The organism is Peribacillus simplex (assembly GCF_001578185.1).
In the GTDB taxonomy this organism is placed as follows: Bacteria; Bacillota; Bacilli; order Bacillales; family DSM-1321; genus Peribacillus; species Peribacillus simplex_A.
Genome location: NZ_CP011008.1, coordinates 1875215 through 2105900 on the forward strand (window position 1 = coordinate 1875215; position 230686 = coordinate 2105900).

Consider the following 230686-nt stretch of genomic DNA (forward strand, 5'->3'; position numbering starts at 1 on the left):
CGAGTTAAAATCACTTCGTAATTCTCGTTTGTTACTGGACTGCACCTCCAAGTGTTAGGTAAAATCTTACACTTGGAGGTGCTATTTTTTAGCATCAACCTCCCCAAAAAGAGGTTTTCTTAGCAAAGTAAGTAAAATATCATTTTTGCTAATTGGAAGAAATAACCTCGTTGTTAAGTTATGGTTAATACTTTATAATTTTCTAGAAATATAGAAACGTTATGAATAGGAGAAAAGTATGAAAAAACTGTTGACCATTTTACTTTCAATTACGATGTTAATTAGCTTGTTCCCGCAATTAGCATCGGCAGCTCCAAGCAATAATTTTGAGCAGGAACTTACAAAGTATTTAAAAAAGGTAAGCGATGTAAGGGGATTTGAAGTAACGAAGGATGATATTGAAAGTTCTCTTGCTACATATGATGAAAATATTAAAGACTTTCAATCTATTGATGATCTTAAAGAAACTTTAGGTGAAGTTATTAAAGCAGATTCAAGTAATTTAGATACCATTTATGAAGATTATAACCTAACTAATGAAGGCCTAATTAAACTATTACACGAAAATGGCGAAGAACTCGACGATTATATCTTTATCTGGGATCTGGATGAAGCTGTTTATTTCTATACAGAAGAGGGCGATTTTGAACAGGATCCAAATTTTGACCAAGATTTAGTCAAATATTTAACCAAGGTCAGCAAGGAAAGAGGCTTCGCAGTAACAAAGGAAGATATCGAAGTATCATTAGGCACCTATGATTTAAGTACTGAAGACTTTGAATCTGTCGAAGAGCTTAGCGAATTCTTAGGAGACGTCATAAAGGCAGACCTAAGCAACTTAGATTATTTTAATGAGAATTATGGACTGGATAAACAACCACTGCTTCAATTGCTAAAGGAAAATGGTAAAGATTTTAACGATTATATATACATAGATAATCTTGAAGAAACTGTTTGGACCATTACTGGCGGGGATTTGGAAGGAGAAGTTGCCGATGATCTTCTGCCTATTTTCGAGGGGGATCTCGGTCTAACGGAAGAGGAACTACAGCGACTTGAAGACCATTTAATAACTTTGGAAGATCATCTTTCAGATCCGGAAACAGTCAAGCGACTTGAAGAATTGGGCAACCGCATGATGGCTTTCGAGGATTTTGATGTAGCAACCGAGCTTACTGCTGGACAGATAGCTGAAATGGCATCTATCTATGAAGAACTACTTTCCATCTTTAAGCTAAAAGCATCCTATTCCCTTGTGAAAAGCGGCTCGGAATCACCTGTATCCCTTTTGGATTTAATGAAATTGGAAGAATTGAAGGGTGCTAACTTGAAAATAGCCATATACACTACTGACGGGAAGTTCTTGGCTGATCTTTTGATTACGGGTGAAATGGTCGATTCTAACACTCTTACTAATGCGGGCCAACAATTAAAGGATTCTGCTAAAGAAGTGACAAGGACCATTGAAAAGGCACCAGTTGCTAAACCAGTAAAACAAAAAATCAGCAATATTAAGAAATCGGAACATCATACGGTAAAAGGAGCTAAACTTCCAAAGACCGCTTCCGATTATATCCCTAATGCCCTTTTAGGACTATTCATTGTCTTGTTCGGGAGCTTGATGTATCGAAAAATAAGGAAAGCTTAATATGAAACAATTTAAGAAAAAGCGGTTACTTCTGCTTTCTTGTACAATTGCTATCATTTTATTTGGGGTTTGGTTTACCACATCCAATATGTATAAGTTTGCAAAAGGCTACTTTCTTTACAAGACTCATGCTCCAAGTAGCCAAGTAAAAGAAACTGTACAGAAACCACCAAGAAATGAAACAACAAAGAAAGAGCTATATCCTGTCCGCCCTAAAACGGGTGAAGAAATCGGGGAACTGTATATACCCAAACTAAAAGCAAAACTCCCCATTTTCCATGGAACAAACGAGGATGAATTGGAGAAAGGCGTTGGTCACTTTGCTGAAAGTGTGCTGCCAGGTGAAAATGACAATTCCGTTCTTTCCGGTCATAGAGATACGGTATTCCGTAAACTAGGGCAAGTAGGTGAAGGAGATTTGTTGATTGTAAAAACCTCGGCAGGAGAGTTCACATACAAAATCAACAAAGTTCGAATTGTAGATGAGGATGATCGTACCGTAATCGTACCAAAGCCACGAGCAACGCTTACCGTCAGTACCTGTTATCCTTTTGATTATATCGGGTCAGCACCTGAACGTTATATACTTGTCGCGTATTTGACTTCAAAAACAGTAAGTTAATCATCTAGAGCCCCAATAAGGAAATCCTATTGGGGCTCTAATAATATTATTTCCACAAATTCTATTTAAAAAGCAAATCAAAGTTGAAAGGATATTTCACTATATTGTTTAGCTATTCTTATTGCTCAAAGTACACGATGTAGCGGATTTTATTATTTTATGATGGTAAATATAAGAGCCGGCTATCAAAATATATCCGATAATGAAAAGCAGCCATCCACTGGCGGGGTCGCCCACTGATATGCTTGAATACATAGCACCCGTCAAGTCAAATACAAAACCGGCATAAGCCCATTCCTTGATTCTTGGAAAGCCAGGAATAAGTATTGCTACGACACCTAATAATTTTGCAATTCCAATAAAGGGTAGGAGGTAGGTAGGATAACCTAAATCATTAAATAAAGCGACTGCATCGGGAGCAGACATTATATCCGGAATAGAACCCAAAACCATTAATGCCACCAAAAGCCCTGTAAAGATCCAATATATAATTTTTGTTTTTTTCATTTATTCTCATTCCCTCCCTTAGATTGACATTTTAATCATATTCCACATTCCTTTTTTTAATGCAATCTATAAAAAATTATTGAACTTTAACAGTCGTGGCCCGATTCTTGAAGAATCGCTTAACTGTAGACAGATTCGAAGAAAACTCCTGTTTGCCTACAGTTTTTTCTTGAGAAATATTCTGTTGATTTCAGAAATCCGCTCCAACGAGTCCACAGCCGAAATCATGGGTGCAGCACGAATCCACGAGTAAATATGCCAAACTCACGAGTAAATGGCCAAAATTCACGAGTAAATGGCCAAAATTCACGAGTAAACGGCGCGAAATCACGAGTAAACGTGCGAAATCATGGGTGCAGCACGAATTCATGAGTAAATATGCTGAATTCACGAGTAAATGTGCGAAATCATGGGTGCAGCACGAAATCACGAGTAAATATGCCGAAATCACGAGTAAATAGCCAAAATTCACGAGTAAACGGCGCGAAATCACGAGTAAATGTGCGAAATCATGGGTACAGCACGAAATCACGAGTAAATATGCTGAATTCACGAGTAAATGTGCGAAATCATGGGTGCAGCACGAATTCATGAGTAAATATGCTGAATTCACGAGTAAATGTGCGAAATCATGGGTGCAGCACGAAATCACGAGTAAATATGCCGAAATCACGAGTAAATAGCCAAAATTCACGAGTAAACGGCGCGAAATCACGAGTAAACGTGCGAAATCATGGGTACAGCACGAAATCACGAGTAAATATGCCAAACTCACGAGTAAACGGCGCGAAATCACGAATAACGTGCGAAATCATGGGTGCAGCACGAATTCACGAGTAAATATGCCAAACTCACGAGTAAATGGCCAAAATTCACGAGTAAAACAGCTAAAATCACGAGTAAATAGCTCAAACTCACGAGTAAAACAGCCAATCCCACGAGTAAACGGCGCGAAATCACGAGTATACGTGCGAAATCATAGGTACAGCACGAATTCACGAGTAAATATGCCAAATTCACGAGTAAATGGCCAAAATTCACGAGTAAAACAGCCAAACTCACGAGTAAACGGCGCGAACTCACGAGTAAATGTGCGAAATCATGGGTACAGCACGAAATCACGAGTAAATATGCTGAATTCACGAGTAAACATGCCGAAATCACGAGTAAATAGCCAAAACTGACGAGTAAAACAGCCAATCCTACGAGTAAACGGCGCGAACTCACGAGTAAACGTGCGACTGTCTGCCAAGCCTTCCCGCTGCAAGCTACTCCTGGGTCTCAGCTTGCCAGTTATTCGGCAGGAGTGTCGCAAATTTCTTCAGTCTAGTGAGGGTTGCATAAAACAGTAACCCTAATTTATCGAAAAAGCGATTCTTTATTAAGAATCGCTTTTTCTAAAGCTGTAAGAGCAGCTTACCTAGAGCGTGAATCAAAAAAATCAAGAAGTATAAAAAGGAAAGGCTGAAAGAATCTCCATTATGTAATGTATAACTACAGCGTGTTTTTTATGGAGCGGAAATTTCATTACATTCCGGGCAAAATGTATATCGAAAGGGGGGATATACTTGATTATGGTTTGCCCAATTTCGGGTTTTTCTGTGCCGGTATATATTATTCATCTCTTTGGCAACCAATTATTATTGGTCTTGTACTAGCGATTGTCGGGGGTGGTATGGAATATTTCATATTAAAAAGTGGAACTTTATGGATGGGTGTTGGAGCGGATTTTGTAGCTACCGTTTTGATTGGGCATTTTCTTTCAATCTATTATGGAATGCTTCAATCACTTTCATAGGAGCAATTATTGTAGGAATATTACTTGGTGTAATAGAATACTTTACTCACAGATTTTTAATTTCATAAGGGAAAGTCCAAAAGTCCACCGCTTAAGGTAATTTTGGAGTTACATTATTGTAAAAGGCAGTGCCTACTTTAGCACTGCCTTATTGAGGTAATTTTAAGGTTGAATAGCTTTGCCTTTCTGAAAGTGTTGCAGATATGAATAGTGTAAAATTGCGAACACTGTAATTGACCCTGTTGCAGCAATTTTAGGTAGGGCTTTATCTTATAAAAAAGTTTATTGACTTAAAAGAATTGATTAAAATGACGCATAACCCGATACAGGAAATCGTGATGATGGAATACATTAACTTTAAGTCTTTCAATATAATAATTCCCGCAATTACTATTAGTGAATCAATAATAAAAATAACAATTCCTGGATTAGTTGCTGTGCTTTTTGAGATTAATAGTGCTAGCAAATCCACTCCACCAGGGCTAATATGTTGTCTCAGCATAAAACCAACACCAATCCCAATCGTCATTCCACCGATAATGGCACTCGTTATGATCGGTAGATGAACCAAACCGTTTAGTGGTGTTAGCCAATCAATAATGGTTGAAGTAAACGCTAACCCAAGGATGGCTTTAAAGAAATAAGTCTTATCGTATAGAAGAGATAGAAGGTATATGGGAATGTTGATCATGATCATAGTATGTCCAACCTGGATTCCCCAAACATATTTGATTAATAAACTTATGCCAAATATCCCGCCATTTATTAGATGAATGGGGATAATAAATAAGTTAAGACCTACTCCAATGCAAAAACTTGAAAAAAGCAATGTAACAAACTTTTTCATAAAAAAATTCCCCTTGTCCAAATCATTATCTTAAAATATATGAGAGGAATCTAAATATATACTTAGCTGATTGGGAATTACGATTGCTATTTGTTCTTCATAAGATATTTTTAATTCACATGGGAGTACGCTAATCAAAATAAAGGCATTCTCGTTGAGGCCATGATGTAATTAGGGCAAAAAAAAGAGACACTAAAAGGAGGGCACTGAAAAAGTCCCTTCGGGCCAATAGAGGTAGATTTTCTCAGTTTATTCTGAGGAAATCTACCTTTTTTTGTTTTATAATCAAAGGTAATAAATTTATGTGGGTGATTACGATGATTCAAAAACAAACGTCTATGGTTTTTAGTCCATATATGGCCATTTATGATGTAGTGGTTCCAAAGGATAACATGTTACGCAAGATCAATGAACTTATTGACTTTTCTTTTGTGTTGGAAGAATTGAGGGACAACTACTGTCTTCATAACGGTAGGAATGCTGTCGATCCAATACGTATGTTTAAATATTTGCTGCTCAAGACCATTCATGACCTATCAGATGTGGATATAGTTGAGCGTTCCAGGTATGACATGTCCTTTAAATATTTCCTCGGCATTGCTCCAGAAGATCCAGTTATTGACCCTAGCTCCTTAACGAAATTTCGAAAGCTCCGTTTAAAAGACATAAACCTTTTGGATATGCTCATTCATAAAACCGTTGAGATTGCGATTGAAAAGGAAATCATTAAAAACAAAACGATTATTGTGGATGCCACCCACACGAAAGCCAGATACAATCATAAGACTCCAAAAGAAATATTGATGGACCAATCTAAAGGATTAAGAAAAGTAATCTATTCGATAGATGAAGAGATGAAAAATAAATTCCCATCCAAAACCACTACTGATGTATTGCAGGATGAAATTACTTATTGCCAGAAGCTCATCGAGGTAGTGGAAACAGAAGAGCGTATCACCCAATATCCAAAGGTAAAAGAGCAGTTAAATCTATTAAAGGAAACGGTATCCGATGATATCGAACAGTTAAGGATCTCCAAAGACCAAGATGCCAAGATTGGCCACAAGAGTGCTGACTCTTCTTTCTTTGGATACAAAACACATATTGCGATGAGTGAGGAACGAATCATTACAGCTGCGACTATCACTACAGGTGAAAAAACGGACGGTAAAGAATTAAAGGCATTAATTGAAAAGAGCACGGCTGCCGGTATGGTGATTGAGACCGTGATTGGCGATACAGCTTACTCAGAGAAGGGAAATATTGAATACAGTGAAGAAAATAACATTAAACTAGTCGCAAAATTGAATCCTTCTGTTACACAGGGATTCCGGAAGAAGGAAGAGGAATTTCAATTTAATAAGGATGCAGGAATGTACGTTTGTAAGGCTGGGCATTTGGCTATCAGGAAAGCTCGCCAGGGCAAAAAAGATGTAGCGACGAATCAAACAGATACCTATTACTTCGATATAGAAAAGTGTAAGATTTGTCCCTTAAAAGAGGGCTGTTATAAAGAAGGAGCGAAAAGCAAGACCTATTCTGTCAGTATTAAATCCAATGAACATACAGAACAGGCTACATTCCAGGAAAGTGAGTATTTTAAAGAAAAATCAAAAGAACGTTATAAAATAGAAGCGAAAAACAGTGAATTGAAACACAGACACGGGTATGATGTTGCAAAATCCTCGGGTCTACTTGGCATGGAATTACAAGGAGCAATGGCTATTTTCACCGTTAACTTGAAAAGAATATTGAAATTAATGGCCTAAAAAAGTGACACACAGAAGCAAAAAAAGACGATTTCCATTCAAGTGTCGAATGAGAATTGTCTTTTTTTTAGTTTGATTTACCGTACTAGTTAGAAAAACGTGAGTTTTTCAGCAGCCTCACTAAAAGAGTCTCTTTTTTTGCCTTGTTTTCTTGGGGCAAGTCAGTTTAATAATAAAAGAATTTTTTATACCTTGGAAAATAGGTTGGATTTAGCCTTTTTAATTCAAGATGTTTTTTTTGATAGGCGATTTGTAATGGTATCTTCTTGTGGTGAAGTTTGCCGTATATAAAAGGCCAGTATGAATGCAATTATGGTCAAACCTGTTGCTATCATGAATGCATCATCCACTCCCATTACGCTGCCTTGTTTAATGGCCGTCGCCATTTGTGATGTATTATCCGGTGATATGTTCCTTTGAGATAAGATTTCCTGAACATGTTTCGTTCCTTGGTTTGTCATGATGGACACAAAGAATGCCATGCCAACAGCACCTGCCACCATTCTCAATGTATTGACCATTGCTGTGCCGTATTTATTTAGGCTAAGCGCCAATTCATTTAATCCGGCTGTGAAGATAGGCATCATCAGTATCGACATTCCGAACATTCTAATGGTATATACCCACACCACATAAGAATAGGACGTATCTGTTTGAAGCCGCGTTAAAAGATAGGTTGTAATGATAGTGATGGCAAGTCCGCTCACCGCAAGCCATCTCGCACCAAATCGATCAAACAGCTTACCTGTGATAGGGGACATGATCCCCATTAAAATCCCGCCAGGCAATAGCATTAAACCGGATTCCATCGGAGTGAACCCACGAATGTTCTGCATATAGATTGGCATGATAATCATGCCAGAGAACATACCCATGGTTGCGATGATGTTGATGATTGTCGTTAAAGTGAACATCCGATACCGAAAAATTCTAAATTCCAAAATTGGATGCTTTACAGTAAATTGCCTCCAGACAAATAAAACTAAACTGATTCCTCCAACAAGGAACATAGTCAGGACTTCGAAACTGTCCCACCCCTTGGTACCGCCTGTAGCAAATCCGTATAGAACTCCGCCGAATCCGATAGTGGATAGAATAACACCCATTTTATCGAGTTCGGGTCGGCTGGTTTTACCTACATTTTTAATGATGAAAATTGCAAAAATAAAGTTAAGCAGGGCAAATGGGAAAATGATAAAAAACAGTACTCGCCAAGAATAATTTTGGATAATCCATCCTGATAACGTCGGTCCTACGGCTGGGGCAAAATTCATCGCGATACCAAAGATGCCCATTGCAAATCCACGTCTGTTAGGAGGGAATAAAGTGAAAATTACATTTGTAATCAAAGGGAATAGAATCCCTGCACCTGCAGCTTGAACGACACGTCCGATCAATAAGACGGAGAAGCTGGGGGCAATTCCACATAAAAAAGTTCCTAAGGCGAAGAGTCCCATCGAAGCTAGATATAATTGTCTTGTATTAAATCGTTCCATTAAGAAAGCGGTAATCGGGATGACAATCCCATTAACCAATAAAAAGATAGTTGTAAGCCAATTAGCTGTTGCAGCTGATATGTCAAAATGATTCATTAATTGAGGCAATGCGATATTGATTAAAGTCTGATTTAAGAAAGCGATTAGAGCACCAGCCAGTATCACCGCAAACATGGGACCTGTACGTACTTTAGTGATGGCTGTTTTGTCGTGATTCATTATTATGACACGTCCTTTCCGCTAGGATAGTACAAATTGTACTGCCTGCTATTTTTAAAAGTTTAGAAACTAATTCGTCTCACGAAGTATTAGTGTAAACCCACAATATATTTTCCGGTAAAATACAGCATTTAAGGAGATTCACCTCAATTACGGCTTTTTTGAGGTGTTTATTCTTTATTAACCACTCACTTACAATATTTCAGGATACATTATCTCTTGGAAATCCCCCAGGTTAACATCCATTCTACAGGTATATCATATTTCAAACAATAATCACTAATATAATACTTAAAATGTACCAGAGAAATTTGTTCACTAGGTATAGTACTTTAACATTCTACCATTCGTATTCACTAAAAAATAGTTAATTAATGTTGAACAATAAAATCACGACTTTTCCGTATTTTGTGAATGATTATATTTTTAATATTCAAAATAATCATTGCAATCAATGTACTGGTTGATTATAATACAGAGCATAACAAATAAAAGTTATTATGAGGGGGTGAAATAATTGAATATTGCGGGGATGAATATAACTTTTAGGCATTTCCCTTTTCATTATTTTTTGGATTGCATGGACAACCTTGGGATTAATAGCATTGAGTTATGGGGTGGGGAGCCGCATTTGTATGTTTATCGAAACATATTAGGAAATATAAGGAGTTTGAGAAGGGAACTTAAGTCTAGAAATATGAAAATCATTTGCTATACCCCCGAACAATGTATCTATCCTTATAACATTGCATCCTCGGATGCTCATTGGCGAAAAAAAAGCATGGAATATTTTATGGAAAATCTTTATGCCGCGCTGGAGTTAGACACAAACATGATGCTTATCACTTCTGGAATAGGGGACTTTTCTGTCTCACAAGAGGAATCATGGAAATATGCAAGTGACTCAATCTTTCAATTAACCAAAGTAGCTGAGATGGAAGGTTTGATTCTTGTTTTAGAGCCATTGACAAAGTATGAATCCAATCTGGTAATCGACTCAAAAGGGCTGAAGAAAATGTTAGAGGAAATCCAATCTACTTCATTAAAAGGAATGATAGATACGGTTTCCATGCATCTGGCGGGTGAAACACCTGATGAGTACTATTCCTTCCTTCCCGAATTAGGCCATTTTCACCTAATTGACGGGGATGGTCAATCAGATGCACATTTGGCACTGGATGATGGGGTTTTAAATTGGAGGGAATATTTAACAAGCCTTCAAAGCCATCGTTACAAAGGAAGTTGTACTTTAGAGATTATGGGATCAAATTATTATCAAAATCCAATAGATGCAATCAAAAAGTCAATTGAAAAAGTTAGGGAATTGGGAATTTAATCATCTAATTTGGAGGAACTCTTTATGAGTAATGGCACACTTACACGAAAACTGGGTTTTTGGTCTGCTCTGGCTATTGCTGTTGGAACTACAATAGGGTCGGGTATTTTTGTCTCATCCGGTGATGTTGCAAAGGCTGCGGGTACTCCTTCAATTTCCATTCTAGCCTGGATAATAGGCGGGGTGATTGCCATTCCGCAAGTAATGGTGCTGGCGGAGTTATCGACAGCATACCCCCAAAATGGAAGCGGTTACGTTTATTTAAATAAAGCTGGGTGGAGGCCTCTGGCATTTTTATATGGATGGGCCACTTTCTGGGCGTTGGACCCTCCATCCATATCGATTATGGCCTTAGCCATCGTTTCTTATTTAGCAACCTTTTTCCCATTTTTCTCTGGGGTCGCCGGGAAATTATTGGGTATTGCGATCATCCTGCTCATCACATCGATTCATTATCGAAGTGTGAAGGAGGGAGGTCTTTTCCAAGTCATTATCACGGCTATCAAAATCATTCCTTTCCTGATTGTCATTGTCTTGGGAATTATGTATATGAATCCTGATAACTTTGCTTATACACCAGGACCTGGTGCCCAAAAGTCAAGTTTAATAGGTGGTGTATCCGCAACCACATGGGCATATACGGGAATGGCTGCGATTTGTTTCATGGCTGGGGAGTTCAAAAATCCAGGGAAAATACTTCCACGAGCTCTTATTAGTTCGGTATTCATCGTGTTGGCTTTATATACGCTGTTAGCCGTTTGTGTCATCGGTTTGATGCCGTTTGATGAATTAATCAACTCCAATGCGGCTGTTTCTGAAGCTGTAAAATATATTCCGGGATTATCTGATATTGCATCATCATTCGTGGCCATTACGGCGATTATTGTTATCTTGGGTTCGCTGAGTTCTTGCATAATGTTTCAGCCCCGCCTTGAGTACGCAATGGCAAAGGACGGACTATTCTTTCAACGTTTTGCAAGAGTTCATCCTAAATATGAAACTCCAAGTTTCTCTATCATCGTTCAGGTTACGTATGCATGTATACTTGTGTGCTTCAGTAATTTAACAGTATTACTTGGCTATTTCACACTGATTCAATTGGTAATTAACATCATGGACTTTGCCGCTGTTTATAAATGCCGTAAAAGGGATGATTATAATCCAATCTATCGTATGCCAATGTGGAGGTTAACGACGTTTTTAGCTATTCTTGGAGCATCATGGCTGGCCTGGGGAACATTTACTTGGGCGCCTATTCAAGGAGTGATTGCAGCGCTGATCGTTATCGTAACAGGTCTGCCGGTATACTATTATTGGGAAAGGAAATATGGATCAAACAAAAATAACGACAGTGATATCGTGGCTTAGCAGAATTTTAAGGGAAGTTAGGACTTCTTTTGACAAACACACTAAAATTTAAAATAAAACAATTGTACAAATTATTATGTTTGGATATAATACAAGACATAACAAATAAACAGAGGTAGGGGAGGAAGCTGTTAATGCTAAAGTTTGATGAGGAGTTATTTCTAAATCTTGTAGAAAAAGAGGGCCTTGCTTTTAGAGGCCAGATTGAAGAAATCGTAGATGGAATCACAAAAAGGGGCTACAGCAATATTTTCCTTATCGGTGCTGGTGGCACCATAGCCATGATGTATCCATATGAATACATTTTAAAATCAAATTCTACCATCGATGTCCATGCAGAAATTGCTGCTGAGTTCATGGTGATGAATCATAAGCATTTCAGCAAAGATTCAGTCTGTATTTTTACATCTGTATCCGGGACTACTCAAGAAACAGTTGCAGCGGCTGAATATTGTAAAGAAAAAGGCGCAACTACAATCGCTTTAGTTGCAGAGCCAAATACTCCGTTAACACAAATTGCGGATTACTGTATAACGACTGGTTCTGAAACGCACTCTTTTGATACTTTCTTTATGCTTTTGTACATGATCGTCTTCCGTTTCATGCATAACAACAATGAATTCCCGCAATATGAACAATTCACGAAGGAGGTTTCTCTACTTCCGCATGCAATTCTAGATGCCGTAAAATCTTTTGACAAAAAAGCAGAGGAATTTGCCATTACACATAAAGACACGGATTACCACATGATGGTCGGTTCTGGTAACCTATGGGGAAACACTTATTCATATGCCATGTGCATTTTAGAGGAAATGCAATGGATCCAGGCGAAATCCATCCACGCTGCAGAGTTTTTCCATGGTACGCTTGAACTTGTTGTTGAAGATACAAGTGTTATTTTACTAAAAGGGGAAGATGAAACTAGACCGCTGATGGACCGTGTAGAGAGATTTGTAGAAAATATCTCAAAAAATATTACGGTTATTGATACCAAAAGCTTTGAAATGGAAGGCATCAGCGAAGAATTCAGAAAGCATTTTTCTGTTAGCATCAACTGGTCAGTATTAAGTCGAATCAGCGTATACCTTGAGCGTGAAAGAAATCATCCATTATCACTTAGAAGATACTATCGCCAAATGGAATATTAAGATAAGTGGAGCACTACTTAGTAGTGCTCTTAAGTTTCAAGAAAGCGGGGGAAAATGATGAGAACGGTTACAGTCGGAGATAACTGTATGGATGTTTATCAAAAGAGCGGGGAGGTCTATCCTGGGGGTAATCCTTTAAATGTGGCTGTCTATTTAAGAGGGTTAGGTGCTGACTCTGCTTATATCGGCTGGGTGGGCTCCGATCGATACAGTGAAAAAATGGTTAAAGCGATTCAGGAAAAAGGTGTTGATATTTCTCATCTTTCGCGGAAAGAAGGAAAAACAGCTGTTACTTTTGTTGAAATGGTAGGAAATGACCGCAAGTTTGGAGAATACGATGAAGGTGTCATGAAACATTTCCGCTTAACGACAGAAGAACTCCATTACATTCAAACATACCAGCTCATACATTCAGGGATTTGGGGACATGCGGATAAGTACTATTCCTTATTTAAAGAAAATGGAATGCTCACGTCTTTTGATTTCTCAGATCAGCTAGATCATGATCTAGTGAAGACTTTACCGAAGTTTGTTGATTATCCTTTTTTCTCTTATACGAAGGATGATGCTTTTATCCGCCAATTTTTAAATGATGTAAAAAATCAAGGATCTAAAATTGCGGTCGCCACTTTAGGAGAAAATGGTTCACTTGCCTATGACGGCATTCAATTTTATCAATGCGGTGCCGTTGAAGCGAATGTGGTGGATACAATGGGTGCGGGGGATTCCTTCATTTCCGGTTTTATTTATGGATTATTGAAAGGCCAATCTATCGAAAATTGCTTAGAATTGGGTACAGAGTCTGCTGCGAATACCATTAGCTATTTCGGTGCGTGGTGACTGGGACTGTAAATCATGTATAATAGGTAGTAAATAATAAATTTTGACGGATAAGGATGAATCTAATATGAATTTAAATCCTTCAGCCCCCCAGCCACTATATATGCAAATAAGGCAAATGTTGAAGAATGATATTCAGAACGGTAAATACAAACCAGATGAACAAATCCCAACCGAAGCAGAGCTTTGTGAAACTTATAACGTTAGCCGCATCACCATTCGAAAAGCAATCGAGGAATTGGTAAAGGAAGGAACACTGACACGTATTCCGCGCAGGGGTACCTTTGTTGCATCTAATAAGTTTCATAATGAGTTGTTATCCATAAGTGGATTCTCAGAGTTTAGTCATCAGCTTGGGAAGATACCGAATTCCCGGATTTTAAGAAGTGAGATCATAGCCGCACCAAAAGATGTTGCAGGTCATCTCCTCATTGAAGAAGGAAGCCCCGTTCTCGAACTGGAGCGACTCATGTATGTAGATGAGCGTCCGCTTTTCTACGATACCGCTCATTATTCGTTACTTCGTTTTCCGGATTTGGAAAAGAAGATCGCAAGGGATGAATCAACTTATAAGATCCTATTGGAAGATTACTATACCGAAATAGTAAGTAACGATAAAATTATAGACGTGATTGGTGCTACAAAAATCTATGCTAAATATTTAGAATGCGATATTGGCGCAAATTTATTTAGAATAGTGAAGATTGCTTTCGATGCAAACGACCAGCCTGTGCACCTCTCAACGTTCATGTGTGAAACCAACAAGGTCAATCTGACTGTTCATCGGGCAAAATAGGTCATGCCATAAATTTGGCATGACCTATTTAAACATCTAGTTTTGATTTTCCTCCTCCAAACTTTCTTCTTTGATCATCGCATTTAAAATATCCTTACAATTAAAACACAAGATTTTCTTGTTATCTAACAGAATACCGTTCAGAAAACCAGCCGTACAATATACATCTTGTGCACAGCGAACACAAGAGCCAACTAGTTCATCCATCGATACATCCCCCTATTCAGGAAATGGTATATAGTTTGGTGTTCTATTTTGAATAAAGGTAAAGGCCAAAATCTTGCATAACGGAAGTGTGCCCCATTTGTCGCAACATGGTAGCTATATTGCCACGATGATATGATCCGTGAGTGACAACATGAAATACCGATTCGGAAATGGAAGTTTCAAGCAACCCAGCATATGGGTTATCCACGACAATTACCTTTTCCATATCCTCCACACTTTCCAGAAGGGCTTTGTTTCTTTCGGATAAGTCTATAAATGTTTTTTTCATTTCCTCAATACTTTTCTTTTCCACCACTTCTCTTAATAGATTAAAAGACTTCATTGCTTCATCCATACTATTACCTGAGATAATGTCAAACCAAGTGTAATCTGTGAGATAAATGTGAGATAACACTTTAGATACCGAAGAAAAACCACTCTGAATATCCTTATGATAAATGTGCTGTGGAAGTTCAGTTAAACGATCAATGATAACTCCATTTGCCCACACGTGGTAGTTGTACATATTTAATACTTGTTCGGGGTGGTTCATATAAAAAACCTCCATTTTGGGTCGTATTGAACAATTTATGCCCTAAATGACAAAAAAATTCAGTTGAATTCAAGAAAGTATATTTATTAATATGTTTATATATAAATAACAACACTTCTTTTGACAGGTAGGAGGAGTATGAAGTTATTGCATACTTCCTCCACTGCTTTATCCATGCACCTTTCATTGCAAATTTACTAATGTTAAAACAAAATGCGACTTTTCTGATTATAAAACTGCTAGATATTGGCGTATCCATATAAGGATGCTAATTCTTGCAGGAAATTAGCTCCCTATATCGAACTGATAGTAAAGGAGATGGTAATATGAATCTGAGAATTAAATATAGGCTTTATATCCATGTTGACGGAAAACTTATTCCAGAGAAGTATGATCGATATGAGATACTAAACGTCAGAGAAGGTATAGATCCTAATGATACTAAGGATTACCAAGAGCTTATTAAAAAATTGGGAAAGTCAATTAATCGGCCTGTAAATGAATTTGAAATTAAAAATTATGAGTCCATGTAAGGGCATCCTCTCGAGGATGCTTTTTATTTTGGAGAATGAGAGGTGAATCCGGTAATTTTGAACTTTCACCGTTAATTAAACAAGAAAACGCCATTGATTTAGAGGGGATACCTTTTATTGCAGATTATCATTTAGTTTTTTATTAGATAATTCATCTATTGATTTTGCGGTTGTATCAAAGGAGGGTGTTCTGCCATGTCATTTAATACTTTTTCACGTTCTATTTATGCTTCTAGAATGGCCCTCCCTTAATTGAAAGTGGCCCAATCGTTAATTATTTATTTGTCTTCTTGAACTTTCGTTTCCGTTACTCCAAGAAGACATGCGACCATTATTATTAAATGGTTCCGTGTGTTGAATTAAAGTATGAAATTATAATGTTTCATCCTGCCTTGAATTTTTTTGTAAAAGGTCACGAATTTCCTTTAAATATTGCTCGGTTGCCGGTACCACTACAATTACCTCTTCCTCGTCCGTTTGCTTTTTTCTAATAAGAGAATTCGCTATCTTCATAAACATGAAAATCGCAAACGAAATAATCAAGAAATCAATCACAGCTTGAACAAATGCACCGTATTGAACATGCACGCCATTAACTGGAAGGGCTAACGAAGAAACATTGACCCCTCCTAGTAAAATTCCAACTAGAGGTGTAATAATATTTTCGACTAGCGATGAAATGATTTTCCCAAATGCAGCACCCATCACTACAGCTATAGCAAGATCGAGAACGTTTCCTTTAGTTATAAACTCTCTGAATTCCTTTATCATCGTAACTACACCCTTCTTTTTTTATAGATAAAAGCATACCAGAAACATGGAGAAAATTGAATAGAGTAAGTGGCCTCTATTATTTCCAAAAATAGGGATAAGCATCCGTTTAATCTTTTGAAATCCATTAATAAGTAGAATGAAAGCAGCCAATCAAAGGGGGTAGCTTTCACAAAACATTAAAAAGTCGTTATAAAGCACATCTTATTGCGGGGGGGGATTTAACGTTCCTAGAACCAAGCCTTATTAAAGCTTTACAAATAGTACTTAAAAAGCAATTCAATAGTTATGGAAGGCAGATGGGGAATATCAAAGGGGCAATCGTCACTGAAGGCAGGTAAAGAAGCTTTCACTAAATTGTTACTGAATATAAGGGAGGGGGGATATAAATGTTTTTGATTGGCGATAATTATATTATTGTACTACCCCCTAAGTGGTACTCCTCCATTGTTAAATGGCCTTCTCAAAATCGAGAGGGCTTTTTTTGTGGGCATTGGTTAATTATTTGTTGATCTTCGATAAAAGTTTAAAGACTAAATGGGTCGTTTTTCCAGAAGTTGTATTTGTGACTGAAAGCCGTAAAACAGTTTTCTTATTTATTGAGAATAAAGCAAAGGGTGGTATCGATTAGGGGTTTTGTCCTTTTTGTGGATAAAGGAGGAAATTACGTTTCGTTTGAAGAATGTTTTGAAGATGGGGGTGGAATAATTGCGACAAAATATTGAACACGACTTATGTAAAGAGGATATTTTTAGAATGATTGTTAAACACCTTGATGTATTCCCGTTGACTTGTCTAGACGCTATCAGAGAAGTTATTAGAAGTTCATTAAAACAACGGGGCTTAATAGGAGGAGTAACTAAACAAACAGGAGCAGCTGCTATAACCTATAACCGGAAAATATCAGAAAAAGATATACAGTTAATAAATGATTGTATTTATGACCTTTTATATAGCCGAGTTATCCAACCTGGCATTAATAATGATAATCGAGATTTACCATGGATTCATGTTTCTGATAAAGAGAAACTAAAAAAATATCTAAACTGAAAAGTATAGTCCGATAAATCAGAGAATTTTTCCATCCGGGGAGAGATTTCCCCCTGAATGTTGAAGGCGCAAGAATACTGCATTAGGTGTAAAGATAATTATTGGAGGAAAGATATATGTAGCGAATGGGGATTAATGCGTAAACCGATTTTATAAATCCGAGGAATTTGAGATTCTCAAAAATGCAATAGTTGGATGTCCTAGAAAAGTGGGCATATTAGAAAGCAGCCAAATTATTAGATCATGAGCGGTAAGAGTGCCATTTAAAATCGAGCTAGTGCTTGAATATCCTTTATAGTTAAGCTAGGTAAGAGTCCATAAAGGATGGGCTTAGGGGGAATGGATAAAATTTTGTGAACTCACTTTATTAACAGCAAAAACATAGGAAAAGCCCTTCTCTAAATCGAGAGGGGCCTATTTTAGGTTATAATCTCTTTATCCGATAATTGCAATTTTCTATATAATTCACACTCAATTAATTGTATGTTTCACCTGTAAGATGGGATTCAAACATATCGATAATTTCAAGGAAACGATTGGCCTCACGGAAAACGTGATCAGCCAATAGAGGATGGATAATGCTCTTGATTTTGCATTCTTCGATTAAATCTCTGGCGGTTTTCTTAAAGTCTCGAAGTGATACGACGGAAACACGGTTCTGATCTAGAAATTGATCCAAAAGAGGGGCAGTTTGAGATTGCGGCTTCATGGACTCTAAGTCTACAGCTTGAAAGACTAATTGATCAAAATCATTGCTAAAGTTTCGCGCCATATCTACAAGCTTTCTTTCCGATGGATCAAGGAGATGTCCAATAAATTTTGCATGATCCGCCATGATCCTTAAAAAGAAAACATTCTCTTTGATGATAGCATCAGCAAGTGGTTTCAATTTACCTTCATTTAATTCTTTTAATCGTTTTCTAAAATAATTAGCTTCCCTACTTATATGGTCAACTAAAAGTGGGAAATTGTTTGCACCAGGCAATTTACAGGTAAGTATTAACCCCAACACTTTCCTTTTAAAGAAAAATATGTTCGTGGCAGCTTGTTGCACTTCCGCATTAAATATTCTAATCTGTTCTGGATCAGTTTGATTTGTAAAGGAATGAGATTGCTGTTCTATCCGTTCAAATACATGAAAAAACTGATTAGCTTCGTCAATTAGCTGTGTATCTTCACATCTGAAACCCAATCTTAGAAATAACGAGTGTTCCTTCATTATTCGTGACCAAAAACGGATTTCATCTAAAGAACGTTCAACAAACATGCTAGAGTTATTTCTCATATTGGCTTCCTGTCTGTTTTCACTCAATACTATATCCCCCTTTATCCTTACCATCTTTAAAATCATATTAAAAAGGGGGCAATTGTATACCACTCAGTTACATATAAAGTCACAAATAAATCAAATATGTCTTTTCAATCGTAGCCTAATAAATGAGGAAAAGAAACAATCACTTTCAAGAACGGATCTTTCTATTTCACTAGTGTCGAGTCTTTGCAATTAGAAGGTATGGAAGTTTCCGAGAGTGGAGATCAAGCGTATAGATGATTCCAGGGAAAATGATTAAGGGAAAGGAAGGAATTATGGACCATGTTAATGGAGCAAAATGAATAAATAGAAATGGTTAGCAGAATATCCTAAGGAGTGCTCCTTGCCTCTACCAGGAATTAGTTGTGAACTCAATTAATACAGATCGAGCGGTGATGGATGTAACGGAATCTGGTTAATGCTAGCAAAAAGGGTATACCATTGAAGAGATTCAATCTATTACTGTACACAGGTTGAACTTTAATCATCCGTGAACATGTTAAACTCGAAACTTATTGGCAGACAATAAGAGTAACCTATTCAATTAAAGAAAATAGACTGTATTGGAGAACTTGCTTAGTTTAACTTTCAAGATTTAGATGATGATAATGTATAACTTATTCTTAATTGCTAGTGAGAAACAGGGCAAGCAATCTTTTTTACTTGCTCTTTTTTCTGTTACGAAGATTGTGACAACTCTGCATGGTTCTTAAAGTACTAGATAATTGGTACATATAGAATGTATTGTAATAAATCGTCTATTGAATATTGACTCAAAACTAAATAATAATGTCTTTACCCGTAGAAAGAAGTAAAGCCTTTCGAACTTTATTAAGAATGAAAATTTGTAAAATAGTATAATGATGATATTTATGAATTTGGATTATAGGATATATAGAATGAAATAGGTTTTAGAAAAGAAACAAAGAAAATCATGAATTAGAAAAAGAGTGGGGTATATAAAATGACTGTTTTGTTTGGTACGGTCGAATACTTTGTACAAGAAATGCTAAGTCACTTAGAAATTTATCGAATGGGAAAATGGACAAAAGAGGATGAAATCTCATTAATATATTCAAAATTGGAAAATGAAATTTTATACGACTTTGTATGTGACGATAAAGTTCGAATAGAATGTTTGAAAAACCTTGCCTATGCAGCTAAAAGAATAAGGACAAAAGAATATTAATCTATAAAAAAGAGGATGTCCCAAGATGTATGGCTTTTTGGGGCATCCCTTTTCTTATGTTTAAGTGCCTCAAAAGATTATCCAATAGGGGGGGCTTAAAGTTTTAATTGACAATGATTATCATTATCTTTATGTTATTGATTATCATTCAAAATTAATTACTATTGGAAAGCAGGCATTTTTATGAAAACACGTAGAATCATTGCAAAAATTCATTTATGGCTTAGTATGCTAGCTGGGGTATTTAGGACTGATTGGCTTCACAGGAAGTTTGCTTGTCTTTGAACCTGAACTAAGCAGTATACTGCATCCTAATTTATATAAGTTACAGAAGGGAAAAAAGTTACGTATCAGAAAGCCGTGCAGGTTATATTAGAATCACATCCAAACGGACAAATTGAACGTATATACACTCCAAGTGAACCTAATGCTCGTGGAGTTTCCCTATTCCGCCTAAAGGAAGGAGAGGAACAACTAAACATATTTGTCAATCCAGGAACAGGATACATAAATGGAACATTAGGAGATAAAGTTTTATTTAATCAGATAAAAGAGTTTCACGAACAGCTGTAGTTAAAAGACTTCAATGGTGAGAAAATCATCGGTACGATTGGATTTATTTTCTTTTTTATAACTTTATCAGGACTATATTTATGGTGGCCGGGGATTAAAAAATTGGCACGTGGGTTTATAATGAGACGTAATGCCAACCCATATGTAAGGTAGTTTTATTTACATAAAGTCATTGGTGGCCTTACTCCATCCATTCTGATGTTTACTGGTGTCTATAAGTGGAGTTATAAGAACAAGAACAAGAAAAAAAGGAAACAGAAAAACGATTCAATAGCAGCAGCATAAACACTTGATTTGAAATCCATTGCATTCTACATCGGTTAAAGCAAGTGCTGTATATAGAATTGAAGATGAAAAATCTCAGAGTATTGGATTCAAAATGATTAGTCAGGAAGTCAAAAACAATTAGATAATAATAAACATATTTAATATTTACCTTTTCGAAAAGAGCTAGTAAAGTAATAAGGTATTATGACAAGAGCTGAATTTGCTCTTGATCAACTATAGTTTGCCTTACTTCAATTACAGGGTTGCTACGGCAGCCTTTTTATTATGGAACTATTTTCATTATAACTCTACAATTTATAGGGAATCGGCAGAATAATCCACTTCGTATGATTTGAAATATGCGATTTCAAATTTTTAAAAAACGATTAGTAATATCGGCTGGCCCCCCCCTTCTAATATTAATAAAATCAGAATAGCCATACAATAAACGTTGAAAACTAAAGCACTTTACTTTCAGTCTGATTTTTAACGACTTTAAATGCTTTCACTGAAAAAAATTTTAAATGATACCAAATGAATGGTATTTATGACGGCAATAATATCCACACAATTATAGTTTGGACAATAGGACTGTATGTTTCCACCATGAGGTATTTATATAAACGAATAAAATCAAAATATTTGAAAAAGGATTATAATCATGCAACATAGAGGTGGTTTCCTTTTGAAAAAAGAGGAGGATATTAATATGGAAAATGTAAAGGGAATCGATGTTTCACATTGGCAAGGTGCTATTAATTGGGATGAAGTTGCTAAGGCCGGCATGAAGTTTGTATTCATTAAAGCAACCGAGGGAACGAATTATCCTAAGGTCTCGTATTTTAAAGAAAATGCTCCTCAAGCTTTGGCAGCGGGGTTGAAAGTCGGGGCCTATCACTATGCTAAGTTTGCTACTGTTGCTGGGGCAAAGGCAGAGGCTGCTTATTTTTTAGATTCTATCAGCTCTTTTACTTTAAATTACCCTGTTGTTCTTGATCTTGAAGAAAATAAAAAAGGTGCAAATAAAAAAAAGTTAACCGATGCAGCAATAGCTTTTTTAGACTCTATCGAAGAAGCAGGATACACCGCTATGCTTTATACTGGTAAATACTTTCTCGAAAATACTTTAGATGAATCAAGATTGACGAAGTACGCTTTGTGGATTGCCCGATACAACAGCTCGTTGGGACGAAGCACAGATATTTGGCAGCATTCCGATTCTGGTAAGATAAGTGGTATCAGCACAAAGGTGGATTTGAATATAGCTTATAGGGATTTTACAAATACAGTAAACTCTTTTAGGACGCCCAACTCCCGTGCATTGAAAACTGAATCAACCACAACATATACTGTAACAAAAGGCGACACACTAAGCTTGATTGCAAAAAACAAAAAAACAACCGTAAAATCTCTTGTTAGTCTTAACAGCATTAAAAACCCGGACAAAATTTATATCGGTCAAAAGCTAAGGTTGAAATAAGAAAAGGCTCTTCTCTATATGAACTGTGCCCTTCAAAATGGACAGTCTTAAAAAAAGACCTATAAATTAAGCAGCTAATAGTTGACTCCCGTATTGTGCGGGAGTCATTCTATTTAGGCTCCATTGGTAACGATTTGTATTGTAATCTTCCATATATTCTTCAATTAATTGGTGTAACTCATCAAAAGTTTGACACTCCAAATAATCCACTTCATCTTTAAAATGGCCAAAGAATGATTCCATAGGGGCATTGTCCCAACAGTTTCCCTTTCGGGACATGGATTGTTTCAGCCCTAGTTCTTTCACTCGGCGCTGGAACTCAGGGTGTGTATAATGAACGCCTTGGTCTGAATGAATGATCGCTTCAGGATGAATCAGATCATTTAGGGAATCAGAGAGCTTCTCCAATGTGTGATAGACAATCCCCATCTTGAGACTTCTAGATAAGTGAAAAGCGATGATTTCTCGTGTAACAGCATCTTTGACACAAGAAAGATAAGCTGGTTGTCCAGAACCATAATAAACGTAAGTAATATCTGTAAGGAGAATTTTCCTCGGTTCTCCTTGGTTAAAATTCCTGTTTAAGTGGTTTGGAACGGCCTTATGCTCATGAGTGGCTTTCGCTAATTTCTTATAAGGTTTCGCTTGACGAATTATGGCTTTAAGATTGAATTTATGCATAAGCCTTCGAATCTTTTTATGGTTCATCGTGACAAAATACTTATTCTCTAAAATCATTTTGATGGTGAGGGCACCTGCTTTTTTCTTCTTGGCCTCAAATACTTCCTTAATAAGTTCATAATCCTGCGAATCTTTCTTCTCGTGAGTCAATCGAATCCTTTCAGCATGTATCCAAGCATAATATCCACTACGACTGACTTCGGCCATTTCACAAAAATAACGGACCATATTGGTAAGATTATATTGGCGAATGATTTGTTCAATTAACGTGAATTTTTCACTCGTTGTCATTTTCTCTTCTTCGAAGCCTGCCTTTCGAGTTCGTCTAACTTTTTTAGAAATTCAAGTTCAGCCTCTAAATATTTAATACGAGCTTCAGCCTTTTTTAACTGATCTTCCTGCGAATACTCCTTGGATTTTGGTCTTCCTGGACTTCCTTTCCCACGTCGCTCTGTATAGAAGCCATCCTCGCCATATTGTTCAAACGTTTTTCTCCAACGTTTTAAGCAGCCTTTTGGTTTATCCGATCCAATCATCTCTAACTCAAAGCCATGTTCAATAAAGATTTGGGTAGGTGATTTACCAGCTTGATTCTCTTTAATAGCCTTTACCTTAAAGTCTGGATGATAAGCAATCGAACGATCTGAAACCTGTTTCACATGTGGATTATTCTCTAATTCCTTTATTTGAAATTCATTAAAATAAATCTTACTCATTTTGATTTCCTCCGCCCTATATCTGAAATGATTATAAACGGGGTTCTAGAAAAAGGACATAGAAAACCCCGAATAAGGGACTTTTTTTACTGTGTCCATAATTCGGGGTATAGTTCAATAAGAGAGGAGCTTATTTTTATTGAAATTCATTATATTTCTTTAAGTTCATCAATGCCCACTTCTGATTTTTCCTCTAATGGTCCTCTGAGATGTACTGTAGCAGTTCTGCCGTCTTCATTTAAATTATCAATCCATACTGAAGTGCCATTATATCTCACCTCAATGTCAGATGATGAAGAAAGAATCTGTTTTACACGTTTAACATCCACATAAATCCCTCCCTGCTTATTAGTCTACTTATTATTTGGGGAAAGACTGAATTTTATTCGTTTTTTAAAGGTACTAAAAAATAAGCCTTAATTTCATGGGATTAATATATAACAAAAAGCCGCAATAATGTTGCACCTTTCCCTGTTATATGAGGGCGAGAGCTCAATTAATCTTATTGATAAGATGGAAATCCTAAAACTTAAAAAATATTAGGTTGTCTGCTGAAATGGATAGGATTGTAAAAAGTGTTGAGTTGATAAAATACGAAATTTTAAGGATACTGTATGTTTAAATCCGGACTGGCGGTATATTATCCGACATGGGATTGTCCCCCACTTAAAGATTTTAAAATTGGAAGATTATTATTCTACATTATTTCACGAAATGATTCACGTATATAAAAACATTTAGAAAAAAATATAATACTCTCTTTAAAAACATATAAACACGTTGAGGTATATGGTTTTTTATGCTTAAACATCTAAGTTGAAATTACTGAAATATTTACTTTTTTGATATTCATTATTTGTTCTGTGGATTCAAAAAGTGGAGGAAGTGTACGAAAATTGAATATTTTTATCTTGAATTATTATATTTATGTAACTATAATTACATTAAAAGTACGCGAATTGAATAAATGCACGCGAATTGAATACTTTCTTTTGAAAAACTTATTGTAAAAAATAGATAGGGGAGCCATTATCATTGAAAAAATTAATGTTGTTTACGACTGGCGGAACAGTAGCCTCAATTGAAGGAGAAAACGGACTTGCACCTGAACTGCATGCCGATGATCTATTAAGTTACATACCTGAATTAAATGTACGTTGCCATATTGATACGAAGGAGTTAATGAACATTGATAGCACCAACATGCAACCAGAATTTTGGATAGATATGGCGAATGTTATTTACGAACATTACGATCAGTATGATGGATTTATTATTACGCATGGCACCGATACAATGGGTTACACATCAGCTGCACTTTCTTATATGTTACAGGATGCATCAAAACCGATTGTTATTACAGGTTCGCAAATTCCTATTTCGTATAGTAAAACAGATGCAAAACGAAACATTTCAGATGCCATCCGTTTAGCTTGTGAAGAAATAGGTGGGGTATATATTGTATTTGACGGCAAAGTCATTCAAGGGACAAGAGGGATTAAACTTAGGACGAAAAGCTATGATGCCTTTGAAAGTATTAATTATCCGTATGTTGCATCGATACATGATGACATAATTGAATATAATAAATCCATTCATATCCAAAAAAATAAACACATTCAATTAGATACATCACTTTGTACAGATGTGGCGGTTGTTAAATTACATCCTGGGATAAAACCAGAATTTTTTGACTGCCTAAAAGGTTTGTATAAAGGAGTGGTTGTGGAGAGCTATGGAAGTGGTGGTATTCCTTTTCAAGTGCGCAACATTTTAGCGAAATTGATTGAATTAACCGAGCACGGTGTATCTGTTGTCATTACGACTCAATGTCTAGAAGAAGGAGAAGACATGGATATATATGAAGTTGGTCGGAAAATTGACCATAATCGTGTAGTGCGCTCTAAAAATATGAACACAGAAGCAATTGTGCCGAAATTGATGTGGGTGCTAGGAAAAACAACAGATCCCAAAAAGGTAAAAGAAATGATGGAAACAACGATTGCAGCAGATATTACGTTATCTTTTTGAGATACTGCCATTAAGTCATTAAATCCAATTTTCAGGAACTATAAACCCCTGTCTTTGGACAGACATCATCAGTTGATGAAGTTGATCCTTTTTAAAATTGAAAAAAACAAGTATCTTCTAAGCTAACTAAATTTTAATAAGAGGTGTTTAAATGCAACAGTTATTACATCATGTGATTGGCGTAACAAATGATTTCCTTTGGTCAAAATTATTAATTATTATGCTTGTTTCTTGTGGGATTTATTTCACAATTAAATTGAAATTTGTACAGGTTAGAATGTTAAAGGAAATGGTCCGTGTTTTATTGGAAGGAAGAAAGGGTTCTGAAGACAGCGTTTCCCCCTTTCAAGCGTTCTGTATTGGTATGGCCGCCCGCGTTGGGACAGGTAATATTACAGGAATTGCGATTGCGATTGCATTAGGCGGTCCTGGAGCGATATTCTGGATGTGGATTATTGCAATTATTAGCTCGGCAACCAGCTTTATAGAAAGTACGTTAGCGCAAGTATATAAAGTAAAGGATAAAACTGGTTTCCGAGGCGGTCCATCCTATTATATGGAAAAAGGATTAAACAAACGTTGGATGGGAGTATTATTCTCCATTTTAATTACGCTTTCTTTCGGTCTTGTATTCAATTCTGTACAATCAAATACCGTTACAATTGCTTTTAAGAACTCATTTGGTGCAGATCGTTTAACTGTAGGGATTATCATGACACTTGCGTTCGCTGCGATTATCTTTGGCGGTGTGAAGCGTATTGGAAAAATTGCTGAATACAAGGTGATGATTCTAGGTGTGTTATACCTTGGAATGGCATTATTTGTCATAGTGATGAACATAACCAAAATGCCGGAAATTCTTTCTCTTATTATTCATAACGCGTTTGGCTTTGAACAACTGGCAGGCGGTTCAATCGGCGCTGCGTTCATGAATGGCGTTAAACGTGGTTTATTCTCGAATGAAGCTGGTATGGGAAGTGCGCCAAACGTTGCCGCAACGGCAAAAACAAGTCATCCGGTGAAACAAGGACTTATTCAGGCATTTGGCGTATTAACGGATACACTGATCATCTGTACAAGCACAGCATTTATTATTTTACTTTCGGATGCTTATAAACAACCAGGGCTAACTGGTATTGCACTTACACAAACTTCATTAACTGAACACATCGGTTCCTGGGCATCAGGTTGTCTTGCGATCTTTGTTTTCCTATTTGCATTCGGTTCGTTAATTGGTAACTATTATTATGGGGAAACAAATATTCGATTTTTACACAACGGTAAAGTATGGTTGATTCTATATCGAATAGGCGCGTTCGCCATGATTGTATTCGGAGCGGTAGCAAAAGTCGAGCTTGTATGGGATTTAGCAGATTTATTTATGGGCTTGATGGTTATCGTAAACTTAATTGCCGTTCTCTTATTATCAAAAGTAGCTTTTGCAGCATTAAGTGATTATATGAAACAGAAAAAAGCTGGTCAAGATCCTGTTTTTTATAAAGACAGCATTAAAGGTCTTGAAAATGTTGAATGTTGGGAACACTCTCAAGATGCTTCCACTTTAAAAAAGAAAAACGCCATGTAATAAAAAAGATGTGCAGACATATGAACAAATCCACCGCATATGTTTCCGTCTGACTTATTGTTTTAAAAGTAGTGTAAGTGCTTCAACTGCATTGCTTGCTCATTATTCAACATTTCGATGAAATCGTATAAAGCCGTTTTCGTACTTCATCGAATAAAACAATCTACCACCAGGGCTTCACTTACTGAGCCCATTGTTGAGCTATGGTTATTATGGAGTTGGAATCATCGTTTGCGATTATGTGAGACCCGAATTATATATTATCTAAGTAAGTATACCTTACTTATCAAAGGAGTTAATTCATTATGCAAGTGCTACAAAAAACGCAAAAAATAGTCCGCTATCAGAATCAACAGGGCAAAATACATTACGGTATTGTTGAGGATGAGATGATATTACAACTGTCTAGCAGTTTTGCTGAACTTGTCAACAAGGAAATAAAGTATGACGGGGTAGAGCTGAAATATAGTGACGTAAAAATTTTGGAACCTGTAAAACCTTCGAAAGTGGTTAATTTCGGCTGGACATATGCAGGTCATGCAAAGGAAACAGGGGGAGAGGCAAACCTTGTAGAACCATTTCTATTTTTAAAGCCATTATCTTCGCTTATTGCAGACAAGGAGAAAATCATCCTTCCCCCAAACGATCTATCCAACCAAGTGGAACTTGAAGGGGAGGTGGCCCTTGTCATTGGAAAGCGCGGAAAAAACATTAAAGAAGAAGATGCGCTTGATTATGTGTTCGGTTGCACGATATTTAATGACGTCACAGCAAGAGACCTTACCAAAAAAGATCCACAGTTTACGCGGGGCAAAGGATTTGATACGTTCGGACCTTTGGGGCCGTGCATCGTTACCGGGATAGATCCTACAAATTTGAGGATTGTGACCACATTAAACGGCCGCGTTGTCCAAGACGGGAATACCAATCAAATGTCTCTAAGCATTCCGTTTCTAATCAGCTGGCTTTCGCAGGTGATGACACTGGAGCCAGGTGACATTTTGGCCACGGGTTCACCATCTGGCAGCTGCTCGATTAATTCGGGGGATGTGGTCGTTGTGGAAGTCGAGAACATCGGTCAGTTATGTAATCATGTCGAGTAGAATGTACAAGCATTCTTAAAGACCAAAAATGAAAATATTCCAATATGGATGAGCCGACTTTTTAAAATGTTCCAGGGGACATCTCCTACTATCTTTCGTAGTAATTATGATGCTACTCTCATGGGCAAAGAGATGGTTTTTTTGAAGGGAATAAGGTCGGGATGCTATTTTTGGCATATTAAGGTGAAAAGGCTTCATAAGGCAGGTATTGTAGAGGGAATACGAATATAAAATCAACCCTGGTTTTTCTGCTCATCGTAAGATAATATTGGCTGTTCCGTTTTTTACTAGAGAATTGGTATCCGACTTTTAAACCTATCACAAGAATTATCAATGAGAACAAAAAGGCTATATTAAAAGGGATCAAGATTCATGGAGTAGTAAAAGTTAATTTGGTCTTTACCGAAGGCCGGTTTAATTACATTGTAAAAATATAAAGCTGAAGATATGCAGCAAATACATGCTAGGCTTTCTGAATCAAAAGGATTATTCTAAAAAAGAGGGAGAACAAGTCTTCCTGATGACTTGTTCTCCCCTTTGATCATACGTTTGAATTGCAAGGTATGAGAGTATCTTTTATTAAATCTCGGCCTTTTTTCATATCTTCAATCTTTAACCATTTTCGAATCAATTTTTTAAAGGGGGACCACTCAAATGGGGTCCAAAATTCAGCAAAAACTTCTCTAAATATGACGACTTTCTTCTATTATATATACTCACCAAAAACATCTTATTACCACAAATGAATCGCATGGCGTTCTTTTTCAAAAACCCTCTCCAAATAAATTTCTGTAGTGGATAGCTGCTTATGGCCGAGGCTCTTCATAATCTGATGGACATCAACTTCATTTAAGTGAGAAATGATGGCAAAAGCTTACCTAAATGTATGAGGACGAATGGAAGAAGAACGAAACTTTAAAAAGGCAATCCACTCTCTTTAATGGCTTTTGTTTAGTATTGAGACAAATAAGCGGGAGAGTATGCGCGGACGGTATGGGTCTTTAAGAGCGGGTCGACTCCTTGTGCTGCATCAATATCCTCGATTCCTCTAGCTGAACGGAACATTCGAATACTATTCATTCCTTTTTCTTTCAATGGTATTTGCCTTCTTTTATTTCCTTTACCTAGGAACTCTAAAAAATACATGCTGGTAATGGAATCGTAATGCAGATCCTTGATTCGGAGTCTTGTAAACTCTTCATTAGACATGCCGTATCGTTAGTGAGGAATAATCGAAAAAACGATGGGGTGGTTGATTTTCCTGAAATAATCAGGTAGCTGAATGACTTCCTTTGGTCCCAAATCACAGTTGGGCCGATCATCTTTTCGAATGCTTTCTTAAATAAAACTTCATGAATTGGTTCAGTGATATAGCCTGCTTCGAACAGGAATTTCAAGAAACTCTTAGATGGTTGTCTTTCTGGATAATGTTGCAACAGAATAAGCTCCTTTTGTTACGACATAGGGGCTTATCTGATAACCTTCCTGATACATTCGAATGTGCCGGGGGATTTAAGGAGGGAGCCCACCAAAACTTTTTCCACATCTACATGGATTTCTGCCTAATAAGTGAGTAATTGATCAATAAATTAAATAAGTTCTCGCTCATAGGCTTGTATGGTGCTGGCGGACTTTTCATGTAGCTGTTTTAAATGCTCTCGCCGGTGAAGAAACCACTGGAGCATTTCTGCATCGCTAAAATCTGAAAAAGGATCATGTCCATTCTTTTCGATAGCATCTAATTGTTCTTGTAACGTGTGAATATAAATGTCTGCAAGGCTTTTTTTCCATGCACTGCCACTGAAGCTCTTTCGCTTTTTCTATCAGTTCATGCATACCTGTATCCCTCCCTTTTTATAAACCATCTATCAATAAAGTATTTATTAAATCCTTTTACTTCTTAATACAGTATTACGAATATATCTGGTACATCAGCAGAAGCTAGGTCCATTACAAGGACATTTTATGGGATTATCATTTAATGGAAATGCGGGGGATTAATTCCTGATTCGGCAATTAAACAAAGTTGATGCTTGCCGAACAAAACCCCAATTTTCCTCAATGGGAACTAAGTTTAAGCATAAAGGAATATATTATAGAGCCAAACTTCAAGAAGGGAGTTGCTTCGGCAGCTCTTTTTCTTATGGAGTATATGGGACGGAAGGGTTGAATAAGGAAGTGGATACAATGGGACAATAATGGAGGAGAAAGTGTTGGAGGGTTTATAATTCCGGTTAGATGTATAAAGACGATATTGAAGTCATTTACACATACTTATACATGGTTATAGGGAGGTATTATGGAACTATCTTTATTATTGGAGTATGGCTGGGTTTTAATTATTTTAATTTTTTTAGAAGGTTTATTATCTGCTGATAATGCATTGGTTTTAGCCATTATGTCTAAGCATTTACCAAAAGAACAGCAAAAAAAAGCAATAAATATTGGATTACTTTTAGCTTTTATATTCAGGATTGGTGCAATTTTCACCATTTCCTACCTTTTCCACGTTTGGCAGGTCCAGGCGATTGGTGCTGCGTATTTGATTTTCATCTCTTTAAAACATTTACTAAAAAAGGACCACGGGGAAAAAGAAAAAAAAGTCAAAAGCTACCGTATGACCGTTGCACAAATTGCATTAGCTGATATTGCCTTTGCCATTGATTCCATTTTAGCTGCAGTCGCTCTAGTCATTGCCTTGCCAGATACCCCCATGGGCGATATTGGAGGTATGGATGGGGCTAAATTCATTGTTATATTAATAGGAGCAATTGCAGGCTTAATCGTCATTCGGTTTGCTGCAGGTTACTTCGTTAAGATATTGACAGATCGACCTAGCCTCGAAACAGCAGCAATGTTAATCGTAGGTTGGGTAGGGGTTAAGTTATTAATGCATACTCTTGCTCATCCTTCCGTGCACATTATTCCTCATGATTTTGTTGAAGGGCCCATTTGGAATATAATCTTTTGGACAGTCATGCTTCTTATTGCTTTGGGTGGATGGTTTTTATCTGGAAAGACAGAAAAAAACGATGAAGCAAAGTGAGTAACGTTGTCTGAATATATATTCATTTAATTCCCTTATTTTCAAAAAAAGGAGTTTCTTAAGGTTAAATTTTGTTAACTGTTATAAGGATTAAAGACCGACTTCAAAATTTCGGTCTGTTTTTTCTTTGTTAAAAAGACTGTAAAACTAAATGACTTGTAACAAAAAATGCCTCTGAACTACTTGATATCGCAAAGCCAATGATAAATGCAGTTGATTCAGCTGAGATAATTAACGGGAGGTGACGAATAATATGCTCGCTTAATCGCAATAGTTTGGCTATTTTTTACTATTATATCACTCCGCCAGCAAATGGATTCAAGCTCCGTCAATTGTAGGTCGATATCAAAATCTTCCTAAAATAAAGGTTCTTTTATATTGAGGGATGACTGAGATTTCCTTTTCTTTTCTGCCACATTTGTCTGTTTATAAAATCATTAAAAGAAAATTTCTTCGGCTTTTTTTACACTGGCAAACCATTCGGCATGTATGTTGTTATGGTGATTGATTATTTGAGAAGCGTTTAAAATGTTAGAATCACATGTACTATGACCATCCTCTGCGAGAATAACTTCATAACCTTGGCTAAATGCTCGACGACAAGTAGCATCTACACATATTTCCGATTGAATTCCCGTAATGATAATTCGACTTATTTTTCTGGTTACTAATTGTTGCTGTAAATCCGTTTGTTGAAATGAATCAGGATAATCCTTTTCAATTATAACGTCTTCTTTTAAAAGAGGGATCGACGGATGAATTTCCCATCCAGGATTTCCTTTGTAATTAAGGGTTCCTGCTTTACCATTGTGTTTCGTGAAAAAAATAGGGGCCTGCTCAATTCGGGCCTTTGAAATGAGGAATTGAATATTTTTTAATAATTCATCATCTTTATATATGAGTTTATCCAAAAATGATCCTATTTGAAGGTCAATTATAAGTAATGCAGTATTTTTCCCGTTCAAACTCATCCCCCGTTCATTCTTGATTTCCACTTAAGTAAGGTTTTCTAGAATTGCCATCTGGTGGTTTTATGATATTTTATGTAAGGAACATCTTCAATTTAGTATTCCCTTTAAAAAGTATTTTTTGCGAAAAAGATATGAATGGATTGTTCAAGCTTCTAATGATTAGGGTCCTAGCACCATTTCACGTAAAACATACTCCAATTGACGGGTGCTTTACCGCAGATTTCTTAACTTGTACATATTCGGCATTTAACACTACCCAAATAGGGGGAGTTTTCACTTGAATTTGAATGTATGATTATGTAAAATTTCATACATTAATAACAGAATCTTGAGGCTGGAGCATGCTCAATTTGTATTAAATACGTTTGAAAACGATAAAGTGGAGGAACTTTCAAATAAAAAGTTTCCTCCAGTTTCTCGGAAAGCTAGTAAGAAAATGGCATGTTCCCCTTGCGTTAGCATCTACTGGAGTCGTTTTTCCTCATGGATATTTGGCGATCATTAGAGGATTTAAATGGGACTTTACGCATATCACGGGAATTCTCGCTATTTTTCTTTGATTTTCCTCCTATTTATGGGGCTTAGACGATTCAAAAAAAAAGATAAAAAATGGCACTTTAAACTGGCTATTGGGTTTCTTATTTTATTTATGATTCATGCGTCTTTTTAATTGGATGATAAGCATTACTAAAAGGAGCAGCGTCAGAAAAATGCGGATTTACAACGTTAAGAAAATTCAAATATGGCAACGGGTCTATTGATGTTTCACCTGTTCGCAGAGTTTGCGGAATTTGTTCGTAATTTGATTGAGGAACGCTCGGCTGCAGGACGTTCTGCTGCTAGAGCGCGTGGACGTCTTGAAAAATTTGGAGCTGAGGATATTGACATGATGAAATCGTTCATTGAAAGTGACACACCGATTTATAGCTATTTAGAAAAAAAGTAAATCGGAAAAGTGTGGCTTTGAAACAAAGTTTGATCAAGTTAATACAAGAAACCTTGATAAATGAATAAATAGAAAGGGGATGTTTTGAAAAAAAATTGATCTTTTTCGTACCTTAATGAACTAGCGCATCTGTTAGTTTAATAGAAACATTCACAATATCCCTATCTGAACATAAAACAAAAAAAGACACTAAATATTTTTCTCACTATTTCTTCGGACTGTGTCATGACTTCTTTCATTTTTGCATTAAATACTTAAATAAATGACAAATAATACCCTCAAAAGGTTTAACTAGTAAACGTAATGTTTATTATATTTAATTTGAGAAGTGAAAAAAAGGAAGGCGAATTGTTTTGGCTATAATTAATATTGACCAATTGCTATTAGATACTGAAGAAATTGCCGAGGAGTCAATTCCATTCCATCTCGATACATTTGACATTGATCAATTATTAGATAAAACGGATAATTGGTAAAGAAAAGCATGCCAAAGTGAAGTGAACAAGTTAGATGCACTAAACCCCAAAATAGTATTTAAACGAAAGTGAAAATCATTTTGTGATTTTCATTTTCGTTTTTGTATTTTTAGTTCTTAAAATCCGAGTACTTCAATAATAAATATAGGGTTCAAACTCGACAAGCCATTTCCGAATAATCCCAATGGGAAAGGTCGTAACTAATACGGTCTCTATTCCATTAGGATTATATGGAAAAACTTCATTTTTTGTTATTGATAGGCTTTATATTGCCCAATCTATGTTTTAATCTTAGGCAGCAAGTCCCATTATCTTGTGAATTTTAAAGGAAGGCTTTTCACTCCAAAAACAAATGGACTTGGAATCGCCTCCAGCTTAGTCCCTTTTACATCTTCCAATTTGGAAAATGTACTTAATAGAGTCACGAGAGCTACTTCAGCTTCCAGACGTGCAAGTGGGGCCCCTAAACAAAAATGAATACCAAACCCGAAACTCAAATGAGGATTTAACTTTCTTTCTAACGTAAACCGGTTAGGCTCTGCAAATTTTTGTTCATCCCGGTTTGCCGAAGCTACCCAGCAAATCACTTGTTCCCCTTTTTGGATTGTTTTGCCTCCAACTTTGACATGTTCCTTTGCAATACGGCCAATTGCCTGTATTGGAGGATAAAAGCGTAATGTTTCTTCTACCAATTTTGGTATTAAAGGCAGATTTGTCCTAGCTTGTTCTTGTATTTTTTTATCTTCTGTCATATAGCGTACAGCATTTGTAATTAAATTGGTTGTTGTTTCATTCCCCGCAACTAATAATAAAACACAGAAAGATAGTAACTCTTCTTCTGTTAATTTCTCCCCATCAATTTTTGCCTCTATTAATAGCGAAATTAAATCTTCTTCAGGATTATTTGTTCTCTCTTTAATTATTTTTTTGAAATATTCTTTAAGAAACTCGTTTCCTTCCTTGCGTTTTTGTGTCATTCTTTGGAAGGCTTCACTTGAATTGTCTTTAGCCCCTTCCACGAGAACATCGGAATAAGTTTTAAAAAGATCCCGATCCTTAGTAGGGATCCCCAATAATTCGGCAATTATTATGACAGGCAACGGACCAGCAACATCATGAACGAGATCCATAGTTCCCTTCTCTTTAACTTGATCGAGAAGATAAAGTGTCACTTCTTCGATTTTATTTGTTAAATCCTTTACTGCTTTAGGAGTGAAGGCCTTGTTCACTAAGTTTCTCATTTTCGTATGTCTAGGAGGATCCATTGTCAAAATGCTTCCTTGCAAAGTTCCAGAACCTCGTTCCGATGAAAACATTTTTGGATTTTTTAGAATAAAATGAACGTCTTCATATCGAAACACATCCCAGCAACTTCGAGACTCGTCGTACCTTACAGGACTTTTTTGCCGTAAATCATTAAAGATTGGAAATGGAAATAATTGATCTGCGTTCGAATCAATTTCTCTCATGGGGATAAGGTTAGCATACTGCTCCACTGCACTCGTTGACTTCTGTTCTTGTGTCATGGTTTCATCTCTCCTTATATTGTCTAATATTTATACAGAAAATAGTCATGAACCGGTTCATTCTTCTAAGATAACAAACTTGTAATTCGGTTTCAATTGACATAAATTGAAATATTTTTCAATAAGAAGAAAGTAATAATTCGGGAAACCTGATGTTTGATCCACAGCCTAAAGAAAATCCTCTTTTAAGTTGCTTAGCTCATCGTTTAAGGTCATGCCAGACCCAAAGTCTCGAAAAACTCCAAGGATATGCCCCAAATTCCTGCATATAATTTTATATTGAAATTAATTGAGACAGATGGGAGGAAGATGGTTACGGATGATATCAGAAAAAAGATTCATTACTATTTCACAAAAACGCAAGAAACGAATCACCCTTATTATTGGTACTGTTTGGCTGAGACTCAAGTAAGAGCCGGATTAACGAACGAAGCACTGCAAACGATTGATAACGCGTTGTCGTTTCCAAATCCTTATCCTTCAAAGCAGGAACTGCTAGAAATGCAATTGAGCCTCCAATCTGTTCTTTTAAGAGAATTTAACATGAACAGAACAATCATAGTGACTGAAAAGCGAGGCGATATTGATGGAGACGGGATAATGGACAATGTTTTTCTTACCGCAAACAAAACCCCTGAAAGCCCATTTTGGAGGAATTTAACTTTGGTTATCCAAAATGGGAGGACTAACCAAAATGAACAAATCCCCATAAAAAATAACTCTGGATACAATCCGACCCTTATACTTGGTGATTTCACGGCTAACAAGGGGGATGACATATTAGTGGTCATTGATACAGGAGGGAGCGGTGGTACTATTTATGCGTATGTATTTTCTTATTTTAATGGTCAACTTATGAATATTTTTAATTCTGATTCATTCAATGAAACATATAAGTACGATGTGACTTATGAAAATCAATACAAAGTAATGGTGAACAGTTATTACCTGAAGGAAAAGTATATTCTTGACCTTACGAATAAGGATAAGGGATATTTATCTGAAATTTATAATAAGAATGGTGTTTTGAAGGCACCGATAGAAGGATGGGTCAATCCTTTATCTGGTTTATATCCGGTTGATTTTAATAGGGACGGCATATATGAGTTAGAAGCGTATCAGAGGATAGCCGGGATGTATAATGCCGACTCACTCGGATTTGTACAGACTGTATTGAAATGGAACGGGCGAGAGTTTGGTCCTGACCGTCAGAATGTGGCTATCTTTGGAGGGGAAATATAGCAGCATTGAGGAAAAGAAAGTTGCGTCTGCTTTTTTCCCATTTCGCTTTTTATTTAAGCTTAATCTTCTTTTATAGTGTTGCTTTCTATTTAAATACACCATGATTTACTTTTTAATCCTCAATAGACCTTTGTATTGGACACACACACGCAGAACCTCCTAGTTGCTTCTGGTAAAAACTTCAGCAAAAGACAAAAAAACAATAGTGAAAAAAGCTGCGCAAATTATAGGGTATAATGATTTGTTAGTTGATAACTCCCGTTACCGTTTCTGCATGAAACATGTGAAAACGCCTAGAAAGTTATCTCAGATTTATAAAGTACCTATATAAAAAAGAATCATTGGATTTCTCCAATAATTCTTTTTTATTATTATTATGATTATTGTCTCAGTTATTGTTGCAATAGTCCTCTTTAATCATTATGGTCATCGTTTTTATCATCGTCATCTCGTTCACTATCTTTATCATCAAGAGAAGGTAGACCAGATAAATAACCTGCATTCCCTGGATTTTGAGAACCGACCATTAGATATGTGAACCCATTTAAATTATCAAGTGCCTGTATACCTGTCACTTCTCCGCCGTCAGGGGCTGAGATAATGCGAGAAAGTTTCTTTGTATCCACATTATAAGCCCAGCCATAGTTATTGTGATGTTTCCCGCCATCCTCGGCAATAAATAATGTTCTCATTCTTTCAGAAAATACGATATTATCAGGGTTTGAGATTTTTTCGGAATCTGCCGTATTCCCTGCGGCATCCTTAGAAGAAAGATCTTTTCCTGTGATTAAACCAGCCATCTCATTGGCTACGTATCTACTTTTAATCGTATTTCCATTCTGGTCTTTTTGTCCCTCGGCAAGCGAAAGTTCATATATCCCGCCAGAACTAATTTTAGGAACCTGAATGTCATCCACTTGATCAGATGGATTAGCCTCCATCCCGCCAGCTATGGTAGACATAGTCATATAGATCTTGTTATCTGCCTTGTTTAATTCAACGGTTTCCATTTTGTTGAACTCTGAAGTCGCACCGAGCAATGCACCATAACGACGAGATTCCAAGAAAGCTGCGGCCTTTTCCATGCCAGGCTTCAACTTTAGCCATTCATCTCTTCCACCCGCTTTTACTCGTTTAAATCCATTCGCTTTTGCAAATTCTATATCATTTGTAGCTTCAAACATATCGCTGAATTTCAGCTTGTGAGCAAGTTTTTTAATTTCTGAATCAGTTCCATGACCTAATTTAAGCCATTTTAAATCAGCGGAACCACCATTTTCTTGTCCAGTTTGAATCCATTTTGCTGCGTACAGCGTTCCAGCAGACAGGTCTTTTTCTTTATCTGCTATATACATGAAAGCCATAGTGTAAGCACCATCATCACCGAAGTAAACGGTACGGTTATCTGGAGCCACTTTAACGTTTTCAGATGAAAGTCGTCCCATGCTGAAGTGTTTCACAGCCGTGGATTTTCCTCCAGGATGAACGGTTACCTCAGGGGTATGACCGTATAGATAGGGATTACCTATGACTGTTTTATCGTTATAATAGTTACGGGCAAATTGAGTCACTACAGAATTTTCAGGATTTGCTTCATGTGACCTAGCATCGGGCTCATATTCTTCGCTGCCTAGATGGGTGTTCCAAGGAGATAGAGAACCTGCACAAGGGGTCCAGATTCCACCGTCTGCTGAAAAATCAATCGGCTTTGTATCTGTTACAGTCAGTTCTCCAGTCTTCTTATTCTGCTTTAGAGTATTTAACATCATCGATTTTGGCATATTACCAGTCTCATTTGAAGGCATTGCCTCATAATGGTTCACCATATACAATTTACCTTTTATACTTATGACCGTATTGCTGTCAGGTGCAGTAGAAATATAGGGGGTGCCTTCAGGACTCTTAATCATATTGCCTTTTGCATCATAGGCAGCACCGGCAATGCCATTTTTAAATTCATCCCCAGGTTGGAACAGTGATTTGTATTCAAGAGGTAGCATCTTTTGGGAACCATTAGTGTAGGTCACCTTAACTGATGCTTCACTGTACATCTTTGAGCGCTGGTCTTGCGTATCAGGCGCATTCATCCCAATAAACTCGACTTTATGTACTGAAACTTGTTTATCTGGTTTAGCCAATACATTTGTAGTGGATGGCAATAAAACAGCTAAGCTCAAGAGTGGTGCGACTATTTTTCCTTTTTTCATGTCAGTAACCTCCGTGTTTAGTTCAAATTGATAACCTTGTCTCCCATAGTAAACTACGCATGTAAAGTGAATGTATAGGAAATGTAAAGTAACCCCCCTAAAACTATTAAAAGTTTTTTTGACTAACAATATTACCCTTTAGGCATTTTCTGAAATGGACTTGGTTCCCTGTGCAAAAGGAAAACAAATAGGAGATTTCTTTTAAATCAAAATTACTTGTGTTTCAGCAATACAGTCATTTTAAACCCAAAAACCCCGTAGTATCAGTCCCATTTTTTATCGTTACTAGTTCAAGATGTTGTAGGTATTACTGTCGGACAATATTTTGTTTATTTTAAACTAAACCTCGTTAGAATACATATTGTATTGGGCATCCCAAAATAGCTATATACTTACTATTCGTAATTAGCAGGATTTATTGTTTAGATTTACATTTATTAACCTGAAACGGTTTGGACGAAATAAAGATCTTCACGAATGGAATGTCATCACGAAAAACATTCAAGCAGACATCGGTGTGATGTTTGCCTTTGTTGGACACGACTCAATTTAAGGATAGCCTTGATACATTCATTACTGTTTTGATTTTGCCAGATTCTTAAAAGGATGACGGAAGAAGACGGGATAGAATTCAAAGATGTCAGCGTGAAGGAATGGATGTGGGTTTAGTCTAAGATATATGGAAAGCAGGAAAGAATGACAGCAAATGAAAATCCCTTAATTTACTATGCCACTTCACAGCGAGATAGAAATTTTATTGAAGTTCTCACGTATCCATGATACCTTCAGTTTATAGGGAATGGTTGGGAGGAATAGGTTTTGAACACAAAGGCATTTTTATTGGCATTTATTACAGTTATTATTTGGGGATCTACATTCGCTGCTATTCGTGCAGGCTTGCATGGCGGGTATTCAGCTGGCCATTTGGTGCTTGTTCGTTATCTAATAGCATCAGGGGTTTTTGTCCTTTATGCTCTATGGCCTGGGGTGAAATTCCGACTCCCGAAAAAAGGGGATATGTTAAGGATATCGATTCTCTCATTAATTGGTATTAGTATTTACCACATCGGGGTGACATTCGGGGAACTAACCGTTTCGGCGGGAACCGCTGGAATGCTGATTGGTTCAGCACCTGTTTTCATCGCGATCATTGCTGCAATCGTTTTAAAAGAACGCCTTGGTTTATTGGGATGGATTGGTTTAGGCATTGGATTCATAGGAATCACCTTAATAACATTAGGTACTGCAGGCCCATCACTAAATATATCTGAAGGAGCCTTTTTAGTGCTGATGTCTGCTGTTGCTTCTGCGGTGTTTTTTGTTTTCCAAAAGCCGCTGTTTAGCCGCTATAATCCGATTGAATTGACAGCTTATTTCACATGGATTGGTACAATACCCTTTTTCATATTCTTTCCTGGGCTCTTTCAAGAAATTCAACAAGCTACAATGGAAGGTCACTTATCAGCGATTTTTGTTGGTATTTTCCCTGCGGCCATCGGTTATGTTACATGGGCAATTGCACTTTCACTAGGAAAAGCCAGTTCCATTTCTAGTCTGTTATACATTGAACCTGTTATTGCCATTTTCGTCGCCTGGGTTTGGCTGCAAGAGGTGCCGAGTACTCTTTCAGTCATTGGCGGCGTGATTGCAATTTTCGGAGTCCTTGTTGTCAATTTGTTCGGAAAGTATCAATCAGTGATGAAAAAAGCTGCATGAAAATTCATGGTTTATTCTAACTCAGAATACCCCAGCCCTTATTTGTTTTATTTTGACATCCTGGGGCAAGTTCTTAATTACATTGGGATTTATTGTATCTGGGAAACTAGGTTATCTACTGACTACTTTTTACATTTGAGGGCGACTTTGATTAAGTCCGCGTAACCATGTAGTGAATTATAACTTTCTTTTACAATCATTCAAATAAACTAAAACAAAGAACAATGTCGCTCGAGTCCCTGATAATGTGCGGACTAATAGAAGAGAAAAGTAAAAAGATATTTCATCAATAAGATTAAAAGGGGATAGGAATGATCTATATTGCAAGAACTCAAAGAGTGCTATTAGGATTCTTAATGTCAAGTATAATCCTTCCTCACATCATTATAAAAGATTTCTCCATGGGATTCATAAATTACATTCAATTTGCAATATTGGTTTTTCTTCTCGCAGCATTCTTCATTCATTATGAATTTATTATGGAGAATGATTTTTTATCATACCAAATAAAATTTTGGACAATGCCAATTTATAAAAAAGTAATCTACCCTGAACAAATCATCCAGTTGAAATTCACAACTGGCGGATGGGCAACCAAAGGCGTTATTATCTGTTTGAAAAAAGGACTAAATATTCGGATTTTTGGTTTTAATCCAGATGAGGTCTTAAAGGATATACTGAATTACGGTAAAGAAAAAAATATATCAATTACTAAATCAAAAGATTATATGATTTTGGAAAAAAATACTAATTGGGCATGTCGCTTAAAATTCAGTAGAAAAATATGCCCCAAATAAAGGAATCCCCCTAGGTTGATGATATAGCTTAGTTACACCTAGGGTAGTGGATTTTTTCTCATCTTAGTTAAATTAATTAAAGTTAAATCTATTTTTAAAGTCCCAATTCAATTTAAATGAATTATTTTCGCTAGTTAAAAATTTATAATCGATATAAGATTTTTCTTTTTTAGACATTTCATCGACAAATGGGGAAAAGGTACGGAATATCAGTTCTTTTTTCTTTTCATCAAATTCTACAAGTCGTAGCCAGCCATTCCCCCCTCGATAATTCGTTTGGTAATTGACTAGCATTTGAATGACATCATTTCCTGCTGAGTTTTGTTTGACCTGATGTGCTATTCCAAAATAATGTCCATTTACCGTCATGAACACTTGATCGTGGTCCTTAACAAGTTCCCTCCAAATCAGTCGGCCATTGGAAGACTCGGCGGCAATGGTTTTATCATCTTTAACTTTAGGGTAAATAATATCATGTGAGACGAGGATCGTCGGTTTATCTTTATGTTGATCTAGAACCTGTTTTGACCATTCCAAGTCCTTATGCAGACTTTTCATATCCACTATTAAGATTAAGTATTCATAACTTCCTGCTTTAGCCATTGCATAAGAGCTATAACCAGACGGAGAAGACCCCTTATAGTATTTTTTATTAACAAAACGCTTCGGCCCATAATGTGTTAAGAAAGGATCTCCTTTAGCATAGTCATGATTTCCGGCCGCTATCATATATGGAACTTCATTTTTATCCATATTGGAAATGGCTCCAAGGGAATTCTGCCATTGTTCTTCTAAATCATTATCGACTATGTCTCCAACAAATGTATTCATAATGATATTGTTCTTTTTAGTGTTTTTGGAAATCCAGTTCATTTGGCTATTGAAAATCTCGGGATTTTGGCTTGAATATTTCTGGACATCTGGAACAAAAAGAAAATTATAATTCTTTCTATTCGTTAGAAAAGGTAACGCTTTGTTTGATCCTTCGAATGGTTTATCATCGCGAGCATCCTGCACAATCCATTCTTTTTCAGTCAAAGCCTTATCAGCAATACGTATTTCTTGGATATTCCCCCTGAATAGTCCACCCAGCTTATTTCCCCATTCAGATGCTCCGATGTTCCAGCCTTTACCTTTTAATGCTGCAATTCCGATGACCTTTTCTGATTTTCCGTAATCACTTACGCCATTCAAAGTTAAAGTAGTCGTGTAACTATCATTAACGACCGCTAAATGGTACCACTCATCAGGATTTAAAGCTCGGGACCAATTGCTTACATTATAATTTAAATTAGATGGATGGCTTGTCCAGTGTATTTTTTGATCATTGGATATAGTTAATGCCGAAAGGATTTTCTTCTCGCCTTCCAATTTATTAAGATCGGCAGCCTGTCCTTGTCTGGAAAAGAGACCCATGCCGCTCTTGGATTCCCTTGGCAACTTAAAAACCGCTTCAATGGTAAAACCCTTATCGAATTTCTCAGAATTTATTGGTGCATCCTTTTTGGTTTTGAAATATCTTCCTGAAGGCGCGTTCTCGTAATTTGCGAATTTCATGCTTCCCCCTTCTTGTTGATCATAATAATCTTCTTCAGACCATTGAATCATATTTTTCAATTCAGGCGAGGCAGGATCACCTATCGTCACTAACTTTAAATCATTTCCTTGTTTGCTTGTATCTTCTAAAATTAAATTACCTTTATCGATTGAACCGCTTTTTACATGTTGTTTTGTGAATTTCCAATTTGCCACGATACCGCTGCGATCATTTTTAGAAGCGGGATTAAAAAAATCGGCCGACTTAGCTATACCAGGAACAATCATAAATAAGAGTGAGAGACCTATAAAAGCTTTTTTCATTCTCATAAAACATTCACCCCATTAAATATTGATTAAGCGATTTTAAGAATAACCGTTATTCATTTATTCTTTATTTACTACCTGGATAATTTGTCGAAAACTAAGCCTAGGCAGGGAGATTCTTATAAGCTGCAATATGGATATAGTTTGCTTATCTTCTTGATAACTTATTAAGGATGAGGAAAAAAGACTTATTCCTGCAAAACACATTAGGAGGTAAGGCCTGATGCGTTTGATTTACCTTGTTGAAGGAACGCTTTAAACATAAAATTACATGTTATGGTTTGATTGAATCTGAACCTCTGATGGGAAGGTAAATAAGCAAGCATTTGAAAGTATAAGGACAATGATTCATCAAGAAAAATGAGGTGAATGAAATGGTAAGAAGGAGAAGATAGCCTACTGAAATTGACGTAGTATTAGGAGGCTATCTTGATTTATAGGAGATGTATGAAAAGTGAAACAAAACAAAAATGATGATGCAATTTTTTTTGCGTATGAGACGACTTTGGCATCCAACCTTCACTTCTCGCAAAGAGCAAACTTGGTATGTAGATGAACAAGAAAATCATCTGTTTTGGCCAGTTGAAACCATCGATCTGAAGGTGTGCGTGAAAAAAACCTCTTAACTGAAAATTCCAACATATATAAATGACTTGGTGCAGGTTTCAGCATAAGAGCAGTAAAGGGACCGATGCCCTGATGAAATGATAAGAAGTGTTCTTGAAATGAAAGATAAAAATCGGAGGCCAATGTTCTAAATGATTGCAGCAGTAACAGAAATTTATTTATAAATGATTGAATCAATTAAATGGTATAAAAAGCGATACTAGAAAAAGTAGAACGCCTTTTTATTATTAACATCAACGAGGATTCAATAATTCTTACAGCGATAAAAAGTTGATTATCGGCATTAATTAGGTAATGATTGAAATAGTAAGGAATGGAAAAAGGGACTTGGGGGGAGGGGATTTGGATGGAAAAAGAATTTCCGCTTATTGAAACACGCCGATTGATTTTAAGGAAAGTTACAATAGAGGATGCTGGAGATATGTTTACATACCTATCTGATACAGATGTCGTGAAGCCAATGGGGTTATATCCATGCCAATCAGAAAATGAAGTATGGGATGAAATTAAGTGGTACGAATCTATATTCAAAGAAGGTACAGGAATTAGATGGGGAATTACATTAAAAGAATCCGGTAAGGTTATAGGCAGTTGCGGTTTCCTGAATATGGTCACCAAACATCATCGAGCTGAAATTGGATATGAATTAAATAAAGATCATTGGGGAAAAGGCATTGCAAGTGAAGCATTGGAAGCTGTTGTAAAGTATGGTTATCGTCACTTTCACCTGGAAAGGATAGAAGCTTTAATTGAACCTGCTAATAGCCCATCCTATAAACTAGTGGAAAAACAAGGATTTAGAAGAGAAGGATTGCTGAGGCATTATGAATATACTTGTGGCAAATTCGATGATTTATATATGTACTCACTCATAAAAGAAGATCTTAATGACATTTTCTTATAACAGTGTGAAGACCGCTAAAAAGCGGTCTCAGTTTGTAGACAAAAGGGGTTCGGAATTAAAAAATTTCGAACCCCTTTTGAAATTCCCTTTGAATTTCCGCCTATAGTTAAGAGATTGGAGCTACGAGCCCACTATGTTAGGCCATTTTTGGACCTTTCCATGTCCAATTGGCCATCTTCTTTAAATTAATGGCAGCAAAAGTAAGCATCGCCTGCATCGACAATTTTTTAAGTCCCCTTAGAGTAGTCCAACGCATACCATGCTTTTCTTTTGCATCTGAGAATACACGCTCAATCGTTTCTTTACGTTTCGCATATATAGGTTTTACAACTTGATGATGACGCAGATGATCTGCTTCTTCCACATGTGTTTGCCAGATATGCCGTGTCACCACTTTTTGACAGTCTTTGCTTTCTATACACCGTGATAAATATGAGCATGTTGCACAAACTCGCGATAGCCCTCTTTATTGGTTGTTGAGTACTTTAAAGTTTCGCCCGAAGGGCAAAGGTAACAATCAAAATGTTCATCGTATACATAGTCCTGTTTGAGGAAGAATCCTTCCTTTGTGCGAGGACGTGTATAAGGTAAAGCCGGTATGATTTTCTTTGTTAAATAGGTAGCTTGTAATCGCTGTGTTTTATAAGCTGCATCTGCGGCAACGGCTTCCGGTTTTCCAACTTTCTCAATCACTTGTTCAACTAGTGGCTTTAAGATTTGACTGTCATGTGTATTTCCAGGTGTAACAATCGTTCCCAATACAAAACCGTTGCGGTCTGCGGCGGCGTGGAATGAATAGGCAAACTGTTTTGTTCGTTCATCTTTCACATAGTAGCCACTCTCAGAATCCGTTGTACTTTCTTTAATCTCTTCTTCTTGAAGACGCCCTTGATACGCTCGTGTTTCTTTACGAACGATTTTCTTTTCAAATTTCCGTTTATTCGCACTTGCTTTCACATGTGTGGAATCCACGAAAACGTGTTCAGCACTTATTAACTTTTTATTAGCAGCTGTCATTAAAATGCGATAGAAAATCTGTTCAAACAGGTCTGTATCTTTAAAGCGTCGCTCCTAATTTTTCTCGAACGTGGAGTAGGAGGTACTTTATCATGGAAACCATAGCCTAAGAACCAACGGTAAGCCATATTGGTTTCAACTTCTTCAATCGTTTTACGCATGGAACGAATACCGAAGGTATATTGAATGAATGTCAGTTTAACTAAAATAACTGGATCAATACTTGGGCGTCCTACCTGAATACATCTCTTTCACCTAGTCATAAATGAAAGTGAAGTCAATGGCAGCCTCCATTTTACGAATCAAATGGTTCGGTGGCACCAGTTGATCTAACGTAATCATTTCAAGTTGATCTCGCTGAATAGAATCATGTTTAGAAAGCATCCTCATCACCTCAAGTTTTAATACTTCCATTTTAAAACAAAAATGACTCCAGGCAAAAGTGTTTATCTAAAAGGTAAGACAAAGTTGATTGGAGCGGGTGTTCGAGACTCCTGCTTAGAAAAGCGCGTCTAGGGGAGACCCCGCAGGCGAAAGCCGAGGAGGCTCCCCGACCGCCCGCGGAAAGCGAGTGCCCTACGTTCCAATCAACGGCCAAATTGTACAACTCATAAAAAATAGACAAACTCGATTTTCATCGAGTTTGTCTACAGTCTGAGACCGCTGAAAAGCGGTCTTTTTCGTGCGCCCGGCATGGGTGCAATCTATAGGGTGAAAGTCCCGAATCATGAAGGCAGTAGTAGTGGTTAGCTTAATGCAAGGGTGTCCACGGTGACGTGGAATCTGAAGGAAGCAAGCGGCAAACCTCCGGTCTGAGGAACACGAACTTCATATAAGGCTAGGTATCATTGGATGAGTTTGCAAAACAAAACAAAGTCCTTACTGCCGAAGGTGGTACAGAGTAAATGAAGCAGATAGATGGAGGGAAAGATTGCACTCTTACCCGGGGAGGTCTGATGACAGCCAAGTACACTTGGTAACCTTTCCAGTGATGGACAGCTGAATCATCAGAAGTCAGCAGAGGTCATAGTACTTGTCTACTCGAGAAGATAAGGAAGGACCGAACAGATTAAGGCGGATGAATACTAGGCGTTCGTTATCTGTGAAGAAGCAAACAATTCCTAACGGAACTTATTTGAAGGAAGAAGTGGTGAATACACGGGGAACTTCAAAAGGGTGGAGCAGATAAAGGCACAAATAGACCATTTATTCACGTAGAAAGGATATCAACGATGTTAATGGAACAGATACTAGAGAGGGAAAACTTAATACAGGCATTGAAGCGTGTAGAAAGAAATAAGGGAAGCCATGGTGTAGATGGAATGCGGGTCCAAAACCTGAGACCGCACCTCGTAACCGAATGGTACAACATGAAAACTGCCCTTTTACAGGGTACCTATCAACCGAAGCCCGTCCGTCGTATCGAAATCCCGAAACCAAACGGCGGAGTTCGGCTTTTGGGTATTCCAACCGTTCTAGACCGTTTCATTCAACAAGCCATTGCCCAAATATTGACCAAGATATATGACTCAACCTTTTCGGAGAATAGCTATGGATTTCGCCCTAACAAACAAGGGCACCAGGCGGTTCGAAAGGCAAAGTCCTATATAACCGAAGGTTATACATGGGTAGTGGATATGGATTTGGAGAAGTTCTTCGATAAAGTGAATCATGACAAGCTCATGGGAATGTTAGAGCGGAAAATTGAAGATAAACGAGTTCTTAAACTGATTCGTAAATTCCTTCAAGCAGGCATTATGATAGGCGGACTTTTTCATAAAAGTGAGGAGGTCCGTTAAGTCCTTTATTATCTAATATCATGTTAGACGATTTAGATAAAGAACTAGAGAAACGCAATCTTCGATTCGTAAGGTATGCGGATGACAGTACTATCTTTGTGAAGACACGAAAAGCCGCCAAACGTGCAATGGGAAATATCTCAAGCTTCATTGAAAATAAACTGAAGCTAAAGGTCAACTACGAGAAGTCGAAGTATGATCGCCCTTGGAACAGAACGTTTCTCGGTTTTAGTTTCACGAAGTCAAAGAAGAACCCGAAGGTTCTACTGGCTAAACAAACGGTGAAGAGGGTAAAGAAACGAATCAGGGAAATGACCTCGAGAAAATTACCGATACCCATGGAACTCCGAATAAATAAGTTAAAGCAATACCTTAGAGGTTGGATGGGGTATTTCGCCCTCATTGATACTCCGAACGTATTGAAGAATTTAGATTCATGGATTCGAAGAAGACTCAGAATGTGCCTATGGAAGCAATGGAAATTACCAAGAACGAGGGTGAGGAAACTCAAAGGATTAGGCGTCCCATTTGGAAAAGCATATGAATGGGGAAATAGCAGAAAGGGTTATTGGCGCATAGCGCATAGTCCTATTCTAGACAAAACCCTTAATAATGTTTATTGGCTCCATCATGGGTTAGTAAATCTATATGAACGATATACAAAACTACGTCAGACTTAAACTGAACCGCCGTATACCGAACGGTACGTACGGTGGTGTGAGAGGTCGGAGGCTAGGCGCCTCCTTCTACTCGATTATAGCTGAAAATTCATAAACACAACATCTATGTACATGAAGTCTTAGTTTGCTTACTTGATTGTATAATCTCTTTCAACCTTGCAAATTCGGGTTGTGTATGACGAGTACCAATCTTTCATTCCTTTTTCTTGTGCTTTTTTGTGGGCAGCATTTTCTTTCCAAAGCTTAATGGCATCTAGGGATTTCCAATAGGATACGGTAATTCCTACTCCGTTTTGATCTCTTACGCTTTCGACTCCTAAATAGCCATCTTGTTGGGCGGCAAGTTCGTCCATGAAATCAGCGGTTGAATTGTAGCTTGTAGCATCTCTATCGTTTCTTTGAGAAGTGAAAATACAAGCGTAATAGGGTGGTTCAGGTGTATTTGCAAGAAACATGGAATGGCGCCTCCTTCTATCTTAGTATTCAAAATAATATCACATAGGGAAGAACGTGGATAGGGGCTATTCCCTGATAAAGAAAGCTGATTGTAAAATTAAAAACCATTCCAGGTAAGAAAAATATTTACAGACAGCCTGTGCAAGGTGAAGTGGGGCCTTGATCTCAAGCCAAGAAATTAATAAAAGCCTAAAAAGTTTTCGGAAGCTGTTAATTTCCTTAATAAGCCTGTTCTGCGGAAGGTTTTTTCTCCTAATGCACGAATATATTACATTTAAGGTTTTTACAAAAAAAGGAGATGGTTTCTTTGTGCGGGATTTGTCAGTAAACATAAAGAAAGAGATGTATTTTTACCGAAACAACGCGATATTCATTTGAAAAAGGCATTAAAGGATCTATCAGCAGATCCTGATGTTTTAGCTATTTACCTAGCCGGTTCATTAGCAAAAGGAAACTATGATCATTACTCTGATATAGATTTGCACACCATTGTTATTTCAGAACGGAAAGCAGATTTTTTAAAGGGAAAAAGGGATATAGCCAATAACTGGGGAATGTTTCATTTCACGAAGACTACAATCCTTCTTCACCGTATGTCGTAACTCATTATGATCCCTTTGTGAAAGTGGATAGCTGGTATCACTCACCAGATGAAGTTGAACATTGGAGAGGAAAGCTGCTTGCTTTTGTCCATGAAACCTATAGAGCCGTTATGAGGGGAGAAATGTTATATGCACTATCCAATCTTGATAGGATACGGTGGCTGATTGTGTCTGGGTGGTATATGGAAATGGAAGAACATATAGATGGGCCCTATGGAGTTTGGTCGAAAATCGAGGGCAAAAGAAGTAAATTAGATGAAAAACAATTATCCCTTTAGAAAGTTGGAGTTGTGGACGTAATTCAAATGAAATTATTAAAACGTTGAGAGGTATGATCCCAGAATTCCTTAGACTAAATAAATGTCTTTGTACTCAAGTGGGTGTCGAAACAAATGAAGATCATATCAAAAGAATAATGGATATGGTTATCTGATACCTTTTACAAAAGGTTATGGGACACTCGTTGTTAATGTAAAATGTGTAATCACTTTTGGAGGGATGAATAAGTGGCAGAATTGGTGTATCATGTAGCGGTTTCACTGGACAATTTCATTGCCGATCAAGCAATGTTGGATGGGAATATCAATCAATCTTTTTTCTTATTTGAAGGAGATCATGTCCCAGACTTTTTATCCGATATCCAGAAATATGAAGCAGTGTTGATGGGAAGTAAAACATATGAATTTGGATTTCAATTCGGAGCTAAACCGGGTGAACCAGGCTATAAGGGTTTGAAACATTATATATTCTCGAACTCCCTTCAGTTTGAATCGAACGAGGAAGTAGAACTTATAAAAGGAAACGCCGTAGCTTTTATTGAAGACCTCAAGCAGAAAAGTGACGGTAAGTTATGGCTTTGCGGGGGCGGCGAACTGGCTGGAACGTTGTTGAAACATAAACTCATAGATCAATTGGTGCTGAAAGTGAATCCAATCATCATCGGTGAAGGTATCCCTCTTTTTGGCAGTGTTAAGCCAGGTCTGAAATTAGATTTAGTTGAAATGAAGCAATATCAAAACGGAGTGATTAAATCCACGTATAATATTATTTATACATAGGAATTAGGGACGGGTAGCTAAATAAAAACTTCATTCCCTAATTAGGGATGCTTTATTTCATGGTGGGGGTTGCGTTGGAGCAGCCCTTTTCTTTTGTAATAATTAAAGTTTACTAGTGAAGTGACTTTTTAATTCCCTGATTATTGAAGATGAATTCTCCTCAAAATGAACAAATGGTGGCTTATCTTAAGTGAAAAGCGAAAATATTCAATGAAAATTAATGAGAAATTTATTTTTAAATCATATCCTTTCAATATAACTTGAAAGGAGAATACTATGAAAAGATTATTTAAAGTATTAAATAATATATTTTTTATATTCATTGCCGTTATGGCTCCAAAGGTTATTTGATAACATTTTCCAAAATGCGTTAAAGCACTCGAAGGCTGACAAACTTGAGATAACGATTGAAAAAAATGTGGTGATTATCAGGGATAATGGGAGTGGTTTTGTTATCGATAGTAAAAGTAGGGGGCTTGGTTTAAAAATAATTGAGGACATAGCAAGGATCCTGCAAATAAAATATAATTTACAATCAAATGAAAGAGGAACTTTATTTTGTTTTACAGTCGAAAATACGATTTAAATCTCACTTAGCTCGTTATTTTGCGGCGTGATGCAGGATTATTTCATGCTGGGCTTTTTGTCAAGTTTCCAGTAAATATTATTCTTTTCAGATAGTTTACCGAATGCAACATAGTTATCTAGCACTTACTTATATAAAACGATACAAAAAGGTTGCTATAGACCCACCCATTTTTAAGTTGATATTATATTCATGTACTTAATTGTGGGGGGAAGTTGAATGGAAGAACAAAAATATAATGACCTCAAATTAGGCGAACGTGGTGCAATCATTAGTATCATTGCTTATATTTGTCTATCAATCATGAAATTGGCTATAGGATACATAAGTGACTCAGCTGCATTAAAGGCGGATGGTTTGAACAACACCACTGATATTATCGCCTCGATTGCTGTACTGATCGGATTAAGGCTCGCTCAAAGACCCCCCGATAAAGATCATGGTTATGGCCATTGGAAAAGTGAAACGATTGCTTCGATGGTAGCTTCATTTATTATGTTTGCTGTTGGTGTACAAGTTTTAATAGATGCAGTTGCTTCCATGCTTAAAGGTGGAAAAGAATCACCTGACATTATTGCCGGGTATGTAGGCGTTTTATCAGCAATAGCTATGTATTTTGTATATCGGTATAATAAGAAGCTTGCTATTAAGATTAACAGTAAAGCCGTTCTGGCAGCTTCAAAAGATAATATTTCCGATGCTTGGGTAAGTATCGGAACAGCTATAGGGATTTTTGGCTCCCAATTAAAAATGCCTTGGCTGGATTCCCTAACTGCCATCATTGTTGGACTATTAATATGCAAAACAGCCTGGGATATATTCATTCAAGCCTCCCATGAACTTTCTGACGGATTTGATGAAAATAAAATTCAACTTTATAAGGATGTAATTACAAATCTGAATGGAGTCAAGGGGATAAAAGAAATTAAAGGGAGGAATTACGGGAATAATGAAGTGATTGATGTTGTGATCCTTGTCAATTCTACGTTGGATATTAAAGAAGCTCATGATATTGCGACCCATGTAGAAAAAGTGATGATGAGAAATCATGGAGTATACGATGTTCATGTCCATGTAGAACCAAATTAATGAACTCTTTTTTTTTTGATCATTAACAAAAACGGGTATATATTAGCTTTACAAACATATAATAATGTGCAATCATTAATTTATTATATTGGAAGGAAAAGGTACCTTATACAATGAAGCAGTAATCTTATCTAATAAACAGTAAATCTAAATCTATTTCAATGGGTGTAAACGGTTAGGTATGTTCAATGCAAGTGTGCGTCACTTTGTTTGCTTACCGATTTTATTGGTGAGTTCTAAGTGAGCGTCAATTTTTCATTTGAACAAGAATCTTTTTAGATACCCATGTGAGATTTTTAATGATTATGTTTAGAGATGGGATTCGTCTGTTCGTTTATAGGTACTAATTCATATACAAATACTTTTTCTGGTATCGAAATCAGGAGAGGTATATTTGGTTTATGTATATTAATTTAGTAACAGGCGATCTCTCTCTAGAAAAAATAGAGGGGGATTTTTCATGTTATTTTTAAAGGCGAATGATTTAAAGAAAAGCTACGGGAACCGTGAAGTTATTTCCGTTGATTCACTTCATCTATACAGTTATGACCGTGTTGGTTTAGTTGGTAGAAATGGAGAAGGCAAAACGACTCTGCTTTCTATATTAGCAGGCGTTAATGAACCAGATTCCGGTCATATAGAAAGCTATGGAACAGTCAGCTATATCCCACAGATAGAGGGAAATGAACAAGAAATAAGCGGAGTATTAACGAGTATATGGAAACTGCCAGATGAGGATCAAGAAATGATAAGCGGCGGCGAACGGACTCGAAGAAAAATCGCCGCTGCGCTGACCTCCAATGCGGATGTATTGATTGCGGATGAACCTACTAGCCATTTGGATGTATTCGGAATTGAACAATTGGAAAAGGATTTAAAGTCTTTTAATGGCGCTATATTGCTTACTTCACATGATAAGGCATTCTTAAATCATCTTTGTACAACAATATGGGAAGTTGAGCAAGGCAAGGTTACTGTATATGAAGGGAATTACGAAGCGTATACAAAGCAGAAGCAAGCAAAAACAGAAAAAGAAAAGAAGGAATTTGAAGAGTATACTCGCGAAAAGAATAGATTGAAACAGGCTGCACAAAACCTGCAAGGCAAATCTGATTCAATTAGGAAAGCCCCTAAACGAATGGGCAATTCAGAAGCAAGGCTGCATAAACGCAGCGCTGGGAAACAAAAAGCGAAACTGAACCGTTCTGCTGAAGCGATTGAAACTCGGATCGAAAAATTAGCAAAAAAAGAAAAACCGCGGGAAGATCCTCCTATCATTTTTGATATTTCGGAATTTCCATCACTGCACAGCAAAAGGGTCATTCGATTTAATGGCTGTTCCCTGAAGGTCGGTTCTAGAATGCTGAAACAACATATTTACGGAGATGTTCCCCTGGCATGCAGACTCGCCATCAATGGTCAAAATGGTTCAGGAAAAACCACATTGATGAAAAAGATAGTGAAACGTCACACAGATATATATGTCGCGAAGCCGGCAAAGATAGGATTTTTTGCACAACAACAAGAAAATTTGAATGAAAGTAAAACGGTACTTGAAAATATTTTGGAGGATAGTCCCTACAATCAAGCCTTCATTCGTACATTATTATCAAGATTGGCTTTTAAAGAAAATGACGTTCACAAACAAGTATCACTCTTAAGCGGTGGGGAAAGAGTCAGGGCCTCGCTGGCAAAAGTTTTTTTGGGAAACTATAATGTATTGGTTTTGGATGAACCTACAAATTACCTGGATATAAATACGAAAGAGGCTTTAATCGAAGTGTTAAAAGCATATCCAGGAACAATCGTTTTTGTGAGTCATGATCGTTCATTGATCCAATCACTTGCAACGCATGTACTTTCATTCGAGGATGAACCTCCGAGAGTAAGAACTGTCAACCAGGAATCAACAAAATTGGATAAGGGCATGGATGGCCATCAAGTTAAACAGGATGAACTTCTTATGATTGAAGTACAAATCATTGATACACTTGGGAAACTGTCCAGGGTTATGAATGAAGAGGAAAAAGAGGAATTGGATAAGGAATTCCTACAGCTTTTAAGTAAGAAAAAGCAGCTTGAAGGTTAAGTGTTAAGTGCAATCATAAAAGGCTCTTCTCCATCGAGAGGGGCCTTTTAATGGATAAAAGCATGTTTATAGCAAAGAATTAGTTTCTCAGAACATCGTATGTACATATTCCCTCTATTATCAAGTTAACTTATATGCTTAAAATAGAATTCTATAAAAATGAATTAGTAGTCATTAATGATAAAGTAGATGATAAATGTTAAAATTAACCAGGTACATTAAAGAGGGACTTATTTTGATTGGAATTCAAATTGAAAAAATAAATGAAAATTTGATCATTAAATGGCAGTTTTCCAAAGTGACAATCCCAATCTCGGACATCATGGCAATAACTAACGATGATACCTATGGGGGAGAAGGGAAAAGTGCGATTAGAATATTTTAGCTTCTCTTTTAATAAACTTTTTAATTAACTTTAAAGAGCCTTTGTTACGGTAAGTACAAAGGCTCTTACTTTTTAGCATTAAAAATTAAAAACACTTTATTACCGAGATGCATTAATCGAACTATTCAAAATATATTGCTTCTGAAGTATACCCTCTTCTCCACTGCTATGGGTGGATTTAGTAACCTATTTCTTCTTTTTTATGCAAGGTAAACCAAGAATTAAAGCCAATTGTTCCAATTATATCTTTGGCATCTTTTCTTTCAATCCCTCAGCGAATGCGTCTATTTTTCATTATAGTTTTTTTGAAAGAAAATCTATCAATCTCTCTGCTTGTCTATATTCTGTAATGTTTCTTGCTCATAAAAACGTGTTACATCTTCGTTAGAAATGCAAGTAAAATACCTTCTGTATCCTCTTTTGTCATTTCTCTTAGTAATAGTCTTTCTGTGCTAATTTTGGAAACATTTTATCTTATTTCCCTCTTTTTGATAATTAACCATTCTTCTTTAACGGATGAAATATAATCCACATCCTTTTTAGATTAGTGGTATCAGTATGTCAACGTTTCATAGATTTCTTGCACCAGAACCTCTACTCCTATTTTTTTGTCTAAACCACACACATAAACATTTGTCCTGCGCAAATAGGTCAGACCTTTTGAACGGGAACTTGAATTTCAAAGGTAACCTCGTTTGGTTTATCTGTGATCGTAATATCAACATGCATAATTTGCAGCGCATCGCCGGTAATTTGATAACCACCTTCATCAAGATAATCCATTATTTTACTCAAGCTTTCACTTCGGTTCCATAATAATTCCCCATTATAACGGATACACGCAAACAACCCAGCCTGAATGATTCTTTGGTGCTGCTTTGGTATTTTTTCTTTATTTTTTGCCACAACAAAAATGACTGATGGTTCTTCAAAACGTTTAGATTTAAGATCTGCTTCCTGGATGAGAATTCCTAGTCTGTTACTGGCCAGAATTGGTGACTTCTCAGCAAGCATATTTTCTAGCCTTATAACTCCATAACAGAGCTCTAAATTATTATTGATTTTTTCATTCAATGTAATTAATTTCCTGGGTCCTATTTTGTGGAACATGACTGTTTGTAGTTCCTTTTCTCTTGATATTTGATCTAAATATTCAATTTTTTTCTGGACATTTTCTTCCAAGTCAGTTAATTCATTAAGCTTTGAAACAAGATCTGCGTGTTTGACTTTAAGAATGTCTAAAGACTTACTGAAATTACGTTCATTGAAATAATCCTTTATTTCGTCCGTACTCATTCCAAGTTGCCGTAATTCTTTAATGGTTCCTAAAACCTCGTACTGGAAAATTGAATAGTAGCGATATCCCGAATGTGAATCGATATATTGCGGCTTGAATAAGTTAATCCGATCATAATGGCGCAAGGTCTCCGTAGTCATCCCTCGTAACTTTGCCATCTCACCAATAGTTAATTTTTCTTTCAGTTTAATCGCCCCCTTAAAAAATATAATACAGGTGTTGACCTTTGTGTTACAACAACCTTTATAATCAAAATACACAATAATTCAAATCTTCTGAGTATTCTTTATAAATGTGGGGGAGCTGATTATGAAACGGAAAAAACTTGCTAGAACACTTACTTTGTCACAGGTTGTTTTTTTAGGGATTGCTTGGAATAACCCCATGGTATTTTTTAATACCTATGGAATAGCTACCGTAACCTCACATGGTGTAATTACGGGTGCGTATAGTATTGCATTTCTAGCAATATTTTTTACAGCGCTCAGCTATGGAAAAATGGCAAAAGCATACCCTATCTCAGGTTCAGCTTATACATTTACTCAAAAATCTATTAATCCTAAAGTTGGGTTTATTGTTGGTTGGACAATTATGCTTGATTATATGTTAACACCTATGGTGACGTGTTTGATGTCCACTGTCTTTTTAAGTGCAGTGTTTCCAGGGATTCCACATTATGTGTGGATTATTCTTTTAACTTCTATCATAGTTGTACCGAGCATTCTAGGGGTAAAGACATCAGCATCTGCAAGTAAAATTTTCGTTATTGCTCAAATCATTTTCGTTAGTCTTTTCTGGATATTAACCGTCAAAAATTTATTAGATGGAGTAGGGACAGGCACTCTTTTCTCGAGTAAACCATTATTCAATTCAGAGGTTCCCTTGTCAGTAATCTTAGCAGGATCCTCAATTCTTTGTTTTAGTTTTCTTGGTTTTGACTCACTTACTACCTTGTCAGAGGAAACAATCAATCCTGAAAAAACCATCCCAAGAGCTATTATCATAATGTTGCTGTTAATAGGGGTTTTGTATATTGGCTCTTCTTACTTAGCACAATTGGTCTTTCCGGGTTTTTCATTTGAAAACACTGATTCAGCAGCCATGGAAATCGCTATACTTGTAGGAGGAAACCTATTCAAATCATTATTTATAACTGCGGTAATTATTGGTAACTTTTCTTCAGGAGTTGCTTCAATTACAAGCGCATCACGTGTGTTATATGCAATGGGCCGGGATTCAGTATTGCCTGAAAATCTATTTGGTTATATTCATCCCAAATTTAAAACACCGTCACACGGTATTATCGTGATAGGAATAATTTCTTTACTAGGCGTCGTGTTAACTTTGGAGCAAGTTATCAAGTTTATCAATTTTGGAGGGCTCATTGCTTTTGCATCTGTTAATCTATCTGTCATCGCCCATTATTTTATAAAAAATCAGAAACGATCTTTTAACGATTGCATAAGGTATTTATTTTTACCGTTCATGGGCGCAGTATTTACTATGTGGTTATGGTCACATTTAGAAATAGAGGCATTGATTCTTGGAGGAATTTGGGTGATATGTGGCTTAGCATATCTTCTTTATATGACAAATTTTTTTCGCAAACCTCTTCCTGAGTTTCATTTTGATGAAGAGATCATTCCTCAAGAGGTAGAAGCTGTGAATGAAAAAATTCTTTCCCAAAAGGTAGAAGACTTTTAATCCGTTTCTTACACTGAAGTAAGTTAATGTATCTAAAGGAGGTGGAATATTTTGAAAATAAAGAAAAATGAAAGCGCTGCCTATTTTTAAAGCGAGATCGTTTAAGTAAGAATAACGAACTGGAGGTTTTTCAAATTGCATAAGTTGAAAATGTTTATAAACGGTGAGTGGATGGATTCTTTGAGTAAAGAAAAGAGTAATGTTGTTAACCCCGCAAACGGTAAGATCATTGCGAAGTCTCCCAACGGAAATGCAGAAGATGCCCGGATGGCCATTGATGCGGCACGAACCGCATTTGATTCCGGCATTTGGTCAGACCTTCCGGCTTCGGAGCGAGCTTCCTATTTATTTAAAATAGCAAAGAAAATTGAAGAACATGCATCTGAGCTTAGCCAATTTGAAACAGCCAATACCGGAAAACCTCTTAAAGAAGCAGAGTTTGACATTGCTGACGCAGCGGATTGTTTTCGTTATTATGCCGGTTTAGTCACTAAACCGGACGGCCAAACGTATCCTGTTTCCGGTCCTGTACAGGCCATGGTTGTTCGAGAGCCGGTAGGGGTATGTGGACTGATCGCTCCGTGGAATTTTCCTTTACTGACTGGAGCTTGGAAAATAGCCCCTGCCCTTGCTGCAGGAAATACGATTGTATTTAAAACATCCGAGGTCACTCCGATTTCGACTACTAAATTATTTGAGATTATCGAAGAAGTTGGCATACCAGATGGCGTTGCCAATCTAGTTATGGGTGGTGGTGCAACAGTAGGAAATGAACTAGCGGAAAGCGATAAAGTTGATATGGTTTCGTTTACTGGCAGTACCTCAACGGGAAGAAGCATCATGAAAGCAGCAGCTGGAAATATTAAAAACATTGCACTCGAATTAGGCGGAAAGTCACCTAACATCGTTTTTGCCGACGCAGACTTTGAGACAGCCGTAGATTATGCTTTATATGGCATTTTTGTCAACGCTGGCCAAATTTGTAATGCAGGGTCGCGTTTGCTGCTGGAAGAGAGCATTCACGACAAGTTTATCGATAGACTGTCAGAGAAAGCGAAAAAGATCCGGGTCGGCCCAGGTGATCAACCGTCTACACAAATGGGTGCCCTTGTCAGTGAAGCACATATGAATAGGGTACTCCAATATATTCAACTTGGCATAGAAGAAGGGGCGACATTAGCCTGCGGAGGCAAGCGTATAACAAGCAATGGACTTGAAATGGGCTATTTTGTTGAGCCGACGATATTTGTTGATACCAAACCGGACATGAGAATTGTTCAGGAAGAAATATTCGGGCCAGTACTTACCGTGCAAAAATTTAAAGATGAAGGTGAAGCCATCCAGCTTGCCAATGATACTCCATACGGCCTCGCAGCAGGTGTATTTTCACAAGACGGTGCGAAGGCTTTAAGAGTGACTAAGAAAATAAGAGCCGGAATTACGTGGATTAATGCTTATAACCTAGCCTACAATGAAGCACCGTGGGGAGGCTATAAACAGAGCGGAATTGGCCGTGGATTAGGAACTTTTGGTTTAGATGAGTTTAGTGAGGTAAAACAAATCAACATTAATTTAGAAGTGGAGCCAACAAAGTGGTTTGATCATTAAAAATGGAGAAGTAGATATAAAAGAGTAAAAGAGAGTGAGTCACTTACTATTACACTGTTTGAAAAATTGAAAGGGGATATTAATGATGATCTGGGATTTTAATTTCAATCTACCTACATCTATAGAGTTCGGGAACGGAAAAGTTAAAAATATTGGGAAAAGAGCAAAAGAGCTAGGAGGAAAAAAGGCACTTCTTATTACCGATAAAGGACTGGCGCAAACTGGAATTTTACAAAAGGTTACCGATTCGTTAGACCAAGAAAGTGTCAATTATATTGTTTTTGATGAAATTACTCCTAATCCAAAAGATGTAGATTGCCATAGAGCCTATCAACAATTTAAAGACGAGGAAATAGATCTTTTGATAGGTCTTGGCGGCGGAAGTTCGATGGATACAGCAAAAGCAATTGGTACACTTTTAACCCATGGAGGAGAGCTTAGGGACCGTTACGGTTTAAATTTACTAGAGCGAGAAATAACTCCCCTTATTTGTATCCCTACAACTTCAGGTACCGGAAGTGAGGTTACAACAGGTTCTGTCATTACAGATACAGTTACAAAACAGAAAGAGGCTATACTTGACATTAAATTGGCTCCAAAACTAGCAATTTTGGACCCTGAATTAACTCTAACTCTGCCTAAATCTATTACTGCTGCTACCGGAATGGATGCACTTACACATGCTATCGAAGCTTATACCAGCAATATTGCTGAACCCATTTCCGATGCTCTCAGCCTTTATGCAATTGAATTAATTGCTAAGTACCTTCCGTTAGCTGTAGAAAATGGGACCGACTTAGAGGCAAGGAAAAATATGCTTGTAGCCAGTTTAATTGCAGGTATGGCATTTGATAACGCGGATCTTGGTGCTGTACATGCTATGGCTGAACCACTCGGCGGTCTTTATGATACTCCACATGGGGTAGCGAATTCTATCTTTCTTCCTCATGTTTTTGAATTTAATATTCCTTCAAACCTGGAAAAGCATGCAATTGTAGCTGAAAAACTTGGAGCAAATAAAGAAGGGAAAACAATAGAAGAAACTGCCTATGATGGTGTTGTTTTGTTAAAAGAGCTTGCACGTAAAATTGGTATTCCTGATTTTCGAGATTTAAGTAATGTCAATCCCCAAGATTTCCTATTCCTCGCTGAAGGGGCATCCGTTCATTTGTGTACACAGGCTAATTCACGAAAAGTGACACCTGCAGATTATTTGGAATTATTTCAAAAGACTTATGAGGCGAAAAACACAACATTAATTTAAAAGTTTAACTAGATTAATGTTGATCTAGAATTTTTGAATCGGCGGCCGGCTTGATGGGAGTTTTAATTGGGCGGCCGCCATGGTTTACAGAAAACATGCGTATGCCCACTTGCTGCGGGTACATAATTAGCTATTTATGGATATGAGATTGCTATAAAGTAAGAATAACGAACTGGAGGTTTTTCAAATTGCATAAGTTGAAAATGTTTATAAACGGTGAGTGGATGGATTCTTCAAGTAAACAGAAGAAAAATATTGTAAATCCGGCAAATGGCAAGATCATTGCAGAGGCTCCCAACGGAAATGCAGAAGATGCCAAGATGGCTATTGATGCGGCACGACTAGCATTTGATTCTGGGATTTGGTCGGACTTACCGGCTTCGGAACGGGCTTCCTATTTATATAAAATAGCGGAGAAGATTGAAGAAAATGTATCTGAGCTTAGCCAACTTGAAACAGCCAATACCGGAAAACCTCTTAAAGAGTCAGAGTTTGACATTGCTGACGCAGTGGATTGTTTTCGCTATTATGCCGGTTTAGTCACAAAACCGGATGGCCAAACGTATCCTGTTTCCGGTCCTGTACAGGCTATGGTTGTTCGAGAGCCGGTAGGGGTATGTGGACTGATCGCTCCGTGGAATTTTCCTTTACTGACGGGAGCTTGGAAAATAGCCCCTGCACTTGCTGCAGGAAATGCGGTCGTGTTTAAACCAGCCGGGATAACTCCGGTTACCACTACCAAATTGTTCGAGATTATCAAGGAAGTTGGCATTCCAGATGGCGTTGCCAATCTCGTGATGGGCGGTGGGGGAACCGTAGGAAATGAACTAGCGGAAAGCGGTAAAGTCGATATGGTTTCATTCACTGGCAGCACCTCAACGGGGAGAAGCATCATGAAAACAGCTGCTGGAAATATTAAGAACATTGCCCTCGAACTAGGCGGCAAGTCGCCTAACATCGTTTTCGCCGACGCAGACTTTGAGACAGCAGTGGATTATGCTTTATATGGGATTTTTATAAATGCAGGTCAAGTTTGTAATGCAGGATCGCGTTTGCTGCTTGAAGAGAGCATTCACGACAAGTTTATCGATAGACTGATAGAGAAAGCGAAAAAGATCCAAGTCGGTCCTGGTGATCATCCTTCTACAGAAATGGGTGCCCTTGTCAGTGAAGCACATATGAATGAGGTACTCCAATATATTCAACATGGCATAGAAGAAGGGGCGATATTAGCCTGCGGCGGCAAGCGTATAACAAGCAATGGGCTTGAAAAGGGCTATTTTGTTGAGCCGACAATATTTGTTGATACCAAACCGGACATGAGAATTGTTCAGGAAGAAATATTTGGGCCAGTACTGACTGTACAAAAGTTTAAAGATGAAGCGGAAGCCATCCAGCTTGCTAATGATACCCCATATGGCCTCGCAGCAGGTGTATTTTCCCAAGACGGTGCAAAGGCTTTAAGAGTGATTAAGAAAATAAGAGCCGGAATTACATGGATTAATGCCTATAATTTAGCCTACAATGAAGCCCCGTGGGGAGGCTATAAGCAGAGCGGAATTGGCCGCGGATTAGGAACTTTTGGTTTAGATGAGTTTAGTGAGGTAAAACAAATCAACATTAATTTAGAAGTGGAGCCAACCAAGTGGTTTGATCATTAAAAATGGAGAAGTAAAGATAATTGAGTAAAAGAGAGTGCTTACATCGAGAAATATTTGACTTTTTTTAATAGAGGAAGCATTTTTTTGAATTACCATTATTTTGAATATTATATCTAAAGATGGCCTGGAACAGAAAGAAATCTGTGTCGGTTCCTGGTAGTCATTATTGACAAAACAATTCCGTTTTGTCTAGTTTTATAGGTTGGCATGAAGCTTGCATATATATTAGGAGAACATTAGGAGAACGTAATACAAGTGGGAGGCAAAGTTCATGTCGAATAATAAAAAACAACATCTTAATTTACCTTTTACCGGAATCTGTACTTTCGGGAAATATCCCGTATGTCCTGATCTAGACCAGTTAGATGCAGATGTAGCTGTCATTGGAGTTCCAAATGATATGGGAACACAATGGAAGTCAGGAGCAAGAATGGGTCCAAGAGGAATTCGTGAAGGCTCTACATTATATAGTTTCGGGTTAGATGGCGCCTATGATATTGAAAATGATATCATGTATCTTGGCCCGAAATGGAAAGTAGTTGATTGCGGCGATGTAGACATGGTACATGGGGATATGATGCAATCCCATGATAATACGGAAGAAGCCATTCGAAAAATCGTTTCAAAAGGTGCAATGCCGGTTGTTTTAGGTGGAGATCATTCCATTACAATACCAGTAGGAAGGGGCTTGGGAGAACTCGGGCCATTTCATGTGATCCAGATTGATGCGCATTTAGACTGGGCAGATCACCGTTCAGGAATGCGGGTTGGACATGGAAGCTGCATCCGCCGCTTATCTGAAATGAATCATGTTCAAAAGATTTTCCAATTGGGCATACGTGGAATCAGCAGCAGTAAAAAAGAAGATGTCGATGCTTCCAGAGAATACGGAAGTGTCATCTTGTCTCCACGTCAAATGAGAAAGATGGGATTTGAACAGGTGCTGGAACTTATTCCAGCAGGTGAAAAATATTATATTACCATGGACATTGATGGCCTCGATCCATCGATCGCCCCTGCGACAGGCACGCCTTCCCCTGGAGGCCTGCTTTATGATGAAGTCAACGAAATACTCCATGGAATTGCAAAAAGAGGAGAAGTAATCGGTTTTGATATGGTAGAAGTAGCTCCTCCTTACGATCATGCGGGAATAACTGGCCAAGTGGCAGCACGTCTCTCATTAGACTTGCTTAGTTATGTTTTAAAAGAAAAAGAGAAAAACCAGGATACAATCAGCGATCAGCAAGAGCTGAACTTCATAAAAAAGCATTAGTCTATTAAATTTGAAGGCGTTTTGATATAAAGTGATTTTCCTTCGTTTTATCATTTCTTAGTTTTCTGAATATGTATAAATAAAGAGTGATACCATAAAAACCACTTATGAAATAATTTGCAGCAACAAATATTTACAGTGTTTCAAAAAAATATAGCGGATGACGATTGTGTGAGAGTGCAATGCACAGCCACCGAAGGATCAAGTTCCAAAAAAAAACTTGGAACAAATCTCTCAGGTAAAAGGACAGAGAAGGGAATGTTGCCATTACCCTTTTCTGTCCTTTTTTTGCGAACAAAAAAGAGGGTGTTCATATGACGAAAACGAAAGAGGATCTATCTGAATTAACATTTCAATTAATTCTCCATAGCGGAAATGACCGCAGTTGTGCAATGGAAGCCATCGTATTGTAAAAATAAGGTAAATCAAGCGATGCCCAGGATAAATTAAAGAAAGCGGAACATGTGTTTGTTGCGGCACATAAAATCCAAACCGCATTGATTCAACAAGAAGTGAGTGGTGAGGTATTCGAAATTCCAATGCTCTTAATCTATGCTCAAGATCACTTGATGACTTCCATGACAACAAAAGATTTAGCGATAGAAATCGTTGAATTATACAAGAAAACTTCAAAGAACTAACTAAGCATTTTTGATATTTCATGCTAGCTAGATGGAAATGAATTCTTGATTATTCGATTAGGAGGTTACTACGGCAGCCTTTTTCTTATGAATCTAACGGGGGATTCTGCAACCACAAGGGGGCGATATATAACTTATCTAAAGTTCATGAACCTAACTTTCTAAAAATGTGGCATGTGAGGGTCACTCAAGATTAGGATTCTTCGAAATTTTAAATTATACTAAGATTCATTGCAGTAGCCAAGGATACTAGCACAGAATTAACCAATATGTTATGAAGGATAATAAGGAAAGAAACCGCAACATAGGTAAGCCATGACAAACACCTAATTAGCAAGCCAAATCATGATGTAAAAGGGGAGAAACAACATGCAAAGAGTCAATCTAACTGAAGATCTAAGTCTTTCACGCATTGTTCACGGTATGTGGAGATTGGCAGATTGGAAATTTTCCACCGAAGAAATCCTATCTCTTATTGAACATGGAATGGATCGGGGGGTCACTACATATGATCACGCTGATATATATGGTAGCTACACATGTGAGGAGATTTTTGGGAACGCCCTTTCATTAAAGCCATCTTTACGCGAAAAAATGGAGATCGTTACGAAATGTGGCATAGTCATACAATCAGAAAACCGCCCTTCTCATAAAAGTCACCATTATAACACTAATAAAACTCACATTATAAAGTCTGTTGAACAATCCCTTATGAATCTTAAAACGGATTATATTGATTTATTACTTATCCATCGTCCTGATCCCCTGATGGACCCGTCGGAAACGGCTGAGGCGTTTAATCAATTAAAAGAATCAGGAAAGGTCCGTAACTTTGGGGTATCGAACTTCAAAAAACCGCAATGGGATATGCTTCAAGCGTACCTTGAATATCCTCTAGTAACAAATCAACTGGAACTTTCTGCATACAATCTTGAAAACTTCGAAGACGGAACCATTAACTTATGTCAGGAAATGGGCGTGGCTCCTATGGCATGGTCACCACTCGCAGGAGGTAGCATCTTTGCGGAATCAAACGAAAAGGCTGTCCGCTTAAGAAAAACGTTAGAAATCGTAAAAGAAGAAATCGGTGCTAATGGAATAGATGAGGTTATGTATGCATGGCTGTTGAGACATCCTGCAAAAATCATTCCGATCGTTGGTTCCGGTAAGAAAGAACGACTGGATAGCGCCATTGATTCACTAAATCTAAGCATGAAAAAAGAACAATGGTTTAACATTTTAACTAACTCGATGGGGCATGATATCCCGTAATGCATTGTGCTCTTGAACAAGAATCCTTCCCAGAAGCAATGGGACACCCGGATGGGGGTCCCATTCTTAAATTGCAAAAATAATAACTGGAATCATCTCTCCATTTAAATTGGGAATCGTTTATACCAATCTTCTAATGACATCTCTCCAAAACTTCCCTCAAAGTCCAACCTTAATGGAGCAATCAATTCAAGTACATTTCCGTCTGGATCATCAAAATAAATGGCCGCATGGGCTTGCGGGTTATTATCGAGAACCAAAGGCTGCTGTCCTTCAGTAAAATTAAAGAAAGGCCGAATGTCAATTCCTCTATTTTTCAGCCAATCTTTCGCCGATGGCATGTCACCTATATCAATTTGTAATGCCACATGACGGATGGAAGGATGATAGGGAATTTCCACTTGGTTCGTTTTCCAAAGACCAAGCCAACTTTTCCCTTTCTCAAGCCAGAAGAAAACGACCCTCTCGCTTTGATAGGCAAGTTCTAAATCAAGTTTGCGGTAAAAATCAATCGACCTTTGCATATCTGATACTGGTAAATGCGCTTCATAGAGACCTTTGATCATCTTGAACTCCTCTCAGAAAAAACGTTTTGTCAGTGATTTAGTAACTTTAAATGTGAAACTAAAAGCTGGTAATTAGAAATTAAAACCGGATAAATTCCATGGGAACGTAATACAACATGATTCTCCATTCCCTATTAATAAGATACTATAAATAACAAATATGGGCGATATTGGTTTGTCGTAAGGTGACATTTCCGAAATTTGATGATGAAACAGGCTTAAACTTAGATGCAGGATTTTGGTGAATATTTGTAGTTACTAATACGATTCTACCGTTATAATAAAAATAAAATTTCATTTTCGAGGTGAAGCAACATGAAAATCGGTGTAATAGGCTCAAAGTATTTTTTGGAATCCTTATCTGTCCACTTTCCTTTGTTTCCTGAGGTACAATTCATTTCCTTTCAATATGATCTGCCGGAAGAAACCAGTCTATTAATAGAAGATGCCGGTAAACAAACCGATCTAGTATTGTTTTCGGGTTCCATCCCTTTTTATTATGGATACGAACAAGTTAAAAGAAATTTAATAGAAGCTATATATGTCCCTTTTGATGAATTGACAGTTGCGCTTTCGTTGTTATCTATTTCTCATACGGAAAAGGTTACCATAAATGAAATCTCAATCGATTTACCGGATAAAAACCGGTTAATGAAGGTATTGGAAGAATCGGAAGTCGTAGTAAAATCCCTTTATGTGAAGGATTACCCGTGGGTTTACAAAAGGGAAGAAGGCACCCAGAAACTAAATATTGCCGATTTCGTTCAATTCCATAGCAACAGGCATAAAGAAGGAAAAACCCATTTCGCACTAACGAGCATTCATGCTGTTTATCAGGAACTTCAAAGGCTATCCATTCCTTCCAGATTTATGGTTCAGCCCAAACATACCTTAATAGAAAGTCTTACAGGAGCTATATCTTTGTTGAAACTGAGGAAAACGGAAGAATCACAGATTGCTGTCATTTCCATTCAAGATTATCAACAAAAGCTTAATGAAAGTGGTCTATTTTTAAATTTTTTACAGAAATTGAGTAAGAGATTACAGGCTCGTGTTTCTCTTGAATATTTTAATCCACATTTGATTTATACTACACGCGGAGCATTACAGGCATTTGAATCAGATATTTATGATGAAATCATCGGACAAATGGAACAAGAATTTAAAACCCTCTTCCAAATTGGCATTGGATATGGATATACGATTCAAGAGGCGGAAAAACATTCGGCACAAGCATTATTTTTTACCGATAAATTCCTAAAAAGAAAAACGGTAGCATGCTTGGTGGATGAAGATCAAAAACTTCAGGGACCATTATTTGAAGGGAATCACCAAGTGGAATTGAAAAATGAAGATGAAACCATTCAAATACTGGCCAGGGAACTAAAAATGAGTGCGAAAAATATAAAATTGATTCATCGGTTTATTTCGATAAATCATTTTCGGGCTTTTTCAGCAGCAGAGCTAGAGGAATACATGAGTTGTACCAGACGATCGGCAGAAAGATTCGTTAAAAGACTTACTGAATGCGGCTGTCTCAGCAAAATTGGAGAGGAACATCCATATGGGCAAGGAAGACCTCGGAACTTATATGTACCAGCGGAGAAATTCAAGAAACTTACCGAAAATTAAATTTTCAGACTTTACAGGAAAAGGAGATTGGTATATATTGTTTTTATTAACGACATATAGCGACAGTGAAGAGGGAGGTTTGTTTTGCTTATTGAACGTTGTGAAATTCATGCCACACATTTGCCATTAAAAGAGCCATTTGTCATTTCCTATGAAAACATACAAGCGTATGCCCTCTGTTATCGTAAAATTAATAGCCGATAACGGGCTGGTGGGATATGGGGAGGCAGTGCCTGATGAACATGTAACTGGGGAAGCGTTTTATTCGACCATCAGCGGAAATCCCTCGGCAAAAGCGGCCATTGATATAGCTTGCTATGACCTGATGGGGAAGTACACCAAATTGCCGATTTATGATTTATTAGTGGGAAGTTCCATGAATCCCTCTCTTTCGCTAAGGTTTTAAGTATAGACGAACCGGGCATGATGGCTGAAAAAGCACAGGAAGCTGTCGACCAAGGTTATAGTTTTTTCAAGCTTAAGGTTGGCTGGGATATTAAATCAGATGTAGAGCGGATTGCTGCGGTTCGACAAAAAGTCGGGAAGAAGGTTCCGATTCGGGTTGATGCGAATCAAGGATGGGGCACTTATGCCAATGCACTTCAGGCAGTGAAGGCTCTGGAACCATTTAACCTTTCATGGTTGGAACAGCCGATTAGAATGGGGGATATTGACGGTCTTGCTGAGCTTAAGGAAAAAACGACGATACCACTAATGGCAGATGAAAGCATCCATAACGGAACCCATCTGCAGGAAATCATTAAAAAGAAAGCTGTAGATAATATCAATATTAAACTAATGAAATGCGGCGGAATCTATCAGGCTATCCAATTGGCAAAGACAGCAGAGGTCGCAGGAATCAGCTGCCAAATCGGATCAATGGTAGAATCCTCGATCGGGTCTGCAGCAGGGTACCATACAGCCATTTCACGAAAAAACATTACCAGCACTGAATTGACTGGTCCGCTGCTATTCAGTCTCGATATTGGGAATCTTGTTATGAAATCCCGTATGTCCATCTTACAAGGGAACCTGGGCTTGGAATCGTAATTAACGAGGAAGTTCTTGAGCAATTAACCATAAAAAAAGAGCTGGTTTAATTATAAGATTTACAGGATGAGGTGAATGGATGGAAACCGAAAAAAATATTGTGCCGGTCAAGAAAAAAGCTTGGTTAAAAGTACCGCATACATACACACTTATCTTCATCATAATCATCTTGGCAGGACTTGCTTCATATGTGATTCCAGCCGGTGAATTCGACCGGGTTGAGGATGAAGAATCGGGGAGAATGCTTGTAGTTGATGGAAGCTATCATGCTATTGAACAAGACCCTGTTAGCTTTTTTGACCTTTTCACCTCCATTCCATTGGGATTGGAAAAGGGAGCCCAAATTATTTTTTATATTTTTCTTGTAAGTGGTGTATTCGGAATCATACGAAATACCGGGGCCATTGAAGCAGGGGTATACAAAGGGGTCCGATCTCTTGCGGGGAGGGAAAAGCTTTTAATTCCTTTAAGTATGCTGCTTTTTTCCATTGGCGGTTTTAGCATGGGGATGGCAGAAGAGACCATTATCTTTGTACCGATCGGTATCTCTATAGCAAGGGCAATGGGCTTTGATGCAGTTACTGGAACGGCCATGATTACACTTGGTGCAGCCAGTGGGTTTTTCGGGGGCATGCTCAATCCATTTACGGTAGGGGTGGCGCAATCACTGGCTGAAGTACCTTTATTCTCTGGAATCGGTTTTCGATTCGTTATTTATATTTTTGTACTGTCATTTGCCATTTGGTATGTTAGCCGGTATGCGAATAAGGTTAAGCGAAATCCTGAAAATAGTGTAATCTATGATATTGAACTAAAAGAAAAACAAACGTCTGGTTTGGTCGATTTCCCCGAATTGACGGGCCGACACAAGCTGGTCTTCATAGCGATGACCTTTGGGCTGGCTTTTAACATTTATGGTGTGTTCAAATGGGATTGGTTTTTAACCGAGCTTACCGCTTCTTTTTTGATTATGGGTATCGTTAGCGGGCTAGTAGGGGGTCTTCAGCTTGGGAAAATTTTCGATTCATTTATCGGTGGGGCCAAAGCAGTAACATTTGGGGCTTTGATCGTCGGTTTTGCAAGGGCTATAACAGTAGTGCTGGAAGAAGGGAAAATCATAGATTCATTGGTCTTCATGGCGGCGTCCGGGATAAGCCACTTACCGCAAACGTTGAATGTGGTAGGCATGTTCTTCACTCAAGCAATCCTGAATTTATTCATTTCTTCGGGTAGCGGACAGGCTGCAACAACAATGCCGATCATGGTTCCCATTACGGATATATTGGGTTTGGAAAGACAGCTTGCCGTTCTTGCCTTCCAATATGGGGATTCGGTTACGAATTCCATCATTCCAACGTCATCAGCGTTGATGGGATATTTGGCCATCGCTGGGATTCCCTATGAGCGATGGGTAAAATTCATTTGGAAATTAGTTCTCGGGTGGACTTTGATTGCTTGCATTGCACTCATGGTTGCAGTGGCCCTTGGTATTTCCTGAGAGAATAAGGAGTGGTTTGATGAAGGAATTATTGAATGAAATAAAACCTCAAGTTTTGGAGATTTTCCACCATCTTCATGAGAATCCTGAAGTGAGCTGGAATGAATATGAGACTACATCTTATATTTCAAGGGTCCTTAAACAAAACGATCTTAAAGTGACCAGTTTTGTGGATATACCTGGAATCGTGGGGACATGGTATCCAGAGGAAGGGCGAAATAAGTTAACGATCGGATTGAGGGCTGATATGGATGCTCTCCTTCAGGAGGTTGATGGGACAATACGTGCCAACCACTCATGTGGGCATGATGCTCACATGACGATTGTATTGGGTGTGTTGTTGTTATTAAGAAAAATGAAGGCAATTCTTCCAGGTACGTTAAAGTTTATTTTTCAGCCTGCCGAAGAAGTTGGTGAGGGTGCTTTAAAGATGATTGAAAAACAGGTATTGGATGATGTTGACTTTCTCTTTGGTCTTCATTTGCGCCCCATTCATGAGATTAAGCATGGACAAGCTGCTTCAGGCATCATTCACGGGTCAGCCGATACAGTGTTTGGTGAGATTCACGGATTTGATGGTCATGGTGCCAGGCCTCATTTGACTTTAAACGCCATTGAAGTGATCAGTTCCATCGTTGAACAGCTTAAAGGAATACGGCTAAACCCGCAATTATCTTATTCAGTCAAAATGACACAGGTTTCCGCAGGAGGGGAAAATGCAAATATTATACCTGGGTCCTCCAAGTTCAGTCTTGACTTACGCGCCCAAACGAATGAAGCGATGGACGAATTGATCGAGAAGGTGGACGATGTTTTGAAGAAAATGTCCATCTTCCATCAATGTCAAATTACCTTCAAGCACAAAGAAAGAGTTTATGCCGCATCCATTGATCAAGAAGCGGAACGATTGATGGGGAAGGCAATAGAAAAAACTTTGGGGGCTAAAGGGCTCGTTAAGCCCATCATCACTCCCGGCGGTGAGGATTTTCATTTTTATACAAAGGAAAGACCTGCAATTAAAGCCACGATGCTGGGTGTTGGCTGCAATTTAGAGCCAGGGTTGCACCATCCCAACATGGTATTCAATCAGGAAGCCATTTTCACTGGTATTGAGATATTAACCAGAGCAGTCATTGAAACTTTTTATAAGTATAACAAATAAAAAGGTACCACTTAATTTTTAGCCGGCTAAATTCTCCGAAAATGATTGCTAGGAATTAGACTTATTTTGTCTTTAATTATTCAAGTTAATGGTAAACAAGCGAGGCCACTAATTGATTAGTGGCCTTTGCTTGTTAAAGATTGGTCTTGGCAGAGAATTTTTTGTTATTTCCCCCAAAAAATCTTCCATTCCAACGATGAACCTGGAGTCGAACAGCGGGACATATGTCCTTTCCGGAATCTTATATCTGTTATTAAATAATGGAAAGAAGGGGGGAGAAACAGTGAAAGGGATTTTCTTTTCATTTTTAGGCGGAGCTTTTCTAACGTTGCAGGGTGTAGCCAATTCCCAGATTAGCCGGGACCTTAGCACGTGGCAAGTCGCAACAATCACACAATTCACTGGTTTCATCATCGCCGGGTTAATTTTAATAACGATGCGTAAAGGGGATTCTCTTGAATTAAAAAAAGTTAAACCTTTGTATTTGTCGGGTGGAACCTTTGCAGCGGTGATTATTTTCAGTAATATTTCGGCTTATAAACAGATCGGAGTGACGTTTTCGGTGTCAGCTCTATTGCTGGCTCAGCTAAGTCTTAGCTTTTTCATAGATAGCAAGGGATGGTTTGGGGTAACGAAACAGAAGATGCAACTGCCACAGTTCATTGGGCTTGGCTTGATGATGGCAGGAATCATTTTATTAGCGGTATAATTGTAAGGATAATAAGTAATAGGCAGGAAGTGAAACTTTATCAGATGAAAGAAATAATGGATTCGGAAAAACTCAATCACTATTTGAAGACACATCAGTTGGAAAACATTTTTAATGGAGCCTTGATGCCCTATTTATCTCTATACCGGGTTAATCCTGGTGAATGCATTTGCTCCCAAGGCGATTGCGTGAATTATTTGTACGTGCTGGTTAAGGGGAAAGTTAAAGTGTCTACGACATCAGTTGAAGGCAAGAATCTGATTTTGTCATTCAAGACCCCTCTTGAAGTAATTGGAGATATTGAATACATACAGGGAATCGATATCATTAATACTGTTGAAGCGGTATCGGATGTCTATGTTATCGGCATACAGCACCAATGGTTAAAAAAGTATGCCGAAGATCAACCGGCCTTCCTGCAATTTTTACTAAGGGTCATCACCCAGAAGTTTTATGTAAAGTCCAAGTCACTTAGTTTCAATTTAATGCATCCAGTTGAAGTAAGGCTTGCAAGTTACCTCCTATCTGTTTCGTTCGATGAAACAAGTGCCCAAATCAATGGAAGGCTGAATACAGAGAGCTTGAAGGATACTGCAAACTTTATTGGGACAAGTTACAGGCACTTGAATCGAGTCATCCTACAGCTTTGTAGGGACGGTTTGATTGATCGATCCGATGGGTTCATCCAAGTTAAGGACTGGGAAGGGTTAAAGGCACTGTCCAGCCATAATATCTATGAGTAGATAGTTTATATGATTTGAAGGAGGCGTTACGATGTTGCTCGGATTAAGTTGGGCAATACTCGCGGGTTCAATGGTCAGTTTACAAAACGTTTTCAATAGTAAAGTAAATGAACATGTCAATCCATGGTCAACGACGACACTTGTATTAGGTTTGGGCTTTCTTGCTTCGTTTTTATGCGGGTTCGCATTTGAGGGAATGGAACTTTTTCAACTGCATAATATGAAGCCCTGGTATTGGTTCAGCGGGTTGGTTGGCATAGGTGTGGTCATTTGTGTGACACAGGGAGTTAAGCTGCTGGGACCTACCTTCGCCATTTCAATCGTGATGGCGGCACAGCTTGTATTTGCTCTGGCTTGGGATTCTACAGGTTTGTTGGGGCTGGAGAAGGTTCCCTTCACATTCAAGCAGTTGGCGGGTATCCTGATTATCATTGCCGGGATGATAATATTCAAAATAGGCGGGAAAAGGAAAACGGCCTCTTGAAATGACCTAGAAAGACTATGTTATGATCAGGAGTTAATCAAAGTTGGATGGAAACATTGAATGGGGCGATACATATGAACAGGTACAAAGCTTTATTTTTTGATATAGATGATACACTTTTAGATTTTAGGATGGCTGAAAGTGATGCACTGCGCTTACTTCTCATGGAGCAACAAATGTTGTATACACAGCAAGCGGAGGCGCACTATAAAATGATCAACCAAAACCTGTGGAAGTCATTTGAAAAGGGGGAAATATCGCGGAATGAGGTAATCAATACGCGATTTTCAACTTTTTTTAAAGAATATGGCCGGGTGGTTGACGGGGTTGCACTGGAGAAAACCTATCGTAGTTATTTGGAACAAGGGCACCAGGAAGTTAATGGGGCACATGAATTGGTTGCGATTTTAGAACTGCACCACGATTTATATATTGTGTCAAATGGGGTTTCCAGGACCCAGGATAAACGCTTGCGAGATTCAGGCTTGGATGTTTATTTTAAACAAGTTTTCATTTCAGAGGATACTGGATATCAAAAGCCTATGAAAGAATTCTTCGATTACGTATTTGCCTGTATTCCTGATTTTAAACCGGAACAAGGATTGATAATCGGGGACTCATTAAGTGCAGACATAAGAGGCGGCCAACTTGCCGGCATGGATACCTGCTGGTTTAATCCTGAACGGAAGCAAAATGAAACGGGAATTGAGCCAACCTACGAAATCCAGCAGCTTAGTGATTTATATTCCATAATCAACAAAGCCCGTTACTTGGGTAATAAAAGCTAGTTGCTATATCATTGTATTTTGCGATCAGTACATATACGATAAAGGAATGGCTTACAAAAGCAAAATATATACCTGAAGAAAAGAAGTGAAATAAATGGCTGAGCCCTTAAAGGATATATATAATGAAACTTTTATTCGTGAATTCGGTGAAAAAGTAAAGGGTGTCCATCCGTCTTTCTCTACTGAATTGTTTGTAGAGGAAGTGATTGATGAGGATTGGGACGAGAGGAAGTTAAAAGAACGAATTAGACATATTTCGATTACCCTTGGAAAGCATCTTTCTAGTGATTATGAAAAGGCATTGGATATATTGTATCGACTTGATAAGGATTGTGAAGGTTTTCGATATTTATTTTTCCCGGATTTTGTAGAGGTGCATGGATTGAATAAGAAAGATTGGCCGTTATCGCTTGATGCCTTGGAGCGGTTTACTTCAAAATCATCATCCGAATTTGCAGTACGTGCCTTTATCTTGTTTGATTCCGTTCAAATGATGGCGAAGATGAAGGAATGGACAAAACATGAGGATGAGCATGTCCGCAGGCTGGCAAGTGAAGGATGCAGGCCTAGGTTACCTTGGGGGCAATCTTTACCGATGTTCAAATCAGATCCGACACCAGTCTTGGAATTACTTGAGAACCTGAAAGACGATTCATCCCTCTATGTTCGCAAAAGTGTGGCCAATAACTTGAATGATATTGCCAAAGATCATCCTAAAACCGTAATAGAAACTGCAAAGCGCTGGTATGAAAGCGGAGACCCCAACACGATTTGGATTGTCCGACGGGGATGCAGGACCCTAGTTCGCCAAGCGGATCCAGAAGTCCTTTCATTATTTGGATACGCGGATGTATTGAATAATCCTAATATTATTTCAAGCGCTTTTATTAGAAATGAACCAGACTCGATTTTTATTGGCGAAACCAGTGAACTTCATTTCGGCTTTCTAGTGCAAGAAAAGAATCCAGTGAAACTTCGCATTGAGTACGCCATCGATTTTGTAAAAGCCAATCAGAAAAATTCTCGTAAAATTTTCCTTTTGGCAGATAGGGATTTCTCAGGTAGTGAAGGAGTTGAAAGAGTGAGGGTTCACAATTGGAAGGATTTAACTACGCGTCGTCATTACTCGGGAATCCATCGAATCTCCCTTCTCGTAAACGGAGTAGAAGTTGCAGAAACGCGTGTAAAACTAAACGCTGAAAATTAATTGTTTATTGATAATTTCGAATGAACAGAACTGTTGTTAACGATAGGGTTTTAATACTTCTATTTTAAAATATTAAAGACTGTAGGCAAAAGGAGTTCTATCTAACTGTTAAAACAAAATTGATTGAAACGGGTGTGCGAGTCTCCTGCGGAAAGCGAGTGCCTTACGTTCCACGCAACGGTCAAATTTTAAAAACTTAAAAAAACTGGTCTACAGTCTGAGAGGAGCACACTAGCTCCTCTTTTTGTTATTTAGATATAAGTGCAGATTATTCATTTTTCTCCGATTTTGAATACACTTCGTTAAATCGTTATCGCATTAAAAGGCTTATATTTCTATTTACATCATATCCAAAAAGTTGGATAGCTCCGATTGCTGCGCAAATTATTAATTAACAATGCCAGGAAAACGATTATCACAGCACCAGTTAAAACAGGCGTAAATAAATAACTCCAGCTATACTTGCCAAGCATAATTACAAGCGGATCTGCACCAGCTGGTGGGTGCGTCGTTTTTGTCAGCATCATCACCGCAATGGCTAATCCGACAGCCAAGCCGATCGCCCAAGGCTCGTCGCCAAAAAAATGATAAGAAGCTAAACCTACGAATGTTGAAACAAAATGGCCGCCAATAATATTCCGTGGCTGTGATAACGGCACGTTCCACAGACCGAACGCCAGTACACAGCTGGCACCAAAAGGAGCCATTAACCACACTGCTGATGTTATTTTTGTTAAAAGAATTAAAGCGAATATCGTTAAAAATCCCCCAATCAGTCCGGTTATTGCGTCCTTTACATTTATCTGTAAAGGGCTTCTTCCTTTTCCCTTCATCTTCGATAAATAACGAATATGAAAAAAGCGTTTTTCTTTATGCCTTGCTATTGATATACGGTCCAATATTACCCCTCCTTTTTTATATATTAGACTTTACATGAATTAAACTAACCTGTCAAAATCATTTTTAGGGGTTATTTTAATGATTCATAAAAAAACCAACTTATATAATAAGTTGGAAAGACTGTAGCCAAAGGGGTTTTATCTAAAAGTTAAAACAAAGTTGATTGGATCGGGTGTGCGAGACTTCTGCGGGAAAAGCGCGTCCAGGGGAGACCCCGCAGGCGCAAAGGCGCCGAGGGCGGATCGCCCGCGGAAAGCGAGTGCCTGGAGAGGTAATCAACGTTCAAAATGTACAAACCCTAAAAAATGTAGACAAACTTATATAATAAGTTAGCTCTTCATTGATCATCAGATTTCCGGTGTTGAAATCGGGCTACCTTTTTTCTATTCCCGCATATTTTCATTGAACACCACTTGCGTCTTCCGCTTTCGTCGATAAATAACAGGACGCAATCATCATTCGAGCATCGCTTTAGTGATGACAGCTTATTTTCTTCGATTAATGTTAATGTGTCGAAAGCAATATAAGATAGCAGGATATCTTCCGCTTCTCCAACAGGTATGGGAACCAGTTTTTGATCCATTAATTTATAAGTGAAAGGTGATTTTTCGATTTTATATTCTAAAAAGGCGATAAACTCATCAGGAACCATATTCCCATCTGCTATTGACTCAAATTGTTTTCTTAAAATCGTACGCATTTCTAGAACGCCTACAAATACTTGTTGAATTCTCCCTTTAATGTTTAATGATAGCGGATTATCCCAATATGAGTTTTTCCCTTTTATTACAGTAAGCCAGTCCAGCACATCCCGTTCTGAAAGTAATAAGTCTTGCCGTTGACCACGACTGACTAGTTCTGTGTTCACTAAATCCAGAGAAAGATTACCTGTTATAAGTGGAAATTTATTAGTTTCGGACATAAGTTCATCTCCCTGTTAAAATCTAACCATTAGAATGTTAATTGAGAGGTTATATCATCATTATACCCTATTTATGATTTTTTCAGCTAGTTATCCATGTTAGGAATCCTTGGTTTCTTGAGAGATTGTTGATAGATACGGCGATAACATGAATCGTGTTATCAAACATCCATATTAGCAATAACAGAATAGTAATGAAAGTGCATGAAAATCAATCCTTTTAAAGTGAGGAAAAAGTTCTTGACAGAACCTGTACGTACAGGATAATATGAAAGCGTATACAAAACCTATACGTACAGGTTGTGGAATAAACTATATTTTGCTTTCTAGGGAAAGGAAGTAGTGAAATGGGTAAATACACAGAACCAGCAATGGATTTGCTTCAACATGTCGGAGGGAAAGAAAATATTGCGACAGTTACGCATTGTGCGACAAGAATGCGTTTTGCTTTGAAAAATCCCGCCAAGGCGGACGTAACGAATATTGAATCGATTAAACTTGTGAAGGGAACCTTTACACAAGCTGGCCAGTTCCAGGTCATAATCGGGAATGAAGTATCATCCTTTTATAATGAATTCGTTTCCATAGCTGGACTGCAGGAAGCGTCAAAAGAAGATGTGAAAACGGCAGCTAAACAGAATATGAGCTGGCTGCAGCGGATGATTTCCCATCTTGCGGATATTTTCACCCCGCTGATTCCTGCCATTGTCGTTGGCGGCCTCATTCTTGGATTCCGCAATATCATCGGGGATATAAAAATGTTCGATGATAGCACAAAGACACTTGTGGATATTTCACAATTTTGGTCAGGGGTCCACGCCTTCCTTTGGCTTATAGGTGAAGCTATTTTTCATTTCCTTCCTGTTGGGATTACATGGTCCATCTCGAAGAAAATGGGCACAACTCAAATTCTCGGCATCGTCCTTGGTCTGACCTTGGTTTCCCCACAACTACTTAATGCATATGCAGTGGCAGGAACGAAGGCAAGTGACATACCTTTTTGGGATTTCGGTTTTGCGCAAGTCGATATGATCGGCTACCAGGCCCAAGTCATTCCAGCTATACTTGCAGGGTTCGTTTTGGCGTATTTAGAACGGTACTTGAGAGATAAAGTGCACAATTCCATTTCCATGATCGTCGTTCCATTTTTTGCTTTACTTCCAACTGTGATCATTGCCCACACCATTTTGGGGCCTTTAGGTTGGAAAATCGGTTCAGTCATTTCTACGGTTGTATATTCCGGATTGAATTCATCAGTTGGCTGGCTATTTGCTGCCGTTTTCGGCTTTGCATATGCTCCGCTTGTCATCACAGGCCTGCATCACATGACGAACGCTATCGATCTGCAGCTTATGAGTGAACTGGGCGGAACGAATCTATGGCCAATGATCGCTTTATCCAATATTGCACAAGGTACAGCAGTTCTTGCGATGATTTACATCAACAGAAAGGATCAGGAGGAAAGACAAGTTTCCATTCCCGCCACGATCTCATGTTATCTCGGTGTAACCGAGCCAGCCATGTTCGGCATTAACCTTAAATACGGCTTTCCGTTCTTAGCCGGTATGATCGGTTCACTTTTCGCAGGCATCGTTTCAGTCGGATCGGGAGTAATGGCAAACTCTATCGGTGTTGGAGGGATCCCGGGTATCCTATCCATCCAGCCACAGTACATGGGAATGTTTGCACTCGCGATGTTGGTTGCTTTCGTTGTGCCATTCATTTTGACTATCGTATTCTCCAAACGTCCTAAAATGAATTTGAAAACAAGAACGAAAACAACGAAATTAAATGCTTAATAACGTGGAGGGAGAGAATTCTCCCTCTTTTTTACCATACTTGCAAAAGAGACAACAGGGATAGCAGAGGAGGAATCACAATGAAGGATTTTAAAAAAAGTACCATCTATCAAATTTATCCGAAGTCATTTAAGGATTCGAACGGTGACGGCATCGGGGATATAAATGGCGTTATTGAAAAACTTGATTATTTGAACATACTCGGAGTAGATTATATTTGGCTGACCCCTTTTTATCGTTCACCTCAGAATGATAATGGATATGATGTAGCGGATTATACATCCATTGATCCTGTTTTCGGGACGATGGATGATTTCGAAAGATTGGTGAAGGAAGCTAATTCGCGGGATATCCAAATCATGCTGGATATGGTATTCAACCATACATCAACAGAGCATGAATGGTTCCAAAAAGCATTGGCTGGAGAGAAAGAATATAAGGACTATTATATATTTAAGAAATCGAAAGATGGAGAGCCCCCTACCAATTGGATTTCGAAATTCGGAGGCCCTGCATGGGAATATCTAGCGGAACATGATGAATACTACCTTCACTTGTTCGATCGGACCCAAGCTGATCTTAATTGGGAAAATCCCAGAGTAAGGCGGGAAATCTTCAATGTAGTAAACTTCTGGATGGATAAAGGTGTTAAAGGATTCCGTTTGGATGTGATCAATCTTATTTCGAAACCTGACATCTATGAAAATGACAATGATGGAGATGGACGATGCTTTTATACAGATGGTCCCAAAATTCATCAATTCCTTAAAGAGATGAATGAAGAAACATTTGGGAAGGATGTAGAGGTGATGACTGTAGGGGAAATGTCATCGACGACCATTGACCATTGCATCAAATATTCATCTCCAGTTGAAAAGGAGCTGTCCATGGTATTCAGTTTCCATCATCTAAAGGTGGATTACAAGGATGGGGAAAAGTGGTCACTTGCAGATTTTGACTTCAGACAGTTAAAGGAGATCCTAAGCAGCTGGCAGTATGGGATGCAAGAAGGAAATGGATGGAATGCCCTGTTCTGGTGCAACCATGACCAGCCGAGGATTGTATCCAGGTTTGGGAATGATCAAGAGTATCATAAGGAGTCTGCCAAGATGCTGGCAACAGCCATTCATATGCTTAGGGGAACCCCTTATATTTATCAAGGGGAGGAAATAGGGATGGCCAACCCGAAATTCAATGATATTGGACAATATCGGGATGTGGAATCGATTAATTATTATAATATTTTAAAAGAGGCAGGCAAAGATGAAAAGGAAATAATCGAAATTCTTCAAACTAAATCCCGTGATAATTCTCGAACTCCCATGCAGTGGGAAGATACGGAGCACGCAGGCTTTACAAAAGGGACACCATGGATTTCAGTGCCTGATAATGCTAAAGTAATCAACGCAGAACACGCACTGAAGGATCAGGATTCCATTTTTCATCATTACCAAAAACTTATATTTTTACGGAAGAAACATGATATCATTGCATATGGGGACTACCAGGAAATTCTTGGCGACCATGACCAATTGTTCGCTTATGTTCGCAGTCATGAAGACGAGAAACTTTTGGTCATCAATAACTTTTATGCAAAAGAAGTGCCCTTCGAAATTCCAAAAGATGCAGACCTATCCGGATTCAAGTCAGAGCTCCTACTCTCGAACTATATCGATTCGAAAGACTTTGCAGATGACATTATCATTCGTCCCTATGAATCGGTTGTCTATTTGTTGAAAAAGGACGAGTAGCAGAACTAACAAAAATATATTGTGGTGATGAAATGAACAGCAAATACCTATCACTATATGGTGATATCGTTTCAAAAATTGAAGGAGGAACCTTTCCGACAAATTCAAAGCTTCCTTCCGAAAGCAGCTTCATGGAAGAGTATGACATCTCCAGGGATACTGTAAGAAAGTCCTTGCAATTGCTTGAACAAAATGGGTATATCCATAAAATCAAAGGCAAGGGTTCCTTTGTATTGGATTTCAGCAAATTTAATTTTCCTGTAGCAGGCTTGATTTCCTATAAAGAAATGGTGGAAAAGTTGAATCTGCATTCCAAAACGATCATCCATACCATGGAGCTTGAGTCCCCGGACACAAGCATAATCAAGCTTCTTGACTTAACTGAAGGTGAGGAAGTGTGGAAAGTGTTCCGGGTTCGGCAAATCAATGGGAATAAAATCATTCTGGACAAAGACTATTTCAATAGTGGGTTCGTAACTAATCTGACAAGGGAAATTTGTGAGGATTCGATTTATGGATATATCGAAAAGGAACTCGGGCTCCAGATTGGTTTTTCCAATAAGGAAATTACTGTGGAGCCATGCAGTGAAGAAGATAAACAATTATTGGACATAGAAGACTACGATATGGTGGCAGTAGTGAAAAGTACGGTTCATTTAATTGATGGAAGCTTGTTTCAGTATAGCGAATCCAGGCATAGACCCGATAAATTCAAGTTCACGGACTTTGCTCGACGGACTTGGTGAAACCCTGAGAAATATGCTGGCAAGCTAAGGAGGAAATGAAAAAACAAATAGGTTATCATGAAAAAAAGTCTGTAAAAATTAAATTCAATTGAAGGACTGATTCATGAAACTCAGCTCCATTTAAAAGGGAAGGTCGCGCAGGCGGCCTTTTCTAATGCAGTTCAAGGTATCGTGTTTTTCTTATAGACATAGGAGGAATCGCAAACCATTAGTTTGACGATCCTTCTGCTTGTTTGGGAGTATGGGAAGCATTTAGTAAAACCACTCCACCAATGATTAATACTAAGCCTCCTAATGTAGTGATACTAAATGGCTCACTCCATAATAGTATGCCTATTAATGCAGTTAAAGCTGTGCCGATTCCTGCCCAAATGGCATATGCCAAACTTAACGGAATTGTTTTAAGACATACGGATAAGCTATAAAATGCGATTCCGAATCCAATAATGACCCCAAATGAAGCGAATAAATGAGTGAATCCTTCAGATAACTTAAGCATGGTTGTGCCAAATATTTCACTTATGATTGATATTCCTAACGCTATGTATCCTTTCATATAATTACCTCCGTTTCTCAAAATATTAATGAGCGTCGCCACTGGAGAGTTTCAAAACAACCACTCCGCCAATGATTAGGGCTAAACCTAAAATTTTTTTCAGGTTAAAGCCTTCTTTATAAACGATAACTCCCACTAATGCAGTTAAAGCAGTACCTATTCCGGACCATATAGCATAAGCCGTTCCAAGTGGAATTGTTTTAAGAGATAAAGACAGGCAATAAAAAGCCAAACCCATTGCAATTACAACAGCAATTGAAGGGAATAACTTTTTGAATCCGTTTGATACTTTTAACATCGAGCTGCCAAACACTTCACTTATGATGGCTATTGCCAAATATGCATATGGATTCAAGATGAACTCCTCCAATATTTTCATTATTTCTTCACCAAGCATCTTAACATCCAAAGGCCCCCTAATTAAACTAAAACCACCTATATCCAGTCTAATAATCCTTACCGTATCAGGATATATCCTATCATGTTCCACAATATTAGGCTTATCCTATATGGAAAGTTATATAATAAGCCATTTCAGATTGTTTAGCAGCAGTTCGGATAATAATGAGAACAAACTTCCTTTATGTTAAAAAAACGTCAAGATAGTCTTTCTTATATTGAATAATACCAGGGCTGCTGCCAAGCGCATCCATTACTCTAGTTACTCTTCATTTGATGGGCCATCTCGTATACCAGTAAGATTAAGAGAATCAGTTTGTATGCATTGCCTGCGAGACTTTTCTTTAAATCGAAGGCTACTGGGCTGATCTTTCCTTTTGAAAGGCTCGTAATATAAGAAAGTCAAACAGGAACTTTTAGGGATTTTGCCGAATTAAGTTCATTAAATGCTTATGATAGGGTGAACTTCTTTCATGGAATTTATATTAAATAATGAATGTTTCATTGTATAGACAGGGGGATTATTATGTATGTTAGTCAAACCCGGGATCATGAAGTAATTGCAAAATTAAATCAAAATGTCCACAGCCTGCATGCCAAACTATATCCTAAGTATTTTAAGGAATATAAATATAGTGCAATGAAAGAAACTTTCAAAAGTTTGGTTGAAAATAAAAGTTTTGTTTTTCTTCTTTTAAAAGAATATGAAGAACCGATCGGTTACGCATGGATTGAAATTAAAAACTATCCAGAAAGTGCTTTTAAAAATGAATATAAATCAGTATATGTGCATCAGCTTAGTATCGCTGAAAGTCAAACCCAAAAGGGCTACGGTAAGCAACTAATGAATAAGATATATGAAATTGCGAAAAAGAATGATATAGATTTAATTGAACTGGATTATTGGTTTGAAAACACTGATGCAAAAGAGTTTTATAAGAAACAACACTTTAAAAAATATAGGGAGTTTGCATTTAGACAGTTGTAAATCCTTTGAATGTCAAATTTCAAAGGTTGATGGAAGGAATTAATAAAAACCCCGAATCGGGGTTTTTTAAATTAATATCTTAACATTCTCCTCGAAAAACTGGGGGATTGAGGAACTCCGCAAACAAAGCTTTGGGTATAACACTCTTTCACGATACTTCGGGTATGCGGTATATATGTGGTGAAATGTTTATTCACGGTAGTTGTATGTGTCGGGTGAAAAACCGGAATCACAGTGTTAATGACATTAGTTTTAACATATTGCTTTGTCGGGGGGATTTGAGGTGGATTATACTGAGTAGGGATTCTATGAGGTGGACAATATTGTAGTGGACATTGACCGCCTTTCGGATGCCCCCAGGCCTTATTATACATTTAAACACCTCCTGGATTTTTTTAGAAGTCATTGTTAGTTTATGAAAAAAGTTGATAAAGGGACTGGTATAAATGCCTTTATCAAAAGTTCATAGGCATATCAGATCCGTCACTCATTTTAAAAAAATTGAAGATACATTAATTTAAACGAATTTGGTTAATTGCTTGACGAACAAATGACTTGTGTCTTTTCTTCCAGCTATTTTCCTTGCTTTTTTCCAAGCCCCATTCAGGAAAATCAGATAACCGTAATGCGGCAAATAATTGCCAGAAGGGTAAGTTTGTAAAATTCAACTCCAGCATCATGGATTTATATTGAATGGTAAAGTCACTCATTGCATCCATTCCAAAATGAAATAAAATCTCGAGTTGACTATTGGCAAGGTCAGCCAAAGGGTCCCCTAAGCCTGCGTCTTCCCAATCAATTATAGAAACTAGTTTATCTTCTTTCCATAATATATTTCCTGGCCAATAATCACCGTGAAGGATCACTTCCTTATTCATTGGGCGTAATGGCATGTATGATTTTAACAAATCTCTGATCAAGCTCAGATTTAAGGTTTCGTCCAGGATTGCCCCATCTTTACTATCTAACATTTCTCCATATGAATTTTCTAGTTTAGGGAGGAAAGATAAAGGTAGCTTCGCACAATCAACATGATGGATTTTTGCTAGATTGATTGCAAATTGTAAGATATGATCATTAAGATTTGAGGGGGTAAAATCTGGCTTGCCCTCAATAAACTCGATAAGTAAACATGGCTTGGAAAAACCCTCGCAGGATTGCTCGATGTAATAAGGCTTCGGTACAGGCAAACCTGCAGACTTCAATATCCCTAAGAGCCTGTGTTCATCTGCCGCAATATTCGGATTCCGTTTCAAGTCATTATCACCATGCTGACGAACGATCATCCTTATGATCCTCCCTGTAGATTGTAACATTTCAAGTCCTGTCACCTGAGCAGAAATTCCGCCTTTTAATTCCCATGCGCGAATAAGTTTGATGCCTGGATCCAACTTTTGAACCAATTGTTCAAACTTACCATATTCATTTTTCATACGTCTTCTCCTTTTAAAATCCCGGACAATGTTCAGGCGTTTAAGTTCACATTATAGATGGGATATCAATATTAGCGTTCAAACACTTTTTTTTCATGGCTCTTTTCGTAAAGATTGTTGTTTTTAAAACGAAACTATTTAAGGTTGATTGGAGCGGAAGTGCGAGACTCATGCGGGAGCAGCGGGACAGGTGAGACCACACAGGCGTTACGCCGAGGAGGCTCACCGCCCGCACCAAGGAAAGCGAGCATCTGGAGGGGAAGTCAACCACAACTCACTACCTGGTAAATAGCAACAAAGTATGTGAAAACAGCCTTTTTCATCTTTTAAGAAGAACCCACTATAAAAAGAGAAAAAAATAGCACAATAGGGAAAGAAGAATCCATATTGTGCGGGATGCAATTGCGAAAAGGAATTTTCAGCTGTTGGCCCAAAATCATTCTAATATAGATTATTAAGCAGCTTAAATGAGTGGAAAGATAGCCAATGGGAATAAAGGACAGTTTTACATCCGTTTAAAACATTCATCAATTTTTCACCTGTAACGTTTAAAAAGTATTTTTATATCATCACTGTCTTCATCAGTTGCTTCAAAAGAGTTTTGTATAAGGTTAATCAACACCTGTTTCATTAGGTTTTGATCACATACTGCCTTAAGGGAGGTTATTTGGATTCAAAAATAATCCGGATGCCTTAAATTTCACTGTGGTTCCATGAATTTAATGATATTCGATATGATGGAGTAAATATTGTTTCTACTGATTTTAATGGTTTCATCAGGTTTTGCTATAAATATAAATTCATTAACGGTGTTATTAATCCTATCCAGTTCCACCACCATGATCCCAAGATATTCTAGGATGCTTGCATCATGTATCCGTTCACTGATGATTTGGTTAAGGAAGTCAAAGGATTCGGATTTCATGGGCTATTCCAGCACCAATTCACCTGCAGCCGCTAATTTTTCCAATTCTCGAATTCTGCTTTCACTTCTTTTTTTTCGGTGATATCGATTGCCGTTCCGATAACCTCACATCAACCATCAAAGGATTCAATGGTGCAGCAAAATGGATGTCATCGACTTCCCCTTCATTTAATTCACCGTTTCCCCACACCATGCCATTTTATAAAACCTTTGTTTTTGTGTTGCTTGTTCTATTGGTAAAAAGTCAGATGATTTTTTCCAAATAAACATAGAAGTTGGAGTGATTGATTCTGTAATGAAATCCCCTTCAACGAAAGTATGATTGAAGTCGTTATCCTTTTTTTATAAATTTGAATAAAGGTCCATTTCACGGGATTATGTCTCGGTCATAACATTATCCAAATCCTTAATTTCATTTGTTTCCATGTATCAGCATCCTTAAAAGAACCTGGTTAGTGAATTCCATATATTATGGAACCTCTATTTGATTTAAGTTATTGTTCAATTTTACCAAAGTAAAATAATAGAAGATAGCTTTTTCAAGAAGTCAAAAAGATTCTCGTGCTTGTAGGGAATGTTTTAATACTGCCATCTTAAAAAAAAAGACTGAAGGCAAAAGAGATTTTATTTAAATTTTATAACAAAGTTGATTGGAACGGGTGTGTGTGTGACTCCTGCGGGAAAAGCGCGTCTATGGGAGACCACGCAGGCGCAAGCAGAGGGCGGACCGCCCGCGGAAAGCGAGTTCCCTACATTCCAATCAACGTTCAAATTGTCTACAGACTGAAACACCAGGAGAGGTGTTTTTTTTAGGGAAAAGGAAGAACGCATTTCATGTTAACCGTAGACCTAGTGAGGAAACCGAATCTAATATTATGAAATTTTCTTTAATCCGGTAGTTATGTGTACAGGCATTTGGTAATGTGCAACATAAGATTATTAGAGGTGAGTGAAATGGTGAAAATATTTATTGATCCCGGCCACGGCGGTACGGATTCAGGATCGGTGGGTAATGGATTGAGAGAAAAGGATTTAACTTTATCTATTGCAACTAGAATCAAAGACATATTATTAATAGAATATAATAACGTTTCTATAAAAATGAGCAGGCCCCAAGATACGTACCCCTCTTTAGACGATCGGACGAATCAAGCGAACGCTTGGGGAGCTGACTTCTACCTCTCCATCCATATTAATGCTGGCGGAGGCACTGGGTATGAGGATTACGTTTATACGTCAACCAACCAGATAACGAAAACGTATCAAGATCATATTCATTCAGAGGTCATGAAGCTTATCAGCTTCCAAGACAGGGGACAAAAAACAGGCGATTTACATGTGCTCCGTGAAACGGACATGCCCGCACTCCTGACTGAAAATGGATTTATCGATAATGTCAATGACGCAGCCAAATTAAAAATGGCATCCTTTATTGAAACACTGGCTCGCGGACATGTAAACGGTATAGTTAAATGCTTCAATCTTACCAAGAAAATTACAGCGGTATACCATACTGTCGTTAGTGGGGACACTGTATACTCCTTAAGCGGGGCATATGGCAGTACAGTTCAGCAAATTAAGGATTGGAACAATCTTGACAGCCAGTTCACCATTACCGTAGAGCAGAAATTGCGGGTGAAATGAATAATTTATAGTTGACTGGTTAAATTATTTATAGCTTCCAGAAAGCACATCACGCAGGTAGTCCTTCTCTAAAAAGAGAGGGACTTTTCCCGTTTCCGCCATTCTTTCAATAATGGCGGAAGCCTTTGTGAATATATTGAATATATTTTTCACCTTAACTGTTTTTTTGGGAAATTATAAAAAAGCAATTCTAAAAATGATAAACGGGGAAATTAAAGATTGACTGCGATGGCCACAGCCTCTTCACTAAAGGAAATCATAAATTTGCACAGAAGGCAAAAGGGGAATTTGAATGGTATGCCATATAAGGGGAACCGCTTTTTTAACGGAAGGACAAGCTATAACCCGTGATACAAGAGGGAGATCAATCTTAATCATCAAGCCTGGCTTGGCAGTATATATAAATCACAGTTCATCATGGAAACAAGCCCCTGACGGATTCGAACCAGCACTCCTCTCATAAGCATAGGTTAGGGGAGAACACGCTTCCCTACGGATTTTCACCGGCGGAATTCCACCTGCCTCAGCCTATTTGCTTTTCGGTGCTTCTGAAACCCTTACCTTGCGACCCGGTGGCTGCAATGTTTTCCGGCGCTCTTCCCTGCTAGAGCTACAGAGGCAAATACGTATCAACCCATTATACGATTCTTATAGGGGGTTGTGGCCCAAAGAATAAAAAGTAAGGGCATGGGAGAATGGAAAAATAAAGGAGCACCTTGGCTGGGTTGACAAAATGGTTTAGTCTGCATAAAAAGCAAGGAGATTGAAAAAAGCGTCCTGGGCGAATTTAGTTGCCGAATGCATTCACTCATATAAAATAATATTAAAAAGCACAAACCAAAATGGCTTGTACCTAATATGTATAAGTGGATAAATGTTTGGCTCAACGAATTGAATTAATCTATGTATTTTAGCTTGTCACTAATTTGCTAATGAAACCCTAGAGTTGAGTATTAATCGTATATTTTAATCGCCTGTACCACTTTTCCTAAAATTCGGACTCTATCATTTTTGATATGATAGGTTTTTTCTTCATAAAAAGGATCCGTGCTGCAGGGGATGAGTGTGATGTTTTCTTCATTGATAATCACTTTTTTGACTGTACCATCGTGACCATTTACTAAGATCACACCAATTTTTCCGCTGTCGACGTAGGTTGTTTTTTCAACGAGGATCAATGATCCGTCACTGAATTCTTTGTTCATGCTGTTGCCTTTTACTCTAAGGAAAAAATATTCCTTATTCGATTTTAGCATGGAATTTAACGTCGGCATATACGCTTCTATATATTCGTTGGTAAAGTTAGGCTCTCCGGCAGGTATATTTCCATAGACACCAATTAATCTGACATTCTTTTCATTTAAAAATTCCATTGCAGGATCATTTCTAATGATAGGTGCTCCTTCAATGAGGTGGGATAGCGGGATTTCGAAGCATGTGGATATCATGCTCAATTTATCCATTAAAGGTTTATTCCGTCCGGATTCCCATGCTGATACTGCCGTTGGGGCCACTTTTAATATGTTTGCCAAATCTTCTTGTGTCATTTTTCTTTCTTTTCTTAACATTTTAATCCTTTCACCAATGTGCATATTTCTTCACCTCTAACTTGAATATACACTATGAGTGAAAGTGAGTAAACTTAAAGTGCGTGAATTTTACAAAAAATCGTTGGTAACTATACTTCAAGTGTGATATCATTTTTTTAGATAGGTGGTGACAAGGTATGACAAACGTTAAGTTTACACTTAAACAAGCGAGGAAGTATAAAGGGTTAACCCAAGAGGAAATGGCTAAAGTGCTAAAAATGGCCAAGAGGACCTACATTGACTATGAGCAATATAAGATTCCTCTGCGAATCGATAAGGCGTATATGTTCGCTGAATGTGTAGGATTCTCCATCGACGATATCATTTTTTTTGACCCTCATCTACACTTCAAATGTAGTTGAAGTTCAATCGATATTGTGTGTTCATACTAGAGAAGCCATTCCTGGAATGAAAAATCTAATCAATAGTAATCCTAACCTGCCAAGGGACAAAGTTCATGGTTATGATGATTCGAGTGAGAATGGAAAGAAGGTGAGAAAAGTGGAAAGAGAAATTAGGTCTATTGAAGTTGCAGTAGGAGTTGCTGTTAGCACCTTTGCGATTGGAAAGGAAATTCGTGGAGAAATCATTGAGGATATTATCGTACACAACGGTATATTCAAACTGTACAATCGAAAGGATGAGCTTATCACTGAAGTCAATTATCCAGTTCTCAGGGTGAAATACAGGTATGATGGGGGAGGTGTAAGTGCTTAACGGAGTTAATAATCCAAACTCCGAATCGGCATGCTGGTAGTGTTTTTATGGAAATGTACTTGATGGCGGACCCAATTGTTATGGACTCACCCACAGGGGGAAACATTTTGATGGAGTATCATGAGAGCTGTTTAAGTGAAATGTATCGATCATTTGTATAAAATAGCCGTTTGATACTGGAATTCTATTATGACAGCCAATTGCTGTGATTTATTTCTTACAAAGGACGGATTTCAAAACAACATGATTAGGGGCAATTGGACAGTGGCATATTCGACGGAAAAATTAATAATGTTGTTCATAAGAAAGTCAAGCCCTCTATCCTTTGCAGGAGAAGGGCTTGTTTTCTTTTTTTCTTCGTGTTTACTAGCAATCGCTATTAACATATCCTTCATAAGTTCTTCTGAAGCCAATCGTTCAGGAAGTGATGTGAACCACTCTTTTTAACATCTTCATACTTTATCTCTATATTTATAATTTTCTTGTAGTTTTTTTTTCCCATCTTTTATGAAGTTAGCAGGTAATGGCAGGAAAAAGTACAAATATAAACTAATGAATGATATAGGATAAGGATACCCGTAAAGGAGGGCATTGATAATAGGTGTATTCGAAAAATACCATGGGAGGAGAATAACAATTGAAAAGGAATGTAATCAATTATGTCGTTTTTCTTGTCCTCATACTAACCATATTAATTATGGCAAAGCCGAACTTTTCCTCAGCGGGAAAATTGAAGCCGCCATCCGAAACTTTCAACCCAGGGGATTGGTTTCTGGGAAGTACCCCTCCCAATCTTGACACAAATAAACCACCAATCGTATTTGTCCAAGGGAAAAATAGCAATTCAGCCAGCTGGTACGGTGAAACGGACTATCACGGTGTCAATGATATGTATACTAAGGCATATGAAGCGGGCTATCAAACGGTTTTTGTACAGCTTTACGATTCTGCTGGAAATGGATCAGTTAGCCAATATGCTAACGGAAGGCTGCTAGCTCAAATGCTTGCAGAAATCAGTAACCATTTCGGGGGCGAAAAAGTAAATATTATAGCTCACAGCAAGGGGGGGCCAGACACCCAAGCGGCTCTAGTACACTTTGGAGCACACCAATATGTTGGAAGGGTCATCACTTTAGCTTCCCCTCATCACGGTTCCAACTTGGCTGATTTGGCATATAGCTGGTATGCGGGCTGGCTTGGTTCCCTATTGGGCCAAAAAGATGAAGGAACTTATTCTTTACAGGTTGGTAAAATGGCGGAGTTTCGTTCTGTCACGGATAACCATGTTAACGCCCGGAAAAATATGTATTTCACCGTGGCCGGTATGAATAGAGGACCGGTTCTTTCCGCTTTATCAATGGGTGGACAATATTTATCTTCATATGGAGAAAATGATGGTTTAGTGAATGTATGGAGTACGAAAATACCCTACGCGTCACATTTATTTACGGATCCCAACTATGATCACGACAATATTCGAATAGGTTCAGCTGTATTTTCAAGGATTGAACCCTATTTAAGAAGCACTTCTATTGCTGGGATTCCTGGTTTAAATGTCAATTATAAAGAAAACGTTGAAGATGATGTCATCACAACCGCTCTTTCGCAAACCGTCCTGGGAGATGTCCTGCAACAAAATGTCTGGAACGAACAAAGTTTCCATGTAAATGAAGCAGCTCCAAGTGATATAACCATATACACTGCCACAAATGATGTCGAGGTTGAATTGATTTCTCCATCTAATAAAAAGTATAGACCTTCCTTAAAAGTTCAATCTGCAAAAAATCAAACTTCCTTTTTTAATGGTGCTACCATACAAACATTTAATAGGAATAAACTTGAAATTGGTGACTGGAGAGTGCGAATGAAGACTAAATCACCAAAAGATGCATACCTTTTCACGGCACAATTTAACGAAAAGAATCCGATTATATTAAGTATGGCTGGAAAAGTTAAGCAAAAAGATGCTAAATTTATCATTAAGAATCCGATGAATGATAAAAAAAGGCCAATCAGCACAACATTTCTGGTTCATCTAATAGATGAAAGCGGGAAAGAAATTAGTGAAAAAAGCACAATTCAGGAAATGGATACCGAAAATTTTTCGGGTACCCTTCCAGAAGTGCCTAAATCAGGTGTTTATAATGTAACAATTGACGTCAAGGAAAAAAGCGTGAATGGTCCTGAAAGAACCCGTACGCTGATTCGTTCGGTCTATATTGAAAAGTAGTGGAACTTACCAAAAAATCCCCTCTCTTAATTGAGAGGTTTTTTTAGGTTGAAATGTGGAGGTGTGAATTGGTTTTATTTACTTTACTTTGGGCTATGTTGATTCAGCTAAGTAAAAAGCTAGGCCGTAATTGCCATAAAGGAATGAATATTAGATTGTTCGATGGGAATATAAGCTAGTTTGGTCTCCTGGCAAGAACAAGATTGATGACCCTAGGCGTGTGCTATCATGTATAGTTCAATCCTACTTTTGATAAGATTCTCTATAAGACAAAATACTAGTTTTGAGAGCAGCATAGTTGCCTATGCTTGCATAGCCATAAAACCAGCCCATGAAAATTCCTGCAACCAAATGGTGTCGATGGCTGATGAAAATGGAAATGAATAAGCCTAGAACCAAAGCGATGGCAGGGATGAATTTTGGAGGAATTGGAAACATGACCTTAATAAGTTGAGTAAGTGTCATGATGGTAGGAATGGCTATCACTGCATCCCAAAAGTTTGTATGGATGGTTGGGAAGTCCATAATGTCACCACCTTAGAAGTTTTCACAATTAATTTTTACCATTTACAAAGGATTTATACCATATTAATTAATGCAATATAAACGATTGATCAATGAAAGTTGATACAACAAGTTTCGAAGACTTTCAAGTTCAATGTGAAGCCGCTCAATGTATGCTTGCTCTTTTTTGATCATAGTGAAGACAATTAACCAAATATCAGTACCTTTTTTGCTGGACATGCTGTCACCCTTTTCATGGTTTAGAATACGATATGAATGAAGATAACCAGTTAAGAAAGTGAGTCCTAATAATGGAGGTTCTAATGAGCAAGGAAACGTTTATTAAGGAAATTGCTCCATATGCCCTGAAAATTCAAAAGGAATTTAAAATTTTGCCTTCTGTGATCATTGCACAAGCTTGTTTGGAGATGGATATGGGACAAGCTTTTTAGCAAATCAAGGAAAGAATATATTCGGTACAAAAGGTGATTTTAAGGGCGAGTCAGTCATTATACAAACAATTGAATACGTCAACGGTGCACCCGTTCAAGTATGGAACAAATTCAGAAAATATCCAACATGGGAAGAAAGTCTAAGAGATCTTGCCAATCTATATGTAAAGGGAACTTCATGGAATAGAAGTTTGTATACAGCGGTCATTGGAGAACAAGATTACAAAAAAGCACTCAAAGCAATATTCGATGCGGGTTACGCCTCGGATCCGAAATATATAGAAAAACTGGCGAACCTAATCGAAACAAGCGATTTAACTAAATATGATGAATGCATCGAAGAGGTCTATCATATCGTCAAAAAAGGGGATTCCGTATCTGCGCTTGCAAAAGCATATGGTTCTACGCAAATGCAGATTCAACAGTGGAATGGATTGGTCGATCTTAACCTTATTAAAGTGAACCAAAGATTAAGAGTGAAATGAACATTTACAGGGAGCGGGGTTTCATCTCGCTCTTTATTAATTTTATGGTTTCATATTTTTCCTAAAGTACATATATCCAGAAAGCGATACTTTGCCTATCAACCGCCATAAATGAATAATGTTTTAATACTCCTATGAAAACACGCTTCTATTAAAAAAATATTTCAAACCTAGTCTTCCAAATGCATAATGATAGAATTTCGGACATAAATTAAACAAACAAAAAAAAAGCGCGTTTAGCGCTTTTAATGTATTTGTCTATATAAGCCTATTACTTTTCCAAGTATCGAAACATCTCTTAAAATAATTGGTTCCATATTTGAGTTCTCAGGCTGAAGCCTTATGTAATCCGGTTCCTTAAAGAATCGTTTTACAGTGGCTTCATCATCTTCCGTCATGGCCACGACGATATCTCCATTATTGGCGCTGCTTTGTTGTTTCACGATGACATAATCTCCATCATGGATTCCTGCTTCAATCATACTTTCACCCATGATTTCTAGCATGAAAACATGGTCATCATGTGGAACCATGCTTTCGGGAAGCGGAAAGTATTCTTCTATGTTCTCAATTGCAGTTATCGGCATGCCCGCGGTTACTTTACCAAGTAACGGCACGTTCACGACACTAGCTTTGGGGATATTATTCGCTTCCTCCAAGTTCAGTATTTCAATGGCCCTCGGCTTGGTTGGGTCACGTCTTATCAGACCTTTACTTTCCAGGCGGGATAAATGTCCGTGTACTGTTGAACTTGATGCAAGTCCCACTGCTTCGCCAATCTCCCGGACGGAAGGTGGATACCCTTTTTGGCGGACCTCTTCTTTAATGAAATCAAGGATATCTTGCTGCCGTTTTGATAGTTTAGTCATATGTGCACCTCTTCTCCAATGTTCTTTGCCCCATTATAGCATGGCCCCCAATTCTATACAAACATAAGTTCGAATTTAGTTGTTGACTGAAACAAACGTTCGTATTATAATTTTGACATAACATACGAACGAACATTCGCTTTGGAGGGATATTTATGAAAAAAATATACAAAAATTATGTATATACGATTCTGTTAGCTGGATCAGTATTCATCTTTTCAATTTTATTCTCTTGTACATTGGACAATGATCAAAAAAAAGATTTCCTTTCTATAGAAGTAGGTGAAGGCGACACCCTATGGGGAATTGCCGAAAAATATGATGAAGCTGATTTGACAAAAAAAGAATTCATTGGTTGGATAGAAGAGCATAATGGAGTCAGGGCAGATTCGATTAAACCTGGTCAAGTCATTGTCATACCGGTTAAAGGGGAAGAACTTGTTCAGAATTTGGCAAGTCAGCAGTAAGCAGTGAAGGTAGGGTATTATGAAGGCAATAATCTATTGTAGGGTTAGCACAGAAAAAGAGTCACAGGAGACATCATTGGCAAGGCAGGAAGATGAATTAGTCAAATTGGCCGAAAAGTTGGATATGGAAGTTGTTTCCATAATAAAGGAGCAGGAAAGCGGTTATGAGTTAAACCGGGATGGCATTTTTGACATGATCGAACTATTTAAAGCCAAAGAAGCCGAAGTTCTATTAATCCAGGACGAAACAAGACTAGGAAGAGGGAATGCCAAAATAGCCCTTTTCCATGTCATCCTTAAAGAAGACGTGAAAATTTATACGCTCTCACACGATGGGGAAATAGAGTTATCGGATTCGGATGCCATGGTCATCCAGATAGTCGGTATTGTTGAGGAATATCAAAGGAAATTACATAACCTAAAAATAAAACGCGGGATGATAAGAGCCGTTGAAAAAGGCTACCGCCCTCAAAACAATCTTCAGAACCAAAGGAATTCTACTGGAAGGGAACGTATGGAAATTCCCATTGAAGAGATTATTAAACTCCGGGCTAATGGATTGACATTTGCAGAAATCGCAGCCACTTTAAGGGGCTTTGGATACAATGTATCCAAAGCTACGGTGAACAGGCGTTTTCTCGAACATCAACTAAATATACAGGAAAGTCAATCATAGAACTTGTAATTTCGCTTTTTTTTTAATACCATGACAATATCCGCAGATTACGAAGGAGCGAAATTATGCTATCAAAAGAAAAAATAGCCCGTATTAATGAACTTTCTAAAAAGGCAAAGGCTGAAGGTTTAACGGAAGTCGAGGCGAAAGAGCAAACCCAATTAAGAAGTGAGTATTTAGAAACATTCAGACGGTCCATGTCCGATACGTTGGAGCACGTGAAAGTCGTTGATCCAGAAGGTAATGACGTCACTCCTCAAAAGATAAAGAATATTAAAGAAAAAAGAAACTTACATTAATGCTTGGACTATTATCATGAAACACCCCATTTTAAGCTTTAAGGATTAAAAAGGGAGTGCATTCATGTATGTATTCTCCTATTTAGCTTAATCTAAATAGGGGACTTCTTTAATTTCCAGAAAATATTGTAATATCGGGGTTGTAAATAGTGTTTTTAGTTGTGATATTATGCTGGTCACTATAATATAAAGAGGTACATTACAGGAAGGGATGTTTTACGATATGTTAGATAAATTAGATGCACTTTCTATCAATACGATTCGTACATTATCGATTGATGCAATTGAAAAGGCTAATTCCGGCCATCCAGGCATGCCCATGGGTGCAGCGCCGATGGCGTACAAATTATGGACTGAATATATGAATCATAACCCGAAAAATCCAGATTGGTTTAATAGAGATCGCTTCGTTCTTTCAGCTGGTCATGGGTCTATGCTGTTATACAGCCTTCTTCATTTATCGGGCTATGGCTTATCTATCGATGATTTGAAAAGCTTCCGCCAATGGGGCAGTAAAACTCCAGGACATCCCGAATTCGGACATACCGCTGGGGTAGATGCAACGACAGGACCTCTTGGACAAGGTATTGCAATGGCAGTCGGAATGGCAATGGCAGAACGCCACTTGGCAGAAAGCTATAACCGTGAATCTTATAATGTGGTCGATCATTATACATATAGCATTTGTGGGGATGGAGATTTAATGGAAGGTGTTTCTGCAGAAGCGGCTTCATTAGCAGGACATCTGCAACTTGGAAGACTTGTCGTTTTATATGATTCTAATGATATATCCCTTGACGGCGACTTAAGTCAATCATTTAGTGAAAGTGTAGCAAACCGGTTCAAATCTTATGGATGGCAATATGTCCGCGTTGAGGACGGGAACGATCTTCAGGAAATTGCCAAAGCGATTGAAGAAGCGAAAACCGATGAGGCACGTCCAACATTAATCGAAGTGAAAACGGTTATTGGTTACGGTTCACCAAACCGTTCAGGTAAATCTGCTGTTCACGGCGCTCCGCTTGGTGCAGATGAGCTGAAGTTGACTAAGGAAGCTTATAAATGGACATTCGAAGAGGATTTCCATGTTCCAGAAGAAGTTTATTCTCACTTCAATGAATCTGTTGTAGAGGCAGGCGCCCAAAAAGAAGAAGCTTGGAATGAATTGTTCAAAAATTACAAAGAAGCACACCCTGAGTTAGCCGAGCAATTGGAGCTGGCAATCAAAGGTGAACTGCCTGCTGAGTGGGATCAGGAAATTCCGGTTTATGAAGAAGGAAAAACATTAGCTTCCCGTGCTTCAAGCGGAGAAGTATTGAATGCAATTGCCAAAAAGGTCCCTAGCTTCATTGGTGGTTCAGCAGATTTAGCAGGATCTAATAATACTGCCATCAAAGGTGAGACAGATCTATTACCTGGTAATTACAGTGGCCGTAATATATGGTTCGGTGTACGTGAATTCGCTATGGGTGCGGCTTTAAATGGAATGACCCTTCATGGTGGATTAAAAGTGTACGGAGGTACATTCTTCGTATTCTCTGATTATTTGCGTCCTGCCATAAGAATGGCAGCACTGATGGGACTACCTGTAACGTATGTCTTCACCCACGATAGCATTGCTGTAGGGGAAGACGGACCGACACATGAGCCAATCGAACAATTAGCATCATTGCGGGCAATGCCCAACCTAGGGGTAATCCGTCCAGCTGATGGCAATGAAACGGCAGCAGCTTGGAAAGTGGCTATGGAGTCTACAAATAAACCGAATGCCCTTGTACTGACTCGTCAAGGGTTGCCAACAATAAAAGATACTTCCGAAACTGCTTATGAAGGTGTTTCAAAAGGGGCTTACATCATATCCGCTGCTAAGAAAGAAGAAGCGGATGCATTACTACTTGCGACTGGTTCTGAAGTGAACTTGGCTGTGGAAGCACAGAAAGCTTTAGCGAACGATGGAATTGATGTTTCGGTAATCAGCATGCCATCATGGGATCGATTTGAAACTCAATCTAAAGAATATAAACAAAGTGTAATCAATCCAGCAGTGAAAAAACGTCTAGCTATCGAAGTGGCATCACCGTTTGGCTGGGATCGTTATGCAGGTGATGAGGGTGAAATATTGGCCATCAATCATTTTGGAGCTTCTGCACCAGGCGGTAAGATCATGGAGGAATTTGGTTTCACTGTAGAAAATGTAGTTGCTCGTGTTAAAGAAATGCTTAAATAATAGTAATGGGGAACTGATACCAACTAGTTTGGTGTCAGTTTTTTTATCGAACCTTCTAATTGTATGTTGAAAGTGCTCTTATTCTCTGGGATAGCATCCATTCGACAAAAAAAGAAAAAAATTTCTCCAGCAAACAACATTTCTTTTTAGTTTGTCAATATATAATGAGAATAAATAATTTTCGTTTAAATGTGTCAGTTAAAGGGGAAAGTCATCAAGGGTAGGAAATAATGGAAGGTCCTGATGGTAAGTTGTTCTGGTGACCAAAAATAGGAATGCTAGGAGGCGTTGGCTGATGAGAACCTATCAAATCTTTTTAATCGAAGATGAATTTGCCCATCATTATTATGGAAGAGAAAAGCTATTTTTCAATTTGTTTTTGGAGTATATTCAAGCAAGGGGCAGACTGAAGAGTATTTTGCAAAAACAAATCGAATTTGTCACCAAAACAGTCCCCATTATCCAGTTGCAGGTAGCAATTGAACAACGTTTACAAAAAAAGATGAATTTTTGGTCTCAAAATGGAAAATACTATTTAGAAAAAACAAACGGATCAAGTAAAGCCGTGTTAATCATCCAGGATGAGTCCATTACGCTTAAAGCTGAAGGAGACTATGAAGCGGAGACGGCTTTCTTTGAATGCATTCGAAAATATGAAGCGAGTTTTCTAGCCATTGATTTTGAACACGAAAAATACGGTTGGTTAAAACCGATAAAAGAAAGAAAATTTGTCTAAATGGGGGACTTTTCGGTAGCGGGTATTGTATAATAACCTTTGGTCTAGTACACTGATGTTAGACAACACGAAGGAGGAAATAGTATGTGGGTTTACATTCTAGTTGGCGTACTGGCATTGATTGCTGGAGTAGTGCTGGGATTTTTCATCGCTCGTAAATACATGATGGATTACTTAAAGAAAAATCCGCCAATTAACGAACAGATGCTGAAAATGATGATGATGCAAATGGGTATGAAACCATCCCAAAAGAAAATTAATCAAATGATGAGCGCCATGAATAAACAACAAACAAAATAATAAGCATGAAATACCGCTATTATAACCTTGTTTTTATAAAAAGATAGGATAAATGTAAAGTTATAACGATAAACCACGTAAGGATCGAACCTTCAATTGATTTAAGTGATAATTAAGTTTATCTTCCTTTTTAAACGTAAAGCCACTTTTCCTGGACGAGTTTCAGGAAAAGTGGCTTTTATTTTGGAGTTTGAATATCATTGGTAACAATTTTTAGAATCGGAAGCAATAAAGGTTTTGGAACTAGAGTAGAAGCAATAGTCGCCATGAACTTGCGAACAAAATAGCTTGAACAACAATACCTGGAGTCAATAAATTCAGTAACCTACAAAATCACTGCTATTCAGGGCTTCAGCACCACTTTAATGCATCCGTTTGTCCTTGTATCGAATACTTGATAACCATGTTTAGCTTGATTGATTGGAAGTACATGGGTTACGACATCGCCAGGATCAACCTTTCCTTCAGATATAAGTTTATAGAGATAGGGCATATAAGGGATAACAGGAGCTTGTCCGGTCTTGATATCCACGTTTCTTTGAAATATATCTCCTAACGGAAATCCGTTATAACGCCCACCGTAAACACTTGTTATTTGAATGGTTTCAGCTTTACGCACGGCTTGGGAGGCAATTACAAGACCACCCATGGCACCTCCATGCAGCTTAAGGCCAGTTGCTAGATATTCCATAGGAGTCATTTTACCGTTCATGCCAGAACAGTCAATTACGATGTCGGCTCCGTCTTTAGTTATTTCTTTAAGATATTCCCCTACGTTTTCATATTGTTCGAAATTAACGATTTCGACTTTATTTATCCGTTTAGCATGTTCCAAACGATAGTTGAGATGATCGACGGCAATGACCCTTTTCCATTTCGGCATGTAAATCAATGGATTGCTCCATTTGCCGGTATAGGGCTTGTCTCAATTCTGGACTCATTGTTTCCGTTATAGCTATTGCATACGTATGAATCCCGTTTTTGATTGACAGTAGGAATTCCAGGGCAATAGAAGAATCAGCCATTTCAGGCATATGTTCAGCGCCTTGGGGATTTAAATAGTCCATTTCCATAACGTTCACCTCATTGTATATAGTTTGTTCGGGCACCTTCGTAAAAACTTTTCAGTTCATTAATGGCTATTATGGATTGCTGTACGTCTTTTTCCATTAGTGCCTTTAAATCATTATCGAAACAAATTCCTTGCATTAATTTGGATTTCATCAAGCTTATTGTTTTAAAATTTATTATTTCATGCGTCTCCATGGTCTCATGAAAGGCCAGATTTTCATTTTCCATCCAATCACCCCCTAAGGTGTATGTAACAAAAGTAATTTTCCCTATTCAACTTATTGGTATACAGGGGGTCTAGGTTTTATCTTCTTTTAGAAACAATGAATAAGACCATTTGAACAACGAAAGATAAGTAAGTGAATGTAAATGAAAGGAGAGATACTTTTAATGGGAAAGTTAGGACTGCATGAAACGTTAGAGTTGCATGAAATATTGAATTTCAAAAGCCTTTGTCTATCTAAAAGTTCTATAATGAACGGATTAGTTCGAGATACGGAATTAAAAAACATTCTATTACAAGACATCAGCAGCGGCAGAGAGCAAATTCAAAGATTACAGGAAATTCTGGTTAATCAAGGAGAGGGGAAATAATGACTAATTTTTTACAAAATATGGCGGGTATGAGTGGAATGACCGATCAGGTGATTGCAACTGACTTTCTGATTTCTGCCAAATCAGGAATTAGAAATGCGGCTTTCGCTATAACTGAAACAGCTTCACCTGAACTGAGGGCTGCATTACGGGAACAGCTAAAGTCCGCTGTAGAAACACATGGGATCATAAGTGATTATATGGTTTCTAAAGGTTATTATCACCCTCAGGATATGGATGAGCAAGCACAGGTGAATCTTCAAACGGCTAATACGGCATTGAATCTTTAAGATTTTGACGAGCTTTTGGATGGTTCCACTTTCCAAAAGCTAACTGATGAAGTGCCCTCTATCTTTTGATAGAGGGAAATTTCATTGCGATTATAAACATATCAACAAAAGTTGAGTTTTTTGTGTTGACTTTATCAACTGTAAATATTAAGATTACAGTAATCTCCTTGAGGAGGATGCAAAAAGTGAATAGTGATTTTACAATAGCTGTGCATAGTTTGGTCTATTTAGCTTATCTACCAGATCATATGGCTAGCAGTGAGTCTATCGCAGAAAACGTTTGTACAAATTCGGCAAGGATTCGGAAAATGATGAGCTGCTTACGGAATAAAGGATTTGTTAAGACTAAAGAAGGTGTGGGCGGAGGCTATATTCTGGACTGTAACCCTGAAGAGGTGAGTTTGGCAGATATTTATATAACGGTCTCGCATGGAACCTTGAAGCCAAAGTGGTGTACAGGTAATCCGGAGAAAAAATGTGTCATATCTTCCAATACCCAGGTAGTCATGGATCAAATATTCGATGAAGCTGAGTTATATTTTGAAAAATATTTAGAAGATATTACTCTCAGCACTTTTTTGGAAAAAATTAAACAATGTCCGTGATGTTGATTTAGTTTTTTCTTTTGTCTTTACTGTACATTTTATTTTTACAGTTAATAATTGATAACAATAGAATATAAAAGGGGTGTTAAAAATGGCCGGAAATAATCAGTTAAATAATGGGGATTGGGTGCAGGGAAGATCAAGAGATGGCGAACTTATCCATGGTTACATTGAAACGGTAAGCGCGAATCGAGAAATCGTTAAAGTGAATGTGGTGGAAAGTGACAATAAAAAAGCGGTCGGGAAATCGATTTCGATTCCGAGTAAATGGACTGAAAAGTTGCCTGATCTAGAAATCAGTAACGAAAGTCATCTTTTGGCATTAATTGATTTGGCTTTACTATCTAAGGATGAAACATGGTTTATGGAGTTATCCGGTAAATTGGAATCGATTAAAATCCATCCGAAAATAAATATCAGGAAATCCGAGTTTCTTATCCCGGGAAATAGAATCGGGAAACTCGATTTAAATAGATGATGAGTCAAAAACCATAATATATCGGATAATACAAGGAGGCCATGATCATGACAATAGAACATGTAACAGATGATAATTTTGCTAGTAAAATCAAGGAAGGTTTAGTACTGGTTGATTTTTGGGCACCGTGGTGCGGACCATGTAAAATGATTGCCCCAATCCTTAATGAAATTGATGTTGAAATGGGTGATCGGGTTAAGATCGTAAAATTGAATGTGGATGAAAATTCAGCTACGACAAGTGATTATGGAGTGATGGGAATTCCGGCCCTTATTCTTTTCAAAGATGGAGAAAAAGTAGATCAAGCAATTGGCTTACAGCCTAAAGAAGCGATTGCGGCATTGATTGAAAAGCATGCATGAGTAGTATGTGTTAAATAAAAAAAGGACTTATACCGACCAATACCTGTAAAGGGTTGGTAACAAAATGGAGGATTACTAAATGAATTCTAAATTTACACCATTATTTGATTCGTTCAATCTAGGAAAAGGGATGGAAGTGAAAAATCGGTTGGTGATGGCGCCTATGACAAATTTCTCTTCGAATCCTGACGGGACTGTAACCGATGCAGAAGTTAACTATTATGAACGTCGGTCTGGCGGGGTAGGCATGGTTATAACAGCTTGCACATACGTGACGGCCAATGGTAAAGGTTTTCATGGTGAATTTGGCGGAGATACGGATGAAATGATTCCTAGTTTACATCGTTTGGCTTCTGCGATTAAAGCGAAAGGTGCAAAAGCAATTCTACAAATATTTCATGGCGGCCGTGAGGTTCCACCGGAATTAGTACCAAATGGTGAAGTTGTAAGTGCAGGCAATATTCCGTCGGAAGGCGAAGGGAAACCTGTTCCACGTCCACTAACTGAAAGAGAAATTGAATCGATCATTCTCGATTTTGGTGAAACCACTCGACGAGCGATTGAAGCTGGTTTTGATGGTGTTGAAATTCACGGTGCCAATGGTTATTTACTCCAGCAATTCTTTTCACCGCATTCAAACCGTCGTGAAGACAAGTGGGGCGGATCGCTTGAAAAACGTCTGACTTTCCCATTAGCGGTTGTGGACGAAGTGAAAAAGGCTGTTGCTGAATATGCCAAAAATCCGTTCATCGTAGGATATCGCTTTTCACCGGAGGAGCCTGAAACACCAGGAATCACCATGGATGATACACTTGCATTGATTGATGGGCTTGTATCAAAAAATATTGATTATCTCCATGTTTCATTAATGGATTTCTGGTCGAAAGCAAGACGGGGAGTCGAGGCTGACCGACCTCGGATAGAAATTATAAAAGAACGTGTCGGAGATCAAGTTCCTGTCATCGGCGTTGGGTCCATCTATACAGCGGATGATGCAATCAAAGCACTGCAATCAGGGGTTCCGTTAATCGCATTGGGCCGTGAACTTATAATCGACCCTGAGTGGGTACAAAAAGTGGAACAAGGCAGGGAAACTGAAATCGTGACAAAAATAAACAAGGATAATCAGCAGCAACTTGATATTCCAGATCCATTATGGCAAGCGATCATCCATTCTCCAGGATGGTTCCCGGGGATTGAATAGGAGTTGTCTCCGTATTAATTAAACGATACTATTTTGTCACAAGAATTCGATAACACTTGGAAAAAGTGAACAACAAAAAGAAGACCCAGTCATAATGATGATCAGGTCTTCTTTTTGTTGACATTCACTTCCCCTGCAAAGAGGATGCCGGCATGGTCTGATAAAAAATCGAATGACAGGCTTTCATGAGGGTCAAATTGTGGAACGGAGTGAGGGCGAATCCACTCCATGTTTTCGTAATGAATAATTTTTCATCTTAAAATATAAAGGTATCAAGTGAGTATGGTCCAGCTCCGGTTATCGCAACGCCAATCGCCACTGCAAGAATAGCAAGATTATATTCATAACCGTTTTGAGTTGCCCAGTAGCCATTGGCTCCATGGACTTTAACGATCGCAACGAGCATTGTAAGCGCAATTAATATACCTGCAAAGGGTGTAAGGAGACCTAAAGCAAATAAAGCTCCTCCAATAAACTCTGAAAGACCAGCAAATAGTGCCATCGTAACTCCTGGCTTCATCCCAATCGAGTCAAACCAGCCTCCTGTACCTTTCAAGCCATGACCGCCAAACCATCCAAATAATTTTTGAGCTCCATGTCCAACAAACGATAACCCGATTACTACACGTATAACTAATAAACCTATACCAATCATTTATGATGCCTCCTGAAATTTTATTTTGATTATAGATATCTTTAATTCGAGATTTGATTTCAAAAAAAACATGGGTTTTTATCTCGATTTAAAATATCTCTAATTAAAGATAATGTAATTTGAGTGTTTTGTCAACATTTCATTTGAATGATTGCTGTGGGGAAAAGGGAATGAGGTTTCTATATTAAAGGGAGGGGGGATTTAAGTAATTACTCGTGATTTTCACACTTTTACTCGTGATAAGTATATGGAATTCAATTTTATTTACGAGGGTGCCGACCTGAAAGTACAATTAAGGAATTATTTAAGAACACATGCCGCTCATTACTTAAGATGTTTAAATAATGCTGTTTTCACATACTTTGTTGCTATTTACTAGGTAGTGAGTTGTGGTTGATTTCCCCTCTAGATGCTCGCTTTCCTTGGTGCGGGCGGTGAGCCTCCTCGGTGGGGTCTCACCTGTCCCGCTGCTCCCGCAGGAGTCTCGCACTTCCGCTCCAATCAACCTAAATAGTTTCGTTTTAAAAACAACAATCTTTACGAAAAGAGCCTTAAATAATGAACATTTGCAATATGATTGGTTTCCCTTATATTAAAGGGTGGAACTAAGGTAGGAAGTCTTTTGACTATTAATCCGGTTGGTCCTTCCATCTTAGCTGGATTTCCTATTGTTCTTGTTGTGACAAACTAGAACCGACACACGATGTTAATGTTGAAATGTGTATCCTTTTTAAATGAAAAACAGGCAGTACGCACGTAGCGTTTGCCTGTTTTCTATATAGAAAGAAAAGGTTATTCTTATGTATTCGAATGGAGAAAGAATCGAAAAAGGAGAGATTGACCGTTAAAATAAATCATATAATAACATGGGTGGTTATCAATGGGAGATGAACGGGATTAAAAACCTGTACCAGTTTTATAAAAAAGTTCATTATATTTATTTAATAATTGATCAAGTTGCTGGCTATATTCAACGGCAACATGGGAGTTTAAACCATCTTTAGCGACAACCTTGATAAGTTCATTTCTCTTTAATTCAATCTGTTCGAGAAATTCATTCTTTTTAGCCATTATATTTCCTTTCTGGCCCCAACATTTTTTCATGGTACCCTTTATTTATGTGTTCTGTTGTAAAATTTGTATGAATATAACAATTATATCGGCTCGGACTAATGAATTCAAATAAGTTAACTTAATGAAAATTAAGCTGTGTCCCCCTTCTCTTTTAAATGTTTGGCATTTAGTTGTCATGAAATATTCACAGTTCCATAAATGTATTTTTTTATCTTATTTGTTACAATGTTTATAGGTTGACATACATAGGAGTGAGCTCATTTGAATGATATTAATATGTTTTTAGCTTTTGGGGCGGGCTTCTTGAGTTTTATTTCGCCATGCTGCTTACCGCTATATCCAGCCTTCTTATCTTATATCACTGGTATGAGTGTTGGTGAAATCAAATCCGAGAACGCCATGCTCCAAAGAAGAAGTATGCTGCATACTTTATTCTTCCTTCTTGGTTTTTCTCTAGTTTTTATTGCAATTGGTTTTAGTACGACCTTTTTAGGTTCTTTTTTCTCGGATTACAAAGAATTGATTCGTCAGATTGGTGCGATCCTGATTATTATTTTTGGATTATTCATTGTAGGGATCTTTCAGCCGAAATCTTTGATGAAAGATAGTCGTTTTGAATTTAAAAACCGACCTAGCGGATATATAGGTTCGATTCTTATCGGACTTGCTTTTGCGGCTGGATGGACGCCTTGTGCTGGCCCACTATTGGGTGCTGTCATCTCTTTGGGTGCGACTAACTCTAGCGCTGCCATGAGTTATATGACTGCCTATATATTAGGCTTTGCCATCCCGTTTTTCATATTATCCTTCTTTGTCGGAAAATTGAAATGGATCAAAAAGTACAGCCAATACATCATGAAGATTGGCGGATATTTAATGATTGTAATGGGTGTGATTTTGTTTTTTAATTGGATGACCAAAATAATAGCAGTCCTGTCTAGACTATTCGGTGGCTTTACGGGGTTTTAGTCCATAATAAGTTATTTTTTCAAAATTATTCTAATGGGAGTTTCCTTGATTAGGTTTTATTGTGCTGTTCGAAATTTGATTCGGCCTGGTGACGATGGATATTACCATGCCAATCATGAAGAAATTAAGAAGGAAATTTGGGCTGCAAAGGATATAATTATATTCTCGATGGGTCAGCAGAAAAATGGTGTTGAAGCTTGGGCGAAAGACTTTTATCGTCAAGCCTTTTGTCGAGAGCAGGGTATAAAATGCCATCAATAGGTCGCTAAATTAAAAACACGCTCCTTGTTTATCTCAAATAGGTAATATATACTTTGTTTATTAATTGAAGTCATATATAATTTTTAATGGTACTTACCTATTTTTAATTAAAAGGGATGGTTTGATGATATATTTATCAACAGGTATAGCGATTGTGATGGCTATGGGTGTTTTCATGTTACGGATGAAAGAAACAAAAAAACCAGTGAACGAAAAGAAAATCATCTTACCGCCGCTGTTTATGAGTTCGGGTGCTTTGATGTTTATTTTTCCAATGTTCCGGGTCACTCGATACGAATTATTGGAGGCTCTTGTTGCAGGGATGTTGTTTTCCATCCTATTGATTAAAACATCCAAATTCGAAGTTAGAGATGAAAAAATTTATATCCTGCGCTCTAAAGCGTTTATATTCATATTGATTGGTCTCATGGTGATACGGCTAGTGGCGAAACTGATGCTGGGAAGCACGATTGAAGTCGGCGTCTTGAGTGGTATGTTTTTCTTACTTGCATTTGCTATGATCGTTCCATGGAGAATTGCCATGCTATACCAATACAAAAAAGTCAAAGCTGCCAGTTTAAGTGGAAGTAATATGGTGTGATACATGTAAATAGGATCAAAGGGATAATCCAGGAAACCTGAGTCGATATCATAATGACTCAGGTTTTTTGAGCTTTTTAAGGCTGAATCATTGGCGCTGGAAGAACCCTAGTGATAACATGGCTTTAACCACATTTAAAGGAGATGTTGATAAAATGGTAGATGAGGTCATTTTAAATGATGTTCCACTGCATGTTACTGATTTTCTTACTGAAAATGTAAAGGATTCTGAAGGTAGAGAAATCAGAAAAGTCAGTTTTAATTTCAAGGTTACAAATAGTGAATATCATGATATTACAACACTGCTTTATCAAATGGTATTTGATCTAAAGATTCCTCAGTCAAACGAGGAATTTCGAGCAGAGATCTTTAACTATGCGACTTCGGTAACGAATCTTTATGAAGAAAATGCCGTAGGGGATTTTTCACTGGTCTTGCTGGAAGTGAACGATCCGGAATGATTACATTGCCAGTCTTGTAAAGATATGGGTTACTGTCTATAATAATAGTGACGATCATTCTATACATATGAGGTGGTACTTTGCTTAGTGGATGGTTTTTATGGTTTATTTTATTTTGGGTAGCCCTTTTAATTATATTGATGAGCATAGGTGGCTTTTTCATGTTTCGAAAGTTCCTGAAAAGATTCCCCAAAGAAGACGGGAAATCCGATATGGATTGGGAAGAATACTATTTGGACCAAACAAAGCACTTATGGTCAAATCAACAAAAGGAATTACTCGAAGATTTAGTGAGCCCTGTACCGGAACTTTTTCGTGATGTAGCACGCCATAAAATTGCGGGGAAAATCGGAGAGTTGGCGTTAAAGGAAAAAGCGGACGATATTACGGAAGAACTAGTGATACGCGGCTATATCATTGCCACACCAAAACGTGACCATAAATTTTTACAAAAAAAATTAGCTGAAAGAAAGGTGAATATGGGTCCATATGAACACTTATTCAGCTAATGATGAAAAGGGTAGACTCTTTTGAGTTTGCCTTTTTTTTATTCTGAATAATTAAAAAGAATGGGACAGTGTGGTAATAATTAGAACGTTTGTACCCAAGCCATGCTATTCGTTAAATTTTTGATATAATAATAGTATGTAAAAATGAGGACGGAGTGAAACTATGAAATTTATCCATACGGCTGATTGGCATTTAGGTAAAATCGTTCACGGGGTACATATGACAGATGACCAAAGGCATGCCCTTTTGCAATTCATAGAAATTGTCGAAGAAGAAAAACCTGATGCGGTTGTGATTGCCGGTGATCTTTATGATCGTTCGGTTCCACCGACTGAAGCTGTGGAGCTTCTTGATGAAATCCTTTATACGATTAATGTGAAAATGAATACACCAATCGTTGCAATATCGGGAAACCATGATTCCGCGGAAAGGCTTGCATTCGGTTCATCATGGTATCGTCATAGTCAGTTGTACATTCATGGGAAATTGACAAAAACATTCGAGCCGGTTCGCATTAAGGGAGTGAATTTTTATTGTGTTCCATATGCAGAACCTGGAACGGTTCGCCATCTTTTTGAAGATGAAAGTATCCATTCCCATCAAGAAGCGATGAAGCGGATAACAGGAATGATTGCAGAGACTTTCAATAAGGATGAACCGAATGTCTTCGTAGGACATGCTTTTGTATTAGGCGGAAAAACGAGCGATTCAGAGCGAGTTTTGTCAGTAGGTGGTTCCGGATGTGTTTCATCAGACTTATTCGATGCGTTCGATTATACGGCACTTGGACATTTACATAGTCCTGACGCGATACGTCATCCTAAGGTGTTTTACTCTGGATCACTATTAAAATACTCTTTTTCTGAGGCCAAGCAAAATAAGTCGCTTTCCATTGTCGATATGCAAGAAGATGGTAGCTTCGATATACGCTATCGATCTTTGGCGCCTAAGCTGGATATGAGGGAAATATTCGGAACGATGGAAGAGTTACTAGATCCCGCTTTTTATCAATTGCAAAAAAAGGATGACTACTTGAAAATAACATTAAATGACGAGGGGTCACTCATCGATCCGATTAATCGTTTGCGCCAGATTTACCCGAATGTACTTCATCTGGAACGAAAATGGGATTTGACCGACCTTAGAAGAAAAAAATCCTTCTCTTCTGTAAAAGATGAACGGAAATCAGAATTGGACTTGTTCGAAACGTTTTATCAAGAAATGACAGATCGGGACTTTGATTCTCAAAAGCAAGATTTGATGGTTTCGGTAATTGAAGCCGTGAAGAAAGAGGAGGCTTTGAAATGAGACCCCATATTTTAACGATGCAGGCATTCGGACCATATGCAGGGAGGGAAACCATCGATTTTAATTCCCTTGGAGAACGGACCATGTTTGTCATCTCTGGAAAGACAGGCGCAGGGAAAACAACGATATTTGATGGGATCAGTTTTGCGATTTATGGAAAAGCCAGTGGTGAAGACCGAAGCGGGCAAGATTTACGAAGTCAGTTTGCCGAAGATGATGTGATGACGGAAGTCTCGCTGCAATTTACCCTGCGTGGGAAAACGTATTGGGTGACCCGGTCACCGCAGCAGGAACGAAAGAAAAAAGCAGGAGAAGGAACGACAACGGTTGGAGCAAAGGCTGAATTATATGAGATATTGGCTGAAGGAAAAAAATTGCTTGGTGCGAATGTGCGTGAGGTTGAGGAAAAAATCAAATTACTCATTGGACTTGATGCCAATCAATTCCGGCAAATCCTGATGATTCCACAAAATGAATTCCGAAAACTGTTAACTTCCGACAGCAAAGATAAAGAACAGATTCTCCAAAAATTATTTCATACTGAACTTTATAAACGAATCGAAGAAAAATTAAAAGAAGAGGCTTCCATCCTTAGAAAGCAAAGTGAAAAAAGCGCTCAGAGGAGAATTGAATTAATGAAAGGCATCCAGCCTGGTAATCATGTAGAATTGCAGGCACAATTGGAAGCGGAAGTGCCTAACGAACAGCTGATCTTACCGCTGTTACAGGAAGTCATTTTGGCAGCGGCAGAAAAAAATGAGGATGTAAATAAACAAATACAGGAAAAGCAAAAAGCTCGTGATCAAGTAAATCAAGAGCTTTCAAAAGCGGTTGATTTAATCAATAGATTATCGGAAAAAGAAAAACTTCGAAAAGAAAAGGAGAACCTTGAAGCAAAGCAGCCTGAAATGGAACTCGTGAAAGACCAAATTAAAATGGCACATAAAGCGGCTTCGCTTGAAAAGCAGGAACAATATTATTTGCGAATTGGCAAACAAGTCCAAGATGCGAATGCTGAACTTCAAAAATTAAGTGTACAGGCCGAGAAATTACAGGCTGAACGCATTGAGAAGCAGGATTCCTATGAACAGGAAATGTTGAAGGAAAACCAGAGGGAGCAGGCCGTACGGAATGTTCATCAGCTTGAGCAGGTAAAAGAGGCTGTCATGACTTTTGCAAGCTTAAAAGCACAAGTTACGTTAGATGAAAAAGAGTGGCGAACTAGTAAAGGACTTCGAGAAAAAAATGTTTCGGAACATCTGGCAATCGAAGAGGAAGCAGAGAGAGTCACTCATGAAAAAACAGAAGCGGAAAAAGCGGCGGTTCTTCATCGTGAAAAGGAAATCGAAGCGGAAAGAAATGATCAATCGTTAATGAAAATAAAAAAGCTTCAAGAAGTTCTTTCCGAAGTTCAGAATACGAAGCGGGTTCTGGAAGAAAAGAATATTCGGTTCAAAGAGATTCAAAGAATTCAGAGTCAGGAAAAGGAAAAACTGGAAGCCCTGAATCAAAACTGGCGATCAGGCCAAGCGGGTATGCTTGCGTCCATGCTGCACTCAGGGGAAAATTGTCCTGTGTGCGGTTCGCTAAGTCATCCAAAACCAGCGCAATTGCATGAGGATATGCCAACGGATATGGAACTGAAAGAGCAAGAAAACAGGCTGAAAACTGCAGAACAACAAAAAAGCCAAGCCGAAAGTGAATATTACCAAGCAAAATCAAAGTATGATGCACTGGCCGAGTCTTCAAAGGAAAAGATGATGGACTTACAAAATGACATGCCGGAGTTTAGGTTTGAAGACATTGATGATCATTTGAAACTGTTTATACAAAAAGGAAAAGTGCTGCAAGAGCAGTTAAAAGAATTGGTACGGAAAAAGTCATTATTTAATGATCTTGAAAGCAGGTTGCTGGAATTAAAAGCGAAAGCATCCCAGTTAAAGGAGAATCTTGCTTCTTTAGAAATAAAAGAGGACCAAGGGAAAACCAGGTATATTGAAAACTCGACAAAACTGACAGGATTAACCGATTCCCTGCCAGACGGTATACGGACAGAGGAAGAATATAATGCAGCCTTCCAAATGGCTGTAAAAACGCACAAACGCTTACAAATTGCTTTGGAAGATGCACAAAAAAACCTTCAAATGGTGAAAGAAAAAGAATCGGCAATCAATGCAAAAAAAGAATCCCTAAGTGGAAATATAGAGGCATTAAATCAAGAATTGAAAGAGGAACGGGAAAAGTTAATTACGGATATGACCAATCAAGGCTTTTCCAATTATAAAGAATATACAGCAGCCAAAAAGTCGGAAGCGGCTCTTGGGAGTTTAGAGGACCAAGTGCTGCAGTATAATCAAAATTGGCAAAGTGTTTTAAGTCTGTTTCATGATTTGGAAATGAAGTTAAAAGATGTAGTCAAACCGGACCTTGAAGGATTGAAAAAGACATTTGATTTCATAGATGCAGAATTGGAGTCGCTACGCCAAAATCAGAATGAATTACATGCCGAAAAAAGGACTAATGCAGAAATCGAAAGGAAATTGGCGCATATCAGGGAAGATCAGAAAAGTCTGGATGAAAGGTACAGTATCGTCGGTCATCTGTCTGAGATTTCCAAAGGTCAAAACTCCTTCAAAATAACTTTTGAACGGTATGTATTGGCAGCCTTTTTGGATGATATCCTAAAAGAAGCCAATTCAAGATTACTGAAAATGACAAGCGGCAGATATCAGCTTCTGCGAAAGCTGGATCCTACACGCAGGAATATCCAGAGCGGTCTGGAGTTATCCGTGTATGACCAATATACAGGACAGGAGAGGCATGTCAAAACCCTTTCGGGAGGAGAGAGCTTTAAGGCATCCCTTGCACTTGCTTTGGGTCTTGCGGATGTCGTCCAGCAGAATGCAGGCGGGATCTCACTCGAAACGATGTTCATCGATGAAGGTTTCGGTACCCTCGACCCTGAATCTCTTGATCATGCGATTGAAGCATTAATGGATATACAAAGCACCGGGAGATTAGTCGGGTTAATTTCTCATGTTCCAGAATTAAAAGAAAGAATAGATGCCCAGCTCCAAGTCATCTCGACACAAAAAGGGAGTCGTACGTCCTTCTATTTTGCTGGATAAATCAAGAAAAAAAGAATGGCTAAGGAGTGAAAGTGGCTCCCATGCCATTCTTTTTAATTTTTAGGAATGAACTACTCTATGTTAATATCATCAGCTGTTTTTCCGGGGGAAAACTTATGGATACGAATCACCAATATTGGATTTGAGAATTCAGCGGTAATTCTTCGTGAGCAAATCGAAAAGGGGAAAGGGATTTTTCTCTGTGTGGGTATTGTATCCGCTTTTTTTTCAAGTAATGGCTTATGAGTATCATCAACGATGATCGATAGCTCATTATCACGTAAACAAACTTTAATATCTTTCACATCATGATTTTCCAAAACCGCTTCCACCATATACTCATCGTCACTTTCGTATATATCAATTGAAAAAAGTTGATGATCCAACGCACAAGTTTCCGGATCCAGAAAAAACTTTTTTACCCATTCATCAAACTTTTCAACCTCATTCATTTGCAATCCATGTTGATTGTCTTGCATGTTGATACCCCCGGTTTTCCTTTGTTGTATTATATGTTGAATTATGAATGTGGTGATTGATAAAGTGAAAATGGATGATTGAAAGATACAGGAAAACGTGGTTCAAAAAATTCAGGAATATAAATGTATAAAAAGTATCCAACGATTTTTAGAAAAAGTAACCAAAGCACAGGAACGAGGGCTGTGTGTGTATTAACGGGAATCATAAAGTAGAAGGAAGCTAACAGAGATGACCAATTCTAAAAGAGTTGGTCATCTCTTTATTTACATGATCATTTTGATCTATAACGCGTCACCTCCATCTTAATTCAAAACTAGGCTTTACTGCTGTCGAAATGAACAAGCTCAATCCTTGTTAGTACAGTTATGAATATCATAAGGAATGTAATTTTTAAATAACTCACCGCCGCCTCGTATTGGAATCTTAATGAAGAAAATACGCCCTCTTATCACTTCCCGAAACAGTGGAATTTGCCGTTGTTGCTGTAAAGGCGCCATAATCCAAAAAGACCTCTTTAAAGCGCCCGATTGCTTGCATTTATTGATTGAAAGAGATCACGATATTTGTAGATTAGCTTTTCATAGGATGTCGACTTCTTACTCTTTTTCTTCTGATTGGTCAAAATAGAAAACCTTACTTTAGGGTGAAAAAGGTGGAGGGGGGCGCTATTAATCGATCAAAGAAGTGTGGAAACAATTTCTCAATTGCTGCTTCTCCTCCTTTTAATAAAACATGAGGATGGTAGCTTATGGCACTCTTTTGCCTAGCGGCTTTTTCCGTCCATCTTTCACCTGCTTCCAAGATGATTAATTCTCGAAAAGTATGTGATAGGGCTTGGCAGCTGTTTCCCTGCGATGCTTCCTCCGATAATTATTGCTTTCTCCAATATGATTCGTCCCCCAATCCCGCTGCAAGTATTCGTGTTCTCTCGATAAAACTACTTTCCTTATAGGTGAACATCAAATGAAGTCCCATCCACCACTAATTCGTGAGACTCACCATCTGCTATATCGTCGGTAGTGAATGAAAAGGACTTGAGCCCGTCGATTTTTTCTTCGGAATCGACTAATAAGCCAATTGTGCCTTTTCTTGTTTCTCCTGGTTGGTAATCTAATCGACTTACTTTTTTTGTCCCCATAAAAGTATCCCCGGAGTGGATGAAATTTTTAGAAGGCACATTATATGTAAGGTCATCATTGAAAGTAACATGTTCCATGCTGAAGAACTGCAGTTCCTTGGGACCTTTATTTTCCACAGAATAAGTTATTTCAAGATAAGTTACCTCTTTGCCAATATCCGTTTTAGACCAGGCAGACTGCTGATCGATTTCCTCCATGGTTAAATTCTCTTTATAGTATATCGAATAGGCTTCTTCAAAACTCAATCCCGTATAGGATTTGAGCTCCTCCTTTACTTCATCTGTGAGTGAAGAAAATTGAATCATGCGGATATCCTTGATTGTGATGGCCATTGGAGCCAATTCAAATGACTCATTTATAGACTTCGTTTCTAGTAATGTGAGTGTTCCCCAATCTTTTTGGCGGACCTTATCGCCGACTCTTTCAAGATGGGTCCCGCCATATTCCTGTACCTCAGGAATTTTGGACTCCTTGGCTTCTGCATTTTTCCGTTTTTCGGTCTTATTATCGCTGCCGAAATAATTGAAGGCTATAACACTTGAAAAAATAAGCAATAATCCAGCAATTATTGAAATGGTCCATCTTTTACGAATATTTCATCACTCCTTAAACTATCGATGTCATAAACTATAATATACCTTTTTTTCGCAAATGAAGGAAGAGTACCCATCTTGTTGCCGAAAATCGACATAGTTTGAGTTTGCATAAAAAGTTAACTGCATTCATGTTGCAATATAATTATTTCTCTTTTTATTAAGGCATTGTTCTTTAATTAGACTACTGGGGCGTTATATCTTTTTATCAAAAGCGAAAACAATGTAAAAAGGAGAGAAAAACCAACAAGGGGCTTTTTGAGATATGTAGGGGACATAACGGGCCATCCTCTTAGCGGAAGCAACAGTCTTCATGAGCAACGGCTTTATTAATCTATGCGTAAACTTGCCGATCAGGAACTATTCTTCTTGTGCCGTCAGCGAATTTAGGCGTTTTTTTTGGAGGAATCCGGATTCCAGGGCATCTGACGTCAAGATGGTCTCGCACAACATAATCTGGTGGGAAAAAAGAAAAAAGCCGTGGCAATTCATCTGGGGTACCATGGTCTTTCTGCCTTGATCTCTCCATCACCATCCTTTGGTGTGTTTTCGCGAGATTTCTCAGCTATAGTACAAGCGATTTTATATTAAAGTCATATCATATTACAAGGGAAAATCCTAAGAAACTGAGGACATGCTAGGTAATGGATCAATGGATGATGAAAATGGCTTAGGAACGAACAAATAGAAAGGTCTTTACTTCCTGGATTTAATTTTTGCTTTAGTTTCCAATATAAACAGCCAGAACTAAATCTTTTGTTTAGGCTCTTTTCGTAAAGATTGTTGTTTTTAAAACGAAACTATTTAAGGTTGATTGGAGCGGAAGTGCGAGACTCCTGCGGGAGCAGCGGGACAGGTGAGACCCCACAGGCGTTCTCACCGCCCGCCCCGCGGCAAGCGAGCATCTGGAGGGGAAATCAACCACTCACTACCTGGTAAATAGCAACAAAGTATGTGAAAACAGCCTTTGTTTATTATTGATTCTTCTATGTACTTGTTTTTTCATCTATCTGGAAATCCATCTCACTAGTCACAAATTTTTTAAAAAAGGAGACGCATATGGAATGTGGCCAATTAACAATGGTAAGGAAAGGATACATCAGCCGAATAAAAGTAAACTGCTGCTGTCCCAGCAAGAGATAAAAGCCATTGAGTCTTGGGTATCTCAAATGTGGACATACCAATTTTATAAAACCGCAAGACAAATAGTGTCTACTGCTAGTAAAACGCTAAAATTCAAGTATAAAATGATTGGGTATGGTTTAAACCGAGTTGTCTATGATTTAAATAATGGCTATATATTAAAAATTGCATTATCAGAAGTAGGCTTAATAAGCAATGCAAATGAGGCCTATATATATAATAACTGTAATAAGGAAGTCAAAAAGTATCTATGTCCGGTTAAGGAGTATGGGCTGGGCTGGATTATCATGAAGAAGGTGGACACGAAAGTGTCAATCATGGAATATACGAAACTGATCAAGTTGGAATTGAAATTCCTGAGGTACAGTATCATTCCAATAGATTTGCGTTTAGATAATGTCGGATTTAATGAGAATAATGAAATGGTTGTCATTGATTACGGTCTATTCACCATGGATCTCATAAGCCCTTTTCTGCGAAGGTTAGTTTATCCAAGGGCAAATGATAGATAAATAATGGCTGCAAATGGCAGTATTTTTTGAGAATCCAAATTCATTAATCCCAATGTGAATAATAGAAATTTCATTTACAAATTTAACCTATTTGAACCATTTCACCGCGAGCATATTAATGGGTATTAAATTAAACAAATTATAATATATTTAGGTAAAGACCTCGCTAGAATATTTAAATTGAAGTTTTCACAAGGAAGTGGTGGTCAAAGAAGGCTTGGGTAATTAGACTTTGGGTAATAATCTTAAAAAGCTACACGAATTTGCTTACTTATCTTCACCAATAACAAAGTTGGGTGCTCCACATGTAGGGTTAGTTCTGCAAGTAAAGGTTCTGACAAGTGTTGTTTAATTACATTTGGATAGATTGTAATTTCACCTGGTAGAGAAACACAGGTATTTCGGAAAAGGGTACGCCAACACCTAAAATACTAGCTAAAACCATGCTAGTAAAACCATCAATTATTGAAAAAAGTCGTTACTCTTCAAAGTCATGTCAAGACAAGGAATTTCCTATAATCAAGCATACAAAACCACCTTAATCAAGTATTCATCTGAAAGGTGGTTTTGTTATGCCATTCTTAACCATTTTTCACTTAATGACCTATGTTTTCTAAATAAGGGAGTTCATTTTAAACTATAGCTAAATTGAATTTTCTTAGGTTCCATACAGTGAAAATGGAGAAAGTTGACTTATCAAGTTGTACCAACAAATGCCCGCTTGAATTCCGGTCGAGCGATTCGTGCCGATACAAATAAGCACTAAAGGGTCTTGCTATCATTCGTCTCTTATTTTAAAGCTAATAAACTTCTGTTCCATCATCTCATTCATCGCATATTTGACGCCTTCTCGACCAACACCGCTGTCCTTCCAGCCGCCATAAGGCATATTATCAATCCGATAAGTTGGGATATCATTGATGACGACTCCACCTGTTTCCAAGCGTTCTGCCGCATAGAAAGCACGTTCTATACTTGGTGTCATCACTCCTGAGTTCAATCCGTAACGTGAATCGTTTGCATCCTTGATGGCATCATCCAGCGTTTCGAATGGGAAAATACAGACGATTGGACCAAATACTTCGAAACGAAATACCTTTGAATCACGATTTACATTGGTTAAGACGGTAGGCACTAGTACATTGCCTTCCACTGTACCGCCGCACTCGATTTTTGCTCCTTCCTGTACTGCCTCGTCTATCCAACTTTGTAACCGTTCCAATTCTTTTTTTGAAATAACCGCTGTAATATTTGTATTTTCCTCCAAGGGGGAACCGATGACAAGCTGTTTTGTTGCACTGACGAATCGATCTAAAAATTGTTGGTACAGTGATTTGTGGACATAAATTCTTTGGATCGAGATACACACCTGCCCATTATTCGTAAATGAACCCATCACACTTCGTTGAATAATTTTATCGATGTCGACTCCTTCATCAATGATGAAAGGCGAATTGGATCCGAGTTCAAGGGTAAGCTTACGGAAGCCTGCCTGCTGCTGGATAAGGTGTCCGACCTCTACACTGCCTGTGAAAGTCACTTTTTTTACATGTGGATGGGTCGTCAACGCTTCACTTAAAACATCTCCCTTACCCGGAATGATGTTCAAAACTCCCTCCGGCAGCCCTGCTTCTTGAAAGATATCGGCAAGAACCAGTGCACTCAAAGGGGTTTGTTCGGCAGGTTTTAACACGATCGAATTACCAGCCGCAATAGCTGGACCAACTTTATGGGCGACAAGATTAAATGGAAAGTTAAATGGGGTAATCGCCGTTACCACGCCAATAGGGGTATGAATTGTAAAGCCAAAACGGTTTACCCCACCCTGTGCAGCATCCATCGGAATTTGTTCTCCATAATTGTTCTTTGCCGCTTCTGCAGCAAAACGATAGGTCTGAACCGTACGATTCATTTCCTCACGAGCATTTCGAATCGTTTTCGCCGCCTCTAGAGAAACGATTTTCGCAAGTTCTTCACTGCGTTCTTCCATGATTGCTGCAGCTTTCATTAAAATTTCGGCTCGAGCATGCGCCGGGAAGGATCGGTATTTCTGAAAAGCGGCATTTGCCTCAACTATTGCTTCAATGGCATCCGCAGGCTCAGCCTGTCCGATTTGTGCAATTTCTTCATTTGAATGGGGATTAAATAACGGCTCATACGATTTAGCTTCCCGCCATTTACCACCGATCCACAATTGCCACTTTTTCTTCATCTGACATTCCTCCAATACTACATGTTTTATAATTTACAAATATAATCACCCAGTGTTTTCGAGAGCTTTACATTTTCCGAATAATCGACATCCACATCAATCAAGACAATTTCCTGACTCGAAATCGCTTCTTCTAATGCATGAAGCAATTCATCGGAATGGGTTACTTTCACTCCTTTAACACCAAAACTTTTTGCGAAGCTTAAAAAGTCTGGGTCGGTAAATTCAATCGCATTCGTACGATCAAATTTATTCAATTGCTTCCACTCAATTAGGCCGTATTTTGAATCATGGAAAATGACTATCACGAAGGCAAGGCCCAGACGTTTTGCAGTTGCCAATTCAACCCCATTCATTAGAAATCCGCCATCCCCTGTAACCGCAATGACAGGTTTATCAGGTTTTGCCAGTTTTGCCGCAATCGCACCGGGAATGGCAATCCCCATCGATGCAAAGCCATTAGAAATGATAGTGTGATTAGGCTTTTCCGGTTGATACATCCGAGCCATCCATAATTTATGTGCACCAACATCAGAAATGACAATGGCATTTCCCTTTTCCGCCTTTTTCAAATCAGCGATAATCCGCTGAGGGATGATAGGGCTTCCTGATACATTATCTGAAGAATGAAATTTTTCAATAATTTGAGACCTTAATCTTTTCACTTCTGGCCAAAGCTCTTTTTTAACTACATCAGTGGTCAATGCTTCAAGTGACTCTGTTACGTTCCCGACCAATTCAGCTTGAACGGGGTAATAAGCATCAACCTCAGCCGGTCGAGCATCAATATGAATAATCTGATTCATTGCCTCATCGTTCCAATACTTTGGCAAATATTCGACGAAATCATAGCCGACGGTGATAATAAGATCGGCCAAATCAAACCCGCATAGAACATAATCCCTTGCTTGCATCCCTACTGTAAAAAGGGTCAACGGATGGTTAGAAGGTAAAACTCCTTTGGCCATGAACGAATTCACAACAGGAATTTGTTTCTCCTCAGCAAATTTACGTAAGGACTCCGTAGCTCCATCGCGGATTACGCCATTACCAGCTAGAATAATAGGCTTTTTAGCGCGATTTATTAATTCTACAGCTTTTTTGATTTCTTCTTCGGCTGGATTGGATCTAGGGATTGGTGTAACCGGAAGTGGCTCACCTTCTGTATCCATCATTGCCACATCTTCCGGAAGCTCGATATGAACAGCACCCGGCTTTTCAATGACTGCAGTCTTAAATGCTTTACGGATAATTTCCGGAATCGTATGAGGCACCTTAATTTGTTGATTCCATTTCGTTACTTCCTTAAAAACTCCAATAATGTCCACATATTGATGCGACTCCTTATGAATTCGATCAAGCCCCGCCTGACCAGTAATCGCAACAACAGGGGAATAATCCAAATAAGCACTTCCTATCCCTGTTAATAAATTGGTTGCACCCGGTCCCAATGTACTCAAACAAACGCCAGGCTTTCCAGTTAGCCGCCCATAGATGTCTGCCATAAATGCTGCAGCTTGTTCATGGTGGACTAAGATAAATTTAATATCAGAGCTTATTAGAGAATCAACAAGATCCGTATTTTCCTCACCAGGTATCCCGAAAATATACTGAACACCTTCATTCTCTAAACATCTTATAAACAAATCAGATGCCTTCATACTATTCCCTCCTCGACCATTGATTTCTTCCCTATATGTTGGCTTTGCCTACATGAAATTATGTAATTGAGTGTTAAAAATCTTTTCAATAATATTCGCTCCATTGTATAAAGAGATTCAAGTTAGAGTAAATTAAACACAATATAATCATTACTAGGAGGGGTAAAAATGGATATCGCAAGTCGTTTAATTATCATTTCATTTATTACTATTGCACTTGTTGTAATAGCACTTGTCATTTTTCTAGTCTATTTATTAATATTAGACCGAAATCAGAAGCACCACGCTATACTACGGAATTATCCAGTACTAGGGAGGGTCCGCTATTTTTTAGAAAAAATCGGACCGGAATTTCGGCAATATTTATTTAACGAGGATACTGAAGGGAAGCCATTTTCAAGAGATGATTATGAACATATTGTAAAAAGCTCAAAATATATGCGGGATGTAATCGGGTTTGGTTCAAAACGTGATTTTGATGAAGAAGGCCTTTTTGTTCGGAATGCTATGTTCCCCAAATTAACCGAAGAAGAAAAATTCGATAGAGAAACAAAGGTGATAACTAAAAGATATATCTTATTGAGAGATCCGCTTCTTATGCAGCGAAAGGAAAAATGGGAGGATGAGGAATCGTCTGCTTACTTATTACATGACCATGATGCCGTAATCATTGGCCCAAATACAAAACATCCATTTAGATTAAAAGGTTTAATTGGGATGTCGGCGATGAGCTATGGTTCATTAGGACATAATGCCATCACAGCTTTATCAGAAGGATTGGCTTTAGCGAAAGGCACATGGATGAATACTGGGGAAGGCGGACTCTCTTCTTATCATTTAAAGGGTGGCGTCGATATTATTATGCAGATTGGCCCAGCCATGTTCGGAGTGCGCGATAAGCATGGCGAAATGGATTGGGACGAGTTAAAGCGGAAAAGTGAAATTCCTCAAATAAAAGCATTTGAGGTTAAGCTCGCTCAAGGTGCCAAAACACGCGGGGGACATATCGATGCTGAAAAAGTTACTCCAGAAATTGCCGAAATTCGCAAAGTGGAACCATTCAAATCGATTGATAGCCCCAATCGTTTTCATCAGTTCAATGATGTACCGACAATGTGTGAATTCATTGAAAGAATCCGCAGCCATACGGGTAAACCTGTTGGAATGAAGATGGTTGTAGGAAGTAATGATAGCGTAGAGGAATTAGCCAAATATATGAAGGAAACCGGCAAAGGTCCGGACTTTATCACTGTGGATGGAGGGGAAGGCGGAACAGGGGCTTCTTATCAAGAATTGATTGATAGTGTCGGTTTGCCGATTAAATCAGCCCTGCCAATTGTTGTCTCCACCCTTCAAAAATATGGGGTACGCGACCGGGTTAAAATTATTGCTTCAGGTAAACTGTTCACCCCTGACCGGATTGCGATTGCTTTGGCGATGGGGGCTGATCTTGTCAATATAGCTCGTGGATTTATGATTGCCATAGGATGTATCCAAACATTGAAATGTCAATCTAATGCCTGTCCAGTTGGGGTAGCCACAACAGACCCAGAATTGCAAAGGGCTCTCGTGATTGACGAAAAGAAATACCGCGTCGTCAACTTTCTCGTGACACTTCGAAAAGGACTATTTCGAATTTCAGCAGCAGCAGGTTTGGATTCGCCCGTTCATTTTCAACCTAAGCATATTAGTTATAAGGATGAAAAAGGCGTCGTGACATCACTGGAAACCATCATTCAGGAAATCAGGCAGCAAATAGAGTGAAATCCTGATTATTCTTTTCTCCTATTAATATTAACTTTACTTTCTGTTTATTATCTGCTTGCTGGTTTTGTGAAAAATAACAATGGGATGTTGTAAAATAATCAGTCCACTATCTACCAAGAATTCGCCTTTAAAGGAGGGTAAATTGTGAAAAATATGGGATATCAATGCAGGTCCAATGTAGAATTGCAGCAACTTGTTGATGAGGCAAAAAAATTTACCGTTAAGGGAAAGGTGGCAAACTATATACCGGCTCTTGAAAAGGCGAATCCTGGAGATTTATCTGTGGCTATTTACTATCCTGACGGAAAAAGATATTGTGCGGGGGATGTAAGTGTCAAAATGACCCTCCAAAGCATTTCAAAAGTATTGACACTTGCTATGGTATTAATGGAAAAAGGAGAGGACTATGTCTTTTCATTTGTAGGAAAAGAACCTACCGGTGATCCTTTTAATTCCATTGCCAAGTTAGAGACAAACAAGCCATCCAAGCCGTTAAACCCGATGATCAATGCAGGAGCATTGACTGTTACCCACATGGTTTCAGGTGACAATGTAAATGAGAGGCTTAAGCGTATTTTATATTTTATCCGGGAGTTGACCCAAAATCCTATTATCGATTTTAATGAAGCAGTTGCCAGTTCAGAATACAATACAGCAGACTTAAATCGATCGTTAAGCTATTTTTTAAAGCAGCATAATGTAATAAACGAAGATGTGGAGGACTTAATCGAATTGTATTCGAAGCAGTGTGCCATTGAAATGGACAGTCAGGATTTGGCGAGGATAGGCTGTGTGCTGGCCATGAATGGGAAAGATCAGTTGACGGGAAAGCAAATTATCCCCGGAGACATTGCTCGTATTTGCAAGACATTTATGGTTACCTGCGGCATGTATAATGCCTCAGGTGAATTTGCCATTAATGTAGGCATTCCGGCCAAAAGCGGCGTGTCAGGAGGAATCATGGGGGCTGTCCCTGGAAAATGCGGAATTGGAATTTATGGTGCAGCGCTGGATGAGAAGGGGAACAGCGTTGCCGGGGTAAAACTCTTGGAAATGATGGCGAAAAAGTATTCATTAAGTATGTTTAATACTTAAACAATGTTTCCTGTTGCACATTTATTACAGATAGTCCTACAGGTCATGATTGAATATTCTCATAGAAGCCGTATAGAATATGTATGATTCGAAATGACTTCCCTTATCAAACTCAGTTTTGGGATATTGAATGTAGTTTCAAACTACGCATTTTCCTATTGAACCCTTCATGCTTTAGCGAACGTTTAAGGCTATCTGTTTCTAAGGTAATCGCCCCCCGGCTTCATTTCATATTTCAAAAATAATAAAATTTGTCCATTGCAGAGTTAACAAATCTATTTAGCTTGTTGGGGATGTTGGGACAAGTTGTTTTCATATTTAATCTGGTTCAATAATGCTGCGGCAACCTTTTTCTCGCGGGCAAAATGGATAGATTAAGAGTGTTAAAAAAGGAATAGTTAGTGAGTAAGTTTTTTGTAGACTAATAAATGAATAAAATAGATGACTTCTTTATTGATACTGGATATCATTCGATCTAGTATTCGGTAGCTCCCACGTGATGCACGAATAAGCCCACGCATCGCTTTAAACTTTCAAAATGTTTCATCAATCTTACAGATCGCCATTTTAGGAATATAAAAAAAAAGCCAATTTTCTTTAAGAACAATCTAAGGGTCCCAGAAAATTGTTTATCCTGGGTATATCCGATAGAGGCCAAGACGTCATATCATATGATTTTGTGTAATTCCAATTTTTGTATAATTTTTTTGAATATTTAAAAAATATTTGTTGGTTTCTGTAGTTTTATATTAGATTCTGTGGTTCCTGTGATAAATTAAAGCTACTTTTTAAGAGAAAATACTACATTAAATAACAATATCTGTGTTTTTGGGGTTAATGGCATACAAACTTCAAAGAACCGGCAGAAAGAAACTTAAGAATTCTCACAAATGAAAGAAAGTTAAAAGGAGAAACAAATATGAACGATCTACAAAAGCAAATACTCTTTTTCCTTGAGGAATGCAATAGAGAAAGATGTGTAAGTAAAATTGCTGAAAAGTACAATAAAAGTCTTGAAGTGATAAGGGCCGAGTTAGTGATACTTGTGAACAAAAACCTCATAGATATCAAAAAGAGTACGACTGGGAAGATAAGCAAAGCAACGATAAAGCCAGAAGGTAAACAATACTTCAGAGATGCAATTGCAATTGTTACTAAGGAGTCAGTACAAGGGCAAATCAATGAATTGAGACAAAAGTTGTCAACTCTGGAAGCCTCCTTTCTGCAAGCACAAGCGAATCCAACTGTGGAGAATAAACAGTCACTACTAAATAATGCGAATACGGTTCAATCAGTGGCTAATGGATTAAACTCATTTTTTAAAGCTGGAATGGATATCTTTAAGTAAATCGTTTAGTTGTTCCGTCATAAGCATCAAAAGAAAGAGTGGCTGATGCCTCCAATTTTTCTTCAGGGCGCTCTTGTACAATCTACATGCACCTGTGGCCAAAACAGGACTCGCTCATGTGTCTATTGTTGAGTGAACTGGTTAGAGCAGAGCTGATGAGGTTAACTAATGAGTGTCTTACATAAATACTTAATAACCAAAGTGTCCGAATCAGTTGAATAGAACTGAGTGGGTTTTACTGAAAAGGGAGCACATGGATGTGGATGTTTTAAGATTTAATGAGCGTGAAACAATCGTAATCGGTGTAAATAATACAGTGAAAGATAAGGCGTTCCACGTTACTTGTTATGCAAAAATTAAAATAAAGAAAGCCTGCTTCCTTGAATGAAAGGTTCGTAGGTTTTTTTGTTATTCACTTTTCACTATACCTTAAGGGACTCTTCATGTCCTAAAATCACTCCATTTAATAGTGAACTTAAATTCAAGGGCGATGAAATCCTGAGATTAAGCGAGTATTTGTGAGAAAATCGTATTAAACTGAGGTAGTTGAAGAATAAAAACTGAAAATTCGGTATGAACAATTGTAAATATATAGTGAGGTATGAAAAGATACTAATGGCAATAACCGAAAAATTTAATAGTTTTGCTAAAAAGGGGATTGGTTCTATAGTGCAAGTAATAAATTAAAAATTAAACAATCTAAACCCTTTTGCACATTATCAAAAAAGGACAGATTCATTAAAGGGTCAAATCTGCCCAAAAACAAAAGAAACTTATCCATAAATTGATTAGAATTGATGATAATCTGTAAGTTGAAAGGAAAGTTACGACTTTTCCTTCAAGTAAATCATTTTTGTACCAAAACCATCTATCCTATATCATATCAATATGTGTTATTTTCCAATGCTCATTCTTAATAAGTTGCTCTAAATTTTCTTTGTCTTCTTTTTTAAAGTAAGTGATCATTTTTTTATGATGTTCATTCATTTGTTCTAATACGGCAAAAAGTTTTTCTTCGTCTTTGCTCAAATAGATTTGTCTAACAAAACTGTTTTGTAAAGAATTAAGAAGGTCTATTAATGTATCGTTTTTACATTTATCAATATATACTTTATGGAATTGATTTTGGAATTGCTGATAATCCGAATAATTTTTTTGTGAAATTGACAGGTCAATTTTTTTAACCAGCTCTTCCATTAGTTCAATATCACTCTTTGTAATATGCGCTATAGATAATGAGGCTGCTAGGGCGTCAAGCACACCAACAACTTGAAAAACATCAAGCTTATTCTTTGTATCAAGTTCTTTAACGATAAATCCCTTTCGAGGAAAATACTCAAGTAAATTTTCTGAAGCTAATTGTATCAAAGCTTCCCTTACAGGGGTTCTGCTTACTTCTAACTTCTCGCTTAGTGCAACTTCATTTACCTTATGATTAGGAAGCAATGTTCCATTCTGAATTTCTTCAGCAATATGATTATATACATGGTCTTTAAGTGATTGGTATCTCTTTTTGATAGTCCTTCTCCCCTATGCTAAAAATTGATACATTTATTATACAATATACAATATAAAATTGAAAATTCTTAATTTTTGTATAGCATAGGCTTCTAAATTCTTCAATAGCTCTACTGTTTAGTAATTATCGCAGCTCACTATTACCTGTATCCCAATCAGTCTCTAAGTCCACATGAGGCGATGCTGCCATAGAAATTCAGATCTTAAACGAATTGAGAGAACCACGGAGTGTGGGAACAATTGTAGTTTGGGTTTTAAGGCTTTTACAAGGATATAGAATATTGAACATCATTAAAACTATACGTGTTAATTGAAAGTTTTTTAAGATTAAACTAATAAAATATATTGAAAAGGGGAAGAGTCCAGTGTATCATATGTCTTAATACGAATAATATTTCTGATTATTCAGCATATTATACAATATACAATATACAATATAACAAGAAAATATGCTGAGTTAATAGCTCTTCTAACAAAAGCACCTTCATATTAAAATTGGCAAAGAATAAATTTAAGCAGGTGAAAAAAAGGAAGTGGTGACTAGTATAAAGAAAAGGAGAGGGTAATTAATATACAATATACAATATACAATATATTAAAACATGTTGTGTTATTAGTTGCTAACAAAAGCACGTTCATAATAAAAATGAAAAAAAATGTAAGAACGTAAAAAAAGAAGCGAAAACTAGTACGGCAAAGGAAGCTATAAAAATACAATATACAATATATTATATAAATCCGAACAGAGATGTGGTTGACAAAACTATGAAAATTAGAGGTGAAAGAACATGAGTGAGCAAAACTTTAAAGATATACAAGCCGGTACAAAGGCTGTATGGGCAGGAGAAAAAGAATCTCTTGCTTACAATGCAACTCAAGTTCCTGTGGTGCTAAGTGTTGCCTACAATTATGAGGACATAGACGAGTGGCATGAAGTGGCCATTGGAAAAAAGCCTGGGTATATCTACAATCGCATGACAAATCCCACTGTTCAAGCTCTGGAGGAAAAAGTGAGAATCCTCGAGGGAGCTGAGGCAGCAATTGGTTTCTCATCAGGAATGGCCGCTATAAGCAGCACACTATATACATTTTTAAGACCGGGGGACCGGGTTATATCGGTTAAAGACACTTATGGGGGAACCAATAAAATCTTTACCGAATTCTTACCGAATCTCGATGTAGATGTGCAGTTATGCAACACAGGAAATCATGAAGAAATCGAGGCTGAAGTGGCCAAAGGTTGCAAGGTTTTATATTTGGAGTCTCCAACCAATCCGACGATGAAGATCACTGATATTGAGAGAATGGTAAGAGCCGGAAAATCGGTGGGGGCATTGGTTATCATAGACAATACTTTTGCTACTCCCATTAATCAAAATCCCATTCAATTAGGAGTTGACATTGTAATTCATAGTGCAACTAAATTCTTAAGCGGACATGCCGATGCATTAGGAGGTGTTGCATGCGGTACCAAAGAACTGATGAAAAAAGTCTATCATTATCGAGAAATCAATGGAGCGACGATGGATCCTTGGTCAGCCTATCTTATTTTAAGAGGGATGAAAACGTTAAAACTTCGAGTACGCCAGCAAGAAAAGAGTGCAATGGAAATCGCAAAGTATCTGCAAAAGCAAAAGCTTGTAGAAGCGGTTAATTATCCTGGATTAGAAACACATCCCCATCACCATATTGCAAAGAAACAGATGAGGGGTTTCGGCGGAATTTTAAGTTTTGTATTGAAAGGTGAGATGGATGCAATAAAAATTTTATTGCCAAAATTACAATATGCAAATAAAGCCGGGAATCTTGGAGCTGTTGAAACTATATATGGACCCGCAAGAACGACCAGTCATGTGGAATGTACTCTTGAAGAACGTCAAGCTCTTGGTATCCCGGAAGGATTGGTTCGTATCTCCGCAGGAATTGAGGATACGGAAGATCTTATTTCTGATTTGGAACAAGCTTTTGCCCATTTGGAATCACAACTACCAGTAACGGTAGCTGCAAATAAAGATATTAATAATGGAAGAGGTATGGGATATGACACATAAAATTGCTTTGCTTGGATTTGGCGTAGTCGGACAAGGATTGGCAGAAATTTTACAAGATAAAGGTGAGTCTTTACGCAGTGAACTTGGCTTTGATGCTAAAATTGTTGCAATTTCCGATGTCATGAAGGGCTCTCTTTATCACCCTGAAGGGTTGGATATCTCTCAAGTATTACAAGTTGTAAAGGAAACGGGAAAGCTGGAGAGCTACCCTGAAACCCCTGGGTTGATAAGGGGATGGGACAGCTTTAAGACAATCCTTGAGAGTAATGCGGATACCATCGTAGAGATCACTTTCACGGATGTAAAGACTGGACAACCTGCCATCGATCATTGTAAGACGGCATTTGAAAGTAAAAAGAACGTAGTAATGAGCAATAAAGGTCCCGTTTCTTTAGCTTACCAAGAACTAGCTGAGTTGGCCAAAAAGAATGATGTGCGGTGGGGCTTCGAAGGTACTGTTATGAGTGGAACACCAGCATTGAAAATGCCTCTCGTCTCATTGGCGGGAAATAACATTTTTGAATTGCGGGGGATTTTAAATGGAACGACTAATTATATTTTGACCAAAATGGAAGAAGGATTGAGCTATAAGGATGCATTAATTGAGGCACAAGCTCTTGGCTATGCAGAGGCAGATCCTACTAGCGATGTAGAGGGATATGATTCTCAGTATAAAGCTACTATTCTTGCTAATGTTGTAATGAATATTCCGATGAAACGTGAGGAAGTAGAATGTGTAGGAATTAGTCATCTTACACATCAAGACATTCAATGGGCAAAGTCTGCAGGGAAAAGGTGGAAGCTTATTGCTGAATGTAAAAAGGATGGTGATAAAGTAATCGCAAAGGTAGGTCCTGAAGCTATACCTCTTACAGATCCTCTAGCTGGGGTTTTGGGAGCACAAAACGCTATTACGTATAACTGTGACTTAGCCGGTCCGATTACGTTGATTGGTGCCGGAGCTGGTCGCAAAGAAACAGGATTCTCTATTCTGATTGATTTAATCAATATGAGTCGTGGGCAATTATGATCTTATATACCACAAGTTATAAGCTGGAAAATTACTTATACGGGGTGATTATCGATGACACTTATTGAAGCGCTTACAAAGAAAAATAAGATGTTTCTTGCTGGAAAATGGGTATCCGGCGAAAAAATAATTGAAGTGCTCGATCCACAGGATAATAGTTTAATTGCAACCGTTCCTGCTGCTAATGAGAAGGATGTACTTCATTCCATTGAAGAGGCAAAAAAAGGAGCGAAAATAGCCGCGGACATGCCAACACATGAAAGAATCGCCATTCTAAATCGTGCTGCCGATTGGATTTATGAGCATAAGGAAAAATATGCAATGACCATCGCCCGTGAGGGAAGTAAGACCATTAAAGAGGCGAGAAAAGAAGTGGTGCGTTGTATCGAAACACTTCGAATTAGCGCAGAAGAAGCAAGGCGAATTAATGGCGAAACGATTTCGTTTGACCAAATGCCTGGAAGTGAAGATCGCATGGGTTATTATTATCGTTTCCCTGTTGGGATTATTGTAGCTATAACGCCTTTCAACGATCCATTAAATCTTGTTGCCCATAAAGTGGGACCCGCTATTGCTTCTGGAAATGCCATCATCGTAAAACCGGCACCCGCTACACCTTTAAGTGCTCTTTTATTGGCAGAAGCCTTTGAAAAAGCAGGTTTACCGCCTAAAGTATTGTCCGTCATTACGGGGTATCCAAGTGATATGGGCGAGAGTCTGATTACTCATTCAGCCATACGAATGATTTCTTTCACAGGAGGTCTCGCCACTGGCCAAGCTATCATGCAAAAGGCAGGTTTGAAAAAGATGAATTTGGAGCTGGGATCGAACTCACCGGTTATCGTTCTGGAAGACGCTGACTTAGAAGAAGCGGTTGAATCGACAGTATCCGGCGCCTTTTGGGCAGCAGGTCAAAATTGCCTGGGAGTGCAAAGATTATATGTTCAAGAAGATATTTATAGGGACTTTGTTGGAAAGTTTGTTAACCGTACTCAACAGTATCGAGTAGGCAATAAACTCTCAGAGGAAACCGACATGGGGCCTATGATTTCAGAGAAAGAAGCAAAGCGAGTTGAGAGTTGGGTTAATGAAGCTGTTGGGAAAGGCGCAAAATTGCTGTGTGGCGGCAAACGTCAAGGTTCTTTTTACTATCCAACTGTTTTAGAGAATGTTCCAGCAGATTGTAAGCTGGCAACTGAAGAAGTTTTCGGACCAGTTGTTACCATTCACAGTGTGCCCGATCTGGATACCGCCATTTTCCAATCTAACAATGTGGATTTCGGCTTGCAAGCAGGCATATTCACTCGTGACTTAAATAGGGCGTTTGGAGCTATACGTGAATTGGATGTAGGCGGGGTTATGGTAAATGACAGCTCTGATTATCGTATAGATGCTATGCCTTTTGGGGGAGTGAAGGGTTCTGGTTTAGGCCGTGAAGGAATAAAGTTTGCACTTCAAGAAATGACTGAAACAAAAGTGGTTTGTTTTAAAGTTTCGAGCAAAAGATGATAGAAAAGGTTCATGTGATATTGATAGCTTTATAGGCATCGACCCGAGGTCAATCGTATTGTACTGCATCATATACATAAAGGAGGAGACTGGATGCTAGACGCCAATAGTACCGATCAAAATCAGTTGAAGCGTTCAATGAAAAGCAGGCACTTGTTCATGATTTCGCTAGGTGGGGTAATTGGAACGGGTCTTTTTCTAAGTACAGGTAATACGATTAATCAGGCTGGACCGGGAGGAACGATTCTCGCTTATTTGGTTGGTGGGCTTATCATGTATCTAGTCATGCTATGCCTTGGCGAATTAACTGTAGCTATGCCGGTAACCGGTTCGTTTCAAACATATGCTACGAGGTTTGTGGGTCCTGCTACCGGATTTACCATTGGTTGGCTCTACTGGCTTACATGGGTAGTTACGGTAGGTTCGGAATTTACTGCATCCGGTCTGCTGATGAAGAGATGGTTCCCTGAAACTTCCGTCTGGATGTGGAGCGCACTCTTCGCGATTATACTTTTTCTGCTGAACGCCTTTTCTGTAAAATTTTTCGCGGAAACTGAATTTTGGTTTGCCGGCATTAAAGTAATTACTATTATTTTCTTTATCATATTAGGTGGAGCAGCGATGTTTGGCTTCATTCCTATGAACGGGAGTGCAGCTGCTCCGATGCTTTCTAATTTTACCGGGGAAGGGGGCCTTTTTCCAAATGGACTCCTTCCGATATTTATAACCATGATTTCCGTGAATTTCGCCTTTTCAGGAACAGAGCTTATCGGCATTACTGCTGGAGAAAGTGAAAACCCGGAAAAAGACATTCCACTAACCATTAGAAATGTAATTTGGCGCACTATTTTTTTCTTTGTTGGTGCCATATTTGTGCTATCTGGATTAATCTCCTGGAAAGAAGCGGGAGTGATTGAAAGTCCGTTCGTTATGGTTTTTGATAGCATAGGGATACCTTATGCAGCCGATATCATGAACTTTGTTATTATTACAGCTTTACTGTCAGTAGCAAATTCCGGTCTCTATGCATCTACCCGTATGTTATGGTCTCTTTCAAACGAGAAGATGATAAATCCTTTCTTAGGAAGGGTAACGTCAAAAGGAGTTCCGTTTAATGCTTTGATTGTAAGTATGGCAGTAGCCTGCTTGTCATTATTCTCTAGTGTAGTTGCACCGGATACAGTTTATATGGTGCTTGTGGCTATATCTGGATTTGCGGTTGTTGCAGTATGGATGGGAATTGCATTATCACAGTATGTTTTCCGTAAACATTATCTTAAAGCGGGTGGCGATATTAAAGATTTAAAATTTCGTACACCACTTTACCCTTATGTGCCCATAGCCGCTTTTGTTTTATGTTTCGCTTCTATTGTAGGTCTTGCTTTCGATCAGAGCCAACGGATTGCCCTGTATTGTGGAATACCATTCATTGCTTTATGCTATCTTGTCTACTATATAAAAAATCGGGGAAATAAGAATCAAATAGATTCTTATGGTGAATCAGATCAATATGTTGAGAATATTAAGTAGAGAGGGGCTTGCTGGCATTAGAAACCTATTACCGATACTAATAGGTATATTGCGAAAAATGAGAAAGAATAGAAAGAATTACAAAATCTCCGGTTTGTTTAGCTATTAACCAAATAAGAATTTCAATTGACTCTACTCTGGTCAGACCTCTCTCTCGCAGGAAGGTCAGGCCTTTTTTATCCATATTCATCGCTTAGACTCTACTCAAAATCTGTTTAACTTAGTTAACAGACAAGCCATTTGTCCAATTTTGGGCTATATTGAAGAACTCAATGAATACTGATGATTTTGCGATAGTAAGGCTCTTTGGAACTGTCGGGGAGTTTGATGAAAACTGAGAGTGAGGTCTTTAAGGGACTGGTAACTTGCAGCGGATTTTTACGAAAGATGCTTTTCTAAGACATGCAATTTTTTTTAGTTCGTCCACGTATTCTTGCCAAATGTGACGAGACACTACTTTTTAATGATCTTTACTTTCCGTACTTTTGTATGTCTTTCACCATGTAATAAATGAAAGAGAAATATATGTCGGACTCCATTTTACGAACCAAATGGTTCTCAGGCACCAGTTGATCTAACGTAATCATTTCAAGTTGATTGGAACGGGTGTGGGACTCTTTCGGGAAAAGCGAGTGCCCTACTTTCCACACTAATTTCAATCTCCGAATTTTTTTAAAAAGCAATTATAAACACTATATTTTGTTTTTATAAATGATTTTGTTTACATCGTATCTTACTGTTTTATGACCTTCTATTTTTCCTTTCCCCCAAGGCTATAAGCATAACATCTAAATACCTATCAGGAATTTGTAAGCCGATTTTAATGCTGGTTTAGATTAGTAAAAGGGAAGCATGTTACAAAGGGCTTTTTGTGCAACATGCTTTTATTAGCCAGTTTAAAGAATCATAACTGATGACACAACGCTTGCCACTTTTTTATCATCTTGAAATAAATCAGCGAGTAGATAAGCTGTTTTTTTTCCGATTCGATCTACTTTTGCTTCAACCTGTACGTCTCCTAATCTTACTGGCCGATGAAAGGTAGTATGTAAATCAATAGATGCGAATGATTGTCCGATACTTAATTTAGAAGAAATAGCATAAGCCATTATAATATCTGCCGCAGAAGTGACAAATCCACCCATTGCTACACCGTTTCCGTTTATAAATTTTTCATCCACTTTCCATACACCCCTTGCAATTCCTTCCTGGGCATAATTTGCTTTAATCTGTAACGTTAAATCACAATTCGGAGGCTGTTTTCCCTCTGTTAAAACTTGTAAAAGTGCGTTTCCTTCAAATGATTTCTCCATAAAATTGCCCCCTTAAATAAGTTAATACTACAATACAGAATATTCTAACATATTCAATGGTGTTAAATGACATTGAAGTTGTTAAATTTACAAATAAAGTAATTGGAGAATAATACGAATCACTTTTGATTGAAACTTATTAATCGCTGATTAAAACTCTAAAAGAATTTTACAGTATAGGAAGGCAAATTACGGCTTTTGCCTTAGTTTTATTAAGTTTGCTTTTTACACCTAGCCGATTAGAAGACACATATCCCATCAAAGTAAATATTCAATGATCTCCTAATCTCTATTTGACTATGAGAAGGAATTTCTTCTTATAGTCATTTTTTGTAGACCAAAATTTAAATACTATCTGAATGAAAAATTTGCTGCTTAGATCTGATATTTATAATTATCTAAAAAATCAAAAAATACTTCTTTTTCTAATTTTATTATGATAATGTGTACATAAAGTATTTGATTCAACATTTTTTTAAAAAGAAGTATTTAATTCACCGAGAGAGGAGATATGCTATGGAACAGCCATCTTTTAAATTATTAGTGAAAGAAAAATTCCACCATTTATCGGGAGGTCAAAAAAAAGTTGCCGCTTACCTAATTGAAAATTTGGATGAAGCCGCCTTTAAAACTGCTTTTCAAATTGGGCAAAAAGCGGAGGTTAGTGAAACAACGGTCATTCGGTTTTCCTATTCATTAGGATTTGAAGGGTTTAGTAAAATGCAGGCAAGAATTCAAAAACAGCTACTGCATCAAAATCAAATAGATATACCCAATAGGGATACCAATCTCCGCATTGATGACAATCAAGATCCATTTACCAAAGTGATAGAAAATGAAGTTCATATTTTAAGACATCTATTAGATCATACGAACGTTCAGGATATATGGAAAGCGGTCGATGTCCTGATACAGGCTGACCAAATATTAATTGCAGGACATCGGATTTCCCATGCCGCCGCCTATTGGTTCTCCTATACGCTAAGTTCATTAAGGGAAAATGTAAGTTTATGTTCGCCAACAGGTGACTTCTATGAAAAGTTCTGTAACCTCACTAACAAGTCAGTATTAATTGTTTTTTCCTTTCCAAGATATGCGAATGAAATAGTAAAAGTTGCGGAGTGCGCAAAAGAACAAGGGGTTTGTTTAATTGTAGTTACAGACCGCCTCCTGTCACCTGTTGGTCGTATCTCTGATATTGCACTGACAACTGAAGAAAATGCAGAAACCGGAACCAATTCAATCGCTTCCGTCATTAGCTTATTGGACTTGGTTATTGCAGGCATACATGAAAAAGACGCAAAACGGATTCATACCCATCAGCAAAAATTAGAAAGGCTATATTCAAGTTATGAAGTGTTTAATGAATGAGTTTTTAATAAAGTTAAAATTCATTTAAAGGAGGTAAATCAATATGAACCCAATTCAATATATTGATCATCATCAAGAATTATTGAATCCCAGGCCTCTCAAAAAGGGTTGTGGCATAGAGGGCTGCTATGGATGCGCTTGTTCAGGAAGTAAATGGAGTTGCAACGGCCAATCATTCATGTGGACACGATCCACATAGCACAATCGTTTTATATTTAGCGTTGGCCATTGCCTCCAGCGGAATTCGGCCTAAACTTACTCTCCGATTAATATTTCAGCCTGCGGAAGAAAAAGGAGAAGGCGATCTTCAAATGATCAATGATGGCGCATTTGAGAATGTTACATATTTACATGCCCTTATTTATGGAATGAAAATTTTAATTAACACAGTAATACTGGCGGCGGAAGAAGAGAAGTTCACTATAAAAATTTAATGAAGAGGTGTTTCATGAAAAATACCGCACTCGCATCACAAACGGATGTCCAAGCAGCTTCTGATGGAAAACAACTGGAGCGCAAACTCAAACCAAGGCATCTTTCCATGATTGCAATCGGCGGAACCATTGGAACAGGGCTATTTTTAGCGAGCGGTTCCATCATTCATACTGCGGGTCCTGGAGGAGCTGTAGCTGCCTATATTATTGCCGGGATCATGGTTTTCTTTCTGATGACAAGCTTAGCGGAAATGGCCGCCTTTATTCCTATTACAGGCTCTTTTAGCACATATACATCAAGGTTTGTCGATCCGGCTTTGGGATTTGCGATCGGATGGAACTATTGGTATAACAATGCAATCGTAGTCGCTCTGGAATTAGCAGCTTCCTCCCTGATCATGAAATTTTGGCTCCCTTCTGTCCCGGGCATCATTTGGAGCGCATTATTTCTTGCAATCATATTTGGACTGAATATCTTATCGGTAAAAGGATATGGAGAATCAGAATTCTGGTTTGCCATTATAAAGGTTTTAACGATTATCATTTTTATAGCAGTAGGATTATTAATGATTTTTGGAATAATGGGGGGTCATGCAGTAGGTTTTGAAAATTTCACCAAAGAGGAAGCACCGTTTAAAGGTGGCTTTTTATCCATTATAAGTGTCTTTATGGTGGTTGGATTTGCTTTTCAAGGCACCGAGTTAGTAGGAATTGCAGCCGGGGAGAGTGAAAACCCGAGAAAAAATATTCCCAAGGCTATTAAGCAAATCTTCTGGAGACTGCTTTTGTTTTATGTATTGGCGATCATTGTGATTGGATTTCTAATCAGCTATAACGATCCGCGTTTGTTAAGCTCAGATATTGAAGATATTGCGGTAAGTCCCTTCACTCTAGTTTTTCAAAACGCAGGGCTTGCTATCGCTGCCTCCGTTATGAATGTGGTAATTCTTACTTCTGTTCTTTCAGCAGGCAATTCCGCCATGTACGGAGCTTCTCGCGTCCTTTGGGTGCTGGCGAAAGAAGGAAAAGCCCCTTCGTTTCTAAAAAAAGTGAATGCAGGCGGCATTCCAGTGAACGCTGTGTATTTTTCTACCATCGTTGGGATGGCCGCTTTTCTAACCTCTCTTTTCGGTGAAGGTACTATTTATACTTGGTTATTAAATGCTGCAGGACTATCCGGCTTTATATCCTGGTTAGGAATTTCGATAACACATTATCGTTTCCGGAAGGCGTTTATTGCACAAGGAAGAGATTTGAAAGATTTGCCTTATGTATCAAAATGGTATCCATTCGGTCCGATATTAGCCACAATTTTATGTGTTACGGCTATCCTGGGACAAAATTATTCTGCTTTTTTCGGCCCTGAGGTTGACTGGTATGGAATATTAATTTCTTATATAGGGCTTCCTTTATTTCTCCTGGCTTTTCTAGGCTATAAAATCGTAAAGAGAACAAAAATGATTCCATTGCAAGAAGCTGATTTCAGTAATCAGGAATGATTTCTTTGTCAAAAAGATAGGGAAGTACTGCATTTTATATTAAATAAGGGGTAAAGTGCCTAGCCCGAAAAGCGATCAGCCGTTTAACTAACTTGACCAGCTTTTGGCTGTTTGGGCAATCAAGGCGCTTGAGATTTTCTTAGGAGGTTGACCATGACGAAAACACAGGAAATTATAATTCGTTCCCTTCATCGAATTGAAGAACTTGAGGAAGTGAGAAAGCTAGAATGTAACATTTGGGGGGATACTGATTCAATTCCCTCACACCAAACCATAACAGCAGTGAAAAACGGTGGTTTGGTTTTAGGAGCTTATTGTAAGGATCAGCTGATTGGATTTCAATACAGCTTTCCAGGTTTCAATGGTAAATCAGCCTATCTTTGTTCACATATTCTAGGCATAGATGAGCAATTTCGCAACAAAGGAATAGGGGAGAAGCTAAAACTAGCACAACGTGAAGAAGCGATAAAGCTCGGCTATTCCCTTATTACCTGGACATACGATCCGTTAGAAAGTATTAATGGGTATTTAAATATAGGCAAGCTTGGTGGGGTCTGTTCTACATATATCGCAAACTGCTATGGTGAAATGGAAGATCTATTAAACAGTGGAGTTCCTTCTGACCGCTTTCTTGTCGAATGGCATATTGGCAAGAAGGAGACAACGGATTCTAGAGGAAGGGGAATCGCGCTGGACTTAGTATTAGTAATGGAGAACTCGCTTATTCAATGGGATACCATTGAAAAGGGATTGCCTGTTCCTTCTTTCACTCTTGGGCTGCCTGAACCAGAATGTGATACAGCTTTTGTGGCCATTCCAAAGGATTTTCGAACAATAAGAGCCACAAATATCCAAGCGGCCAATGAATGGCGAATGAAATCCAGGGACGTTTTTAGCGATTTATTTCAGCAAGGATGGCAGGTAACAGATTTTATAAAGGATTCAACGACAGAAATTCCAGTTCAGTTTTATGTACTAACAAAGAAATAAGCAGGTAGATTTAATAAGAGCCCGTAATTTCAGGCTGCTGTCAGCCTATTTAATAAAAAATTGGTAAGACTGTGTCTTTTACAGGTTTATCACCAAAGGAGAGTTTCCAAGTGAAAATTAAACAAGTTATTTTAAGGCATTTGAAGCTAGACTTGCTTGAACCTTTTACAACTAGCTTTGGGACGGAATACAATAGGGATTTTATCCTTGTAGAAGCAAAAAGCGATGATGGCATTTCCGGTTGGGCTGAATCGGTTGCGATGCTCGACCCCCTGTATAATGAAGAGACCTTAAAAACAAACTGGCATATACTCGAAGATTATCTAATTCCAATTATTTTAAAAAATGAAATCCAGCATCCTGATGAAATCTCTGAAAAATATTTCGCCCATATTCGCGGCAATTATATGGCAAAAGCCGCTTTAGAGGGTGCTGTTTGGGATTTGTATGCGAAAAAGAAAAATGCTTCTCTTTCGAGTGTGTTAGGTGGAACAAAAAAGAAAATTGAAGTGGGGGTAAGCATCGGAATTAAGGACTCGATTGATTCGACCCTGGATATGATTGAAGCTTGTCTCGGTCTAGGCTATAAACGGTTTAAACTTAAAATAAAACCGGGCTGGGATGTTGAATTAATAGACAAGGTCCGGAAAGTATATCCTGAAATCCCTCTAATGGCAGATGCAAATTCAGCTTATACCTTACAAGATATAAACCGGTTATCCGCCTTGGATGATTTTAATTTAATGATGATTGAACAGCCGCTTGCCTATAACGATATCATTGACCATGCCGATTTACAGTCAAGGTTAAAAACACCTATTTGCTTGGATGAGAGCATTCACTCATTAGAAGATGCTAGAAAAGCTATTAAATTAGGCAGCTGTAAAATTATTAATATTAAGATTGGCCGCGTCGGAGGCTTAACTGAATCTAAGAAAATCCATGATTTATGTCTTAAACATGATATTCCACTATGGTGTGGGGGGATGCTGGAATCAGGCATTGGAAGAGCGCATAATATTGCAATCACTTCCCTGCCAAACTTTACCCTTCCTGGAGATACAGCCGCTTCCTCCCTCTACTGGGCAGAAGATATTATTGACCCTGAAGTTACCGTAGAAAACGGAACGATCATGATTCCAGAATTGCCCGGAATTGGCTATGAACCAAGTTTGGGAAAAATCAATAAGTATACGATAAACAGTCAAACATTTAATTTGAGTTAGAATAGGTCGGTAGACAACATCTATCTCCTTATTGTAAAGGCCTGTTCCCAAAAGGGGAGCAGGCCCTTAATTTTTTGAACTCTTATTTCATCCACTGGGTTTTTCCGAAAGCGTCAAACTTTATCAATAGCCCGTTCGTAAAAGTACACTTTTGCCAACGGATAAAAATCTATCAAAATCGTCTTGTTTAACATTCGTGAAAGTGTGTTTATAGCTTGCGGACGTTCATTTTATTACATAAAGTGAACGGTGTTAAAGAATGATATGAATAGAAAAGGGTTTAGAATGTGTAATTCTAAACCCCTTTACCCCTGCTCAGCATAAAAAACGTCTTATATCGCTTATATGGCGTTTTTTATCCCACAAAGTTCTTGGGTGAAAAGTCCCGAATTCTAAAACCTGAGTTTTTTTGATTGCAGAAATCGTACTGTATGATATACCTCTCATTGTAGTTATTATAAAAATGATAAACCGAAATGAATGCTTGATTTTGGTGGAAGAAGGACAAATTATTTAAAACTAGAATTTATATAAAGAAAAAATATGTAAGGGAGGTATACCAATGACTGTATCATTAATTCCAATTTCTAAAGATAAAAAGCATATTTTACAGAATTTGTATTCCCTTTATTTACACGACCTCTCAGAGTATACCGGCAGTTTAGAGATTTCATCTAATGGTTCCTTTGAATTTGATTCATTTGATTTAATTTGGGAGAGAAAAGGTTTATCCCCTTATTTACTAAAAAAGGATACAACATTTGTTGGATTCTTTTTACTATTGGAAAGACCTTTTTTAGAAAAAGACTATGATTACAGTATTAATGATATTTTCATGTTGAAGAAATACCGAAGAAAAGGTATCACAATAACTTTGTTAAAAGAATTGTTTGAACAAAAAAAGGGGAAATATTATGTGCTTGAATTAATTAGTAACAAACCTGCCATTCTATTTTGGAAAAGTGTTTATAGTAAACTTAATATAGCCTTTGAAGAAAAGAAACAGAATGTTGATAATGAAGAATGTTTAATTCAATCCTTTCAAATATTTTAAAGCTTAATCAACCATTATTAATCCTTATTGAATGAATGGGTGCGTCAGCTAACTGCATGTAGGTTGACAGGAGGATTGCCACAACACAGTTTATTTTGAGAACCTCGTATAACTTTTTCTTTTGAAGGAGGAATGAATAATGGTCATTATGGCGGTTGTCGTGAGTTGAATCTTGATCATAGAAGAGATGGGACCTTTATATTACATTCTTACTCTGATTATTACTTTGCATACTTTTCTTATTCACTTTATGAGCAGGATACCTCAACAAGGCAGTCGAATATTCACTAGTATAAAGCCGGCTTCATTTTCGAGAGGCTGAATTGGAGGATGAATATGGAAAAGCACGGACTGGAACAAGTTATAAAAAATGCAGATAGGGCAATAAATAACGAGGACTTCGATCAATTGATGGATTTCTATTCAGAGGATGCAACTTTAGTTGTCAAACCTGGAACATTCGCAAAAGGGAAAAATGAAATACGTCGGGCATTCGTTGCTATCGCTGATTACTTTAATCATAGTTTAATCGTCAAACAAGAAAAGATGGCAATAATCGAAACGGGTGATACGGCATTGGTTGTGGCAAAAGCCCAGCTTAGTGCCAATCAAAAAGACGATTCCGAATTCTCTATGGAAAGAACCGCGACATATGTATTTAGGAAGGATTCCATTGGTACCTGGCGCTGCATAATCGACAACTCTTATGGTGCTGAAATAATTGAAGAATTAGTGTAATTTGTGAAAGCTGCCGAATTAGGTGGCTTTTCATTTTTTTCTAAGAGGATCACTAAAATAAATATCGTGTACTAATTGCGTTTTAGCAACCCAAAAGAAGCCCAGCGCGTTCTTTCCGAAGTCATATGAGGAAACTTACAAATACAGTTAATATGGGTAGTGCAGTGCCAATAGATCACTTTTGCCTAATTATTTGAGAAACTAAGACCGTTTTTCCTAATGGGTTCCAATTCCTTTTAATCACCCTTCAAAATTTAAAAGACTCATAAATTATTTACCAATATATTGATTAAGGAAATGTGCTATTGCTGTATACGCAGTAATTTTATTATTTAGTTTTACGATGGAATGACCTTCATTTTTAAAGTGGATAAACTGTACAGGATGATTTCGTGCCATTAATTTTTTTACAATTTGTTCAGATTCTTCTATTGGGACCCGTGGATCATTACACCCGTGGAGTACTATCAGCGGACTGGTAATCCGGTCAGTTTGATTCAATGGATCAATCAAATCATAAAAGTTTCCGTCCTTTTCGATAGTTCCATATTCAGCTTCGCGAAGTTTGCGTCGCCACGGACTGGTATTTTTAAGAAAAGTTCTGAAACTTGAAATCCCAACGAGATCAATCGCAGCAGACCATAATTCCGGGTAATGGGAGATGGCTGCAAGAACCATAAAGCCTCCATAGCTCCCTCCCATAATGGCAACTCTATTAGGATCAGTGCTTCCCTCTTTCTTTAACCAATCTACTAATGAAACAAGATCTCTTACGGAGTCCATTCGTTTACGAACATCATCAAGATGAGTATATGTTTTTCCATATCCTGTACTTCCGCGAACGTTGGGAGTAATTACTGCATATCCAAGGCTTAGAAAATACTGCAGAACTGGATTGAAAACAGCCCGAATTTGACTTTCAGGACCCCCATGAACATATAGAATAACTGAAACTTTTTCTGTCTGGGTATTTGGCTTGAAATAAAATGCAGGTACTTGGAGATTGTCAAAAGACTTAAATGAAATAAGAATAGGTTCAATTAATTTATTTTCCAAAAGCTTTGACTGAAGAGATTGAGTAAGCCGTTCTGTCTTCATTTTTCCTAGATCAACCTGCCATATATCAGAAGGATAGGCAGGCCCATTGAAAACGTAGGCTAACTTTTGATTGTCGGGTGAAAAAGTTAGGCTAGTTAACACCCCCATTGGTGTCTGCCATGTATAAAGGGCACTTGATTTTAGATCTAAAAGAATGCCTCTTGAAATACCTCCTTCATTAATTGAAAAAGCTAACTTTGATTGATCTTTACTCATAGTGAGGCCTTCAAAGTCCCACTGTCCCACCTCCAGCCAGGTGATATTTTTTGTTGAAAGATCAATGATTGCGAGCCCAAAAAATTCCCTATCTTGATTTGTTAATAAATAGAGATGATCTCCATCCTTGCTGAAATGAGGGTTTTTATAGCTTGCTTCCCCCTGATGATCTGTTAACCAGTTCATTTCTCCTGTGCATAGATTCAGTAAACCTAAATCGTTATCCAACTGGGAATTTGTTTTCCGAATCAATAACGATTTACCATCAGGAGACCACATGATGGGGGTATAGAGACCATCCTTTGACAAAACCATTTGTATTTCTAATGTTTCGACATTTTGAATATAGATATCGAAAAAGGCAGGATTTCGACGATTGCTTGACCAAGCTATCCATTTTCCATCAGGTGAGTGACCCCCATATTCATGTTTATGTTCAGGTGAGTTGGTAAGCGGAATCAGTACACCATCACTCTTGAGTAAAAACAGTTGTTGCTTCTCATTACCGCCAACATCCATTCCGATAAATAGGCCGCGCTGTGATGAACTGTTTAAGTATTTAAAAAAAGTGATTCGTTCATTAGTAAAAGAAGTTTGGGTTGGTTCTCTTATATCGAAATCCTTTGTCCAAACCTGCGGTAAACCAGAATAATCAGCAATAAAGATTATCTTATTACTTTTAGGACCATAAATAGGGTTACTGACAGTACCAACACACAAATATGATTTGATGCCAATTTCTTTCATACATTCCTCCTTAAAATATGCTGAAAAAAGAGAGGTACTGGTATAGCCCAAATAATAAAAAAGCTGAGTCAAAATGATCTAATTACGTCTCACAACCATTATATTTAGATGCATTATATATCATGCACTTAATATCTTGGCTATGGGTGCCAAAATCGTTGCGAACAAGATTTTCTGAAAAGTTTAAAAAGGTTTTTCCATATTTCTTTCAAAGGAGTGAGCTATTTTAGTTTTTAATCATCAGTCCAGACGGTAAACCCTGCTAGCATATTTGGTGTCACAAAAAGTTTATTGGAATTTTTGTGACACCCTTTGTTTTTTAATACTTATAATACAGTCGCCCTGTTATTGAAACCATCGATAAAAATTCCAAATAAGGAGCATGAAGATCATGTAGCCGAAAAGGGAATAAGAATGATGCCATGCTTCGCTATGAGTAAGCAATCCTAAATTCTCAGCAAACGGTTCGGAAACACCTATACAAAGTCCAATCAAAATGATAAACAGGATTCTTGAAAATGTAGTCAACGTTTTTGCGATCCATAAAAAGAGCGTAGTAAAGATTGGCAATATCAATAATGTAAAAGCGACATTGATTGTAAATATATCTGGGAAAGGTCTTGCTGGAAAGGCATACATTTGTTTACCGACAAACAGTAAGTCTAAATAAGTCCCGATGAAACAGGAGAGAACTATGGTGGCAACAAAAGCCCGAAGGTTACTCGTCTTCTGCTTCTTCTCGGAGTAGGACGTTTTTTTTTGCCAGAATGGCAAGTTCAATTTTTTCAAGCGTTTTGCAGTACTCATCATAAACCTCCCCATCTGTATTTTCTTCCTTATCGATTAAGTATTCCGTTATTTTCCAGTCCTCAAACCAGTCTTTGCTTTCTTCCTCTTCATGATTAATATCTTTCCATGAGTATATTAATCCCGGACTGTATAAACGATCCGCACCTTTTCTTAATTGGCACTTTTTTGTTCGACGTTTATAAAATGCACGGGGGAATGATTCGTTTATATCATTAAACAAATGCGGCCAGTAGTCTTTTCGCGAACCGGTATGTGGATGATCATGTGCCCATTCTACTACTCCTGATAAGATGTTCTCACTGCTAAACAGCTGTGAGTATAATCGCTTGCCCAGCAATATTCGCTCATGTAGGGAGGTGAAATGCTTCATTGTATTCCCGACTAGCGATGTTTTTTGTTTGGTTTCATCCTTATAGAATGGAAAAAGAATATGGTTAAAGCGAAAAAAATCATAAAGTTTGAATCCAATACTATTTAGTACGGTCTTTTTAAAATGGGTATTTTGAAAGACACTTTTTTCTAAATAGCTTTGTTCATTAATAACGGTGGCAATGGCTAACATATAGTGGTCGCCTTTTCTCCAAAAATGGTTCCACAACGTTTCCATAAAAGTTGATACATTGAAAAATGGTAGAAGATGAAACAGTCTTTTTGATCTTTTGACACTTTGTTCATACAACAAAAATTGTGGGTACACATCTTGGAAGATTAACCAGTTCCCTCGTTCCAGAAAAGAAAAGAAGATAAGTTGATCTTTTTCCGATAAAAGTCTTGTATATAACTCCCCTTTTAAATCCGTCATATTCCAACCGCCATTACGCGATACCATATGTCCAAGTAGTGCCCAGTGTATTTCTGGGTAACGGAGATAAAACTGAAAATAGGCATGTGTTCGGGTCACATTATTACTGTTGTGTTGTCTTGTTCGTTCTTTAATTTCATGTATTAACATTGTCTCTTCTCCCGTTAATTCCCGCGGTTTAACAGAAGACTGTTTTTTACCTTTTTTCTTTAATTCATCTTTTACATCTAAAAGAGTATAGGGAATCGTTTTAGAAAAGCCGTTCCATTCCCTTTTCCTATCGTTGTGTTGCATCCTACTTCCTCCCATAAACACGAATGTTCTTCTTTTAAGGCCCAATAGGTTTTCGTGATAACCATCAGATGTTCAAATTTTTTTAATTTTAACCTTCTAGTAAGGATTTTTTAAAGGTATTTTAACAATGCAGCTACCATCAGTTTATTATGGATGTTAAGAACAAATGATGATCGTTTTATCGTACAAGAGGTAGCGCGCACATTTTAATGTTATTTGTACTATGAAAATCATGAGTATTTAAAGGATTCAAAGTGGACGCGAAGGGAATAGATGGATTGGTATGTGTGCATGTAATCTTTCAAGGTGATTCTGATTTTTTCTAGGACTTTGTGGGACCATATATGAAAACAAAGTACTTCAGGAAGGAGTTCTATGAAAAATATTGTATTGATTTCCTTATTTCTCACATTTGTGTTCGCATCTCCCGCATCTCATGCTTTCGGTAAGCAACTAGAAGTGCCCATCTTGATTTATCATTCGATCGACGAGTTTAATGGGCAGGGTTCTAAGGAGTTATATGTAACCCCGAAGAATTTCGAGAAACAAATGTTGTATTTGCGAGACCATGGCTTCACATTATTAACTTTTGATCGATGGCAAGACATTAATAAAGTAAACAAACCCATTTTCATTACCTTTGATGACGGGTACAAAAACAATCTGAATGCATTCGCAATCTTTCAAAAACTGAAAACCGAACATTTTAAACCAACTGGCACCATTTTTGTTATTTCTGACTTTATCGGTCGTTCCAACAGATTATCGAAATCGGATTTAAAACTGATGGCTGATTCGGGGATAATCTCAATCCAGTCTCATACTGCTACACATCCTGATTTGACGAAAATAAAAAATTATGAATATGAACTGAAAGGGTCCAAAGATAAAATTCAAAAAATAACGGGTAAACCAGTTAATGTTCTTGCGTATCCTTACGGGAATTTCAACGATAAAGTCGTAGCAGAAACGAAGAAATACTATTTGTTTGGACTTACGACAACTCCTGGACCATTTATTGAGAAGGGTATTAAAGATGAACTCTATCTTTTACCACGAACCTATATCAAGTATTCAAGTACTCTTGATGACTTTTCAAAGATAGTTGACAGAGAATGAAGCAGGTAATTGCTTTATTTAGAAAATGGGCACAGAAACAAGGGGAAACATCAAAAAAATGGGGAAATTAGAGGAATTAACACCGTTCATAAAATTTTGAACGGTGTTATGTATGTTTTTAACTTGCATTTTAAATAATTTGTTGGGCCCTTAACTCTTTTGTATATATACTTTGTGAAATTATTTAGTTTGACAATATACCCCTATAGGTATAGTATAAGCTCATAAGTTAGGAGTGAGTAAACTAAAGAGTAAAAAGCACAAATTTTATTTATTGTAATATTTTTACTTATTTTGGTCCCGTTTTTGTCTAAACGGTATGTTCCTGTTAAGAGTTGAATGAAGTACAGGATTTTTTTGATATTAGGGCTTCTAATCATAAACGTGACAATGTGATGAAGAGGTTTTCCCTTATGCCTATTTGAAATGTTTTAATGAAGAAATCCCGCATGAAAACATTCATGTAATTGCTTCTTATAAATTGGAAGTGAACTTGGGGCTGCGTTTCTTAATTGGAACAGGAATTAAGGTAACCAGTTATGTGACTCAGTGATTGTGTTTGTAAATAGATGGGTGGGCAGAATATGGAATATGATAAAAGTGTCCTTAATCGCTTGAAGCGGATTGAAGGACAAATCAAGGGAGTTATTGGAATGATGGAGCAGGGGAAAGGTTGCAGGGAAATCATCACTCAGTTAGCTGCTGCACGTAATGCCATCGATAGAAGCATGGGCGTTATCGTAAGTGTCAATCTAGAACAATGCGTTCGGGAAAATGTCGAAAAAGGTGAAGGCACTGAACATTTTGTCAAGGAAGCCGTTGAGTTATTGATTAAAAGCAGGTAAAAGAGCACCTGACCTAAAAAAGGAGAGAGTTATTCATGGCTTATATATTACAAGTTGATTTTAAAATGGAAGGGCCATTTGGTCACGAGATGGTGGAAGGGTTTGCTGGTTTAGCTAAAAGCATCAATGATGAAGACGGTGTGATCTGGAAGATTTGGACCGAAGATCGGGAAGCGAAGGAAGCTGGTGGCATATATCTGTTTGAGTCAAGGGAATCAGCCTGTAAGTACTTGACTATGCACACAGCACGTTTAAAAGGTTTTGGCATAGAGGAGGTTAATGGGAAAATATTAGTAGTAAATGAAGGTTTGACTCAAATCAATCATGGCCCAATTAAATAAAAAAATTTATGAAGAATAGAAAATTCTATTTAAAGAGGGTTGACCAATAGTATTTTTCGTCATTTCTATATACCCTATACGGTATATAGAAATGAATGTTTTTTTACGGATTATATACCTATACAGGTAATTGAAATAGGCTTAGGGGGAAAAATATATGACTGAAAAGAGAAGAACGACGATCATTTTATTTAGTGGTGATTATGATAAGGCAATGGCTGCTTATATCATCGCAAATGGTGCCGCAGCCTACGATCATGAAGTGACCATTTTCCATACATTCTGGGGATTGAATGCTTTAAGGAAAGATGAGCCGCTGTCATTAAAAAAAGGCTTTCTTGAAAAAATGTTTGCGAAAATGATGCCCCGTGGTTCTGATAAAATGGGTCTATCCAACATGAACTTTGCTGGAATGGGGCCGAAAATGATCAAGCACGTGATGAAAAAACATAATGCCATGTCACTCCCGAATTTAATTGAGTTGGCCCAAGAACAAGATGTGAAATTGATTGCCTGTACGATGACGATGGATTTATTGGGCTTGCAGCAAGAGGAATTAATGGATGGAATAGAATATGCAGGTGTAGCGGCTTATTTAGCCGAAGCAGAGGATGGAAATGTAAACTTATTTATATAAATTGGGGTACCGGAGGGATGAGTTCAAATGGGAACTATATTTAATATCATCATATTGGGTGTCATCGTTTGGTTTTTATATCAGCGATTTGTTCCGGCAAAGGGCATAAAAAATATAAAAGCGGCGGAGTTAAAAACGGCGTTGAATAACAAAGGAAGTAAGCAATTCATTGATGTCCGTACTCCTAATGAATTTAGGGGCAATCATATTAAGGTCTTTAAAAATATACCTTTAAACGAACTTGGCAAAAGGGCACAAGAACTTTCAAAAGATAAAGAAGTTGTTGTGATTTGCCAAAGCGGGATGCGGAGCAGTAATGCATGTAAAGCTTTAAAAAAACTCGGATTTAATGAAATCACCAACGTAAAAGGCGGCATGAGTTCTTGGCGCGAATAAAAGGAGGATATTATAAAGATGAAAGAAATTTTACCGAATGAAGTGAGTGCATTATTGAAGGGAAACTCGCCAGTTTATATTATTGATGTACGGGAGGTGGATGAAGTAAAGGCAGGGAAAATACCAAATGCTTTGAACATCCCGTTGGGTCTAGTGGAATTTAGAATGCAGGATCTGGATAAATCAAAAGAGTATATCATGGTCTGCCGGTCAGGGGGCAGAAGTTCAAGGGCAGCGCAGTTACTTGAGGATCATGGATATAAAGTGTTGAACATGGTGGGCGGCATGAATGAATGGGAAGGTCCCATAGAATAATTTTTAAAGCTAAATATACCCCCATCCCTATAAAAAACACAAGGAGGAAATAAAATGATTAAAACAAATTCCGTTTTGGATGCTAAAGGTTTAGCTTGCCCAATGCCAATCGTAAAAACGAAAAAAGCCATGCATGGCCTGGCAGCAGGGGAAGTGCTTGAAGTTCAAGCGACTGATAAAGGGTCAACTGCCGATATGAAAGCCTGGGCCGAAAGTACAGGTCATCAATATTTGGGTACGGTTGAAGGAGGGACCGCACTAAAACATTATCTTCGGAAAGCAGGCGGAGAAGAGCAACAAGAGAAGAAGCATCAAAAAGTCATTTCAAATGACGGCCTTCTTCAAAAAATCGAAGAAAATCAAAACACGATCATCCTTGATGTACGAGAAGCGGCAGAGTATGCTTTCAATCATATTTCAACAGCTAAATCCCTCCCGATGGGTGAATTGGAACAACGTATGCGTGAATTGGATAAAGAGTCCGAGATTTTCGTGATTTGCCGCACTGGCAGCCGAAGTGATCTGGCTGCACAAAAACTGACGGCAGCTGGATTTGAACAGGTATTCAATGTTGAACCTGGCATGAGCCAGTGGAATGGTCCTGCCCAAAAATCAGTGAATGAATAACAGAGACTAAAAAGGAGGAATATATCATGTCTAAAAAAGTGGCTATAATCGCAAGTAATGGTGGGTTATTTGATGCATATAAAGTGTTTAACATCGCAACGGCAGCGGCAGCAACAGATCAAGAAGTGGCCATTTTCTTTACTTTCGAAGGCTTAAACTTAATTCATAAAGAAGCAAATGTACAACTGCCAATGCCTGAAGGTAAAGATCATTTTGCCGAAGGCTTTAAAAAGGCTAATGTTCCTTCCATACCAGAGTTAGTTACTATGGCACAGGAAATGAACGTTAAGTTTATTGGGTGTCAAATGACTATGGATGTTATGGGGTTGGAAAAAGAAGCTTTCGTTGATGGCGTCGAAGTGGGTGGAGCGGTCACATTTTTAGAGTTCGCTAAGGATGCTGATGTAACCTTATCCTTTTAAGGTAAAAAAATTTGAAATGTAAAATACTATAGGGGGTATAGAGGATGACAGTTAATCCAATGACAGCGGCGGAGGTTTCAAAGAAAGTAATCAATAAAACGGACTTATTCATTTTGGATGTTCGAAATGAAAGTGATTTTAACGATTGGAAAATGGAAGGGGAGAATTTTGATTTCCTTAATATCCCTTACTTCGATTTACTGGATGGCGTCGAAGAAATCATCAATCAAATTCCGGCACATAAGGAAATCCTGGTTGTATGTGCAAAGGAAGGCTCATCCGTTATGGTAGCTGAGATGCTTTTTGAAGCTGGATTGAATGTTTCTTATTTAAAGGGTGGCATGAAAGCATGGAGTGAACATTTGGAACCGGTGAAAATCGGCGAGTTGACCAATGGCGGAGAAATTTACCAATTTGTTCGACTTGGTAAAGGCTGTTTATCATACATGGTCGTTTCCAATGGTGAAGCAGCCGTTATTGATTCCACAAGAATGATTGATGCCTACATTGATTTCGCCGATGGTATCGGAGTGAAAATTACACATGTTCTAGATACACACCTACATGCCGATCACATTTCAGGAGGAAGACGAATAGCGGAAAGGACAAATGCAGATTACTGGCTGCCGCCAAAAGATGCAGCTGAGGTAACTTTTGAATATCAGCCATTAGAAAGCGGTAAAGTAATAAAAATCGGTCATTCAGCGATTGATATCGAAGCATTATACTCCCCTGGCCACACCATTGGCTCCACATCTTTTGTGGTCGATGGAAAATACCTGCTTTCCGGAGATATACTATTCATCGATTCCATTGGCAGACCGGACTTAGCGGGATTGGCTGAAGATTGGGTAGGGGACTTGAGAGAAACACTGTATACACGTTATAGGGAACTATCGGACGAGTTAATCGTATTGCCATCACATTTCATGATCATTGATGAATTGAATGAAGACGGAAGTGTCGCTAAAAAGTTGGGAACGCTGTTTGATGAAAATCATGGAATGAACATTGCCGATGAAATAGAATTCAGAGAGCTGGTAACAGGTAATTTACCACCTCAACCGAATGCTTATCAAGACATTCGCGAAACCAATATGGGGAAAATCGAGCCCGATGATGAAAAACAGCGCGAAATGGAAATCGGACCAAATCGTTGTGCGGTTCGCTAAACCTGATAAAAAATGAAGCCAATAGGAGAGATGAAAAATGATGTCAGATAAAGTGTTAGATTCTAGGGGACTTGCATGTCCAATGCCGATTGTTAAGACGAAAAAAGCGATGAATGATTTGCAAACCGGACAAGTTCTGGAAATACATGTAACCGATAAAGGAGCTAAAGCCGACTTAGCGGCTTGGTCAAGATCCGGTGGTCATGAACTAGTGGAAACGGCAGAAGAAAATGATATACTGAAATTTTGGATCAGGAAAGGCTGATAAAGAGAAGGGAACCATCAGGGTTCCCTTCTTTTAAGGGAGGCAGGTACAATGGATATCACCTTTATCATTACCATCTTTTTAATTGGTTTTATAGGTTCATATGTTTCTGGAATGCTTGGCATCGGGGGCTCGATTATAAATTATCCAATGCTTCTGTTTATTCCCCCCATCCTCGGTTTAGTGGCATTTAGTGCCCATGATGTGACAGGGATAAGTGCTGTACAAGTCTTATTCGCTTCCATCGGAGGTGTATGGAGCTATCGTAAGAGCGGACATTTAAATAAAACGCTCATATTCTATATGGGGATCAGCGTTCTAATCGGAAGCGTGGTTGGAAGCTTTGGATCACAATCGATGTCGGAAGGCGGAGTGAATATCGTCTATGGCATTTTGGCTTTGATAGCGGCTGCCATGATGTTCATTCCGAAGAAAGGCATAGATGACATTCCCTTGGATCAAGTTACCTTTAACAAATGGCTTGCGGCCATACTTGCATTAATCGTTGGATTAGGGTCTGGAATAGTCGGGGCTGGAGGGAGCTTTCTATTAGTTCCCATCATGCTCATCGTTTTAAGAATTCCAACCAGGGTTACGATCGCGTCTTCATTAGCAATCACATTCATTTCATCCATTGGTGCAACAGCAGGGAAAATCTCAACAGGGCAAGTTGATTTCTATCCGGCATTGATCATGGTTGTTGCTAGTTTAATAGCATCTCCGCTTGGGGCAATGGCCGGTAAAAAAATGAATGTAAAAGTCCTGCAAGTCATATTGGCTCTATTGATTCTAGCGACGGCTGTGAAAACGTGGATAGGGATTTTGTATTGAGGCACGGACTTTGACAGGGAAGGGGGCGTGGGTTCAAATCCCTCACAGGTCATCAACTTCCAAAGGCTCAAATCCTTGATATCACAGGGGTTTGGGTCTCTTTTCTGGATATAGAAGGAGTAAAACGTATTAATGATGTATTTTACCTTTACTATTTTTCACATCTTGGGCGTCCTACCTCTGAATACATCTCTTTCACCAAGTCATAAATGAAAGTGAAGTCAATGGCAGCCTCCATTTTACGAACCAAATGGTTCGGTGGCACCAGTTGATCTAACGTAATCATTTCAAGTTGATCTCGCTGAATAGAATCATGTTTAGAAAGCATCCTCATCACCTCAAGTTTTAATACTTCTATTTTAAAACAAAAATGACTCCAGGCAAAAGTGTTTATCTAAAAGGTAAGACAAAGTTGATTGGAACGGAAGGTACGAGACTCCTGCGGGAAAAGCGCGTCTAGGGGAGACCCCGCAGGCGAAAGCCGAGGAGGCTCCCCGACCGCCCGCGGAAAGCGAGTGCCTGGAGTGGAAAATCAACGGCCAAATTGTACAACTCATAAAAAATAGACAAACTCGATTTTCATCGAGTTTGTCTACAGTCTGGAAGGACTAATAAATTAGCCCTTTTTTTATTATTTTACCGAAATTAAATTTAAGCCCATAAAAGCTCAATATGGCCCGATTGCTGAATAACCTATTACCATGCTAATGCATACGATTACCAAAAACCATTAGGTAGACCCAAGTTGGATAAAGAAAAGCTTACTGTTGCTCTACGGATGTATGATAGTAAAGAATATTCTATAAAGGAGTAGTCTCAGCAACTGGAATATCTCAATGCTCCTTCTATAGGGCAGTCAATAGAAGGAAGCTTGAAGAAATAAAAAAATAGGGGTGTTTTATTATTTCTCCTAATTTACTTTGCGGTCTACAGCAAGAGCCCTGTCACTAAGCCTTAATATCAAAAAAGAAGGGGCTGCCTCAAAATCGTGAAAAAATGATTTTGAGACAGCCCATTTTTTGCTCCCAAATAATAAATTTACTTGACACAAAAAGAAATAAAATGCATAGTTTAAATCATAAGTAGTAAGTGATAAGTAGTAAGTGATAAGTAGTAAGTGATAAGTAATAAGTGGTAAGTAATAAGTGATAAACGGTAAGTAACATTATTGAATTGGACTAAAACTAATGAGAGGTGTTTTTTATGAAGGATATGGAAATTTCGCAAAAGTATTTATTATTAGCACTAAATGATAAAGGCAGTGTTGCTGCTATTGGCAGTATGAGAGTTCGTGCTTTTATGGTTGCCAGTGGAATTTTAGAACTTACAGCAGAAGATATTGTTTCGTTTTCGGAGAATCAAGTGACATTAAAACAAGATTTACCAAGTAATAAAGGGTATTTGGGTTTAATCTATAATATGATTTCCGAAGATAATTCAATATCCCTGAAAAAATTAGCAAGAGGAATAGTTACTAAACGAAATTTATTCAAGGAATTATTCAACGCAGTCGGTGATTCTTTAGTGGAATTGGATTTGGTCTCCAAAACAAATGCTGGCATATTAGGACGATCCAACCACTTTATACCCAGTGAAGGTGCTAAAAAATTAATTGTAGAACAAATTCGTGCAGAATTATTAGAAGAGGGACCAGTTTCAACCGATACAGTTGTTCTTTCAAGTTTGTTAATAGGCAGTCGTATGTTGAAGAACTATTTCAGTAAATTCGAGGAAGAAGACCTTAATGACAAATTATCTATGCTTCGCAATGATACGGCTAACAAAGAAATTTTTGCAATGCTTGATGCGTTATCACACACAATTACTACAATCATTGCTTCTGCTTCGGCAGGTTCATAAGGGGGGATTTAAGTGTCAAGGAGACGTTCATTAGAAGATATTTTGAAATCTGAGTATATATCTATCGGTGAACTGGCTCGAATAACTGATTTGAGATACAGTACATTAAAATATTATACCGAAGCTAATTTAATTCCATTTGAACAATTAGATGAAAACTTAACACGTCGTTACCCTCGAGAAGCAGCAGTGGAAAGAGTTGAGACTATTAAAAGCTTAAAGAAATCTGGCTTATCCATTGCGGAGATTAGTGATAAAATAGCGAAACAAAGTTAACAAAATATAACTTTTAGAGTATCGATTTGATTAAAAAAGGGTTACTACCTTAGAATCATTACGACCGTGGAACAACCAATAATAGTAATAATAACCGGTTACACCCTTACCGTGGTGAAAACCGGTTATTTTTTACACACTCCTTAGCGTTGTAAATTCGCTTTTTGATGGCATGCCCATCAAGCTAACAACATAAATTACAAGAAAACCAACGAAAGTATTTTTTCAAAATTAACTCTTTTTATTAGATTAAAAGAAAAAAAGCCCTCATTTCTGAGGGCTATAAATTATCTTTAATATTTGATTAGGAGGTCGAGGGTTAACACCGATATTCGGCGCTTTTTCTTACGACTAAGAGATCAGTAAATTATTTTACTTTAATGACTCCACATAAGAATGAACCATTTCTGGGGTAACTAATTTACGAGTAGGTATTAGCCTTTGGTTTGCAAGAACATTGATTTGCATAGTGATTTGATTAATATGGTCTGTTGTAAAATCCTTTTCAGCCTTACATAATTCTATAGCTCCTTGAATATAATCTTCACGTTGTTGGTCTAATAGGGAAAATTCAGTAAAAAGTTGATTTTGTTTTTGAGCATGTAACGTAAGGGCTTTATGTACACTCATTGTCCTTCACTCCTATAATTTTTTTTAATAGCTACTTCTATATTAACATCATTTTTTTAGCAATAGCAAAAACTATAAAAGATAAATCCAAAAGGTAGTTGATTCACGCATCGGATGTGATTATGAAAGAGGTCTGGAATACTGAGGTGAACCCAAAAAGTTAGACACTATATTTACTTAGTCCCTGCAAAAGCAGTGCAATAGAAAGTATATTGGAAGAAAAAAGAATGTTCTTCCAACCGGATTATAGGGAAGGAGAACAAAAAGGGATGAAAAAACTGAGGTTAGCAATGCGAAAAACGGTGAGAAAAAGTAATACAGTCCTGGTATTGTTTAGTGGAGTTATAGATTCTACTGTTGGAGAAGACTTTCCAACATACTAAGGCTATGCTGTGGTACCTGCTAGAATGTATAATACAGCAAATACCATAATTTAAAAATATATTGAACTTATTTTTAATAACTCATATAAATTTCATTGGGATATGCACGAACCGCAAAAATGATTATATTCTCTTTCGGTAGTTATATAAGATACTTCTATGAAAAAGGATTTATCATAGTAGAGTACTTGGTAAAGTGAGACCTGGGCAAGTCAAGTGTATGAGAATCCTGCTCTTGGCACCTTAAATAATCCATACTCGATTAAGCGCCAAAAGTTTGGTTGATACAATTTTATTTATATTACAATGGAATTAGTTTTGGCAGGGAAGGGGTCGTGTTTGAATCCCTCACAGGTCATCAACTAACAAAGGCTCAAATCCTTGATATAACAGGGGTTTGGGCCTTTTTTCTGGATAGAGAAGGAGTAAAACGTATTACGGGACAATAATTTATAATAATTAATATTTCAAGGAACTTTGGATAAGGCCTTTTGCTTATTCAGCTAACGATGGAAGTTAAAAATAAGACCGTATTTTTGGCTTTTCTTTAAAAGGTACATAATCATATTCTTCGGTAAAATCCAATTTACTATAATGTGTTGGATTACCTATACTACCAAATACCATGCACTGGAATACTTCTTGGAAGCTCTGAACATGACGTATAAGAATATGTAAAATAATGGCGATCAATGAAAGGCTTCAGAGATTAATTTTCAGCTCACAGAGAGTGTGTGGTTACAACGAACCTGTCCCCTACTTTGATATTGCGCATAATGTAGCACTTCATTATGTTTCTTGGATTGAAAAGTATAATAAAATGCCTTCACTTAAAATGATGGTAGAACAATTTCAAGAAGAATTACAATCAATGATAGAAAGTTTTAAAGTGAAATAAATAGAGGGAGGAAAGTATGGAAGAGTAATTTAAAGCAAATTCCTTTCCTATTAGGGGTTCTATTAGGGATTAATTACACTTCTCGTAGGACGTACCCTCCACTTTAGTATTATATAGTAAATATTTCCTTTTTTTACTGTGTGATTTTAATATCTCAACAGTTTATTATATTGATAAAGGAAGAATAACTTAATCTACTACTATAATGATAAGTCTTTAAAAGGGAAGTGATAGTTAAATGATTTATATAAGCGATATCGAAAAGATAATTAATAACACATTAAATGAGAACAATTTGGATATTGTTTATGAATTTGACATTAATCTAAGTGCACCTATGAGTTATAACGTATCGACCAATACTATAAAATTCAATTACCTTCAAGTTAACGGTTATAAAGGGAAAATTAGAATTAAAGTGACTGAGGAAGACTTTGTTAAAATTATTCTTTATCGTATGCTTGGTTATTATTTAGATTTTAAGAAAAACAAACATGATTTAAGGATTTTAATGTATGGTCACGAAGAAGAAAAAGAAAAGCTAAAATCTGAAATAGAAACTAATGCTTGGGAATATGGGAGAACATTAATACCTGAACAACTATTGGAGTCATATGATAAAATTCGTGAATTAGATAAAATGCTAATAAATTAATGTACTCCAAGAAAATGGAGACCCGACTTTAAACTAAATCTTGAAAAAACCCCAACAAAATAGACCCAGTAAAAACGCTTTTTAAAAAAAGGCTGAGCCTTATGAGTAATCTGATTGAGTTTGGTAAATCGTTAAACAAAAACCTTCTATTATAACAAATTAAGTAGAGGCTCCCGCGACGACAAAAAAAGGATTAATCTCCCATCAGTGCTACCCATAAAGGGCGCGACAGTCGGTGGTACACCGTTGTCGCAGGAGTCAGAATAACGGATGGGCTCAAAGGCACCATAGTTCAACGACCTTCTTCGCAAGCCATTAAAACAGTATCGATATAGAGGCCAATTTTCATTCCCTGTGGTGAAGCGCTGATTTTTGCGCTTCATGAATGGCTAACGAGGCAGTATAGTTCAAGAAGACGACTGGGAAATGAAGTATAATTTAAATAGTCAAATTAAGAACTGAGTGATATGAAGTGGATTTTAATGGATTGATGAAAGAAAAAGGATATATTTATTTGGAAAAAATAATAGAAGCCAAAGAAAATTCATTACGGTTGCTTATTAATAGAAGCACGTTTAAAATCGATTTACCTATGGTGCAATTAGAATTTGAATCATATATTTCATATTCTGTTATCGATGAATGTTTTTCATATTCTATAGATAATTCTGAAATATCAAAGGGAGAGCTATTTCGGATATATACACATTCAAGGTACTTGGATTTTATAAAAATAGCCAAGAATGATCGTGAAGATATATGTCCCTCTGAAAATTACATTCATTATCAGTTTCCCTGCTTAAATCACACGATTGATGTTATTTCTTGTGAAGAACCAATAGTAACCGTGGTATCAGGTTAAACTAACCTATGGAATTCTTTTCTTGTAGAACTAACAGATGTATCATAGGGTGTAATAAAAGAGAGTACAAGAAGTAGTCTCTTTTATTTATACATAATCAACCATTAATGTTTCACAAGCCTAAATAAATGGACAGTCAAAGGGGACACTCATAAATGAGGTCCCTTTCATAATGTATTAAGGTAATAAAGTTTTATATTGTTCCATCAAATCACCTGCATATAAGCTTGTTATCATTAAGAAAATGGCAAGCCCAATGTATAATGAGAACCAGATGACTTTTGTTTTGAGACTCGATGAATAATAGGATTTCTCTTTATCCCTAATTTCAGTTTGTTCTTGCACTTCTTTAAAGAACATTGCTTTTATTCGTTCATACGTGCCTATATTTTCAAAATTGTTCGGTCCGTACTGGTATTCATTCGAATAAGCAGTATCCATTAAGGACCTATAAATATTTAATTTTACCTCGGTCAGCTGTTTTTCTTTTAGCTTATTATCATCAAATAGCGGGATATGCCAACTCTTCATGTTGTTAACCTTTTCATGTAGTTGGCTTAATTCCATATTCCAAATATTAACCAGGCGAATTTTTTCTTCATCTGTTGCTCCTGCATATTGTTCTAGTTGCCTTAAACCAAATTGATTCAATTCAATGATGTTGTCTCTTTGATTTCTAGTTGTCTCAATACGGAATTCTTTCCACCACTTAGAAATACCCAATAATAAGAAAAGAATTAAAAATGGATTTGGATGGAGAAACAAATATACAACCATTCCGATAATCCCTAATACCCAAAGCTTTGTGGAGATGACTCCCACTATACGTCCTCCATCAAGAGGATGCACAGGCATTAGATTAAATAGGTTAATCATGGCTCCAAGTGTAATAACTAAAAGCCAAAATGGATTTTCCGTTATCATAAATAGGGGGATGGCTGGTAGAAATGCTAATGTACCTAATAAAGGACCTCCGAAGGCAAGATAAGCTTCTTGGTTAGCATTCTTGGGTTCTTCTTTAAGGGCAATTAACGCTCCGACAAACGGGATGAAAATGGCATTGGATGTTTTGATGCCTTTTCTCTTAGCAGCAAGTAAATGCCCCATTTCATGGATGCAAATTAGATAGACTAGGGCTACGGCAAATTTCCAACCGTAAACCAAGGCATACGCTCCTAATGACATGAAAATAGAAATCAGAGAACCTACTTTTGCTATTTTCAGTAGCGCAAACAACCATTTCATTTTCCCCAGGAAAAATAACCCGATTGCCCCCAAACTTAACCATCCTTTATTCGATTTAGATTCTTTCAAAATGTACCTCCTAGAGTAAATGGGAAAACAGATGACCCCAGTGACACTATGTCTATCTGAGCTCCTTCTTGATTTATCATCTTGCTAATATCCTTATTATATCGTATTCGATATTCCTTTTCTTTTCCTTTTAGGAATATTTTTCTAGAATATTAACTTTCAAGTATTACTTTTTTAATAATTAAGGGTAGAGTGCACCAATCACAGAAATACTAGATGGAGGTAATAAACATGATTTTTGATAAAGAAGCTGTTGTTGATTCAGAAGACTATGGAGAATTAGTCCCTGTAAAAGAAGTGCTATAGAAAGTATATTAGAAGAAAAAAGTATGTTTTTCCAACCGGATTATAAGGACGGAGAGTAAAAAATGGTGAGAAAAAGTAATACAGTCTTGGTATTGTTTAGTGGAGTTATAGATTCTACTGCTGGAGAAGACTTTCCAACATACAAAGGTTATGCTGTGGAACCTGCTAGAATGAATAATACAGAATATACCAAGATTGGAAAAGATATTGAACTTATTTTTAATAACTCATATAAATTTAATTGGCATATGCACGAACCGCCAAAATGATTATATTTTTTTTCGGTAGATATATAATATACTTCTATGGAAAAGGATTTAATGAAAATCCTTTAAAATGATAAACATGGATAAAACAATCCATCTTAACTATTTTAATCCCAATTATAGATGTGGCTAAGCGCTCCTCAGTATGTTTGAAAGGTAAATATGCTGTTGTAATATGACGAAAAAGCTGGTCACATCTGGGAAGTGTATTCCCTTTTAACGGGAGATACTACGAGAGTAAATCGAAGCCGGGGCAGACAGGATACCCAACGGAAGTCCTCATACCGAAAGCTAGGCAGAAAAAGGTGTACTCATAGTAGAGTGCTTGGTAAAGTGAGACCTAGGCAAGTTAAGAGTATGAGAATCCTGCTCTGGGCACCTTATATAATCCATACTCGATTGAAGCGCCAAAAGTTTGGTTGTTACAATTTTATTTATATTACAATGGAATTAGTATTGAAAGGGAAGGGATCGTGGTTCGAATCCCTCACAGGTCATCTTTTAAACAAGGATCAATGTGTTCAAAAATTTAGTGAAATGAGGTAAATGGAAGTTCCGCCCTCGTGTCCCCAGAAGAAAAATAATGGGGGTGAAACAAAAGGAAAGGGAGACCCTGAAGATCTCCCTAACAATATGCTTTGTTGACTTTTCTAAAAGTTGTTATTTCTTGATGATACCAAATTGATCAATAATATAAGGTTCTGCATTATTCTTGTTTTGATCAATCTCATAAGTTGCGGCAGTCAGTTTGTCTTTATCCATGGTGATACCAACGAAGTTTTGAATTTGGCCGCGTACCGGACGGGTGTTATTGCTTGGGTCTGGGCCATAGATCGCTGAATGATTTTCATCGGCTACTTCGAAAAGATTATAGAAAGCTTCTCCAAGTACGGGATCTTGATTTTTGTAATATACTTTTGGTCCAGCTGTTGCAGGGATCAAATAAATAGCGCCATCTGGATTAACGGTATATTCAACTGTTTGTCCTTTTTTAGTTTCCGTAATTTTTTCAGTTTCTGAAGCCGTACCATTACTCGTGATCGGTTTCGTACGTGCATAAATATGGTCATGTCCTTGAAGGACAAAGTCAATGTCAAGCTCCGCCATGAGTGGTGCCACCTGGTTTCTCACTCCGTTCGGATCCATGATATCATCATCCGTTGCATGGTTAGAAGTCGTATAAGGTCCCTTGTGAATATTAAGAATAACCCATTTAGATCCATTAGCTTTGGCTGCTTTTACATCTTCTTTCAACCATTCAATTTGATTTTCCGAAAAGTTCGCATATTTCTCAGAATCCTCGTTGCTATTGAGGACAACAAAGTGAGCGTTACTGTAATCGTAAGAATAATAGGCACCTGTTTCGGTAGCTGAGTTTTCAGGCACATCCAGGTTAAAATGGTCGATAAAAGCATAACTTTCATCCTCGTGATTCCCCGCGGATGGTGCAAACGTCGTGTTTAGCAAGCTTTCCTGAGAGTGCCCTAGTAGCCAATCCCATTGTTCCTCTTTGGCTCCATCGTCAACTAAGTCGCCATTATGAACCATGAACTCGGCGTTAGGGACCGTATCTAAAGCTTTTGAAATGGTTTCGGACGAAAGGATCGCCTCATCTTCCGTTTTAGCTTGAGTATCGGTCAAGTCAATAAAGGTAAAAGAACCATTTTTGGGTGCTGTTGTAAACGTACCTACTTCACTCCAATTGTTTAATGATGCATCTCCAACACGGTAGTAGTATTCAGTATCTGCCTTAAGTCCAGTTGCTTCTGCTTTATGTACATACTCTTTTTGAGAATTTGTAGAAATGTTTTGAGTACCTGAAAATTTTAAGGCTTTCTTAAAATCAGACTTCTTAACGCCCGTCTTTTTCACAACCTGTAAATCACTGTTCTTGGAATCCAGTGAAGTGTACCAAGTGAATCCTTTAGAATTCGTAGAATTGCCATTAAATGTAACGGTCACTTTACTAACATCTGGATTTGAATCAGCTGCTGCCAAAGAGAGAGTACTGCCATACCCACCCACAATGCTTAGAGTCAGGGCAACTGAAATCAATTTTTTTGAGGTTTTTTTCACGTAGCTTTTCCTCCTATATATTTATGATTACTATCCCTTAGGACAGCAAGTTAAATATAACAAAACTAAATATCTATAATATTAATCATATATATTAATAATGTTAAGATATGGTATTACAGCACAAAGACAATACCGTTACAATGCCCACTTGAGACTAACGGAGAAGTTTCTTTAAGGACTATTTTTAAATATAACCATGAAGGACATATAATCTCAGTAACATATAGTGGGGACAAATCATACAAGGAACACTGATTGGAATTGTAAAAGAGGATAGTTGCTTAGAGGTTAAGGTATGACCATGTTAATAGCAAAATTGAAATTAGGAGGAAATGTGTTTCGACTGCTAAAAGTCTTACCAGATGGGCGAATTAGGCCCATATTAAAATTGGAAATGGCTTGACGCTGAGTAACTGAAGGCAGTTCAATCATTGAGGAAATTGTTATATAAAATTATTATACCTAATAAGGAGTTCTTATTGTACGAACGGATGCGATTCTTCAATAAGAAGATCGCTGTATATTTTTGTGCTAACGGGGTTGTTTTGTTCAACAATAAGCATTAAAAATCTCTATAATAATTCGTAGATATAAGAGTGCGAATAATGCAAGAAGGCATATTAAAAACACAGAATAAATATAGTGAAAGGAGGGAGCAAAGTGAAAAAGGAAACTAAATTAAGGTTATTTCTTTCATTGATTGTATTAATTGGTTTTCCCGTAGTTTATTCAGTTGTCTGATTTCCATAACAAGTCGTTTTATTAACAATATATTCATGATTCATGTGGTTCCCCCGCTAAAAAATGCTTTCTTATTCCAATGATTCGGAAACCTTCGGTAAACATATCCAACAAGGGGAATTAGTTCGGTTTTACCTTAAGGGGTAAAGCCAATTTCATAAAAAAAAATGAATCATTCATTTTGTTTAACATCTTTTAAATGACCGGAACGTACGACTTTAGTTTCTAAATATTTTTCATTAAACTCGGAGGTATCTCCCCATAACGGAATTCTGCCTGCAACATTGGCACCTGACTTTTGAAGGGCTTCTAATTTTCTCGGATTGTTGGTGATAAGTGTCACTGGATTGGAGCGCAGTTTTTTTAACACTCGAATGGCGTCATCATAGTTACGTGCATCATCCACAAATCCGAGCTCTAAATTCGCTTCCACCGTATCCAATCCTTCTTCTTGCAGAACATAAGCCATGGCTTTACTAAATAATCCGATGCCTCTTCCTTCGTGATTCGCTAAATAAAATAAAGCACCGGTTCCTTGAGCAGCAATCATTTTCATAGCATGTTTTAGTTGAAAGCCACAATCACAGCGTTTGCTGCCAAATATATCGCCAGTATGACAAATGCTATGCATCCGGATAAGAGCATCCGCGGAATTTTGAAAATCTCCATACAGTAACACACTGGATTGCTGCATTTCCGCTAAATTGGAAGAGGCTAAAGTTTCAATGATCTTTTCTATATTATAAGAGCCTTCATTACAAAAATGACCTGCCATATTATCACATCGTAACCAGCAGTACCATTGGAATATAGTTGTTTCGCCATCTAAGTTAACGGGTAATTTGATAGGTCCGACTAAATAAATGGATTTTTCATCACCTTTAATAACGTTAATTTTATCTTCTAATATCAATGCGACTTTTTCATTAATCATAAAAACTTCCTCCTTATGTTTCAAAATATTTAATGTACTGTTGGGCAAAATATTATTATGGACCAGTTCTGTTCATATTGTACCCAATCCGCTCTTTTGGAATCGTTTGTTTTAAAAAGAAGCAAAAGTCCAAATGTACTAAAGCGAAAGAATAGTTCAAAAGGTTATCCCCTATTTTCTGTGTGAAACCCCCTGTCCATATAGTCAACTTGACCAAAACTTAATTGTGAAAGTCATGTCACTTTCCTGATTGGACGAAAGATGATTTAACCCACTTAAGTTCCTCTTTTTAATAAAGGAGATATTCTATATGTCAGGTTGTGACGGCGGTTTTGGATTCGGTGGAGGTTTCACATTTGGTCCGTTTTGTTAATCCTCTTAATCGTTGATGAAGCAGTTGTGTTGGTTGATCCGGAGGCGGTTACGGATATGTTGGTTACTGCTAATAAATCGTATAAAAAAAGTCAGCCTATATGGAGCGGTTTCTTTAAAATTGATTCTATCGAAAGCATCCTCATTGATATCACCTATCGGAGGAAAGGGGTATTTTTACTAAGATTCGCAGAAAAAATGCTTGTTGAGTACTTAGCAAACCCAAAATGCTAAAAGCATTTGTAATTCTTTTCAAGTGGCTAGATAGTGAAAATTTGTTTCTAGAACTTTGCATATAATGGTGGGGGAGAAGAGTTCTTTAGATCACCTCGGCAGTTGAAATTGGAAAACCTTTCCGTTAACATGGAATAGAATCATATATTAGGAGGTTGTACATTGGCTTTACAAATCAAAGAAGTTACGAAAAAATTCGGGGATTTCACAGCTGTCAATCAGCTTGATTTAACGATCCCCGAGAAAGAAATGTTCGGTTTTTTAGGTGGGAACGGGGCGGGGAAAACGACAACGTTCCGGATGATACTCGGCCTGCTTGACCCCACTGAAGGGGAAGTGATTTGGGATGGTAAGAAAATCGATTATACGACCAGCTCATTGATTGGCTATCTTCCAGAGGAACGCGGGCTTTATCCAAAACTGAAGGTACGCGATCAAATTGTGTATTTGGCTAGGTTAAGAGGGATGAACAAACGGGATGCTTTGAAAGAGTTGGAGTATTGGCTAGACCGCTTTATGGTGCCCGAGTACATCGATAAGCGGGTAGAAGAGCTTTCAAAGGGGAATCAGCAAAAAATCCAGCTGATCGCCTCCATGATTCATAAACCTGAATTACTTATCCTTGACGAACCCTTCAGCGGGCTGGATCCGGTTAATGTGGAAATACTGAAGAAAGCGGTCATCGACTTAAGGGACAGCGGCACGACGATCGTTTTCTCGAGCCATCGCATGGAGCATGTTGAGGAGATGTGTGAGCATCTTTGCATCATGCATAAAGGTTCCCCGGTTGTGGCTGGAAAATTAAAAGAAATTAAGCGTTCTTTTGGTAAAAAGAATGTTTCAATAAAAGCCGATTTTGATTTATCTTTCCTGGATACTTATTCAGGTGTAACAAAAATTAAGAACACGATGGAGGGGAAAATCCTTCAAGTCACTGGTGAAGATGTAGCTGAGAACATGATTCGTGATCTCGTTCCAAGAGGTTTCGTTCGAAAATTTGAATTGGAAGAACCTTCGCTTACGGATATTTTCATTGAAAAAGTAGGTGCCGTCTATGAATAAATTTTGGATTGTCCTTTCCCATACATATCTATCAAAATTAAAAACGAAATCCTTTATCATTTCTACAATCATTATGATGGCCTTGATTCTTGTCCTTACGAATATTTCGAAACTTATAGATTCATTCGATAGTGATGATCAGGAAAAGGTTGCTGTCATTGATCAGACTAAAGATGGCATATTTGATTCTTATAAAAATGCGGTAGCAGGTGTGAACAAGGGCATTTCGGTAATATCCGCCCAGGATGAAAAAGCAGCGGAGGAAATGGTCAGCAAAGAAGAAATCGTTGGGTATCTATTGATCAAAAAGGATGAGACCCTCGGCTTCAAGGGAACGTATAAAGCGAATCAAATTTCAGATTCAATGGTAAGTAATGATTTGCTTCTCGCGCTTACCCAATTGAAGGGCCAAATAACAGCGAAGGAATTGAAATTGACAGAGCAGCAAATCGCACAATTGAATACGCCGCCAGCATATGAAACGATTGCGCTTCAGAAAAATGCAAAAACAGAAGAAGACCTCAATCAAGCTCGCGGTCTTGTGTATGTGCTCTTATTCGTCATTTACTTCGGTGTGTTGATGTATGCAACCATGATTGCAATGGAAGTAGCTACTGAAAAGACTTCACGGGTCATGGAAATCCTGATTTCAAGTGTACCGCCAGTCACGCAGATGTTCGCCAAAATAATGGGGGTAGCTTTGCTTAGTCTTACTCAAATGCTTTTATTTTTTTGCGTGGGTTATTTCTCGATTAAACAAAACTTGACAGGTATGGATGAAGGTTTCTTCTCGTTTTTTGGATTCGGCAACATCAATATCTCTACGATCATTTATGCAATCATCTTCGCTTTACTTGGTTATCTTCTTTATGCGACTCTTGCTGCATGTCTGGGGTCCGTTGTCAGCAAAATTGAAGATGTCCAGCAAATGATTTCACCGATGACCATGTTAGTTGTCATTGCCTTCATGATTGCGATGTTTGGACTAGGGAATCCGTCAGCCAATTATATTACGATTACATCATTCATTCCATTTTTCACGCCTATGATCATGTTCCTGCGCGTAGGCATGCTTGATGTTCCATTCTGGGAAATCGCCATCAGCATTTCAGTGTTGATCCTAACCATTGTTTTACTTGGTATAATCGGATCAAAAATCTATCGTGGTGGAGTCTTGATGTACGGAAGCTCAAAATCACTGAAAAGCATTAAAAATGCCTTGCAATTATCAAAGAAAAATTAACATGAAACCTGGATCCTTCATTTCCTGTTGGAGAGTTCCGGTTCGCCGTCATTACGCTTGTGTGCCGCAGTAGTTTCTATAGCAGTTTACACAGTTAATAAGAAAAATTTGGGATTTATGAAAAAGGTGCAAAAAGGAACATAGATATAAGGGAACACATGTAAAATGAATTCCATTTATGCAACCATGATCAGGAGTGAATTATCATGAGCAATTTTGTAACTTTGACGATAGCTTCAGAAGCGTTTCTCTTGCTATCCTTCATCATCATTTTTTTATCGGCCAGGAATGGGAAAAAGAATGCTCTCTTGGTTATCCTGTTCATCATTGGAGGTGCGCCGCTTCTATATCTAGCCATTGATCATGCGACCAGCGATTACTTGGACGCGAATATCGGATTGGGCCTTGCTTTTATGTTCACCTGGATATATAGCGTAATAGCTTTTATCATTGGCATCATTCTTTTAGTGAAAAAGAAAAATGATAATAATATTTCAAAAGAACAGTAATCATCACATTGGAAACTTAAATTAAATAATAATAAAAACGCTGAGGATACATGAGTATCCTCAGCGTTTCAGACTGTAGACAAACTCGAGGAAAACGAGTTTGTCTATTTTTTATGAGTTGTACAATTTGGCCGTTGATTTCCACTCCAGGCACTCGCTTTCCGCGGGCGGTCGGGGAGCCTCCTCGGCTTTCGCCTGCGGGGTCTCCCCTAGACGCGCTTTTCCCGCAGGAGTCTCGTACCTTCCGTTCCAATCAACTTTGTCTTATCTTTTAGATAAACACTTTTGCCCTGAGTCGCTTTTGTTTTAAAATAGAAGTATTAAAACTTGAGGTGATGAGGATGCTTTCGAAACATGACTCTATTCAGCGAGATCAACTTGAAATGATTACGTTAGATCAACTGGTGCCACCGAACCATTTGGTTCGTAAACTAGAGGCTGCCATTGACTTCACTTTCATTTATGACTTGGTGAAAGATATGTATTCAGAGGTAGGACGCCCAAGTATTGATCCAGTTATTTTAGTTAAACTGACATTCATTCAATATACCTTCGGTATTCGTTCCATGCGTAAAACGATTGAAGAAGTTGAAACTAATATGGCTTACCGTTGGTTCTTAGGCTATGGTTTCCATGATAAAGTACCTCATTTCTCTACGTTTGGGAAAAATTATGAGCGACGCTTTAAAGATACAGACCTGTTTGAACAGATTTTCTATCGTATTTTAATGACAGCTGCTAATAAAAAGTTAATAAGTGCTGAACACGTTTTCGTGGATTCCACACATGTGAAAGCCAGTGCGAATAAACGGAAATTTGAAAAGAAAATCGTTCGTAAAGAAACACGAGCGTATCAAGGGCGTCTTCAAGAAGAAATCAATCGAGATCGTGAAAACCATGGAAAGAAGCCTTTTCCATCAGATAAATTTGATAAAGAAGAGACCAAAGAGATTAAAGAAAGTACAACGGATTCTGAGAGTGGCTACTATGTGAAAGATGAACGAACAAAACAGTTTGCCTATTCATTCCACGCGGCCGCAGACCGCAACGGTTTTGTATTGGGAACGATTGTAACACCTGGAAATATACATGACAGTCAGATCTTAGAGCCACTAGTTGAACAAGTGATTGAGAAAATTGGAAAACCGGAAGCCGTTGCCGCAGATGCAGCTTATAAAACACCAGCGATTACAAGCTACCTATTTAACAAAGAAATCATACCGGCTTTACCTTATACACGTCCTCGCACCAAAGAAGGATTTTTCCGCAAACAGGACTATGTATACGATGAACATTTTGATTGTTACCTTTGTCCTTCGGGAGAGCTATTAAAGTACTCAACAACCAATAAAGAGGGCTATCGCGAGTATAAATCACCCAAACACACTTGTGCGACATGCTCATTTTTATCTCAGTGTACAGAAAGCAAAGACCATCAAAAAGTGGTGACACGGCATATTTGGCAAACACATGTGGAAGAAGCAGATCATCTGCGTCATCATCAAGATGTAAAAACTATATATGCGAAACGTAAAGAAACGATTGAGCGTGTATTCGCAGATGCAAAAGAAAAGCATGGTATGCGTTGGACAACTTTAAGGGGACTTAAAAAATTGTCGATGCAGGCGATGCTTACTTTCGCTGCCATTAATTTAAAGAAAATGGCCAATTGGACATGGGGAGGTCCAAAAATGGCCTAACATAGTGGGCTCGTAGAGCCCCAATCTCCTAACTTCAGGCAAAAATTCAAAGGGAATCTCAAAAAGGGGTTCGGAATTTTTTAATTCCGAACCCCTTTTGTCTACAAACTGAAACGCTGAGGATACATGAGTATCCTCAGCGTTTATTTGGGCTAATGTTTTAATAAAACATCCTGACTACTCGCATTTCTTAGGCAAAGAGGACCTTGGCGGGTCCAGGTTCTGGGTAGTCTAACTCCCAAAATATGCGTTTCCTAACTAAAGAATAGAAAATGGTAAAAAACGAATAGTAAATAAATAAAGAACCTAAATCTCATTCTTTGCATAGGGTAGGAGGGTATGGTATATTAATTTCTAGGAGGGATGGAAAATGGATGAAATACTGAATGGGCATGATTCGATGAACGAAGATGAATGCTGTACGACCTCTTCCCACGGCCGAAAGAGTCATCACTCGGATTCAGTAAAAAAGAATTTAACGACCCGGTTAAATCGTATCGAAGGTCAAATTCGCGGTATAAAGGGTCTTATTGAAAAAGATACGTACTGTGACGATGTGATTACCCAAATAGCTGCTACTCAAAGTGCAATGAATAGTGTGGCCAAGATTTTATTGGAAGGCCATCTTAGGAATTGTGTGGTTGAACGGCTGAATGATGGGGATACGGCGGTTATAGATGAAGTGCTTGTAACGATACAAAAATTAATGAAGAAGTAAAGGAGAAGTGGTTTTAAATGGAAAATGTAACATTGAATGTCAGTGGAATGTCTTGTGGTCATTGTGTGAATGCTGTTGAAGGTAATGTAGGAAAACTGGCAGGTGTTGAAAGCGTAAAAGTGCATTTGGAAGCAGGCAAAGTAGATGTAGCTTTTGATAAAGAAAGAGTATCACTTGAAAAAATAAAAGAAACAATCGATGATCAAGGCTACGATGTCGAGTAGACGAAAAAAGTGCTTCTAAGGCACTTCTTTTTTACAAAAAAATATACCCCATAGCGGTATGGGAAGGCGGGATGATGTGAGCAGCCATATACAAGAAACAAGTATGCAGATTTCAGGCATGACTTGCTCTGCCTGTGCAACCAGGATTGAAAAAGGGTTAAACAGAATGGAAGGCGTGGAGGAAGCCACCGTTAATTTGGCTCTTGAGAAATCAGTCATTAAATATGATTCAGAAAAATTAAGCAACAAGGACTTTGAAAAGAAAATTCAAGATCTTGGCTATGGTGTAGTGAAAGAGAAAAAGGAATTTACGATTACTGGCATGACCTGTGCAGCCTGTGCTACCCGAATTGAAAAAGGGCTAAATAAGTTGGATGGAGTGAGCCTGGCTATTGTGAATCTGGCGCTTGAAAATGCGACCGTCGAATATGATCCTTCCGAAGCGTCCCCAGTTGATATCATTCAACGAGTGGAGAAGTTGGGGTATGGGGCGATCATCAAGGAAGATAATATGGATTCAGTGGATTTCCGTCAGAAAGAAATTCAAAAACAAAAGAATAAATTCATCTTTTCCGTCATTTTATCTTTTCCATTGTTATGGGCAATGGTTAGCCATTTTAGTTTTACTTCGTTTATCTATATGCCTGATTTCCTCATGAATCCTTGGGTGCAAATGGCATTTGCCACCCCCGTGCAATTCATCATTGGAAAGCAGTTTTATGTTGGTGCTTATAAAGCCTTGAAAAATAAAAGCGCCAATATGGATGTATTGGTCGCAATGGGAACATCCGCTGCCTATTTTTACAGTGTCTATCAGGCGATCATTTCGATTGGATTCCATCACAGTACGGCACAACTTTATTTCGAAACAAGTTCGATTCTTATCACCCTCATTCTTTTAGGGAAGCTTTTTGAAGCAAAAGCAAAAGGACGTTCTTCCGAGGCCATCAAAAAATTGATGGGGCTTCAGGCCAAAACGGCATTGGTGTTAAGGAATGGTGAAGAGCGTGACATACCACTTGAATTGGTCATTGTAGGGGATACGGTTTTGGTAAAGCCGGGTGAAAAGATCCCTGTCGATGGAGTAGTGGTTGAAGGGAACTCTGCAGTCGATGAATCCATGTTAACGGGTGAGAGCATTCCGGTAGATAAAACAATCGGGGATACTGTGATAGGTTCAACATTGAATAAGAATGGTTTTCTCCAAATGAATGCGACGAATATCGGAAAGGATACAGCTCTTTCTCAAATCATTAAAGTCGTCGAAGATGCTCAAGGGTCCAAAGCTCCGATTCAAAGGCTTGCTGACCAAATTTCCGGTGTCTTCGTTCCTATCGTTGTCGGAATCGCCCTTTTAACTTTTCTTGTTTGGATTATAGTGGTTAGTCCTGGAGAATTCCTACCTGCTTTTGAAGCGATGATTGCAGTGCTAGTCATAGCTTGTCCCTGTGCTTTAGGTCTGGCCACCCCCACATCCATCATGGCAGGATCAGGGCGGGCTGCAGAATTCGGTATTTTATTTAAAGGCGGGGAGCATTTGGAAACCACTCACCATATTGATACGGTCATTTTGGATAAAACGGGAACGGTAACGAATGGCACCCCTGTGTTAACCGATGTCATCATCGAGAATGGAATGGAAGAAGATCAGTTTTTATCTCTTATTGGTGCAGTTGAAAAACAATCCGAACACCCTCTTGCCCAATCTATCGTTCAAGGAATTCAAGCAAGACAGGTATCACTTGCAGAGGTTGGGGAATTCGAAGCGATACCTGGTTATGGGGTGAGAGCTGTAGTGGATCAAAAGGAGCTATTCGTCGGCACGCGAAAATTGATGAAGCAAAATAACGTGGATATAACAAAGGCGCTAACAGCGATGGAAGAACTTGAAGAGCAAGGGAAAACCGCAATGCTCGCTAGCATTGAAGGTGAATATGCAGGCCTTATTGCTGTTGCGGATACGATAAAAGATACCTCGGTAACGGCTATAAAAAGGTTAAAAGCAATGAATATCCAGGTCATCATGATAACAGGGGATAATCAAAGGACAGCAAATGCCATCGGCAATCAAGTGGGCATTGACCAAGTGATTGCAGAAGTACTTCCTGAAGGGAAAGCAGAGGAAGTTGAAAAACTGCAGGCCGCCGGTAAAAAAGTGGCAATGGTCGGGGATGGGATAAATGATGCACCAGCACTTGCACTTGCTGATATAGGAATGGCTATCGGAACCGGGACGGACGTAGCCTTGGAAGCTGCTGATATCACTTTGATCCGAGGTGATTTGAACAGTATTGCAGATGCAATCCTCATGAGCAGGAAAACGATGCGAAATATCAAACAAAACCTATTCTGGGCATTTGCTTATAACGTAATCGGAATACCAATTGCGGCAATCGGACTGCTTGCCCCGTGGTTAGCGGGTGCTGCCATGGCTTTCAGTTCTGTATCAGTCGTTTTAAACGCACTGCGCCTTCAACGGGTAAAGCTATAAAAAACCATATAACTATAAAAAGAAGGCATTGGTAATTATCAATGCCTTTTTCTATCTTAATGACTAAATACCTTGAGAATTGGATTTGCCATTACATATAAAAAGCCGATAAATCCTTGGCAAGGGGACAATCGGCATTCATCTGGAAAATGAACTTTAGTATATTTACAGCGACTCCTACATGATGTTCCTTTATTATCGAGGTTGCCATGCCGAGCTTATTTTAAACAGTAAAATACAAAATCTGTAGGTACGCCACGCTCGCCTTGTTGATGGAGCATCGCTGACACATTACCCCGGTGATAGGTCCCATGGTTCACTACATGATGGATGAGGTCGGCAAGTACAAACTCACAAACCCCCATTTTGGGGTGTTCGGTTACAATGGTCCGTTCCAGATCAGGCTGCGTAGCAAGAAAATCATAATAATCCTTTGCAAGTCCATCATAGCACGATTCTAGTTCATTTATTGAAACTCCACCCACTTCTTCCCGCCGCCGTTCAACTTTCTTAAAAGTATCTTGAATGGTGCTTCCTTTCATTATCTCCAACCATGTGATATCTGTTGCGTAAAGGTGAACCAGGACGTCCTTAATGGATGGAAAGACACTTTTAATCGTGTCGACATAGACTCCGTCAGGTAATTGTTTTAAGTTCTGGAAAACTTGCTGATTAGCCCAAACGTGGTAATCATACATTTTCTTGGCACGGTTCTTTTCCATTTTTCTCACTCCTTCTATCGTTACTTAACCCATTTCGACAATATTTAAAGAATACCTTTATCAAATCCTGCTAAAAACCTTGATATTAAAGAGGGGAATTTTCCTGAAAAAATATAAGAAATGCTGAGTGTTCCTGATGCCAAACATTCCCCATAGTTCCCATTTCTAATCCTACGGTTTTATTCTAATTATGCTCAATTATTAATCCAGTAACTTTCTATTGATAAACACGTATATAATTGATAAAAAGACAAATATGGCTAGGATAAGAATTGTACCTTCATAATGATAGTCGATCATGCTGTTTATAATCATTAATAAGCCTAATGGAAGAAAAAAGCCACCGCCTGTCACTATCCCCAATAAAGATTTATTTTTAATCATCTTTTCATTAAATCCAGTCAATCTCCATCCGAATGACGTAATTCTAGTCTTGAGAGGGGGAAATTAGAAAAAACGCACTAAAAAGCGGTAGGTGTTTTCTCTAGTTAGATAACCGTTGTTATAGCTTTATTTTTTCAAAATATACTATTATTAGAAGTGTAGGCCAAGGCATCAGTCTTTTCTATTTTTTATGATAGAAACAAAGTCAGAATCAAAAGAAGATGAATCCTGGGCAATTTGTGGGTTAAGCGTTTAACGCTAAACCTTTTTTCTAAGCTAATAAAGTCAGTATCCGATGGCTGACCATCCTGGGTGAAAAAATGCCCATGTAGACAATGGTTCGTTTTCGTTTTGTTACTATATGTCTCGAAAAATGGAAAACTGGATATGGAAGGAACTCCATGCCCAGTTTAATTTAGATGAACATGAACTATATTAGACAAACCTAGGCTGTTGACCACGTTGACATTTTATAAAAACATATCCCAATAGTGCATTGTCAAAATTCGGTTTGAAGTTTTGAAAAGAAACGCTTTTGTCAAGAAGCTTTCTCCCACTGGCGACTGGTGGTTATTTAGACTACATAAATGACTTTACCCTAAAAAAAGGAAGGTTTTGAGGCGTTTGTTCAATAATATAAACATTATTTTGATTCAATTAAGTTTTTAGAAAGTATCTGATAATTTGTCCCATGCAAATGCCTCGTTATATACATACCATGATAAAAGATGCTATCCTACTATTGCAATTACGATTGATCCATCAATGTTGCGTTGACCACTGTTAAGGGGGTCTATCCACTATTAATATTCTTGCAGTAGAGAAAGAGTAAATGATTAAGGGTTTCTTAAGTAGGCAATTTCACAGACATGAAGAAATAATAAAGGTGATATGCAACAAATTTGTCAATCAGGGATGAATAGCATAAACAGAGATTAGAAGTATCATTAACCATGCGAACAACTTGAAGATCTGGCAAGGTCAAAGAACATGACTTAAAGAAGTTGTGTTACAGATTGAAAAATCACAATCTTTTAAACTCATGAGAGTCTTGATACTGTTTCCGAATTAATTTGTTAGAGAAAATAGAACCGTCATTAATTCCTATCATGGATGGCAAGCGGGATAGTTTATCCTTCGACTGACGGGGGCTGATTTTCAGGATGTGTGAAAAATTCTTTCTATTTGAAATTATCGTTAATAATAACTCTTATCGAGAGGTGGAAAAAAATGAAAGCAGATGCCGTTTTTGAAGGTGGGGGGGCCAGGGGAATTGCTTTTATTGGAGCGATTCAAGCAATGGAAGAGGAAAAAGTAGAATGGGAAAGACTTGCTGGGACATCAGCAGGAGCAGTAATAGCTGCTCTTTTGGCTAGTGGCTATAAAAGCCATGAAATTAAGGAACGCTTTAGTAAAATCGATTACTCAAAGCTTCGAGGCAGGACAATTCTGAATCGAATCCCCATTTTTGGATTATTTTTGGAACTTGTGGTTCATCTCGGGATTTACAAAAACGATTATTTGGAAACATGGGTGGATTCTCTTCTTTCAGAAAAAGGGATTAAGACATTCGCGGATCTTCCAGATGGAAAGTTGAAGATAATTGCTTCTGATGTTTCGAATGGCCAGATGCTTATTTTGCCAGATGATTTGGAACGCTATGGGATGACTCCTGCTGATTTAAAAGTTTCAACCGCCGTAATGATGAGTGCCTCCTTACCATTTTTCTTCCGTCCGGTTATTTGGAAATCAAAAGACCGGAAAAAATCCTACATTTTAGATGGTGGTTTACTTAGTAACTTCCCAATATGGATATTTGATACAGACAATCCTCGCTTTCCAACATTCGGATTCCATTTTGTGAAAGATGAAGTTAACATAGATGCGGTTATACCAACGCCAATCCACCTTTTCAAAAATATATTTAAAACGATGCTTCAAGCCCATGATTTACGTTATATGAACGAAGAAACGATTGAACGCACGATTCAAATTCCTACTGGCGGCATCAACGCAACGGATTTTGAACTGAATGAGGATGAAATCGACTTTCTCTATAAATCAGGCTATACTTCTGCAAAAGAATTTTTGTCGAAGTGGGATTTTGAACAATATAAGGTCAAACGCATGCAAAGAGTAAAAAATAAGTAGGAGAAACGATATGCTATCGTTTCAAAAGGGTGAAAGAGGTGGACAAGGAGCTGTTACGACGGCTCTTTTTCTTATTGAATGAACGAACCAATCGTTTAATTCAAAAGCAATAAGTGGAATTACAATCATAAAAAATTAAGATAATATATTATTTTGATATTGCTTAACAAATATTATAAAAGCATTTAAATGTATGAGGAAATGAGACTTTTAAAAATTATTAGATGACATAATAAATAGTATCTTTTACGACGTCTATGTGAACCAGTCAAAGAATTGACCGAACATAAAAAACTACTTCTTTCGAAAAAAATCTTGACTGAGACATATTCCAAGTCTTGAATGAAGTCATAAAATTCCACAGCTTCTAAAGGAGGTAACGATAATTTGGATAATGATTCTTCAGACCCCTTTTTATATATATATTTATAAAAATAAAATAAATCTAGTTATATTTTCATACTAATGTTAATATAAAGTGGTAGATAATACCTAAATATGGAAAGGGGAGGATTTAATAAACAGATATAGAAATCGGAATTGTTCCCGCCTCAGCCTTCAGCCTTCAGCCTCTACTTAGATCACTCCATAAACAGCATCTTCTATGAGAGAATTTATTTCTTAAATGTAGGAAAAATGTTAAGAAAAAATCTACTAGAAGGGGAATAGAATATTATGAAAAATATATTTGCCTTTTCATTATCGTTGATTATTTTATTTAGTTTTGTAGCTCCTTCCTTGCAAGTATAGAAGTTAGCAACGAGACATCGACACAACAAGAAGTAAACGAACATGCCTATTCTTTTAATGAACTAGAAATAATAAGTAATACGATTTTAACGGAGCAAGAGATTGAAAATCTATATAATGAAGTTATGAGTATTAATACACTTAACTCTGGTGGTATAACTGCATATGGACCTATTTCAGGTGGATCAACAATAACTGAAATAGCTCCTATTTATAGAACCTACAAAAATACCGGTGTAAATGAAGCCAAAAATCTAATTTTTGCATATATGATGAAAAAGATTCCTAAAAAACTGACAGATAGTGTATTCGCTAATTGGCTTTTTGTAAAGTTAAATAGCTGGTCCAAAATTAGTCCAACTTACGTGGGTTCTTGGGTATCAAGTTCATATAGCACTGCAGAAAAGAAAAGAAATTATCATGCGACAGTGGTTCATTATGGCAAAAGTAATTACACATCACCTAAATCAGTTCAATATTTCCAATGCAATTACTGGTTTGGGAAATAATAAATCGAGGAAATGGGGAATAAGATGAATTTGAAAATATTATTGAGAATAGGTATCTTTTTATTATTTTCTTTTCTTATGATTTTTGATTATTTCCCTCATCTCGTTCTCAAAGACATTCCTAAAACTGCACTGACAATTGGAATGATCTCATTAGCGGTTGTCTATATTGTCATTAATCGAAAGACTGAAAAAGATTGTGAAAATGCATTAATTGGAGAAGCAGTATTTATTTTTTATATGTTAGTGCTAATAGGATTATTAACGGTAATGGGCGGAAAATCCACTGTAGGAATCTCTTTGAATAATCCTATGTTATGGTTTGTTTTATTATTGACAATCGTTGATATGACCGTAAAATATAGGAAAATGAATGCTTAGAAAACGCTAAACTTATGAAATTGGGGAAATTCCGGACGAAAAAACAGCCAGTGGGCTGCCTATTTACTTCATATTATCTCAGACTAAAGCTTTAGGCACATAACATGTACTTTATTATTTTCTTATAACGAACGAAGGAGCCTTTATAGCTTCTTCGTTTGGTTGGTTAAGAGTTCCCTTATTTAGTAATAAATCGAATCGTAGAATCTTTTCCATTGATACTCTTCAGCAAGAATTTAATTAATTCTGCGTGCCTTTCCTCAAGCCAATCTCGAGCGAATACATTAGGTGCAACTAATGTCACTTGGTCACTTTCAATAGAAGAAAAGTACACATCTTTCATCCAAGCCTCATAGCTCGGTTTAGAGAACTTTTCTGCATTTGTAATTTAACAAGGGAGAATATATCTTTATCGTCCAACAATTCATTATGTATTGACACATCTTTTAAAGGAGGTACAGCCTCTTGATCCGGGTTTAAATGATCTATTATTTGAGTGACACGATTTAATTCATGTCTTAGTGAAAGTTTTAGCTTTAGTAACTCCTGCATTAAAAAATCTTTAGATTTATCATTACTATCCATTGTACGTCCCCTTGATGTCTGGTTATCTTTCTATTATAACTTTTTTATGTTCTAGTCCCATGTCGAATTCTACACGAAATAAGGTAGAAAACTATACTAGGAAGCAATAGGTAAAAGTCCAAGAAAGATCCATGAAGTATTAGTTCATGGATCTTTTTAGACATATTCTAAATCATTTGGTTCTTTTTCATTTGTAAGTAAATTCAACAGTTCATCTAGTTCCTGGCTTTTATGTAATGTTTTTGGGGCAGTAAATCCATAAATCAATCCGATGTTTATTAGTTCTTTCCTCAATATCTCAATTTTTTCAAATAATGCTTCCATACTCTCCAATGCAGAATCCTCAAGTGCTTTCTTTTTTTGTTATGAAACTATTATTACATAAATTAGGATGTTTTTAAACCAAAGGTGAGTATTGACTAAGATTATTACTGAAGCATTTTTAGTCCGATTTTAGAAAACTATGATGATTTCTAAACCTTCCTTTGAATCAAGGTTTCCTTACTGCGGTGGGATCCAACCACGTGATGGCGATCTTTCTTTTATTCCATTATTTCGCTGGCTTCTTTAGGCTTTTATAGTTTTAAAGGTTTATTGTAAAAATAGCCCATAGCAGTTATTTGTAACGATTAAATAAATGATTCATTAAGAAAAATAGGTTGAAAGAATGACGTTGTATGTAAAAGTTTGTAGGTCTATGTAAATGCATGAGTGAATCAGATCTGTTTTATTGTTTAAAGAGACCCATAAGTCCTGCACGGAAATCCCTAATTGGAAATTTGTTGATTTACACTTATTCATACACCTTTAAAAGGGCCATACTATACTTGAACCAGATTCAAATAATAGGAGGGAAAGATCAATGAATAATGAAAGAGCAATGGATGATTTAATTAAGAATTGGAGCGAATTAGGTAAGAATATGGACCGCCGAAACTTTATCCAGGGAGCAAGTAAACTTGCCGGACTTTCATTAGGTCTTGCCCTTGCTCAATCAATGGGCGGGATTGAAGTGAATGCTGCCCCGAAATTCAGTGATTTTCCATTTAATCTTGGTGTAGCTTCCGGTGATCCGCTCTCGGATAGTGTTGTTTTATGGACAAGGCTGGCACCTGATCCGTTAAATGGAGGAGGTATGCCACAAGAAGCCATATCCGTTAAATGGGAAGTGGCAAAGGATGAAAATTTCAGACAGATTGTACAACAAGGCAAGGAAATAGCCAGGCCGGAACTTGGCCATTCCGTTCATGTGGAAGTAAGCGGGTTAAAACCGGATATGGTCTATTTTTACCGTTTTAAAAGTGGAGGGGAAGTAAGTCAGACTGGAAAAACGAAAACACTTCCGCCAATCGGTTCAAGTGTTTCAAGCCTGTCATTCGCTTTTGTTTCATGCCAGCAATTTGAGCATGGTTATTATACGGCATATAAACATTTGGCAAAAGAAGATTTGGATCTTGTCTTTCACCTTGGCGATTACATATATGAGTATGGGCCAAATGAATATGTTGCTTCTACAGGTAATGTCCGTGTACATAACAGTCCGGAAATCATTACTCTTGAGGATTATCGAAATAGATACGCACAATACCGCTCTGATACTCATTTAAAAGCGGCACACGCTGCTTTCCCATGGGTCGTGACTTGGGATGATCATGAAGTTGAAAACAATTATGCAAATGTCATCCCGGAAAAAGGACAATCGGTTGAAGCATTCATCAAGAGAAGGGCAGCCGCTTATCAGGCTTATTATGAGCATATGCCCCTTCGTAAATCTTCCTTGCCAAAGGGAGCGGATATGCGGTTATACCGAAATTTCACTTATGGCGACCTGGCCTCTTTCTTCGTACTGGATTCACGCCAATACAGGGATGATCAGGCAAACGGCGATGTCAGTTCACCGCAAACGCCTGAGTCACTTGATCCAAATCGTACATTACTAGGTCGAGAGCAGGAACAGTGGCTAACTGATAATCTTTTGAAATCAAAAACGAAGTGGAATGTGCTGCCACAGCAGATTTTCTTTGCACAACGGAATTATGGAACACCTACCGCTCCCAAATTTAGCATGGATTCTTGGGATGGTTACCCGGCTGCACGTGATCGTTTGATTGATGTAATTAATAATAATAATATAGAAAATTTGGTCGTGTTGACCGGTGATGTACATGCAAGCTGGGCAGCCAATTTAAAGGCGGATTTCAATGATCCAAATTCAAGGACTTTCGGTGTGGAGTTTGTCGGCACATCCATCACATCCGGTGGAAACGGAGCAGATAAGCGTGCGGATACAGATAAAATACTAAGCCAGAATCCACATATTAAGTTCTTTAATGATTACCGTGGGTATGTCCGATGCAAAGTAACACCAGAACAATGGAAGGCGGATTACCGTGTAGTTCCTTTCGTGACAGATCCAGGAGCGGATATATCGACAAGAGCATCCTTTGTGTTTGATAAGGATCAAGCTGGACTAAGAAAGGTTGCGTCAGCAACGGTTACGGAAGGTATCCAAAAAACGAAAGAAGTCGAGGAAGATCGGACACGGGCCCATAATCGCGCACATGAAAAACAAAGAATGAACAAGCAGAGGAAAGTCACTAATTGATAGAAAGACAAGGAAATGTGAATGGAAAAATAATTATACTTGATTGGAGTGAATGAGAATGCTTTCTAATATAGGGATACCTGGTCTGGTCATCGTCCTCGTGATTGCACTGATTATTTTTGGACCGTCCAAGCTGCCGGAAATCGGCCGTGCATTTGGTAGAACTTTATCCGAATTCAAAAGTGCAACCAAAGGATTGGTGAATGATTCAGATAAAGAGGATGAAAACGAGAATAAAGCTGCGTTAAAAGCCGTTAAAAAAGAAGGATGAATTTAATGGGATAGAGCGGGCGGAAAGACTCGCCTGCTTCTTTTCATGAGAAGAGTTCGAGGGATATTGGATTTAGCAATTCTAATACTTATATATGGCTTGTAAATTGGCAAAAAGGAGGAGTGAAAGTGGAAAGCAAGGATATACACGTTATTGAGCATATGGAGGAACTCCGAAGCAGAATCATTAAAACACTGATAGGTTTTCTCGTTTTTTTTATAGTGAGTTTCATATTCGTACAGGATATTTATGAACTGCTTATTAAGGATTTAGATGGGAAGCTTGCCGTGCTCGGTCCAAGTGACATCCTGTGGGTCTATATGATAATTGCTGCGGTTTGCGCAATAGCTGCAACGATTCCGCTAGCTGCCTATCAGTTATGGCGCTTTGTGGCTCCTGCATTGAAACCGGAAGAGAGAAGAGTTACATTCCGGTTCATTCCTGGGCTGTTCATCTTATTCATCACAGGTATCTCATTTGGATATTTTGTTTTGTTTCCAATAGTGCTTGGTTTCCTCACTTCCCTATCAGCCGGGCAATTCGAGATGATGTTCACAGCTGAAAAGTACTTTCGGTTCATGATTAATTTGATCTTACCATTCGGGATTCTATTTGAAATGCCGCTTGTGGTCATGTTCCTGACCAGATTGGGAATCATCAATCCAACAGTGTTGAAAAAGTCTCGAAAGATTTCTTATTTCGTCCTGGTCATCATCTCTATCCTGATTACGCCTCCTGATATGATTTCGGACATTTTGGTTATCGTCCCTTTGCTTGTGCTTTATGAAGTGAGTGTGCAGCTGTCCAATATGGTTTATCGGAAAAGGCTTATGAAAGATGAGTCAGCATTACCTGTAACATGAAATGGTTAGCTGCTATTGAAAAAAACATTTCTTGGGAAATAGTCAATGGAACACTAAAAAGTTGAGGGACATAATTCCCTCAACTTTTTTATTGCGGAATAATATTTGGTGGATCACTTAATAATCCATTTTTTGTCAGGTTCCCACTTCTCTTGGATTGGTCAGCTGTGGGAATCAAAACTAAGTCAATGGAGGCAATCATTAGAATGAGTGAAGGTTAATACGGCGCTTTAAAATGTAAAGTCCTTCATGAAAAGTGTCTGGCCTTTCAGGTTAAACCGGTAAATTCAAAGCCTATAACTTGCAATATAACCTGTGGAAAGTACGGGAATTGAAAATTCAAATCATTTTTTTGGAATCATATTCATTTAGGTAAATCAAAGACTTCTGTAAATCGTTTCAAGGAAATCATAAGTTACTAGTTGGACAAAAGGCCTGCAATCCCTAAATGATTATAAGTGGCATGTTTTATTTTATTTATTAGAAGGAGAGGGGGTTATGGTTAGCGAATAATTGTAATCACTTGACATAAACCAGCCTATTTTAATTTCGCCCAATCATTTTAAACAAAAGACCACTAATACAAGAAACCCTAATATGAATAAGGTAAGGGGTCATTCCAAAGGAAGCATTATTAAATCAATGTGATTGTAAAGCTGAATGATTCGAAAAAAATGGATGGAGAAATGAATGTTGATTGCATCGTTCAAGTATAAATATATATCTAGGGGGGAAAGCATGATCAAAATATTGAAAGGGGTGGTGAGAAATTTATGAGGGATCTAATGAAAATTATCGCAGGAAACATTTTCATGACCTTTGCCTATGCTTTTTTAATCGTTCCCAATGAAATTATTAATGGAGGCGTAACTAGCTCGGCATTATTATTGCATGCATTATCAGGTTATAATATTGCCATGCTCGCCAATTTAGTTACAGGATTATTGTTAATCATTTGTTTAGTTTTTCTGGGGAAAGAGTACTTTTTTAAGTCAATTTTAAGTTCCTTTAGCTATATGCTGTTCTTCAATTTTTTTTATTCATTGAATTTTGATTTTGATGTGAATATTGTTCTAGTGATTCTTATTTCATCGATTTTGATAGCGATAGGATACTATTTCTGTATAACAGCAAATGCCTCCACTGTTGGCTTTGACGTGATCGCCTTAATATTACATCATAAGAATGAAAAAATAGATATTGCAGCGACAATAAGGATTATTAATCTTATCGTACTAATATTGGGCCTTCTTGTTTACGGTTATACATCGATTGTTAAGGGAATTGCGTTTACATTGTTTTTTTCATTTCTTTTAAAGAAAATGCTGGATAGGAAGCATAAGGTCTTAATGATAGGAAGGGATAGTGCGTTCGATGAAACCTCCAGTGTGAAAGAAGTAAAATGAAAAATTAGAGGTTAGCAGTGATTCTTGTATTAAGGGCCGCCATGTATTTAAATTTTCATTTTGTTATCTAAATATTCTGATTTTTAAATTGACTTTAAAAAAATCAGAGTGTATTATACACATAGAAAGTGGTACTAACATCATGACGTAGTGATGTTAGATTCGCTTCGAATTTCAAGCCTTCAGGAAGGAGGAATAGTGATATAGAATCTTAGGTTCATAGCGTCATCTCCTGTGCTGTTTGAAAATGCCAGGTTTCCAAGTTTCCACTATCTTTGTTTAAGTGTAAAGGACAGGCAGCTGAAAAGCCTTGTTTTACATTCAAGTAGCGATTATCTTAGTTGATTCCCCAAAATATTGAAAGTTGGTGGAGGGTATGAAACATCAACAGGAAGAACTGAAACCAGGTCTGAAACAAAGACATTTAACGATGATATCTTTGAGTGGTGTCATAGGCGCTGGTTTATTCGTAGGAAGCGGTATCATTATTGGTCAAACGGGCCCCGGAGCGATTTTATCATATGTTTTGGCTGGCTTGATCGTTGTTTTAGTCATGAGGATGCTTGGGGAAATGGCCACAGTGAATCCAAATACTGGATCTTTTGCCGTTTATGCAAGAGAGGGGATTGGTGAATGGGCTGGTTTTACAACAGGTTGGTTATATTGGTTCTTTTGGGTTATCGTAATCGCTTTGGAAGCAACAGCGGGAGCTGCAATCATACACAGCTGGCTTCCTTCCGTTCCCGTCTGGGTCATAAGTCTATCTTTGATTATCCTATTGAAAATGACGAATATTTTTTCGGTGAAATCGTTTGGTGAGTTCGAATACTGGTTTTCAATCATTAAAATAATCAGCATCATCCTTTTTTTGTGCCTGGGCGTGGCAGTGATATTTGGGTTTATCCCAACGATAAAACCACCTGGCACTTCTAATCTTTTGAATTTTGGCGGTTTTATTCCAAATGGGATAAGTTCTGTGCTTGTTGGTGTCGCAATTGTTTTTCATGCTTTTGTTGGAGTGGAGATTCCCGCGATTGCTGCTGGTGAGACCAGTGATCCGGTAAAGTCAGTTAGAAGTGCATTGAATAGTGTAGTTTGGCGAATCCTGATTTTCTATATTGGGTCCATCGCCATACTAGTGACGCTATTACCCTGGAATTCGGCTTCTTTGCTGAAAAGTCCATTTGTTGCCGTACTTGAAATGATGGGTATCCCTTCTGCTGCCCTGATCATGAATTTAGTGATTCTCATTGCATTGCTTTCCTGTTTGAATTCGGGATTATATACGAGTTCTCGCATGTTATTTTCACTTGCACAAAAAGGCGACGCTCCAAAGTTATTTTCAAAAGTGAGCAAAAACGGCGTTCCTATATTTGCTGTAGTCGGCTCTACCTTATTTGCCTTTATCAGCACCATTTTTAGTTATGTTTCACCTGATAAAATCTTTTTCTTTTTAGTCAATTCCTCGGGTGGAGTCGGAATTCTTGTTTATCTGGCCATTGCGGTTTCACATCTCCGATTAAGGAAGAGAATGGAGAAAGAGAATCCCGGAGTTTTCAAAATCAAGATGTGGTTATTCCCGTATTTGACTTATGCGACCATAATTTCCATGATTTCCGTGTTAATATTAATGGCATTTATCGATTCGCAGCGTCCACAGTTTATCTTTACCATGCTATTTAGCTTGATCGTTATCTGTTCATTCTTTTTCCTTCGGCGAAAAAAAGCGAAGTATATGGAGAATGAATTAAAAATTGTTTCTGGTTCCCCTAATTCTGAAAAGTTATAGCTTTGGCTCTATACCATTGATTTAATTTAAGGTAATGCTTCGTTTACTTCTATGGAATTCCTCAGACAAAATTCTTCAATCACTAATCAGCTAGAATATGATTTCCCATAGAAAAAGAGAGTTGCGCCAACAAGTGCTTGGTGACATCTGTCTTTAAATCATGAAGGAGGGATTATGTTGAATGGTTTCCGTGTAATTACTAGTGGGGTTGTCCTTGGAGCCATATTGCTGTCAGGCTGCAACAATTCAAGCGAACCAGACGAGGCCCAACAAGAAAATAGTCCAGTCATGAATGAAAATCCAGATTCAAATACGGGTGAAACCCAAAATGCAGAGGTTATTAAAAAAGGTGTCGACGATGTGATTCAATCCATAAAAGGATTGGAATCAGAAATAAGTACGGAGGCGGATTCAGGGAAAATTCAAGAAATGGGAAAAGAGATCAGTTCTACTTGGGATTCGATAGAAAAGCAAGTGGAAGATGAATACCCTGATTGGTATGAACGGATTGAGAAAAACCTTTACCCATTAATTGGGGAGTCAGGGAATCCGGATAAGGATCTTGAAAAGATAAAACGACTCTCTGAAGCTACTAAAGAAGATCTACAGTTATTTTTGGAAGAAGTGAAATGAATTCTCTTTATACCCGGGTTCACCAGTAGGGGATTTATGGGTTTTAACAGGTTTAGCAAGTTCGGTGATTTTGGAGGGGGTAAGCGATAGGAGGGGACATAGTTTGGAAAGTGCAAAAGAATGCAAAGAGGTTCAGGCAGTGATATTTGATTGGGCAGGAACGACGGTGGATTATGGTTGTTTTGCACCGGTCCAAGCATTTGTCGAGATATTCAGGATAAGGGGGATAGATATTACCATTAAGGAAGCAAGGGAACCTATGGGTTTATTGAAAATGGATCATATAATGGAACTCCTGAAAATGAAACGAATCTCCAATTTATGGATTGCTAAATTCGGGAAAGAACCGGACGAAAGAGATCTAAAATCATTATATATGGACTTTGAGGCTTTGCTTTTTAAGGTTCTCAAGGAAAACGCCAAGCCAATACCAGGCGTAATTGAATTAATCAGCCGTTTAAGGCAGCAAGGAATAAAAATCGGTTCGACAACAGGGTACACTCGTGAAATGATTGATGTTGTTAAACAAGAGGCGGAAAAATGGGGCTATCAACCAGATTCCATCGTTGCGTCTACCGAAGTGCCTACAGGAAGGCCTGCCCCTTGGATGTGCTTTAAGACGGCGATTAATCTCCAAGTGTATCCACTCAGTAAAATCGTTAAAGTCGGCGATACGATAAGTGACATCAAAGAAGGCATTTCTGCGGGAATGTGGACTGTTGCCGTATTGAAGGGCGGCAGTGAAATAGGCCTTTCAGAGGCAGAAATCAACGAAATGGACCCATATGATCTGCAAAAACGGATGAATCATGCAGAAAATCGTTTTTGGAATGCAGGTGCCGATTTCGTAATTGATGATATAGGTGATTTATTGGAGATCATCGATAGGATCAACTACAGATTGACAGAAAAAAAGGATATATTTATTGGTTAAAAAAGATTCAAATACATGAGTTAGTGACTATGATGGTTAGAGATTTTAAATAAATTCAAAATATTCAATTTATTTATTGACTGTTTCATCCGATGGTAGTATTATACATCTTATAACTGGTACGGACGTCGCAACGTCATTATCAGAAATAACTAAAATTAAGGAGAATGTGCTATGGTCGAAACAAAAATGTTAAGAGGAACGAAAGTTAAAATGACACCAAGTGAAGCCATCGTTGAGACATTAGTTGCTGAGGGAGTTAAACATATTTCTGGAATTCTGGGATCGGCTTTCATGGATATGCTTGATTTATTGCCAACTGCAGGCATTCGTTTCATTGGTGTCCGCCATGAACAAAGTGCAGCACATATGGAAGATGCGTATTGTCGTGTATCAGGTGTTGCAGGAGTTGTCATCGGGCAAAACGGACCTGGAATGACGAATATGGTCACCTCTGTTGCAGCGGCCAATCAAGCTCATACTCCAATGGTTGTCATATCACCTTCAGCTGGTACACCAACAGTTGGATGGGATGGTTTTCAAGAATGTGATCAGGTATCCATCTTCAAGGCAATCACGAAAGAAACGGTTAGAGTGACACACCCAGGCCGGGTCGCTGATTGCCTGAGGACAGCATTCCGGATTGCCTATGCCGAAAGGGGACCGGTTTTATTCGATATCCCCCGTGATTACTTCTATGGTGAAGTGGAAGATCAAATACTTCAGCCACATCAATATCGCGTAGATGAAAGGGGCTGCGGATCTTCTGCATCCTTGGATAGAGCAGCTGAAATTTTAGCTGAGGCTGAGTATCCTGTCATCATTTCCGGGAGGGGAACGGTTGATTCAGATGGTATTGAGGAAATTAAGAATATTGCAGAATATTTAACGGCTCCGGTAGCTGTCTCCTATATGCATAATGATGCCTTTCCTGCTGATCATCCATTGTCAGTCGGCCCAATCGGTTACATGGGTTCAAAGGCTGCCATGAATACACTTAAGAAAGCGGACGTCATATTGGCGGTCGGTACAAGATTATCGGTATTTGGAACGTTACCATGCTATGACATTGATTATTTCCCTAAAGATGCGCAAATCATCCAAATAGATATTAACCCAAGGCAAATAGCGAGGACGCACCCTGTGGAAGTCGGGATCATCGGAGATGCCCGTGAAGCGAGTCGTGAAATCTTGAAACGGTTGAAGGCTAGTAAACCTAATCTAAAACAAGAAAAAGGGCGGATAGTCGAAGTAACGAATGAAAAACAAAAATGGGAAGAAGAATTGGTGAAACTTGCGATGATTGATGGAACCCCGATCAATCCGCGTCGTGCCCTATTGGAATTGACTAAAGTGTTGCCCGAAAATGCCATCGTTACTACAGATATCGGTAATGTATCGTCAACTGCAAACGCTTACTTGAAATTCAATCAGAGCCGCAGGCATATCGCTGCGCTTACATTCGGGAATACGGGATTTGCTTACCCATCCGCATTAGGTGCCAAATTAGCTGAGCCGAATACGCCTGTTATAGCCATTGTTGGAGATGGCGCATGGGGAATGAGCTTACATGAAGTGAGTACGGCTGTAGAAGAAAACATACCGGTCATAGCATGTGTCTTCAATAATAATGCATGGTGCGCAGAGAAAAAGAACCAGGTCGATTTTTATAATAACCGTTTTGTAGGGGCTGATATCCAAAATCCTGATTTTGCAGAAGTTGCCCGATCTATGGGGGCTGTCGGCATTAGAGTGGAAAAACCTGAGGAATTGGGTTCTGTCATTGAAAAAGCAATAAAGTCAAACAAACCGACTGTCATTGATATACAAGTGGATGGAACACAATTAGCTCCTCCATTTAGAAAAGATGCATTAAAAATGCCTACTAGATTATTAGAAAAATATTCTCATTTAGATCATAAAAACTGGGATAAATAATGGTTCGAAAAGAGTGATATGACTTGTGCGATGACTTGAATTTGGGTCATCGCACCATCACCAATTCGCTCTAAAGATCTGTAACAGCATGGGAACTTAATTGCATTTAATGAAAAATAAGGGGGTTTCAATAGTGAAGATGGAAACTGAAACGAAAGACCTTGTTCAAATGGATAAAGACCATTTATGGCATGCGATGCATCGTTATAATGAGAAGGATGCTCCCATGATGGCTACAGAAGGATCCGGTTCATGGTTCACAGATACTAAAGGTGATAAATATTTAGATGGAGTTTCCGGTTTATGGTGCTTGAATCTTGGTCACGGACGAAAAGAAATCGCGCAGGCAGCCTATGAACAAATGATTAACTTATCTTACTTCCCTTTAACGTTAAGCCATAAGCCGGCAATCGAATTATCTGCAAAAATAAGTGAACATTTAAAGGGCTCCTATACCACTTTTTTTACGAACAGCGGCTCTGAGGCGAATGAGACAGCTTTCAAGATTGCCAGGCAATATCATTCACAAAATGGAAATCCAGGTAAATACAAATTCATCTCTAGGTATAGAGCTTATCATGGTAATACATTCGGGGCGCTAAGCGCGACCGCACAGGCGAACCGGAGAGTGAAATATGACCCGGCGGTTCCAGGTTTCCTGCATGTGCCACCGCCGTACAGTTATCGAAGCCCATTTGGGGACAACGTTGAAAACTCCGATTTGCTAGCAGCCGAATATATCGATCAGGTTATTAATTTTGAAGGGTCCGAAACGGTAGCTGGTGTTATTCTTGAACCATTCATCTCTGGTGGCGGGGTCCTCATTCCTTCGAAAGAATACCTAACAAGAGTTTCAGAAATTTGTAAGAAGCATGATGTTCTCTTAATTGTGGATGAAGTGGTTTCAGGTTTTGGAAGAACCGGAAAAATGTTTGGGTTCATGCACTCCGATGGTGTCCAACCTGATATTGTAACGATGGCAAAGGGTTTAACCAGCGGTTATCTTCCACTTGGAGCAACGGCAGTGAATTCTAGGATTTATGAGAAATTCAAAGAGAATGGAAAGTTAAATCATTTCAGGCATGTGTCAACATATGGAGGCCATCCAGCATCTTGCGCAGTTGCTCTAAAGAATATTGAAATCATAGAAAATGAAAAAATCGTTCAACGAGTATCTGAACTCAGTGAATCGACACTCAGTGAACTCTTTGAATTGACAGCCCTGGATAAAGTAGGGGAAGTCCGTGGTGTTGGATTTTTATATGGCATTGAATTAGTGGAAGATAAAAGGAAAAAAACACCTGTTTCCGATGTGTTCATGGGTAAAATAATAGGGGCTTGCAAGGAAAAGGGCCTTATCATCGGCCGTAATGGTGATACAGTTCCTGGATATGGAAATGTATTGATCATTGCACCGCCTTTATCTTCGACCGTTGAAGATTTACGCTTTGTCATAGAAACGGTTAAATCCGTTTTATATGAATTATGTTGACCGATAAAAGATGATGGTGCTTTAGGGAGCTATATTATAGAGGGAAATGAAGATGGGCATGATATGTCTAACCGTTTTGACATCCATGTCCATTTTTTTCATGTTAGGTCTCACAGTGTGGGGAAAACTGGAGAATCCGAAGTAGGAGGAAATATGCAATCACAACAAAGGTTATTGGTGGTTCTTGCTCATCCCGATGATGAATCATTCCTGTGTGGCGGAACCATTGCCAAAATGTCTGAAAGAGGTGTTCATATAACTTTACTATGTGCGACAAAAGGCGAAATGGGCAGGCGCATGGGAAACCCGATTCTTACATCGAGGGAGACATTGCCTGGAGTAAGGGTAAGGGAATTAAAAAGCGCTTGTAAAGAATTAGGGATCAACGACCTTCGATTGTTACATGTGAGGGATAAAACGATTGAATTTGAAAGCTTCGATTTATTGGAGGAGAGAATCGTGAAGGTGATTCGTGAGGTTCAACCGAATGCACTAGTAACATTCCATGAGAAATATGGGGGGCATCCAGACCATTGTGCGATTGGCCGTGCTGCCGAATTTGCTTTTCTAAAATCCGGTGATCCCGATTTTTATCCAGATCCAGTATTTCCAGCTTTTAAAGTTCAAAGTCTGTACTTTGTCCTTTGGCATGCGTTTTATGATGAATGGTTAAAGGAAAACGGGCTGAGCAGAATCACAAGAGTGAATATAGCAGGGACTTTACAGAAAAAGATCCTAGCTTTAAGATCTCATCGTTCCCAGACTTTGGCCGTTCCTGAACTGTGGGGAAACCAAAAGCCGAACTTGCCTTTTTTAAAGGAATCCGAGAATTTTATCAAAGGGAATTTACCTACTATTATAGAAGAAACCGATCTTTTTCAAACGATTGAAAGTAGGGGATGATCCTAATGCTTCAGGTTATCTGGGAAGGGGGAAGGAATGTATGGAATTAGAAAAATATGAGCCAATGGAAGAAACGTGTCAGGAACAGCAAAATTCGAATTCACCGCTTCAAAATAAGGTGCTTTTATGGATGGGCGGTATCGCTTTTACCTTTTTTATAGCACTTTTAGGCTTGGGGCTGTCCAAGGTTACAGGATTCAATCGAATCGGTCCTCTTGCGTGTTCGATCATCATTGCCGTGATTTATCGTCAAATCGCTGGCTATCCAGAAAAATTCCGGACGGGAATTGAATTTTCCGCTAAAAAACTTTTGCGTTTTGCCATTATTTTATACGGATTGAAGTTAAATATTGATGTGATTTTCAATCAGGGTTTACCATTGTTGGTACGTGACATAGGCACAGTAACATTTGCCATAGTCGTGATGGTCCTGATTGCAAAGTGGTTTAAGGCAGATGCCTCCATTTCCCTTCTTCTTGCAGTTGGAACTGGGATATGCGGTGCAGCGGCTATTGCGGCAATATCTCCAATCGTGAAAGCCAAGGAAGAAGATACAGCCATAGGCGTCGGGATAATCGCTTTAATGGGAACGCTTTTCTCCATTGTTTATACACTTTTACGTCCAATCCTACCGATATCCGCTTTGGATTATGGGATTTGGTCTGGAATCAGTCTTCATGAAATCGCCCATGTTGCATTGGCAGGAGCTCCGGCTGGTGAAGATGCGCTAGCGATTGCGCTCCTCGCAAAATTGGGCCGCGTCTTTTTACTTATCCCTTTATGCTTCATTTTTATTTATTGGATGAAAAAACGTACATCCGGGAAAATGGGCCATGATGCCAAAATTGATTTTCCCTGGTTCCTCGTTGGTTTTATAATCATGAGTCTAATTGGAAGTTATGTGTTTGGAACTTATATTACGGTGTCTCCAATCGTAATGGATGGTATTTCCAATACGACTACATTCATATTGACAATGGCCATGATCGGTCTTGGACTGAATGTAAGCCTGCAGGCACTGCGCACAAAAGCCATGCGTCCTCTTTTAGCCATGACCATTACCTCTTTGCTGCTTTCCATAATCTCGTACTTTATTGTTTAATCTTCCACTTGAAGGGTCATATAGGATACCCTGAATACGAGTACTAATCGGGGCTTATTTATTCATTCATAGAAAACGGTTTTTGTATGTGAGTTGTATTGGAACAGAAACAATGGATAATCCGTCAAATCCCAATATAAGGAAAAGTGAGTGTTGGCATGTTTGAAAATTATAACTATTTGGTTTACAATATAAGAACTGATACGAACATTACGATGTCTTTTTCTGTTTGGAGGAAATTTTATGGAGTTAGACTTTAAAAATCCAATCCCATTACACGCTCAATTAAAAACCATATTGGAAAATCAGATTTTAGAAGGTTATTATAAAGACAAAATCCCGAGTGAAAGGGAACTAATGGATATGTATTCAGTCAGCAGAAGCACTGTACGGGAAGCCGTATCCATCCTGGTTCGTGAGGGGATATTGGAAAAAAGGCATGGGAAGGGAACGTTCGTTTCCCTTAAACCCGTACAGGAATGGCTTAAAATGATAAGTTTCACTGAAACCACTAAAGGCATGGGGATTGAATTACTGGATCATGGCCGTGTAATGACACCTGAAAATATAGCTGATGCAAATGGTTTTGAAGATGAATCTTACCATATTAAAAGGCTGCGACTACAGGGGGATGTCCCCATAGCCATTGAATTGCATTATTATTCTTTGGACCTAGGAAAAGAATTGACGAAATTCGATTTAAGTACCACCGTATTGTATGACGCACTCGAAGGAGATCTGAACATTAACTTTTGTGAAGCGGAGCAAATAATAACCTGCGGCTTTCCAACAAAAGAAGATGCTGAACATTTGGGGATAAAAGATACGATGTGTTTGCTGATTACAGAACGGATGATTTTTGATTCTGATGGTAACTTAGTAGAATATTATAAAGGATTATTCAGATCGGATATGTACTCTTTCGCTATGAAAATGTCCCGGAAGAACTGATTTTGGGGACATGAAATGACCTAAGCCTTTCTAATAAGCAGAGAGGCCTAGGTCATTTTCGGCTCTAAATTCATTGAGATAAATTATTCGGTTTTGAACTGTTAAAAACCCATTATCTTAAGTTATTGTTCGTCTATTTTAATAGCACAGGAACGGATTAATATAAGCGTTATGAAATTTTTATACATTTCTTCAAGATTTAGAATATGAAGGCTTATCCACCGTTTTCAGCCGTTTGATTTTTGAGGGCTTGCCATCCTCCAATTTACCCGACATAAACCCAAGTACAACTCCAAGCAGTTCATCAGCTCCCACTTCCACAGGCTAATGTCCGAGCAGTTCATTTAGTTCTTTCTCACGCTCCACAAACTCAAAACTCGGAAACTCTCCAGAAAACTTCGCAGATTATCTTAAAGATCATTCACAAGCTTAGCACCTGTATGGCGCCGAATACCTGAGCATCATTCATCACAATCACGGCAAACACTGTCGCAGGGGATGTCTCCGTGTGCAACCAGCCTTTATTCGCTCCCACATAGGATTAGTGCGAACTTGGCATGCCACCTGTTGTGAAGGCCTGCTTCAAATCCCACTTTCCGGTCAGATTTAATATGCATAAAATTTTCAGCCCTTCCGAATGCCGATCACCGACAGCATTTTAAACAAGAACTAGAAGATTATATCCACTTCAATCACCGACGAATCAAAGCGAAATTAAAAGGCATGAGCCCAGTAGATTACCGGGTTCATGCCCTCCAATAAAGTGTCTAACTTTTTGGGTTCACTTCAATATGACCGGTTTGTTTCATTTAAATTCCACTATCTCTTTTTGAACTTTGATCTTTATTTCTTTTATTTCCTTTACTGTTGTCCCCACTAACAGGAGCTTGTCCGTGTAATTGCGGTGAATTTTGATTTCGGCTGCCTTTATTAAATTTTTTTGTCATGTCTCACATCTCCTTTCTTATTTCAAATATAGTTTGTCCCCTTTTGGGCAGTGATATTTAGTGATATTCTGACCGACCCAGTCTCACCTAAAATTAATGAAGAATCTGAACAATAATTAGTATATGGCAAATAATTTGGTTCTTCTGAAGTTTATGCCAGTCTAGGCGGTTCAGGCGTGCTTTTTTCCGTGGAAAGTCATTTTTTCATAATAATATTTATAGGATTGGTCCCTTAAGGAAAATCTATAACTGATGATTATTAACAAGGGTGTTAAGGGTGGCTATGGAATGAATAAGATCAAGGATCTAAACCCGGAAGATTTAAAAAAGATACAGAATGTAACCGAGCGAATGTCTTTCACAAAAAACTTCAGGTCTGCTACTGCTGAAGAATGGTTTGTTTTTATTCCCGGCTTTAAGGATCCAGTTACTGGAGGCGCTGCTGGAAAGGTTATAGTTCACTACAATCTATATGGAAACAAGGATATGTTCATTAATACGACGGTCATTCTGGATGACTATGCTCTATTTGAGGAAGAAAATTTTCAGCTGGTTTACTCCATTTGTGATGAACTTGTAAATCGTCTAGTAGGATACGCTGATACACTACTGTCAGTACACGCAGGTTCAAATTCTTATAATGCTGAGTACAAACGATAATGGTCGTGAGAAGAAAAGGAGGAAAAACAGTGCATCATAATCTGGTTCAGTCAATAATCGAACATTCAGTCCCGCTTACAAGTGAAGCTGATTGGGATATGCTCGTTCAACAAGTTAAAAATTCAAAATTTGTTTTGCTGGGTGAGGCATCACATGGAACATCCGAGTTTTACACGGCCCGAGTTGAAATAACAAAAAAACTGATTAAAGAAAAAGGGTTCACCTTTGTAGCCGTTGAAGGTGATTGGCCCGCATGCCAGGCAATTAATAGATATGTTAAAGGGTATGACCTAGAAACTAAATCGGCACAGGATGTTCTTAAGAGTTTTGACCGCTGGCCGACCTGGATGTGGGCAAACGAGGAAATAATCGACTTGATCGAATGGATGAAACAATACAATGAGTCTGGACAAAATCAAACGAAAATTGGATTTTATGGAATCGATATCTATAGTCTTTGGGAATCCATGGATGAAGTCATCCATTACTTAAAGCAAATTGATTCACCTGACCTCGATGCTGCCAGACAGGCGTTCACATGTTTTGAGCCATTCAATCGGAATAACGAAGAGTACGCAGTTTCGGCAGGCATTTATTCGGAAGACTGTATAGAGGAAGTAGCCGAATTACTGACAACTATTCAGCGAAAAAAAGAAAAATACCCCCATCACGAAGAATTGAATTTGAATCTTCAAGTGAATGCACTGGTGGCGTATAATGCAGAAAATTATTACAGGACAATGGTAGTTCATGACGATAGATCATGGAATATTCGAGATATGCATATGGTGGATGCACTTAATGAAATTATGGATTTTTACGGTTCTGAAGGCAAGGCGATTGTGTGGGAACATAATACCCATGTTGGCGATGCCAGTGCTACTGATATGAGAGATTCCGGGATGATTAATGTCGGCCAGGTCATTCGTGAGCAAAACCCAACTGAAGATGTATTTATCACAGGTTTCGGAACCTACAGGGGAACTGTAATTGCAGCAGACGAGTGGGGCATGGATTTTGAAATAAAAACAGTACCCCCGGCAATGAAAGGAAGTTGGGAGGAGGCTATGCACCTTTCGGGGGCGTATGATAAGTTGCTCATTTTCAATGATGAAAATCGGCAGCTATTCCAAGATAGGATTGGACATCGGGCGATTGGGGTTGTATACAGACCGGAATATGAACAATATGGAAACTATGTACCTTCTGTATTGTCAAATAGATATGATGCTTTTGTTTACATTGATGAGACTAAAGCTCTTCACCCGCTTGTTCATGAAAAAACACCCGTTGTGTAATGAAAAGGCGGAGCCCTTTATAACATTTCGTGTTATAAAGGGCTTGAAGTTATTACGGTTCCTTAGCTTGAACCGGAAATACGCGGATTTACAACGTTAAGGAAATCCAAATATAAATATGCCTATTTCCTCGATGGAAAGTAAGAAATTAAGCTTTAGTTGCTTCATAAAAGGGACAGATTGTGGAATAAAACTGAAAAAAAAAGATAAAAACCGTCCTATATAGAATGGTTTTTATCTTTATCTTTATCTCTATTTGCTGATGGAATGGGGTTATTTAATAAACTACTAGTTAATAGGAAAAGCAATTGAGAAAAGGCCCTCCTAAACAACCGGTTAATAGAGTCCCGATACCAATTGTTCCATTGAATGTGATTACCAAAACAAGATAAATTAATGTTTTTTAATCATTCCAGTTAAATCTTGAATGATCAACATCAAACGGTCTAATGGTGCAAAATTTTCATGTAAGTAGATAGCCGTTCCAAGTCCTATAATCGTTAACCCAAACGTTAAATACATTTAACACACTTATTCATTAATTAAATCTTTTTTCATTAAAAGATGTGGACCGCCATCTTCCATAAAGACATCGGATGAAGTTTGATAGCCGAGTTTTTTATAAAAGCCCTCTGCCTGTGTTTGACTATGTAATTTAACCAGGGATAATTCCATTTCCTTTGCGACTTCTTCTAACGTTTTTATTATTATTTTTCCAAGACCAAATTTACGGTAAGGCTCTAAGATGCAAATTCTCTCCAATTTACCTAAACCATCAACAACTCTTAACCTTCCAGTTCCGACTGGTTGTTCATTATAATAAACTAATATGTGTTCAGAAGGAGCATTAAGTGTATCAAATTCATCAAATTCACTTTCTAATTGGAAACCTTGTTCCTCGACAAATACTTCTTTTCTGATATGAAAGGCTATTTTTAAATCATTTTCTGTAGTTATTCTCTTAGAATCCAATGTTCTTCATCCCTTTTCTAGATTTATTTAATTAGACAAGTCATAATAAATGTATATCCTTTATAGTATAAATGAAATTAATTTTGTTGTAAATACAACAAAAAGTCACGGGCTTTTTGAATGAAGGAAATACTCCGTGAAATTGGAATGATAGCAAGGGCATTGGACTCTATAAGTAATATCCAATTTAAAGAATTTGACCTTACAAAAGGGCAGTATTTGTATCTTGTTCGAATATGTGAAAATCGAGGAATCATTCAAGAAAAGTTAGCAGAAATGATAAAGGTCGACCGGACGACAGCAGCTCGTGCCATTAAAAAACTTGAAATTCAAGGTTTTATCGAAAAGAAAAATGATGAGGGCAACAAAAAAATTAAAAAGTTATATCCTACTGATAAAGGTGAAAAGGTCTATCCTTTTTTACAGAAAGAAGGGGAGTATACCGACAAGGTTGCATTTTCTGGATTTTCTTTGGAAGAAACGGAAGCGGTGTTTCATCTTCTTCAAAGGGTCAGAAAAAATATTGAGGTAGATTGGGAATTTGTGAAAAAGGGAAATAAAAGGGGATATTGATACAGCTTATAAGTTATCGCTTATTTATGGAATCGGTGTAAGCATGGAGTGGTTGTGGGTAAGAATATTATAAAGAGAGGCTCGATTCCGAATGGAAATCGAGCCTCTTTCTTATTAACCAGCTACATTTTCAGTAAACTGACTATTGTAGAGATCTGCGTAGAAACCATTTACTTCTAATAGTTCCGAATGCGTTCCTTGCTCAATCACTTTTCCTTGATCCATAACGAGAATCAAATCTGCATCCTTAATCGTTGAGAGACGATGGGCAATGACAAAGCTAGTCCGTCCTTCCATCAGTCTGTTCATCGCCTTTTGGATAAAGACTTCGGTCCGAGTGTCCACACTCGACGTCGCTTCATCCAATATCATGATTGGTGGATCTGCAAGAACAGCTCGTGCGATTGTCAAAAGCTGCTTTTGTCCTTGTGAGATGTTCGAAGCTTCTTCGTTCAAAACTGTCTCATAACCATCTGGCAGTGTCCGAATGAAATGGTCGGCATGTGCCGTCCGAGCAGCTGTAAAAATTTCTTCATCTGTTGCTCCATTTTTTCCATAAGCGATATTGTCCTTAATCGTGCCATTAAAGAGCCAGGTATCTTGAAGTACCATCCCAAAGTTCTTACGAAGATCATTCCTGGACATATTCCGTGTATCAAGACCATCAATTTTAATCTTTCCGCCATTTAGTTCATAAAATCTCATCAAGAGATTTATCATGGTCGTTTTTCCAGCACCAGTCGGTCCAACAATTGCGACCGTCTGTCCAGAAGAGACATCGATGTTCATATCTTTAATTAACATTTCTTCCCCATATCCAAAGTCGACATGTTCAAAAGTGACAGCACCATTTGCTCTCCTTATTTTAGCTGTGGTTTTTTCTTTCATTTCCTCTTCTTCATCAAGTAGCTCAAAGACACGCTCAGCTGCTGCAACCGTTGACTGAATAATGTTTGCGATGTTGGCTGTTTGTGTGATCGGCTGGGTGAACTGCTTTGAATATGTGATGAATGCTTGAATATCACCAATTGAGATCGAACGTTGCGTTACCAAAATTCCGCCGACAACGCTGATGAGGACATAGCTCAAATTTCCGATAAAAAACATCATGGGCATGATGATTCCAGATATAAACTGTGCCTTTCTTCCCGCTTTATACAATTCTTCATTAACCTTAGTAAACTGGGCACTTGCCTTTTTTTCATGTCCGAATGCTTTAACGACTTGATGGCCAGTGTACATCTCTTCAATGTGCCCATTTAATTGCCCAAGTGTACGCTGTTGATCGGCAAAATGTTTTTGGGATCTTTTTAAAATAGGCCGGATTGCAAATATTGACAAAGGTAAGCTGACTATCGAGATTAATGTCAATAACGGGCTAATGGAAAGCATCATGATGATAATCCCCAAAATCGTGACGATTGATGTGATGAACTGCGTTAAGCTTTGTTGAAGGGTGCTCCCGATTGTATCAATATCATTTGTCATTCGGCTAAGTGTTTCCCCGTTAGGACGTCCTTCAAAATATTTGAGAGGAAGTTTCTCGAGCTTTTTATTAACATCTTCCCGTAGATCATATACCGTTTCTTGTGCAACACTGGACATAATATATTGTTGTACATAGTTGAAAAGGCTGCTTAAGACATACAGTCCAGCAAGTAGTAGAAGAATCTGGCCAATTTTATCAAAATTAATAGCTGCTCCAGGTATTCCTTGAAATTTCCCGTAAGCCCCTTCGAATAATTCCGTAATCGCCGTTCCCATGATTTTTGGTCCGACAATCATGAAAATCGTACTCATGATTGCAGCGAAGAACACGGCAATCAATTTGTTGCGCCGCGGTTTTAAATAGGCCAAGAGACGTCTTAGTGTTCCTTTAAAATCTTTTGCTTTTTGACCCATCATCATCATGTTACCGCCACCAGGACCATGCCCCATCTGACCGCCGCTTTGAGGTTTTTTTTGATTACTCATGCAATTTCCTCCTCTGAGAGCTGTGATAAGGCGATTTCACGGTATATGTCGTTTGTACTTAGCAATTCTTGGTGTGTTCCCATACCCGCAATGTGTCCTTCGTCCAATACAATGATTCGGTCAGCGTCAACGACCGTACTGACCCGCTGTGCAACGAGTAGTACCGTCGCATTTTTCGTTTCATCTTTCAAGGCTGCACGAAGGTTGGCATCTGTCTTGAAGTCTAGTGCAGAAAAACTATCATCAAATATATAAATATCAGGTTTCCTAATGAGTGCCCGTGCAATCGAAAGCCGTTGCTTTTGCCCTCCTGATAGGTTTGAGCCTCCTTGTTCTATTTCTGCATGATAGCCGTCTTTCATGTTACTGATAAAATCTTCAGCTTGCGCGATATGGGCTGCATGCTCAATTTCATCTTGTGTGGCGGTTTGTTTTCCAAAGCGAATGTTTTCAGCAATGGTACCTGTAAAGAGGACAGCCTTTTGTGGTACAAAGCCAATTTTTGACCGAACTTCATCTTGTGATGAATTACGAATATCAACACCATTGACGCGAATTGTCCCACTTAAAGTATCATAGAAGCGAGGGATCAAATTGACGAGCGTCGTTTTCCCTGAACCAGTTCCGCCGATTATTGCGGTGATTTCACCAGGTCTTGCAGAAAAACTGATATCCGATAATGCAGGCTCTTCTGCCCCTGGGTAACTGAAGGTCACATGTTCAAATTCAAGTGTACCGGGTTCACGATCTGCCTTTTCTGTCCCTTCATCTAAGAATGAAGGTTTCATGTCAAGGACCTCGTTTATCCTCGTTGCGGATACGGCCGCGCGTGGAACCATAACGAACATCATGGATGCCATTACAAGGGCGAACATAATTTGCATTACATATTGGATAAAGGCCATTAAGTCCCCGATCTGCATGCCGCCGTTATCAATACGAACTCCTCCGAACCAAATGATACCAACAACCGTCAAGTTCATGACAAGCATCATTACAGGCATCATGAACGCCATGATTTTATTGACTTTGATCGAGACATCTGTCAATTCTTTATTTGCTTTCTTAAGGCGTTCTTTTTCTTGTGTTTCATGATTGAAGGCACGAATGACACGAATTCCAGTTAAATTTTCTCTTAATACAAGGTTCAACCGGTCTAATCGTTTTTGCACCTTTTGAAAAAGAGGTACACCTTTGGATAGAATAAGCAGGATGGAACCAATCAAAAAAGGCATAGTGACGACAATGACAAGGGACAATTTTGCATCCATGGATACTGCCATGATCACTCCACCGACTAACATGATGGGTGCACTGATTACCATACGTAGCATCATGATAACCACTTGCTGGACTTGTGTTATATCATTGGTCGTCCGTGTAATCAATGACGCGGTACCGACTTCGTCAAATTCTTGTAACGAAAATTTTTCTACATGATTAAAGACTCTCAGCCGGAGATCCCGTCCCATTCCCATTGCTGCTTTGGACGAATAGTAGCTTGCGATTATGGAAGCACAAGCGCCAAGTGCTGAAACCACCAGCATCAAACCACCGATTTTCCAAATGTAAGGAGTGTCACCTCGAACGACGCCTTTATCAATAATATCCGCCATGAGTGTAGGTAAAAAGAGGTCCGACATCGATTGAATAAAAACCAGACCGATAACTGCTGAAATAATCCACTTATAAACGGATAAATTTTTCAGTATTTTTATCATTTTGTACACTCTCCTTTTTCTATTGCTTGAGCTTCTAAAAAGTTTGTAATTTGAAGATGCGTTTCAAGCAACTCTTCAAACTGTTCTTCAGAAAGCAATTCAATCGCCGATTGAAATATTTGGTGGATACTGCTTTCTTGAAAATGAATCATTTTTAATGTATTTTTCCCCTTTTCGGTGATTGACAGCTGAATCTCACGCCGGTTGCCCTCCACATGCTCTCGTTGGAGCATGCCTGCCCGAACAAGGCCATCGACCGCTTGACTCAGTGTGCTTTTTGGAAGAAACGTTTTCTCCCCAACTATTTTTTGAGTGGTCTCCTTATGAGGGGAAATGGTCATCAAAATCGAATATTGCGGAACTGTTAAATCATTTTCTGCCGCTGTCTTTTGAACGAATCGCATGATATTTTTCTGCACGTTCCAAAATGAACGCAATAGTTGTACTGATTGAATTATTTGTTTTTCATTCTTCACTCAACATCACCATTCTTTCCTTATTAAACTGTTCCAAACTGAACATTTATTTTTGTGAATTATTTTAATTTACATCTATTTTTCAACTTAGTCAACAAAAAAACGCTTTCATCATTCCGGTGTTTTTCTTGACTTTGGTTCGTACATAAATAGGCTTTGTACTTCAGGCAAAGTCGTTTAGGAAATTCAAACAACACATTTTTTCATGTTCTTAATTCACTAGACAAGAAAATTGATCTGTTTTACAAAGTGAAATTAGTTGAAAATATGTGATAAAAAGTGTTAGGATAATATTGAATTGGATTAGTACCAGGTAATAATACTAGATGATAACGTAAATGAGAATGTATGGGTGTTAAATAGAAAGCATGTTTACATAATGGAGATTTTTCTTCCTTCGAGAAAATATAAGCGAATTTAGTTTGCGAGACAAAGAGATAGCTAAAGAGAAACAATAGTGTTTCGTGATACAGCACTCCCGTTTGAAAAGGGTGCCAGTATGAGGACCAGCATTTGGGTTTTAAAGTAAAATGTTCTGATTATTAGGAGGGATGATGACATATGGTTGAAAACCGTCATCTGCAAGCAGGTCTGAGTGATGAAAATGTGCTAGAGATGTATAAAGTGATGTTGTTGGCAAGACGTATAGATGAACGGATGTGGCTGTTGAACAGATCTGGAAAAATTCCATTCGTCGTTTCTTGTCAAGGACAAGAAGCAGCTCAAGTGGGTGCTGCGTTTGCTTTAAATCGTGAAAAGGATTATATCCTTCCCTATTACCGGGATCTTGGGGTAGTGCTTGCATTTGGGATGACCGCCAGAGATTTAATGTTATCCAGTTTTGCAAAAGCGGAAGATCCGAATTCAGGCGGAAGGCAAATGCCTGGCCATTTTGGGCAAAAAAAGAATCGCATCGTAACGGGATCTTCGCCAGTTACCACTCAAGTGCCGCATGCAGTGGGGATTGCACTCGCTGCAAAAATGGAAGGAAAAGATATCGTTTCATTCGTTACATTTGGTGAAGGGTCATCAAACCAAGGTGATTTCCATGAAGGAGCGAATTTTGCAGGTGTACATAAACTTCCGGTTATCTTGATGTGCGAGAATAATCAATATGCCATTTCCGTCCCTATCGAAAAACAATTGGCCTGCAGCAAAGTGTCGGACCGGGCCATTGGTTATGGCATGCCAGGGGTGACGGTTGATGGAAATGATCCGATCGAAGTATACCGGGTGGTGAAAGAAGCGGCTGAGAGGGGAAGGCGTGGTGAAGGACCAAGCTTGATTGAAACGGTTTCATACAGGTTGACACCCCATTCAAGCGACGATGATGATAGTCAATACAGGTCGCCTGAAGAAGTATCGGAGGCAAAAAAAATAGATTCAATCATTACATTCGGGGCCTATTTAAAAGCTGTAGGGATCATGGATGATCAATTAGAGAAACAAATGAACGAGGAAATAATGGAAGTTGTGAACGAAGCGACGGATTATGCGGAAAATGCTCCATTTGCAAATGAAGACACGCTTTCAAAATATGTTTATGCAGATAAGTAAGGAGGAAAGAAGATGGCAGTGATATCTTATATAGATGCCGTTATAATGGCTATGCGAGAAGAAATGGAACGTGATTCCCGTGTATTTGTCTTAGGGGAGGACGTAGGGAAAAAAGGCGGCGTTTTTAAAGCGACATCTGGTTTATACGAACAATTCGGGGAACAGCGGGTCATTGATACCCCGCTTGCTGAATCAGCAATCGCAGGAGTGGGCATTGGCGCGGCCATGTATGGGATGAGGCCGATTGCAGAAATGCAATTTGCTGATTTTATCATGCCTGCAATCAACCAAATCATTTCAGAAGCTGCAAAAATTCGTTATCGCTCCAATAATGACTGGCAATGTCCTATCGTCATCAGGGCTCCATACGGCGGGGGAGTACATGGCGCGTTATACCATTCACAATCTGTTGAAGCCATTTTTGCCAATCAACCGGGACTTAAAATTGTCATGCCATCTACGCCATATGACGTGAAAGGGTTATTGAAAGCAGCCATTCGGGATGATGACCCGGTCCTTTTCTTTGAACATAAACGTGCCTATCGCCTTATTAAAGAAGAAGTGCCGACTGATGATTATGTTTTACCCATTGGTAAAGCGGATGTAAAACGTGACGGCGAGGACGTTACAGTGATTACTTACGGCCTTTGTGTTCATTTTGCGCTTCAGGCAGCTGAAAGACTTGCCAGTGATGGCATATCCGTTCATATACTTGATCTGCGAACCGTTTATCCATTGGATCAAGAAGCCATTATTGAAGCTGCATCGAAAACAGGAAAGGTCCTATTGATTACTGAAGATAATAAGGAGGGGAGCATCATTGGTGAAGTATCGGCAATTATTGCAGAAAACTGCCTCTTCGATCTGGATGCCCCAATCATGAGACTGGCAGGCCCGGATGTTCCAGCGATGCCATATTCCCCAGCATTGGAGAAATCCTTCATGGTGAATCCTGAAAAAGTTGAAAAGGCACTGCGGGACCTGGCAGCCTATTAAATGATCGGCACGGAGGAACGAACCTAGTATTTCCGTTATTAATCATTTCGATGAAAAATCAATTAAGGAAATTGCCAAGGATGTCCGTGAACTTGCCCAAAAAGTCCGAACAGGTAAGGTGAAACCTGAAGATATGGGAGAAGGGTACATTAACAATCAATAAAACAGGTGATTTCTGTTCCATTCAGCCAATGGGGATAATCAATCATCCACAGAATACCACCATTCAAGTTGAGTCTATCGTCAAACGACCTTAGAATTTTCTCGGATCTTATACGTTGCAGCAAGTCGGGCAAATAATAAACTTTACCTTGTATTATTGGAGACGAGACTACAGCGAGTATAGACCAAGCACCTGAAGAGTAATGTTCGAAAAAGTTGACTATTTCATAAATTACTATTACTTTCAATAGTTCACATAATACAGATTAGTAAACATCAAAATCAGCCGTTTATATCGGGGTTGAATCTTAAAAATGAACGTAAGTCTAGCAACTATAAAAAAGGTTGCCAGGCTTTTTTTGCGCTAAATAAAATCTATAGAAGCGTGAAAAAATAATCTATTTGATTACGATAGAGAGGGCATATAATATCTCGACCGATTTTTTTAAATGGCTCTTTTCGTAAAGATTGTTGTTTTTAAAACGAAACTATTTAAGGTTGATTGGAGCGGAAGTGCGAGACTCCTGCGGGAGCAGCGGGACAGGTGAGACCCCACAGGCGTTTACGCCGAGGAGGCTCACCGCCCGCACCAAGGAAAGCGAGCATCTGGAGGGGAAATCAACCACAACTCACTACCTGGTAAATAGCAACAAAGTATGTGAAAACAGCCTTTTAAAAACACTTTATTTCGCGGTGATTTTTTGAAAAAATTTCATTTTGTAAGGATGTATTGAACAAAAGCGCGGCATTATATGGTAAATGATTCTGGGTAAAGGAGACTTACTGGACAATTCTCCAATAATAAACTATTAGATATGGTATTTGAAAGTACATATTATGGAATTGTAATTGTCGATAAATTCGATATATTAGCAATGAATATTGTGAATTTTTAAATGTTGTACGCGGTACAGTGATTGGTGTTAAGTATTACCCAAAACTTAGCTTAAACGGGCGGTAGGAAGAAGAAACGAAATAACATGTTAAGTTTTTTTTACTTTATTTTTCAGATAAAGGCAAGCCTATAGACTGGCTTGCCTTCTTTAATGAGCTCCAGCTTCTTTAGTTTTTTATGATATGAAAAAACATTTATTTGATTCGAAATCTGTGGCATTTTTATCCTGCTTTATACCGATTTTGGCAGAAAATAAATTTCAAGTTTATCTTATATTTTATATGAAATCCCTAACAATGTTTGTCATAATAAGAAAGTAGGAAGGGGGAACATCATGCTTCGATTATACGGGGCTTTAATCGGCCTTAGTTTGATATGGGGTTTATCGTTTGTTTTTATGAAGTGGCTGCTCCCGCCAGCGGGCATTTGGGGAATTGTTTTTCTCCGCTGTTTGGCAGGTGCTGTTATGCTGCTTCCCATTTTATGGTTGAAGCGCAGGAATATCAACTGGAAATTGCCGTGGAAAGCACTGGTCGTTGTCGGAATCTTCAATTGTGGATTAGCATGGGGATTAATAGCTTTAAGTGAAACAGAGATTAACAGCAGCACGGCATCGATTCTTAATGCAACCACTCCGATCTGGACGGGGATCATCGGATTTATCATTTTTTCATATGTTTTAACCGCCCGACAATGGGTGGGCATTCTAATCGGTTTTTTCGGAATTCTAGTATTGATGGATTTTCAAGTCGGTCAGCTTTTCGGCAAGGAATTCATTGGGATTGGGACAATGCTGCTAGCGTCCACCTGTTATGGTTTTGCCGGCCAATTTACGAAAAGATTTCTTTCCAATACCAGCATATTGGTCATTACGACGTTTACGCTGCTCACGGGTGCCGTTATCGGTTTGATCGGGATGCTGATAACAGAGCCGATTAAGCCAGTGATGTTGTTGGAACCGCTAACGGTTTTATCCATAGTCGGACTTGGGTGCTTTGGCTCTGGGCTAGGACAGCTGATCTATTTCTACATCAATAAAAATGGCAGCCCAGAGTTAGCCGCAACGGTCACATATCTTATTCCTGCAACCGCTATGGTTTGGGGCTATGTCCTGCTGGGAGAAGCGATTAATCCTAATGTAATTATTGGCCTGCTTATTATTTTCGCAGGAGTTTATCTTTCTTCTAAGAAGTCAAAAGTAAATGATGGTACAAATTCTTCATCCGAAAAACAAGGGGAATTGCGTCAAGTAAAATAAAAAAACAAAACGAAATAGCCCTCACGTAAAGGATTTGTTTTTTCCTGGGGGCTTTCGTATTAAAACACATTTAATTCTGATTCAATTTTGCCAAAGAAGTGATGGATCGTCTTTGCCGCGACTTATAGCTATAGCAGTAACCTATATTCAAAAATGCTATTTGCTTTAGGGGATTTTATAGAAATGAAAATGGACAAGGGCGTTTTTTTTTGCCTTAAATTATTTTGAAGTTGAGATATATTAATTTGAGGTAATGTTGTTGACAACAAATGTTATTCATGATAAATTATCTTTAAATAAAGATATATTAATTCGAGATAATAAACCTCCTTTAATGAATAGGCCATTCTTATTGAAGGAAAAATGTAGGGGATCAAGAAAGAAGCTGAACATCCAAAAGTTGAATTGTTTTAATGGGAGGAATAAAATATGAACGGATTAAAAGGAATACACCACGTAACGGCTATAACAAGCAGTGCAGAAAAGAATTATGAATTTTTCACAAATATATTAGGCATGCGTTTAGTCAAGAAAACAGTTAACCAAGATGATATCCAAACGTATCACCTGTTTTTTGCTGACGATGTAGGCGGTCCAGGTACTGACATGACTTTCTTCGACTTTCCTGGTATTCCAAAAGGAGTGCATGGGACTAATGAGATTTCAAAAACATCCTTCCGTGTACCGAATGATGCAGCATTAGATTATTGGGTTAAGCGCTTCGATCGATTAGAAGTAGGGAATACAGGAATCCAAGAACAATTTGGTAAAAAGATCATTTCTTTTGTTGATTTTGATGATCAGCAATATCAATTGATCTCAGATGAAAACAATGAAGGGATTGCAGCTGGAATCCCTTGGCAAAAAGGACCGATTCCCCTGGAGTATGCAATTACAGGATTAGGACCAATTTTCATTCGCATCGCCAACTTCGAATACTTTAAAGAAATGATGGAAAAAGTCCTATTATTCAAAGAAATAGACACTGAAGGATCATTTCATTTATTCGAAGTAGGGGAAGGTGGGAATGGTGCACAAGTAATTGTCGAACATAATTCGATCCTTCCTCAGGCACGGCAGGGTTTTGGGACTGTTCACCATACAGCCTTCCGTGTAGAAGACCGTTCCGTTCTTGAAGAATGGATCAAAAGAATGGAAAGCTTCCAATTTCATACTTCCGGTTATGTTGATCGTCACTTTTTTGAGTCGCTTTACGTGCGAGTGGCGCCGCAAATTTTATTCGAGTTTGCCACGGATGGTCCTGGATTTATGGGGGATGAGCCATATGAAACGCTTGGGGAAAAGTTATCTTTACCACCGTTCTTAGAACCGAAAAGGGATCAAATCGAAAAGTTGGTCCGTCCCATTGATACAGTAAGAAGCACCAAGGAATTCATTAAAGAATAAATGATAGCCTTTTGCGAATTATATATTGGTTAATGCCCATACTAAATCAGGTAGAAATAAAAAATGGAATAATCATTTGAAATAGAAAAAATGCTCTGGAGGAATGAATCATGACAAAAGATTTTTACACCGCGATTAAAGAGAGACGATCATATTATGGAATCAATAAAGAAGTCCAAGTATCGGATGAGAAAATTAAAGAAATAGTTGAATTTGCGGTAAAACACACACCATCTGCTTTTAATTCCCAATCCTCCCGCCTTGTTGTTTTGACAGGCTCGGCACATGATAAATTTTGGGATATTACGACACAGGCTTTAAGGAAAGCTGTTGGAGATAGAGATTTCTCTGGTACTCAACAAAAAATGGATTCCTTTAAAGCGGGATATGGGTCAGTATTATTCTTTGAAGATGAATCTGTGGTGAAATCACTTCAAGAACAATTTGCAACTTATGCCGATAACTTCCCAATCTGGTCTCAACAAACATCAGGCATGCATCAATTAGTTGTTTGGACTGCACTCGAAGCAGAAGGATTGGGAGCAACTTTACAGCATTATAATCCTCTAATTGATGATGAAGTGAAAAAAGAATGGGATGTTCCAAGTAACTGGAAATTGATTGCGCAAATGCCATTTGGAAATCCAACAGCTCAACCGGGTGATAAAGAGTTCAAACCACTTGAGGATCGTATAAACTTTTATAAATAAAGTGGACTGATAAGATAAACATTGTTGAGAGCCAATTCTGATTGGCTCTCAGTTTGTAGACAAAAGGGGTTCGGAATTAAAAAATTCCGAACCCCTTTTGAAATTCCCATTATTTTCGCCTAAAGTTAAGTGATTGGGGCTCTACGAGCCCACTATGTTAGGCCATTTTCGGACCTCGCCATGTCCAATTGGCCATCTTCTTTAAATTAATGGCAGCGAAAGTAAGCATCGCCTGCATCGACAATTTTTTAAGTCCCCTTAAAGTAGTCCAACGCATATCATGCTTTTCTTTTGCATCTGCGAATACACGCTCAATCGTTTCTTTACGTTTAGCATATATAGGTTTTACATCTTGATGATGACGCAGATGATCTGCTTCTTCCACATGTGTTTGCCAGATATGCCGTGTCACCACTTTTTGACAGTCTTTGCTTTCTGTACACCGAGATAAAAATGAGCATGTTGTACAAATTTGTTTTGGAGATTTGTACTCGCGATAGCCCTCTTTATTTGTTGTTGAGTACTATAAAGTTTCGCCCGAAGGGCAAAGGAACAATCAAAATGTTCATCGTATACATAGTCCTGTTTGCTGAAAAATCCTTCTTTGGTCGAGGACGTGTATAAGGTAAAGTCCGTATGATTTCTTTGTTAAATAGGTAGCTTGTAATCGCTGGTGTTTTATAAGCTGCGGCAACAGCTTCAGGTTTTCCAACTTTCTCAATCACTTGTTCAACTAGTGGCTCTAAGATCTCACTGTCATGTATATTTCCAGGTGTTACAATCGTTCCCAATACAAAACCGTTGCGGTCTGCGGCCGCGTGGAATGAATAGGCAAACTGTTTTGTTCGTTCATCTTTCACATAGTAGCCACTCTCAGAATCCGTTGTACTTTCTTTAACTCTTTGGTCTCTTCTTTATCAAATTTATCTGGTGGAAAAGGCTTCTTTCCATGGTTTTCACGATCTTGATTGATTTCTTCTTGAAGACGCCCTTGATACGCTCGTGTTTCTTTACGAACGATTTTCTTTTCAAATTTCCGTTTATTCGCACTGGCTTTCACATGTGTGGAATCCACGAAAACGTGTTCAGCACTTATTAACTTTTTATTAGCAGCTGTCATTAAAATGCGATAGAAAATCTGTTCAAACAGGTCTGTATCTTTAAAGCGTCGCTCATAATTTTTCCCGAACGTAGAGAAATGAGGTACTTTATCATGGAAACCATAGCCTAAGAACCAACGGTAAGCCATATTGGTTTCAACTTCTTCAATCGTTTTACGCATGGAACGAATACCGAAGGTATATTGAATGAATGTCAGTTTAACTAAAATAACTGGATCAATACTTGGGCGTCCTACCTCTGAATACATCTCTTTCACCAAGTCATAAATGAAAGTGAAGTCAATGGCAGCCTCCATTTTACGAACCAAATGGTTCGGTGGCACCAGTTGATCTAACGTAATCATTTCAAGTTGATCTCGCTGAATAGAATCATGTTTAGAAAGCATCCTCATCACCTCAAGTTTTAATACTTCTATTTTAAAACAAAAATGACTCCAGGCAAAAGTGTTTATCTAAAAGGTAAGACAAAGTTGATTGGAACGGAAGGTACGAGACTCCTGCGGGAAAAGCGCGTCTAGGGGAGACCCCGCAGGCGAAAGCCGAGGAGGCTCCCCGACCGCCCGCGGAAAGCGAGTGCCTGGAGTGGAAAATCAACGGCCAAATTGTACAACTCATAAAAAATAGACAAACTCGATTTTCATCGAGTTTGTCTACAGTCTGAGAGCCAATTCTGATTGGCTCTCTTTTGTTTGTGCTCATTTGCCCATGTTTTCATTATTACAATAGCAAAAAATATATTTCCACTATTTTTTGCTATAAAGTGACTATACATTTGTAAAAGTTCTATATGTAATAATTTTGCTTGTTATTCAATTCTTTAAAAATGAGAGCTATTCCTTGGTCAAGTTTTTGTATATTTGTATTGGACACGTTTATCTTTACTATTTTTTCCTGGTGAAAACCATCTATATAATTTTGACCTATCGTCTCTACCAGTACTTGTTGATTTTGTAAGTTTTTGATGAGGTGAGCACTATTTAAACGATGAGGCAGTACGATATGAGCGTTCATACATATGGATGAGGGGCGATAAAAGCCTTGAGCAGAGTGCTTTTCTAGAGCATCATATAGCAATTTTGCACGCCCTAGATAGGACAGACGTACTTTGTTTCTATGGCGTTCAAACATACCGCTCTTTATATAGATTTCCAAGGCTGCTTGTGAAATCATTGAACTATCAATATCCGCTGTTCTTTTATATAGTTGAAAGCTGACCGCTAATGGTTTAGGCAATACGGCAACACCTATGCGCAATCCTGGAAACATTATTTTAGAGAAGCTTTTTAAATAAATGACCATGTGATGTGTATCCCCGGAAAAAATGGGGTCTACCTTCATATTCTCTTCGAAATCTGCTAAATAATCATCTTCTACAATATAGACACCATACTTTACAGCAAGTTTTAGTATCTCTTCTCTGTCCTTTTTAGAGTAAGAAGTCCCTAACGGATTATGGAAACGGGGCATCGTATAAAAGAATTTAATTTTCTGACTGCTAAAAATCCGCTCTAATTCCCCAAAATCAATACCTGCTGCTGTTCGTTGGATTCCTAGCACGGAAATCTTGTACGCTTTCAATTGCTCCACAAACAGATGATAACTAGGTTGTTCAACAAGTATATGGGTACGTTCATTAGGAAATGGGATGAACGTTAATAAGGAAAGGGCTTGTTGCACGCCAGAAGTAATGAAAATCTGTTCTTCTTTTGCGAAAACCTGATACTGCTCTAATTGTTTTTGTATCACTTTAATTAAAGAGGGTAGTCCTTTTGGGGTGCCATAGATAAACAATTCTTGCTGATAGGTATCGATGGCTTTGTTGATACAATGTTGAAAGTCATGATACGGAAATTGATGCCAAGAGGGAGCGGAGGTAACAAAGTCGATTTCCGCTGTTGGTTCACTTTTACCATCAAATTTTTTTTGAACGACATAATATCCACTTTTAGGAACCGCGTAGATTAAATGCCTCTTTTCCAATTCTTGCAGGGCTTTCAAGACAGTACTTTTACTACATTGATGTTGTTCGCTTAATCGACGAATCGATGGGAGTTTAAAGCCCGCTTTGAGCTGTCCATTTTGGATCAGAGATTCAAATTCATTAAACAAAGCTTCGTATTTTAACATGAATTCCTCCTAAAAACTGTACCGTTACAGATGCTTCTTATTTGTATTGTATCGTAGTGAAGCTTTTAATACGATATTAACAACCGGCCGGGTGTTAAAAAGGAGGATTTACTCAATATGCCAGAACAAAAAAAAGCCTATTTTGCGGCGATACTATATGCTTTTATTATTGGATTTTCATTTATTTTCACAAAAATATCATTAATGGAAGCGAGTCCGCTAGATATATTGGCACATCGATTTACGATGGCTTTTTTGATCGCGATAATTTATAAGCTGTATCGGAGGACATCAGTGAAAATGAGTGCAAAGGATACTTTGAAAATTCTTCCGTTGGTGCTTCTTTATCCAATTTCATTCTTTACCTTTCAAGTGTTTGGTCTCGTATATACCTCATCTTCAGAGGCGGGTATTATCCAAGCGACTATACCAATTTTCACGTTATTATCAGCTTCATTATTTTTAAAAGAATATGCGGGTAAAAGTCAAAAATTTTTCCTTTATTTTTCAGTGATGGGGGTCATCTTTATCTTTGTCATGAATGACTTGCAACTTGCGGCTCATAGTTTGAAAGGAACGATCCTGATCTTATTATCCTCGATTGCTGCCGCTCTCTATAATGTGGTAGCAAGGACATTAACAAAGCAATATTCACTATTTACATTAACTTATGTGATGACGTTCTTTGGTTTTGTTGCTTTTAATAGTATGGCCATCATCAATCATATAATTAATCAATCAATTAGTAGCTTTTTTTTACCCTTAACAAGTAGTTCATTTCTTATTTCAATCGTATATCTTGGTGCATTATCGTCACTGCTTACTGGTTTTTTATCAAACTATGCATTATCTATATTACCTGCCTCTAAAATGAGCGTTTTTAGTAATTTAGCGACATTGATTACGATCATAGCTGGGGTAATTTTCTTACATGAAACCATTCACTACTATCACGTTGTAGGTGCAATGATTATTCTTGTTGGTGTAATCGGCACGAACTATTTTGGTGGAAATCGGTCAAAGCATATTAGTAAAACTATTGCCGAGCCATTGATGAAAAGGGAGGTAAAGTGAATGAATAAATATGTGTTGTTACTCTTGATTAGTGGTATATGGGGATCTCAATTCTTCTTTATTGCATTAGTTATAGATGATGTTGGGGTTATTACTTTGTCAGCCTTCAAAGCATGTATCGGTGGTATCTGTTTACTCTTCATTGGTTTTTTCTTATCAAAAGAAGAGCGCAGAGTAAATAGGAGTTATTATAAATGGTATATAATCATTGCGGTTTTCGAAGTTGTACTGCCATTCGCGTTTATTGCACAGGGGCAGAAAACGGTGCCTAGCAGTATCGCAGCGATGCTGATTGGAATGGTTCCTGTCTTTACCATCCTCTTTTTAATAGCATTTTTCAAAAGAAAAAGCACAAGGGGGGAGATTACAAGTATCCTATTCGGATTTGCAGGTATTGTTTTCCTATCATGGCCAACACAAGGATTCCAAGACTTTTTTAACAGTATTCAGGGTAGTATCCTATTGATATTGGCTGCCATGAGTTTTGGATTATCATTGATTATCATGGAGAAATTAAACGAGGGGTCTTCCGTTATTCATATGAGAAATGTATTACTGATTGCCAGTGCATTTCTAATCCCCATGTCCCTTTTGTTTGAGCAATCTTTCAAATTGGATATAGAACGATCTCAATCCATCTACTTAGCGATTTTAGGCATATTCCATGCGGGTGTTGTTTATGCATTATTTAATAGGCTGATTCGGCAAGAAGGCGCTTTATTTACTTCATTTAGTAATTATATAGTGCCTGTCATCGGAATGATTCTAGGCTTTTACTTTTTACATGAAGCGCTGTCTATTCATCAATTGATTGGAATGGGTATAATTATGATGTCATTAGTTTTTTTAGACAAAAAATTAATGAAAAAGTTGATAAGAAAGTAGTTTTTTATATGCTCTGGTCCATAGCTTTGTACAAATAAACGCGGTACTTTTAGAATTCGTAAAAATGGCGATGCGAAAGTGAGTAAAGGGAGGCAGGTTTAATTTATCTTTGTAAAATGGAATGATTGATAGAGATAGCAAAAGAACTACAAGCCTTTTTATGATAACTAGATTCTATATCGACGCTATTAAGTACTTCAATTATTGCAGAAGAAGCATCTACTGAGGTTTAAGCAGATGCTTCTTTTACTAAAAAGTTATTATCGCTAACCAGCAATAAATCCTTATGTTTTTATTTATTCTGCATTAGATAGTGAAGCTTTTTTCTCCATCTTCATTATAATAAATCCACTCCAGGCAAACATTAAGGATGCAAGATAAAAGATGCTTCCAATCGTTAAAAAGTCGACTAAATATCCGGTTGCAATCACGGCAGCTGCAGCACCAATGGATGTCCAAACATGGTAGTTTCCAATTTCCTTACCCGCTGTTGTTTTCTTAACATACCTTGCAAGTACCGTTTTTTCAGTGTTTTTTTGAACAGCCCCAAGAACCCCCATAATAATCTGCAGGAGATAGACATGCCAAATTTCATATGCGAGAGGAAAGGCAAGAAGGATAAGTGCCATCCCCCATGAATAGATAAGGAGAAATGCTTTGTCACCGGCTTTATCCGTTAATTTTCCGATTAAAGGGTAACTAAGTGCTGCAGTCAGTGAGAATATGCCATATGCCCATCCGAATTGCGAATAGCTGGTACCTACATTTTTGATTAGCAAAATATAAAAAGGGAAGATCATGCTGGCAGCCATTCCAACAGTGCCTTGGTAAAAAACGAAACGTTTATAATTCATGGATGGTACTCCTCATAGAAAAGATTCATGAAGCGGTTATCAGGATCATATTTCTTTTTTAATTGAAAGAATTCCTTAGTACGCGGATAGGCTTCAAATAATTGTGTCTTGGTTGGATACCCATAATAGGGCAAATAGTAGCTGCCATTATGGTCAAGCGTCACATTGATCATGTCGCGGATGACCCTTCCCGTATTTTCCTTACTTTCGTTATCTGTCCCTTGATTGATGAGCATTACAAGAGCGAACATATCATCTTTGGCATAGGACATGAGTGATTCATCATTATGTTCCACATAACGAATTGTAATATTTAATAAATTAAAATCTTTTTCATCGAATAAAGTTTTTCTTAGATCATCGATATAATCAGCAAATTGATCAATCGGAACGAAGTATTCTTGCAGCACTTCAGTTTTGGAGGGATTGCTGTAATCCATAAAGGCAGAATCCGACCGCATCACATTGTTCCTGGAAACCAAGTTACCATCAATATTGGCCGTGTAAGTCTCCTGAGTTTCCCAAAACCTTTTTTTACCCCAGTCATTATAACGCGATAGACCAAGAAAGAATTTAGGCACGGCAACGATCGTTTCCCGTTTGAGAGTATTGTAGTTTGATAGCTGTGCTTGGTCATTTGCCCTATAATAATCCGTTACATACATTTCGTCCAAATAGGAGCCAGGAGCAACAGATATTCTTGCCAGATGCATTTTGACATCATCGTTTTGAAGAACATCTCTTTTAAAATACGATGTATATTCATCATAATGGAGTGATTTAGTTTTAATTTTATAAAGTTCGTCATCGGTAAGGTCGAGTGTCACATCAAGTATCACTCCAAATAAACCGTATCCGCCAATAACCGAAGAGAAGAGCTCAGGATTTTCTTCGCGGCTCACCGTCAGGATTTGTCCTTTCGCGTTAAGCAATCTAAAAGATTCCACGGTTTCTATCAAGGCATGATGACGGATATCGCGGCCATGGACATTAACGCTCAAAGAACCTCCTATGGTAAAAATGTTTTGGGATTGACTGACCTTCAGTGCAAGTCCATATGGGTTGATATATCTCTGTAGATCAGCCCAGGTTGCTCCGCTTTCTACCGTGATGCGTTTTTCTTTTACATCCAAATCAAGGATCTTATCATATTGCTTCATATCAAGCAGGATGCCTTTTGGATATAGTGTCTGTCCCCCTTGGCTATGCTGCATACCGGCAATGGAAATGGGATCATCATTTTTTGCAGCTTCCAAAACGACCTTTTTGATTGCTTCTTCACTATCTTCTGCATTTATCGCTTTCATTTTAACTGGCATCAGCCGGCTGATATCTTCTGCAATAGGGTGGTCAAGCTTGAATTGGAAGGCCTGCAGGGAAAAACCAAATAATACTGCATATAGGATGATAAAGAAAAATCGTTTCATATAACTAGCTTTCGACTCCTCGTTAAAACTGTATGACACTCAAGTGAAATAATAAAAATGTATGAACTTTATAGAATAATGGAGTTACCACACCGTTCAGTGAGATTGCTGGGATTAATATTCATTTAACAGTCAGCTGTTTTATCTAATGCGGACAAGTAAATCACTTTCATTTTCTTCTTCCAGAAAAACACATCAATTTCCGTATCATCCGGAAAAGAATGGAAGACTTCGCAATAGTATTCATGGACTTCTGTGAACCCTACTAAAAAAATATCCGATTTTGCTGAAAAGTGTTGGTAAAATGACCCTTTTGACGTGAGGCTTTTTTCACGATTTCGTCAACTGTAACTTTATCATAACCTTTTTCGCTAAATATCTTTAAGGATATTTTTAAAATTTCTTCACGAGTCTTTTCTCCCCTATGCTGTTTCTTTCTTGGATCAATCATGGAAAAATATCCGAGGGATAATTGACAGAATATTCCTGTGTAGTTTAATATCAGACTACAGTCAAGTTAGAGAGCGGATAGTCTATTTAATCTATCGTAAATTATGAATAATCACAACGCTTTCTTCATTTCATTTGGGACATTATGAAAGCGCTTTCGGACGTTCTGGATCATGTATGAGGGGATGTTAATCCAATGAAATCAAGAGGTTTTTCTAAAAATGGGTGAAAAGGGTGTTTAAAGTTTCCTAAAGATCTCTATCCAATCAGTAACTTTCATGAACGAAGGGTTATTTTATCCTGTGGATATGGACTCGTTTAATAATATTGTTGGGTTCAATGAATGTAAATGGAGGGGAGGCGGTATTGAATTTGGTGGTATCGGGATTGAACCAGAGAGTCGGGGAGCAAGGAAAGGTCCGCTATAATCGTATGTTTTTTGGGAAAGGGTAGCTTGAAAAGGGAGGAAATAATCATGAATCATTTCAGTGGTGAAATAGAGAAAAGAACGATCAATAAAACGATGAGACGCATTCTTCCATTTATCTTGATCCTTTATAGCATTGCATACTTGGACAGGGTCAATTTAGGCTATGCTGCTTTACAAATGAACGCAGAATTAGCTTTATCCGCTGAGGTTTTTGGATTGCTTTCCGGTATTTTCTTTATTGGCTATTTCTTCTTTGAAGTTCCAAGCAACATGATCATGCATAAAGTGGGAGCTCGGATATGGATTGCCCGTATAATGATTTCGTGGGGACTTGTTGTCATATTAACAGGTTTTGCGCAAACAACGATGCATTTATACATTCTCCGTTTTTTATTAGGTGTCGCCGAAGCTGGATTTTTCCCTGGTATAATTTTGTATTTAACATATTGGTTCAGGGCCCGTGAAAGAGGACGGGCAACAGCGGCCCTGCTTTTAGCCTTACCGATTGGCGGATTGATTGGTGCACCTGTGTCGACATGGATTCTTGACAATATTTCCTGGTTCGGTATGGCAGGGTGGAGATGGATGTTCATCCTTGAAGGGATTCCGGCCATTATTATTGGAGTTGTTGTTGTTTTCTATTTAACTAATAGACCCACTAACGCTAAATGGTTATCTAAGGAAGAAAGCGATTGGTTAGAAGGGGAGTTGAGTGCTGAAAGAAAAGTAAGCTCGAAAATAAATAAAGTCACTAAGCTTGATATGCTGAAAGATTCGAAAATCTGGAAGTTGTCACTTTTTTATTTCGCTGGGTACACATCTATCTATGGATTGTCATTCTGGATGCCAACCATCATAAAATCTTTATCGGAAAATGCAACAACCAATTTAGAAATAGGCTGGTTAGCGATGATTCCTTCGTTAGTCGGTATACCTGCGGTTATATTTGTTGGCTGGAATTCTGATCGGACGAATGCACATAAACCACACTTGCTTGTTTGTCTCCTGATAGCAGTTACCGGATTTATCGGGTGCGGCTTTTCAGATGGTGTCTTTATGATGGTGCTGATGTTAACGATTACATCATTCGGGTTATACGGTTTCAGTGGATGTTTCTTTGCCTATATGACATTTTTCTTCACTGAGTCCACTGCACCAGTTGGCATAGCCATAGTCAATTCATTTGCAGCATTAGGCGGTTTTGTAGGGCCGATGATTCTTGGAACTGTTGCCTTTACTCAAGGTATGTTTATTTTATCAGGATTACTTGTGATAGGGGTCATCACTCTATTATCATTAAAATTGTCAAGTGCTTCAGAAGAAAACACCATTAAAGAAGTTGAAGTCAATATTAATCATTTATAACAGATCTAACTGAAAACTAAAAAAAGAAACATCATTGGAAACCACAAGTTTCTATGGTCTTTTTTTAATATTTTCATATAGTTATACCGCTAATAACGTGTTAGATATGGTACCTTCCATGGATATAAAATAACGTTTGAGCATGTCAAGATTAACCTAATCGCAGGTTCTGCTTAATATGACTTGTTTGAAGTATTCGGCGGGATTAGAATGGAGATTAGATACAAGTTACTTTGTAAAGACCTGGGATTCCTTTTCTTTCAAAGGCTGACTTCATATTTATTAGATGAAAGGAATATGAGGTGGAAATGGGGGGATGATGTGGAAATTCATTTGGTGGCAAAAGATGAGATTGAGGCTCAAGGAATTCGTTGGATAATCGAGTCGCACCTAACGGGAGTTAGACTGATCTTATGGAAAACGATTGAAGAATTTGAAAAGGGAATTCGTAATCAGCAACCGGAATTCGTTATTTTGGATATGGATATTTGGACGGATGAAAGTGAGGCGATGGGTGTTTCGTTAAAGCGGAGGGGAATTCGATGGTTAGGCATTTCATCTGAGCGAATCTTTCAAACAGCTTATCGGGCCTTGCGTTTTCGTGCGGAAGATGTTCTATTCCGTCCTTTTTCTTCAGCGGATTTGGTAAAGCATATCCAACAATTGCGTTTTCAATTGAGAAATGATCAAGGTCTTTTCTCGACAAACGCCATGCATGGTGAGAAAACGCTTGATATCGGTTATCCTGATTTCTTCTTGACAGACCGGAGACATGAAAGTCGAATAACCATGGTGGCATTTTTGACACCTGATAAAAAGACCCTTCCTTTAGTTTATGATGAACTGCAACGATATTCTTTTACTGGGAAGAATCAAATCTTCGCTTTATCGGATTTTATTTTATGCGTCCAGGAAACAAAGGAAACTGATGTATATAAGGAAGAATACCAAGCGTTCCTGGCTCACTGGAAAGAAAGAATGGATGAGCCTCTTGCCATCATAATAAAAGCGGCAAATCCTGATGAATCTTTAAAAAGGATGTACCAGCAAACACGTGAATTTACAAGACAAATCTTTTTCGATGGATATGATATCATTTTAGTCGAAAGTCAACAAACTTCGCCTCAGGAGATGGATCCATTCCTCACTCCCCTTGAACAAAGACTTTGGATAGAAATGCTTGAAAGACGGGATGCAAAAGCTATCAGGAACTGGATCGAACGTGAATTCCTTACTTTTCAACAACCATACCCTGACCCAGAAATCGTTCGTATTCGCCTTACAAGCGTTCTTGCGCAGATCCGTAGGCATATGAAATCATATAATTTGCAAAATGCATCTCTAGAAGCAATATACTATGACGTATTTCAGCAAATCGTCCATAAACCAGTCATTCATCAAATAGTAAAAGAGCTGCATGCGTTCACCACCCATTTACTTCTGCAGGATCATGGGCAATTACAGGAAGGAGCTCGCACACTTAGCGAAAAAGCAAGAGAGCTGATCGAGTCCAACTATTGGGACGCCCAATGGAATCTAGCGACCTGTGCAGATACTCTGCGTGTCAATAAAAGCACACTCAGCCGTCGTTTTGCGGCTGAATCCGGCGAGTCTTTTCGCAATACGCTGCATCAAGTTCGAATTAGGGAAGCTAAACGCTTATTAAAGGAAACGGATTTATCATTGGAGGAAATCGCACAATTAGCCGGTTATTCACATCAAACCTATTTCAATGCCAAATTCAAACTGCTTGAAGCTTGTACTCCATCAGCTTATCGGTCTGGATTATAAAAAAGGACGATTCAGTTATATTGAATCGTCCTTTTTTAAATTTTTAATACCATTCATAAAAAAGTAAAGTTAACTACAAAACTTTGATTTATTTTATAAAATAATCATTAAATTATAATAAATTATTCTGAATTTTTCATATAGAATGAAAATATAACAAAAACAAGGGGGAAATAAAAATGAACACGATTACAAACAAGGTTATCCGCTATACAGGTACTGATTTGCATACGAAAGGATGGCAACAAGAGGCAGTGCTTAGAATGCTGATGAATAATCTGGATCCTGAAGTCGCAGAACGTCCAGAAGATTTGGTGGTATATGGAGGGATTGGGAAAGCAGCTCGTAACTGGGAATGCTTTGATGCAATCGTCAAATCACTAAAAGAGCTTGAAGAAGATGAAACTTTATTGGTCCAATCAGGGAAACCGGTGGCCATTTTTAAAACGCATACGGATGCACCACGTGTCCTGCTTGCAAATTCAAATATCGTCCCGGCGTATGCGAACTGGGAAACATTCCATGAACTTGATAAAAAGGGATTGATGATGTATGGGCAAATGACAGCTGGTAGCTGGATTTATATTGGTTCGCAAGGTATCGTTCAGGGTACTTACGAGACATTTGCCGAGCTTGCTAAACAACATTTCAATAACTCGTTAAAAGGCACCATTACTCTAACTGCAGGTTTAGGCGGAATGGGGGGGGCACAGCCGCTAGCAGTTACGATGAACGGTGGTGTCTGTATCGGGATCGATGTTGATGAGACAAGAATTGACAGGAGGATTGAGACCCGTTATACCGATGTGAAAACGGATTCTTTGGATGAAGCCATTCGTTTAGCTAAAGAAGCAAAACTTGCTGGAAAAGCTTTATCTATCGGTTTGATTGGGAATGCGTCCGATCTTCTTCCTGAAATGATCGCAAGGAACTTTATTCCGGATGTCCTGACTGATCAAACTTCCGCCCATGATCCGCTAAATGGATATACACCTTCAGGTTTGTCTATGGAGGAAGCGGCAGAATTACGGAATGCGAATCCGGAAGAGTATATTAAACTCTCTAAAGCTTCAATGGCCAAACATGTAAGGGCGATGCTTGAAATGATGGAAAAAGGAGCCGTGACGTTTGATTATGGCAACAATATCCGTCAAGTTGCGAAAGATGAAGGGGTAGAGAATGCTTTTGACTTCCCGGGCTTCGTTCCAGCTTATATCCGTCCACAATTTTGTGAAGGTAAAGGTCCATTCCGCTGGGTGGCTTTATCTGGTGATCCAGAAGACATTTATAAAACAGACCAAGCGATTTTACGCGAATTCGCTGATAATGAACATTTATGTAACTGGATCAGGATGGCTCAAGAAAAAATCCAGTTCCAAGGCCTGCCGTCCCGCATATGCTGGCTTGGTTATGGGGAGCGCGCCCGTTTTGGTAAAATCCTAAATGATATGGTTGCAAGCGGTGAATTGAAGGCCCCGATAGTAATTGGGCGTGACCATTTGGATTCAGGCTCTGTTGCTTCGCCAAATCGTGAAACGGAAGCCATGAAGGATGGTTCGGATGTAGTAGCTGACTGGCCGATCTTAAATGCAATGGTGAATGCAGTGGGCGGTGCAACCTGGGTTTCCGTACATCATGGCGGCGGCGTAGGAATGGGTTACTCCATGCATGCAGGCGTTGTAATTGTGGCAGACGGAACCAAAGAAGCAGGAGCAAGGATTGAGCGAGTGTTGACAACGGATCCTGGGATGGGCGTAGTGCGTCATGTTGATGCAGGGTATGAACTGGCAGAGGAAACAGCCCGTGAAAGAGGAATTAATATCCCAATGCTTAATAAAGGAATTGATAAACAATGAAAAAACCAATTTGGATAAAACATGCCACTCAACTTGCTACCCTTACCTCTGATAGGAAAGGTCCTCGTTCCAAAGAGGCAATGTCGGAGCTGGGGTTGATTGAAGATGGAAGCATATGGATGGAATCTGGTTTGATCCAAGCGATCGGTACGACCAAGGAATTGGAAGAACTCTATGCAGATAGAATGCATGAAGCTGAAGTTTTCGATGCTTCTGGCCATTTAGTGACGCCAGGGCTAGTTGATCCCCATACGCATGTTGTATATGGCGGGAGTCGTGAGCGTGAATTTGAAATGCGTCTTGAAGGTGCAACATATATGGACATAATGAACGGGGGCGGGGGCATTCATGCAACAACCCGCATGACCCGGGAAGCAAGTGAAGAAGAGTTGATGGAACAAACCACAAGGCGTCTTGATTCGTTTCTCGCTCATGGCGTGACTACAGTAGAAGGTAAAAGCGGTTACGGAATGAATTTGGAAACTGAGTTAAAGCAATTGCGGGTGATGAAGAAGTTACAGGAGGAGCATCCGATTGACCTTGTTCCTACTTTTATGGGAGCCCATGCAGTTCCAAAGGATTATAAAGGCCGTGAGGATGAATTTGTCGACCATTTGATAAATGATATGCTTCCAATTGTCTCTGAAGAGAAGCTTGCTGAATTCAATGATGTATTTTGTGAAAAGGGGGTTTTTACCCCTGAACAATCAGAGCGTATTTTAAAGGCGGGAAAAAAGTACGGTTTGATCCCTAAAATTCATGCCGATGAAATTGAGCCATACGGTGGAGCAGAACTTGCTGCCGAAATAGGAGCGATTTCAGCTGAACATTTATTAAAGGCTTCCGAAGAGGGGATTCAAGCTATGGCTAAGTCAGGAACCATTGCCTGCTTGCTTCCAGCCACAGCTTTGTATTTAAGAGAAGATGCGGCTCCAGGACGCCGAATGGTTGATGAAGGTGTAGCGGTTGCCATTTCGACTGATTGCAATCCTGGATCCTCGCCGACGACTTCTATGCCTCTTGTCATGAACCTGGCATGCATCTCGATGCGGCTTACCCCTGCTGAAGCACTAACGGCGGCAACATACAATGCTGCTTGTGCAATCAACAGACAAGAAAAGGTAGGTTCGCTTGAAGTCGGAAAACAAGCCGATGTCGTTTTATGGAATGTAGAAAACTATCAGGAATTGCAATATTTATTTGGAGTTAATCACGTTAAGTCCGTATGGAAAAAGGGTGTTCAAGTTGTGAATGATAGAGTGAAGGCTGTATCCAAAAGCCTGACTGGTCTATAAAATTCACTAAAAGAAGAGAGCCATACCCATCGCCAATCATTTGCTTGACCGTATCTCTCATGATACAGCCATTTGATGGAGTTCAATCAGTGTATCAGGAGCCTCTTTACATCCGCTGAAATTTCAGTGGATGTAAAAAGGCTTTGATACCTTACAACATGAAAAAAAACTAGATAATGGGCAGGATTACTGTTTTTATATTTAAAATCAGTAAGTAATGCCACTCTCTAATAAACATCAAGGCGGGGATTACATGTTGAGAAATAACTATCGTTATTTTATCATTTTTATGATTATTCTTATTACAATCATTAATTATATTGATAGAGGTGCACTTTCATATGCCCAAGCTGAAATCATCAAGGAGTTCAATTTAGATCCAGTAAGTTGGGGAGCAATACTAGGTTACTTTGGATATGGTTATATATTCGGCGCACTATTTGGAGGAGCATTGGCAGATAAAAAAGGCCCGAAATTCATGTGGATTATTGCTGGAACCACATGGTCTTTTTTTGAAATCGGGACAATATTCGCAGGTCACATAGGTGCAGCATTTTTTGGAGGGTCAGCATTAGCAGGATTTGCTGTATTTCGTGTATTATTTGGGTTTGCTGAAGGACCTACCTTATCAACGATGAACCGAACGATGGCAAACTGGGTATCCCCTAAAGAAAAAGGGTTTGCTGTAGCACTTGGATTAGTTGGAACGCCAATTGGAGCATTAATTACTGCACCCATCGTAGTAGGTCTTCTAACATTCACTAACTGGAAAGTAACATTTGTTATTCTCGGTATATTAGGCTTTATTTGGGTAGCAATTTGGAATAAAGTATTTACAAACTTACCTGAAGATCATCCAAGAGTCTCGAAACCCGAACTAGAAGAAATTCGAAGAGCAGATATTTTAATTAAAGGTGAGACGAAATTAGACGAACAAATAAATGTGCCATGGTACCATTTTTTTAAAAACCCTACGTTAGTATTTAATGCCATTGGATATTTTGCCTTTTTATATGTAAATATTTTATTACTTACATGGACCCCAAAATATCTGCAAGATGAATTTAATTATTCACTTTCTTCTCTTTCATATATTGGTATGATTCCCTGGGTAGGAGCTATTATCACTGGACTATTAGGTGGTAAAATCTCCGATATATTACGTAGAAAAACAGGGAATTTACGTATTGCCAGATCTTGGTTCACAGTAGCATCCTTATTTTGTACAGCTGTTTGTTTTATGTTGATCCCAACTGTCGAGAGTGCTGCAGCAGTACTTGCATTAATGTGTATAGGCAATGCCTTTAATTATTTACCAAATTCCATCTATTGGATTGTGGTTCTGGATACAGAACCAAATAAAGCAGGAACTTTTGGGGGAGTAACTCATTTTATTGCGAATCTAGCGACTATTATTGCCCCAACCCTAACAGGAAGTCTTGTCGCCATATATGGATATAATGCCATGTTTATCGCAGCTTCAATAGCCGTAACGATTGGCATGATAGCCATGGTTTTCGTGAAACCAGGCAAACAAGGTAACTCATCTGAAACTACCCATAATCTGGTTAGCTAAGATAAGTCATCATGTGTGTATTGATAACAGATTATGTTTAATATTTATTTCATTTCACTTTAAAAAGAATAAAAAAGCCGTTGCTTCATTTCAGAAGAAGTAACAGGAAGAGCATCCGATTGACCCAGTTCCTACTATTATGAGAGCCCATGCGGTTCCCAAGGATTATAAGGGCCATGAGGATGAATTTGTCGATCATCTGATTAATGATATGCTTCCAATCTTCTCTGAAGAAAAGCTTGCTGAATTCAATGATTGATGGCTTTTGTGAAAAGGGAGTCTTTACCCCTGAACAATCAGAGGGTATTTTAAAGGCCGGGAAAAAGTACGGATTGATCCTAAAATTCATGCTGATGAAATAGAACCAAACGAGGGCGCGGAACTAGCTGCCAAAATAGGGGCTATTTCTGCTGAGCATTTATTAAAGGCTTCCGAAGAGGGATTCAAGTCATGGCTAAGTCAGGAACCATTGCCCGCTTGCTTCCAGCCACAGCTTTGAATTTAAGAGAAGATGCGGCCCAAGGACGCTGAATGGTTGAGGAAGGTGTAGCTGTTGCCATTTAGACCGATTGCAATCCCGGACCCTCGCCGCCGACTTTTCTAAGCCTCTTGTCATGAACCTGGCATGAATCGCGATGCGTTTTACCCCTGCTGAAGCACTTACGGCGGTAACATACAATACTGCTTGTGCAATCAACAGCAAGAAAAGGTAGGTTCGCTTGAAGTCGGAAATCCAGCGGATGGAATGGGCTATAGAAGTACTTGTCAACATGTAATAGTGCTGAATCGTAGGATGGTGGATTATCATCCTACCCATTGTCAGCGTTAAACACTTTACCGCTTTACAGTGAAGATCAAGTAAAGGTATTTTAAGGGAATCGTGGAATAAACCCTTCTATGTGGAGGAGATATTATATGGATAATCACTATCCATTCGAAGAATGGTTTTAAAATGTTTGAGTTTTACACAGAAAAGGAAGCAAGGGAAAAATTTGAGGTAATAGAAGGCTGTAAAATCCTTAGTGTAGTCATTTATTTCAATGATAAACAATTTGTCAAACCTTGAAACTATATATTCTTAATTAAAAAGACAAAAAAGTTAGAATGATTTGATATAAATTATAAAAAAATAGTATTTTATAATTTTCATTGCTGTAATTTCATTATAGTATTAGTCTTAACCATAAAATGAAAAACTACCTGTAAGTAAATTTCTAACTTGCATGCAGGTGTACATTCTTTATTTGGTAGGGTCGGCAAAATATCATTATTTTATGTGAACTGAAAACTTCAGGGGTGCTACCGGATAATTGAAATAATGGTATTTTTTTGAATTTATATATCTGAAAAATCAAAAAATGGAGAGATTCTTTGAACGAACAAAGATTCACAATTGACGATGCCCCTAGTAAACCATCACCTTAGTGAACTTCCTAATTTCTTAGTAGTAAATCCAGGGTAAAATAGCGGCTACATGATTCCACAATATACAGCTGCGGGAAACCTTCACCGATTATTTAATACGCGACCAGGTCCCGATGGTAAAGGAAGATCGATTTTTTTATCCTGATATTGAAACGATTTATGGGCAAATTCATGAAGGAGAGATAGTCAATCTAGTCGAAATGGCGATTGGTGAAATTGAGTTCTAAAAACTATAGTGGAAGCTGTTTTACTCTGACCAATCTCAGTAAAGCGGCTCCCTTTTTCATTAAGTTAGGAATTTATTTATTTTCAGCACGCTTATAGCTGAAAGCACAGTTTTATCACAACCTATACTTTCGAAAATATCCAATCATCAAAATTGGGAGGAGGAAAGAAAAGAATGCATTATGATGTAATTGTAATTGGAGCTGGATCTATGGGAATGTCGGCAGGATATTTTCTATCTAAAAATGGACAAAAGGTATTATTATTAGACTCTTTTGTCCCTCCTCATAATAAAGGCAGTCATCATGGAGAAACAAGAATTATTAGACATGCCTATGGAGAAGGTGAAGAATATGTTTCTTTGGCACTTAAATCACAAAAACTATGGAATGACTTAGAAAAACTTACGGGAAAACAGTTATTTCTTCCAACAGGTGTACTGAATGCTGGCAGTCAAAAATCCACATTTATTAATCAAGTAATCGCGAGTTCAGAAAAATTTAATTTACCTTTAGATATCCTGGATTCAAATCAAATCCATAAAAGGTGGCCAGGTATTTCACTGCCAGAAGATTATATTGGTTGCTTTGAATCGACTTCGGGTGTGTTAAAAAGTGAAGAGTGTATTCGAGCGTATCAACAACTTGCGGAGTCACATGGTGCTAACATCATTGTGAATAGCCAAGTAAGGAAGATATTTGTTCATAGTAATGGGGTCACGATCAAAACTGATGAACAGACTTTCTACGCAGAAGCTTTAGTTGTTGCAGCAGGAGCATGGTCACCAAAACTTTTAGCAATGTTAGACTTACATGTTCCTCTAGCCCCAATCAGAAAAACATTTGCATGGTTTGAAGCAAATGAATTATATAATTACAAAAATTTCCCGGCCTTCACTTTTGATACGTCTGTAGGTACATACTATGGCTTTCCAAGTATAAATGACAGTGGTTTAAAAGTAGGAAGACATGATGGAGGAAATTACATTAATCCCGATGATTCTATAGCACGGTTTGGTGTATTGGATGAAGATGAGGGGGATTTGGTACAGTTTCTACAACAATTTATGCCTACCGGTCAAAAAATAAAACATGGAAAAAGCTGCATCTATACAATGACACCAGATGAGAACTTTATTGTGGATACACATCCTAATTATCCACACATTGCTATTGCAGCAGGTTTCTCAGGGCACGGGTTTAAATTCAGTAGTGTTATTGGAGAGATTTTAAGTGACCTTATTATTTCAGGTAAGAGTGAGAATGATATCTCAGTATTTTCTATAAATCGATTTAAATAAAAGGCTCTTTTCGTAAAGATTGTTGTTTTTAAAACGAAACTATTTAAGGTTGATTGGTGCGGAAGTGCGAGACTCCTGCGGGAGCAGCGGGACAGGTGAGACCCCACAGGCGTTTACGCCGAGGAGGCTCACCGCCCGCACCAAGGAAAGCGAGCATCTGGAGGGGAAATCAACCACAACTCACTACCTGGTAAATAGCAACAAAGTATGTGAAAACAGCCAAATAAAATAAGTCCTTTCCGTTTCGCATCGAATGTAATTATATACATTTCCCTTTAAACTTGTAATCAAGACCGTTGCTTCCTTATTATAGGAAACAATGGTTTTTTTATTATTTCTTAATATTCTACCATTCAGATTTTGAATCTAACTATATGTTAGGTTATCTAACAAAGTATTGTCGAAATAAAAAAAAAATGATAGAATAAGAATATTCCGAAATATGAAACGGTAATTCCGAATTTCGGAATTTGTTGAAAGTGAAATACTTATTTTTTTCTACATATTTATAAGTTTTATTGTTCGAAATTTCTGTAAATAGGAGGAGTGTACAATGAATACAGTTGATTTGAATTCTGATTTAGGTGAGAGCTTTGGCACATATCGAATTGGAAATGATGCAGAGATTTTGGATTTTGTAACATCTGTCAATGTAGCGTGTGGATTTCATGCTGGCGATCCTACCGTTATGAGAAAAACGGTTCAACTTGCATTAGAGAAAGATGTAAAAATTGGTGCCCACCCAGGATTACAAGATTTAATTGGTTTTGGCCGACGCAATATTAATATTTCTCCACAGGAAGCTTATGATATTGTTGTCTATCAAATAGGTGCATTAAATGGCTTCTTGCAATCTGAAGGCGGGAATATGCAACATGTTAAACCACATGGTGCTTTGTACAATATGGCGGCAAAGAGTAAAGGGTTGTCCCTTGCCATTGCAGAGGCTGTATACAAGATTAATCCTGAGCTCATTTTATTTGGCCTGTCTGGAAGTGAATTAATACGTGCTGGACAGACGATTGGTTTACAAACGGCTAGTGAAGTGTTTGCGGATCGGACATATCAACAAGATGGTTCATTGACTTCTCGAATGGAAGCGCATGCAATGATAGAAAATGATGATGATGCTGTTGTACAGGTAGTTCGAATGGTTAAAGAAGGAAAGGTTTTGTCACAGCAAGGGACTGATGTGACTTTAAAGGCAGATACCATTTGTATTCATGGGGATGGAACACATGCTTTAACCTTTGCTCGTCATGTAAAAAAATCCTTAGAAATATCTGAAATTACAGTTAAGTCTATTTCTAAATAAAAATTACAAACACCTAGGAGGCAGATTCCATTGGAGCCAATTAAAAATATACCTGACGAGAAAAAAGATCATTCTAAGCCAAAAACTAACCGGACATTATTACTAGGTGCAGCATTTCTTATGGCAACATCAGCCATAGGACCGGGTTTTTTAATGCAGACAACTGTTTATACCCAAAGTCTTGCAGCGAGTTTTGGGTTTGTAATTCTAATTTCAGTAATTCTTGATATTTTTGCACAAACAAATGTATGGCGCATTATTGCTGTATCTGAAAAACGGGGACAAGAGATTGCAAACATGGTTCTTCCAGGCCTGGGTTATGTTCTAGCGGCACTCATTGTTATGGGAGGGCTCGCATTTAATATAGGGAACATCGCAGGTGCTGGACTTGGTCTGAATGCGATGACAGGAATATCCCCTACAACTGGAGCAGCAATTAGTGCAGTTATTGCAATATTAATTTTTGTTGTAAAAGAAGCGGGTAAAGCGATGGACCGCTTTACACAAATTGCCGGCTTTTTTATGATCTGTTTGATGATATATGTTGCATGGACAACTGCTCCTCCAATTGGAGAAGCAGTAGTGAAGACATTCGCCCCTGATAAGATTGACATTATCGCAATTGTTACTTTGGTTGGGGGGTCTGTAGGTGGCTATATTACATTTGCTGGTGGACATCGTCTATTGGATGCAGGCGTAAAAGGTGTAGGAGCACTGCCAGAAGTCACAAAGAGTTCAGTAATGGGGATTTTAATAACCACAGTTATGCGGATTGCTTTATTTTTAGCAGTTCTAGGCGTTGTATCTAAAGGCTTGCAAATTGATTCAGGAAACCCTGCGGCATCCGTTTTTCAACTTGCTGCTGGAAATGTTGGTTATAAAATCTTTGGTATTGTTATGTGGGCTGCAGCAATCACATCAGTAGTTGGCGCTGCATATACTTCTGTGTCGTTTATCAGAACATTCAGTGAAAAAATAAATAAAAGGGCTAATTGGATTATAATTGGCTTTATAGTCGTCTCAACACTTTGCTTTATGTTAATTGGCAAACCGGTTAAAGTGCTGCTTGTAGTAGGGGCAATCAATGGTCTGATTTTACCAATTGCACTTGGTACACTTTTAATTGCGGCATATAAGAAGAATATTGTGGGTGATTATAAACATCCTTTATGGTTAACGATTTCTGGTGTGTTCGTGGTAATTGTTATGGCGTTAATGGGCGGATATACTTTGATTAATCAACTGCCATCACTATTTTAATAACTAAAAGATTCAATCTAATTCATACGACTAGCAGTTTGTGAAAAACTGCTAGTTACTTATAGGAGATGTTAATATGATTAATCTTTCGCAAGCAACTCCGGCTGAATGGCGCGCAATGATCCGCAACAATGAATGGATTAAACCAACTGCTGGAATCGCAAACGGTTATGCACAAGCAAACCTTGCAATTTTAAAAAAAGAACATGCTTTTGATTTTTTATTATTTTGTCAGCGTAATCCTAAATCTTGTCCACTTCTAGACGTAACGGAGATTGGTTCTCCTATTCCTAAATTTGCTGCCCAGTCTGCTGATATACGTACAGATATTCCAAAATATCGGGTATATAAAGATGGTGAATTAGCGGAAGAAGTAACGGATATTTCAGACTATTGGGAAGATGATATGGTTGGATTTTTAATTGGGTGCAGCTTTACATTCGAACACGCCCTTTTGAATAATGATATATCGATTCGTCACATTGAAGAGGAATGTAACGTACCAATGTATAAAACGAATATTTCATGTATTGAAGCAGGGATATTTCACGGGAAAATGGTAGCGAGCATGCGTCCGATTCCTCAAAAAGATGTCGTGCGAGCGGCTCAAGTTACATCGCGTTTTCCTGCTGTTCATGGTGGTCCAATCCACATTGGAGATCCGGAGGCGATTGGCGTTTCTAACATACAGCAACCTGATTTTGGTGATGCAGTAACGATTCGTGAAGGAGAAGTGCCAGTCTTCTGGGCTTGTGGTGTAACGCCTCAATCTATCGCAATGGAAACCAAACCGTCGATTATGATTACGCATGCACCAGGATATATGTTTATAACGGATATTCGTGATGAAAAATTAGGCGTTTTATAATAGACAGAAAGAGATGAGTTCTATGCCGGAAAAGCTTTTGAATAAAACTACATGCGTACTGTCTCCCTTAGGCGATTCCGCAATCGTGATTACATTTGGGAATGAAATGAAATACGGCATCCACAAAAAAATTAAAATGTTTATGGATTTGCTTGAAGATGAACCTTTTGCTGGATTTATAGAATGTGTGCCGGCTTTTACTAATTTGACGGTTTTTTACGACCCTCTAGTTATCTATAAGAATCAAAAACAAAGCAATGAAACTGAAACCATTTCTCCCTATGAAGTGGTACGTTCGATCTTGGAAACGAAATTAGAGGATTTAAAAGAAGATAAAAAGCTCACACATCGAACGGTGTCCATTCCCGTGTGTTATGGGAATGAATATGGCCCTGATTTGGAATATGTAGCCCGTTATAATAATTTAACTACTGATGAAGTCGTCCATATTCATTCAAACGGCGAGTATTTGGCCTATATGATTGGATTTGCACCAGGCTTTCCATTTCTCGGTGGACTATCAGAAAAAATTTCAGCGCCTAGGCGTTCCTCTCCCCGAATGACCATTCCTGCAGGGGCAGTAGGAATTGCTGGTATGCAAACGGGAGTATATCCTATATCAACACCTGGTGGATGGCAATTAATCGGACAAACGCCAACCAAACTATTCTTGCCAAATGTAGATCCCCCAAGTTTATTACAAGCAGGAGACATTGTGAAATTCCATCCAATTTCTACTCAAGAGTATAAAGAAATGATTCTAAAGGAGGGGGTATAGTGAGCCTGCGTGTAATCAAGCCGGGATTATTAACTAGTATTCAGGATCTTGGAAGAAAAGGATTTCAGCAACATGGGGTGATTATAAGCGGGGCAATGGATCCATATTCCCT

At 38.1% G+C, this 230686-nt stretch carries 210 protein-coding genes, 19 pseudogenes and 1 riboswitch (2 of these 230 cut by a window edge); of the genes and pseudogenes, 158 read left to right on the forward strand and 71 right to left on the reverse strand.

Going from position 1 to position 230686, the window contains the following annotated elements:
* The 3 genes from UP17_RS08855 to UP17_RS08865 form a co-directional block, all read left to right on the forward strand.
* Positions 1-8, forward strand: the end of a protein-coding gene (locus UP17_RS08855) for a hypothetical protein (protein ID WP_061462581.1). The gene continues 709 nt to the left of window position 1, outside the view; only the last 8 of its 717 coding nucleotides appear in the window; its start codon lies beyond the left edge, outside the window; it ends in the stop codon at positions 6-8.
* A gap of 230 nt (positions 9-238) precedes the next feature.
* The gene (locus UP17_RS08860) at positions 239-1648 is read left to right on the forward strand and encodes a processed acidic surface protein (protein WP_061462582.1); all 1410 of its coding nucleotides are present in this window, start codon (positions 239-241) and stop codon (positions 1646-1648) included.
* A 1-nt stretch (position 1649) separates the two neighbouring features.
* Complete coding sequence (locus UP17_RS08865) at positions 1650-2270, forward strand: class D sortase (RefSeq protein ID WP_061462583.1); 621 nt, start codon at positions 1650-1652, stop codon at positions 2268-2270.
* 108 nt (positions 2271-2378) lie between these two features.
* Here UP17_RS08865 and UP17_RS08870 read toward each other — a convergent pair whose 3' ends face one another.
* The 4 genes from UP17_RS08870 to UP17_RS27450 form a co-directional block, all read right to left on the reverse strand.
* On the reverse strand, positions 2379-2777 hold the full coding sequence (locus UP17_RS08870) for a DoxX family protein (RefSeq protein ID WP_061462584.1): 399 nt from the start codon (positions 2775-2777) through the stop codon (positions 2379-2381).
* Positions 2778-2967: 190 nt separating this feature from the next.
* Complete coding sequence (locus tag UP17_RS28465) at positions 2968-3546, reverse strand: hypothetical protein (protein ID WP_155727278.1); 579 nt, start codon at positions 3544-3546, stop codon at positions 2968-2970.
* A 23-nt stretch (positions 3547-3569) separates the two neighbouring features.
* Entirely contained in the window at positions 3570-3920 is a 351-nt protein-coding gene (locus tag UP17_RS28470; protein ID WP_208857051.1) for a hypothetical protein, read from the reverse strand.
* On the reverse strand, positions 3877-4029 hold the full coding sequence (locus UP17_RS27450; RefSeq protein WP_155727279.1) for a hypothetical protein: 153 nt from the start codon (positions 4027-4029) through the stop codon (positions 3877-3879). Before UP17_RS27450 ends, UP17_RS28470 begins: the two co-directional genes overlap by 44 nt.
* Positions 4030-4287: 258 nt before the next feature.
* On the opposite strand from UP17_RS27450, the gene UP17_RS08875 reads away from it, so the two are divergent.
* Positions 4288-4575, forward strand: coding sequence for a hypothetical protein (locus UP17_RS08875; RefSeq protein ID WP_155727280.1), 288 nt, complete (start codon positions 4288-4290; stop codon positions 4573-4575).
* A gap of 265 nt (positions 4576-4840) precedes the next feature.
* Here UP17_RS08875 and UP17_RS08880 read toward each other — a convergent pair whose 3' ends face one another.
* Entirely contained in the window at positions 4841-5422 is a 582-nt protein-coding gene (locus tag UP17_RS08880; protein WP_061462586.1) for a YitT family protein, read from the reverse strand.
* Positions 5423-5739: 317 nt separating this feature from the next.
* On the opposite strand from UP17_RS08880, the gene UP17_RS08885 reads away from it, so the two are divergent.
* Positions 5740-7191 (forward strand): IS1182 family transposase, encoded by a 1452-nt coding sequence (locus UP17_RS08885; RefSeq protein ID WP_061466006.1) that lies wholly within the window; start codon positions 5740-5742, stop codon positions 7189-7191.
* 224 nt (positions 7192-7415) lie between these two features.
* On the opposite strand, the gene UP17_RS08890 is transcribed toward UP17_RS08885, so the two are convergent.
* The gene (locus UP17_RS08890; RefSeq protein WP_061462587.1) at positions 7416-8906 is read right to left on the reverse strand and encodes a DHA2 family efflux MFS transporter permease subunit; all 1491 of its coding nucleotides are present in this window, start codon (positions 8904-8906) and stop codon (positions 7416-7418) included.
* Between the two features lie 517 nt (positions 8907-9423).
* On the opposite strand from UP17_RS08890, the gene UP17_RS08895 reads away from it, so the two are divergent.
* The 5 genes from UP17_RS08895 (at position 9424) to UP17_RS08915 (ending at position 14394) form a co-directional block, all read left to right on the forward strand.
* A complete protein-coding gene (locus UP17_RS08895; protein ID WP_061462588.1) occupies positions 9424-10242 on the forward strand; it encodes a TIM barrel protein in 819 nt (272 codons plus the stop codon).
* 24 nt (positions 10243-10266) lie between these two features.
* Positions 10267-11610 (forward strand): amino acid permease, encoded by a 1344-nt coding sequence (locus UP17_RS08900; RefSeq protein WP_061462589.1) that lies wholly within the window; start codon positions 10267-10269, stop codon positions 11608-11610.
* Between the two features lie 134 nt (positions 11611-11744).
* Complete coding sequence (locus UP17_RS08905) at positions 11745-12758, forward strand: SIS domain-containing protein (protein WP_061462590.1); 1014 nt, start codon at positions 11745-11747, stop codon at positions 12756-12758.
* Between the two features lie 57 nt (positions 12759-12815).
* Complete coding sequence (gene frlD / locus UP17_RS08910; RefSeq protein ID WP_061462591.1) at positions 12816-13598, forward strand: fructoselysine 6-kinase; 783 nt, start codon at positions 12816-12818, stop codon at positions 13596-13598.
* Between the two features lie 67 nt (positions 13599-13665).
* Positions 13666-14394: a GntR family transcriptional regulator gene (locus UP17_RS08915; protein WP_061462592.1), complete on the forward strand. Its 729-nt coding sequence runs from the start codon at positions 13666-13668 to the stop codon at positions 14392-14394.
* 36 nt (positions 14395-14430) lie between these two features.
* Here UP17_RS08915 and UP17_RS28255 read toward each other — a convergent pair whose 3' ends face one another.
* Both UP17_RS28255 and UP17_RS08920 read right to left on the reverse strand, forming a co-directional pair.
* Positions 14431-14601 (reverse strand): hypothetical protein, encoded by a 171-nt coding sequence (locus UP17_RS28255; RefSeq protein ID WP_167555978.1) that lies wholly within the window; start codon positions 14599-14601, stop codon positions 14431-14433.
* A gap of 43 nt (positions 14602-14644) precedes the next feature.
* Positions 14645-15154, reverse strand: coding sequence for a DinB family protein (locus UP17_RS08920; protein ID WP_081108767.1), 510 nt, complete (start codon positions 15152-15154; stop codon positions 14645-14647).
* A gap of 326 nt (positions 15155-15480) precedes the next feature.
* Between UP17_RS08920 and UP17_RS08925 the strand changes: the two genes are divergently transcribed.
* The gene (locus tag UP17_RS08925; protein WP_061462595.1) at positions 15481-15687 is read left to right on the forward strand and encodes a hypothetical protein; all 207 of its coding nucleotides are present in this window, start codon (positions 15481-15483) and stop codon (positions 15685-15687) included.
* Between the two features lie 372 nt (positions 15688-16059).
* On the opposite strand, the gene mscL is transcribed toward UP17_RS08925, so the two are convergent.
* Positions 16060-16458, reverse strand: a complete 399-nt coding sequence (gene mscL / locus UP17_RS08930; protein WP_061462597.1) for a large conductance mechanosensitive channel protein MscL — start codon at positions 16456-16458, stop codon at positions 16060-16062.
* A gap of 708 nt (positions 16459-17166) precedes the next feature.
* Between mscL and UP17_RS08935 the strand changes: the two genes are divergently transcribed.
* A complete protein-coding gene (locus tag UP17_RS08935) occupies positions 17167-17508 on the forward strand; it encodes a hypothetical protein (RefSeq protein WP_061462600.1) in 342 nt (113 codons plus the stop codon).
* A 475-nt stretch (positions 17509-17983) separates the two neighbouring features.
* Here UP17_RS08935 and UP17_RS08940 read toward each other — a convergent pair whose 3' ends face one another.
* Positions 17984-18793, reverse strand: a complete 810-nt coding sequence (locus UP17_RS08940) for a DUF2935 domain-containing protein (RefSeq protein WP_434218695.1) — start codon at positions 18791-18793, stop codon at positions 17984-17986.
* A gap of 156 nt (positions 18794-18949) precedes the next feature.
* Here UP17_RS08940 and UP17_RS29695 point away from each other — a divergent pair.
* From UP17_RS29695 to UP17_RS08955, 4 genes and pseudogenes are all read left to right on the forward strand, one after another.
* A pseudogene (locus tag UP17_RS29695) lies at positions 18950-19119 on the forward strand (succinyl-CoA--3-ketoacid-CoA transferase); the annotation flags it as partial.
* Between the two features lie 665 nt (positions 19120-19784).
* Positions 19785-20009: a hypothetical protein gene (locus UP17_RS08945; protein WP_061462602.1), complete on the forward strand. Its 225-nt coding sequence runs from the start codon at positions 19785-19787 to the stop codon at positions 20007-20009.
* A gap of 591 nt (positions 20010-20600) precedes the next feature.
* Positions 20601-20735, forward strand: a pseudogene (locus tag UP17_RS28675) (PepSY-associated TM helix domain-containing protein); the annotation flags it as partial.
* Positions 20736-21558: 823 nt separating this feature from the next.
* Complete coding sequence (locus UP17_RS08955; protein WP_061462606.1) at positions 21559-22329, forward strand: GH25 family lysozyme; 771 nt, start codon at positions 21559-21561, stop codon at positions 22327-22329.
* A gap of 66 nt (positions 22330-22395) precedes the next feature.
* Here UP17_RS08955 and UP17_RS26280 read toward each other — a convergent pair.
* Both UP17_RS26280 and UP17_RS08970 read right to left on the reverse strand, forming a co-directional pair.
* Positions 22396-23726 (reverse strand): IS3 family transposase gene (locus UP17_RS26280; RefSeq protein WP_155727194.1). Its coding sequence is split into 2 segments (ribosomal slippage): positions 22396-23339 and positions 23339-23726, totalling 1332 coding nucleotides; the frame shifts between segments, so codons are not numbered across the junction.
* A gap of 149 nt (positions 23727-23875) precedes the next feature.
* Positions 23876-24055, reverse strand: a complete 180-nt coding sequence (locus tag UP17_RS08970) for an H-type small acid-soluble spore protein (RefSeq protein ID WP_061462608.1) — start codon at positions 24053-24055, stop codon at positions 23876-23878.
* Between the two features lie 706 nt (positions 24056-24761).
* Here UP17_RS08970 and UP17_RS08975 point away from each other — a divergent pair.
* The 3 genes from UP17_RS08975 to UP17_RS08985 all read left to right on the forward strand — a co-directional run bounded on the left by UP17_RS08975 (position 24762) and on the right by UP17_RS08985 (position 28445).
* Positions 24762-25757 carry an asparaginase gene (locus UP17_RS08975; protein ID WP_061462610.1) on the forward strand — a complete coding sequence of 332 codons (996 nt, stop codon included), beginning with the start codon at positions 24762-24764 and terminating at the stop codon, positions 25755-25757.
* Between the two features lie 151 nt (positions 25758-25908).
* The gene (locus tag UP17_RS08980; protein WP_061462612.1) at positions 25909-27342 is read left to right on the forward strand and encodes an alanine/glycine:cation symporter family protein; all 1434 of its coding nucleotides are present in this window, start codon (positions 25909-25911) and stop codon (positions 27340-27342) included.
* A gap of 305 nt (positions 27343-27647) precedes the next feature.
* Positions 27648-28445: a fumarylacetoacetate hydrolase family protein gene (locus UP17_RS08985; RefSeq protein ID WP_061462614.1), complete on the forward strand. Its 798-nt coding sequence runs from the start codon at positions 27648-27650 to the stop codon at positions 28443-28445.
* Between the two features lie 951 nt (positions 28446-29396).
* Here the strand turns inward: UP17_RS08985 and UP17_RS28680 are convergent.
* Complete coding sequence (locus UP17_RS28680; protein ID WP_250211780.1) at positions 29397-29654, reverse strand: site-specific integrase; 258 nt, start codon at positions 29652-29654, stop codon at positions 29397-29399.
* Positions 29655-30744: 1090 nt separating this feature from the next.
* On the opposite strand from UP17_RS28680, the gene UP17_RS08995 reads away from it, so the two are divergent.
* A complete protein-coding gene (locus UP17_RS08995) occupies positions 30745-31491 on the forward strand; it encodes a TerC family protein (RefSeq protein ID WP_061462618.1) in 747 nt (248 codons plus the stop codon).
* Positions 31492-31928: 437 nt separating this feature from the next.
* Here the strand turns inward: UP17_RS08995 and UP17_RS09000 are convergent, their stop codons facing one another.
* Positions 31929-32456, reverse strand: coding sequence for an isochorismatase family protein (locus UP17_RS09000; protein ID WP_250211781.1), 528 nt, complete (start codon positions 32454-32456; stop codon positions 31929-31931).
* A 751-nt stretch (positions 32457-33207) separates the two neighbouring features.
* Here UP17_RS09000 and UP17_RS09005 point away from each other — a divergent pair.
* Positions 33208-33408 (forward strand): annotated as a pseudogene (locus UP17_RS09005) (recombinase family protein); the annotation flags it as partial.
* A gap of 353 nt (positions 33409-33761) precedes the next feature.
* On the forward strand, positions 33762-33884 hold the full coding sequence (locus UP17_RS29205; protein ID WP_260398988.1) for a hypothetical protein: 123 nt from the start codon (positions 33762-33764) through the stop codon (positions 33882-33884).
* Between the two features lie 308 nt (positions 33885-34192).
* Here the strand turns inward: UP17_RS29205 and UP17_RS09010 are convergent, their stop codons facing one another.
* A complete protein-coding gene (locus UP17_RS09010; RefSeq protein WP_061462625.1) occupies positions 34193-35410 on the reverse strand; it encodes a cytochrome P450 in 1218 nt (405 codons plus the stop codon).
* A 501-nt stretch (positions 35411-35911) separates the two neighbouring features.
* On the opposite strand from UP17_RS09010, the gene UP17_RS09015 reads away from it, so the two are divergent.
* The gene (locus UP17_RS09015) at positions 35912-36652 is read left to right on the forward strand and encodes a VCBS repeat-containing protein (protein ID WP_250211821.1); all 741 of its coding nucleotides are present in this window, start codon (positions 35912-35914) and stop codon (positions 36650-36652) included.
* A gap of 413 nt (positions 36653-37065) precedes the next feature.
* Here the strand turns inward: UP17_RS09015 and UP17_RS09020 are convergent, their stop codons facing one another.
* Complete coding sequence (locus UP17_RS09020; protein ID WP_061462630.1) at positions 37066-38859, reverse strand: PhoX family protein; 1794 nt, start codon at positions 38857-38859, stop codon at positions 37066-37068.
* Positions 38860-39298: 439 nt separating this feature from the next.
* On the opposite strand from UP17_RS09020, the pseudogene UP17_RS29700 reads away from it, so the two are divergent.
* The 3 genes and pseudogenes from UP17_RS29700 to UP17_RS09030 all read left to right on the forward strand — a co-directional run.
* A pseudogene (locus UP17_RS29700) lies at positions 39299-39527 on the forward strand (recombinase family protein); the annotation flags it as partial.
* Positions 39528-39678: 151 nt separating this feature from the next.
* On the forward strand, positions 39679-40575 hold the full coding sequence (locus UP17_RS09025) for a DMT family transporter (RefSeq protein ID WP_061462632.1): 897 nt from the start codon (positions 39679-39681) through the stop codon (positions 40573-40575).
* Between the two features lie 311 nt (positions 40576-40886).
* Positions 40887-41372 (forward strand): hypothetical protein, encoded by a 486-nt coding sequence (locus UP17_RS09030; RefSeq protein ID WP_061462634.1) that lies wholly within the window; start codon positions 40887-40889, stop codon positions 41370-41372.
* A 72-nt stretch (positions 41373-41444) separates the two neighbouring features.
* Here the strand turns inward: UP17_RS09030 and UP17_RS09035 are convergent, their stop codons facing one another.
* Positions 41445-43238 (reverse strand): laminin G domain-containing metallophosphoesterase family protein, encoded by a 1794-nt coding sequence (locus tag UP17_RS09035; protein WP_061462636.1) that lies wholly within the window; start codon positions 43236-43238, stop codon positions 41445-41447.
* A gap of 970 nt (positions 43239-44208) precedes the next feature.
* Here UP17_RS09035 and UP17_RS09040 point away from each other — a divergent pair.
* Positions 44209-44766, forward strand: a complete 558-nt coding sequence (locus UP17_RS09040; protein ID WP_061462638.1) for a GNAT family N-acetyltransferase — start codon at positions 44209-44211, stop codon at positions 44764-44766.
* Between the two features lie 136 nt (positions 44767-44902).
* Here the strand turns inward: UP17_RS09040 and UP17_RS09045 are convergent.
* A pseudogene (locus UP17_RS09045) lies at positions 44903-46167 on the reverse strand (transposase).
* 848 nt (positions 46168-47015) lie between these two features.
* On the opposite strand from UP17_RS09045, the pseudogene ltrA reads away from it, so the two are divergent.
* A pseudogene (gene ltrA / locus UP17_RS09050) lies at positions 47016-48262 on the forward strand (group II intron reverse transcriptase/maturase).
* Positions 48263-48390: 128 nt separating this feature from the next.
* On the opposite strand, the gene UP17_RS09055 reads toward ltrA, so the two are convergent.
* Positions 48391-48717, reverse strand: a complete 327-nt coding sequence (locus UP17_RS09055; RefSeq protein WP_061462640.1) for an antibiotic biosynthesis monooxygenase family protein — start codon at positions 48715-48717, stop codon at positions 48391-48393.
* 375 nt (positions 48718-49092) lie between these two features.
* Here UP17_RS09055 and UP17_RS28685 point away from each other — a divergent pair, with 375 nt between their 5' ends.
* From UP17_RS28685 to UP17_RS27460, 6 genes and pseudogenes are all read left to right on the forward strand, one after another.
* Positions 49093-49320, forward strand: coding sequence for a nucleotidyltransferase domain-containing protein (locus tag UP17_RS28685; protein WP_061462644.1), 228 nt, complete (start codon positions 49093-49095; stop codon positions 49318-49320).
* 506 nt (positions 49321-49826) lie between these two features.
* Complete coding sequence (locus UP17_RS09070; protein WP_061462646.1) at positions 49827-50378, forward strand: dihydrofolate reductase family protein; 552 nt, start codon at positions 49827-49829, stop codon at positions 50376-50378.
* 328 nt (positions 50379-50706) lie between these two features.
* Positions 50707-50964 (forward strand): annotated as a pseudogene (locus UP17_RS09080) (ATP-binding protein); the annotation flags it as partial.
* 219 nt (positions 50965-51183) lie between these two features.
* Positions 51184-52053, forward strand: a complete 870-nt coding sequence (locus UP17_RS09085) for a cation diffusion facilitator family transporter (protein ID WP_061462652.1) — start codon at positions 51184-51186, stop codon at positions 52051-52053.
* Between the two features lie 460 nt (positions 52054-52513).
* Positions 52514-54142 (forward strand): ribosomal protection-like ABC-F family protein, encoded by a 1629-nt coding sequence (abc-f, locus tag UP17_RS09090; RefSeq protein WP_061462654.1) that lies wholly within the window; start codon positions 52514-52516, stop codon positions 54140-54142.
* A gap of 235 nt (positions 54143-54377) precedes the next feature.
* Positions 54378-54527 carry a SunI/YnzG family protein gene (locus UP17_RS27460; RefSeq protein WP_155727281.1) on the forward strand — a complete coding sequence of 50 codons (150 nt, stop codon included), beginning with the start codon at positions 54378-54380 and terminating at the stop codon, positions 54525-54527.
* Between the two features lie 651 nt (positions 54528-55178).
* Here UP17_RS27460 and UP17_RS09095 read toward each other — a convergent pair.
* Positions 55179-55982, reverse strand: a complete 804-nt coding sequence (locus UP17_RS09095) for a MerR family transcriptional regulator (protein ID WP_061466038.1) — start codon at positions 55980-55982, stop codon at positions 55179-55181.
* A 151-nt stretch (positions 55983-56133) separates the two neighbouring features.
* On the opposite strand from UP17_RS09095, the gene UP17_RS09100 reads away from it, so the two are divergent.
* The 7 genes and pseudogenes from UP17_RS09100 to UP17_RS09130 all read left to right on the forward strand — a co-directional run bounded on the left by UP17_RS09100 (position 56134) and on the right by UP17_RS09130 (position 65247).
* Positions 56134-57528, forward strand: coding sequence for an APC family permease (locus tag UP17_RS09100; protein WP_081108770.1), 1395 nt, complete (start codon positions 56134-56136; stop codon positions 57526-57528).
* A 135-nt stretch (positions 57529-57663) separates the two neighbouring features.
* The gene (locus UP17_RS09105; protein WP_155727282.1) at positions 57664-59136 is read left to right on the forward strand and encodes an aldehyde dehydrogenase family protein; all 1473 of its coding nucleotides are present in this window, start codon (positions 57664-57666) and stop codon (positions 59134-59136) included.
* Between the two features lie 82 nt (positions 59137-59218).
* Positions 59219-60400 carry an iron-containing alcohol dehydrogenase gene (locus tag UP17_RS09110; protein WP_250211782.1) on the forward strand — a complete coding sequence of 394 codons (1182 nt, stop codon included), beginning with the start codon at positions 59219-59221 and terminating at the stop codon, positions 60398-60400.
* A gap of 188 nt (positions 60401-60588) precedes the next feature.
* Positions 60589-62061 carry an aldehyde dehydrogenase family protein gene (locus tag UP17_RS09115; protein ID WP_155727283.1) on the forward strand — a complete coding sequence of 491 codons (1473 nt, stop codon included), beginning with the start codon at positions 60589-60591 and terminating at the stop codon, positions 62059-62061.
* A 271-nt stretch (positions 62062-62332) separates the two neighbouring features.
* Complete coding sequence (speB, locus tag UP17_RS09120; RefSeq protein WP_061462658.1) at positions 62333-63334, forward strand: agmatinase; 1002 nt, start codon at positions 62333-62335, stop codon at positions 63332-63334.
* A 161-nt stretch (positions 63335-63495) separates the two neighbouring features.
* Positions 63496-63594: riboswitch (glycine riboswitch) on the forward strand.
* Between the two features lie 174 nt (positions 63595-63768).
* Positions 63769-63975, forward strand: a pseudogene (locus UP17_RS29495) (PTS lactose/cellobiose transporter subunit IIA); the annotation flags it as partial.
* Positions 63976-64344: 369 nt separating this feature from the next.
* On the forward strand, positions 64345-65247 hold the full coding sequence (locus UP17_RS09130; protein WP_061462660.1) for an aldo/keto reductase: 903 nt from the start codon (positions 64345-64347) through the stop codon (positions 65245-65247).
* 104 nt (positions 65248-65351) lie between these two features.
* Here the strand turns inward: UP17_RS09130 and UP17_RS09135 are convergent, their stop codons facing one another.
* Positions 65352-65813, reverse strand: coding sequence for a VOC family protein (locus UP17_RS09135; protein WP_061462662.1), 462 nt, complete (start codon positions 65811-65813; stop codon positions 65352-65354).
* Positions 65814-66128: 315 nt separating this feature from the next.
* Here UP17_RS09135 and UP17_RS09140 point away from each other — a divergent pair, with 315 nt between their 5' ends.
* The 9 genes and pseudogenes from UP17_RS09140 (at position 66129) to UP17_RS09180 (ending at position 75086) form a co-directional block, all read left to right on the forward strand.
* Positions 66129-67445, forward strand: a complete 1317-nt coding sequence (locus UP17_RS09140) for a hypothetical protein (RefSeq protein WP_061462663.1) — start codon at positions 66129-66131, stop codon at positions 67443-67445.
* Positions 67446-67529: 84 nt separating this feature from the next.
* Positions 67530-68545, forward strand: a pseudogene (locus UP17_RS09145) (mandelate racemase/muconate lactonizing enzyme family protein).
* Between the two features lie 29 nt (positions 68546-68574).
* A complete protein-coding gene (locus UP17_RS09150; RefSeq protein WP_061462665.1) occupies positions 68575-69993 on the forward strand; it encodes a YfcC family protein in 1419 nt (472 codons plus the stop codon).
* A gap of 19 nt (positions 69994-70012) precedes the next feature.
* On the forward strand, positions 70013-71155 hold the full coding sequence (locus UP17_RS09155; RefSeq protein WP_061462667.1) for a M20 peptidase aminoacylase family protein: 1143 nt from the start codon (positions 70013-70015) through the stop codon (positions 71153-71155).
* A gap of 283 nt (positions 71156-71438) precedes the next feature.
* Entirely contained in the window at positions 71439-71864 is a 426-nt protein-coding gene (locus UP17_RS09160; RefSeq protein ID WP_061466041.1) for a DMT family transporter, read from the forward strand.
* A gap of 44 nt (positions 71865-71908) precedes the next feature.
* On the forward strand, positions 71909-72607 hold the full coding sequence (locus UP17_RS09165; protein ID WP_061462669.1) for a Crp/Fnr family transcriptional regulator: 699 nt from the start codon (positions 71909-71911) through the stop codon (positions 72605-72607).
* 31 nt (positions 72608-72638) lie between these two features.
* Positions 72639-73091, forward strand: a complete 453-nt coding sequence (locus UP17_RS09170; protein ID WP_061462671.1) for a DMT family transporter — start codon at positions 72639-72641, stop codon at positions 73089-73091.
* A gap of 74 nt (positions 73092-73165) precedes the next feature.
* Positions 73166-73879: a YjjG family noncanonical pyrimidine nucleotidase gene (locus UP17_RS09175; protein WP_061466042.1), complete on the forward strand. Its 714-nt coding sequence runs from the start codon at positions 73166-73168 to the stop codon at positions 73877-73879.
* A 94-nt stretch (positions 73880-73973) separates the two neighbouring features.
* Positions 73974-75086, forward strand: coding sequence for a DNA alkylation repair protein (locus UP17_RS09180; RefSeq protein ID WP_061462672.1), 1113 nt, complete (start codon positions 73974-73976; stop codon positions 75084-75086).
* Positions 75087-75430: 344 nt separating this feature from the next.
* Here UP17_RS09180 and UP17_RS09185 read toward each other — a convergent pair whose 3' ends face one another.
* Both UP17_RS09185 and UP17_RS09190 read right to left on the reverse strand, forming a co-directional pair.
* On the reverse strand, positions 75431-75985 hold the full coding sequence (locus UP17_RS09185; protein ID WP_061462674.1) for an HPP family protein: 555 nt from the start codon (positions 75983-75985) through the stop codon (positions 75431-75433).
* Positions 75986-76323: 338 nt separating this feature from the next.
* On the reverse strand, positions 76324-76908 hold the full coding sequence (locus UP17_RS09190) for a CGNR zinc finger domain-containing protein (protein WP_061462676.1): 585 nt from the start codon (positions 76906-76908) through the stop codon (positions 76324-76326).
* 347 nt (positions 76909-77255) lie between these two features.
* Between UP17_RS09190 and treP the strand changes: the two genes are divergently transcribed.
* The 3 genes from treP (at position 77256) to treR (ending at position 81204) form a co-directional block, all read left to right on the forward strand.
* Positions 77256-78707 carry a PTS system trehalose-specific EIIBC component gene (gene treP, locus UP17_RS09195; protein WP_061462678.1) on the forward strand — a complete coding sequence of 484 codons (1452 nt, stop codon included), beginning with the start codon at positions 77256-77258 and terminating at the stop codon, positions 78705-78707.
* Between the two features lie 80 nt (positions 78708-78787).
* Positions 78788-80458: an alpha,alpha-phosphotrehalase gene (gene treC / locus UP17_RS09200; protein ID WP_061462680.1), complete on the forward strand. Its 1671-nt coding sequence runs from the start codon at positions 78788-78790 to the stop codon at positions 80456-80458.
* Positions 80459-80490: 32 nt separating this feature from the next.
* Positions 80491-81204 (forward strand): trehalose operon repressor, encoded by a 714-nt coding sequence (treR, locus tag UP17_RS09205; protein WP_061462682.1) that lies wholly within the window; start codon positions 80491-80493, stop codon positions 81202-81204.
* 208 nt (positions 81205-81412) lie between these two features.
* Here the strand turns inward: treR and UP17_RS09210 are convergent, their stop codons facing one another.
* Both UP17_RS09210 and UP17_RS09215 read right to left on the reverse strand, forming a co-directional pair.
* Positions 81413-81760, reverse strand: a complete 348-nt coding sequence (locus UP17_RS09210; protein ID WP_061462684.1) for a DMT family transporter — start codon at positions 81758-81760, stop codon at positions 81413-81415.
* A 25-nt stretch (positions 81761-81785) separates the two neighbouring features.
* Entirely contained in the window at positions 81786-82115 is a 330-nt protein-coding gene (locus UP17_RS09215; protein ID WP_061466043.1) for a DMT family transporter, read from the reverse strand.
* 570 nt (positions 82116-82685) lie between these two features.
* On the opposite strand from UP17_RS09215, the gene UP17_RS09220 reads away from it, so the two are divergent.
* Positions 82686-83147: a GNAT family N-acetyltransferase gene (locus UP17_RS09220; protein ID WP_061462686.1), complete on the forward strand. Its 462-nt coding sequence runs from the start codon at positions 82686-82688 to the stop codon at positions 83145-83147.
* A 71-nt stretch (positions 83148-83218) separates the two neighbouring features.
* On the opposite strand, the gene UP17_RS26300 is transcribed toward UP17_RS09220, so the two are convergent.
* The 4 genes from UP17_RS26300 to UP17_RS29215 all read right to left on the reverse strand — a co-directional run bounded on the left by UP17_RS26300 (position 83219) and on the right by UP17_RS29215 (position 85698).
* The gene (locus tag UP17_RS26300) at positions 83219-83521 is read right to left on the reverse strand and encodes a CotD family spore coat protein (RefSeq protein WP_081108771.1); all 303 of its coding nucleotides are present in this window, start codon (positions 83519-83521) and stop codon (positions 83219-83221) included.
* A 138-nt stretch (positions 83522-83659) separates the two neighbouring features.
* Positions 83660-84580: an aminoglycoside phosphotransferase family protein gene (locus UP17_RS09225; RefSeq protein ID WP_061462688.1), complete on the reverse strand. Its 921-nt coding sequence runs from the start codon at positions 84578-84580 to the stop codon at positions 83660-83662.
* A gap of 700 nt (positions 84581-85280) precedes the next feature.
* A complete protein-coding gene (locus UP17_RS09230) occupies positions 85281-85505 on the reverse strand; it encodes a hypothetical protein (protein WP_061462690.1) in 225 nt (74 codons plus the stop codon).
* A gap of 61 nt (positions 85506-85566) precedes the next feature.
* Positions 85567-85698, reverse strand: a complete 132-nt coding sequence (locus UP17_RS29215; protein ID WP_284149567.1) for a hypothetical protein — start codon at positions 85696-85698, stop codon at positions 85567-85569.
* 761 nt (positions 85699-86459) lie between these two features.
* Here UP17_RS29215 and UP17_RS09235 point away from each other — a divergent pair.
* Positions 86460-87149 (forward strand): N-acetylmuramoyl-L-alanine amidase, encoded by a 690-nt coding sequence (locus tag UP17_RS09235; RefSeq protein ID WP_061462692.1) that lies wholly within the window; start codon positions 86460-86462, stop codon positions 87147-87149.
* Positions 87150-87441: 292 nt separating this feature from the next.
* Positions 87442-87612, forward strand: a complete 171-nt coding sequence (locus UP17_RS27465) for a hypothetical protein (RefSeq protein WP_155727284.1) — start codon at positions 87442-87444, stop codon at positions 87610-87612.
* A 490-nt stretch (positions 87613-88102) separates the two neighbouring features.
* On the opposite strand, the gene UP17_RS09240 is transcribed toward UP17_RS27465, so the two are convergent.
* On the reverse strand, positions 88103-88741 hold the full coding sequence (locus tag UP17_RS09240; protein WP_061462694.1) for a LexA family protein: 639 nt from the start codon (positions 88739-88741) through the stop codon (positions 88103-88105).
* Positions 88742-88875: 134 nt separating this feature from the next.
* Here UP17_RS09240 and UP17_RS09245 point away from each other — a divergent pair, with 134 nt between their 5' ends.
* From UP17_RS09245 to UP17_RS09255, 3 genes are all read left to right on the forward strand, one after another.
* Positions 88876-89100 (forward strand): helix-turn-helix transcriptional regulator, encoded by a 225-nt coding sequence (locus tag UP17_RS09245; protein WP_061462697.1) that lies wholly within the window; start codon positions 88876-88878, stop codon positions 89098-89100.
* Positions 89101-89146: 46 nt separating this feature from the next.
* Entirely contained in the window at positions 89147-89455 is a 309-nt protein-coding gene (locus UP17_RS09250) for a hypothetical protein (protein ID WP_061462699.1), read from the forward strand.
* A gap of 697 nt (positions 89456-90152) precedes the next feature.
* Positions 90153-91685 (forward strand): esterase/lipase family protein, encoded by a 1533-nt coding sequence (locus tag UP17_RS09255; protein ID WP_061466044.1) that lies wholly within the window; start codon positions 90153-90155, stop codon positions 91683-91685.
* A 243-nt stretch (positions 91686-91928) separates the two neighbouring features.
* Here the strand turns inward: UP17_RS09255 and UP17_RS09260 are convergent, their stop codons facing one another.
* Complete coding sequence (locus UP17_RS09260; protein ID WP_061462701.1) at positions 91929-92210, reverse strand: hypothetical protein; 282 nt, start codon at positions 92208-92210, stop codon at positions 91929-91931.
* A 63-nt stretch (positions 92211-92273) separates the two neighbouring features.
* Positions 92274-92429: a hypothetical protein gene (locus tag UP17_RS27470; RefSeq protein ID WP_155727285.1), complete on the reverse strand. Its 156-nt coding sequence runs from the start codon at positions 92427-92429 to the stop codon at positions 92274-92276.
* A gap of 83 nt (positions 92430-92512) precedes the next feature.
* Between UP17_RS27470 and UP17_RS29220 the strand changes: the two genes are divergently transcribed.
* Together UP17_RS29220 and UP17_RS09265 are read left to right on the forward strand one after the other, a co-directional pair.
* On the forward strand, positions 92513-92641 hold the full coding sequence (locus tag UP17_RS29220; protein WP_284149568.1) for a hypothetical protein: 129 nt from the start codon (positions 92513-92515) through the stop codon (positions 92639-92641).
* Positions 92608-93126, forward strand: coding sequence for a glucosaminidase domain-containing protein (locus UP17_RS09265; RefSeq protein ID WP_061462703.1), 519 nt, complete (start codon positions 92608-92610; stop codon positions 93124-93126). The genes UP17_RS29220 and UP17_RS09265 overlap by 34 nt, the downstream gene beginning before the upstream one ends.
* A 245-nt stretch (positions 93127-93371) precedes the next feature.
* On the opposite strand, the gene lexA is transcribed toward UP17_RS09265, so the two are convergent.
* Positions 93372-93995, reverse strand: coding sequence for a transcriptional repressor LexA (gene lexA, locus UP17_RS09270; protein WP_061462705.1), 624 nt, complete (start codon positions 93993-93995; stop codon positions 93372-93374).
* A 155-nt stretch (positions 93996-94150) separates the two neighbouring features.
* Between lexA and yneA the strand changes: the two genes are divergently transcribed.
* From yneA to UP17_RS09300, 6 genes are all read left to right on the forward strand, one after another.
* Positions 94151-94462, forward strand: coding sequence for a cell division suppressor protein YneA (gene yneA / locus UP17_RS09275; RefSeq protein WP_061462707.1), 312 nt, complete (start codon positions 94151-94153; stop codon positions 94460-94462).
* A gap of 19 nt (positions 94463-94481) precedes the next feature.
* Positions 94482-95138, forward strand: coding sequence for a YneB family resolvase-like protein (locus UP17_RS09280; protein ID WP_061462709.1), 657 nt, complete (start codon positions 94482-94484; stop codon positions 95136-95138).
* Positions 95139-95203: 65 nt separating this feature from the next.
* A complete protein-coding gene (locus UP17_RS09285) occupies positions 95204-95437 on the forward strand; it encodes a DUF896 domain-containing protein (protein ID WP_061462711.1) in 234 nt (77 codons plus the stop codon).
* Positions 95438-95660: 223 nt separating this feature from the next.
* Entirely contained in the window at positions 95661-97664 is a 2004-nt protein-coding gene (tkt, locus tag UP17_RS09290) for a transketolase (protein ID WP_061462712.1), read from the forward strand.
* A 295-nt stretch (positions 97665-97959) separates the two neighbouring features.
* A complete protein-coding gene (sirA, locus tag UP17_RS09295; RefSeq protein ID WP_061462713.1) occupies positions 97960-98400 on the forward strand; it encodes a sporulation inhibitor of replication protein SirA in 441 nt (146 codons plus the stop codon).
* An 84-nt stretch (positions 98401-98484) separates the two neighbouring features.
* Positions 98485-98700 carry a YneF family protein gene (locus tag UP17_RS09300; RefSeq protein ID WP_034312934.1) on the forward strand — a complete coding sequence of 72 codons (216 nt, stop codon included), beginning with the start codon at positions 98485-98487 and terminating at the stop codon, positions 98698-98700.
* Positions 98701-99043: 343 nt separating this feature from the next.
* On the opposite strand, the pseudogene UP17_RS09305 reads toward UP17_RS09300, so the two are convergent.
* The 3 genes and pseudogenes from UP17_RS09305 to UP17_RS09315 all read right to left on the reverse strand — a co-directional run.
* Positions 99044-99577, reverse strand: a pseudogene (locus UP17_RS09305) (zinc-binding dehydrogenase); the annotation flags it as partial.
* Complete coding sequence (locus UP17_RS09310) at positions 99522-99773, reverse strand: spore coat protein (protein WP_081108773.1); 252 nt, start codon at positions 99771-99773, stop codon at positions 99522-99524. The pseudogene UP17_RS09305 and the gene UP17_RS09310, both read right to left, overlap by 56 nt.
* Positions 99774-99783: 10 nt before the next feature.
* A complete protein-coding gene (locus UP17_RS09315) occupies positions 99784-99999 on the reverse strand; it encodes a hypothetical protein (RefSeq protein WP_061462714.1) in 216 nt (71 codons plus the stop codon).
* A gap of 162 nt (positions 100000-100161) precedes the next feature.
* On the opposite strand from UP17_RS09315, the gene UP17_RS09320 reads away from it, so the two are divergent.
* From UP17_RS09320 to UP17_RS09345, 6 genes are all read left to right on the forward strand, one after another.
* Positions 100162-100365 (forward strand): hypothetical protein, encoded by a 204-nt coding sequence (locus UP17_RS09320; protein ID WP_061462715.1) that lies wholly within the window; start codon positions 100162-100164, stop codon positions 100363-100365.
* The gene (locus UP17_RS09325) at positions 100365-100655 is read left to right on the forward strand and encodes a spore coat protein (RefSeq protein ID WP_061462716.1); all 291 of its coding nucleotides are present in this window, start codon (positions 100365-100367) and stop codon (positions 100653-100655) included. Before UP17_RS09320 ends, UP17_RS09325 begins: the two co-directional genes overlap by 1 nt.
* A gap of 185 nt (positions 100656-100840) precedes the next feature.
* Positions 100841-101260 carry an RrF2 family transcriptional regulator gene (locus UP17_RS09330; protein ID WP_061466045.1) on the forward strand — a complete coding sequence of 140 codons (420 nt, stop codon included), beginning with the start codon at positions 100841-100843 and terminating at the stop codon, positions 101258-101260.
* A 91-nt stretch (positions 101261-101351) separates the two neighbouring features.
* A complete protein-coding gene (locus UP17_RS09335) occupies positions 101352-101738 on the forward strand; it encodes an IDEAL domain-containing protein (RefSeq protein WP_061462718.1) in 387 nt (128 codons plus the stop codon).
* Positions 101739-101785: 47 nt separating this feature from the next.
* Positions 101786-102100 (forward strand): thioredoxin, encoded by a 315-nt coding sequence (gene trxA, locus UP17_RS09340; protein ID WP_061462719.1) that lies wholly within the window; start codon positions 101786-101788, stop codon positions 102098-102100.
* A 79-nt stretch (positions 102101-102179) separates the two neighbouring features.
* The gene (locus UP17_RS09345) at positions 102180-103304 is read left to right on the forward strand and encodes an NADH-dependent flavin oxidoreductase (protein ID WP_061462721.1); all 1125 of its coding nucleotides are present in this window, start codon (positions 102180-102182) and stop codon (positions 103302-103304) included.
* A gap of 256 nt (positions 103305-103560) precedes the next feature.
* Here the strand turns inward: UP17_RS09345 and UP17_RS09350 are convergent, their stop codons facing one another.
* Together UP17_RS09350 and UP17_RS26305 are read right to left on the reverse strand one after the other, a co-directional pair.
* A complete protein-coding gene (locus tag UP17_RS09350; protein ID WP_061462723.1) occupies positions 103561-103959 on the reverse strand; it encodes a DoxX family protein in 399 nt (132 codons plus the stop codon).
* Between the two features lie 897 nt (positions 103960-104856).
* Positions 104857-105030 carry an aspartyl-phosphate phosphatase Spo0E family protein gene (locus tag UP17_RS26305; RefSeq protein WP_081108774.1) on the reverse strand — a complete coding sequence of 58 codons (174 nt, stop codon included), beginning with the start codon at positions 105028-105030 and terminating at the stop codon, positions 104857-104859.
* Positions 105031-105294: 264 nt separating this feature from the next.
* On the opposite strand from UP17_RS26305, the gene UP17_RS09355 reads away from it, so the two are divergent.
* The 6 genes from UP17_RS09355 (at position 105295) to UP17_RS09385 (ending at position 112270) form a co-directional block, all read left to right on the forward strand.
* On the forward strand, positions 105295-106002 hold the full coding sequence (locus UP17_RS09355) for a cytochrome c biogenesis protein CcdA (protein ID WP_061462728.1): 708 nt from the start codon (positions 105295-105297) through the stop codon (positions 106000-106002).
* 385 nt (positions 106003-106387) lie between these two features.
* On the forward strand, positions 106388-106864 hold the full coding sequence (locus tag UP17_RS09365) for a CcdC family protein (protein ID WP_061462732.1): 477 nt from the start codon (positions 106388-106390) through the stop codon (positions 106862-106864).
* Between the two features lie 154 nt (positions 106865-107018).
* Positions 107019-107324, forward strand: coding sequence for a DUF3219 family protein (locus tag UP17_RS09370; protein ID WP_061462734.1), 306 nt, complete (start codon positions 107019-107021; stop codon positions 107322-107324).
* A gap of 80 nt (positions 107325-107404) precedes the next feature.
* A complete protein-coding gene (locus tag UP17_RS09375; protein WP_061462735.1) occupies positions 107405-107833 on the forward strand; it encodes a DUF2621 domain-containing protein in 429 nt (142 codons plus the stop codon).
* A 163-nt stretch (positions 107834-107996) separates the two neighbouring features.
* A complete protein-coding gene (locus tag UP17_RS09380; RefSeq protein ID WP_061462737.1) occupies positions 107997-109142 on the forward strand; it encodes an exonuclease SbcCD subunit D in 1146 nt (381 codons plus the stop codon).
* Positions 109139-112270: an AAA family ATPase gene (locus UP17_RS09385; RefSeq protein WP_061462739.1), complete on the forward strand. Its 3132-nt coding sequence runs from the start codon at positions 109139-109141 to the stop codon at positions 112268-112270. The genes UP17_RS09380 and UP17_RS09385 overlap by 4 nt, the downstream gene beginning before the upstream one ends.
* 71 nt (positions 112271-112341) lie before the next feature.
* On the opposite strand, the gene UP17_RS09390 is transcribed toward UP17_RS09385, so the two are convergent.
* The 3 genes and pseudogenes from UP17_RS09390 to UP17_RS09395 all read right to left on the reverse strand — a co-directional run bounded on the left by UP17_RS09390 (position 112342) and on the right by UP17_RS09395 (position 114443).
* Positions 112342-112749 (reverse strand): Hsp20/alpha crystallin family protein, encoded by a 408-nt coding sequence (locus UP17_RS09390; protein ID WP_061462741.1) that lies wholly within the window; start codon positions 112747-112749, stop codon positions 112342-112344.
* A gap of 667 nt (positions 112750-113416) precedes the next feature.
* Positions 113417-113639 (reverse strand): annotated as a pseudogene (locus UP17_RS28690) (glutamate synthase); the annotation flags it as partial.
* 57 nt (positions 113640-113696) lie between these two features.
* Positions 113697-114443: a hypothetical protein gene (locus UP17_RS09395; RefSeq protein ID WP_061462743.1), complete on the reverse strand. Its 747-nt coding sequence runs from the start codon at positions 114441-114443 to the stop codon at positions 113697-113699.
* Between the two features lie 1103 nt (positions 114444-115546).
* Here UP17_RS09395 and UP17_RS09400 point away from each other — a divergent pair.
* On the forward strand, positions 115547-116137 hold the full coding sequence (locus UP17_RS09400; protein ID WP_061462745.1) for a hypothetical protein: 591 nt from the start codon (positions 115547-115549) through the stop codon (positions 116135-116137).
* A 352-nt stretch (positions 116138-116489) separates the two neighbouring features.
* On the opposite strand, the gene UP17_RS29500 is transcribed toward UP17_RS09400, so the two are convergent.
* The 3 genes from UP17_RS29500 to UP17_RS09410 form a co-directional block, all read right to left on the reverse strand.
* Complete coding sequence (locus UP17_RS29500) at positions 116490-116603, reverse strand: DUF554 family protein (RefSeq protein ID WP_430153247.1); 114 nt, start codon at positions 116601-116603, stop codon at positions 116490-116492.
* A 312-nt stretch (positions 116604-116915) separates the two neighbouring features.
* On the reverse strand, positions 116916-118349 hold the full coding sequence (locus UP17_RS09405; protein WP_061462747.1) for an aldehyde dehydrogenase family protein: 1434 nt from the start codon (positions 118347-118349) through the stop codon (positions 116916-116918).
* Positions 118350-118375: 26 nt separating this feature from the next.
* Positions 118376-120010, reverse strand: a complete 1635-nt coding sequence (locus tag UP17_RS09410; RefSeq protein WP_061462749.1) for an acetolactate synthase large subunit — start codon at positions 120008-120010, stop codon at positions 118376-118378.
* A gap of 168 nt (positions 120011-120178) precedes the next feature.
* Between UP17_RS09410 and UP17_RS09415 the strand changes: the two genes are divergently transcribed.
* The 4 genes from UP17_RS09415 (at position 120179) to UP17_RS29225 (ending at position 124608) form a co-directional block, all read left to right on the forward strand.
* Positions 120179-121774: an FMN-binding glutamate synthase family protein gene (locus UP17_RS09415; RefSeq protein ID WP_061462751.1), complete on the forward strand. Its 1596-nt coding sequence runs from the start codon at positions 120179-120181 to the stop codon at positions 121772-121774.
* A gap of 156 nt (positions 121775-121930) precedes the next feature.
* On the forward strand, positions 121931-122872 hold the full coding sequence (gene glsA, locus UP17_RS09420; protein ID WP_061466046.1) for a glutaminase A: 942 nt from the start codon (positions 121931-121933) through the stop codon (positions 122870-122872).
* A gap of 919 nt (positions 122873-123791) precedes the next feature.
* Positions 123792-124220: a hypothetical protein gene (locus tag UP17_RS09425; protein ID WP_061462753.1), complete on the forward strand. Its 429-nt coding sequence runs from the start codon at positions 123792-123794 to the stop codon at positions 124218-124220.
* Positions 124221-124479: 259 nt separating this feature from the next.
* On the forward strand, positions 124480-124608 hold the full coding sequence (locus tag UP17_RS29225; protein WP_284149569.1) for a hypothetical protein: 129 nt from the start codon (positions 124480-124482) through the stop codon (positions 124606-124608).
* 485 nt (positions 124609-125093) lie between these two features.
* On the opposite strand, the gene UP17_RS09430 is transcribed toward UP17_RS29225, so the two are convergent.
* Positions 125094-125738, reverse strand: a complete 645-nt coding sequence (locus tag UP17_RS09430) for a GntR family transcriptional regulator (RefSeq protein ID WP_061462755.1) — start codon at positions 125736-125738, stop codon at positions 125094-125096.
* A gap of 788 nt (positions 125739-126526) precedes the next feature.
* Between UP17_RS09430 and UP17_RS09435 the strand changes: the two genes are divergently transcribed.
* The 4 genes from UP17_RS09435 to UP17_RS09450 all read left to right on the forward strand — a co-directional run bounded on the left by UP17_RS09435 (position 126527) and on the right by UP17_RS09450 (position 131858).
* A complete protein-coding gene (locus tag UP17_RS09435; RefSeq protein ID WP_061462756.1) occupies positions 126527-127789 on the forward strand; it encodes a cystathionine gamma-synthase family protein in 1263 nt (420 codons plus the stop codon).
* A complete protein-coding gene (locus UP17_RS09440; RefSeq protein ID WP_061462757.1) occupies positions 127779-128819 on the forward strand; it encodes a homoserine dehydrogenase in 1041 nt (346 codons plus the stop codon). Before UP17_RS09435 ends, UP17_RS09440 begins: the two co-directional genes overlap by 11 nt.
* A 54-nt stretch (positions 128820-128873) precedes the next feature.
* Positions 128874-130328, forward strand: a complete 1455-nt coding sequence (locus UP17_RS09445; protein ID WP_250211784.1) for an aldehyde dehydrogenase family protein — start codon at positions 128874-128876, stop codon at positions 130326-130328.
* A 93-nt stretch (positions 130329-130421) separates the two neighbouring features.
* Positions 130422-131858 (forward strand): amino acid permease, encoded by a 1437-nt coding sequence (locus tag UP17_RS09450; RefSeq protein ID WP_061462758.1) that lies wholly within the window; start codon positions 130422-130424, stop codon positions 131856-131858.
* Positions 131859-132328: 470 nt separating this feature from the next.
* On the opposite strand, the gene UP17_RS27475 is transcribed toward UP17_RS09450, so the two are convergent.
* Both UP17_RS27475 and UP17_RS09455 read right to left on the reverse strand, forming a co-directional pair.
* Positions 132329-132508, reverse strand: a complete 180-nt coding sequence (locus UP17_RS27475) for a hypothetical protein (protein WP_155727286.1) — start codon at positions 132506-132508, stop codon at positions 132329-132331.
* 246 nt (positions 132509-132754) lie between these two features.
* The gene (locus UP17_RS09455; RefSeq protein WP_061462759.1) at positions 132755-133171 is read right to left on the reverse strand and encodes a PaaI family thioesterase; all 417 of its coding nucleotides are present in this window, start codon (positions 133169-133171) and stop codon (positions 132755-132757) included.
* A 516-nt stretch (positions 133172-133687) separates the two neighbouring features.
* Between UP17_RS09455 and UP17_RS09460 the strand changes: the two genes are divergently transcribed.
* The 7 genes from UP17_RS09460 to UP17_RS09490 all read left to right on the forward strand — a co-directional run bounded on the left by UP17_RS09460 (position 133688) and on the right by UP17_RS09490 (position 140483).
* Complete coding sequence (locus tag UP17_RS09460; protein ID WP_061462761.1) at positions 133688-134542, forward strand: MurR/RpiR family transcriptional regulator; 855 nt, start codon at positions 133688-133690, stop codon at positions 134540-134542.
* A gap of 128 nt (positions 134543-134670) precedes the next feature.
* Positions 134671-134976, forward strand: coding sequence for a M20/M25/M40 family metallo-hydrolase (locus tag UP17_RS09465; RefSeq protein WP_061462762.1), 306 nt, complete (start codon positions 134671-134673; stop codon positions 134974-134976).
* Positions 134977-134990: 14 nt separating this feature from the next.
* Complete coding sequence (locus tag UP17_RS09470) at positions 134991-136475, forward strand: amino acid permease (RefSeq protein ID WP_061462764.1); 1485 nt, start codon at positions 134991-134993, stop codon at positions 136473-136475.
* A gap of 153 nt (positions 136476-136628) precedes the next feature.
* Complete coding sequence (locus UP17_RS09475) at positions 136629-137465, forward strand: hypothetical protein (RefSeq protein WP_061462766.1); 837 nt, start codon at positions 136629-136631, stop codon at positions 137463-137465.
* A 110-nt stretch (positions 137466-137575) separates the two neighbouring features.
* Positions 137576-138691, forward strand: a complete 1116-nt coding sequence (menC, locus tag UP17_RS09480; RefSeq protein ID WP_061462768.1) for an o-succinylbenzoate synthase — start codon at positions 137576-137578, stop codon at positions 138689-138691.
* 562 nt (positions 138692-139253) lie between these two features.
* Entirely contained in the window at positions 139254-139745 is a 492-nt protein-coding gene (locus UP17_RS09485; protein WP_061462770.1) for a GNAT family N-acetyltransferase, read from the forward strand.
* A 336-nt stretch (positions 139746-140081) separates the two neighbouring features.
* Positions 140082-140483, forward strand: a complete 402-nt coding sequence (locus UP17_RS09490) for a YybH family protein (protein WP_061462771.1) — start codon at positions 140082-140084, stop codon at positions 140481-140483.
* Positions 140484-140753: 270 nt separating this feature from the next.
* Here UP17_RS09490 and UP17_RS09495 read toward each other — a convergent pair whose 3' ends face one another.
* The 3 genes from UP17_RS09495 to UP17_RS09500 all read right to left on the reverse strand — a co-directional run bounded on the left by UP17_RS09495 (position 140754) and on the right by UP17_RS09500 (position 144450).
* Positions 140754-142544 carry a S9 family peptidase gene (locus tag UP17_RS09495; protein WP_061462773.1) on the reverse strand — a complete coding sequence of 597 codons (1791 nt, stop codon included), beginning with the start codon at positions 142542-142544 and terminating at the stop codon, positions 140754-140756.
* Positions 142545-142889: 345 nt separating this feature from the next.
* Positions 142890-143351, reverse strand: coding sequence for a CBO0543 family protein (locus tag UP17_RS26320; RefSeq protein ID WP_250211785.1), 462 nt, complete (start codon positions 143349-143351; stop codon positions 142890-142892).
* The gene (locus tag UP17_RS09500; protein WP_061462776.1) at positions 143263-144450 is read right to left on the reverse strand and encodes a DUF2515 domain-containing protein; all 1188 of its coding nucleotides are present in this window, start codon (positions 144448-144450) and stop codon (positions 143263-143265) included. Before UP17_RS09500 ends, UP17_RS26320 begins: the two co-directional genes overlap by 89 nt.
* A gap of 375 nt (positions 144451-144825) precedes the next feature.
* Between UP17_RS09500 and UP17_RS09505 the strand changes: the two genes are divergently transcribed.
* From UP17_RS09505 to UP17_RS09555, 11 genes are all read left to right on the forward strand, one after another.
* Positions 144826-145569, forward strand: coding sequence for a polysaccharide deacetylase family protein (locus UP17_RS09505; RefSeq protein ID WP_061462778.1), 744 nt, complete (start codon positions 144826-144828; stop codon positions 145567-145569).
* 584 nt (positions 145570-146153) lie between these two features.
* A complete protein-coding gene (locus UP17_RS09510; RefSeq protein WP_061462780.1) occupies positions 146154-146414 on the forward strand; it encodes a metal-sensitive transcriptional regulator in 261 nt (86 codons plus the stop codon).
* Positions 146415-146449: 35 nt separating this feature from the next.
* Positions 146450-146755, forward strand: coding sequence for a monooxygenase (locus UP17_RS09515; RefSeq protein ID WP_061462782.1), 306 nt, complete (start codon positions 146450-146452; stop codon positions 146753-146755).
* Between the two features lie 157 nt (positions 146756-146912).
* Complete coding sequence (locus UP17_RS09520; protein ID WP_061462784.1) at positions 146913-147392, forward strand: DsrE/DsrF/DrsH-like family protein; 480 nt, start codon at positions 146913-146915, stop codon at positions 147390-147392.
* A 27-nt stretch (positions 147393-147419) separates the two neighbouring features.
* On the forward strand, positions 147420-147788 hold the full coding sequence (locus UP17_RS09525) for a rhodanese-like domain-containing protein (protein WP_061462786.1): 369 nt from the start codon (positions 147420-147422) through the stop codon (positions 147786-147788).
* 18 nt (positions 147789-147806) lie between these two features.
* Positions 147807-148103, forward strand: a complete 297-nt coding sequence (locus tag UP17_RS09530; protein ID WP_061462788.1) for a rhodanese-like domain-containing protein — start codon at positions 147807-147809, stop codon at positions 148101-148103.
* Positions 148104-148157: 54 nt separating this feature from the next.
* Entirely contained in the window at positions 148158-148730 is a 573-nt protein-coding gene (locus UP17_RS09535; RefSeq protein WP_061462790.1) for a sulfurtransferase TusA family protein, read from the forward strand.
* A 26-nt stretch (positions 148731-148756) separates the two neighbouring features.
* On the forward strand, positions 148757-149152 hold the full coding sequence (locus UP17_RS09540) for a DsrE/DsrF/DrsH-like family protein (protein WP_061462791.1): 396 nt from the start codon (positions 148757-148759) through the stop codon (positions 149150-149152).
* A 44-nt stretch (positions 149153-149196) separates the two neighbouring features.
* Complete coding sequence (locus UP17_RS09545) at positions 149197-150324, forward strand: MBL fold metallo-hydrolase (protein WP_061462792.1); 1128 nt, start codon at positions 149197-149199, stop codon at positions 150322-150324.
* Between the two features lie 37 nt (positions 150325-150361).
* Positions 150362-150589 (forward strand): sulfurtransferase TusA family protein, encoded by a 228-nt coding sequence (locus tag UP17_RS09550; protein ID WP_061462793.1) that lies wholly within the window; start codon positions 150362-150364, stop codon positions 150587-150589.
* Positions 150590-150640: 51 nt separating this feature from the next.
* Positions 150641-151420, forward strand: a complete 780-nt coding sequence (locus UP17_RS09555; protein ID WP_061462794.1) for a sulfite exporter TauE/SafE family protein — start codon at positions 150641-150643, stop codon at positions 151418-151420.
* Between the two features lie 166 nt (positions 151421-151586).
* On the opposite strand, the pseudogene UP17_RS27480 reads toward UP17_RS09555, so the two are convergent.
* A pseudogene (locus UP17_RS27480) lies at positions 151587-151748 on the reverse strand (IS5/IS1182 family transposase); the annotation flags it as partial.
* A 396-nt stretch (positions 151749-152144) separates the two neighbouring features.
* Between UP17_RS27480 and UP17_RS28695 the strand changes: the two are divergent.
* The 3 genes and pseudogenes from UP17_RS28695 to UP17_RS09565 all read left to right on the forward strand — a co-directional run.
* A pseudogene (locus UP17_RS28695) lies at positions 152145-152311 on the forward strand (recombinase family protein); the annotation flags it as partial.
* Positions 152312-152623: 312 nt separating this feature from the next.
* Positions 152624-153280 (forward strand): GPP34 family phosphoprotein, encoded by a 657-nt coding sequence (locus UP17_RS09560; protein ID WP_061462795.1) that lies wholly within the window; start codon positions 152624-152626, stop codon positions 153278-153280.
* Positions 153281-153292: 12 nt separating this feature from the next.
* A complete protein-coding gene (locus UP17_RS09565; RefSeq protein ID WP_061462796.1) occupies positions 153293-153556 on the forward strand; it encodes a MerR family transcriptional regulator in 264 nt (87 codons plus the stop codon).
* Between the two features lie 372 nt (positions 153557-153928).
* On the opposite strand, the gene UP17_RS09570 is transcribed toward UP17_RS09565, so the two are convergent.
* Entirely contained in the window at positions 153929-154186 is a 258-nt protein-coding gene (locus UP17_RS09570) for a DUF2533 family protein (protein ID WP_061462797.1), read from the reverse strand.
* Between the two features lie 1519 nt (positions 154187-155705).
* On the opposite strand from UP17_RS09570, the gene UP17_RS09580 reads away from it, so the two are divergent.
* Entirely contained in the window at positions 155706-156122 is a 417-nt protein-coding gene (locus UP17_RS09580; protein WP_061462799.1) for a hypothetical protein, read from the forward strand.
* Positions 156123-156612: 490 nt separating this feature from the next.
* Positions 156613-156984 carry a hypothetical protein gene (locus UP17_RS09585; RefSeq protein ID WP_061462800.1) on the forward strand — a complete coding sequence of 124 codons (372 nt, stop codon included), beginning with the start codon at positions 156613-156615 and terminating at the stop codon, positions 156982-156984.
* 177 nt (positions 156985-157161) lie between these two features.
* Here UP17_RS09585 and UP17_RS09590 read toward each other — a convergent pair whose 3' ends face one another.
* A complete protein-coding gene (locus tag UP17_RS09590; protein WP_434218696.1) occupies positions 157162-158229 on the reverse strand; it encodes a site-2 protease family protein in 1068 nt (355 codons plus the stop codon).
* Between the two features lie 437 nt (positions 158230-158666).
* On the opposite strand from UP17_RS09590, the gene UP17_RS09595 reads away from it, so the two are divergent.
* Positions 158667-158873: a hypothetical protein gene (locus UP17_RS09595; RefSeq protein ID WP_061462802.1), complete on the forward strand. Its 207-nt coding sequence runs from the start codon at positions 158667-158669 to the stop codon at positions 158871-158873.
* 657 nt (positions 158874-159530) lie between these two features.
* Here the strand turns inward: UP17_RS09595 and UP17_RS09600 are convergent.
* Complete coding sequence (locus UP17_RS09600) at positions 159531-160946, reverse strand: purple acid phosphatase family protein (RefSeq protein ID WP_155727288.1); 1416 nt, start codon at positions 160944-160946, stop codon at positions 159531-159533.
* Between the two features lie 916 nt (positions 160947-161862).
* The gene (locus UP17_RS09605; protein ID WP_061462804.1) at positions 161863-162624 is read right to left on the reverse strand and encodes a GTP cyclohydrolase II; all 762 of its coding nucleotides are present in this window, start codon (positions 162622-162624) and stop codon (positions 161863-161865) included.
* A 768-nt stretch (positions 162625-163392) separates the two neighbouring features.
* Here UP17_RS09605 and UP17_RS09615 point away from each other — a divergent pair.
* From UP17_RS09615 to UP17_RS09645, 7 genes are all read left to right on the forward strand, one after another.
* Positions 163393-164292: an ABC transporter ATP-binding protein gene (locus UP17_RS09615; protein WP_061462806.1), complete on the forward strand. Its 900-nt coding sequence runs from the start codon at positions 163393-163395 to the stop codon at positions 164290-164292.
* A complete protein-coding gene (locus tag UP17_RS09620; RefSeq protein WP_061462807.1) occupies positions 164285-165535 on the forward strand; it encodes an ABC transporter permease in 1251 nt (416 codons plus the stop codon). Before UP17_RS09615 ends, UP17_RS09620 begins: the two co-directional genes overlap by 8 nt.
* A gap of 206 nt (positions 165536-165741) precedes the next feature.
* Positions 165742-166044 (forward strand): hypothetical protein, encoded by a 303-nt coding sequence (locus UP17_RS09625; protein WP_061462808.1) that lies wholly within the window; start codon positions 165742-165744, stop codon positions 166042-166044.
* Positions 166045-166385: 341 nt separating this feature from the next.
* Positions 166386-167744: an IS1182 family transposase gene (locus tag UP17_RS09630; protein ID WP_061462809.1), complete on the forward strand. Its 1359-nt coding sequence runs from the start codon at positions 166386-166388 to the stop codon at positions 167742-167744.
* 400 nt (positions 167745-168144) lie between these two features.
* Positions 168145-168462 carry a metal-sensitive transcriptional regulator gene (locus UP17_RS09635; protein ID WP_155727517.1) on the forward strand — a complete coding sequence of 106 codons (318 nt, stop codon included), beginning with the start codon at positions 168145-168147 and terminating at the stop codon, positions 168460-168462.
* A 17-nt stretch (positions 168463-168479) separates the two neighbouring features.
* Positions 168480-168686 (forward strand): copper chaperone CopZ, encoded by a 207-nt coding sequence (copZ, locus tag UP17_RS09640; protein ID WP_061462811.1) that lies wholly within the window; start codon positions 168480-168482, stop codon positions 168684-168686.
* A 58-nt stretch (positions 168687-168744) separates the two neighbouring features.
* Complete coding sequence (locus UP17_RS09645) at positions 168745-171177, forward strand: heavy metal translocating P-type ATPase (RefSeq protein WP_208857052.1); 2433 nt, start codon at positions 168745-168747, stop codon at positions 171175-171177.
* 218 nt (positions 171178-171395) lie between these two features.
* On the opposite strand, the gene UP17_RS09650 is transcribed toward UP17_RS09645, so the two are convergent.
* Positions 171396-171899, reverse strand: coding sequence for a DinB family protein (locus UP17_RS09650; RefSeq protein ID WP_061462813.1), 504 nt, complete (start codon positions 171897-171899; stop codon positions 171396-171398).
* A gap of 1614 nt (positions 171900-173513) precedes the next feature.
* Here UP17_RS09650 and UP17_RS09660 point away from each other — a divergent pair.
* The 3 genes from UP17_RS09660 (at position 173514) to UP17_RS09670 (ending at position 176074) form a co-directional block, all read left to right on the forward strand.
* A complete protein-coding gene (locus UP17_RS09660; protein WP_061462815.1) occupies positions 173514-174434 on the forward strand; it encodes a patatin-like phospholipase family protein in 921 nt (306 codons plus the stop codon).
* A gap of 875 nt (positions 174435-175309) precedes the next feature.
* The gene (locus tag UP17_RS09665; RefSeq protein WP_061462816.1) at positions 175310-175693 is read left to right on the forward strand and encodes a hypothetical protein; all 384 of its coding nucleotides are present in this window, start codon (positions 175310-175312) and stop codon (positions 175691-175693) included.
* 24 nt (positions 175694-175717) lie between these two features.
* Positions 175718-176074 carry a hypothetical protein gene (locus UP17_RS09670; protein WP_061462817.1) on the forward strand — a complete coding sequence of 119 codons (357 nt, stop codon included), beginning with the start codon at positions 175718-175720 and terminating at the stop codon, positions 176072-176074.
* A gap of 178 nt (positions 176075-176252) precedes the next feature.
* Here UP17_RS09670 and UP17_RS29505 read toward each other — a convergent pair whose 3' ends face one another.
* The 3 genes from UP17_RS29505 to UP17_RS26335 form a co-directional block, all read right to left on the reverse strand.
* Positions 176253-176417, reverse strand: a complete 165-nt coding sequence (locus UP17_RS29505; RefSeq protein ID WP_081108777.1) for a DnaA N-terminal domain-containing protein — start codon at positions 176415-176417, stop codon at positions 176253-176255.
* Positions 176414-176659 carry a hypothetical protein gene (locus UP17_RS09675; protein ID WP_061462818.1) on the reverse strand — a complete coding sequence of 82 codons (246 nt, stop codon included), beginning with the start codon at positions 176657-176659 and terminating at the stop codon, positions 176414-176416. Before UP17_RS09675 ends, UP17_RS29505 begins: the two co-directional genes overlap by 4 nt.
* Before the next feature lie 156 nt (positions 176660-176815).
* A complete protein-coding gene (locus UP17_RS26335; RefSeq protein ID WP_081108778.1) occupies positions 176816-176983 on the reverse strand; it encodes an aspartyl-phosphate phosphatase Spo0E family protein in 168 nt (55 codons plus the stop codon).
* Between the two features lie 538 nt (positions 176984-177521).
* Here UP17_RS26335 and UP17_RS09680 point away from each other — a divergent pair.
* From UP17_RS09680 to UP17_RS09735, 12 genes are all read left to right on the forward strand, one after another.
* A complete protein-coding gene (locus tag UP17_RS09680; RefSeq protein WP_061462819.1) occupies positions 177522-179264 on the forward strand; it encodes an alkaline phosphatase D family protein in 1743 nt (580 codons plus the stop codon).
* Between the two features lie 58 nt (positions 179265-179322).
* A complete protein-coding gene (locus UP17_RS09685; protein WP_061462820.1) occupies positions 179323-179535 on the forward strand; it encodes a twin-arginine translocase TatA/TatE family subunit in 213 nt (70 codons plus the stop codon).
* 161 nt (positions 179536-179696) lie between these two features.
* The gene (gene tatC / locus UP17_RS09690; RefSeq protein ID WP_375166304.1) at positions 179697-180398 is read left to right on the forward strand and encodes a twin-arginine translocase subunit TatC; all 702 of its coding nucleotides are present in this window, start codon (positions 179697-179699) and stop codon (positions 180396-180398) included.
* A gap of 785 nt (positions 180399-181183) precedes the next feature.
* Positions 181184-181804 (forward strand): YitT family protein, encoded by a 621-nt coding sequence (locus UP17_RS09695; protein ID WP_250211786.1) that lies wholly within the window; start codon positions 181184-181186, stop codon positions 181802-181804.
* Between the two features lie 376 nt (positions 181805-182180).
* Complete coding sequence (locus UP17_RS09700; protein ID WP_061462823.1) at positions 182181-183593, forward strand: amino acid permease; 1413 nt, start codon at positions 182181-182183, stop codon at positions 183591-183593.
* Positions 183594-183767: 174 nt separating this feature from the next.
* Positions 183768-184226 (forward strand): hypothetical protein, encoded by a 459-nt coding sequence (locus UP17_RS09705; protein WP_061462824.1) that lies wholly within the window; start codon positions 183768-183770, stop codon positions 184224-184226.
* Positions 184227-184329: 103 nt separating this feature from the next.
* Positions 184330-185160, forward strand: a complete 831-nt coding sequence (gene phnX, locus UP17_RS09710; RefSeq protein WP_061462825.1) for a phosphonoacetaldehyde hydrolase — start codon at positions 184330-184332, stop codon at positions 185158-185160.
* Between the two features lie 174 nt (positions 185161-185334).
* A complete protein-coding gene (gene xsc / locus UP17_RS09715) occupies positions 185335-187098 on the forward strand; it encodes a sulfoacetaldehyde acetyltransferase (RefSeq protein WP_061462826.1) in 1764 nt (587 codons plus the stop codon).
* A 139-nt stretch (positions 187099-187237) separates the two neighbouring features.
* Positions 187238-188590, forward strand: coding sequence for an aminotransferase (locus UP17_RS09720; protein WP_061466048.1), 1353 nt, complete (start codon positions 187238-187240; stop codon positions 188588-188590).
* A 153-nt stretch (positions 188591-188743) separates the two neighbouring features.
* Positions 188744-189493 (forward strand): PIG-L family deacetylase, encoded by a 750-nt coding sequence (locus UP17_RS09725; RefSeq protein ID WP_061462827.1) that lies wholly within the window; start codon positions 188744-188746, stop codon positions 189491-189493.
* 64 nt (positions 189494-189557) lie between these two features.
* Positions 189558-190595 (forward strand): YeiH family protein, encoded by a 1038-nt coding sequence (locus UP17_RS09730; protein WP_061466049.1) that lies wholly within the window; start codon positions 189558-189560, stop codon positions 190593-190595.
* A gap of 243 nt (positions 190596-190838) precedes the next feature.
* Positions 190839-191546 carry a GntR family transcriptional regulator gene (locus UP17_RS09735; RefSeq protein WP_061462828.1) on the forward strand — a complete coding sequence of 236 codons (708 nt, stop codon included), beginning with the start codon at positions 190839-190841 and terminating at the stop codon, positions 191544-191546.
* Positions 191547-191738: 192 nt separating this feature from the next.
* Here the strand turns inward: UP17_RS09735 and UP17_RS29705 are convergent.
* A pseudogene (locus tag UP17_RS29705) lies at positions 191739-192174 on the reverse strand (divergent PAP2 family protein).
* Between the two features lie 26 nt (positions 192175-192200).
* On the opposite strand from UP17_RS29705, the pseudogene UP17_RS26345 reads away from it, so the two are divergent.
* Positions 192201-192308, forward strand: a pseudogene (locus UP17_RS26345) (IS3 family transposase); the annotation flags it as partial.
* 47 nt (positions 192309-192355) lie between these two features.
* Here the strand turns inward: UP17_RS26345 and UP17_RS28260 are convergent.
* Positions 192356-192493 carry a hypothetical protein gene (locus UP17_RS28260; RefSeq protein WP_167555979.1) on the reverse strand — a complete coding sequence of 46 codons (138 nt, stop codon included), beginning with the start codon at positions 192491-192493 and terminating at the stop codon, positions 192356-192358.
* Positions 192494-192781: 288 nt separating this feature from the next.
* On the opposite strand from UP17_RS28260, the gene UP17_RS09740 reads away from it, so the two are divergent.
* Both UP17_RS09740 and UP17_RS09745 read left to right on the forward strand, forming a co-directional pair.
* Positions 192782-193153, forward strand: coding sequence for a hypothetical protein (locus UP17_RS09740; RefSeq protein WP_061466050.1), 372 nt, complete (start codon positions 192782-192784; stop codon positions 193151-193153).
* A gap of 29 nt (positions 193154-193182) precedes the next feature.
* Positions 193183-194451: an erythromycin esterase family protein gene (locus UP17_RS09745; RefSeq protein ID WP_250211787.1), complete on the forward strand. Its 1269-nt coding sequence runs from the start codon at positions 193183-193185 to the stop codon at positions 194449-194451.
* A 292-nt stretch (positions 194452-194743) separates the two neighbouring features.
* Here UP17_RS09745 and UP17_RS28705 read toward each other — a convergent pair.
* Together UP17_RS28705 and UP17_RS09750 are read right to left on the reverse strand one after the other, a co-directional pair.
* Positions 194744-194958: pseudogene (locus UP17_RS28705) on the reverse strand (YitT family protein); the annotation flags it as partial.
* A gap of 24 nt (positions 194959-194982) precedes the next feature.
* Positions 194983-195423 carry a GNAT family N-acetyltransferase gene (locus UP17_RS09750; protein ID WP_061462830.1) on the reverse strand — a complete coding sequence of 147 codons (441 nt, stop codon included), beginning with the start codon at positions 195421-195423 and terminating at the stop codon, positions 194983-194985.
* A gap of 120 nt (positions 195424-195543) precedes the next feature.
* On the opposite strand from UP17_RS09750, the gene UP17_RS09755 reads away from it, so the two are divergent.
* Entirely contained in the window at positions 195544-195996 is a 453-nt protein-coding gene (locus UP17_RS09755) for a MarR family winged helix-turn-helix transcriptional regulator (protein WP_061462831.1), read from the forward strand.
* A gap of 114 nt (positions 195997-196110) precedes the next feature.
* Here UP17_RS09755 and UP17_RS09760 read toward each other — a convergent pair whose 3' ends face one another.
* From UP17_RS09760 to UP17_RS09770, 3 genes are read right to left on the reverse strand one after another with little or no spacing between them, the layout of a single operon-like run.
* On the reverse strand, positions 196111-197970 hold the full coding sequence (locus tag UP17_RS09760) for an ABC transporter ATP-binding protein (protein ID WP_061462832.1): 1860 nt from the start codon (positions 197968-197970) through the stop codon (positions 196111-196113).
* Complete coding sequence (locus UP17_RS09765; RefSeq protein ID WP_061462833.1) at positions 197967-199691, reverse strand: ABC transporter ATP-binding protein; 1725 nt, start codon at positions 199689-199691, stop codon at positions 197967-197969. Before UP17_RS09765 ends, UP17_RS09760 begins: the two co-directional genes overlap by 4 nt.
* Positions 199688-200167: a MarR family winged helix-turn-helix transcriptional regulator gene (locus UP17_RS09770; RefSeq protein ID WP_061462834.1), complete on the reverse strand. Its 480-nt coding sequence runs from the start codon at positions 200165-200167 to the stop codon at positions 199688-199690. Before UP17_RS09770 ends, UP17_RS09765 begins: the two co-directional genes overlap by 4 nt.
* 561 nt (positions 200168-200728) lie before the next feature.
* Between UP17_RS09770 and UP17_RS09775 the strand changes: the two genes are divergently transcribed.
* From UP17_RS09775 to UP17_RS09795, 6 genes and pseudogenes are all read left to right on the forward strand, one after another.
* Positions 200729-201724 (forward strand): thiamine pyrophosphate-dependent dehydrogenase E1 component subunit alpha, encoded by a 996-nt coding sequence (locus UP17_RS09775; RefSeq protein WP_061462835.1) that lies wholly within the window; start codon positions 200729-200731, stop codon positions 201722-201724.
* Between the two features lie 12 nt (positions 201725-201736).
* Positions 201737-202720: an alpha-ketoacid dehydrogenase subunit beta gene (locus UP17_RS09780; RefSeq protein WP_061462836.1), complete on the forward strand. Its 984-nt coding sequence runs from the start codon at positions 201737-201739 to the stop codon at positions 202718-202720.
* 34 nt (positions 202721-202754) lie between these two features.
* Positions 202755-202974: pseudogene (locus tag UP17_RS26350) on the forward strand (2-oxo acid dehydrogenase subunit E2); the annotation flags it as partial.
* A gap of 1137 nt (positions 202975-204111) precedes the next feature.
* A complete protein-coding gene (locus UP17_RS09785; protein ID WP_061462837.1) occupies positions 204112-205035 on the forward strand; it encodes a DMT family transporter in 924 nt (307 codons plus the stop codon).
* A gap of 429 nt (positions 205036-205464) precedes the next feature.
* Positions 205465-206442, forward strand: coding sequence for a ring-cleaving dioxygenase (locus UP17_RS09790; RefSeq protein WP_061462838.1), 978 nt, complete (start codon positions 205465-205467; stop codon positions 206440-206442).
* Between the two features lie 110 nt (positions 206443-206552).
* Positions 206553-207152: a nitroreductase family protein gene (locus UP17_RS09795; protein ID WP_061462839.1), complete on the forward strand. Its 600-nt coding sequence runs from the start codon at positions 206553-206555 to the stop codon at positions 207150-207152.
* Between the two features lie 157 nt (positions 207153-207309).
* On the opposite strand, the pseudogene UP17_RS09800 reads toward UP17_RS09795, so the two are convergent.
* A pseudogene (locus tag UP17_RS09800) lies at positions 207310-208659 on the reverse strand (IS1182 family transposase).
* 397 nt (positions 208660-209056) lie between these two features.
* The gene (locus tag UP17_RS09805) at positions 209057-210400 is read right to left on the reverse strand and encodes an aminotransferase-like domain-containing protein (protein ID WP_061462840.1); all 1344 of its coding nucleotides are present in this window, start codon (positions 210398-210400) and stop codon (positions 209057-209059) included.
* Positions 210401-210517: 117 nt separating this feature from the next.
* On the opposite strand from UP17_RS09805, the gene UP17_RS09810 reads away from it, so the two are divergent.
* Together UP17_RS09810 and UP17_RS09815 are read left to right on the forward strand one after the other, a co-directional pair.
* Positions 210518-211474 carry a DMT family transporter gene (locus tag UP17_RS09810; RefSeq protein ID WP_061462841.1) on the forward strand — a complete coding sequence of 319 codons (957 nt, stop codon included), beginning with the start codon at positions 210518-210520 and terminating at the stop codon, positions 211472-211474.
* Positions 211475-212359 carry a DMT family transporter gene (locus UP17_RS09815; RefSeq protein ID WP_061462842.1) on the forward strand — a complete coding sequence of 295 codons (885 nt, stop codon included), beginning with the start codon at positions 211475-211477 and terminating at the stop codon, positions 212357-212359.
* A gap of 296 nt (positions 212360-212655) precedes the next feature.
* Here UP17_RS09815 and UP17_RS09820 read toward each other — a convergent pair whose 3' ends face one another.
* The 3 genes from UP17_RS09820 to UP17_RS09830 all read right to left on the reverse strand — a co-directional run bounded on the left by UP17_RS09820 (position 212656) and on the right by UP17_RS09830 (position 215091).
* The gene (locus UP17_RS09820) at positions 212656-213213 is read right to left on the reverse strand and encodes an MFS transporter (RefSeq protein WP_061462843.1); all 558 of its coding nucleotides are present in this window, start codon (positions 213211-213213) and stop codon (positions 212656-212658) included.
* A complete protein-coding gene (locus tag UP17_RS09825) occupies positions 213210-214640 on the reverse strand; it encodes an FAD-binding oxidoreductase (protein ID WP_061462844.1) in 1431 nt (476 codons plus the stop codon). Before UP17_RS09825 ends, UP17_RS09820 begins: the two co-directional genes overlap by 4 nt.
* A 265-nt stretch (positions 214641-214905) precedes the next feature.
* Positions 214906-215091 carry a TetR/AcrR family transcriptional regulator gene (locus tag UP17_RS09830; protein ID WP_061462845.1) on the reverse strand — a complete coding sequence of 62 codons (186 nt, stop codon included), beginning with the start codon at positions 215089-215091 and terminating at the stop codon, positions 214906-214908.
* Positions 215092-215565: 474 nt separating this feature from the next.
* Here UP17_RS09830 and UP17_RS09835 point away from each other — a divergent pair, with 474 nt between their 5' ends.
* The 12 genes and pseudogenes from UP17_RS09835 to UP17_RS09890 form a co-directional block, all read left to right on the forward strand.
* Positions 215566-216885 (forward strand): MFS transporter, encoded by a 1320-nt coding sequence (locus tag UP17_RS09835; protein WP_061462846.1) that lies wholly within the window; start codon positions 215566-215568, stop codon positions 216883-216885.
* Between the two features lie 297 nt (positions 216886-217182).
* A complete protein-coding gene (locus UP17_RS09840) occupies positions 217183-218676 on the forward strand; it encodes a helix-turn-helix transcriptional regulator (RefSeq protein ID WP_250211788.1) in 1494 nt (497 codons plus the stop codon).
* Between the two features lie 179 nt (positions 218677-218855).
* Positions 218856-220532, forward strand: a complete 1677-nt coding sequence (hutU, locus tag UP17_RS09845) for a urocanate hydratase (RefSeq protein ID WP_061462847.1) — start codon at positions 218856-218858, stop codon at positions 220530-220532.
* Entirely contained in the window at positions 220529-221827 is a 1299-nt protein-coding gene (gene hutI, locus UP17_RS09850; RefSeq protein ID WP_061462848.1) for an imidazolonepropionase, read from the forward strand. The genes hutU and hutI overlap by 4 nt, the downstream gene beginning before the upstream one ends.
* Positions 221828-222080: 253 nt before the next feature.
* The gene (locus UP17_RS09855; protein ID WP_061462849.1) at positions 222081-223403 is read left to right on the forward strand and encodes an MFS transporter; all 1323 of its coding nucleotides are present in this window, start codon (positions 222081-222083) and stop codon (positions 223401-223403) included.
* A 106-nt stretch (positions 223404-223509) separates the two neighbouring features.
* Positions 223510-224145 (forward strand): annotated as a pseudogene (locus UP17_RS28710) (amidohydrolase family protein); the annotation flags it as partial.
* A gap of 1083 nt (positions 224146-225228) precedes the next feature.
* Positions 225229-226353 (forward strand): N-methyl-L-tryptophan oxidase, encoded by a 1125-nt coding sequence (gene solA / locus UP17_RS09865; RefSeq protein WP_061462850.1) that lies wholly within the window; start codon positions 225229-225231, stop codon positions 226351-226353.
* Between the two features lie 553 nt (positions 226354-226906).
* Positions 226907-227668, forward strand: coding sequence for a LamB/YcsF family protein (locus UP17_RS09870; protein ID WP_061462851.1), 762 nt, complete (start codon positions 226907-226909; stop codon positions 227666-227668).
* 120 nt (positions 227669-227788) lie between these two features.
* Positions 227789-228928, forward strand: coding sequence for an NRAMP family divalent metal transporter (locus UP17_RS09875; RefSeq protein WP_155727518.1), 1140 nt, complete (start codon positions 227789-227791; stop codon positions 228926-228928).
* Positions 228929-229004: 76 nt separating this feature from the next.
* The gene (locus UP17_RS09880) at positions 229005-229796 is read left to right on the forward strand and encodes a putative hydro-lyase (protein WP_061462853.1); all 792 of its coding nucleotides are present in this window, start codon (positions 229005-229007) and stop codon (positions 229794-229796) included.
* Positions 229797-229809: 13 nt separating this feature from the next.
* A complete protein-coding gene (gene pxpB / locus UP17_RS09885; protein WP_155727290.1) occupies positions 229810-230574 on the forward strand; it encodes a 5-oxoprolinase subunit PxpB in 765 nt (254 codons plus the stop codon).
* Positions 230574-230686: the beginning of a 5-oxoprolinase subunit C family protein gene (locus tag UP17_RS09890; protein ID WP_061462855.1), read on the forward strand. The gene runs 883 nt beyond the window's last position; the window shows 113 of its 996 coding nt (coding positions 1-113); its start codon is at positions 230574-230576; its stop codon lies beyond the right edge, outside the window. Before pxpB ends, UP17_RS09890 begins: the two co-directional genes overlap by 1 nt.

What these genes read in the sequence shown, in the direction of transcription:
- UP17_RS08860 (WP_061462582.1), top strand. Translation starts at nt 239, where the DNA reads ATGAAAAAACTGTTGACCATTTTACTTTCAATTACGATGTTAATTAGC.
- UP17_RS08865 (WP_061462583.1), top strand. Translation starts at nt 1,650, where the DNA reads ATGAAACAATTTAAGAAAAAGCGGTTACTTCTGCTTTCTTGTACAATT.
- UP17_RS08870 (WP_061462584.1), bottom strand. Translation starts at nt 2,777, where the DNA reads ATGAAAAAAACAAAAATTATATATTGGATCTTTACAGGGCTTTTGGTG.
- UP17_RS08875 (WP_155727280.1), top strand. Translation starts at nt 4,288, where the DNA reads ATGGAGCGGAAATTTCATTACATTCCGGGCAAAATGTATATCGAAAGG.
- UP17_RS08880 (WP_061462586.1), bottom strand. Translation starts at nt 5,422, where the DNA reads ATGAAAAAGTTTGTTACATTGCTTTTTTCAAGTTTTTGCATTGGAGTA.
- UP17_RS08885 (WP_061466006.1), top strand. Translation starts at nt 5,740, where the DNA reads ATGATTCAAAAACAAACGTCTATGGTTTTTAGTCCATATATGGCCATT.
- UP17_RS08890 (WP_061462587.1), bottom strand. Translation starts at nt 8,906, where the DNA reads ATGAATCACGACAAAACAGCCATCACTAAAGTACGTACAGGTCCCATG.
- UP17_RS08900 (WP_061462589.1), top strand. Translation starts at nt 10,267, where the DNA reads ATGAGTAATGGCACACTTACACGAAAACTGGGTTTTTGGTCTGCTCTG.
- UP17_RS08905 (WP_061462590.1), top strand. Translation starts at nt 11,745, where the DNA reads ATGCTAAAGTTTGATGAGGAGTTATTTCTAAATCTTGTAGAAAAAGAG.
- frlD (WP_061462591.1), top strand. Translation starts at nt 12,816, where the DNA reads ATGAGAACGGTTACAGTCGGAGATAACTGTATGGATGTTTATCAAAAG.
- UP17_RS08915 (WP_061462592.1), top strand. Translation starts at nt 13,666, where the DNA reads ATGAATTTAAATCCTTCAGCCCCCCAGCCACTATATATGCAAATAAGG.
- UP17_RS28255 (WP_167555978.1), bottom strand. Translation starts at nt 14,601, where the DNA reads ATGGATGAACTAGTTGGCTCTTGTGTTCGCTGTGCACAAGATGTATAT.
- UP17_RS08920 (WP_081108767.1), bottom strand. Translation starts at nt 15,154, where the DNA reads ATGAACCACCCCGAACAAGTATTAAATATGTACAACTACCACGTGTGG.
- UP17_RS08925 (WP_061462595.1), top strand. Translation starts at nt 15,481, where the DNA reads ATGAATCTGAGAATTAAATATAGGCTTTATATCCATGTTGACGGAAAA.
- mscL (WP_061462597.1), bottom strand. Translation starts at nt 16,458, where the DNA reads ATGATAAAGGAATTCAGAGAGTTTATAACTAAAGGAAACGTTCTCGAT.
- UP17_RS08940 (WP_434218695.1), bottom strand. Translation starts at nt 18,793, where the DNA reads ATGAGAAATAACTCTAGCATGTTTGTTGAACGTTCTTTAGATGAAATC.
- UP17_RS08945 (WP_061462602.1), top strand. Translation starts at nt 19,785, where the DNA reads ATGACTGTTTTGTTTGGTACGGTCGAATACTTTGTACAAGAAATGCTA.
- UP17_RS08955 (WP_061462606.1), top strand. Translation starts at nt 21,559, where the DNA reads ATGGAAAATGTAAAGGGAATCGATGTTTCACATTGGCAAGGTGCTATT.
- UP17_RS08980 (WP_061462612.1), top strand. Translation starts at nt 25,909, where the DNA reads ATGCAACAGTTATTACATCATGTGATTGGCGTAACAAATGATTTCCTT.
- UP17_RS08985 (WP_061462614.1), top strand. Translation starts at nt 27,648, where the DNA reads ATGCAAGTGCTACAAAAAACGCAAAAAATAGTCCGCTATCAGAATCAA.
- UP17_RS28680 (WP_250211780.1), bottom strand. Translation starts at nt 29,654, where the DNA reads ATGTCTAATGAAGAGTTTACAAGACTCCGAATCAAGGATCTGCATTAC.
- UP17_RS08995 (WP_061462618.1), top strand. Translation starts at nt 30,745, where the DNA reads ATGGAACTATCTTTATTATTGGAGTATGGCTGGGTTTTAATTATTTTA.
- UP17_RS09010 (WP_061462625.1), bottom strand. Translation starts at nt 35,410, where the DNA reads ATGACACAAGAACAGAAGTCAACGAGTGCAGTGGAGCAGTATGCTAAC.
- UP17_RS09015 (WP_250211821.1), top strand. Translation starts at nt 35,912, where the DNA reads ATGCAATTGAGCCTCCAATCTGTTCTTTTAAGAGAATTTAACATGAAC.
- UP17_RS09020 (WP_061462630.1), bottom strand. Translation starts at nt 38,859, where the DNA reads ATGAAAAAAGGAAAAATAGTCGCACCACTCTTGAGCTTAGCTGTTTTA.
- UP17_RS09030 (WP_061462634.1), top strand. Translation starts at nt 40,887, where the DNA reads ATGATCTATATTGCAAGAACTCAAAGAGTGCTATTAGGATTCTTAATG.
- UP17_RS09035 (WP_061462636.1), bottom strand. Translation starts at nt 43,238, where the DNA reads ATGAGAATGAAAAAAGCTTTTATAGGTCTCTCACTCTTATTTATGATT.
- UP17_RS09040 (WP_061462638.1), top strand. Translation starts at nt 44,209, where the DNA reads ATGGAAAAAGAATTTCCGCTTATTGAAACACGCCGATTGATTTTAAGG.
- UP17_RS09055 (WP_061462640.1), bottom strand. Translation starts at nt 48,717, where the DNA reads ATGTTTCTTGCAAATACACCTGAACCACCCTATTACGCTTGTATTTTC.
- UP17_RS09085 (WP_061462652.1), top strand. Translation starts at nt 51,184, where the DNA reads ATGGAAGAACAAAAATATAATGACCTCAAATTAGGCGAACGTGGTGCA.
- abc-f (WP_061462654.1), top strand. Translation starts at nt 52,514, where the DNA reads ATGTTATTTTTAAAGGCGAATGATTTAAAGAAAAGCTACGGGAACCGT.
- UP17_RS09095 (WP_061466038.1), bottom strand. Translation starts at nt 55,982, where the DNA reads ATGGCAAAGTTACGAGGGATGACTACGGAGACCTTGCGCCATTATGAT.
- UP17_RS09100 (WP_081108770.1), top strand. Translation starts at nt 56,134, where the DNA reads ATGAAACGGAAAAAACTTGCTAGAACACTTACTTTGTCACAGGTTGTT.
- UP17_RS09110 (WP_250211782.1), top strand. Translation starts at nt 59,219, where the DNA reads ATGATGATCTGGGATTTTAATTTCAATCTACCTACATCTATAGAGTTC.
- speB (WP_061462658.1), top strand. Translation starts at nt 62,333, where the DNA reads ATGTCGAATAATAAAAAACAACATCTTAATTTACCTTTTACCGGAATC.
- UP17_RS09130 (WP_061462660.1), top strand. Translation starts at nt 64,345, where the DNA reads ATGCAAAGAGTCAATCTAACTGAAGATCTAAGTCTTTCACGCATTGTT.
- UP17_RS09135 (WP_061462662.1), bottom strand. Translation starts at nt 65,813, where the DNA reads ATGATCAAAGGTCTCTATGAAGCGCATTTACCAGTATCAGATATGCAA.
- UP17_RS09140 (WP_061462663.1), top strand. Translation starts at nt 66,129, where the DNA reads ATGAAAATCGGTGTAATAGGCTCAAAGTATTTTTTGGAATCCTTATCT.
- UP17_RS09150 (WP_061462665.1), top strand. Translation starts at nt 68,575, where the DNA reads ATGGAAACCGAAAAAAATATTGTGCCGGTCAAGAAAAAAGCTTGGTTA.
- UP17_RS09155 (WP_061462667.1), top strand. Translation starts at nt 70,013, where the DNA reads ATGAAGGAATTATTGAATGAAATAAAACCTCAAGTTTTGGAGATTTTC.
- UP17_RS09165 (WP_061462669.1), top strand. Translation starts at nt 71,909, where the DNA reads ATGAAAGAAATAATGGATTCGGAAAAACTCAATCACTATTTGAAGACA.
- UP17_RS09170 (WP_061462671.1), top strand. Translation starts at nt 72,639, where the DNA reads ATGTTGCTCGGATTAAGTTGGGCAATACTCGCGGGTTCAATGGTCAGT.
- UP17_RS09175 (WP_061466042.1), top strand. Translation starts at nt 73,166, where the DNA reads ATGAACAGGTACAAAGCTTTATTTTTTGATATAGATGATACACTTTTA.
- UP17_RS09180 (WP_061462672.1), top strand. Translation starts at nt 73,974, where the DNA reads ATGGCTGAGCCCTTAAAGGATATATATAATGAAACTTTTATTCGTGAA.
- UP17_RS09190 (WP_061462676.1), bottom strand. Translation starts at nt 76,908, where the DNA reads ATGTCCGAAACTAATAAATTTCCACTTATAACAGGTAATCTTTCTCTG.
- treP (WP_061462678.1), top strand. Translation starts at nt 77,256, where the DNA reads ATGGGTAAATACACAGAACCAGCAATGGATTTGCTTCAACATGTCGGA.
- treC (WP_061462680.1), top strand. Translation starts at nt 78,788, where the DNA reads ATGAAGGATTTTAAAAAAAGTACCATCTATCAAATTTATCCGAAGTCA.
- treR (WP_061462682.1), top strand. Translation starts at nt 80,491, where the DNA reads ATGAACAGCAAATACCTATCACTATATGGTGATATCGTTTCAAAAATT.
- UP17_RS09210 (WP_061462684.1), bottom strand. Translation starts at nt 81,760, where the DNA reads ATGAAAGGATACATAGCGTTAGGAATATCAATCATAAGTGAAATATTT.
- UP17_RS09220 (WP_061462686.1), top strand. Translation starts at nt 82,686, where the DNA reads ATGTATGTTAGTCAAACCCGGGATCATGAAGTAATTGCAAAATTAAAT.
- UP17_RS26300 (WP_081108771.1), bottom strand. Translation starts at nt 83,521, where the DNA reads ATGTATAATAAGGCCTGGGGGCATCCGAAAGGCGGTCAATGTCCACTA.
- UP17_RS09225 (WP_061462688.1), bottom strand. Translation starts at nt 84,580, where the DNA reads ATGAAAAATGAATATGGTAAGTTTGAACAATTGGTTCAAAAGTTGGAT.
- UP17_RS09230 (WP_061462690.1), bottom strand. Translation starts at nt 85,505, where the DNA reads ATGAAATCCGAATCCTTTGACTTCCTTAACCAAATCATCAGTGAACGG.
- UP17_RS29215 (WP_284149567.1), bottom strand. Translation starts at nt 85,698, where the DNA reads ATGGTGTGGGGAAACGGTGAATTAAATGAAGGGGAAGTCGATGACATC.
- UP17_RS09235 (WP_061462692.1), top strand. Translation starts at nt 86,460, where the DNA reads ATGGTGAAAATATTTATTGATCCCGGCCACGGCGGTACGGATTCAGGA.
- UP17_RS27465 (WP_155727284.1), top strand. Translation starts at nt 87,442, where the DNA reads ATGGTATGCCATATAAGGGGAACCGCTTTTTTAACGGAAGGACAAGCT.
- UP17_RS09240 (WP_061462694.1), bottom strand. Translation starts at nt 88,741, where the DNA reads ATGCACATTGGTGAAAGGATTAAAATGTTAAGAAAAGAAAGAAAAATG.
- UP17_RS09245 (WP_061462697.1), top strand. Translation starts at nt 88,876, where the DNA reads ATGACAAACGTTAAGTTTACACTTAAACAAGCGAGGAAGTATAAAGGG.
- UP17_RS09250 (WP_061462699.1), top strand. Translation starts at nt 89,147, where the DNA reads ATGAAAAATCTAATCAATAGTAATCCTAACCTGCCAAGGGACAAAGTT.
- UP17_RS09255 (WP_061466044.1), top strand. Translation starts at nt 90,153, where the DNA reads ATGGCAAAGCCGAACTTTTCCTCAGCGGGAAAATTGAAGCCGCCATCC.
- UP17_RS09260 (WP_061462701.1), bottom strand. Translation starts at nt 92,210, where the DNA reads ATGGACTTCCCAACCATCCATACAAACTTTTGGGATGCAGTGATAGCC.
- UP17_RS27470 (WP_155727285.1), bottom strand. Translation starts at nt 92,429, where the DNA reads ATGTCCAGCAAAAAAGGTACTGATATTTGGTTAATTGTCTTCACTATG.
- UP17_RS29220 (WP_284149568.1), top strand. Translation starts at nt 92,513, where the DNA reads ATGAGCAAGGAAACGTTTATTAAGGAAATTGCTCCATATGCCCTGAAA.
- lexA (WP_061462705.1), bottom strand. Translation starts at nt 93,995, where the DNA reads ATGACTAAACTATCAAAACGGCAGCAAGATATCCTTGATTTCATTAAA.
- yneA (WP_061462707.1), top strand. Translation starts at nt 94,151, where the DNA reads ATGAAAAAAATATACAAAAATTATGTATATACGATTCTGTTAGCTGGA.
- UP17_RS09280 (WP_061462709.1), top strand. Translation starts at nt 94,482, where the DNA reads ATGAAGGCAATAATCTATTGTAGGGTTAGCACAGAAAAAGAGTCACAG.
- UP17_RS09285 (WP_061462711.1), top strand. Translation starts at nt 95,204, where the DNA reads ATGCTATCAAAAGAAAAAATAGCCCGTATTAATGAACTTTCTAAAAAG.
- tkt (WP_061462712.1), top strand. Translation starts at nt 95,661, where the DNA reads ATGTTAGATAAATTAGATGCACTTTCTATCAATACGATTCGTACATTA.
- sirA (WP_061462713.1), top strand. Translation starts at nt 97,960, where the DNA reads ATGAGAACCTATCAAATCTTTTTAATCGAAGATGAATTTGCCCATCAT.
- UP17_RS09300 (WP_034312934.1), top strand. Translation starts at nt 98,485, where the DNA reads ATGTGGGTTTACATTCTAGTTGGCGTACTGGCATTGATTGCTGGAGTA.
- UP17_RS09310 (WP_081108773.1), bottom strand. Translation starts at nt 99,773, where the DNA reads ATGGAAATGGACTATTTAAATCCCCAAGGCGCTGAACATATGCCTGAA.
- UP17_RS09315 (WP_061462714.1), bottom strand. Translation starts at nt 99,999, where the DNA reads ATGGAAAATGAAAATCTGGCCTTTCATGAGACCATGGAGACGCATGAA.
- UP17_RS09320 (WP_061462715.1), top strand. Translation starts at nt 100,162, where the DNA reads ATGGGAAAGTTAGGACTGCATGAAACGTTAGAGTTGCATGAAATATTG.
- UP17_RS09325 (WP_061462716.1), top strand. Translation starts at nt 100,365, where the DNA reads ATGACTAATTTTTTACAAAATATGGCGGGTATGAGTGGAATGACCGAT.
- UP17_RS09335 (WP_061462718.1), top strand. Translation starts at nt 101,352, where the DNA reads ATGGCCGGAAATAATCAGTTAAATAATGGGGATTGGGTGCAGGGAAGA.
- trxA (WP_061462719.1), top strand. Translation starts at nt 101,786, where the DNA reads ATGACAATAGAACATGTAACAGATGATAATTTTGCTAGTAAAATCAAG.
- UP17_RS09345 (WP_061462721.1), top strand. Translation starts at nt 102,180, where the DNA reads ATGAATTCTAAATTTACACCATTATTTGATTCGTTCAATCTAGGAAAA.
- UP17_RS09350 (WP_061462723.1), bottom strand. Translation starts at nt 103,959, where the DNA reads ATGATTGGTATAGGTTTATTAGTTATACGTGTAGTAATCGGGTTATCG.
- UP17_RS26305 (WP_081108774.1), bottom strand. Translation starts at nt 105,030, where the DNA reads ATGGCTAAAAAGAATGAATTTCTCGAACAGATTGAATTAAAGAGAAAT.
- UP17_RS09365 (WP_061462732.1), top strand. Translation starts at nt 106,388, where the DNA reads ATGATATATTTATCAACAGGTATAGCGATTGTGATGGCTATGGGTGTT.
- UP17_RS09370 (WP_061462734.1), top strand. Translation starts at nt 107,019, where the DNA reads ATGGTAGATGAGGTCATTTTAAATGATGTTCCACTGCATGTTACTGAT.
- UP17_RS09380 (WP_061462737.1), top strand. Translation starts at nt 107,997, where the DNA reads ATGAAATTTATCCATACGGCTGATTGGCATTTAGGTAAAATCGTTCAC.
- UP17_RS09385 (WP_061462739.1), top strand. Translation starts at nt 109,139, where the DNA reads ATGAGACCCCATATTTTAACGATGCAGGCATTCGGACCATATGCAGGG.
- UP17_RS09390 (WP_061462741.1), bottom strand. Translation starts at nt 112,749, where the DNA reads ATGCAAGACAATCAACATGGATTGCAAATGAATGAGGTTGAAAAGTTT.
- UP17_RS09400 (WP_061462745.1), top strand. Translation starts at nt 115,547, where the DNA reads ATGTGGCCAATTAACAATGGTAAGGAAAGGATACATCAGCCGAATAAA.
- UP17_RS09405 (WP_061462747.1), bottom strand. Translation starts at nt 118,349, where the DNA reads ATGAAGAAAAAGTGGCAATTGTGGATCGGTGGTAAATGGCGGGAAGCT.
- UP17_RS09410 (WP_061462749.1), bottom strand. Translation starts at nt 120,010, where the DNA reads ATGAAGGCATCTGATTTGTTTATAAGATGTTTAGAGAATGAAGGTGTT.
- UP17_RS09415 (WP_061462751.1), top strand. Translation starts at nt 120,179, where the DNA reads ATGGATATCGCAAGTCGTTTAATTATCATTTCATTTATTACTATTGCA.
- glsA (WP_061466046.1), top strand. Translation starts at nt 121,931, where the DNA reads ATGGGATATCAATGCAGGTCCAATGTAGAATTGCAGCAACTTGTTGAT.
- UP17_RS09425 (WP_061462753.1), top strand. Translation starts at nt 123,792, where the DNA reads ATGAACGATCTACAAAAGCAAATACTCTTTTTCCTTGAGGAATGCAAT.
- UP17_RS09435 (WP_061462756.1), top strand. Translation starts at nt 126,527, where the DNA reads ATGAGTGAGCAAAACTTTAAAGATATACAAGCCGGTACAAAGGCTGTA.
- UP17_RS09440 (WP_061462757.1), top strand. Translation starts at nt 127,779, where the DNA reads ATGACACATAAAATTGCTTTGCTTGGATTTGGCGTAGTCGGACAAGGA.
- UP17_RS09445 (WP_250211784.1), top strand. Translation starts at nt 128,874, where the DNA reads ATGACACTTATTGAAGCGCTTACAAAGAAAAATAAGATGTTTCTTGCT.
- UP17_RS09450 (WP_061462758.1), top strand. Translation starts at nt 130,422, where the DNA reads ATGCTAGACGCCAATAGTACCGATCAAAATCAGTTGAAGCGTTCAATG.
- UP17_RS09455 (WP_061462759.1), bottom strand. Translation starts at nt 133,171, where the DNA reads ATGGAGAAATCATTTGAAGGAAACGCACTTTTACAAGTTTTAACAGAG.
- UP17_RS09460 (WP_061462761.1), top strand. Translation starts at nt 133,688, where the DNA reads ATGGAACAGCCATCTTTTAAATTATTAGTGAAAGAAAAATTCCACCAT.
- UP17_RS09465 (WP_061462762.1), top strand. Translation starts at nt 134,671, where the DNA reads ATGGATGCGCTTGTTCAGGAAGTAAATGGAGTTGCAACGGCCAATCAT.
- UP17_RS09470 (WP_061462764.1), top strand. Translation starts at nt 134,991, where the DNA reads ATGAAAAATACCGCACTCGCATCACAAACGGATGTCCAAGCAGCTTCT.
- UP17_RS09475 (WP_061462766.1), top strand. Translation starts at nt 136,629, where the DNA reads ATGACGAAAACACAGGAAATTATAATTCGTTCCCTTCATCGAATTGAA.
- UP17_RS09485 (WP_061462770.1), top strand. Translation starts at nt 139,254, where the DNA reads ATGACTGTATCATTAATTCCAATTTCTAAAGATAAAAAGCATATTTTA.
- UP17_RS09490 (WP_061462771.1), top strand. Translation starts at nt 140,082, where the DNA reads ATGGAAAAGCACGGACTGGAACAAGTTATAAAAAATGCAGATAGGGCA.
- UP17_RS09495 (WP_061462773.1), bottom strand. Translation starts at nt 142,544, where the DNA reads ATGAAAGAAATTGGCATCAAATCATATTTGTGTGTTGGTACTGTCAGT.
- UP17_RS26320 (WP_250211785.1), bottom strand. Translation starts at nt 143,351, where the DNA reads ATGAGTACTGCAAAACGCTTGAAAAAATTGAACTTGCCATTCTGGCAA.
- UP17_RS09500 (WP_061462776.1), bottom strand. Translation starts at nt 144,450, where the DNA reads ATGCAACACAACGATAGGAAAAGGGAATGGAACGGCTTTTCTAAAACG.
- UP17_RS09505 (WP_061462778.1), top strand. Translation starts at nt 144,826, where the DNA reads ATGAAAAATATTGTATTGATTTCCTTATTTCTCACATTTGTGTTCGCA.
- UP17_RS09510 (WP_061462780.1), top strand. Translation starts at nt 146,154, where the DNA reads ATGGAATATGATAAAAGTGTCCTTAATCGCTTGAAGCGGATTGAAGGA.
- UP17_RS09515 (WP_061462782.1), top strand. Translation starts at nt 146,450, where the DNA reads ATGGCTTATATATTACAAGTTGATTTTAAAATGGAAGGGCCATTTGGT.
- UP17_RS09520 (WP_061462784.1), top strand. Translation starts at nt 146,913, where the DNA reads ATGACTGAAAAGAGAAGAACGACGATCATTTTATTTAGTGGTGATTAT.
- UP17_RS09525 (WP_061462786.1), top strand. Translation starts at nt 147,420, where the DNA reads ATGGGAACTATATTTAATATCATCATATTGGGTGTCATCGTTTGGTTT.
- UP17_RS09530 (WP_061462788.1), top strand. Translation starts at nt 147,807, where the DNA reads ATGAAAGAAATTTTACCGAATGAAGTGAGTGCATTATTGAAGGGAAAC.
- UP17_RS09535 (WP_061462790.1), top strand. Translation starts at nt 148,158, where the DNA reads ATGATTAAAACAAATTCCGTTTTGGATGCTAAAGGTTTAGCTTGCCCA.
- UP17_RS09540 (WP_061462791.1), top strand. Translation starts at nt 148,757, where the DNA reads ATGTCTAAAAAAGTGGCTATAATCGCAAGTAATGGTGGGTTATTTGAT.
- UP17_RS09545 (WP_061462792.1), top strand. Translation starts at nt 149,197, where the DNA reads ATGACAGTTAATCCAATGACAGCGGCGGAGGTTTCAAAGAAAGTAATC.
- UP17_RS09550 (WP_061462793.1), top strand. Translation starts at nt 150,362, where the DNA reads ATGATGTCAGATAAAGTGTTAGATTCTAGGGGACTTGCATGTCCAATG.
- UP17_RS09555 (WP_061462794.1), top strand. Translation starts at nt 150,641, where the DNA reads ATGGATATCACCTTTATCATTACCATCTTTTTAATTGGTTTTATAGGT.
- UP17_RS09560 (WP_061462795.1), top strand. Translation starts at nt 152,624, where the DNA reads ATGAAGGATATGGAAATTTCGCAAAAGTATTTATTATTAGCACTAAAT.
- UP17_RS09570 (WP_061462797.1), bottom strand. Translation starts at nt 154,186, where the DNA reads ATGAGTGTACATAAAGCCCTTACGTTACATGCTCAAAAACAAAATCAA.
- UP17_RS09580 (WP_061462799.1), top strand. Translation starts at nt 155,706, where the DNA reads ATGATTTATATAAGCGATATCGAAAAGATAATTAATAACACATTAAAT.
- UP17_RS09585 (WP_061462800.1), top strand. Translation starts at nt 156,613, where the DNA reads ATGAAAGAAAAAGGATATATTTATTTGGAAAAAATAATAGAAGCCAAA.
- UP17_RS09590 (WP_434218696.1), bottom strand. Translation starts at nt 158,229, where the DNA reads ATGAAATGGTTGTTTGCGCTACTGAAAATAGCAAAAGTAGGTTCTCTG.
- UP17_RS09595 (WP_061462802.1), top strand. Translation starts at nt 158,667, where the DNA reads ATGGTGAGAAAAAGTAATACAGTCTTGGTATTGTTTAGTGGAGTTATA.
- UP17_RS09605 (WP_061462804.1), bottom strand. Translation starts at nt 162,624, where the DNA reads ATGATTAATGAAAAAGTCGCATTGATATTAGAAGATAAAATTAACGTT.
- UP17_RS09620 (WP_061462807.1), top strand. Translation starts at nt 164,285, where the DNA reads ATGAATAAATTTTGGATTGTCCTTTCCCATACATATCTATCAAAATTA.
- UP17_RS09625 (WP_061462808.1), top strand. Translation starts at nt 165,742, where the DNA reads ATGAGCAATTTTGTAACTTTGACGATAGCTTCAGAAGCGTTTCTCTTG.
- UP17_RS09630 (WP_061462809.1), top strand. Translation starts at nt 166,386, where the DNA reads ATGCTTTCGAAACATGACTCTATTCAGCGAGATCAACTTGAAATGATT.
- UP17_RS09635 (WP_155727517.1), top strand. Translation starts at nt 168,145, where the DNA reads ATGAACGAAGATGAATGCTGTACGACCTCTTCCCACGGCCGAAAGAGT.
- copZ (WP_061462811.1), top strand. Translation starts at nt 168,480, where the DNA reads ATGGAAAATGTAACATTGAATGTCAGTGGAATGTCTTGTGGTCATTGT.
- UP17_RS09645 (WP_208857052.1), top strand. Translation starts at nt 168,745, where the DNA reads ATGGGAAGGCGGGATGATGTGAGCAGCCATATACAAGAAACAAGTATG.
- UP17_RS09650 (WP_061462813.1), bottom strand. Translation starts at nt 171,899, where the DNA reads ATGGAAAAGAACCGTGCCAAGAAAATGTATGATTACCACGTTTGGGCT.
- UP17_RS09660 (WP_061462815.1), top strand. Translation starts at nt 173,514, where the DNA reads ATGAAAGCAGATGCCGTTTTTGAAGGTGGGGGGGCCAGGGGAATTGCT.
- UP17_RS09665 (WP_061462816.1), top strand. Translation starts at nt 175,310, where the DNA reads ATGAGTATTAATACACTTAACTCTGGTGGTATAACTGCATATGGACCT.
- UP17_RS09670 (WP_061462817.1), top strand. Translation starts at nt 175,718, where the DNA reads ATGAATTTGAAAATATTATTGAGAATAGGTATCTTTTTATTATTTTCT.
- UP17_RS29505 (WP_081108777.1), bottom strand. Translation starts at nt 176,417, where the DNA reads ATGAAAGATGTGTACTTTTCTTCTATTGAAAGTGACCAAGTGACATTA.
- UP17_RS09675 (WP_061462818.1), bottom strand. Translation starts at nt 176,659, where the DNA reads ATGGATAGTAATGATAAATCTAAAGATTTTTTAATGCAGGAGTTACTA.
- UP17_RS26335 (WP_081108778.1), bottom strand. Translation starts at nt 176,983, where the DNA reads ATGGAAGCATTATTTGAAAAAATTGAGATATTGAGGAAAGAACTAATA.
- UP17_RS09680 (WP_061462819.1), top strand. Translation starts at nt 177,522, where the DNA reads ATGAATAATGAAAGAGCAATGGATGATTTAATTAAGAATTGGAGCGAA.
- UP17_RS09685 (WP_061462820.1), top strand. Translation starts at nt 179,323, where the DNA reads ATGCTTTCTAATATAGGGATACCTGGTCTGGTCATCGTCCTCGTGATT.
- tatC (WP_375166304.1), top strand. Translation starts at nt 179,697, where the DNA reads ATGGAGGAACTCCGAAGCAGAATCATTAAAACACTGATAGGTTTTCTC.
- UP17_RS09695 (WP_250211786.1), top strand. Translation starts at nt 181,184, where the DNA reads ATGAAAATTATCGCAGGAAACATTTTCATGACCTTTGCCTATGCTTTT.
- UP17_RS09700 (WP_061462823.1), top strand. Translation starts at nt 182,181, where the DNA reads ATGAAACATCAACAGGAAGAACTGAAACCAGGTCTGAAACAAAGACAT.
- UP17_RS09705 (WP_061462824.1), top strand. Translation starts at nt 183,768, where the DNA reads ATGTTGAATGGTTTCCGTGTAATTACTAGTGGGGTTGTCCTTGGAGCC.
- xsc (WP_061462826.1), top strand. Translation starts at nt 185,335, where the DNA reads ATGGTCGAAACAAAAATGTTAAGAGGAACGAAAGTTAAAATGACACCA.
- UP17_RS09720 (WP_061466048.1), top strand. Translation starts at nt 187,238, where the DNA reads ATGGAAACTGAAACGAAAGACCTTGTTCAAATGGATAAAGACCATTTA.
- UP17_RS09725 (WP_061462827.1), top strand. Translation starts at nt 188,744, where the DNA reads ATGCAATCACAACAAAGGTTATTGGTGGTTCTTGCTCATCCCGATGAT.
- UP17_RS09730 (WP_061466049.1), top strand. Translation starts at nt 189,558, where the DNA reads ATGGAAGAAACGTGTCAGGAACAGCAAAATTCGAATTCACCGCTTCAA.
- UP17_RS09735 (WP_061462828.1), top strand. Translation starts at nt 190,839, where the DNA reads ATGGAGTTAGACTTTAAAAATCCAATCCCATTACACGCTCAATTAAAA.
- UP17_RS28260 (WP_167555979.1), bottom strand. Translation starts at nt 192,493, where the DNA reads ATGACAAAAAAATTTAATAAAGGCAGCCGAAATCAAAATTCACCGCAA.
- UP17_RS09740 (WP_061466050.1), top strand. Translation starts at nt 192,782, where the DNA reads ATGAATAAGATCAAGGATCTAAACCCGGAAGATTTAAAAAAGATACAG.
- UP17_RS09755 (WP_061462831.1), top strand. Translation starts at nt 195,544, where the DNA reads ATGAAGGAAATACTCCGTGAAATTGGAATGATAGCAAGGGCATTGGAC.
- UP17_RS09760 (WP_061462832.1), bottom strand. Translation starts at nt 197,970, where the DNA reads ATGAGTAATCAAAAAAAACCTCAAAGCGGCGGTCAGATGGGGCATGGT.
- UP17_RS09765 (WP_061462833.1), bottom strand. Translation starts at nt 199,691, where the DNA reads ATGATAAAAATACTGAAAAATTTATCCGTTTATAAGTGGATTATTTCA.
- UP17_RS09775 (WP_061462835.1), top strand. Translation starts at nt 200,729, where the DNA reads ATGGTTGAAAACCGTCATCTGCAAGCAGGTCTGAGTGATGAAAATGTG.
- UP17_RS09780 (WP_061462836.1), top strand. Translation starts at nt 201,737, where the DNA reads ATGGCAGTGATATCTTATATAGATGCCGTTATAATGGCTATGCGAGAA.
- UP17_RS09785 (WP_061462837.1), top strand. Translation starts at nt 204,112, where the DNA reads ATGCTTCGATTATACGGGGCTTTAATCGGCCTTAGTTTGATATGGGGT.
- UP17_RS09790 (WP_061462838.1), top strand. Translation starts at nt 205,465, where the DNA reads ATGAACGGATTAAAAGGAATACACCACGTAACGGCTATAACAAGCAGT.
- UP17_RS09795 (WP_061462839.1), top strand. Translation starts at nt 206,553, where the DNA reads ATGACAAAAGATTTTTACACCGCGATTAAAGAGAGACGATCATATTAT.
- UP17_RS09805 (WP_061462840.1), bottom strand. Translation starts at nt 210,400, where the DNA reads ATGTTAAAATACGAAGCTTTGTTTAATGAATTTGAATCTCTGATCCAA.
- UP17_RS09810 (WP_061462841.1), top strand. Translation starts at nt 210,518, where the DNA reads ATGCCAGAACAAAAAAAAGCCTATTTTGCGGCGATACTATATGCTTTT.
- UP17_RS09815 (WP_061462842.1), top strand. Translation starts at nt 211,475, where the DNA reads ATGAATAAATATGTGTTGTTACTCTTGATTAGTGGTATATGGGGATCT.
- UP17_RS09820 (WP_061462843.1), bottom strand. Translation starts at nt 213,213, where the DNA reads ATGAATTATAAACGTTTCGTTTTTTACCAAGGCACTGTTGGAATGGCT.
- UP17_RS09825 (WP_061462844.1), bottom strand. Translation starts at nt 214,640, where the DNA reads ATGAAACGATTTTTCTTTATCATCCTATATGCAGTATTATTTGGTTTT.
- UP17_RS09830 (WP_061462845.1), bottom strand. Translation starts at nt 215,091, where the DNA reads ATGATTGATCCAAGAAAGAAACAGCATAGGGGAGAAAAGACTCGTGAA.
- UP17_RS09835 (WP_061462846.1), top strand. Translation starts at nt 215,566, where the DNA reads ATGAATCATTTCAGTGGTGAAATAGAGAAAAGAACGATCAATAAAACG.
- UP17_RS09840 (WP_250211788.1), top strand. Translation starts at nt 217,183, where the DNA reads ATGAGGTGGAAATGGGGGGATGATGTGGAAATTCATTTGGTGGCAAAA.
- hutU (WP_061462847.1), top strand. Translation starts at nt 218,856, where the DNA reads ATGAACACGATTACAAACAAGGTTATCCGCTATACAGGTACTGATTTG.
- hutI (WP_061462848.1), top strand. Translation starts at nt 220,529, where the DNA reads ATGAAAAAACCAATTTGGATAAAACATGCCACTCAACTTGCTACCCTT.
- UP17_RS09855 (WP_061462849.1), top strand. Translation starts at nt 222,081, where the DNA reads ATGTTGAGAAATAACTATCGTTATTTTATCATTTTTATGATTATTCTT.
- solA (WP_061462850.1), top strand. Translation starts at nt 225,229, where the DNA reads ATGCATTATGATGTAATTGTAATTGGAGCTGGATCTATGGGAATGTCG.
- UP17_RS09870 (WP_061462851.1), top strand. Translation starts at nt 226,907, where the DNA reads ATGAATACAGTTGATTTGAATTCTGATTTAGGTGAGAGCTTTGGCACA.
- UP17_RS09875 (WP_155727518.1), top strand. Translation starts at nt 227,789, where the DNA reads ATGGCAACATCAGCCATAGGACCGGGTTTTTTAATGCAGACAACTGTT.
- UP17_RS09880 (WP_061462853.1), top strand. Translation starts at nt 229,005, where the DNA reads ATGATTAATCTTTCGCAAGCAACTCCGGCTGAATGGCGCGCAATGATC.
- pxpB (WP_155727290.1), top strand. Translation starts at nt 229,810, where the DNA reads ATGAGTTCTATGCCGGAAAAGCTTTTGAATAAAACTACATGCGTACTG.